198 protein-coding genes, 4 pseudogenes and 1 other annotated feature (1 of these 203 cut by a window edge) are annotated in these 205,433 nt (G+C 38.5%); of the genes and pseudogenes, 98 read left to right on the top strand and 104 right to left on the bottom strand.

What is annotated here, in order from left to right; genetic code table 11:
* The 7 genes from HMPREF1210_RS18330 to glgA form a co-directional block, all read left to right on the top strand.
* Positions 1-490: CAP domain-containing protein (locus HMPREF1210_RS18330; protein WP_016427325.1), on the top strand; the 490-nt coding region annotated here is incomplete at its 5' end.
* 713 nt (positions 491-1,203) lie between these two features.
* On the top strand, positions 1,204-1,980 hold the full coding sequence (locus tag HMPREF1210_RS03995; RefSeq protein WP_016427324.1) for a CAP domain-containing protein: 777 nt from the start codon (positions 1,204-1,206) through the stop codon (positions 1,978-1,980).
* Between the two features lie 581 nt (positions 1,981-2,561).
* Positions 2,562-3,584 (top strand): glycoside hydrolase family 15 protein, encoded by a 1,023-nt coding sequence (locus HMPREF1210_RS03990; RefSeq protein ID WP_016427323.1) that lies wholly within the window; start codon positions 2,562-2,564, stop codon positions 3,582-3,584.
* 339 nt (positions 3,585-3,923) lie between these two features.
* Positions 3,924-5,873 carry a 1,4-alpha-glucan branching protein GlgB gene (gene glgB / locus HMPREF1210_RS03985; RefSeq protein WP_016427322.1) on the top strand — a complete coding sequence of 650 codons (1,950 nt, stop codon included), beginning with the start codon at positions 3,924-3,926 and terminating at the stop codon, positions 5,871-5,873.
* Positions 5,863-7,020: a glucose-1-phosphate adenylyltransferase gene (locus tag HMPREF1210_RS03980; protein WP_016427321.1), complete on the top strand. Its 1,158-nt coding sequence runs from the start codon at positions 5,863-5,865 to the stop codon at positions 7,018-7,020. Before glgB ends, HMPREF1210_RS03980 begins: the two co-directional genes overlap by 11 nt.
* Positions 7,021-7,036: 16 nt before the next feature.
* Positions 7,037-8,143: a glucose-1-phosphate adenylyltransferase subunit GlgD gene (gene glgD, locus HMPREF1210_RS03975; RefSeq protein WP_016427320.1), complete on the top strand. Its 1,107-nt coding sequence runs from the start codon at positions 7,037-7,039 to the stop codon at positions 8,141-8,143.
* Positions 8,144-8,159: 16 nt separating this feature from the next.
* Entirely contained in the window at positions 8,160-9,590 is a 1,431-nt protein-coding gene (gene glgA / locus HMPREF1210_RS03970) for a glycogen synthase GlgA (protein WP_016427319.1), read from the top strand.
* Between the two features lie 958 nt (positions 9,591-10,548).
* Here glgA and HMPREF1210_RS03965 read toward each other — a convergent pair.
* Positions 10,549-11,904, bottom strand: coding sequence for an MATE family efflux transporter (locus HMPREF1210_RS03965; RefSeq protein WP_016427318.1), 1,356 nt, complete (start codon positions 11,902-11,904; stop codon positions 10,549-10,551).
* A 256-nt stretch (positions 11,905-12,160) separates the two neighbouring features.
* Here HMPREF1210_RS03965 and HMPREF1210_RS03960 point away from each other — a divergent pair, with 256 nt between their 5' ends.
* Positions 12,161-13,237, top strand: coding sequence for an undecaprenyldiphospho-muramoylpentapeptide beta-N-acetylglucosaminyltransferase (locus HMPREF1210_RS03960; RefSeq protein WP_016427317.1), 1,077 nt, complete (start codon positions 12,161-12,163; stop codon positions 13,235-13,237).
* A gap of 144 nt (positions 13,238-13,381) precedes the next feature.
* Here HMPREF1210_RS03960 and HMPREF1210_RS03955 read toward each other — a convergent pair whose 3' ends face one another.
* Positions 13,382-13,939: a GNAT family N-acetyltransferase gene (locus HMPREF1210_RS03955; RefSeq protein ID WP_016427316.1), complete on the bottom strand. Its 558-nt coding sequence runs from the start codon at positions 13,937-13,939 to the stop codon at positions 13,382-13,384.
* A gap of 357 nt (positions 13,940-14,296) precedes the next feature.
* On the opposite strand from HMPREF1210_RS03955, the gene dapF reads away from it, so the two are divergent.
* The 9 genes from dapF to HMPREF1210_RS03910 all read left to right on the top strand — a co-directional run bounded on the left by dapF (position 14,297) and on the right by HMPREF1210_RS03910 (position 27,449).
* Positions 14,297-15,283 carry a diaminopimelate epimerase gene (dapF, locus tag HMPREF1210_RS03950; protein WP_016427315.1) on the top strand — a complete coding sequence of 329 codons (987 nt, stop codon included), beginning with the start codon at positions 14,297-14,299 and terminating at the stop codon, positions 15,281-15,283.
* A gap of 13 nt (positions 15,284-15,296) precedes the next feature.
* A complete protein-coding gene (locus tag HMPREF1210_RS03945) occupies positions 15,297-17,327 on the top strand; it encodes a PAS domain S-box protein (protein ID WP_016427314.1) in 2,031 nt (676 codons plus the stop codon).
* Between the two features lie 63 nt (positions 17,328-17,390).
* On the top strand, positions 17,391-18,065 hold the full coding sequence (locus tag HMPREF1210_RS03940; protein ID WP_036659360.1) for a response regulator transcription factor: 675 nt from the start codon (positions 17,391-17,393) through the stop codon (positions 18,063-18,065).
* On the top strand, positions 18,062-19,468 hold the full coding sequence (locus tag HMPREF1210_RS03935; protein WP_016427312.1) for a HAMP domain-containing histidine kinase: 1,407 nt from the start codon (positions 18,062-18,064) through the stop codon (positions 19,466-19,468). Before HMPREF1210_RS03940 ends, HMPREF1210_RS03935 begins: the two co-directional genes overlap by 4 nt.
* Before the next feature lie 230 nt (positions 19,469-19,698).
* The gene (locus HMPREF1210_RS03930; RefSeq protein ID WP_016427311.1) at positions 19,699-22,506 is read left to right on the top strand and encodes a 2-oxoglutarate dehydrogenase E1 component; all 2,808 of its coding nucleotides are present in this window, start codon (positions 19,699-19,701) and stop codon (positions 22,504-22,506) included.
* Between the two features lie 28 nt (positions 22,507-22,534).
* Positions 22,535-23,791 carry a 2-oxoglutarate dehydrogenase complex dihydrolipoyllysine-residue succinyltransferase gene (gene odhB, locus HMPREF1210_RS03925; RefSeq protein WP_016427310.1) on the top strand — a complete coding sequence of 419 codons (1,257 nt, stop codon included), beginning with the start codon at positions 22,535-22,537 and terminating at the stop codon, positions 23,789-23,791.
* Positions 23,792-24,061: 270 nt separating this feature from the next.
* Positions 24,062-24,259 carry a DUF6501 family protein gene (locus HMPREF1210_RS03920; RefSeq protein ID WP_016427309.1) on the top strand — a complete coding sequence of 66 codons (198 nt, stop codon included), beginning with the start codon at positions 24,062-24,064 and terminating at the stop codon, positions 24,257-24,259.
* Positions 24,260-24,676: 417 nt separating this feature from the next.
* The gene (locus HMPREF1210_RS03915; RefSeq protein ID WP_016427308.1) at positions 24,677-25,546 is read left to right on the top strand and encodes an AAA family ATPase; all 870 of its coding nucleotides are present in this window, start codon (positions 24,677-24,679) and stop codon (positions 25,544-25,546) included.
* 10 nt (positions 25,547-25,556) lie between these two features.
* Positions 25,557-27,449, top strand: coding sequence for a nitric oxide reductase activation protein NorD (locus HMPREF1210_RS03910; RefSeq protein WP_016427307.1), 1,893 nt, complete (start codon positions 25,557-25,559; stop codon positions 27,447-27,449).
* Positions 27,450-27,470: 21 nt separating this feature from the next.
* Here the strand turns inward: HMPREF1210_RS03910 and HMPREF1210_RS03905 are convergent, their stop codons facing one another.
* Entirely contained in the window at positions 27,471-28,655 is a 1,185-nt protein-coding gene (locus HMPREF1210_RS03905; RefSeq protein ID WP_016427306.1) for a toxic anion resistance protein, read from the bottom strand.
* Positions 28,630-29,304, bottom strand: a complete 675-nt coding sequence (locus tag HMPREF1210_RS03900; RefSeq protein WP_016427305.1) for a 5-bromo-4-chloroindolyl phosphate hydrolysis family protein — start codon at positions 29,302-29,304, stop codon at positions 28,630-28,632. Before HMPREF1210_RS03900 ends, HMPREF1210_RS03905 begins: the two co-directional genes overlap by 26 nt.
* Before the next feature lie 233 nt (positions 29,305-29,537).
* On the opposite strand from HMPREF1210_RS03900, the gene HMPREF1210_RS03895 reads away from it, so the two are divergent.
* Together HMPREF1210_RS03895 and HMPREF1210_RS03890 are read left to right on the top strand one after the other, a co-directional pair.
* Positions 29,538-29,831, top strand: coding sequence for a DUF1033 family protein (locus HMPREF1210_RS03895; protein ID WP_016427304.1), 294 nt, complete (start codon positions 29,538-29,540; stop codon positions 29,829-29,831).
* A gap of 215 nt (positions 29,832-30,046) precedes the next feature.
* A complete protein-coding gene (locus HMPREF1210_RS03890; RefSeq protein WP_016427303.1) occupies positions 30,047-30,247 on the top strand; it encodes a cold-shock protein in 201 nt (66 codons plus the stop codon).
* A gap of 572 nt (positions 30,248-30,819) precedes the next feature.
* Here the strand turns inward: HMPREF1210_RS03890 and HMPREF1210_RS03885 are convergent.
* Positions 30,820-31,485, bottom strand: a complete 666-nt coding sequence (locus tag HMPREF1210_RS03885) for a hypothetical protein (protein ID WP_016427302.1) — start codon at positions 31,483-31,485, stop codon at positions 30,820-30,822.
* 107 nt (positions 31,486-31,592) lie between these two features.
* On the opposite strand from HMPREF1210_RS03885, the gene HMPREF1210_RS03880 reads away from it, so the two are divergent.
* Positions 31,593-32,078, top strand: coding sequence for a YkvA family protein (locus HMPREF1210_RS03880; RefSeq protein ID WP_016427301.1), 486 nt, complete (start codon positions 31,593-31,595; stop codon positions 32,076-32,078).
* Positions 32,079-32,117: 39 nt separating this feature from the next.
* Here HMPREF1210_RS03880 and HMPREF1210_RS03875 read toward each other — a convergent pair whose 3' ends face one another.
* The gene (locus HMPREF1210_RS03875; RefSeq protein WP_016427300.1) at positions 32,118-33,725 is read right to left on the bottom strand and encodes an ABC-F family ATP-binding cassette domain-containing protein; all 1,608 of its coding nucleotides are present in this window, start codon (positions 33,723-33,725) and stop codon (positions 32,118-32,120) included.
* A 124-nt stretch (positions 33,726-33,849) separates the two neighbouring features.
* On the opposite strand from HMPREF1210_RS03875, the gene HMPREF1210_RS03870 reads away from it, so the two are divergent.
* On the top strand, positions 33,850-34,464 hold the full coding sequence (locus HMPREF1210_RS03870; protein ID WP_016427299.1) for an alpha/beta hydrolase: 615 nt from the start codon (positions 33,850-33,852) through the stop codon (positions 34,462-34,464).
* 191 nt (positions 34,465-34,655) lie between these two features.
* A complete protein-coding gene (locus HMPREF1210_RS03860) occupies positions 34,656-35,309 on the top strand; it encodes a GGDEF domain-containing protein (protein WP_231391048.1) in 654 nt (217 codons plus the stop codon).
* Here the strand turns inward: HMPREF1210_RS03860 and HMPREF1210_RS03855 are convergent.
* Positions 35,275-35,598, bottom strand: a complete 324-nt coding sequence (locus HMPREF1210_RS03855) for a hypothetical protein (protein ID WP_369757722.1) — start codon at positions 35,596-35,598, stop codon at positions 35,275-35,277. The genes HMPREF1210_RS03860 and HMPREF1210_RS03855 overlap by 35 nt on opposite strands.
* Before the next feature lie 137 nt (positions 35,599-35,735).
* Between HMPREF1210_RS03855 and HMPREF1210_RS03850 the strand changes: the two genes are divergently transcribed.
* A complete protein-coding gene (locus tag HMPREF1210_RS03850; RefSeq protein WP_016427296.1) occupies positions 35,736-36,926 on the top strand; it encodes a CynX/NimT family MFS transporter in 1,191 nt (396 codons plus the stop codon).
* Between the two features lie 95 nt (positions 36,927-37,021).
* On the opposite strand, the gene msrA is transcribed toward HMPREF1210_RS03850, so the two are convergent.
* Positions 37,022-37,540, bottom strand: coding sequence for a peptide-methionine (S)-S-oxide reductase MsrA (gene msrA, locus HMPREF1210_RS03845; RefSeq protein ID WP_016427295.1), 519 nt, complete (start codon positions 37,538-37,540; stop codon positions 37,022-37,024).
* Positions 37,541-37,686: 146 nt separating this feature from the next.
* On the opposite strand from msrA, the gene HMPREF1210_RS03840 reads away from it, so the two are divergent.
* The 3 genes from HMPREF1210_RS03840 to HMPREF1210_RS03830 all read left to right on the top strand — a co-directional run bounded on the left by HMPREF1210_RS03840 (position 37,687) and on the right by HMPREF1210_RS03830 (position 40,388).
* Positions 37,687-38,643, top strand: a complete 957-nt coding sequence (locus tag HMPREF1210_RS03840; protein WP_016427294.1) for an LCP family protein — start codon at positions 37,687-37,689, stop codon at positions 38,641-38,643.
* 89 nt (positions 38,644-38,732) lie between these two features.
* Positions 38,733-39,902, top strand: a complete 1,170-nt coding sequence (locus HMPREF1210_RS03835; protein WP_016427293.1) for an AI-2E family transporter — start codon at positions 38,733-38,735, stop codon at positions 39,900-39,902.
* Between the two features lie 69 nt (positions 39,903-39,971).
* A complete protein-coding gene (locus HMPREF1210_RS03830) occupies positions 39,972-40,388 on the top strand; it encodes a sporulation protein (RefSeq protein WP_196930496.1) in 417 nt (138 codons plus the stop codon).
* A gap of 53 nt (positions 40,389-40,441) precedes the next feature.
* Here the strand turns inward: HMPREF1210_RS03830 and HMPREF1210_RS17530 are convergent.
* Positions 40,442-41,787, bottom strand: a protein-coding gene (locus HMPREF1210_RS17530) for an IS3 family transposase (RefSeq protein ID WP_147640285.1) whose coding sequence is annotated in 2 segments (ribosomal slippage) — positions 40,442-41,313 and positions 41,313-41,787 — 1,347 coding nt in all. Because the reading frame shifts where the segments join, the coding sequence is not laid out codon by codon here.
* 337 nt (positions 41,788-42,124) lie between these two features.
* On the opposite strand from HMPREF1210_RS17530, the gene HMPREF1210_RS03815 reads away from it, so the two are divergent.
* The 21 genes from HMPREF1210_RS03815 (at position 42,125) to lepB (ending at position 61,904) form a co-directional block, all read left to right on the top strand.
* Positions 42,125-42,967 (top strand): aldo/keto reductase, encoded by an 843-nt coding sequence (locus tag HMPREF1210_RS03815; RefSeq protein ID WP_016427290.1) that lies wholly within the window; start codon positions 42,125-42,127, stop codon positions 42,965-42,967.
* Between the two features lie 162 nt (positions 42,968-43,129).
* Positions 43,130-44,530, top strand: a complete 1,401-nt coding sequence (locus HMPREF1210_RS03810) for a hypothetical protein (RefSeq protein WP_016427289.1) — start codon at positions 43,130-43,132, stop codon at positions 44,528-44,530.
* A 132-nt stretch (positions 44,531-44,662) separates the two neighbouring features.
* Positions 44,663-45,223, top strand: a complete 561-nt coding sequence (locus HMPREF1210_RS03805; RefSeq protein ID WP_016427288.1) for an SLOG family protein — start codon at positions 44,663-44,665, stop codon at positions 45,221-45,223.
* Between the two features lie 136 nt (positions 45,224-45,359).
* Positions 45,360-47,060 (top strand): M3 family oligoendopeptidase, encoded by a 1,701-nt coding sequence (locus HMPREF1210_RS03800; RefSeq protein ID WP_016427287.1) that lies wholly within the window; start codon positions 45,360-45,362, stop codon positions 47,058-47,060.
* Between the two features lie 356 nt (positions 47,061-47,416).
* A complete protein-coding gene (locus HMPREF1210_RS03790) occupies positions 47,417-48,442 on the top strand; it encodes an NAD(P)/FAD-dependent oxidoreductase (RefSeq protein ID WP_016427286.1) in 1,026 nt (341 codons plus the stop codon).
* 111 nt (positions 48,443-48,553) lie between these two features.
* Positions 48,554-49,507, top strand: a complete 954-nt coding sequence (gene paaA, locus HMPREF1210_RS03785; RefSeq protein WP_016427285.1) for a 1,2-phenylacetyl-CoA epoxidase subunit PaaA — start codon at positions 48,554-48,556, stop codon at positions 49,505-49,507.
* Positions 49,508-49,525: 18 nt separating this feature from the next.
* Positions 49,526-49,873, top strand: a complete 348-nt coding sequence (paaB, locus tag HMPREF1210_RS03780) for a 1,2-phenylacetyl-CoA epoxidase subunit PaaB (protein WP_016427284.1) — start codon at positions 49,526-49,528, stop codon at positions 49,871-49,873.
* Positions 49,870-50,682 (top strand): 1,2-phenylacetyl-CoA epoxidase subunit PaaC, encoded by an 813-nt coding sequence (gene paaC, locus HMPREF1210_RS03775; protein ID WP_016427283.1) that lies wholly within the window; start codon positions 49,870-49,872, stop codon positions 50,680-50,682. Before paaB ends, paaC begins: the two co-directional genes overlap by 4 nt.
* A gap of 24 nt (positions 50,683-50,706) precedes the next feature.
* Positions 50,707-51,207: a 1,2-phenylacetyl-CoA epoxidase subunit PaaD gene (paaD, locus tag HMPREF1210_RS03770; RefSeq protein ID WP_016427282.1), complete on the top strand. Its 501-nt coding sequence runs from the start codon at positions 50,707-50,709 to the stop codon at positions 51,205-51,207.
* 15 nt (positions 51,208-51,222) lie between these two features.
* On the top strand, positions 51,223-51,525 hold the full coding sequence (locus HMPREF1210_RS03765; RefSeq protein ID WP_016427281.1) for an EthD family reductase: 303 nt from the start codon (positions 51,223-51,225) through the stop codon (positions 51,523-51,525).
* Complete coding sequence (locus HMPREF1210_RS03760; RefSeq protein WP_016427280.1) at positions 51,525-52,301, top strand: enoyl-CoA hydratase; 777 nt, start codon at positions 51,525-51,527, stop codon at positions 52,299-52,301. The genes HMPREF1210_RS03765 and HMPREF1210_RS03760 overlap by 1 nt, the downstream gene beginning before the upstream one ends.
* Before the next feature lie 12 nt (positions 52,302-52,313).
* Positions 52,314-53,087: an enoyl-CoA hydratase-related protein gene (locus HMPREF1210_RS03755; protein WP_016427279.1), complete on the top strand. Its 774-nt coding sequence runs from the start codon at positions 52,314-52,316 to the stop codon at positions 53,085-53,087.
* A gap of 13 nt (positions 53,088-53,100) precedes the next feature.
* Positions 53,101-54,618, top strand: a complete 1,518-nt coding sequence (locus HMPREF1210_RS03750) for an aldehyde dehydrogenase (protein WP_016427278.1) — start codon at positions 53,101-53,103, stop codon at positions 54,616-54,618.
* A 75-nt stretch (positions 54,619-54,693) separates the two neighbouring features.
* Complete coding sequence (locus tag HMPREF1210_RS03745) at positions 54,694-55,566, top strand: 3-hydroxyacyl-CoA dehydrogenase (RefSeq protein WP_016427277.1); 873 nt, start codon at positions 54,694-54,696, stop codon at positions 55,564-55,566.
* Positions 55,563-56,768, top strand: coding sequence for an acetyl-CoA C-acyltransferase (locus tag HMPREF1210_RS03740; RefSeq protein WP_016427276.1), 1,206 nt, complete (start codon positions 55,563-55,565; stop codon positions 56,766-56,768). Before HMPREF1210_RS03745 ends, HMPREF1210_RS03740 begins: the two co-directional genes overlap by 4 nt.
* 183 nt (positions 56,769-56,951) lie before the next feature.
* Entirely contained in the window at positions 56,952-57,728 is a 777-nt protein-coding gene (locus tag HMPREF1210_RS03735; protein WP_016427275.1) for an enoyl-CoA hydratase-related protein, read from the top strand.
* Between the two features lie 105 nt (positions 57,729-57,833).
* On the top strand, positions 57,834-58,694 hold the full coding sequence (gene paaX, locus HMPREF1210_RS03730; protein WP_036659697.1) for a phenylacetic acid degradation operon negative regulatory protein PaaX: 861 nt from the start codon (positions 57,834-57,836) through the stop codon (positions 58,692-58,694).
* 275 nt (positions 58,695-58,969) lie between these two features.
* Positions 58,970-59,248: a hypothetical protein gene (locus HMPREF1210_RS03725; RefSeq protein ID WP_016427273.1), complete on the top strand. Its 279-nt coding sequence runs from the start codon at positions 58,970-58,972 to the stop codon at positions 59,246-59,248.
* Positions 59,249-59,351: 103 nt separating this feature from the next.
* Positions 59,352-59,810, top strand: a complete 459-nt coding sequence (locus tag HMPREF1210_RS03720) for an N-acetyltransferase (protein ID WP_016427272.1) — start codon at positions 59,352-59,354, stop codon at positions 59,808-59,810.
* 372 nt (positions 59,811-60,182) lie between these two features.
* Complete coding sequence (locus HMPREF1210_RS03715) at positions 60,183-61,079, top strand: YitT family protein (protein ID WP_051123189.1); 897 nt, start codon at positions 60,183-60,185, stop codon at positions 61,077-61,079.
* A gap of 174 nt (positions 61,080-61,253) precedes the next feature.
* Positions 61,254-61,904, top strand: coding sequence for a signal peptidase I (gene lepB / locus HMPREF1210_RS03710; protein ID WP_016427270.1), 651 nt, complete (start codon positions 61,254-61,256; stop codon positions 61,902-61,904).
* A gap of 210 nt (positions 61,905-62,114) precedes the next feature.
* On the opposite strand, the gene HMPREF1210_RS03705 is transcribed toward lepB, so the two are convergent.
* Entirely contained in the window at positions 62,115-62,642 is a 528-nt protein-coding gene (locus HMPREF1210_RS03705; RefSeq protein ID WP_036659350.1) for a gamma carbonic anhydrase family protein, read from the bottom strand.
* A gap of 82 nt (positions 62,643-62,724) precedes the next feature.
* Between HMPREF1210_RS03705 and HMPREF1210_RS03700 the strand changes: the two genes are divergently transcribed.
* From HMPREF1210_RS03700 to HMPREF1210_RS03575, 26 genes are all read left to right on the top strand, one after another.
* Positions 62,725-63,699, top strand: coding sequence for a nitronate monooxygenase family protein (locus tag HMPREF1210_RS03700; RefSeq protein ID WP_016427268.1), 975 nt, complete (start codon positions 62,725-62,727; stop codon positions 63,697-63,699).
* A 417-nt stretch (positions 63,700-64,116) separates the two neighbouring features.
* On the top strand, positions 64,117-65,259 hold the full coding sequence (locus HMPREF1210_RS03695) for a Glu/Leu/Phe/Val dehydrogenase (RefSeq protein WP_016427267.1): 1,143 nt from the start codon (positions 64,117-64,119) through the stop codon (positions 65,257-65,259).
* A 139-nt stretch (positions 65,260-65,398) separates the two neighbouring features.
* Entirely contained in the window at positions 65,399-65,794 is a 396-nt protein-coding gene (locus HMPREF1210_RS03690) for a thioesterase family protein (protein ID WP_016427266.1), read from the top strand.
* Between the two features lie 42 nt (positions 65,795-65,836).
* On the top strand, positions 65,837-66,985 hold the full coding sequence (locus tag HMPREF1210_RS03685; protein ID WP_016427265.1) for a Glu/Leu/Phe/Val dehydrogenase: 1,149 nt from the start codon (positions 65,837-65,839) through the stop codon (positions 66,983-66,985).
* Positions 66,986-67,000: 15 nt separating this feature from the next.
* Positions 67,001-68,056: a pyruvate dehydrogenase (acetyl-transferring) E1 component subunit alpha gene (gene pdhA, locus HMPREF1210_RS03680; protein WP_016427264.1), complete on the top strand. Its 1,056-nt coding sequence runs from the start codon at positions 67,001-67,003 to the stop codon at positions 68,054-68,056.
* A 4-nt stretch (positions 68,057-68,060) separates the two neighbouring features.
* Complete coding sequence (locus tag HMPREF1210_RS03675) at positions 68,061-69,077, top strand: alpha-ketoacid dehydrogenase subunit beta (protein WP_016427263.1); 1,017 nt, start codon at positions 68,061-68,063, stop codon at positions 69,075-69,077.
* A 12-nt stretch (positions 69,078-69,089) separates the two neighbouring features.
* The gene (locus tag HMPREF1210_RS03670) at positions 69,090-70,316 is read left to right on the top strand and encodes a dihydrolipoamide acetyltransferase family protein (RefSeq protein ID WP_016427262.1); all 1,227 of its coding nucleotides are present in this window, start codon (positions 69,090-69,092) and stop codon (positions 70,314-70,316) included.
* Position 70,317: 1 nt separating this feature from the next.
* Positions 70,318-71,757 (top strand): NAD(P)/FAD-dependent oxidoreductase, encoded by a 1,440-nt coding sequence (locus tag HMPREF1210_RS03665; protein ID WP_016427261.1) that lies wholly within the window; start codon positions 70,318-70,320, stop codon positions 71,755-71,757.
* An 83-nt stretch (positions 71,758-71,840) separates the two neighbouring features.
* Positions 71,841-72,821 (top strand): ABC transporter substrate-binding protein, encoded by a 981-nt coding sequence (locus HMPREF1210_RS03660; protein ID WP_016427260.1) that lies wholly within the window; start codon positions 71,841-71,843, stop codon positions 72,819-72,821.
* Positions 72,822-72,839: 18 nt separating this feature from the next.
* The gene (locus tag HMPREF1210_RS03655) at positions 72,840-73,886 is read left to right on the top strand and encodes an ABC transporter permease (protein WP_016427259.1); all 1,047 of its coding nucleotides are present in this window, start codon (positions 72,840-72,842) and stop codon (positions 73,884-73,886) included.
* Positions 73,864-74,661 (top strand): ABC transporter ATP-binding protein, encoded by a 798-nt coding sequence (locus HMPREF1210_RS03650; RefSeq protein WP_016427258.1) that lies wholly within the window; start codon positions 73,864-73,866, stop codon positions 74,659-74,661. The genes HMPREF1210_RS03655 and HMPREF1210_RS03650 overlap by 23 nt, the downstream gene beginning before the upstream one ends.
* Before the next feature lie 121 nt (positions 74,662-74,782).
* Positions 74,783-75,574, top strand: a complete 792-nt coding sequence (locus HMPREF1210_RS03645; protein ID WP_016427257.1) for a fumarylacetoacetate hydrolase family protein — start codon at positions 74,783-74,785, stop codon at positions 75,572-75,574.
* A complete protein-coding gene (locus HMPREF1210_RS03640; protein WP_016427256.1) occupies positions 75,571-76,329 on the top strand; it encodes a fumarylacetoacetate hydrolase family protein in 759 nt (252 codons plus the stop codon). Before HMPREF1210_RS03645 ends, HMPREF1210_RS03640 begins: the two co-directional genes overlap by 4 nt.
* Positions 76,330-76,349: 20 nt before the next feature.
* Complete coding sequence (locus HMPREF1210_RS03635; RefSeq protein WP_016427255.1) at positions 76,350-76,733, top strand: 5-carboxymethyl-2-hydroxymuconate Delta-isomerase; 384 nt, start codon at positions 76,350-76,352, stop codon at positions 76,731-76,733.
* Positions 76,734-76,835: 102 nt separating this feature from the next.
* Positions 76,836-78,320, top strand: coding sequence for a 4-hydroxyphenylacetate 3-monooxygenase, oxygenase component (gene hpaB, locus HMPREF1210_RS03630; protein WP_016427254.1), 1,485 nt, complete (start codon positions 76,836-76,838; stop codon positions 78,318-78,320).
* 64 nt (positions 78,321-78,384) lie between these two features.
* Positions 78,385-78,855, top strand: coding sequence for a flavin reductase family protein (locus tag HMPREF1210_RS03625; protein ID WP_036659693.1), 471 nt, complete (start codon positions 78,385-78,387; stop codon positions 78,853-78,855).
* Between the two features lie 38 nt (positions 78,856-78,893).
* A complete protein-coding gene (hpaI, locus tag HMPREF1210_RS03620; protein ID WP_016427252.1) occupies positions 78,894-79,817 on the top strand; it encodes a 2,4-dihydroxyhept-2-ene-1,7-dioic acid aldolase in 924 nt (307 codons plus the stop codon).
* Positions 79,818-79,864: 47 nt separating this feature from the next.
* On the top strand, positions 79,865-81,373 hold the full coding sequence (gene hpaE / locus HMPREF1210_RS03615) for a 5-carboxymethyl-2-hydroxymuconate semialdehyde dehydrogenase (protein WP_016427251.1): 1,509 nt from the start codon (positions 79,865-79,867) through the stop codon (positions 81,371-81,373).
* Between the two features lie 20 nt (positions 81,374-81,393).
* Positions 81,394-82,377 (top strand): 3,4-dihydroxyphenylacetate 2,3-dioxygenase, encoded by a 984-nt coding sequence (gene hpaD / locus HMPREF1210_RS03610; RefSeq protein ID WP_016427250.1) that lies wholly within the window; start codon positions 81,394-81,396, stop codon positions 82,375-82,377.
* A gap of 162 nt (positions 82,378-82,539) precedes the next feature.
* Positions 82,540-83,016: a hypothetical protein gene (locus tag HMPREF1210_RS03605; RefSeq protein ID WP_016427249.1), complete on the top strand. Its 477-nt coding sequence runs from the start codon at positions 82,540-82,542 to the stop codon at positions 83,014-83,016.
* A complete protein-coding gene (locus tag HMPREF1210_RS03600) occupies positions 83,013-83,369 on the top strand; it encodes a hypothetical protein (RefSeq protein WP_016427248.1) in 357 nt (118 codons plus the stop codon). The genes HMPREF1210_RS03605 and HMPREF1210_RS03600 overlap by 4 nt, the downstream gene beginning before the upstream one ends.
* Positions 83,366-84,649, top strand: a complete 1,284-nt coding sequence (locus HMPREF1210_RS03595; protein WP_016427247.1) for a glutathionylspermidine synthase family protein — start codon at positions 83,366-83,368, stop codon at positions 84,647-84,649. Before HMPREF1210_RS03600 ends, HMPREF1210_RS03595 begins: the two co-directional genes overlap by 4 nt.
* A complete protein-coding gene (locus HMPREF1210_RS03590) occupies positions 84,646-85,071 on the top strand; it encodes a DUF350 domain-containing protein (RefSeq protein WP_016427246.1) in 426 nt (141 codons plus the stop codon). Before HMPREF1210_RS03595 ends, HMPREF1210_RS03590 begins: the two co-directional genes overlap by 4 nt.
* 732 nt (positions 85,072-85,803) lie before the next feature.
* Positions 85,804-86,736: an ABC transporter ATP-binding protein gene (locus HMPREF1210_RS03585; RefSeq protein ID WP_016427245.1), complete on the top strand. Its 933-nt coding sequence runs from the start codon at positions 85,804-85,806 to the stop codon at positions 86,734-86,736.
* Positions 86,733-87,830 carry an ABC transporter permease gene (locus tag HMPREF1210_RS03580; RefSeq protein WP_016427244.1) on the top strand — a complete coding sequence of 366 codons (1,098 nt, stop codon included), beginning with the start codon at positions 86,733-86,735 and terminating at the stop codon, positions 87,828-87,830. Before HMPREF1210_RS03585 ends, HMPREF1210_RS03580 begins: the two co-directional genes overlap by 4 nt.
* 27 nt (positions 87,831-87,857) lie before the next feature.
* Complete coding sequence (locus HMPREF1210_RS03575; protein WP_016427243.1) at positions 87,858-88,292, top strand: DUF6526 family protein; 435 nt, start codon at positions 87,858-87,860, stop codon at positions 88,290-88,292.
* Positions 88,293-88,373: 81 nt separating this feature from the next.
* Here the strand turns inward: HMPREF1210_RS03575 and HMPREF1210_RS03570 are convergent, their stop codons facing one another.
* Entirely contained in the window at positions 88,374-88,796 is a 423-nt protein-coding gene (locus HMPREF1210_RS03570; protein ID WP_016427242.1) for a VOC family protein, read from the bottom strand.
* Positions 88,797-89,203: 407 nt separating this feature from the next.
* Between HMPREF1210_RS03570 and HMPREF1210_RS18605 the strand changes: the two are divergent.
* The 5 genes and pseudogenes from HMPREF1210_RS18605 to HMPREF1210_RS17245 form a co-directional block, all read left to right on the top strand.
* Positions 89,204-89,440, top strand: a pseudogene (locus HMPREF1210_RS18605) (recombinase family protein); the annotation flags it as partial.
* Positions 89,414-89,665 carry an ArsR family transcriptional regulator gene (locus tag HMPREF1210_RS18600; protein ID WP_016427241.1) on the top strand — a complete coding sequence of 84 codons (252 nt, stop codon included), beginning with the start codon at positions 89,414-89,416 and terminating at the stop codon, positions 89,663-89,665. The pseudogene HMPREF1210_RS18605 and the gene HMPREF1210_RS18600, both read left to right, overlap by 27 nt.
* An 80-nt stretch (positions 89,666-89,745) precedes the next feature.
* The gene (locus HMPREF1210_RS03560; RefSeq protein ID WP_016427240.1) at positions 89,746-90,279 is read left to right on the top strand and encodes a sigma-70 family RNA polymerase sigma factor; all 534 of its coding nucleotides are present in this window, start codon (positions 89,746-89,748) and stop codon (positions 90,277-90,279) included.
* Positions 90,272-91,300, top strand: coding sequence for a DUF4179 domain-containing protein (locus HMPREF1210_RS03555; protein WP_016427239.1), 1,029 nt, complete (start codon positions 90,272-90,274; stop codon positions 91,298-91,300). Before HMPREF1210_RS03560 ends, HMPREF1210_RS03555 begins: the two co-directional genes overlap by 8 nt.
* Positions 91,301-91,614: 314 nt before the next feature.
* Positions 91,615-92,460, top strand: coding sequence for a hypothetical protein (locus HMPREF1210_RS17245; protein WP_016427238.1), 846 nt, complete (start codon positions 91,615-91,617; stop codon positions 92,458-92,460).
* 17 nt (positions 92,461-92,477) lie between these two features.
* On the opposite strand, the gene HMPREF1210_RS03545 is transcribed toward HMPREF1210_RS17245, so the two are convergent.
* The gene (locus HMPREF1210_RS03545) at positions 92,478-93,011 is read right to left on the bottom strand and encodes a hypothetical protein (RefSeq protein WP_147640286.1); all 534 of its coding nucleotides are present in this window, start codon (positions 93,009-93,011) and stop codon (positions 92,478-92,480) included.
* A gap of 215 nt (positions 93,012-93,226) precedes the next feature.
* Positions 93,227-93,442, top strand: a binding site (T-box leader).
* Positions 93,443-93,489: 47 nt separating this feature from the next.
* Here HMPREF1210_RS03545 and HMPREF1210_RS03540 point away from each other — a divergent pair.
* From HMPREF1210_RS03540 to HMPREF1210_RS03525, 6 genes are all read left to right on the top strand, one after another.
* Positions 93,490-93,993, top strand: a complete 504-nt coding sequence (locus HMPREF1210_RS03540; protein ID WP_016427236.1) for a GNAT family N-acetyltransferase — start codon at positions 93,490-93,492, stop codon at positions 93,991-93,993.
* A gap of 24 nt (positions 93,994-94,017) precedes the next feature.
* On the top strand, positions 94,018-94,830 hold the full coding sequence (locus HMPREF1210_RS03535; protein ID WP_016427235.1) for a bifunctional 2-polyprenyl-6-hydroxyphenol methylase/3-demethylubiquinol 3-O-methyltransferase UbiG: 813 nt from the start codon (positions 94,018-94,020) through the stop codon (positions 94,828-94,830).
* A 145-nt stretch (positions 94,831-94,975) separates the two neighbouring features.
* Entirely contained in the window at positions 94,976-95,059 is an 84-nt protein-coding gene (locus HMPREF1210_RS18595) for a putative holin-like toxin (RefSeq protein WP_369757997.1), read from the top strand.
* 297 nt (positions 95,060-95,356) lie between these two features.
* Positions 95,357-95,671 (top strand): hypothetical protein, encoded by a 315-nt coding sequence (locus HMPREF1210_RS03530; RefSeq protein WP_016427234.1) that lies wholly within the window; start codon positions 95,357-95,359, stop codon positions 95,669-95,671.
* Positions 95,672-95,821: 150 nt separating this feature from the next.
* Positions 95,822-95,977 carry a hypothetical protein gene (locus tag HMPREF1210_RS17945; protein ID WP_155974203.1) on the top strand — a complete coding sequence of 52 codons (156 nt, stop codon included), beginning with the start codon at positions 95,822-95,824 and terminating at the stop codon, positions 95,975-95,977.
* A 135-nt stretch (positions 95,978-96,112) separates the two neighbouring features.
* A complete protein-coding gene (locus tag HMPREF1210_RS03525) occupies positions 96,113-96,484 on the top strand; it encodes a hypothetical protein (protein ID WP_016427232.1) in 372 nt (123 codons plus the stop codon).
* A gap of 708 nt (positions 96,485-97,192) precedes the next feature.
* On the opposite strand, the gene HMPREF1210_RS03520 is transcribed toward HMPREF1210_RS03525, so the two are convergent.
* The 24 genes from HMPREF1210_RS03520 to parE form a co-directional block, all read right to left on the bottom strand.
* Positions 97,193-97,843 (bottom strand): PIG-L deacetylase family protein, encoded by a 651-nt coding sequence (locus tag HMPREF1210_RS03520; RefSeq protein WP_016427231.1) that lies wholly within the window; start codon positions 97,841-97,843, stop codon positions 97,193-97,195.
* A 41-nt stretch (positions 97,844-97,884) separates the two neighbouring features.
* Entirely contained in the window at positions 97,885-98,784 is a 900-nt protein-coding gene (locus HMPREF1210_RS03515) for a methionyl-tRNA formyltransferase (protein WP_016427230.1), read from the bottom strand.
* 54 nt (positions 98,785-98,838) lie between these two features.
* Positions 98,839-99,432 carry a sugar transferase gene (locus HMPREF1210_RS03510; RefSeq protein ID WP_016427229.1) on the bottom strand — a complete coding sequence of 198 codons (594 nt, stop codon included), beginning with the start codon at positions 99,430-99,432 and terminating at the stop codon, positions 98,839-98,841.
* Between the two features lie 52 nt (positions 99,433-99,484).
* Positions 99,485-100,444 carry an ATP-grasp domain-containing protein gene (locus HMPREF1210_RS03505; RefSeq protein ID WP_016427228.1) on the bottom strand — a complete coding sequence of 320 codons (960 nt, stop codon included), beginning with the start codon at positions 100,442-100,444 and terminating at the stop codon, positions 99,485-99,487.
* Between the two features lie 250 nt (positions 100,445-100,694).
* Complete coding sequence (locus HMPREF1210_RS03500; RefSeq protein ID WP_016427227.1) at positions 100,695-101,888, bottom strand: hypothetical protein; 1,194 nt, start codon at positions 101,886-101,888, stop codon at positions 100,695-100,697.
* Positions 101,889-101,909: 21 nt separating this feature from the next.
* Positions 101,910-103,127, bottom strand: coding sequence for a lipopolysaccharide biosynthesis protein (locus HMPREF1210_RS03495; RefSeq protein ID WP_016427226.1), 1,218 nt, complete (start codon positions 103,125-103,127; stop codon positions 101,910-101,912).
* Between the two features lie 134 nt (positions 103,128-103,261).
* On the bottom strand, positions 103,262-104,323 hold the full coding sequence (locus HMPREF1210_RS03490) for a glycosyltransferase family 4 protein (protein WP_255349289.1): 1,062 nt from the start codon (positions 104,321-104,323) through the stop codon (positions 103,262-103,264).
* Between the two features lie 100 nt (positions 104,324-104,423).
* Positions 104,424-105,581 (bottom strand): DegT/DnrJ/EryC1/StrS aminotransferase family protein, encoded by a 1,158-nt coding sequence (locus tag HMPREF1210_RS03485; protein WP_231391047.1) that lies wholly within the window; start codon positions 105,579-105,581, stop codon positions 104,424-104,426.
* A gap of 37 nt (positions 105,582-105,618) precedes the next feature.
* Entirely contained in the window at positions 105,619-106,530 is a 912-nt protein-coding gene (locus HMPREF1210_RS03480) for a GNAT family N-acetyltransferase (protein ID WP_036659346.1), read from the bottom strand.
* Complete coding sequence (locus HMPREF1210_RS03475; protein WP_016427222.1) at positions 106,523-107,635, bottom strand: Gfo/Idh/MocA family protein; 1,113 nt, start codon at positions 107,633-107,635, stop codon at positions 106,523-106,525. The genes HMPREF1210_RS03480 and HMPREF1210_RS03475 overlap by 8 nt, the downstream gene beginning before the upstream one ends.
* Positions 107,632-108,546, bottom strand: coding sequence for a UDP-3-O-(3-hydroxymyristoyl)glucosamine N-acyltransferase (locus HMPREF1210_RS17240; RefSeq protein WP_016427221.1), 915 nt, complete (start codon positions 108,544-108,546; stop codon positions 107,632-107,634). The genes HMPREF1210_RS03475 and HMPREF1210_RS17240 overlap by 4 nt, the downstream gene beginning before the upstream one ends.
* Positions 108,543-109,274: a hypothetical protein gene (locus HMPREF1210_RS03465; protein ID WP_016427220.1), complete on the bottom strand. Its 732-nt coding sequence runs from the start codon at positions 109,272-109,274 to the stop codon at positions 108,543-108,545. The genes HMPREF1210_RS17240 and HMPREF1210_RS03465 overlap by 4 nt, the downstream gene beginning before the upstream one ends.
* An 11-nt stretch (positions 109,275-109,285) precedes the next feature.
* Positions 109,286-110,596 (bottom strand): nucleotide sugar dehydrogenase, encoded by a 1,311-nt coding sequence (locus HMPREF1210_RS03460; RefSeq protein ID WP_016427219.1) that lies wholly within the window; start codon positions 110,594-110,596, stop codon positions 109,286-109,288.
* Between the two features lie 32 nt (positions 110,597-110,628).
* The gene (locus HMPREF1210_RS03455) at positions 110,629-111,855 is read right to left on the bottom strand and encodes an O-antigen polymerase (protein WP_016427218.1); all 1,227 of its coding nucleotides are present in this window, start codon (positions 111,853-111,855) and stop codon (positions 110,629-110,631) included.
* 209 nt (positions 111,856-112,064) lie between these two features.
* Entirely contained in the window at positions 112,065-113,321 is a 1,257-nt protein-coding gene (locus HMPREF1210_RS03450) for a glycosyltransferase family 4 protein (protein WP_016427217.1), read from the bottom strand.
* On the bottom strand, positions 113,318-114,409 hold the full coding sequence (locus HMPREF1210_RS03445) for a DegT/DnrJ/EryC1/StrS aminotransferase family protein (RefSeq protein ID WP_036659683.1): 1,092 nt from the start codon (positions 114,407-114,409) through the stop codon (positions 113,318-113,320). Before HMPREF1210_RS03445 ends, HMPREF1210_RS03450 begins: the two co-directional genes overlap by 4 nt.
* Before the next feature lie 352 nt (positions 114,410-114,761).
* Positions 114,762-114,845, bottom strand: coding sequence for a sugar phosphate nucleotidyltransferase (locus tag HMPREF1210_RS18590; RefSeq protein WP_196930510.1), 84 nt, complete (start codon positions 114,843-114,845; stop codon positions 114,762-114,764).
* Positions 114,846-114,869: 24 nt separating this feature from the next.
* The gene (locus tag HMPREF1210_RS03440; protein WP_016427215.1) at positions 114,870-116,687 is read right to left on the bottom strand and encodes a nucleoside-diphosphate sugar epimerase/dehydratase; all 1,818 of its coding nucleotides are present in this window, start codon (positions 116,685-116,687) and stop codon (positions 114,870-114,872) included.
* A 29-nt stretch (positions 116,688-116,716) separates the two neighbouring features.
* Positions 116,717-117,481 carry a tyrosine-protein phosphatase gene (locus tag HMPREF1210_RS03435; RefSeq protein ID WP_016427214.1) on the bottom strand — a complete coding sequence of 255 codons (765 nt, stop codon included), beginning with the start codon at positions 117,479-117,481 and terminating at the stop codon, positions 116,717-116,719.
* 122 nt (positions 117,482-117,603) lie between these two features.
* On the bottom strand, positions 117,604-118,302 hold the full coding sequence (locus HMPREF1210_RS03430) for a CpsD/CapB family tyrosine-protein kinase (protein WP_016427213.1): 699 nt from the start codon (positions 118,300-118,302) through the stop codon (positions 117,604-117,606).
* A 19-nt stretch (positions 118,303-118,321) separates the two neighbouring features.
* A complete protein-coding gene (locus HMPREF1210_RS03425) occupies positions 118,322-119,041 on the bottom strand; it encodes a YveK family protein (RefSeq protein WP_016427212.1) in 720 nt (239 codons plus the stop codon).
* A gap of 208 nt (positions 119,042-119,249) precedes the next feature.
* Complete coding sequence (locus tag HMPREF1210_RS03420) at positions 119,250-120,470, bottom strand: MFS transporter (RefSeq protein WP_016427211.1); 1,221 nt, start codon at positions 120,468-120,470, stop codon at positions 119,250-119,252.
* 55 nt (positions 120,471-120,525) lie between these two features.
* Positions 120,526-122,967, bottom strand: a complete 2,442-nt coding sequence (gene parC, locus HMPREF1210_RS03415; RefSeq protein ID WP_016427210.1) for a DNA topoisomerase IV subunit A — start codon at positions 122,965-122,967, stop codon at positions 120,526-120,528.
* Positions 122,964-124,937, bottom strand: coding sequence for a DNA topoisomerase IV subunit B (gene parE, locus HMPREF1210_RS03410; RefSeq protein ID WP_016427209.1), 1,974 nt, complete (start codon positions 124,935-124,937; stop codon positions 122,964-122,966). The genes parC and parE overlap by 4 nt, the downstream gene beginning before the upstream one ends.
* A gap of 215 nt (positions 124,938-125,152) precedes the next feature.
* Here parE and plsY point away from each other — a divergent pair, with 215 nt between their 5' ends.
* Both plsY and HMPREF1210_RS03400 read left to right on the top strand, forming a co-directional pair.
* Positions 125,153-125,758, top strand: a complete 606-nt coding sequence (gene plsY / locus HMPREF1210_RS03405; protein WP_016427208.1) for a glycerol-3-phosphate 1-O-acyltransferase PlsY — start codon at positions 125,153-125,155, stop codon at positions 125,756-125,758.
* A 35-nt stretch (positions 125,759-125,793) separates the two neighbouring features.
* A complete protein-coding gene (locus HMPREF1210_RS03400; RefSeq protein ID WP_016427207.1) occupies positions 125,794-126,084 on the top strand; it encodes a HesB/YadR/YfhF family protein in 291 nt (96 codons plus the stop codon).
* Positions 126,085-126,472: 388 nt separating this feature from the next.
* Here HMPREF1210_RS03400 and HMPREF1210_RS03395 read toward each other — a convergent pair whose 3' ends face one another.
* The 17 genes from HMPREF1210_RS03395 to HMPREF1210_RS03315 form a co-directional block, all read right to left on the bottom strand.
* Positions 126,473-126,673: a hypothetical protein gene (locus HMPREF1210_RS03395; protein WP_016427206.1), complete on the bottom strand. Its 201-nt coding sequence runs from the start codon at positions 126,671-126,673 to the stop codon at positions 126,473-126,475.
* Positions 126,674-126,755: 82 nt separating this feature from the next.
* Entirely contained in the window at positions 126,756-127,640 is an 885-nt protein-coding gene (locus tag HMPREF1210_RS03390) for a type II toxin-antitoxin system SpoIISA family toxin (protein WP_016427205.1), read from the bottom strand.
* A gap of 226 nt (positions 127,641-127,866) precedes the next feature.
* Positions 127,867-128,166, bottom strand: a complete 300-nt coding sequence (locus tag HMPREF1210_RS03385) for a hypothetical protein (RefSeq protein WP_016427204.1) — start codon at positions 128,164-128,166, stop codon at positions 127,867-127,869.
* Positions 128,166-128,591 carry a thioesterase family protein gene (locus HMPREF1210_RS03380; protein ID WP_016427203.1) on the bottom strand — a complete coding sequence of 142 codons (426 nt, stop codon included), beginning with the start codon at positions 128,589-128,591 and terminating at the stop codon, positions 128,166-128,168. Before HMPREF1210_RS03380 ends, HMPREF1210_RS03385 begins: the two co-directional genes overlap by 1 nt.
* Before the next feature lie 48 nt (positions 128,592-128,639).
* Positions 128,640-130,124 (bottom strand): class I adenylate-forming enzyme family protein, encoded by a 1,485-nt coding sequence (locus HMPREF1210_RS03375; protein ID WP_016427202.1) that lies wholly within the window; start codon positions 130,122-130,124, stop codon positions 128,640-128,642.
* Between the two features lie 16 nt (positions 130,125-130,140).
* A complete protein-coding gene (fabG, locus tag HMPREF1210_RS03370; RefSeq protein WP_016427201.1) occupies positions 130,141-130,881 on the bottom strand; it encodes a 3-oxoacyl-ACP reductase FabG in 741 nt (246 codons plus the stop codon).
* 11 nt (positions 130,882-130,892) lie between these two features.
* Positions 130,893-131,777 carry an alpha/beta fold hydrolase gene (locus HMPREF1210_RS03365; protein ID WP_016427200.1) on the bottom strand — a complete coding sequence of 295 codons (885 nt, stop codon included), beginning with the start codon at positions 131,775-131,777 and terminating at the stop codon, positions 130,893-130,895.
* A gap of 11 nt (positions 131,778-131,788) precedes the next feature.
* Complete coding sequence (locus HMPREF1210_RS03360; protein WP_016427199.1) at positions 131,789-132,799, bottom strand: 3-oxoacyl-ACP synthase; 1,011 nt, start codon at positions 132,797-132,799, stop codon at positions 131,789-131,791.
* Positions 132,799-133,800, bottom strand: a complete 1,002-nt coding sequence (locus HMPREF1210_RS03355; protein ID WP_016427198.1) for a branched-chain amino acid ABC transporter permease — start codon at positions 133,798-133,800, stop codon at positions 132,799-132,801. The genes HMPREF1210_RS03360 and HMPREF1210_RS03355 overlap by 1 nt, the downstream gene beginning before the upstream one ends.
* A gap of 4 nt (positions 133,801-133,804) precedes the next feature.
* Positions 133,805-134,665 carry a branched-chain amino acid ABC transporter permease gene (locus tag HMPREF1210_RS03350; RefSeq protein WP_016427197.1) on the bottom strand — a complete coding sequence of 287 codons (861 nt, stop codon included), beginning with the start codon at positions 134,663-134,665 and terminating at the stop codon, positions 133,805-133,807.
* Between the two features lie 12 nt (positions 134,666-134,677).
* Entirely contained in the window at positions 134,678-135,385 is a 708-nt protein-coding gene (locus tag HMPREF1210_RS03345; protein WP_016427196.1) for an ABC transporter ATP-binding protein, read from the bottom strand.
* Positions 135,369-136,136: an ABC transporter ATP-binding protein gene (locus HMPREF1210_RS03340; RefSeq protein WP_016427195.1), complete on the bottom strand. Its 768-nt coding sequence runs from the start codon at positions 136,134-136,136 to the stop codon at positions 135,369-135,371. Before HMPREF1210_RS03340 ends, HMPREF1210_RS03345 begins: the two co-directional genes overlap by 17 nt.
* A gap of 95 nt (positions 136,137-136,231) precedes the next feature.
* Positions 136,232-137,449, bottom strand: coding sequence for a substrate-binding domain-containing protein (locus HMPREF1210_RS03335; protein ID WP_016427194.1), 1,218 nt, complete (start codon positions 137,447-137,449; stop codon positions 136,232-136,234).
* A 417-nt stretch (positions 137,450-137,866) separates the two neighbouring features.
* Entirely contained in the window at positions 137,867-141,076 is a 3,210-nt protein-coding gene (locus HMPREF1210_RS03330) for a BTAD domain-containing putative transcriptional regulator (RefSeq protein WP_016427193.1), read from the bottom strand.
* 130 nt (positions 141,077-141,206) lie between these two features.
* A complete protein-coding gene (acnA, locus tag HMPREF1210_RS03325) occupies positions 141,207-143,918 on the bottom strand; it encodes an aconitate hydratase AcnA (RefSeq protein ID WP_016427192.1) in 2,712 nt (903 codons plus the stop codon).
* A gap of 137 nt (positions 143,919-144,055) precedes the next feature.
* Entirely contained in the window at positions 144,056-144,544 is a 489-nt protein-coding gene (locus tag HMPREF1210_RS03320) for a DinB family protein (protein WP_016427191.1), read from the bottom strand.
* 18 nt (positions 144,545-144,562) lie between these two features.
* Entirely contained in the window at positions 144,563-144,964 is a 402-nt protein-coding gene (locus tag HMPREF1210_RS03315; RefSeq protein WP_016427190.1) for a thiol-disulfide oxidoreductase DCC family protein, read from the bottom strand.
* A gap of 114 nt (positions 144,965-145,078) precedes the next feature.
* Between HMPREF1210_RS03315 and yfkAB the strand changes: the two genes are divergently transcribed.
* Positions 145,079-146,191, top strand: coding sequence for a radical SAM/CxCxxxxC motif protein YfkAB (gene yfkAB, locus HMPREF1210_RS03310; RefSeq protein WP_016427189.1), 1,113 nt, complete (start codon positions 145,079-145,081; stop codon positions 146,189-146,191).
* A 25-nt stretch (positions 146,192-146,216) separates the two neighbouring features.
* Here yfkAB and HMPREF1210_RS03305 read toward each other — a convergent pair whose 3' ends face one another.
* Positions 146,217-146,891 (bottom strand): DNA alkylation repair protein, encoded by a 675-nt coding sequence (locus HMPREF1210_RS03305; RefSeq protein WP_016427188.1) that lies wholly within the window; start codon positions 146,889-146,891, stop codon positions 146,217-146,219.
* Between the two features lie 535 nt (positions 146,892-147,426).
* On the opposite strand from HMPREF1210_RS03305, the gene HMPREF1210_RS03300 reads away from it, so the two are divergent.
* Complete coding sequence (locus HMPREF1210_RS03300; protein WP_016427186.1) at positions 147,427-147,675, top strand: GlsB/YeaQ/YmgE family stress response membrane protein; 249 nt, start codon at positions 147,427-147,429, stop codon at positions 147,673-147,675.
* Between the two features lie 37 nt (positions 147,676-147,712).
* Here HMPREF1210_RS03300 and HMPREF1210_RS03295 read toward each other — a convergent pair whose 3' ends face one another.
* Positions 147,713-148,399, bottom strand: coding sequence for a lytic transglycosylase domain-containing protein (locus HMPREF1210_RS03295; RefSeq protein ID WP_016427185.1), 687 nt, complete (start codon positions 148,397-148,399; stop codon positions 147,713-147,715).
* A gap of 156 nt (positions 148,400-148,555) precedes the next feature.
* Here HMPREF1210_RS03295 and mscL point away from each other — a divergent pair, with 156 nt between their 5' ends.
* Together mscL and HMPREF1210_RS03285 are read left to right on the top strand one after the other, a co-directional pair.
* On the top strand, positions 148,556-148,942 hold the full coding sequence (gene mscL / locus HMPREF1210_RS03290) for a large conductance mechanosensitive channel protein MscL (RefSeq protein ID WP_016427184.1): 387 nt from the start codon (positions 148,556-148,558) through the stop codon (positions 148,940-148,942).
* 222 nt (positions 148,943-149,164) lie between these two features.
* A complete protein-coding gene (locus HMPREF1210_RS03285) occupies positions 149,165-150,058 on the top strand; it encodes a DNA/RNA non-specific endonuclease (RefSeq protein WP_016427183.1) in 894 nt (297 codons plus the stop codon).
* Between the two features lie 107 nt (positions 150,059-150,165).
* On the opposite strand, the pseudogene HMPREF1210_RS18325 reads toward HMPREF1210_RS03285, so the two are convergent.
* The 5 genes and pseudogenes from HMPREF1210_RS18325 to HMPREF1210_RS03265 all read right to left on the bottom strand — a co-directional run.
* Positions 150,166-150,312: pseudogene (locus tag HMPREF1210_RS18325) on the bottom strand (DUF6366 family protein); the annotation flags it as partial.
* 431 nt (positions 150,313-150,743) lie between these two features.
* Positions 150,744-151,133, bottom strand: a complete 390-nt coding sequence (locus HMPREF1210_RS03280; RefSeq protein WP_016427182.1) for a hypothetical protein — start codon at positions 151,131-151,133, stop codon at positions 150,744-150,746.
* Positions 151,134-151,446: 313 nt separating this feature from the next.
* A complete protein-coding gene (locus HMPREF1210_RS03275) occupies positions 151,447-152,193 on the bottom strand; it encodes a formylglycine-generating enzyme family protein (RefSeq protein WP_016427181.1) in 747 nt (248 codons plus the stop codon).
* Positions 152,194-152,440: 247 nt separating this feature from the next.
* Positions 152,441-152,791: a hypothetical protein gene (locus HMPREF1210_RS03270; protein ID WP_016427180.1), complete on the bottom strand. Its 351-nt coding sequence runs from the start codon at positions 152,789-152,791 to the stop codon at positions 152,441-152,443.
* Positions 152,792-152,938: 147 nt separating this feature from the next.
* A complete protein-coding gene (locus HMPREF1210_RS03265) occupies positions 152,939-153,172 on the bottom strand; it encodes a hypothetical protein (RefSeq protein ID WP_016427179.1) in 234 nt (77 codons plus the stop codon).
* 153 nt (positions 153,173-153,325) lie between these two features.
* Here HMPREF1210_RS03265 and HMPREF1210_RS17935 point away from each other — a divergent pair, with 153 nt between their 5' ends.
* Complete coding sequence (locus HMPREF1210_RS17935; RefSeq protein WP_016427178.1) at positions 153,326-153,565, top strand: site-specific integrase; 240 nt, start codon at positions 153,326-153,328, stop codon at positions 153,563-153,565.
* 434 nt (positions 153,566-153,999) lie between these two features.
* Here HMPREF1210_RS17935 and HMPREF1210_RS17235 read toward each other — a convergent pair whose 3' ends face one another.
* The 5 genes from HMPREF1210_RS17235 to HMPREF1210_RS03230 form a co-directional block, all read right to left on the bottom strand.
* The gene (locus HMPREF1210_RS17235; protein WP_016427177.1) at positions 154,000-158,106 is read right to left on the bottom strand and encodes a phosphodiester glycosidase family protein; all 4,107 of its coding nucleotides are present in this window, start codon (positions 158,104-158,106) and stop codon (positions 154,000-154,002) included.
* 904 nt (positions 158,107-159,010) lie between these two features.
* Positions 159,011-162,523, bottom strand: coding sequence for a S8 family serine peptidase (locus tag HMPREF1210_RS03245; protein WP_016427176.1), 3,513 nt, complete (start codon positions 162,521-162,523; stop codon positions 159,011-159,013).
* A 419-nt stretch (positions 162,524-162,942) separates the two neighbouring features.
* On the bottom strand, positions 162,943-163,569 hold the full coding sequence (locus tag HMPREF1210_RS03240; protein WP_016427175.1) for an FMN-dependent NADH-azoreductase: 627 nt from the start codon (positions 163,567-163,569) through the stop codon (positions 162,943-162,945).
* Between the two features lie 71 nt (positions 163,570-163,640).
* A complete protein-coding gene (locus HMPREF1210_RS03235; protein WP_016427174.1) occupies positions 163,641-164,225 on the bottom strand; it encodes a DUF3238 domain-containing protein in 585 nt (194 codons plus the stop codon).
* Positions 164,226-164,366: 141 nt separating this feature from the next.
* Complete coding sequence (locus tag HMPREF1210_RS03230; protein WP_016427173.1) at positions 164,367-164,951, bottom strand: DUF3238 domain-containing protein; 585 nt, start codon at positions 164,949-164,951, stop codon at positions 164,367-164,369.
* 151 nt (positions 164,952-165,102) lie between these two features.
* Here HMPREF1210_RS03230 and HMPREF1210_RS03225 point away from each other — a divergent pair, with 151 nt between their 5' ends.
* A complete protein-coding gene (locus HMPREF1210_RS03225) occupies positions 165,103-165,576 on the top strand; it encodes a MarR family winged helix-turn-helix transcriptional regulator (RefSeq protein WP_016427172.1) in 474 nt (157 codons plus the stop codon).
* A gap of 197 nt (positions 165,577-165,773) precedes the next feature.
* Here HMPREF1210_RS03225 and HMPREF1210_RS03220 read toward each other — a convergent pair whose 3' ends face one another.
* From HMPREF1210_RS03220 to HMPREF1210_RS03165, 14 genes are all read right to left on the bottom strand, one after another.
* Positions 165,774-166,226, bottom strand: coding sequence for a hypothetical protein (locus HMPREF1210_RS03220; RefSeq protein ID WP_016427171.1), 453 nt, complete (start codon positions 166,224-166,226; stop codon positions 165,774-165,776).
* A gap of 101 nt (positions 166,227-166,327) precedes the next feature.
* Positions 166,328-166,471 carry a hypothetical protein gene (locus tag HMPREF1210_RS17930; protein ID WP_155974201.1) on the bottom strand — a complete coding sequence of 48 codons (144 nt, stop codon included), beginning with the start codon at positions 166,469-166,471 and terminating at the stop codon, positions 166,328-166,330.
* A 152-nt stretch (positions 166,472-166,623) separates the two neighbouring features.
* Complete coding sequence (locus HMPREF1210_RS03215) at positions 166,624-166,875, bottom strand: hypothetical protein (protein ID WP_016427170.1); 252 nt, start codon at positions 166,873-166,875, stop codon at positions 166,624-166,626.
* A 488-nt stretch (positions 166,876-167,363) separates the two neighbouring features.
* Positions 167,364-172,631, bottom strand: a complete 5,268-nt coding sequence (locus tag HMPREF1210_RS03210; protein ID WP_016427169.1) for a S8 family serine peptidase — start codon at positions 172,629-172,631, stop codon at positions 167,364-167,366.
* A 790-nt stretch (positions 172,632-173,421) separates the two neighbouring features.
* Entirely contained in the window at positions 173,422-173,658 is a 237-nt protein-coding gene (locus HMPREF1210_RS03205; RefSeq protein ID WP_016427168.1) for a DUF3658 domain-containing protein, read from the bottom strand.
* Between the two features lie 172 nt (positions 173,659-173,830).
* Positions 173,831-173,998, bottom strand: a complete 168-nt coding sequence (locus HMPREF1210_RS18585) for a tyrosine-type recombinase/integrase (protein ID WP_369757996.1) — start codon at positions 173,996-173,998, stop codon at positions 173,831-173,833.
* A gap of 469 nt (positions 173,999-174,467) precedes the next feature.
* Entirely contained in the window at positions 174,468-175,136 is a 669-nt protein-coding gene (locus HMPREF1210_RS03195; RefSeq protein WP_016427167.1) for a phosphatase PAP2 family protein, read from the bottom strand.
* A gap of 108 nt (positions 175,137-175,244) precedes the next feature.
* Positions 175,245-176,531 carry a cell wall metabolism sensor histidine kinase WalK gene (locus HMPREF1210_RS03190; protein WP_196930494.1) on the bottom strand — a complete coding sequence of 429 codons (1,287 nt, stop codon included), beginning with the start codon at positions 176,529-176,531 and terminating at the stop codon, positions 175,245-175,247.
* Positions 176,532-176,635: 104 nt separating this feature from the next.
* Positions 176,636-177,307: a response regulator transcription factor gene (locus HMPREF1210_RS03185; protein ID WP_016427165.1), complete on the bottom strand. Its 672-nt coding sequence runs from the start codon at positions 177,305-177,307 to the stop codon at positions 176,636-176,638.
* A 393-nt stretch (positions 177,308-177,700) separates the two neighbouring features.
* Positions 177,701-178,603, bottom strand: coding sequence for a PepSY domain-containing protein (locus tag HMPREF1210_RS03180; protein WP_016427164.1), 903 nt, complete (start codon positions 178,601-178,603; stop codon positions 177,701-177,703).
* A 392-nt stretch (positions 178,604-178,995) separates the two neighbouring features.
* The gene (locus HMPREF1210_RS03175) at positions 178,996-179,592 is read right to left on the bottom strand and encodes an SCO family protein (protein ID WP_016427163.1); all 597 of its coding nucleotides are present in this window, start codon (positions 179,590-179,592) and stop codon (positions 178,996-178,998) included.
* A gap of 91 nt (positions 179,593-179,683) precedes the next feature.
* Positions 179,684-179,812 (bottom strand): YvrJ family protein, encoded by a 129-nt coding sequence (locus HMPREF1210_RS17505; protein WP_016427162.1) that lies wholly within the window; start codon positions 179,810-179,812, stop codon positions 179,684-179,686.
* Positions 179,813-179,872: 60 nt separating this feature from the next.
* Positions 179,873-180,085, bottom strand: a complete 213-nt coding sequence (locus tag HMPREF1210_RS03170; protein ID WP_016427161.1) for a DUF2922 domain-containing protein — start codon at positions 180,083-180,085, stop codon at positions 179,873-179,875.
* Between the two features lie 20 nt (positions 180,086-180,105).
* Positions 180,106-180,324, bottom strand: coding sequence for a DUF1659 domain-containing protein (locus HMPREF1210_RS03165; protein ID WP_016427160.1), 219 nt, complete (start codon positions 180,322-180,324; stop codon positions 180,106-180,108).
* Positions 180,325-180,440: 116 nt separating this feature from the next.
* Here HMPREF1210_RS03165 and HMPREF1210_RS03160 point away from each other — a divergent pair, with 116 nt between their 5' ends.
* The gene (locus tag HMPREF1210_RS03160) at positions 180,441-180,872 is read left to right on the top strand and encodes a DUF2621 domain-containing protein (protein ID WP_016427159.1); all 432 of its coding nucleotides are present in this window, start codon (positions 180,441-180,443) and stop codon (positions 180,870-180,872) included.
* A gap of 73 nt (positions 180,873-180,945) precedes the next feature.
* On the opposite strand, the gene HMPREF1210_RS03155 is transcribed toward HMPREF1210_RS03160, so the two are convergent.
* Genes HMPREF1210_RS03155 through HMPREF1210_RS03145 form a run of 3 tightly spaced genes read right to left on the bottom strand, consistent with a single transcriptional unit; the run spans position 180,946 to position 182,546 of the window.
* Entirely contained in the window at positions 180,946-181,464 is a 519-nt protein-coding gene (locus HMPREF1210_RS03155; RefSeq protein WP_147640323.1) for a CcdC family protein, read from the bottom strand.
* A gap of 1 nt (position 181,465) precedes the next feature.
* Entirely contained in the window at positions 181,466-181,795 is a 330-nt protein-coding gene (locus tag HMPREF1210_RS03150; protein ID WP_036659673.1) for a thioredoxin family protein, read from the bottom strand.
* A 40-nt stretch (positions 181,796-181,835) separates the two neighbouring features.
* Complete coding sequence (locus HMPREF1210_RS03145) at positions 181,836-182,546, bottom strand: cytochrome c biogenesis CcdA family protein (protein WP_016427156.1); 711 nt, start codon at positions 182,544-182,546, stop codon at positions 181,836-181,838.
* A 325-nt stretch (positions 182,547-182,871) separates the two neighbouring features.
* Here HMPREF1210_RS03145 and HMPREF1210_RS03140 point away from each other — a divergent pair, with 325 nt between their 5' ends.
* Both HMPREF1210_RS03140 and HMPREF1210_RS03135 read left to right on the top strand, forming a co-directional pair.
* On the top strand, positions 182,872-183,792 hold the full coding sequence (locus tag HMPREF1210_RS03140; RefSeq protein ID WP_081637819.1) for an NAD(P)-dependent alcohol dehydrogenase: 921 nt from the start codon (positions 182,872-182,874) through the stop codon (positions 183,790-183,792).
* Between the two features lie 214 nt (positions 183,793-184,006).
* A complete protein-coding gene (locus HMPREF1210_RS03135) occupies positions 184,007-184,336 on the top strand; it encodes a YqzG/YhdC family protein (protein ID WP_016427154.1) in 330 nt (109 codons plus the stop codon).
* Positions 184,337-184,431: 95 nt separating this feature from the next.
* Here HMPREF1210_RS03135 and HMPREF1210_RS03130 read toward each other — a convergent pair whose 3' ends face one another.
* From HMPREF1210_RS03130 to HMPREF1210_RS03060, 14 genes and pseudogenes are all read right to left on the bottom strand, one after another.
* The gene (locus tag HMPREF1210_RS03130) at positions 184,432-185,235 is read right to left on the bottom strand and encodes a hypothetical protein (protein WP_231391045.1); all 804 of its coding nucleotides are present in this window, start codon (positions 185,233-185,235) and stop codon (positions 184,432-184,434) included.
* A 188-nt stretch (positions 185,236-185,423) separates the two neighbouring features.
* Positions 185,424-186,332, bottom strand: a complete 909-nt coding sequence (locus tag HMPREF1210_RS03125) for an ABC transporter ATP-binding protein (protein ID WP_016427152.1) — start codon at positions 186,330-186,332, stop codon at positions 185,424-185,426.
* A gap of 23 nt (positions 186,333-186,355) precedes the next feature.
* Positions 186,356-187,549, bottom strand: coding sequence for a hypothetical protein (locus HMPREF1210_RS03120; RefSeq protein WP_016427151.1), 1,194 nt, complete (start codon positions 187,547-187,549; stop codon positions 186,356-186,358).
* An 11-nt stretch (positions 187,550-187,560) separates the two neighbouring features.
* Positions 187,561-188,679, bottom strand: a complete 1,119-nt coding sequence (locus HMPREF1210_RS03115) for an ABC transporter permease (protein WP_016427150.1) — start codon at positions 188,677-188,679, stop codon at positions 187,561-187,563.
* Positions 188,680-189,090: 411 nt separating this feature from the next.
* The gene (gene bioB / locus HMPREF1210_RS03110; RefSeq protein WP_016427149.1) at positions 189,091-190,089 is read right to left on the bottom strand and encodes a biotin synthase BioB; all 999 of its coding nucleotides are present in this window, start codon (positions 190,087-190,089) and stop codon (positions 189,091-189,093) included.
* On the bottom strand, positions 190,055-190,609 hold the full coding sequence (locus HMPREF1210_RS03105) for a biotin transporter BioY (protein WP_051123212.1): 555 nt from the start codon (positions 190,607-190,609) through the stop codon (positions 190,055-190,057). The genes bioB and HMPREF1210_RS03105 overlap by 35 nt, the downstream gene beginning before the upstream one ends.
* A 52-nt stretch (positions 190,610-190,661) precedes the next feature.
* Positions 190,662-192,023, bottom strand: coding sequence for an adenosylmethionine--8-amino-7-oxononanoate transaminase (gene bioA / locus HMPREF1210_RS03100; RefSeq protein WP_016427147.1), 1,362 nt, complete (start codon positions 192,021-192,023; stop codon positions 190,662-190,664).
* Complete coding sequence (gene bioD / locus HMPREF1210_RS03095) at positions 192,013-192,693, bottom strand: dethiobiotin synthase (protein ID WP_016427146.1); 681 nt, start codon at positions 192,691-192,693, stop codon at positions 192,013-192,015. Before bioD ends, bioA begins: the two co-directional genes overlap by 11 nt.
* A 381-nt stretch (positions 192,694-193,074) precedes the next feature.
* Positions 193,075-193,314: a hypothetical protein gene (locus HMPREF1210_RS03085; RefSeq protein WP_016427145.1), complete on the bottom strand. Its 240-nt coding sequence runs from the start codon at positions 193,312-193,314 to the stop codon at positions 193,075-193,077.
* Between the two features lie 163 nt (positions 193,315-193,477).
* On the bottom strand, positions 193,478-193,771 hold the full coding sequence (locus HMPREF1210_RS03080; protein WP_231391044.1) for a hypothetical protein: 294 nt from the start codon (positions 193,769-193,771) through the stop codon (positions 193,478-193,480).
* Positions 193,772-194,416: 645 nt separating this feature from the next.
* Positions 194,417-195,762 (bottom strand): IS3 family transposase gene (locus tag HMPREF1210_RS17500; protein WP_147640285.1). Its coding sequence is split into 2 segments (ribosomal slippage): positions 194,417-195,288 and positions 195,288-195,762, totalling 1,347 coding nucleotides; the frame shifts between segments, so codons are not numbered across the junction.
* A 220-nt stretch (positions 195,763-195,982) separates the two neighbouring features.
* Positions 195,983-196,564, bottom strand: a pseudogene (locus HMPREF1210_RS03065) (ATP-dependent Clp protease proteolytic subunit); the annotation flags it as partial.
* A gap of 10 nt (positions 196,565-196,574) precedes the next feature.
* Positions 196,575-196,748, bottom strand: a complete 174-nt coding sequence (locus tag HMPREF1210_RS17925; protein WP_016427140.1) for a hypothetical protein — start codon at positions 196,746-196,748, stop codon at positions 196,575-196,577.
* Positions 196,749-197,348 (bottom strand): helix-turn-helix domain-containing protein, encoded by a 600-nt coding sequence (locus HMPREF1210_RS03060; protein WP_016427139.1) that lies wholly within the window; start codon positions 197,346-197,348, stop codon positions 196,749-196,751.
* A 395-nt stretch (positions 197,349-197,743) separates the two neighbouring features.
* Between HMPREF1210_RS03060 and HMPREF1210_RS03055 the strand changes: the two genes are divergently transcribed.
* Positions 197,744-199,138 carry an alkaline phosphatase gene (locus HMPREF1210_RS03055; protein WP_016427138.1) on the top strand — a complete coding sequence of 465 codons (1,395 nt, stop codon included), beginning with the start codon at positions 197,744-197,746 and terminating at the stop codon, positions 199,136-199,138.
* A 64-nt stretch (positions 199,139-199,202) separates the two neighbouring features.
* On the top strand, positions 199,203-199,862 hold the full coding sequence (locus HMPREF1210_RS03050; protein WP_016427137.1) for a lipoprotein: 660 nt from the start codon (positions 199,203-199,205) through the stop codon (positions 199,860-199,862).
* A gap of 225 nt (positions 199,863-200,087) precedes the next feature.
* Here the strand turns inward: HMPREF1210_RS03050 and HMPREF1210_RS03045 are convergent, their stop codons facing one another.
* The 4 genes and pseudogenes from HMPREF1210_RS03045 to HMPREF1210_RS18320 all read right to left on the bottom strand — a co-directional run.
* Entirely contained in the window at positions 200,088-200,735 is a 648-nt protein-coding gene (locus HMPREF1210_RS03045; RefSeq protein WP_016427136.1) for a hypothetical protein, read from the bottom strand.
* A gap of 335 nt (positions 200,736-201,070) precedes the next feature.
* The gene (locus tag HMPREF1210_RS17495) at positions 201,071-202,033 is read right to left on the bottom strand and encodes an MBL fold metallo-hydrolase (protein ID WP_016427135.1); all 963 of its coding nucleotides are present in this window, start codon (positions 202,031-202,033) and stop codon (positions 201,071-201,073) included.
* 133 nt (positions 202,034-202,166) lie between these two features.
* Positions 202,167-202,550 (bottom strand): hypothetical protein, encoded by a 384-nt coding sequence (locus HMPREF1210_RS03035; protein WP_016427134.1) that lies wholly within the window; start codon positions 202,548-202,550, stop codon positions 202,167-202,169.
* A gap of 129 nt (positions 202,551-202,679) precedes the next feature.
* Positions 202,680-202,835: pseudogene (locus tag HMPREF1210_RS18320) on the bottom strand (HTH domain-containing protein); the annotation flags it as partial.
* Between the two features lie 181 nt (positions 202,836-203,016).
* On the opposite strand from HMPREF1210_RS18320, the gene HMPREF1210_RS03030 reads away from it, so the two are divergent.
* Positions 203,017-203,622, top strand: a complete 606-nt coding sequence (locus HMPREF1210_RS03030; RefSeq protein ID WP_016427133.1) for a DJ-1/PfpI family protein — start codon at positions 203,017-203,019, stop codon at positions 203,620-203,622.
* A 217-nt stretch (positions 203,623-203,839) separates the two neighbouring features.
* On the opposite strand, the gene HMPREF1210_RS03025 is transcribed toward HMPREF1210_RS03030, so the two are convergent.
* The 4 genes from HMPREF1210_RS03025 to HMPREF1210_RS03010 all read right to left on the bottom strand — a co-directional run.
* Positions 203,840-204,271 (bottom strand): hypothetical protein, encoded by a 432-nt coding sequence (locus HMPREF1210_RS03025; RefSeq protein ID WP_016427132.1) that lies wholly within the window; start codon positions 204,269-204,271, stop codon positions 203,840-203,842.
* 89 nt (positions 204,272-204,360) lie between these two features.
* Entirely contained in the window at positions 204,361-204,702 is a 342-nt protein-coding gene (locus tag HMPREF1210_RS03020) for a hypothetical protein (protein ID WP_016427131.1), read from the bottom strand.
* Positions 204,703-204,844: 142 nt separating this feature from the next.
* A complete protein-coding gene (locus HMPREF1210_RS18315) occupies positions 204,845-205,093 on the bottom strand; it encodes a DUF4181 domain-containing protein (protein ID WP_231391043.1) in 249 nt (82 codons plus the stop codon).
* A gap of 330 nt (positions 205,094-205,423) precedes the next feature.
* On the bottom strand, positions 205,424-205,433 hold the final stretch of the coding sequence (locus HMPREF1210_RS03010) for a hypothetical protein (RefSeq protein WP_016427129.1). The gene runs 200 nt beyond the window's last position; the window shows 10 of its 210 coding nt (coding positions 201-210); its start codon lies beyond the right edge, outside the window; it ends in the stop codon at positions 205,424-205,426.

The raw sequence follows: 205,433 nt of genomic DNA, 5'->3' as shown, positions 1-205,433 counted from the left end.
AAAACCAGCTGTCCCAGCAAAACCAGCTGTCCCAGCAAAACCGGCTGTCCCAGCAAAACCGGCAGTCCCAGCAAAACCAGCTGCCCCAATAACACCACCTTCAACAGGTAATATTTCGTCAATTGAACAACAAGTTCTTACATTGACGAATCAAGAGCGTGCTAAAGGCGGATTAAAACCCCTTGCTACTGATGCTGCTTTGATGGACACTGCTCGTGCAAAATCAGCAGATATGAGCAAGAATAACTATTTCTCTCATACAAGTCCAACAATGGGATCTCCATTCGATCAAATGAAAGCTAAAGGCATTCAATACAAGGCTGCTGCTGAAAATATCGCAATGGGTCAAAGAACGGCTGCTGAAGTCGTTAAAGGATGGATGGAATCACCAGGACATCGCGCAAATATCATGAATGGTTCTTATACTCATATTGGTATTGGATACAATGCAAACGGTAATTACTGGACACAACAATTCATTCAAAAATAATACACAAAGCCATCTCAATTCGTTGAGATGGCTTTTTTTGTGCTATTTACATTTTAAAGGCTCTATTAAACTTTACTGCTTATATCGTACATTTGCGCTAGCATCACATTCCTCATGAGCCAACAAGTTTGAAAATCATATAGTTGTGGATCTCACACTTCCAAAGTGCTTCTCCTGCGGTTACTCGTCGCCTAAAAGGTTGCTCCTGTGGTTACTCGTCGCAAAGAATAGGGTCAAACTACCTTTGACCCTACTCTTTCTTGCGGCATGTAAAGAGCAAATTGGAGAACAAATTGTGCAATGGCAAGTTCCAGGAAGTGTGTGATCGGCCATGAATGAAATGATACAAGCTTTTCAATCATTGTTCCCATATCGTCAAGGAACTAAGTTGATTGAAAATGAATCAATTATCAGAAGAGCTCACTCACCCAAGCACAGTTGTATAATTACATATTACTTTTGATAGAATCGATAGAAGTAGCCTCTTTCCTGTATAAAAAGAGAGGTTAAAGAAGGTTTATGAGGCTGTTTATCAGCCCGTCAATAGCTAATTTAATGAAAGATATGGTAATTATCCTAAGACCACGCAATTTTAATGTCGTGTAAACCACTATGAGAGTACATTTTCATTTCTGATGGAAACGGTGGAAATGAATGGGTATTTTTTTCATAGATTTAGCCGATAGACTAGGTGGCAGAGGAGGGAATAACAAATGAAAAAAATGTTACTAGGTTTAACAATGGGAGCTATGGTGTTCTCATTCAGTCAAGGTACGACCGCAGAAGCTTCATTTTCATCAAATAACCCCACGTGTCAGACTCAGAATACTAATAACTGGTCAGCACGTACTCTAGCAAAACCGGTGGAGTCTTCAAATATAGAAAAACAGTTGTTAGATCAACTTTATACGCAGCTATATGCTGCAGGGTTTAAAACTACTCAAGAAAACCCAGTTGCACAGAAACCAGCTGAAACAGCTAAGCCTGCTGCACAAAAAGCAACACCTGCAGCACCTGCTGCAAAACCGGTGGCTCAAAAGCCAGCAACAAATACACAAACTGCTGAAAAACCGGCAGCTCCGGCAGCTCCTGCAGCACAAGCATCAGGTAATGTTTCTTCAATTGAACAACAAGTTCTTACATTGACGAATCAAGAACGTGCAAAAGAAGGATTGAAACCACTAGCAACTGATGCTGCTTTGATGGACTCTGCTCGTGCAAAATCAGCAGATATGAGCAAGAATAACTATTTCTCACATACAAGTCCAACAATGGGATCCCCATTCGATCAAATGAAAGCTAAAGGCATTCAATACAAGGCTGCTGCTGAAAATATCGCAATGGGTCAAAAAACGGCAGCTGAAGTCGTTAAAGGATGGATGGAATCACCAGGACATCGCGCAAATATCATGAACGGTACTTATACTCATATTGGTATTGGATACGATGCAAACGGTAATTACTGGACACAACAATTCATTCAAAAATAATACAAAAAGCCATCTCAATACGTTGAGATGGCTTTTTTTGTTCTATTTTTTTAGGCTCTAATCTTACTTTCCGATTATCGTACATTTACGCTAGGCGCAAATCCACTCTCTCGTTAATCAATAGAAGCAATCTTTAACAGGGCTTTTCTATAGCTTATGAAACAAGTTTCTTGGAACTTGAAAGGGAATCTGCGACACTCCGGCAGAATCACGGGCAGGCAAGACCCCACAGTGAGGGACGAGCGAGAAGGATTGCCAGTTCGTCCACGGAAAGGGAGCAGATTCTGCTCTTTTTTGAATTGGTCTTCTTTAACGTTCTAGATGTTTATCGTACATTTGCGCATGTCCCAAATTCCGGAGGAGCACGTTAAATTTGAGTCGGTTTATTCGATGAATTTGGTCTGCTTGCTTATCCAATTAACATTCTACTACATAAAATATAAATATTTAAACTTCTTTTGTGGGCTTATTAAATGCATAATGGAAACGCTTTTATATATTGGGTGGAAAAGTTTGTCTAGAATAAACGCAAATGGTGAACAATCACCATAAAGGTAGAATTTAATAGGAGGTTTTAATATATGAAAATCAACAATGCAATTGAGGTTTTAGATCGGATGCGCTTATCGAACGGTGCTTACACTGCCAGTATTTCAAAGGACTACAATTTTGTTTGGATACGTGATGTCGTATATACGGTGTTGCCTTTTTTGCAAAGCCAATCTGAGCGGTATGAAAAAGCATATCATGCATTATTTGATCTATTTAAAACCTATGAATGGAAAATCGACATTCACCGTGAACAAAAACCGGTTTATCTTTTTGAATATATTCACTCACGGTATTCCACAGAATTAAAGGAAATGAGCCAAGAATGGGGGCATGCTCAGAATGATGCAATTGGAGCGTTCTTATGGGGAGTAGGGGTGGGTGTGAGCCACGGACAAAAGGTTATCCGTGATGACAAAGATCTCGCTATTGTCCAGAAACTTGTTGACTATCTAGAGTGTCTTCAATACTGGCAGGCAAAGGATAATGGAATGTGGGAAGAGAATATGGAACTGCATGCTTCAAGTGTAGGTGCATGCGTGGCAGGCCTGCGTGCGGTGAAAATGCTCGTTAATGTTAAGGATGAACTGATTCAAAAAGGTGAGGAGACGCTGCGGTTTCTTTTACCACGGGAAAGTGAAACGAAAGAAACAGACTTATCGCTGCTTTCACTTATCTATCCGTATCGGATAGTTGAAAGGAAAACGGCGCTTAAGATAGTCGAGTTGGTCTCCGAACGCCTTGAGCGGACATATGGCTGTATTCGATATCAGAACGATCAGTATTACAACGAAGGAAGCGAAGCTGAATGGTGCTTCGGACTACCTTGGCTAGGATTGTGCTATTTTGAACTGGGCATGTATGATAAGGCTTATGAATATGTAAATAAAACGGAACGAATCGTACCAAATAATTGGGCAGTTCCTGAATTATATATTGGCGGGAAAAATGTGCCAAATGGCAACACACCACTAGCTTGGTCCGTCTCCCTCTCCTATCTGTTTTTAAACCGTATGATAAGTATGCCTACTTCACAATTGACAGGAAATGATTGAGATTAACATACAGGTTTAAACTTAAAGTTTCTTTTGGAACAGAAATAATATATTTTTTATCCACTTTTGACATCAGTCATTCTCAAAATTTGAAAAAGTATGGTGTGTGGGAACTCAGCTAATAACTAATGTACAGCTACCCGAATATAAGAAGAGTTCACGAAAATAGAATGTTATAAAAAATCCTCCAATCCATGAAGGATTTTTTATTTTGTCTAAAATTCTTAATTATTACAAAAATCTAAACAATTTAAAGGTGTTTTTTGATAGATGGCGAATAATTAAAGAGAAGAAATGGTAAATAAATAGAAATAATCATAGGATGAAAGAGGTGTTGAAATGGAAGGAATTATTGAGTTGAATAACCGGCCATACCCAAGTGATTTTGATGTATATCTTTTCCATGAAGGAACACTGTTTGAAAGCTATAAAATGCTCGGCGCTCATATCATTCATGAGAACGATTTTCAAGGTGTGCGTTTTGCGGTTTGGGCTCCACATGCAAAGCAGGTATCCGTCGTGGGTAATTTTAATAATTGGAATGGTACCCAGAACCGAATGGACCGTTTATCTAATTCTGGAATATGGGTACTATTTATTCCCGAGCTTGCACATGGAGACATTTATAAATATGAGGTTACAGGACCGGATGGGCGGAAGGAATTAAAAGCAGACCCGTATGCCTTTTATTCGGAGCAGCGACCTGCTACAGCATCTATCATCTACAATTTAACTACATTTGAATGGCAAGATCAAAAATGGATGACACAGCGAATAAAGAAAGATATTTACAACAAACCGATGATGATTTACGAAGTTCACTTGGCTTCATGGAAACAAAAAGAAAATGGTGAGTTTTATAGTTATCAAGAACTTGCAGACGAATTAGTCGATTATGCAATTGATAATGGCTTTACACATATTGAGTTGATGCCTGTCATGGAGCATCCGTACGATGGTTCATGGGGTTACCAGATAACTGGATATTATTCAGTAACTAGCAGATACGGTACACCTGAGCAATTAATGTATTTTATAGACAAATGCCATCAGAAGGGCCTTGGTGTAATTCTTGATTGGGTGCCTGCCCATTTTTGCAAAGATGGCCATGGTCTTGGGAGGTTCGACGGAACGCCTCTCTTCGAATCAGCAGATCCCATGCGCGCCGAGAGGCCAATCTGGGGAACGTATAGCTTTGACTATAGCAAGCCCGAAGTCATCAGCTTCCTAATCTCAAACGCAATGTTTTGGATGGATATCTATCATGTTGATGGATTTCGGATTGATGCCGTTTCGTCAATGATTTATCTTAATCATGATAATCCACTTCCTGTAAAATTGAAGAATCAGTATGGTGGCGGAGAAAATCTTGAAGCAATCGAATTCTTGAAAAAGTTAAATGAAACTATTTTCCAGAAGTATCCTGGTGCCCTTATGATGGCAGAGGAAGCTACCGAATGGCCGCTGGTTACGAGTCCCACTAGTACAGGCGGTCTTGGATTCAATTATAAATGGAATATGGGCTGGTCAAATGACTTACTTAAATATATGAAGCTTGATATAAACGAACGACCAAAGCATCATCACCTTTTAACGTTTTCATTTTTCTATGCATTTTCGGAAAATTTTGTCCTTCCATTTTCACATGATGAAATGGTTCATGGAAAAAGGTCATTAGTAAATAAAATGCCAGGCGACTATTGGCAAAAATTCGCAAATTTACGCCTCTTATTTGGCTATTTATTCGCGCATCCAGGAAAAAAACTTTTATTTATGGGTAGTGAATTTGGGCAGTTTGACGAATGGAAATACCGACAAGAAATGGATTGGAAGCTTTTAGATTTTGACGCTCACTCCACTTTTTATCGATACTATAAAGAATTAAATAAATTTTATCAGGAAACCAATTCCCTATGGCGTCTGGATCATGAGCAAGCTGGCTTTCAATGGATTGATGCAGACAATGCAGAACAAAGCGTGATTACTTTTATGAGAAAAGGAAAACGGAAGGGGGATTATTGCATTGTTGTTTGTAATTTTTCAGCCGATGTTTACCATAACTATCAAATTGGGGTTCCGTCCAATGGGAAATATTTTGAAGCATTTAATAGTGATGCCGCATCATTTGGCGGATCGGGACAGCTGAACTCCACCCCGATGCATGCCAGTAAGATCCCGCTTCATAATCAGCCCTGCAGCCTGGAAATAACCGTACCGCCGCTAGGGATTGCTATATTCATGAAAGAAACAAAAACAAGGCAAAGGGGATTCAATACAAATGGCATCTAAAAAATGGGTTGCAATGCTTTTAGCAGGTGGTCAGGGTTCAAGACTCGGGGAATTGACGAGTGACTTAGCTAAACCCGCAGTACCCTTTGGAGGCAAATACCGGATTATCGATTTTACCTTAAGCAACTGTACACATTCAGGTATTGATACAGTCGGCATACTTACCCAATATCGTCCGCATATTTTGAATTCATATATTGGTAACGGCCGCCCGTGGGATCTTGACCGTAATAACGGCGGGGTTTCTATACTTCCACCTTATCAGGGGAAAGACGGTGGTGTATGGTACAAAGGAACTGCAAATGCTGTATATCAAAATTTCCATTTTATTGATCATAATGACCCAGAATATGTACTTGTTATCTCAGGAGATCATATTTACAAGATGGATTATAATAAAATGCTTGAAGATCATATTAATAAGGGTGCACATGCGACCATTGCTGTCATAGAGGTACCTTGGGAAGAAGCAAATCGCTTTGGCATAATGAATACAAACGAAACTGATAAAATTATTGAATTTGATGAAAAACCTAAACATCCAAAAAGTAATTTGGCTTCGATGGGTGTGTATCTCTTTAACTGGAATCATCTCAAAAAGTATTTAACAGAAGACGAACAGGATAGCAGTTCGACTAATGACTTTGGAAAAGACATTATTCCAAAGATGCTGAATGATGAAGCAAATTTACAAGCGTATCGATTTGAAGGCTATTGGAAAGATGTCGGTACGATTGAAAGCCTGTGGGAAGCGCATATGGATTTATTGGAAGAACCATCTGTATTCAAGCTAGGAGACCCGAATTGGCAAATATATGCAGGGAATGCCAACCACCCTCCACAATATATATCTGAGGATGCTGATGTGACACAATCATTAGTCAATGAAGGGTGTTTGGTATTTGGGAAGGTCGATCATTCTGTTCTTTCCTATAATGTCCAAGTTGGAAGCGGCTCTATCGTAAAGGATTCCGTAATAATGCCAAATGTGAAAATCGGGAAAAATGTAATAATCGAAAGGGCTATAATCGGTAGCGGTACAACTATCGAAGATGGAGCAATAGTCTTTGACTCTAAACAAGGGCTTACCTTAATTGGTGAAAATCAGCGGATTTCTTCGGAAAGTGCTTTGCTGCAATCTTTATAATAGGAGGTAGCCTTAAATGAGGAATGTATTAGGTGTAATTAATCTCGTAAATGAAAGGCCTATTTTAAAAGAACTGACCCAGCATCGTTGTCTGGCTTCCGTACCATTTGGAGGACGCTATCGTATGATAGATTTCACAATGTCTAACTTTATGAATGTTAGCGTCAGCAAGGTTGCGATATTCACAAAAGATAAATATCGATCGTTGATGGATCATCTAGGTTCTGGAAAGGAATGGGATCTTGATCACCGTTCACAAGGTTTATTCATTCTTCCTTCAATTCATCCCGATGAAAAAATTAAAGGAGATTTACAGCAGTTCTACGATCATTTAGAATTTTTCCAACGGGCAACTGCAGATACAGTAATTATTGCTCCTGGTCATCATATTTGTAAAATAGACTTTAACGAAGTGATTAAAGAACACGAAAGTAATGAAGCTGATATTACAGTTCTGTATAAGGATTATGATGGGGAGTCAGTGAAAAGACCTCTTTATCATCAATGTTCACTAGATTCAAACGGCGAAGTCCGTGATATAAACCTTTATACGTCACCTAAGAAAGGTGACCATATATGTTTGGAAACATATGTGATTAAAAAGCAATTATTAATAGATTTAATTAAGAATTGTATTGAGTATGATGAATATGATTTTTTGAAAGATATTGTAAAAGCAAATTTGATAAATCTTAAAGTGCAAGGATATGAATTCACTGGTAATATGCCGTTTATTCACTCCTTAGAAACATACCATGCTAGTAGTATGGTATTTCTTAACCCAGAAATTCTTCGTAACTATTTTTATGATTCATGGGAAGTTTTCACTAAAATTAAACATGAAGCACCTGCCGAATATGCAAATTCCTCAAAGGTTTCTAATTCCTTAATTGCCAATGGATGTATTATTGAAGGAACCGTCGAAAATAGTATTATTTTCCGTGGCGTAAAAGTAAGGAAAGGTGCTGTCGTTAAAAACAGTATCATTATGCAAAGAGGTGAGATTGAAGACGGAGCCCATATCGAAAATGTTATTACTGATAAACAAGTAATCATAACAAGGAATCAAATCATTACAGCGAGAAATAAGCCGACGGTAATCAAAAAAGAAGAAGTAGTTTAAACTGGAGGGACCCAGCATGAATGTTTTATTTGCAGCCTCAGAGTGCGTCCCATTTATTAAGACCGGGGGACTTGGTGATGTCATAGGCGCCTTGCCTCTATCTTTACATGAAAAGGGAACCAACGTCAGTGTTATATTACCGAAGTATGGCGATCTTCCGTTACATTTTCAAGAACAAATGCAATGGATCAAAAGCATTGAAGTGCCTTTAGGGTGGAGACGTCAATTTTGTGGTATTGAAAAACTGCATTATCAGGGGATAACAGTATACTTTCTCGATAACGAATATTATTTTAAAAGGCATGGCAGTTATGGCTTTGGGGATGATGGTGAGCGTTTCGCCTTCTTTTCTCGAGCCGTGCTGGAGGCTTTGCCATTCTTAGAGGAACGACCAGATATCATCCATTGCCATGATTGGCAAACAGGCTTGATTCCTGTTCTTTTAAAGGCCCATTATGAAAATAATCCATATTATCAGGAAATCAAAACCGTGTTTACCATTCATAATTTACGTTACCAAGGTGTATATGCTAAATCAGTGCTTTCCGATTTACTGGATTTAAGCGAACTTTATTTTCACATGGATGGCTTAGAGTTTTATGGGGATGTCAGTTACCTTAAAGGAGGACTGGCCTTTGCTGATCGCTTGACTACTGTAAGTTCAACCTATGCATACGAAATACAGTCTCCCTTTTATGGAGAAAGACTTGATGGGTTTTTACGAAAGAGAGGCGCCGATATTCGTGGAATCGTGAACGGAATTGACAATGACTCCTATGATCCTAAACGTGATGAAAATTTATTCCTTCCATTCGACGATTATAAGGGGAAGTCTGTAAATAAAAAGCACCTTCAGGAATCACTCGGGCTTCCTATAAACGCTGATATACCAGTAATTTCTATGGTTACCAGACTAGTTGATCAAAAAGGCATAGATCTGATTCTACATGTCTTCCATGAAATCATCGGTTTGAATGTCCAGATTGTGTTATTAGGTACTGGCGATCAGCAGTATGAAGAGTCATTCAGGTATTTTGAAGAAGTTTATCCCGATAAAGTTTCAGCAAACCTATATTTTGATGAAGCATTGGCACGAAAAATTTATGCCGGTTCCGATCTTTTTCTGATGCCATCCCAATTTGAGCCGTGCGGCATAGGACAGTTGCTCGCACTTCGCTATGGAACCTTGCCGCTCGTCCGAGAAACAGGTGGGCTGAAGGATACCGTTATTCCTTATAATGAAATAACCGAAGAAGGAAATGGATTCAGCTTTGCTAATTATAATGCCCACGAATTGCTATATACGATTGAGCGAGCGGTTGCACTTTTCCGCTTCCAGCCTAACAAATGGAGAAACTTAGTAGGGCACGCAATGGATCTTGATTTTAGCTGGTCATCATCTTCGCAGCAATATCTCAAAATCTATCGGGAACTCCTGAAATCTTAACAATATAGGCTCTGTTAAACGATATGGTAGTTAATCGTACATTTGCGCTAGCCGAAAGTTCCGCATGAGCCAACGAGTATGAAAATCACATACTTGTGGGTCTCATTTTTCGACAACGCCTTCGTGACCAACATCCTATTCGTCCGAGGATGCTTGCCTGTTCGTCCGCGGAAAGGAAGCAGATTCCCTATAATTTTTATAAAAAAATCAACCATAAAACTTAACAGAGCCAAAAAAAAGAACCGTTTTCGAATTGCTGAAAACCGTTCTTTTTGCTTTTGCGCATCCCATAATTAAGGATATTCATACGAAAAAAAGATGACGCAGTCCTAAAGGGACGCGACATCTTAGACTGTAGACAAAAAATAAAAAGAGTGAATGTAAAAGTATACTAATGAAAAAGAGCGTATGCAAGAAAATGTTGATTTCCTTTGCGGCGGACGCGTTTCGCGGGCACGGCTTTAGTCTCCTCGTCACTAGAAAAACCGGTGCTCCTGCATCGCTTCGCTAGCTTCGTCGCAAACAAATAGTGCAAACTACATTTGCACTATTCGTTTCCTGCGGGGCCTTCAGCTCGTGCTGTTCCCGCTGAAAAGATTGGGACCAAAGGCAATTTGGTCCTAATCTTTGCGAGGAGTTACCGCAGGAGCAGTTGTTTTCCGCCGCCTCCACTCCAATCAACAGATTTCGCTTCTGTTTACGTATCTCTTCATATTATTTCATTAGTAAGATGGTCGGCAATTTCTGAAGACTCCTGCGGAAAAACGAAATAAGCTAGACCCCACAGGCTCAGCTGTCATTAACAGCTGAGCCGAGGAGTCTAGCGTTTCGTCCACGGAAAGCGAAAGAAATAGCCGACCATAAATTTTTTCGATAGAGTGCAAAAGATAAGAATGCGAATTTTTATACTTTTATATTGATTAATATTCTCTTGTCAACAAGCTGAGATGACGCAGTCCTAAAGGGACGCGGCATCTTTTTTGCGCTGAATACGGATGAGTCTTAAGGATAAAGTGATGGCACCGGCAGATAAACCAACAATTAAACCAATCCAATATCCAAACGGTCCAAATTCCGTGAACTTCGATAGGAGATAGCCTACTGGCAAACCAATGATCCAATAGGAAATAATGGCCATGATGAATGTAACATTTACATCCTTATAACCTCGTAAAGCTCCTTGCACTGGTGCTTGTATCGCATCGGATAATTGAAATAGTGCTGCAAAAATAAAGAATTGTATGGTTAATTGGATGACCGTTTCGTCTGTAGTATACAATTCGGCAATTTGTTCCTTGAAAAAGAACAAAATACATGCTGAGAGGAAACTGAACATTACTGCAGTACTAACACTTAACCAGCTATAAATTTTTGCATCTTTAAAGCGCTTCGCTCCAACTTCATATCCAACCAGGACAGTAGTACCAATAGAAATGCTTAATGGAACCATATACATTAATGAGGTAAAGTTCAAAGCAATCTGATGGGCGGATATAACTGCCGTACTATACGTACTCATCATCAACGTAACTGCAGAAAAGATACTTGTTTCCGCAAAGATTGACAAACCAATAGGAACACCAATTTTACTGATATCGCGCCATTTTGAATACTGTACACGTTGCCAATTTCTGAAAAGCTCATATTGCTGAAAAGGTTTTTGTTTATGTACCACTCCAACTGCTATAAGAAAAATGAGCCAGTAGGTAATGGCAGAAGCATAACCAGCTCCGGCCCCTCCCAGTTCCGGAAAGCCAAAATTTCCGAAAATCAATAAATAATTAAAAAACACGTTTATAGGTGCAGATAATAAGGTGATAATCATGGAAACTCTTGTTTTTCCAAGCGCGTCCATGTACGAACGCAAAACATTGTAAGCAAATAATGGGATAATGCCGATGCTAATCGCTTTTATAAACGAACTGGCAACTTCTTCTACACGGTTCTCCAATGTCATAGATTGCAAGATCGGTTCTAAAACAAAAAATAAGACAATTAAGGTAAGGACGGACAACCCAAGAGACAGAAATAAACCTTGTTGGACAACCAGTCGGACTTCTTCCTTTTTTTTCGCTCCAACTAGTTGAGCGACAATAGGGGTAATTGCCAATAATATACCTGCCAGTCCGGTATAAACAGGTATCCATAATGAGGAGCCTACCGCAACTCCAGCCAAGTCCTCACTCCCATACCTGCTTGACATTAAAATATCAAAAAAAGTAATTAAGTATAATGCCACTTGAGTCACTAAAATCGGAAAAATAATTTTAAGCATCCGTGACCATTTTTCTTTTAGATTTGAAGTTTCATACATATGTGATCACCTTGAATTTCTACAAATTTTCCCCAGTATATCATATTTTTCTAAGGGTTCGTGGATATGGAAATAGTCGTATTATTCACTTTTACAATATGTGAATGGATTCCATCGTTTTGAAGATAACGTTCATGTTAAAGCTTTAAATGGTGTATATTATGTAAAGGGTAGATTATAAGAGCAGCTTGATTTTGCCAAATTGCCTCATGATTTTTATAACGATCGAGTGGCTTATTAGATAGGAGCTTTACACATGAAGAAAAAAACCATTGTATTAACAGGAGGGGGAACTGCTGGTCATGTTTCATTGAACCAGGCAATTATCCCGACATTAGAAGAGCAATCATTTGAAATACATTACATCGGTTCCAAAGATGGCATTGAATTGGAATTGATTCGCGATGCTTTTCCTCATATTACGTATCATGCCATTTCAAGTGGCAAATTAAGACGTTATGCCTCCGTCAAAAACTTCACGGATCCACTAAGAGTCATGAAAGGATTACTGGAAGCTTTATTCATATTAAAAAAAGTAAAACCTTCCGTAATTTTCTCAAAAGGTGGATTTGTATCCGTTCCTGTCGTAATGGCAGGTAAAATAGCTAACATTCCAGTTGTAATTCACGAATCTGACGTAACTCCAGGACTGGCAAATAAAATCGCGATGCCATTTGCCCATCATATTTTTACAGTCTTCCAGGAAACGTTAAAGCACTTACCATCAGAAAAGTCCAGTTGTTCTGGCTCCATTATTCGCTCGGAATTGTTTGAAGGGAGAAAAGAAACGGGAATGCGTCTGTGTGGTTTTGAAGGTTTTAAACCCGTTCTACTCATTATGGGTGGCAGTCAAGGCTCAGCAGTAGTGAATGATGCCATTCGAAGTAATCTTCCTAAGTTGCTTGAAAAATATGATGTCATTCACTTGTGTGGAAAAGGCAAATTGGATGAATCATTAAACAACATAAGAGGGTATAAACAATATGAATATGTGACACACGAATTGCCTGATTTGTTGCATGCCGCTAATATAATTATCTCCCGAGCAGGGTCAAATTCCATTTTTGAATTTTTAGCCTTGCGCAAACCGATGTTGTTAATCCCATTAACAAAACTACAAAGTCGTGGAGATCAACTTTTAAATGCCCAGATATTTAAGAAACATGGGTGGGCATCTGTAATTGAAGAAGAAGAAGTAACCCCAGCATCATTTATGGCTGCGTTGGAAGATGTTAAAGAACGCACAGAACATATCCAACAAGTAATGGAAAGTTCAGAATTTCCAAAAACGCCGAATGAAATGGTCAGTCTTATTACTTCATACGCAAAATAAAATACCGTCCACACACCATAAACGTGTGTGGACGGTATTTTTTTATTTAATAAAGCAAAGGCATTAACAGATATATTCATTTTTTAGAGGAATTCTATGTCTGCTTCCAGCGCCAGGCTAGAGAGACGCTTTCCGCTTTTGTTCTTACATCGCTTGTTCTTCTTCTTCTTCTCCAGTGAACCTAGAAGCAGCCGTTGCCATGTAGAATAAATCTTTAGGGATTTGATATAACTCATATTGATGTGCACCTGCATTGATTTCTTCCAATAAAGCAGGGTGACTTTCTTTTGCATTCATCGTGTAAGGCAATTTTTCAGCAGCACGAATGGATTTTTCGTTATGCTTTTTAATCCGTAGGAATACTGTATTGATATTATGCTGATAAAACAGCTCTTCCAAAAATAAGTTTTTTGCTTTTTGATTAAAACCTTTTCCTTGGAAAGGGTGACCAATCCATGTCCCAAGAAAACCTGCATGATCTTGAATGTCATATAAATTAATGGTCCCAATTGGCATTCCGTAATCGTCAGTAATTGTGCGTGAAATTACTTCTCCACGCTCTTCTTCTTCCATTATCTGTTTCGTCATGAACATAAATTCATCAGCAGAAGTCGCTTTGTGACGAACAAAAGGGAAGACAGATGGGTGTGATAAATACTCGAATAAAGTAGTGCATTCGTGTAATTCTCGTCGTTTAATCATAATTAACGCCTCCGTACCAGGGTAGATCAAGACAGATGTCTGGTTCTAACCCCTCGAAATTTTTCATTTTGTGTTGCATAAAAAATTTCGGGGTGGGAATCGAACCCACTAGAACCAGTCATATTTGCTGGTGGCGCACCATTTGCCTTCCCTCACGATTTATGGTGAATAAAATCGCTTTATGAAATTGTTTGTTTGCATTCTTACTATACTAATTTTTTTTCAAAATGCAAAGAAAAAAATACGTTAAAAATGTGTAAGTTTTGTTACAAGATTATGCCTTTAATTTGAACGAATAGTTGTAACCGTTTTCGTTTAGATTTATGATGAAAAGATAGAGTATCTGGAGGGATTATCATGACCTTAATATTTCATAAAGTCCACGGTTCAGGCAATACGTTCTATTTACATGAAGAAGTAGAAAACACAACATACAATTGGCCCTTAACTGCACAGAAGATGTGCGATCCTTCAAAAGAAAATGGAGCGGACGGTTTATTGATTATTTCGCCATCGACCCGTGTGGATGCGAGAATGCGCGTCTATAATGCGGATGGTTCAGAAGCATCCATGTGTGGCAATGGATTAAGATGTGTGGCGAGATTTGTATTAAACAAGACTGGTAAACAGACTGCAACAATAGAAACAATGAAAGCAGACTTGACTGTACGAAAAGTAGATTCTATTTTCAACAGTATAGATACATATTCAGTAGAAATTTCACCGGTATCATTTGAGCTGTCTTCACTACCAATGATCTATAAAAATAGCCATCAAATCATCAATGAGATAATGCCCGAGTTTTCTTCCGATATTCACTTTACCGCAGTGTCGGTTCCGAATCCTCACTTAATAGGTATAGTTCCTATTCAGTATATTGAAGATACCCATTTTCAAGAACAACTTGCTGCATCATTTAATAGAGAAAATATCTTTTTCCCTGATGGTGTAAATGTAAGCTTTGTTCACCCAGTAGATGATACTAGTATTTTTGTGCGGACTTATGAACGTGGTGTAGGATTTACAAATGCTTGTGGAACAGCCATGACAGCTTCTGCTTTAGTAGCTGCCACAATTAAACTCGTTCCTCGTGGGGAAACGACGGTCTATAATCCAGGAGGATTTGTTAAGTGTGCGATTGAACAAAGCGATACTTCTTCGCAGCTTTCACTGATAGGAAATGCTACGTTTTTTGCTACCTATACTGGAATACTATCTGAAGATGGGGAGTTCAACTGGAACTCCAAGATCCTTCATGATGATGAAATAGAGGAATATAAAGAATTAGAACAACTGGCAAAACAAAAAGTAAAAGATGGATGGTCTAGCGAATCGGACATGTAGGAGATGAAATGTAATGGAATATTTTTTCACTCAAGCACAGTTTGATTTATTATATGGCGATTCTACAGATTTAGTGTTCTTTTTAATTCAAAAGGAACACTCGTTTGAATACTTATTTGTCAATCATAGTGCTAGACTCATTTTCAAAGAAAACCCAATTCAATCAAAATTGCACGAAATGGTGTCCGCTTCCCATTGTGAATCAATTCAGACGCACTACATGCAAGCGATTAATGAAAATAAAGTCATAGCTTATCAAGATTTCTTTTTGTTTTCAGATTTAGAGTTGGTTAATGAGACAATTGTAAAGCCAATAATCACAGATTCAGGTACATATATACTGGCGATTACAAAGGAAGTATCGTTTCAGAAAGAAATTGAAGAAAAATATTTATTTATGCAATCACTCCTGAATATGAATGTAGATCCGACCATTGTCGTAACGAATGAAGGCAAGATTTTCGATATGAACCCTAAATTCGAAGAAGTGTTTGGCTATCGACTCAAGGAATGGCGAGGTAAACATTTCCTTAACTTGCCTTTCGTTCCTATCAAAGAACGCAGTTCAGTGGAACATCACTTTTATTCCAATTTACGTGGCGAAGGAAAATCTTCAGTACTTGTAAAACGAATGAAATCGACAGGAGACAAAGGGACATTTTTAGTTAGTTACTCTCCGATTATGAAAAACGGAGAAAATGTAGCGATGTATATTTTGCTTCAGGAAGTTACAGACGAAGTGGTCTTAAAAGAAAGCCTGCGTAATACTAGACATGTTTTGGAGAGCTATAAACGTGCCATCAGTAAGGCAGCCATGGTATTAATGACCAATCGAAAGGGTTACATTGAATATGTTAATGAATTGTTCGAAGATATTTCAGGTAATGCGAGAAAAGACATCAAAGGTAAACATATCACGGTTTTACAGGTAGATCAGTACAATGACTTCCAATTGAAACGCATGTGGCGAGATGTTTTTAAAGATAAAATTTGGCGCGGCGAACTTCGGCACCGAGCAGTAGATGGTACGTTTTACTGGGGAGATACAACGGTTATTCCGCTATATAATAAACAGCAAAACATTGAAAATGTATTAATCATTCAATTTGATATTACTGAAAAAAAGAATGTGATGATTGAACTTCAATCAATTGAAAAAACGTTTAATCTGATTACTGAAAATACAAATGACTTAATCGCGATTACGGATGAAAATGGCTACATTTTATATACTTCGCCTTCTCACTGTCGTATTTTGGGTTTTTCCAAAGAAGACATGGCAAACAAGAAGTTCAGTGATATGTTGCCGTGCCCATTTCAAGATACTTGGGATGATGACATTACAAAACGAGTAAATGAGGATGATGAAATTCGTCTGGAATTGCAGTTCGTCCGAAAAGACGAATCTAAACTTTGGACTGAAACCTCGATCGTTGCGGTGAAAAATCGTGAACATCAAGATAAACTACAACACGTCATAGTATCCAGAGATATTACGGAACGTAAAAATCTTGAAGACCATCTAACGTTTATGGCCTATCATGATAGCCTTACGCAATTACCCAATCGTAGTTTTTTAATGAAAGCATTTCCTAAATTAGTCCATAGTGCTGAATGTAAGAAAACTTCGATTGCCGTCCTTTATTTGGATGGAGATGATTTCAAATCGATTAATGACTCTTACGGGCATGATGTTGGTGATGAATTCATTCGGAAGTTTGGAGAAGCTTTATTAAAGAATGTACGTCAACAGGACATGGTTGCACGAATTGGTGGTGATGAGTTCGTTATTGTATTAACAGATTTGTGTATGGACATGGATAAACGATTAGAACAAACCAATCAAATCATACATAACATCAGGTCGTCCTTAAAAAAAGGATGGTTTATAAAACAACAGGCATTTCATCCTACAACTTCAATCGGTATTGTCTACTTCCCTGAAAATGGAAACACTATTGATGAATTGTTGAAAAAAGCGGATAAAGCTTTATACGAGGTGAAAGGCATGGGGAAAAATCAATACCTTTATTTTTCAGAATAAATCTTAGAGAACCGGTCCGATAATTGGAGCGGTTCTTTTGAAAATATGGAAGAGGGTAAGATGATGAACAGCCGCGTCCTACTAGTTGAAGATGAAAAAAACATTGCTCGGTTTATCGAGCTCGAGTTGCGACATGAGAATTTTGATGTTGTCCATGTTATATCTGGAAGAGAAGGTTTGGAGGCAGCCAAAACTCATGATTTTGACGTTGTCCTGCTGGATGTAATGCTACCGGAACTGAACGGAATTGAAGTGTGCCGGCGCATCCGTTCATTTTCTCAAATACCTATATTGTTAATTACAGCTCGGGATGCTGTAATTGACCGTGTAGCTGGGCTAGATGCGGGTGCGGATGATTATATTGTTAAACCGTTTGCGATTGAAGAATTACTAGCTCGAATACGCTCGGTTTTAAGAAGAGCCAGCACGTTAAATCATGAGACCGCGCGCCTGCAAATAAAAGATATTATAGTCGACACGGATGCCCATACTGTAAAAGTCGCCGAACAAAATATTGAACTGACCAAAACTGAATATGATTTATTGGTGTATTTGATGCAACAAAAAAATCGTGTGGTAACAAGAGATTTGATTCTAGAAAATGTATGGGGATATTTAGCCGATATCGAAACGAATGTTGTGGATGTTTATATTCGTCATTTACGCTCAAAGTTACCCCAGCATGCAACCAGCTATATCGAAACGGTCAGAGGGGTCGGATATGTGATGCGTGAATGAATGAGTGGAAAAAGTTGAATCAGAAAATCGCTTCTCAATCGTTGAAGAAAAAATGGGCAATCAGTTCTGCAGCCGTAATCTTTTTAAGTTTCGCTACTATGAGCATAATCTTATATGTGGCATTAAAAGGTTGGTTGTATCAACAAGAAGAACAAGAAGTGAATCGAACGATGCAGGATTTAACGGCATTTTTTGAATCTCAAGGTCCTTTTTTGACCGTTCAGGACATTCAGTCCAATACAGGGTTAATGAAATCAATTGTCGATAAAGACCAGACCGTGAGATTGTTGAATGCTGATGGAATTGAAGTGCTTCAAATCAATAACACTTCTACTTTCAAAGCATTTAAAGATATCGATGTTCCTGAAGAAGGTTATGCTCTCAATGATTATGATAATTCATCCATTTCTGCAATCGGGAACGTTAGACTCGGCCGATTTAAAGGGTATATACAACTCGAGCACCCGTTAAAGTCATTTCAATCCACTAAGACGTACATTTTGACAGCGATGCTGTTATTCAGTGTATGCGCTTTGCTGTTGTCTGGGTGGATCGGGTACATTCTGGCTTCTTACTTATTAAAGCCACTCAAGGATTTGAAAATGACTATGGATGACGTAGTTGCTCATGGTTTTGAAAAAGAATTAACGATTTCCTACGACGCAAAAGATGAAATTGGCGAGTTAATCATTGTATATGAAAGCATGATGGCCAAATTGAAGTATTCATTTGAACAGCAGCAGCAGTTCATGGCAGATGCTTCTCATGAATTACGCACTCCCATACAAGTAGTGGAAGGGCATTTATCCTTATTGAACCGGTGGGGAAAAGATGACCCGGAAATTTTGGAAGAGTCACTAGGAATATCTTTACGAGAAGTACATCAAATGAAAACGTTGGTTGATGAAATGTTGGAACTTGCGCGTGGGGAACAAATGAAAGCTCAACCACCAACAAATATTCTCGAGCAAACCGAAGAAGTGATAGAAGAACTAGTTCAAGTTTATCCAACGGCATACATTGAACATAAAATTCCCATAGATCGGTCATTGCATGTACTCATTTCCTCAAATGCTTACCAACAAATTATGCGAAACCTGTTAATCAATGCAATCCGGTATAGTACAGAGCCTGCTCGAGTTCATATCTCATATGAACGCAAGACAAAATATATTATTGTCCATGTACAAGATCAGGGGATTGGTATAGATCCACAGCATGAGACAAAAATATTCGACCGATTTTATCGGGTCGATATGGCCCGTTCCCGCGATTTAGGCGGAAGCGGTTTAGGATTAAGTATTGTAAAGATGCTTGTGGAAAATGCGAGAGGATCTATAACCGTAAAAAGCGAACTAGGAAAAGGCTCAACTTTTTCACTCGTTCTTCCTCTAATAGAATGATGAATCCTTGTCTAAATGACGGGTTATTTCGACTTAACGAAAAAGTTTGCTTAATTTACTAAAAAGCATTGTATTTTCCTATGAGAGTAGTAAGATTGAAATGGAAAAAATGTTCTGCCATTTGCATTGCGTTCGATTCCTTTGATATCAAGAACTAACGTGATAAAATAATGTAGATTATTAAATAGAAATAGGAAATGCCGCTTGGCAAAAGTTGGAGGGTTTTCTAAATGTCAAAAAACGGGTCACCGAACGGGTCACCATGGACTAAACTTTCTGGTCCGAATTTAGGTTATGTATTGGAAATGTACGATACGTTCATGCAATCACCAGAATCTGTTGACGCAGAACTAGGTGAACTTTTTAAACAGTATGGGGCTCCATCTACAGATGAAAATCTTGTCGATTTCTCTGCAGCTGGGCAAGTTGATCCGAACCATGTAGGCAAAGTATTGGCAGCTGTACAATTAGCTGACGCTATTCGCGCACATGGTCATTTAGCTGCGGATATTTATCCGTTAAATGATCGACCAAAAGATTCAACAAGATTGGATCCTTCTTCATATGGATTGACAGATGCTGATCTTATCGAGATTCCAGCTTCTTTATTAATGAAAAATGCTCCAAAAGATATTCAAAATGGCTTGCAAGTAATTGAGCATTTGAAATCTTTCTATACGGATAAGATTGCTTATGAATTCGCTCATATTATCAATCCACAAGAACGTCAGTGGATTCAATCAAAAATCGAATCTTCTTCTATGAAATTAACTTTATCGACTGAAGAACGTCAAGCGTTGCTTAAACGTCTTTCGGAAATTGAAGGATTTGAAAAATTCATCCATCGTACTTTTGTCGGTGCTAAACGATTCTCGATTGAAGGGTTGGATACCTTAGTCGTCTTGCTTGATGAATTAGTTCGACAATCCGAAAAATATCAAACGGAACAAATTCTAATCGGTATGGCTCACCGTGGACGCTTAAATGTCTTAACACACATTATTAACAAGCCATACGACATGATGTTTGCAGATTTTGCACATGTTCCAAATGAATCGTTCTTGCCAAAAGATGATTCATTGAAAATTACGACTGGCTGGTTTGGCGACGTGAAATACCACATGGGTGCAACGCATACTGCTAAATCTGGTCTAAAAGTAAAACTTGCTTATAATCCTTCTCACTTGGAAGTAGTTAGTCCAATCGTTACTGGACAAACTCGCGCAGCGCAAGAAAAAACGACAAAAACAGGTGTACCTGTTCAAAATCCAAAAGCAGCTTATTCCGTGTTGATTCATGGAGATGCAGCATTCCCAGGTCAAGGTATCGTAACGGAAACGTTAAACTATAGCCGTATTCGTGGATTCCAAACTGGTGGATCAATTCATATCATTGCCAACAACATGATTGGTTTCACAACAGAATATTACGATTCACGTTCAACTCATTATTCTTCTGACCCTGCCAAGGGATATGAAGTACCGGTTGTCCATGTTAATGCTGACGATGTTGAAGCAGTAATTGCAGTCGCACGTCTGGCATTTGAATATCGTGAACAGTTTGGTAAAGACATCCTAATCGATTTAATCGGTTACCGTCGTTTCGGTCACAATGAAATGGATGAGCCGTTGGTAACAAACCCAACAATGTATCATGCTATTCACAAACATCCAACTGTACGTGAACTATACGGCAAGCAATTGGTTGCTGATAAAGTTGTGGCAGATACAGATGTGAAAAAACTTGCTACTGACGTTCAAAAAACAATGCAAGCTGCTTATGATCGTGTAAGAGAAGTGCCTGAAGCAGTACATCAGGATATTGTCATCCCTGAAGTTGTATTGAATGGATATCCGGAAGTTCCTACAGGTGTGAAAGAAGAAACACTTGTAAAAATGAATGCTGAATTATTATCATGGCCTTCAGAATTCTCGGCATTTAAGAAACTTGAAAAAATTCTTAAACGTCGTGAAGAACCTTTTAAAGGAAAAGGAAAAATCGATTGGGCGCATGCAGAAACATTAGCATTTGGTTCGATTATCCAAGAAGGTAATCCGATTCGATTGACTGGTCAAGATGCTCAGCGTGGAACTTTTGCACACAGACATCTTGTTTTACACGATGAAAAAACTGGAGCAGAACTTGTTCCTTTACACCATATTTCAGATGCAAAAGCATCATTTGTGGTATACAACAGTCCATTGACTGAAGCAGCGGTTGTCGGTTATGAATTTGGATATAACTTAGAAAACGAAAAAGCATTAGTCATTTGGGAAGCACAATACGGGGATTTCGCAAACATGGCGCAAGTTATGTTTGATCAATTTATCTCTGCTAGCCGTTCAAAATGGGGTCAAAAATCCGGATTGGTCATGTTACTTCCACATGCGTATGAAGGTCAAGGCCCAGAGCATTCAAGTGCTCGTTTAGAGCGTTATTTACAAATGGCCGGAGAAAATAACTGGACAATTGCAAATCTATCAAGTGCTGCGAACTATTTCCATATTTTACGTCGACAAGCGAAAATGCTTGGAGAAGAAACGATGAGACCTTTAATTATTGTTTCGCCTAAATCATTGCTTCGTCATCCACTTGTGGGTGCTGAAGTAGCAGACCTTACAACTGGCCAGTTTGACACTGTTCTGGAACAACGAGGTCTTGGTGAGCAAACAGATAAAGTGGAAAGAATTTTATTGGCAAGTGGGAAAATGGCGATTGATTTAGCTGATAAAGTAAAAGATGGCAAGGATTTCGACCATCTTCACTTGATTAAAGTTGAACAATTATATCCATTCCCTTCTGAAAAAATTCAAGCAATTGTTGAACGTTATCCAAATGCAAAAGAAATCGCTTGGGTACAAGAAGAACCACAAAACATGGGCTCTTGGACATTTGCAGATCCATACTTACGTGATTTAGCTGGAACGAAGAGTGTTAGATATATTGGACGTGTGAAACGTTCAAGTCCAGCTGAGGGCGATGGTGAAACACATAAAACAGAACAATCCCGCATTATTGAAGAAGCCGTTTCACTTTAGAACGTATTGATTAGAGGAGGAAAATATAGTGGCAGAAATTAAAGTACCCGAATTAGCAGAATCAATTACAGAAGGAACAATCGCACAATGGTTGAAACAACCAGGCGATACAGTTGAAAAAGGTGAATTCATCGTTGAGCTTGAAACTGATAAAGTAAACGTTGAAGTCATTTCAGAAGAAGCAGGAGTAGTCCAAGAACTACTTTTTGCTGAAGGCGATACAGTCGAAGTTGGCCAAGTGATTGCTGTTGTTGGTGAAGGTTCAGGTTCTGGTAGCACGACTAAGAGCCCGGTTGAAGCTGATCCTGCAGAAGCTGACGCACCAGTAAAAGATGTTGAAGCAGCTCCTAAACAACAAGCGGCACCAGTTGCTAAAGATGAATCTTCTTCAACAGATCGCACAATTGCAAGTCCAGCTGCACGTAAACTTGCTCGTGAAAAAGGAATTGATTTACAAGCAGTTTCAACTGTAGATCCAATGGGTCGCGTTCGCGTACAAGACGTGGAAGCACACTCAAATGCTCCTAAACAAGCACCAGCAGCACCAACGGCTCCAAAAGCAGTTGCTGCACCAAAAGCAGACGATAGCCGTGTGAAACGCGAGAAAATGTCTCGTCGCCGTCAAACAATCGCTAACCGTTTGTTGGAAGTTAAGCAATCAACTGCGATGTTGACTACTTTCAACGAAATCGACATGACAAATGTTATGGCTTTGCGTTCTCGCAAGAAAGATAAATTCTTTGAAGATCATGATGTCCGTTTAGGATTCATGTCATTCTTCACGAAAGCCGTTACTTCTGCGCTTAAGAAATACCCTTATGTTAACGCAGAACTTGATGGGGACGAAATCCTATTGAAACAGTTCTATGATGTAGGTATTGCGGTATCAACTGAAGAAGGATTAGTTGTACCAATCGTTCGCGATACAGACCGTAAAAACTTCGCAGAAATCGAAGCGACAATCGGCGAGTTAGCTAAAAAAGCTCGTGACAAGAAGCTTCAAATTTCTGATATGACAGGTGGATCATTCACTATCACAAATGGTGGAGTCTTCGGTTCTCTAATGTCTACGCCAATTTTGAACGGTACTCAAGTAGGTATTCTTGGAATGCATACAATCCAAAAACGCCCAGTAGCTATCGGTGACGAAGTTCAAATCCGTCCGATGATGTATGTGGCTCTATCTTATGACCACCGTGTAATCGATGGAAAAGATTCAGTTGGATTCTTGAAAACTGTTAAAGAATTAATCGAAAACCCTGAAGACTTGTTGTTGGAGTCTTAAGAAATAGGAAGCAGCTTCGCATAATTATGCGAAGCTGCTTTTTTGTTTCGATTTGTGCAAACTTGAGGAGATTTTGTCATTTAATTGATTTTGTGCAACCTGGAAAGCGATTCTGTCTACCTGGAGCGGCAAACTGTCTACCTGGGAAAGCTTTCTGTCAACCTGGCCAACACTTTTCACCGGCTACTGAACGAATTATGAATGATGGATTGTTGATAATCTTTAAGTGCATGCTTATACTAGAGAGAGTAAGAATTGAGGAGATGAATTATGTTACATAATGTTTGGAAAGAGACACCTACACTTAAAACAGTCACTTGCGTTCATACAAACGCGGCAAAATTCTCTGTATCGAATGTACTGACTGTCGGAAAATCATATGAAGTAAAAAATGAAACAGAAGAGTTCATTTTCGTTGTAGATAATAGTGGTCACATCGGTGGCTTTTATAAAGAATATTTTGAATAACCGATGAATCTTTCATCGGTTTTTTTGTTTTTAGCTATGCTAACTTTTACAATTGATTTATATAAAAAATTGGGAATCTGCGCCCTTTCCGCGGACGAACTGACGAGCTCCTCACTCGTGCCTCACTGTGGGGTCTCGCCAGACCGTTTTTCCGCAGGAGTGATGCTTATTCCCATTATGTTAATAACATTAAATTTTGTAAAACAATGTTCATAATAAATAACAATCATTTGTTTGAGTGCATTTGCGCCTAGCATGCAAAGGAACGAAGGTTAAAAACGCCACGCAACAACAATTCATTTGGGCCAATGCGAAACATGCGGCTACCGCAAATGTACGATAACCAATAGAAAAAGTAGGACAGAGCTTAGTTTATGAAGAGGGGAGCCGTACGCTTTTCTTTAGGAGGAATAATAATTGGATGCACAATCACTGATTTTACAATCACAAACTTCTCGGAAACAGAGAACACATTCAGAAGATCATTCAACATTGATCGGACAAGGTGGGTATATGTCACCTTTACCTCATTTATGGGAGGATCTTTTACTGAGTGTTGTACTACAAAAAAACGTTTTACTGAAAGGACCTTCAGGATCTGGGAAAACGAAATTAGCTGAGTCAATTTCATTGTATTTCGCTCAACCAATGCACAGTATCAACTGTTCTGTTGACTTGGATGCAGAAGCACTTCTTGGCTTTAAAACGTTGGTGCAGGCTAATGGACAAACTAATATTGATTTTGTAGAAGGTCCCGTAATTAAGGCGATGAGATACGGACATATTTTATATATAGATGAAATTAATATGGCGAAACCTGAAACTTTGCCAATTCTGCATAGTGTCCTTGATCACCGACGTATGCTGACAAATCCTTATACTGGTGAAGTGTTGAAAGCACACAAAGACTTTACCGTAATAGCCGCAATAAATGAGGGATATATCGGAACTTCACCTTTAAATGAAGCATTGAAAAATCGTTTTATTTCTTTTGCCATCCCGTATTTAACCGGTGAACCCCTTCGAGAATTATTCGTTCGTGAATATCCTCAAGCATCACATAACCTGATAAAAACAATGCTTCATCTCTCTGAAGATATGTTCATTCAAGTTCAAAATGGTTTATTAAGTGAAGAAGCTGCTTCCATTCGCAGTTTACTTGATGCTACAGAACTTGCTCAACACATTGATCCACTTCGTGCAATACGTTATGCCATTGCGGAGAAGTTAGATGATGATAGTGAAAAAGAATTAGTCATGGAACTCGCGAATACTTGGGTGAAATGAGGGATGTTAATTGTCATCAGTCAATCGATTTATTCAATTTAACAATGAAACGGTAAATGCAAGACGAATGATTCAATTGGAACATTTAGCGAGAGCATTAAGCCGTGCACCGTATTTAACATTGACCGTTCGTAAATTGATGGAATTTCGTCCGAAAGAAGGCGCGATTTCAATGAGCCATTTTTGGCAACATCGGGAACCTGATATTGTGCAGAATGGACAACTGTCCGATTTGTATTTACTGACAGCTGGTTTTTGGAGCCATTTTGATCTTCCTTCATGGGATCGATACAAGAAAGAAGTCGAGCACTTTCCACTAAAAGAATTTGCTTTGCAGCTCGCTTTGAGTGCTGAAGAATTCAGACTTTCCAACTTGATCCGACAAGAACGTCCCGGTACCGACAAGGCATTTACTGTAAGGGAAGATGTCTATACGACCTACCATGAACAGCAAATGAGTGTCAATTTCAACAAAGGGTTTATCAGTGATAGTCTATTTAATTATTTGTATATAGCACTTCGTAAAGGTTCGCAAGCCACAGCGTTAACGGGAGATTATCCTGACTACTACCAAAGAGTCCTTGCAAAATGGGAATTTATTTACGATGCAAAATCAACAGCTGACTGCTGCAAAATCTGTCTGGAGATTCTCTATGTCTTGGAAGAAGAGTCGACTAAGGACTTGACTCATACGTTCATGACACTACATGAAAACTTAATGGAACCTGCTTTTGAAACCAAAGGTCAGCATGAAATCGATCAGCAAAATTCGGACAATCAAACTGCAAAGGAATCCATTGAAGAAATGTTCAGGTCGTGGCATCGTGAAAGTGAGAAACAGGCTGGGCCGCATTTAGAATTTGATTTATCAAAAGGAAATAAAGGGAAGACAGACAATGGCCGATTTGAAGAAGGGGAAGATTCCAATGAAATTCAAAGCGAAGGGGTCGGTTTTTCCAATTCCAATAAAAAATCGAAACAAGATGCCACAATAGATGGTAGTGCTGAAAAGAAATACTCGAAACAATCAGGCAAGCGATTCGGTGATGAGCATCAATTCGTGACAATTGAGGAAAAAAGAATAGATCTTCAAGAAGTTTCTTCGATGAAAAGCAAAATTTTAACCATTCGTGCAGAACAAAAGCCGTTTGTGAAAGCTTTTACAAAAGAAATGCGAAAACGGATTGATCAAAAGCTAGCGAGTAAACGGACAAATTTATCAAAAGGTAGGTTAATGCCGAACCTAACCTCATTGTTAACTGAACAGCGTCCAAAACCATTCTATAAAAAAAATAATCCATCGTTACCTTTAGATGCGGTTTTTGGCCTATTGATAGATAGCTCAGCTTCAATGATTGATAAAATGGAAGATACGAAAAAAGCCGTACTTTTATTTCATGATGTATTGCGGGATTTAGGTATTCGGCATGATATAGTTTCCTACTATGAAGATGCTTATGAAGCCTCAGAACTAAATCAACCTAATACATTTTTATTTTGTCATCAAGTGGAGGACGGTTTGAAGGATCATGCAGCTGAAATTCTATCGCTTGAAGCGCACGAAGATAATCGGGATGGCTTGGCTATTCGCTGGATGGCGGAAAGACTTCAGAAACGCCCTGAGAAGCATAAATTTCTTTTGCTTTTTTCCGATGGAGAACCTTCGGCTTATGGATACGCCGCAAATGGTATAGTTGATACAGCAGAAGCAGTCATTGAAATCGAGAAAAAAGGGATTCATATGCTTCATTTGTATTTAAGTGCAGAGCAACCTGTGGAAGAACAAATGCAATTATTTCAAATGATGTTCGGGCCAAGAACCGCAACTGCCAGAAATGTCGATGAGTTCACAACACAGACATTAAGACTGTTGCGACGAATGTTATATCTCGTAGTAAAGTGACACAATAAAAAACCGTCCTCATTAGCGAGGACGGTTTTCTTGTTCTTGATGGACGATTAACAATCTCTGTTTCAATTGTTCTTCCATACGTGCAATTTCTACTTCAGCCGCTTTACGTTTCACACGACCATCAGCTTGAATACGCAGTGTTTCTTCAATCGTTTGCAGCAAGTTTTCCTGCGTTTGTTTCAACGTCTCAATTTCTACAATGCCGCGTTCGTTTTCTTTAGCGGTTTCAAGACTGTTGATTTTCAACATTTCGGAGTTTTTCAGTAATAAATCATTTGTTGTTTTGGTTACTTGTTTTTGAGCTTCTACAGCTTTCATTTGACGGTTAAGTGTCAAAGCAATGGCAATCTGATTTTTCCATAATGGAATGGACGTCATAACAGATGATTGAATTTTCTCAGCTAACGTCTGATTTGTTTGTTGGATCATTCGAATCTGCGGAGCGCTTTGAATCGTGATTTGACGAGAAAGTTGTAAATCATATAGACGCTTTTCCAGACGATCTAAAAATTGAGCCATATCATTGACTTCCTGATAAGCCATTTGGTCAGAAGAAGCTTCCGCTTTTTGACGCAGGGCAGGGATTGTTTCATTTAGAATTTCATCCCGTTTGATTTCAGCCGCTGCAATATAAATATTCAATGCTTGAAAATACGCTTTATTTTGGTCATACAATTTATCAAGCATTTGAACATCTTCAATCAGGCCACGTTTGGAGTGTTCGAGTTGGATGCCGATTCTATCGATTTGAGTGCTCAGTTTTTGATATTTTGTCATTAATTCTTGAACAGAACGGGAGACTTTGCCGAATAACCGTTTAATCCCAGACTTTTTTTGGTTAGATAGTTCTTCAGGATTTAATTGCCCGAGCTTGTCCATCAGATCTTTCAAAATATCCCCTACAGGACCGATATCTTTCTTTTGCACATGGTCCAGCATCTGGTGAGAAAACGAAGACAATTCCGTTTGTGCATTGGCTCCATATGTGAGAATGGCTTCATAATTTCCTGCAGGTATTTGAGTAGCAAGAGCCAATGCTTTTTGCTTTTCTTCTTCGGACAATCGATCCAAAATCTTTACTGGAAGCTTTTCGTTGATAGGATCTTGTGACATCTTTTGAGGTTGCATATCAAAAGGTGAATGAAGTAAATCATCTATAGTTTTCGTTTGGTTAGAAGTCGATGGATTTTGAGTCATCTGGTGTTTCTCCTTTCAATAGTAAAGGTGATGCATGATTCTTCATTGAGATTTTGGCGAAATCTAGTTCCATTTTTAAATGTTCAATATCAGAAGACAACACTTGTCGAAGGTCTTGTTCCATTACCTGATTAAGTTCCAGCAAAGTTTCCCGTGTGTCCTGAAGGGCTATTTGAACATCTGCTGCTTTAACTGGCTGTGAAACAAGTAAAGTATATTTAGAAGTGAGTTCCACTGCAGTGTCCAGATGTGCATAGAAAAATGGCTCTGCTTGATAAAACTTTTTTGGATTGGTTTTGACAATTTGAAAAATACGCTTCGCCAAACGATTCATTTCAAAAAGTTGCTTAAATGCTCTTATGGAGCGAACTTTCAGGAAGTATCCATTTAATTGATTAAGTTTAAATTTCGCTTCTTTTAATTGCATTCTGATATGTCGATATTCAGCAAAGGTTAAACCATATTTGGAAACAATCAACCTTGATTGAACGACTTTGATTACTTGATTGGAGACAGCATATGTTCCAATCGCCAATAAGCCAGAAAGCATGAAGTTTAAATTTAATCCTGACTGAAATCCGATCCAACTACCTATAAATATAGGGAAACCGAGAAATTGTCGAGTTATAAAATATTTTATATCGATCATGTTGAAACCCTCCTTAAGAGTTCTTATCTAATACATACGGTTGGCGCAACAAAAGGTTTCATCCTTGTTATGACTAAACTTATATTAATTTTATCCAGTTATCAATCATTTCGAATTGTTATAAGGTTTATTGAAAAATGAAAGGGTGAAAAGAGAAACGAGCGAATGACTAGACGTTAGAAAATCGTTTGCTAAAATGAGATTAAGGATTGAAAGAAAAGGATGGATTAATCATGAATGAAATCATCTATATGAAAGCTGGCTACGAACCATGGTGGATGTTCTCTGGTTGGGAAGCAACCATCATTGAAAAAAAGGTGTTTGTGAATGAAGCAGAAGCGAGTATTTTTTTGAATTCACTGCTTGAAAAACTCAGGAAATCTTATCCAAATGAAGCGAGTCAAAAAGGAGCTTGTTGGGCTTTCTGGACAGAAGACGAACAGGAATTTTGTGAAGCGTGTGATGATGATTTACAAGTGTATCATGGCGTTTTGTGGCTCATTAATGGGATTCCTAAACAAATGTAAATGACATAAAAAGCTATGAAAATACAAAGAATAAAATTGACAGATGTTGGGCAAGTGATATAATATTCTTAACAATTGAAATTGTTTTACCGGAGACCTGAACTCACATATTTTCAGTAGTGATTGGCGTTTGCTGGTACTGTTGAATGTGTGGTTTTTTAGGTTTACAACAAATAATCACGATTGTTAACTTTATTTTTTTGGAGGTTTTGTTCATGAAACAAGGTACAGTAAAATGGTTCAATTCAGAAAAAGGTTTCGGTTTCATTGAAATTGAGGGAGAAAACGATGTGTTCGTTCATTTCTCAGCAATCCAAGGAGATGGCTTCAAAACACTTGATGAAGGCCAAAAAGTTGAGTTCGAAGTTGTCGATGGCAACCGCGGACCACAAGCTGCTAATGTAACTAAAGTTTAATTTAACAATGTAAAAGAGGCTTCCGAAATCGGATTGCCTCTTCTTTTTTTTTATATGACTTTGTTAACTTTCACGGTTGATGTCTAAAAATGGAATCTGTGCCCTTTCAGCGGACGAAATAGCAAGCCTACTCGGGCCAACAGGATGTTGGTCGCGAAGGCGTTGCCACAAAAATTGCATTTTCTGACGAGTAACCGCAGGAGCAGTCTTATTCTTTGCGACGAGTAACCGCAGGAGCAGTCTTATTCTTTGCGACGAGTAACCGCAGGAGCAGGGAGGTGGCGTTATTAGCCTTCGTTCCTTTGTACTCACTGCGGGGTTTTACCGCAGTAGTGGCACTCCTTTACTATTAACAATATGATTAACAGATTATCGAACACCATATTAATTAATGTTGTCGATATTAAAATAAAACGAAGATTTCATTTGCGACGAGTAACCGCTGGATCAGATCTTTCGAAGAATGAGACTGCAAGTATGTGGTTTTCATACTTGTTGGCTCATGCGGCAAGCGCAAATGTACGATATACAGCCATCCATTTAACAGGGTCTTGTATAAAATCCAGCATGAATCAGTCTATAGACTCAAGCGTAGAAGTCACGCTGAATTCTGTATCGTTGTCCTGCATGATAAATTCCCGTTTGATTTCACCGAAATCTTGAACAAAATATTTACGTTGGACCGCACCACTTTCGTCCGTTTTCTCTAACACAATGACATCGTCAAACGTTTTGTATGGTGTATCAAGTGTTTGGTCAATACTTACGACTGTCCATTCATCAAACGTTGTTCCTGGTTCAATTGGTGTTTGAAGAATTGTGGAAATGATAGGCAACGACTGCAGTTCTTCATCGGTAGGAGAGTATGTTTCATAATACTCAGCCTGCTCTTTAATTAAATGAATCGAATCCTCTGTAATTCGAAAAGTGCGGATTACGACTGTGCCACCGTTATCCTCATATACTGATACTGTATTATCATTGTGCCATTGAGTGCGTGCCTGATAACTGGCATATTCGTTGCCGTCACCTAAATATTTTGCAACAGATCCATCCTTCATAAAAAATCGTTTTAGATCGATTTTTTCTTCAGCAGAATCTTCGGTCTGAGGAACTTCTTCTCGAATTTCGTCTGATGGAGTACCGGTGTCAATAGGGGAGTCATCTGTAGATTTTTCACTACAAGCACTTAATAGGAGCATTAACACCAAAACTATGGGAAATTTGAATGCTGACATATCATGGACCTCCTCTAAGTAATTTATACAGTAGACGTTTGAAAGGGTCGAAACGTTTCAACCTTCTGTTTTTTTGGTATAGTAACTGGTATGGAAGGAGAATGATCATGACACAATATGAACTGAAACATGAACTGCCTACACCAAGAAAACAACAGGACTTTTATGAAAAATTACGCGAAAAAATTACCACATTTTTAGCAACACGCTCAGGTGGTGCGAGTAAATTTGCGCCGTATTTATTATTTGCACCTGATTTGTTTCATTTGCTCACAAAATCCATGCTGGATCAACGCATTGACGGGAAAAGCAAAGCTTTAATCGGAAGTGGGATTTTGTATTTTATTGCACCAATTGATGTAATACCTGAAGGTTTGATTGGGCCAGGTGGATTTATTGATGACATCATAGTGGCCACGTTCGTTGTAAATTTACTATTGAATAAATTTTCTCCTGAAATACTGGAAGAGCACTGGGTTGGTGATCAAAAGTTACTGGATGCCTTGAAAAAAATTTCCGAAACCAGCGATGGGCTGCTCGGTAAATTACCTGCACGATCATTACTTGGTCGATTTATAAAAAAATCAAATTAAAAAGTGCGAAGGAGAAATTCCTTCGCACTTTTATCTGTATTATGATTTAATTCCTTGTGCTTCTTTCCACTCTAAAAATTCATCAAATGATAATTGTTTATCCAAAATTGATCCATCAGGCATGATTTCAATTACACGATTAGCAATTGTTTGAATGAACTGATGGTCATGAGAAGTGAAAATCATTGCGCCTTTGAAAGCAATTAATCCATTGTTCAGTGCTTGAATTGATTCCAAGTCTAAGTGGTTAGTCGGTTCATCCAACAGTAAAACGTTAGCGTTGGCTAACATCATTTTAGAAAGCATACAACGAACTTTTTCTCCACCTGATAGTACAGCAGGTTTTTTCTTTACTTCTTCGCCAGAGAACAACATGCGTCCAAGGAACCCTCGTAAAAATGTTTCGCTTTCGTCATCTGGAGAATATTGGCGTAACCAATCAACTAAAGAATTTTCTTTTCCAGTGAAGTATTCACTGTAGTCGATAGGGAAGTATGAACGAGTAGTTGTGACACCCCAACGAATTGAACCTTCAACAGGTTGCACTTCTTCAGCCAATACACGTAGTAAAGAAGATTTTGCAATTGGATCACCGATCAAGATGATTTTGTCATCTTTATTTACGGAGAAATGAATGTTTTTAAATAATGTTTGGCCTTCATGTTCCATTGTAATATCTTGAACGGACAATACATCATTTCCGATGTCACGGCCCATTTGGAAGTTTACATATGGATACTTACGTGATGAAGGTCGGATATCGTCCAATTCGATTTTATCCAACATTTTTTTACGAGAAGTAGCTTGCTTAGACTTCGAGGCATTGGCACTGAATCGTGCAATGAACGCTTGAAGTTCTTTGATTTTCTCTTCTTTTTTACTGTTCTGATCTTGAGACATTTTTAATGCCAATTGGCTTGATTCATACCAGAAATCATAGTTTCCGACATACACTTGAATTTTACCGAAATCAAGATCGGCAATATGTGTACAAACTTTATTAAGGAAGTGACGGTCATGGGAAACGACGATAACAGTATTTTCAAAGTTGATTAGGAATTCTTCCAACCATTGAATCGCTTTTAAGTCCAGATGGTTAGTAGGCTCATCGAGTAAAAGTACATCAGGTTTGCCGAATAGAGCTTGTGCCAATAGCACTTTCACTTTTTCAGAACCAGTTAAATCTGCCATTTTTTTCGTGTGGAATTCTTCACCAATTCCCAAACCTTGAAGAAGGATAGCCGCTTCTGATTCCGCTTCCCATCCGTTCATGTCAGCAAACTCACCTTCAAGTTCAGCAGCACGCATGCCATCTTCATCAGAGAAATCTTCTTTCATATAGATGGCATTCTTTTCATTCATGACTTCATACAAACGTTTATGACCCATCATAACTGTTTCCAAAACAGGATACTCTTCATATTCGAAGTGATTTTGTTTTAGGACAGCCATACGTTCGTTCGGGTTCATGATGACATTACCTTCTTGTGTATCAATGTCACCTGATAAGATTTTAATAAAAGTTGATTTTCCCGCACCGTTAGCACCAATTAATCCGTAACAGTTACCTGGGTTGAATTTTATATTGACGTCTTCGAAAAGCTTACGATCTCCGAAGCGTAAACTTACATTACTTACAGCAATCATGTTTGAACCTCCTTATTTTTCACAATGCTTCTATTATATCATGAAAGGGTATAAGAATGCTCAAACTTTAAGAGTGGAATATATCTTGAATTCAAGATAAAATGAAAAGAAGGAGGGGATAACGATGAATGAAACACATCAACACATATTTATTGAAGGAACAAATAAAAAAAACGTCTTGATATTGCTACACGGTACAGGTGGAAATGAACATGATTTGATTAATCTGGGAAAACATATCGATCCGACAGCATCCTTACTTGGAGTTCGTGGAAATGTTTTGGAGGGGGACATGCCACGATACTTCCGCCGTCTAGCAGAAGGTATTTTTGACGAGAAAGATTTGTTTTACCGCGCAGAAGAACTCCATACGTTCCTTAAGGAAGCTTTATCGCATTATGCACCGAACACTGACCTTGTCACAGTTATTGGCTATTCCAATGGAGCAAATATTGCAGCAACATTGCTGATGAAATATGAGAAAATTGTCGATCGAGCGATTTTATTCCATGCAATGGTGCCATATCGAAACAACACAGTAAAAGAAATACAGAATGCACATATTTTTATTGGGGCAGGAACAAATGATCCCATTATTCCTCAAAAAGAGACGCAGGAGTTAATTGATGTATTACGTGTTCAAGGCGCTAAAGTTCAGGAAAAATGGTATAACAACGGACACCAATTGACAATGAAGGAAATACAGGATGCACGTGATTGGTATTCCTTAATTAGGTAGCCTTAATTTTTGCTTTCAGTTATAATAAGTGTATTAGATAGTTGGTGTATTATGGGTAATATGGAAAAAGTGTTTGAAACGCCTTTTCATGAAATGACTTGGAATGGACCTATAATTTTTATGCACCGGGTATTGGACAACGGAAAACAAGAAGTAGAACATATATCTCCAAAATCGTTGGGTTTTGGGTCGTGGAAAATCTTTGGAGCGTGACAATCGAGATTCGCAAAGCGCATGATTGGACACATATCGATATTACCGAGCGAAAAGAAATTGAGATTTTGCTTCATAGGAGCCATGAGGAGTTGGAACGTTTGGTCGAACAAGTAAAGGAGCTTTCCATTACCGATCACTTAACGTCACTATTTAATCGACGGAAAATGGTGGAGGAAATCCGTAAGGCTCAAAATCGTTTTGAAGTGAGCGGACAGTCTTTTACTTTGGCGATATTGGATCTGGATCATTTCAAGAACATCAACGATCAATACGGGCATACATTTGGGGATATTGCCCTCCAAACTTTTGCCAGCCTATTAAGACGGAAAATTCATGATCTGAATGTCGTTGCGAGGTGGGGGGGAGAAGAATTTATTATTCTTTTTCAAAACAGCAACACGCAGGAAATTCACCGTCAATTACTTTCAATACAAGATTGCTGCAATGAAGAATTGTTGAAATACCGAATGGATCCAGTACCGTTATCATTTTCGGCTGGTGTGCATGAATATGATATCCAGCAATCACTGGAAGATTTATTGAAACGTGCAGACCAAGCGCTTTACATCGCAAAATCGCTTGGACGCAAGCAAATTATTCTTTATGAGAAAGGACTTCCAATTGTGTAAGTGGAAGTTCTTTTTTTTGCAACCATTCGTCAACCCACTTCATTTCGAGTGGTGACTTGCGATTTATGTAGGATTGCAGCGTTTGCAGCTGCTCATTTACCAACAGTTCCATTTCAACATAATCTTTTCTAGTTGGATATCGATTGTCTATCGATCCTTTTGTAGTAAATATAAAATAATAGGACCCTATCGTCCTGAATACGAGAATCATATTTGGAAATTCATCAAAAATAGCTTTCACTTGGTATCTTTTCGTGTAACTCCATTGAATGAGTTTCAATTTATTCACCCTTTCATCATTTATTGTACAAATTATCAAAAGGGAACACAAGTTTGCATGCTAGATACAAAGTTTCATAGTTGTGGTCGGACGTCTGATATGATTTACTTGGTGGAGAACTATTTTAATTATAGAGGGCGGAGATTATGAATTCCCAAAAATCAATGACATCATTATTAATTGCCATCTTTTTGATTGCCTTAAATTTACGACCTGCTATTACATCAATCGGGCCATTACTGGACACAATCCGTAATGATTTAAATTTGACGAACAGTGAAGTAAGTTTGTTAACGGCGGTTCCCGTAATCTGTATGGGATTATTCGCACCATTGGCTGTTCACTGGCTGAATAAGTTCGGACAAAGAAGAGGCATTTCTTTATTAATCGTCTTAATAGGTGTGCTTACTTTATTACGTGCATGGTTAAATGACTATGTATCACTATTGGTGACTGCTTTTGTAATAGGTGTTGCCATTGCAATTATCGGACCTATTTTATCATCATTAATTAAAGAAAAATTCCCTTCTCGTACTGCTTCAGCTATAGGAATCTATTCACTAGGTATGGGTGCTGGTGCAACATTGAGTGCTGGTTTAACCGGTATATTATATGTCAAGATCGGTGAAGAATGGGAGTATGCCCTAGCTTTCTGGTCTTCGTTAGCATTGTTGGCATACTTGGTTTGGGTCGTTGCCATGAAGCCAGAAAAAGAAATCGCTGTTCCGATTGAACGAGAAAATGTGACAGCATCATTCCGTTCGCCGTGGACAAATACGAGAGCATGGCTTATTTTATTGTTTTTTGGTTTTCAAGCTTCATTGTTTTTCTCATTGACGACATGGCTTGCATCTGCAGCGAGTGAACTAGGATTTAATGTGGTTGAAGCTGGTTCAGTTATCAGTGTTTTGACAGTCGCACAAATAGTAACAAACATTTTCATCCCTTTACTACTTGAGAAATTTCCGATCCGATCATTTTGGATTTATTCCGCGCTCATTATCGGGACCATTGGAATTGTTTTGTTATTGACAGGGAATATGACACTGATTTGGCCGGCAGCGATTCTCCTTGGATTTACACTTGGTGTATTGTTCCCGCTTGCATTACTGCTACCACTCGATGAAACGACAGATGCAATAGAAGCGAACGCATGGACGGCAATGGTTCAGACAGGCGGTTTTATCATGGGAGGGCTTGTTCCTTTGGCAATCGGTATTTTATACGATTGGAGCGGAACACATCAAATGACGTTCTTTGTCTTGCTCGCTTTAATTATAGGAATGTTTATAGTCACGGTCCTTTTAAATAAAGGTCATGTTAAAGAAAGCATTTGATATTTGTGAGTTCTTGCAGAACATGCGACTAGCGCGAATGTGCGATAAGCGTGCCTAAATAAAAAAGCCTTGCAAGCGCAAGGCTAGAAATCGAATTACTTCTTCCAATTCTCTTGGATGAATTCATCACGGCCGGACATAGCGCGATCTTCTGCGTAATGATCCGGTTCTTTTTTATAGTAATCTTGATGATAGTCTTCTGCGATATAAAATGTTTCCGCAGGATGGATTGGTGTGACGATTGGTTTGGAGAAACGTCCGCTCTCAGCGAGTGCTTGTTTTGATTCATTCGCTATTTCCACTTGTTCATCGGAATGTGTGAAAATCGCTGTTTTATAAGATTCTCCGCGGTCCTGGAATTGACCTCCGTCATCCGTTGGATCAATTTGCTGCCAAAAAATTTCAAGTAATTGTTTATATGTAAAAACAGATGGGTCAAACTGAATTTGTACGACCTCAAGATGCCCTGAATCTCCTTTTTTCACGTCTTCATATGTAGGATTCTCAACATGTCCACCCATATAACCTGAAATGACGGACTCTATTCCATCCCATTGATCAAAGGGCTTGACCATACACCAAAAACAACCGCCTGCAAATGTAGCTATTTCCATTTATAAAACTCCTCTCAAACCTGCATAGACCGTATTGTAGCACTTGCATCCTCTGTGCTCAACAACTATGATTGAAGAGGAAAAAAAGCAACTTTTTTGGACTTATTTCGTTCTATTATATGAAAGATATGAAAGGGGGGAGCGTTTTGGAAGAACAAGTTCCAAATCGTCGTTCCATGAGAAGGAAAAGAAAGTTTCGTTTCGGTAGATTTTTTATGACTCTTCTATTTTTGGCTGCAATAGGAGTAGCTATATATTCATTCGTTCAATTTAAAGCTGGTCAAGAGCTGGCTTCCAATAAAGGGAAAAATGATATTGAGTTCACAGGTGATCCGATGGATGTGAAAAACCCATCCATTGAGAATGTTTTGGTTCTTGGTGTAGATACTCGGGGAGAAGAACAATCCCGTTCTGATACAATGATGCTGGTTTCGTGGAATAAAGAAACCGACGAAGTGAATGTTGTGTCGTTCATGCGAGATATTTACGCTCAAATTCCAGGATACAAATCCTATAAGCTGAATACTGCATACTACTTAGGTGACGTACAACTTGTCAAGGATACGATTTCAAGTATGTTCGGCGTGCCAATCCACCATTATGCGCTGATAGATTTTAAAAGCTTTGAATCGTTGGTTGATATTGTTGCACCAGACGGTGTCGAAATAGATGTCGAAAAAGCGATGTCCGAGAAAATTGGGGTTTCACTTGAACCTGGAGTTCAACAGTTGAATGGGAAGGAACTTTTAGGATATGCACGGTTCCGCGCAGATGCTGAAGGGGATTTCGGACGAGTTGAGAGACAGCAAAAAGTTATGGAAGCATTAAAAGATGAAATCATGAGTCCTTCCAATGCTGCTCATTACCCGAAATTTGCAGGGGCCATACATGGTTATGTCCAGTCTGATTACTCATCTACAGATGAAGTCAAACGAGTACTAAGCCTGGCGTTCAGCGGGGGAGTAGACATTAATAAAATGACCATCCCTGTGGAACATAGTTATGATTTTGGGTCTTATCCGGGTGTAGGATCTGTCATTGAAATAAATCTAGATGAAAATAAGCAGGCTTTAAGCGAATTCCTAGGAATGCGATTGCGTTGATAAATTGATTATCAGCGCAATTTTCCTGTAAAATTAGTTTTATCGTAATCATTCTTAAGATTATGAGAATTCGAAAGTGGGGACATGATATGCAACCAGAAAAAACATCCTTTTTTTCTACTAGATTCATTCAGTTTCTAGGTGGGAGGAATACACTATATTTAATGTTATTGATCTTATTATTGGGTTTGATTATATGGATCTTTGATGTCGTTTCGTTTGTTTTTTATCCCATGCAAGTGTTTTTGGCGAATGTCGTATTGCCTGTCATTTTAGCAACCATTGGGTATTACCTTTTACGTCCTTTACTGCGGCTTTTGATACGGTTGAAAATACCGAAAATCTGGGGCATTCTTATTATTTTCTTAGGGTTAATCGGCCTCATCACCTTATTAATCTTACTTGTGTTTCCGTTCCTAAAAACGCAGTTAACGAATTTGATTCAAGATTTCCCTGGATACTTCAAGGAACTTGTCATATCTATTGATGCCTTTCTTAAAACATCAATCTTTTCGAGTTACTATGCTAATCTTGAATTTGATGTAAATATAATACTGCAGCAACTACCTGAGGATATTGGAAATACCCTCCAGGATGCTGTGGGTGGAGTTGCTAGTGGGATTGGGAAAGTAATCTCCACTTTGACAGGTTTAATATTGGCGATTGTAACCGTGCCATTTATTTTGTTTTACTTGTTGAAAGACGGCGAAAAGTTACCGCAATATATTCTGAATTTATTGCCTCCACGCATGAGAGAAGATACACGTCAGGTAATGAAAGATGCAGACAAACAAATCAGTGCATATATTCAAGGACAAATTTTGATCGCGATGTGCATTGGATTTATGGTGTTCATCGGTTTCGTTATTATTGGTATGGACTATGCTTTGCTTCTAGGGGTTTTAGCCATGATTACTAGTGTAGTGCCCTATTTAGGACCGATTATTGCAATCGCACCAGCAGCTGTGATTGCTATCGTAACTTCCCCATTCATGCTGTTTAAATTGGCGATTGTGTGGACAGTCGTACAATTAGTAGAAGGGAAGTTTATTTCTCCTCAGATTATGGGTAAATCACTACATATACATCCAATTACCATTATTTTTGTTTTATTGACTGCGGGTTCATTGTTTGGAGTTCCAGGCGTAATTTTAGGGATTCCAGGGTATGCTTTACTTAAAGTATTGGTCACGCATATTTATAAGTTATTTAAGCGTAGATACAATCGACATGAAACAGAGCTTGATCATCATTATTGATAATGGACATGAGATAAGTGAATCAATTGGAATGGATGGAATGGTTTCTATGACAGGGAGGAAGACATGATGTTGAAAAAGTTTTTGTCTACAATCGGTATTGGTTCAATGAAAGTAGATACTGTTGTAGACAAACCTGAAATTGCGCACGGAGAATCACTATCAGGTAAAATTTATATTAATGGTGGTCAAAGCGAACAAGTTATTGAGTTCATTAAATTAGAAGTATTGTTGAGAAAAGAAGGGCATCGGGAAGACAGTGATTTTGATGTAACTGAAGAGTGTGTGGCGAAACACACCATTGAAATGGTAGGCTCAGTAAAATCAAAAGAAACCCGTATGGTGCCTTTTGAATTGATGCCAGATGAACGCTGGGTGTTAACAGATGATACCGCAAAAATGTATTTACGCACATCAGTACATATCATTAATGCGGTGGATGTGCAGGATGAAGATGAAATTGTTTACGGTAAAGATTTAGGTTAAGAAGTAAGCCATTCCCAACAAATGAACTGAACCAAAAAAGTTAAACATGAAAATTATGCAGATTTAAGGACCTGACTCCGGTATTTCACTGGGCTCAGGTTCTTTAATTTTGCCTTGATACGCTTGTTGTTGTAGTAATCCATAAACTCGTCCAGTTCTCTCTCAAAATGAGCGATGTCTCGAAAGTCTTGCAGATAGAGAAGTTCGGACTTCAAGATGGCAAAGAAACTCTCCATGGCTGCGTTGTCGAGACAGTTTCCCTTACGGGACATGCTCTGGGTGATGCCGTGTGCATCGAGTGTCTTGACGAATTTCGCATGTTGATAATGCCAGCCTTGATCTGAGTGGAGGATGACGTTATCCTCAGGACACAACTTTTCCAAAGCCTGATCTAACATATCACTTACGAGTTCATATACTGGGCGTGCCATGACCTTGAAAGCGATGATTTCCCCATTGCACAGATCCATGATGGGTGACAGGTAGCGTTTCTCTCCAAACAGGTGGAACTCTGTCACGTCCGTGACCCACTTCTGGTTCATTTTATCCGCACGGAAATCACGATTCAGATGATTTGGAGCGATATGACCGACATTCCCTTTGTAAGAACGGTACTTTTTCATACGGACCAGGCACTTCAGTCCCATGTCATTCATGAGACGAAGGATGGTCTTGGGATTATGTTTGAAGCCTCTGTTTTCGAGTTCTATCGTGATACGTCGATACCCGTAACGTCCCTTATGCTCGTGGTAGATCTCCGTGATGGCCTTCTTTACCAGTTCATATTTGTCTGGCGCATTCAACCGCTGTTCCCAGTAGTAATAGACACTCCGTTTGATACTGGCCACTTTAATAAGGTCGGTGACCTGGTAGAGATGCTTCAGTTCAAGGATTACTTGCGTCTTGATTTTATTTGTGACCTTTCCTGTTCTTGAACCAAAGCTTTCAACTTTTTTAGGTACGCGTTTTCCATCTCTAAAAGTTTGACCTTCTCCTTCAACTGATCAATCTCTGTTAACTCTTTCTTATCTTCTGATTTCTTTTTCATAGGAGGACGAACCTTTCTATTGGGAAACAGGGCGTCGTAACCTTCTTTTTCGAAGGCTCTTCTCCAACTTCTAATCATTGCTGGTGAGGTAATGCCATATTCGACCGCAATATCGAGAGAAGAACTTTCTGTATCCGCCATATTGTTTAGTACCTCCAGTTTAAACTCTGCAGAATACGTTGTATAGGATACATCAAAGATGTCAGGACCCCAAACCTTGTAAAGTCCAACCCACTCTCGAAGAATAACTTGTGACACACCAATTTCTTTTGAGAGAGTTGAATATCCCTCGTTGCCATCCAAGTATCGTTTAACTGCTGAAATTTTTTGTTCTTTTGTAAATTTGGCCAAAATAAACACCCCATAAAAGTTAGATTGGTGTCTAACTTTTATGGGGCAGTTCACAAACAGGGGATGGTTTTTCTTATGTGTAATAGCTGTGGAATACAAACATATTCATTGTAAGTTACTTGAGTTTAACAAGTATTGTATTATTGTTGTAAAATGCAAGTATATTACATTGTATTAATTTGCATAATGCAAGTGTATAACAAATCAGTGTTTTCAAGGAAAAGAGCGTTTATTATTCATGGAAATTATATTGGTAAGGTCAATTAATTGAAGTGTTAAATGAAAAAAGAGAGAATGGGAAAGTGTAAAATATGTAGACACTGGAGGAATAACAAAAATGAAAAATAACTTGCAAGCATGTACAACTTTACATAATGGAATCAAAATGCCTTGGTTCGGATTAGGCGTTTTTAAAGTTGAAGAAGGAACAGAGGTAATAGAAGCTGTGAAGACTGCTATCTTAAAGGGATACCGCAGCATTGATACTGCTGCAGTGTATCAAAATGAAGAAGGAGTGGGTGAAGGAATCCGTCAGGGAATGATAGAAACCGGTATTTCACGAGAAGAATTATTTATCACTTCTAAAGTGTGGAATGCAGATTTCGGATACGAAACTACTTTGGACGCTTATGAAACAAGTCTAAAAAAATTAGGCTTGGATTACTTAGATCTATACTTAATTCACTGGCCAGTAGAAGGAAAGTATAAAGATACTTGGCGAGCACTTGAAACTATCTATACTGAAAACCGTGTAAAAGCAATTGGAGTAAGTAATTTCCATATTCATCACCTAAAAGATGTAATGAAAGATGCAACAATCGTTCCGATGGTCAATCAAGTTGAATACCATCCTAAATTGAGTCAGGAAGACCTGCGTGCATTTTGCCAACAAAACAATATTCAACTTGAAGCTTGGTCACCCCTTATGCAAGGGCAATTACTTGATGATGTGAAACTTAAAGAAATTGCTGAGACACATGGAAAATCCGTGGCACAAATCATCTTGCGTTGGGATCTTCAAAATGATGTTGTGACCATTCCAAAATCAATCAATGAACATCGTATTGTTGAAAATGCATCTATATTTGACTTTGAGCTTTCGGCAGAAGAAATGGAGAAAATTTCTTCACTCAATGAAAACAAACGTGTAGGTCCAGATCCAGATAACTTTGATTTTTAATAGTACTTATCACACCGCTCACTTAATTGAGCGGTGTTTTTTGTCTCTCAAATTCTTGGGCATTCCTCACACCACTTTTCTTGCTGCACATATCCTATAGAACATCTTGAAGTAGGGATACCCTCTTCAAACAAAAGGATGCAAGAAAGGAGAAGAAATCTGATGGGTGTTGAATTAACAGCGTTGCATTGGATTTATGTCGTTTTTATCTTTTTAATCATCGGCTTTATGGTGATGAGACGTGATACAACCATTGTAAGTATCGTCGGTATTTTTCTAATTGCCATTACTGCCACTGGCTCTTTGAGTGGCTCAATCAGTAGTATTTTTAACAGCTTCATTTTCGCGATTACAGAATTATTGCCAACGATACTTGTTATCTCAATTATTGTCGCGATGAGTAAAGTTCTGACAACGACCGGAATCAATGATGTGATGATTTCACCGTTTTCGAAACTCATTAAGACCCCTGCATTGGCTTATTGGACAATCGGAATCTTAATGATGGTCATTTCATGGTTTTTCTGGCCGTCTCCAGCTGTAGCGTTGATGGGCGCTGTATTACTTCCAATCGCACTTCGTGTAGGCTTGCCTGCACTTGGGGTTGCCATGGCAATGAACTTATTCGGGCACGGAATTGCGTTATCAGGAGATTTCATTATTCAAGGAGCACCAAAATTGACCGCGGATGCTGCGGGGCTTCCAGTTGGTGATGTCATCAGTGCAAGTATTCCGCTAGTTATTGTGATGGGGCTCGTGACTACCATTACCGCGTTTTATTTCTTGAAACGAGACTTAAAATCCGGATTGTTAACAGCAACTACAGGAATATCAGCCATGCCAACAACGGAACCTACTGAACATCAATTAACGTTGTTATCCGCAGGACAAAAGCGCTTTTTTGCACTCCTGATCCCTGTCCTGTTTGCACTTGACGTGATTGCGATGTCCATTCTTGATTTACAGGGTGGCGATGCAACCGCATTGATAGGTGGTACATCTGTTTTCATCCTCTTATTCATTACAATAGTCAGCCATAAAAATAAAGGGCTTGAAAAAGCTACAAGTTACTTTATTGAAGGTTTTCAATTCGGTTTTAAAGTGTTCGGTGCAGTCATTCCGATTGCTGCATTCTTTTATCTGGGAGATGCAGGGTTCAATAAAATAATCGGTGAACTATTGCCGAAGACTTCACATGGCATCGTCAACGACCTTGGTGTAGCTCTTGCATCACTCGTTCCGTTAAGTAAAGAAGTCGGTGCAGTTACTTTGACGATTGTTGGCGCAATAACTGGCTTGGATGGCTCGGGGTTCTCGGGTATTTCTCTGGTAGGTTCTGTTGCCACTATCTTTGCTAATGCAATCGGTGCAGGTGCAGCTACTTTGACCGCTCTTGGTCAAATTGCAGCCATATGGGTTGGTGGAGGGACGTTGGTTCCATGGGCTCTTATTCCAGCGGCAGCTATCTGTGGTGTCGATCCATTTGAACTTGCGAGAAGAAACCTTCTTCCAGTGACAATCGGGTTGGTTGTTACAACAATCGTAGCCATGTTTTTAATATAATCTATGATATACGGACCCTCTGAAATTGGAGGGTCTTTATTTTTTGATAACCTGGACGTTGTTCTCCAAACTGTTGTTTCTATTAAATGCTAAAATACTATATAGATACGTTAGTGACACGGAGGTTTTCAAATGATTAAAAGATTAGTGATTACAGGTTATAAACAGCACGAGATTGGTGTTTTCGACGATAAACATCCAGGCGTAGGTTTTATAAAGAAGGCATTAGAAAATCGTCTTCTTGAACTAATTGACGATGGACTGGAATGGGTTATTGTCAGCGGGCAGTTAGGGGTCGAAACGTGGGCAGCGCAATTGGTTATTGATTTGAAGCAATCATTCCCGCATTTAAAATACGCAGTCATTACGCCTTTTCTTGAGCAAGAAAAGAACTGGAATGACAGCAAAAAAGAAATGTATCAAACGATTTGTTCAAATGCTGATTTTCAAACAAGTGTGACGAAAAAACCTTATGAAGGACCTTGGCAATTTATAGAAAAGAATAAATTCATAATACGAAATTCTGACGGTCTACTGATCATTTATGATGAGGAAAATGAAGGTTCACCAAAGTTTATGAAAGAACTGGCCATGAAATATGCAGAACGTCATGACTATCAAATCATTACAATAACAGCTGACGACTTACAGTTAGTAGCGACAGAAGAACAACAAAACCAGTGGTCAGAATAAATATACCTAACATTCTAAATAAAATAATTTTTCTTGTTGTCATAAATGAATTAATAGTAAACTATTTATGAGTAGACGTAATCAAATGATTAAAAATTCTTAGATTGCGATTTGAAAATAATAGGGGATGTTTAGGATGGTAACAAAATTTGAAGAATTTGCGTATACACGACCTGAATTCGAACAGATTGAAACGCAGTTTAATGAAGCATTAACTGAGTTTAATGACTCCGAAACTGTTGAAGTACAAAGTGAAGTAATGAAGCAAATCAATGATATCAGAAACCATGTGGGAACGATGATGAACATTGTCTACATCAGAAATTCAATTGACACGAATGACGAGTTTTACAAAGCGGAACGGGACTACTTCGATGAACTAAGTCCAAAAGTAGATGATTTAATTACAAAATATTATAAGTCACTGGTGAGCTCATCTTTCCGTAACGAGTTGGAAGAAAAGTGGGGCACTCAATTATTTGCCATTGCGGAAGCACAGATTAAATCTTTTTCTTCTGAAGTCATTCCAATGATGCAAAAAGAGAATAAACTCTCATCAGAATATCAACAATTGATTGCGTCTGCCAAAATCAATTTTGAAAATGAAGAGCGTACCTTGGCACAGATGCAGCCATTCACTGAATCTACAGACCGTGACATGAGGAAACGGGCAAAAGACGCCTACTTTAGCTTTTTCGCAGAAAACGAGCAGCAACTCGATCGGATTTTTGATGATTTGGTAAAAGTTCGAACGGAAATTGCCCGTACATTAGGATACAAAAACTTTGTGGAACTGGGCTATTATCGTATGATTCGCACAGATTATGACGCGAAAATGGTCATGAACTTCCGTGATCAGGTCAAGGATTTCATTGTTCCGTTGGCATCCAAGTTAAAAGAACGTCAGCAGGCTCGCATCGGGGTAGATGATTTCAAATACTACGATGAATCAATCAATTACAAAACCGGAAATGCCACACCAAAAGGTTCACCGGAGTGGATCATAGATGGTGGCAAAAAAATGTATGATGAATTGTCGAAGGAAACAAGTGAATTCTTTGATTTCATGATAGACAATAACTTGATGGATCTTGTCGCGAAAAAAGGGAAAGCAAGCGGTGGGTACTGTTCGTATATCGAAGATTACAAAGCACCTTTCATTTTTTCTAACTTTAACGGTACATCTGGAGATATAGATGTTCTCACACATGAAGCGGGACACGCATTCCAAGTGTATTCAAGTCGTCATTTTGAAATCCCTGAATATAATTGGCCAACATACGAAGCGTGTGAAATTCATTCTATGAGTATGGAATTTCTTACTTGGCCATGGATGGAAAACTTCTTTAAGGAGGATACGGATAAATACAAATTTTCCCATTTAAGCAGTTCGCTTGAATTCTTGCCATATGGGGTGGCTGTGGATGAATTCCAACACTTTGTTTATGAAAATCCGGAGGCATCGCCAGCTGAACGTAAAAAGGCTTGGAGTGAGCTTGAGGAAAAATATTTGCCACACCGTGATTATGACGGTAATGACTACTTAAACAGAGGTGGGTTCTGGCAACGACAAGGCCATATTTATCAAAGTCCGTTCTATTATATTGATTATACATTGGCTCAAATCTGTGCATTCCAGTTCTTCAAACGAACGTTAGAAGACCGTGAGCAAGCTTGGGCAGATTATGTACACTTATGTAAAATTGGAGGAAGTCTGTCGTTTACAGGACTTGTAAAAGAAGCCAATTTGATTTCACCATTCGAAGATGGTTGCGTTGAATCCGTAATCGGCCCAATTGAACAATGGTTAAATTCAATTGACGATAAAGCACTTTAAGGGCTGTTTAATGATGTGCGCAAATGTACGATAAGCAACCAACAACATCGATTAACAAAGCTAGAAAAGAGACAAGGCCTCGCCAAATTTGGCGGGGCTTTTTATTTTGGCTTCATTTTAATATTTTCTATTATTAACCCTATTCTTGGAACGGGGTTAGGAATTGCGATGAAAGATGAAGGAGTATTCCATTTGGAATTTTCTGAAATTATTATTGACATCTAACTCTCCCGCTATTAATCTAAAGTAAGTATTACAGAATTATAGCAAAACGTATATAAAGTGTTATATATAAAAACGAAATGTTTTTTTACTGTGCTATTAAAGAACGAACGATAATGTAGGGGGAAATGATAATGTCTCATGATCGGGAAGTGTATGACGTAACGATTATTGGGGGAGGACCCATCGGTTTATTCTCCGCCTTTTATGCTGGACTCCGTAATATGTCCTGCAAAATTATTGAAAGCCTCCCGCAACTTGGAGGGCAATTGTCTGCGTTGTATCCAGAAAAATATATTTATGATGTTGCCGGTTTTCCGAAAATATCTGCACAAAAACTTATTGATAACTTACTAGAACAAATGGGTCAATTTGAACAAACGATTTGTTTGAATCAAGAGGTGGAGGCACTTGAAAGACAAGCCGATGGCACATTTAAGCTTATAACGAGTAAGGGCATCCATTATTCAAAAACCATATTGATAACAGCAGGTAATGGAGCATTCCATCCGAAGAAACTGGATTTGGAAGATACATTGAAATTTGAAGAAAGCAATCTTCATTATTTGATCAATGATTTACAACAATTTGCCGGGAAAAAAGTACATGTTTTTGGTGGGGGAGATTCTGCAGTTGACTGGGCACTCATGCTGGAGCCAATCGCACAGAAAGTATCCATTGCTCACCGTCGCGATAAATTCCGAGCACATGAAAACACAGTGGAAAAGATGAAAAACTCCTCTGTAACAGTGCTGACTCCCTTCGTCCCTGCAGAGTTAAGTGGAGAAGACCGCATTACACAGGTTGTATTGAAAGAAGTAAAAAGCAACGAAAGAACTATCATTGATGTAGATGCTGTACTAGTCAATTATGGATTTGTATCGTCACTTGGTCCCATCAAGAACTGGGGCATGACTCTTGAGAAAAACAGCATTGTCGTAAATTCAAGAATGGAAACTGGTATTCCTGGCATTTTCGCTGCGGGAGATATTTGCACATATGAAGGCAAAGTAAAACTGATTGCTTCAGGTTTTGGAGAGGCTCCAACAGCAATTAGCAATGCAAAAGTTTATATTGATCCATCTTCAAAAGTTCAGCCACTTCATAGTACGTCAGTTATGGAAAAGGTGAATTCTAAAACTGCAGAATTGGTGAAATAATAAACATATAAAATAGGCATTCAATTCAATGTAACAAAGTAATTAATTAACGTATGTATAACGTTATGTGAAACATCAACTTCGCATATCTTAAGATAAGGAGGGTTCAATATGACAAATGTAAACACCTCGAATGAAGAAAAGCAGTATGCACATTTTATCAAACGCATTGAAGCTGGTGACAAAATTGAAGCGGATGACTGGATGCCAGAAGAATATAGACAGACACTCATAAAGCTAATTTCGATGCACGGCATGAGCGAAATTATGGGAGCTTTACCTGAAAAAGAATGGGTACCTAAAGCTCCTTCTTTGAACCGAAAACTCGGAATTATGGCTAAGGTACAGGACGAGATGGGGCATGGGCAGCTTCTGCTTCGTGTAACGGAGGACTTACTGGCACCATATAACAAAACCCGTGCAGACTTAATGCAGGATCTATTTAATGGAGATTTGAAGTTTCATAATGTTTTTCATATGGAAACGAAAACGTGGGCAGATGCAGGGATTATTGGATGGCTAGTTGACGGTGCCGCGATTATTACCCAAACAGATATGCTTAAAGCTTCATATGGTCCGTACGCAAGAGCACTGCAACGAATCTGTGCAGAAGAAGTATTCCATGCTCAACATGGTGAATCCATCATCTTAGCGTTAGCTGAAGGAACAGATGAACAGAAAGCGATGGTTCAGGAGGCCCTTAATCGTTGGTGGGAACCACTTCTTATGTTCTTCGGGCCCGCTAGTAAGGAAACGACCGGTTCATCCAAACAAGATTTAACAATTAAATATAAAATCCGGACGAAAACAAATGAAGAATTCAGGCAAATCTTTTTTGATAAATATATGCCACGAATACTTTCACTGGGATTGACCATACCGGATCCGACCTTCCATTTCGATAAAGATAGCAATTTATGGTCCTATCAGCAGCCGGATTGGAATGAATTTAAGAAAATCATAAAAAATCAGGGGCAACGTTCGGAAGCACGACTAAATTTACGTCGACATTCTTATGAATATAATTCATGGGTACGGGATGCACTCAGTGCGAATATAAGTTAGTGAAAGGAGTCAGGTGAAGTGGGAGAAGAGAAAACATTTTATCAGGAATATGAAATTTTTAGCAAACGAACACCGAGCTCAGCTTTCCAGCACCAATTCAGTTTACTGGCTCCGAATGAAGATATGGCGCTAATTTTAGCGCAGGAAAACTTTATGCGACGTGAGCCTGTTGCTGACATTTGGATCATCAACCGTAAGCACATTAAACGAATGAATGCTGAAGAAAAATTGACACTTAACCGCCTAGAAAACAAAGAGTACCGCACGACCAAAGGGTATGGTTACTTGAAAAAGAAATGGCGTCAATATGAACAGGAAATGCTGGATGAAAAAGAAATCTTGTCATGGGGAGGCGATAGAAAATGAACAATGCTGACTCAGTGATGAGCCCGGAATATACAGGAGCGGTAAAAAGTTTGTTATTCCAGTTGGCTGATGATGACTTTTTATACTCGTTTCGTGGATCGGAATGGTTAGGACTTGCTCCTCATATTGAAGCGGACATCGCTTATTCTTCAATCAGCCAGGATACGATGGGGCATGCGGCAATGTATTACTCACTTCTTGAAAATCTGGGTGCAGGAAAAGCGGATGATCTGGCTCATTTTCGCCTAGCATCGGATAGAAAAAACAGTATTTTAACAGAACGCGTGAACGGGCAAGGATATTATTTGGAAACTCCCCATTATGATTGGGCATATGCGGTTGCACGAAGTTATTTATATACACAAGCAAAAAAAGTGAAAATCGACTCTTTATGCGAAAGCTCCTACCAACCTCTTGCGGAAGTAGCTGTAAAAGTGAGAATGGAACTTTATTATCACCGCCTGCACTGGGATACGTGGTTCAAGCAATTGATGAATTCTACAGATGTAGCAAAAAAGAAAATGAACAATGCTATCACCCGTGTGATGGATGATTTCGGAGATGTTTTCTCTTACGGCGATCAAAAACAAGCGATCGAATCTAGTGGGCTTATCGGAAGTGAGGAAGAATTGAAACAAAAATGGCAAATAAGCATCGAACCAATGATGCTAGCGGTGCACATGCAAATGTTGAAAATTCCTGATCATCCAGTAAAAAACGGACGAAATGGACAACACACAAAAGATCTGGAGGAGGCTCTAACGACTCTTTCAGAAGTTTACAAGCTCGATACAGCCGCCGTCTGGTAAAAGATCGGGAAAGGAGGAGGCAACATGACTGTATTTACAGAAGTGTCGGTTGAGCGGATTTATGAAGCTCTGCTGAACGTGAAAGATCCAGAAATAGACACGGTCAGCATCTTTGATCTCGGTATGATCGGTGAAGTTACAACGGATGGAAATCATGTGAAAGTTGTTCTTCTACCAACCTTTTTAGGTTGTCCCGCACTAGAAATTATCAAGAAAAATACCATAAGTGCTATAAAAGAATTACTAGATGTCGGTGAAGTTGAAGTGGAATTCGCATTACATCCACCATGGACATCAGATCGTATTACAGAAAAAGGACATAAGAATTTAAGGGCGTTTGGAATTGCACCACCTCCGCGTCATTTTAAAGAAGATGGAAGTTGGCATGTTGATTGCGCCTATTGCGGGTCCACCTACGTGACAATGGACAATATCTTTGGACCAACCGCATGTCGAAGTATTCTATATTGCAAGAGTTGCAAAAACGTATTTGAGGCCATGAAACCGGTCTCTACCAACATGTAAAGTGAGGAGAAAATAATGGCTAAATTAATCGCATTATACAAACACCCTGAAAACAAAGAGGCTTTCGATGATCATTACTTCAATGTCCATGGACCGCTGACAGCAAAAATTCCTGGTCTGCGCGAAATGAAAGTGACCAAATTCTCTGGTTCTCCAATGGGAGGAGAAAGCAAATATTACCTTATGTGCGAGATGATTTACGATGATATGGAATCAATGCAACATGGTATGCGTTCTGCTGAAGGTAAAGCTTCCGGTAAAGACCTAATGGGGTTTGCAGGGAATCTAGTTACATTGATGATTGGTGAAGATGCGTAATGAACGCGTTTGAATTCATTGAAACTTCCATTGAAGGAAACGTGGCGTTAATCGAGCTGAACCGCCCGCGTCAGTTGAATTCCTTGAACCGGAAAATGGTAAGGGAACTGGTCGAGGCGATGGAAGGTTTTGATCGAGATGACCAGGTGCGCGTGATGGTGTTGGCTGGTAAGGGCCGAGCTTTCTCGGCAGGAGCGGACATCGACGAAATGACGAATGATGATTCAATCAGTCTGGAACTGCTGAATCAATTTGCCGATTGGGATCGGTTGGCGCTCATTAAGAAGCCGATTATTGGTGCAGTAAAAGGATTTGTTTTCGGCGGAGGATTTGAGCTTGCACTATGTTGTGACGTTCTAATTACAGCCAGTGGAACAGAGTTCTCATTCCCTGAAGTAGGTCTTGGTGTCATGCCCGGAGCAGGTGGAACACAGCGCTTGACGAAACTTGCCGGACGGACAAAAGCTTTAGAGTGGCTATGGACGGGCGAGCGTATTTCAGCGAATAAAGCTTTAAAATATGGAGTCGTCAATAAAATTGTGGCACCAGAACTACTGATGGAGGAGTGTATGAAGTTCGCAAACAAACTTGCCAAGCAACCGCCTCTATCCTTACGTCTTATCAAAGATTCTGTAAACAAGGCAGTTGATTCTTCCTTATTTGAAGGCATGCAGTATGAACGGAAAAACTTCTATTTGCTGTTCTCGACTCAGGACCAAAAAGAAGGTATGAATGCATTTGTTGAAAAGAGAAAACCGGATTATAAAGGGAAGTAAGGAGTGTGTTGAATGTTTGAGACGATCCGTTACGACGTCAAAGACGGTATTGCATGGCTCTATTTAAATAGACCGGACAGTTTGAACGCATTTGTCGCTCAAATGAACCGAGAAGTGAAAGACGCAATCAAAACTGCCTCTAACGATGAACAAGTTCGCTGCATTGTTATTTCAGGAGAAGGAAGGGCATTTTGTTCTGGACAGGATTTGTCTGAAGTCGATGAAAAGATGGATCACGGTCAAGTCTTGCGTGACCATTATGGTCCGATGATGAAGCAAATCAGGCAGTGTGAAAAACCAATTATTGCAGCTGTAAATGGAGTTGCGGCGGGAGCTGGCTTTAGTTTAGCACTTGCTTGTGATTTCAGGCTTGTCTCAGAGCGCGCAAGTTTTATTAATGCGTTTATCCATGTCGGTCTCATTCCCGATTCAGGGAATCTCTATTATTTAACACGCCTGGTGGGTGAAGCGAAGGCTATAGAACTTTCAATATTGGGTGAAAAACTGAAAGCAGAAGATGCATTTAATATGGGACTGGCAACACAACTTATCTCATCGGAAAGCTGGGAAGAAGACGTAACTGCTTTTGCAAAACGCATTGCCTCTTTACCGACGAAAGCAGTCGGATTGATTAAACGGTATTTGAAAGCGGTTCCAGAACTTTCGTTTGAAGATTACCTTGAACATGAAGCTCAAGGGCAACGGATAGCAGGACTTACAAAAGATCACCGTGAAGGTGTCAATGCATTTATGGAAAAACGAAAACCTGTCTTTTCAGGACAATAGGGGGAGTAATGACATGGCAACGATCAAAGAAAATCAGCTTGAGAAAGAATCAATGAAACGTGATTTTTATCATTTAATTATTAATGGTGAAAAAGTGAACAGTAGCAATGGTGAAACGATTAAAACTTTCAATCCGGCTACTGGTGAATTGATTGCGGAAGTGGCAAAAGCTTCTAAAGAAGATGCTGAAAAAGCAGTTGAAGCGGCACGTAATTCTTTTGACCATGGAAAGTGGAAGCTCTACCCGATTGGGCGCCGTGCGCAGGTATTGAATAAAATTGCAGGAATCATGCGCTCTCGTTTCAATGAGCTGGTGGAATTGGAAATGCTTGATACTGGTAAATCGCTTCATGCAGCACAAGGGCAAGTGTCTCAAGCCATCGAAGATTTTGAGTTTTACGCAGGCGCAATCGTTGGGCATCGCGGCACAGTAAATAACGTACCGGGTCAATTCCACAACTATACGGAGAAAGAGCCCGTTGGAGTTTGCGCTCAAATCATTCCATGGAACTATCCGCTAATGATGGCAGCATGGAAAATCGCACCTGCAATAGCTGTAGGATGTTCAGTAATTGTCAAACCGGCATCTCTTACTCCACTTACTGCAATTATCCTTGGAGAAATCTGTCTCGAAGCAGGGGTTCCTGCAGGCGTAGTGAACGTGATTCCAGGTTCGGGAGCGGAAGTCGGAAACTTCTTAGTGGAGCATCCACGAGTAAATAAAGTTGCGTTTACAGGTTCTACACCAATCGGGAAAGACATTATGGGTAGAGCTTCTGAAACGTTAAAACGCGTGACATTGGAGCTTGGCGGTAAATCTCCAAGTCTAGTATTTGAAGATGCAGATATTGATGCTGCGGTTGATGGTTCATTATTTGGCATTTTCTATAATTCGGGCCAATCATGTGAGGCACGTTCTCGTTTATACGTCCATGAAGACATTTACGATGAATTCATGAACAAGTTTGTAGAAAAAGCGAAGAAATTACAGATGGGCAATCCGTTTGATAAAGGTACACACGTAGGAGCAATTATTGATCAAGCACAACTTGAAACAATTGATGGCTATGTTCAATCCGCTAAAAAAGAAGGAGCGGCAATCCTTGTCGGAGGAAATGTCGCGAAACCAGAAGGCTATGAAAATGGTTTCTGGTATGAGCCGACAATCATCGCAAACGTAAATCACGACATGAAGGCTGTAACAGATGAAATCTTCGGACCAGTTGTCGTTGTGATGAAATTCAAAGATGAAAAAGAAGCGATCCGCCTAGCAAACGATACTGAGTTCGGATTAGGTTCGGCTGTCTGGTCTAAAGACGGAGCACGTGCTACTCGCGTTGCCAATCAGATTCAAGCTGGAATCGTTATGGTCAACTGTCCGTTCTCTGCCTTCCCTGGAACGCCTTTTGGTGGCTATAAACAATCTGGATTTGGGCGCGAACTATGCATAGAAACATTGGACCTTTATACAGAAACGAAAAGTATTTTATCGTACTATGGTAGCCGTCCTTTAAATCCGTTCGGTCTATAAAATCTTTTAAATGACGGACAGGGAGTTATCCAACCCCCTGTCCGTATTCTTTCACCTCAAAAGGAGGAATATCTCGTGATTAATCGTATTGTTGTCGTCGGTTCAGGTTTGATGGGCAGAGGAATTGCTTATGTTGGCGCAGTTGGTGGTTTTGACCTAACTGTAGTCGACATACATGAACATGCATTGGAAAATGCAAAAAAGGAAATTGAACGGATGTTTGAAAAAGGGATAGCGCTTGGAAAAATAACTTCTGATCATGCTTCAAATGCATTGCGGAACTTAAGTTTTCAACCTGACTTATCCGAAGCTGCACGAGAAGCAGATTTGATTATTGAAGCGGTTCCTGAAGAGATAGCTATAAAAAAACGAGTGTTTGAAACAATGGAAGAACACGCACCTGCTCATTGTTATTTCGCGACGAATACGTCAACGATGAGTCCGACAGAAATTGCTTCATTTGCAAAACGACCTGATAAAACGATAGCGATGCATTTTTTCAATCCTGTACATAAAATGCCGCTTGTTGAAATTGTCCGTGGCTTGGAAACGAGTGATGAAACTGCCAAAACAATCAAAGAAGTTGCAGAAAAGATGGGCAAAGAAACGGTTGTTATCAATGAATTCCCGGGATTTGTTACTAGTAGGATTAGTGCCCTCGTTGGTAACGAAGCCTTCTACATGCTTCAGGAAGGACTTGGCACACCTGAAGAAATTGATAAAGCAATTAAGCTCGGCTTAAATTATCCAATGGGTCCATTCGAACTTGTAGATTTGGTGGGACTCGACACTCGCCTAAACAACTTAAACTATTTACATGCAAAGCTCGGGGAGAAATACCGCCCGGCACCGCTCCTTGAACAATATGTAAAAGCGGGACGTCTCGGACGAAAAACCGGCAAAGGTGTATACGACTATACAATAGAAGAAGAGTGGGTCAAGAAATGAGAGAAGTGGTCATCGTAGACGCAGTAAGAACCCCTATTGGAAGATATAACGGTGCATTAAAAGATGTGCGACCTGATGACTTGGGAGCAGTCGTGATCAAGGCATTGATTGAGCGTAATCCAGGTCTGATAACTTCACAAATTGAAGAAGTTGTTTTAGGGAATGCCAATCAGGCAGGAGAAGATAACCGCAATGTTGCACGTATGTCTGCATTATTAGCAGGACTTCCGGTTGAAGTGGCAGGCACCACGATAAATCGTCTGTGCGGTTCAGGTCTTGACGCTGTTATGTATGCGGCGAGAGCCATTGCAGTCGGAGATGGAGATGTTTACATCGCTGGTGGTACTGAAAGCATGACGCGCGCACCACTGGTCATGGCAAAACCAACTCAAGCATTCCCCAGAGGCAATATGGAATTGCAGGATACTACAATTGGTTGGCGCTTTACCAATAGTAAGTTAAAAGAGATGTACGGAACGGACTCGATGCCCGAGACTGCGGAAAATGTAGCACAGCGATTCAAAATTACACGAGCGAGTCAGGATCAATTTGCTTTTGAAAGCCAGCAACGAGCTAAAAAAGCATTGGAAGAAAACCGTTTTGCTGATGAAATTGTTCCGGTTGTTTATGTGGACCGAAAAGGAAATAACGTAGTGGTGAAGCAGGATGAGCATCCTCGTCCGGATACTACTTTTGAGAAACTCAGTCAGCTGAAACCGATTTTTAAAGATGGTACGGTTACGGCAGGGAACGCTTCAGGGGTGAATGACGGTGCGTCTGCTTTGTTGCTGATGAGTGCAGAAAAAGCGAAAGAATTGAACTTAATACCTCTGGCGAAATACGTGGCCGGTGCTACAGCTGGCCTCGAACCAAATGTGATGGGGCTAGGTCCTATTTACGCGACGAGAAAAGTATTGGAACGAACCGGTCTGACTGCAAATGATATTGGATTGGTTGAATTAAATGAAGCTTTTGCCTCACAGTCGCTAGAGTGTATAAAGCAATTAGAGCTGGACGATAAAAAAGTGAATGTTAATGGTGGTGCGATTGCTTTTGGTCACCCTCTTGGTGCCAGTGGCGCAAGAATATTAACCACACTTTTATATGAAATGAAAAGAGAGAACGTTCAATATGGCCTGGCTACGATGTGTATCGGAGTCGGTCAGGGAATCGCAACAATTATCGAGAATATATCGGAATAAGTTCAAATGTCCAAATAAGGCTGCCCCTCAGTTATAAAAATGGCAACATATCACAGAGAAAACGGGGTATTCACCAGCATTTACTTATAATGCTAATAGTTCTGTAACGATTTCCGAGATTGAATAAAGCAAGACTTGAATGATTTAAAACTGCTGCACTTATTATTTGGAGGGAGGAGCAGTATGTCAACTGTTCTATATAGAAAAGAAAACCATATCGGGTATGTGACCATTAATAGAGAACAAGCTTTGAACTGCTTTAATTTCGAAACGCTTCAGGAACTGCAATCGGTGACAGATTCAATCTCTCTTGATCCAGATGTTCGTGTTGTTATTTTCACTGGAGCTGGGGATAAAGCATTCAGTGCCGGAGCCGATTTAAAAGAACGCAAGACGCTGACTGAAACCGAAGTTCGAAGAAATGTGAGAGCTATTAGAGATGTATTTAATAGCATCGCAAATCTTCCTCAGCCCACGATTGCTGCCGTAAATGGCTATGCTTTTGGTGGGGGTTTTGAATTGATGATTGCCTGTGATTTTTCAATTGCAGCAAAAGATGTTCAGATGGGATTAACCGAAACAAGCTGGGCCATCATCCCAGGTGCTGGGGGTACTCAACGACTTCCAAGACTTGTAGGAGAAATGAAAGCAAAAGAACTGATTTTCACGGCTAGAAAGTTCACAGCTGAGGAAGGTGTCGAACTTGGCATCGTATTAAAAGTCGTAGAGAAAAAACAGTTGCTAGAAACATGCGAGCAGTTCGCTTTAAATATGATGAAAAATGGTCCTGTTGCGATTAAACAGGCAAAGTACGCTATTTCAACTGGAATGAATACAGACTTGCAGACAGGGTTAGCTATTGAGTCGAAAGCTTATGAGTTGGTGATTCCGACTACTGATCGTATAGAAGCTTTAAACGCATTTAGTGAAAAACGTCGTCCAATATTCACTGGGATTTAATGTTCATTTTAGTAATATAACGATATAATGAAAAATGGAATAAATCTTGATATATGTTGAATAGCAAAAAAGAAAGAGTGAAATGAATTGGCAAACACACAATCCATGATTTTTACAATTTATGGTGATTACATTCGGCATTACGGAAACAAAATATGGATTGGTAGTTTAATTCGCCTGTTAAAAGAATTTGGACATAATGAACAATCCGTGCGCGTAGCGGTTTCCAGAATGATGAAGCAAGGATGGATTGAGTCTGAAAAAAAAGGCAATAAGAGTTATTATTTCTTGACCCCACGTGGTGAAGCCCGTATGGAAGAAGCGGCAGTCCGCATATTCAAATTAACACCAGACGAGTGGGATGGGAAATGGCGTATGCTGATGTATACGATTCCTGAAGAAAAGAGACAGATTCGCGATGAACTTCGTAAAGAACTGTTATGGAGCGGGTTTGGCAGCTTTTCAAACGGTTGCTGGATTTCACCGAACAATCTTGAAAAAGAAGTGAATCTTCTAATTGAAAAGTATGAGATTCAAGATTATGCAGATTTCTTCGTGTCCTCATATAAAGGACCGCAAGCAGATCGATCACTTGTCGAAAAAAGCTGGCCCCTTCAAGAGATAGAAATGAAATATCAGGAATTCATTTCGACCTACAGCAAACAGTTCATCGTCCATCAAAGCATGATGAGCAAAGGCCAGATGTCGGATGCCGAATGTTTTGTGGAACGCACGAAGCTTGTTCATGAATACCGAAAATTTCTCTTCGCAGATCCTGGACTTCCGAAAGAGTTGCTTCCGGAAATATGGAATGGTCATCATGCGGCACTGTTGTTCGAACAATACTATAAATTGCTTGCTCAATCAGCAAGTCAATTCTTTGAAGAGGTATTCCAAGAAGACAATGATATGCGGTGGAAAGACAAATCATATGATGCGGATGACCATCCTTTAATGAGTGAGTGAGTCAAAAGGAATTTTTAATTAACAAATTAGAAACATCGCTGACCAATGAAACCATTCATCTCAAACAATAAATATGTGATAAAGATCACCAACAAATTATAAATTGATTTGTTGGTCATTTTTTATTTATATGAAAACGAAATAATAGCCGTTGTGTGGGGCTTGATTAGTTGAAGAATATAAAAACATGATAACTAATCAACTATGTAGAATGTTCATGTAAAACCAAAATTAGGTTTCTAAAATACAATTTAAAAATTAATGGGGGTTACATATTGAACGAGAAAACGACGAGATTATTTTTAACAGGGGCAATTGTAGTTTTAAGTATTTCCATTCTTTATTCGTCGTTTCAAATTTCAGGAGCAATAAGAGATACTTCAACCAATGGAACAACTAAGGATGAAGAGCAAAACAGATATGAATTAATTTCACCAAACGACAGCAATATTATTATTTTTGATAAACAAAGTGGAGAATATTGGAGAAAATTTATTGAAACTAACGAAGGACCTACCGAATGGGAAATACAGACATCTCCACTCGTTAAATAATCAATTTAATTCAGTGAGCTGCGTAGTCAGCTCTTTTTCTAATCCAACTTACTAACATAAAACAACATATAGAGCAGTTAACAAAACTGAAGGAGATTTTGTAATGAACCATCATAAATTGATAATTACTCAGTACAACGCCAAATATGCTGAACAAACAGTGGATATGTGGCGAGATAGTAAGGAACAGGCTATTGGTCAGAAAGAAATTCACAGCTTTGAAAATCACGTATATTTTTTAAATCATATATTACCTGAACAGTTTCAAATAGATTTAGCGTTAATTGATGAAAAAGTAGTTGGAATGATTGTCTATAATGAAATGGAAATAAGCCAATTATATATTCATATAGATTACCAAGGAATTGGTATAGGTCATTCATTACTAGATAAAGTAAAAGCACAATCAAGTGGGAGATTAACATTATACACATTTGAAGTAAATGAAAATGCACAACGATTTTACGAAAAACATGGATTTGAAATCATCGGTAGAGGACATGAAAATGAAGAGAATTTACCTGATATTCAATATGAATGGATATCTAAAAAAATGCTGTAATCGGTTCCCCTTTTAGGGGGGGTCTTATGGTCGTCGTACAGTTCTCACCTAAATAATGCTAGGTGGATACCTTGTCGTTTCGGAGGACCGAGCAAATAATGTCGACGCTGTAACTGAAGAAGAATTTAAACATAATTACGAGGAATTTAATACGAAAACACAATTGTTTTAAAGTTCGGAGGGACTCACCCTTATATAACTCCCATGAAAATAATAATCTAAATGATGACGATAATAATGGATGATTGAAAGCTTGAATCAGGTGTTATTAAGGTGAAAAAACGGTTCTTTACTTTATTGGTATGTTAAAATAAATAAAACAAGGTAAAAAATATGTTATCAATCCATGTAATTTATGTTAGGGGAAATTTGATGAAAGAGACATTAAACGAGAAAATTAATAAGAAAACAATCGCAAAGCAAAAAAATCTTAAAATTATTTTGCGAGCACTATTGGTCATTATTGGGGGCTTTATTACTGCATATGGACTAGAAGCGGTATTAATCCCGAACAATGTCTCAGATGGTGGTGTGACAGGCCTAAGTATTGTTGGGTCAGAATTGTTCGATTTGCCTTTAGGAGCACTTATTGCAATACTTAATCTCCCGTTCGTATTTTTAGGTTATAAGCAAATCGGTAAGCGTTTTGCTATATACTCAGTAATCGGGATAGCATCCTTAGCAGTTGGCACGATCCTTATGCACGGAGTATCAACCATCATTCATGGCGATACTTTGTTAGTAACCGTTGTCGGCGGTATTATAATAGGTTTCGGTATGGGTTTAGCATTACGAAATGGTGGCGCCTTAGATGGAATTGATATGTTAGCCGTATTACTATCTAGAAAATTACCTTTTGGAACAAGCGATCTTATCTTATTTTTAAACGTCTTTGTCTTTATTGTTGTTTCGTTAGTTTTCGGTTTTCAAGGGGCTATCTTATCGGCAATCGCTTACTTTATTGCTTCTAAAGTTATTCACATTGTTGAAGAAGGTTTAAGTGGTTCTAAAACCTTTAAAATTATTACGAATCAACCCGAAATCATGGTAGAGACAATTCGTGACCGCTTAGGCCGTGGAGCCACATATAGCATTGTTGAAGGCGGCTACTCAAATGAGCAATTTAAAGAAATCACTTGTGTAATTAATCGCTTGGAAGAAAGTAAAATGAAAGAAATCATACAGGAAATTGACGTCAATGCATTTGTAACGATATATGAAGTGGTGGAAGTTAGTGGCGGTAGGTTCAAAAAGAAAGATATTCATTAATCTTCTTTGAATCACTGACAAAGTGTATTCTTGGGAAGATATTATATATAAACGTTAAGACAGACGCTGATTAAATTCCAGCGTTTTTTTATGTTTATTGTTCACAGAATATTCTTTAATTTTAATTATCAAATGGATATTTTTGGTATAATATAAATGAAGGAGATGGCTGAGTTGAAAAAGTATTTACTGATTGGTGTGGCAGTATTATTGACTGCGTGTTCACAAGAGGTTACTTCGAATGAAATGCAAACGATTACAGACAAAGGCACAAAACCAGAAGTCGAATTGGTAGAACCTCTTGAAAATTCATTATTATTGGAATGGGATTACGACAATATGGATAGAGGTGACCACGATTATGAAACATTGGCTCATCCCCGTTTAGTCGTTGATCCTGATGACAAGGAAATTAAACGCGGAGATGTTATTTACTTCAAATCACCCGACTTCACTATAGAAAGCAATCCCGACTTCAATATGCCTGAGTATTACATTTCAAGAGTAGTTGGGCTAGAGGGCGAAACCGTAGAGATTAAGAACGGTCAAGTATTTATTGATGGCAAGAAACTAGATACTTTTTATTCTAAAGCGTTGAGTAGAGGTCAGAATGAAGAAGAATTTTTCAAAGAATCCGACCCTGCTAATAGAAGTGACGATGAATCTTGGAAAGAATACTTTGCAACAACTATGGAGCCTGTAAAAGTTGAAGCGAACACTGTATTTGTCTTGGGAGATAACTGGTGGAGAAGTACCGATAGTAAAGATTTTGGAGTATTGCCGATTGAAAATGTGAAAGGAAAGGTTTTAGGTTATAAGAAGTGATATGTGGAATAAAATATGTATTTTTGAAGAAAAAGTATTGAAACCTTACTGTCTAATTAAAGGGGGATAATTAGATGAAGAAAACAGGGTTCTATTGAGATGATACACCCCTCAATAGAACCCGTTAGAAAAATTAGGTGCAGATTGCTGATCATTTTTAATGTGAAGCGGAATCAGTTATCTGTTGGCAGCCCAGTTCCCAGTTTTTACTTATTCAGTTTCTTTGCTTTGAAGAATTTCTCGGTAGTCGTATCCTTTTTGAACATACGTATCAATGGAAAGCTGGATAATTTCAAAGTCTTTATCGCTCAGTTCCCTAACTACTTTTCCTGGCGATCCCACAACTAATGAACGCGGTGGAAATTTTTTGCCGGGAGGAATTAATGTATTGGCACCGATGATGCATTCTTCCCCGATTTCAGCATGATCCAGTATGGTGGAACCCATGCCGATGATCGAACGTTTTCCAATTTTACAGCCGTGTAAGATGACATTATGGCCAACTGTTACTTCGTCTTCAACTATAACAGGCGCATCTTCATACAAATGAATCGTAGAATTGTCTTGAATACTGCATCTTTTTCCAATCGAAATAAGTCCTTCATCTCCACGTAAAACGGCGTTGAACCAAATAGTCGATTCTTCCCCTACTATTACTTCTCCGATAATTTTAGCTCCTGGCGCAACGAATACCGTTGAAGCTAGTTTAGGTGTATTTCCTTTAAATGAAATAATCAACACTATTACCCCCAATTTGAATTCACGCAATTGTCTTTCAACTACAATTACTATAACATATTCTAGTAGAGGTGAATGGAAAATGAAATATGTTTGTGAGATGTTGCAAATTGACTACCCAATTATACAGGGGGGGATGGGGAATATAAGCAATGCCCCGTTAACTTCTGCTATGTCCGAAGCTGGTGGATTAGGAACGATCGGGTGTGGAACGATGACACCTGACGAAGTGGAACAAATTATCCTTCAAACGAAACAACTGACGAAACGAAACTTCGCGATCAACATCGCCATTAATGTCTCTCCATATACAAATGAATTAATTGGGCTCGTTATTAAACATGGCATTCCAATTGTTTCTTTATCAGCTGGAAACCCAGTTCCTTTTATTCAGACTTTACATGAGCATGGTGTGAAAGTGATTGTTCTTGTAGCTTCCGTAAAACATGCACAAAAAGCGGAAGCGGCAGGTGCCGATCTTCTAGTGGCGGAAGGATTTGAAGCTGCGGGTATCAATTCCAGTCTTGAATTAACGACATTCACACTCATTCCTCAGATTGTGAAAAATGTCCAACTCCCCGTTATTGCAGCTGGTGGTATCGGAGACGGTAAAGGACTCGCGGCTGCACTGATGCTGGGGGCGAGCGGTGTTCAAATTGGAACACGATTGATTGCCACCAAAGAAGCACCATTCCACGACAACTATAAGAACAGTTTAGTGAATGCGAGTGATACAGCAACGATTATTGTAGGACGCAGTGTAGGAATGCTGAGAAGAATCTTGAAGACACCTTATTCGCAGAAACTGGACGAACATGAACAACAGGGCATGTCCTTAGCACAATACGGTGAAATGACTACCGAAAAGCATCACGTCAAAGGTGCAATGGATGGCGATTTGGAAAACGGTTTTATCAATAGCGGTCAGATAGCTGGTTTGATTGACCATATCCCGAGTGTCAAGGAATTGGTAGAGAGCATGTTGGATGAAGCAAACCATCAAATCAACCGAACTTCAATAGAATTGAATCAAATACTCAATAGAAAATATGAATAACGGGAACACATCGTATTTGTTATTTGTTCCAGTATTTCTCACAGGTCCAGATGAATCGTGAGTGGTACACCGTAAATCAAAAGCCCTTCCAAGTCGCTAACAAAGGAAGGGCTCTTTCTCTATCTAATTGTTCATTTAACATTATAAACCTGCATACAATAAGCACTTGTTGAACGAATTGAAAATGCAAAAGATGACTTTTCAAAAATAAGTATCTATTAATTCCAAAAATATAGAGTTTTCCGATTATTGTATTGACTATAATATTACATTTTGATAATATTACGTTGAAATAGTGTTATACGATGAAATGCATCATACAATGGATTAAAGAAATGAATGAATTTAAAAGTCGATAATTTTATTATGTAAAGTAAAATGGATGTTACGTCTTTGGCTTAAGAGGGGGATTAATGGATGGAAACTGCTAAAAGCATTCCATTGTCTGGCGAATTTGAACTCTTTGAAAGGATGGCAGAGCATGAACAAGTAGTTTTTTGTAATGATCCATCAACCGGTCTCCGTGCGATTATTGCCATCCATAACACAACGGTAGGACCCGCTTTAGGGGGATGTCGGATGCATCCATATCGAAGCGTCGAAGAGGCACTCGAAGATGCCCTCAGATTATCCAAAGGAATGAGCTATAAATGTGCGGCTGCAGGTGTGGATTTTGGTGGAGGAAAAGCAGTTATTATCGGGGATCCGAAATCAGATAAATCACCTGAGTTGTTTCGGGCATTCGGTCAATTTATAAATTCATTAGGTGGCAGATTTTATACTGGGACGGATATGGGTACGACCATGGAAGATTTCATACACGCTTCAAAAGAGACACATTACATTGTAGGTCTACCAGTGGCATATGGAGGTGGGGGCGATTCCTCTGTTCCTACGGCAGCGGGTGTTCTTTATGGCATAAAGGCAACGAATCAATCACTTTTTGGCAAGCCGGACTTGGGAGGAAGAACATACGCCATTCAAGGTTTAGGAAAAGTAGGATCAAAAGTTGCCATCAGTTTACTTGAAGAAGGGGCTCATCTCTATGTAACCGATATCAGTCATGAAAGTCTGAGAATAATAGAAGAATTAGCCTCAACTACATTGGGAACAGTGAAGGTTGTTGGAAGTGAAGATATCTATTCACAGGAAGCGGATGTATTTGTCCCTTGTGCACTTGGAGGAATCATTAACGATCAGACAATTGAACAGTTCCAGGTGAAAGCAATAGCAGGATCTGCTAACAATCAATTGCTAAATGAAACGCATGGCAGAAGACTTCAGCAAAAGGGCATTCTGTACGCACCAGATTATATTATCAATTCAGGCGGACTGATTCAGGTAGCTGATGAATTGTATGGCATTAATCATGCAAGAGTACTTGCTAAAACAAGGCATATCTATGATGCCATTTTAGAAGTATACGAGATGGCTACAAAAAATGGAATTTCGACGATGGAAGCTGCAAATATGATGTGTGACGAGAGAATTGAAAACAAAAGGAATAGAAATGGCTTTTTCACTACAGCCATGAAACCAAAGTGGGCTTTCCACAAATGATTTTTAACATCGCCTTGTAAGCGTTTACATTTAGGTTTTGTATATTTGAAAATCTTGCTGGAATATAAACTTTTTTCTATTAATCTACGATTTCGTTCATAACATGTACATAAACTAAATAGTAAGTAGGAGATAGAGCATGAAACGAGGACTGGAGTTAGGCAGAGAAGAATCGATTGAAATCATTGTGACAGAGGATATGTATGCTGCATTTGAAGGTGAAGTCGTTCACCCTGTCTATTCAACAGTAGCAATGACATACCATATGGAGTGGGTTTCAAGAAAAATCATTCTTCCTTTTTTGGAAGAGCATGAAGAGGGAATGGGTGCATCAGTCCAACTGAAACATATTGCTGCATCCCCTCTTGGTTCAGTCGTGTCTTTGACAGCTAATGTGATCGAACTTCGCGACAATTTTGTTAAGACAAAAGTGACGGCACGAAATCATTTAGGTGTAATTGGGAAAGGTGAAGTCATGCAAGTCATCCTATCAAAAGAAACAATAGCTAATAAGTTAAAAGAAGCGTCAGTCTAAATTTAGCAAATTTAAGTGATAGATTTTAAGGAGGCCTTTCGAATGAAAGTTGCAGAAAGAACATCAATGGCTAAAGAATTTGAACTCTTCGATAAAATGAGTGCGCATGAGCAAGTGGTTTTTTGTAATGATCCTTCCACTGGTTTGCGTGCCATCATTGCAATCCATAATACAACACTCGGTCCTGCACTCGGCGGATGCCGTATGCAACCTTATAACAGTATGGACGAGGCACTGGAAGATGTTCTGCGATTGTCAAAAGGGATGACTTACAAATGCGCTGCCGCAGATGTTGATTTTGGAGGCGGAAAAGCAGTCATAATCGGTGATCCGAAAACAGATAAGTCACCTGAACTGTTCCGTGCATTCGGTCAATTTGTCAATTCTTTAGGTGGCCGTTTTTATACAGGAACAGATATGGGTACGGCAATGGATGATTTCATACACGCTTCAAAAGAAACCAATTTCATTAACGGCCTTCCGGTTGAATATGGTGGTGGCGGGGATTCATCTATTCCGACGGCAGCAGGTGTCCTATACGGCATTAAAGCGACCAATCATATGCTCTTTGGAAACGATGAATTGGGCGGACACACCTACGCCATTCAAGGCCTCGGAAAGGTTGGATTTAAAGTTGCATGCGGATTGCTTGAAGCTGGTGCTGAAATTTTCGTAACAGATATCCATCAGGATAGTATAGATGCCATTAAAGCAAAAGCAGCAACAACTGCCGGCAAAGTGACCGTGATAGCAAAAGAAGATATCTATTCACAGCAGGCAGATATATTCGTTCCTTGTGCATTTGGAGGAATCATCAATGACAATACAATCGCTCAGTTTAAAGTAAAAGCAATCGTTGGTGCAGCTAACAATCAATTGCTGAACGACACCCACGGGAAAATGTTACACGAAAAAGGAATTTTATACGCTCCTGATTATATCGTCAATTCCGGCGGCCTTATTCAAGTAGCTGATGAGTTGTACGGGATTAATCATGAACGTGTACTTGCCAAAACAAAACATATTTATGATGCGATTTTGGAAGTGTTCAAGGAAGCGAGCAGCAGCGGCAAAACAACAGAAGAATCCGCAAATGAGATGTGTGAAAAACGAATTGTGGAAAGATCGAAGCGAAATAGCTTCTACACAGCACCAGCTAAACCAAAGTGGTCCATACGCAACTTATCCTGAATGGAGGCAAGTTAAGTGGAACAAAACTATCCGATCAAAAGAATAATAGACGATCAAGGCGTTCTCGTTGATGAAAGTTATAAAAATACGATTGATGAAAAATTGGTAAAAGAATTGTATTACAACATGCTGCGTATCCGCACATATGACAGAAAATCTATTAACTTGCAACGACAAGGGCGACTTGGTACATACGCGCCTTTCGAAGGGCAAGAAGCAGCACAGGTAGGAAGTGCGTTAGCGCTTGAGGAGAATGACTGGGTCTTCCCGACTTATCGTGACCATGGTGCGACCCTGACTTTTGGAAAAAGCATGACTAGAACATTTTTGTATTGGAATGGAAGAGTAGAAGGGTGTGTACCACCTGAAGGTAGAAATATTTTCCCTCCAGCTGTACCGATTGCTACTCAACTGCCTCATGCTGCGGGTGCAGCTTGGGCAGAAAAGCTGAAAGGAACAAAAAATGCCTCCATTGCTTATTTCGGGGACGGAGCCACTTCAGAAGGTGACTTTCATGAAGGACTGAATTTTGCGAGCGTATTCAAAGTTCCAGTCGTTTTCTTCAATCAAAATAACGGCTATGCGATTTCAGTTCCGATGGAAAAACAAATGAATTCCAAGACGATTGCACAAAAGTCAGTTGCTTATGGAATACCAGGTGTCCGTATTGACGGAAATGATTGTCTGGCGGTCTACTTTGAAACGAAAAAAGCATTTGACCGTGCACGTAATGGAGATGGACCGACATTAATAGAAGCAGTTACATGGCGAAAAGGTGCTCACACGACTGCGGATGATCCATCGAAATATCGCCCTGCGGAACATGGCCAGCATATTGTTGACCCTATGGAACGTATGGAATTGTTCATGAAAAACTATGGCTACTGGGATGAACAGTGGATTAAGGAAATGACAGAAAAAACAGCGAATGAAGTCGAAGCGGCTGTCGATGAAATGGAAAACTACCCACCGCCAAACGTGGAAGATGTTTTCAATCATGTATTCGCAGTATTGCCCGTTCAACTCGCTGAACAGAAAGAAGCATATCTTGCACATTTGGGGAGGCGGTAACAGGATGACGACAATGAAAGAGTCAAATCATGAAGAGGCACAGACAACCCAGATGACGATGATCCAGGCAATTAATGATGGCATGCGATTATTGCTTGAAGAGGATGATCGTACCATCATCCTGGGTGAAGACATCGGGAAAAATGGAGGAGTGTTCCGTGCGACAGAAGGACTTCAGGAAAAGTTCGGAGCCGACCGTGTAGTGGATACCCCACTAGCTGAATCCGGCATCATTGGAACGTCCATTGGTCTTGCTGTTAACGGATTCAAACCGATTGCGGAAATACAGTTCCTTGGTTTTATCTATCCCGCATACGAACAAATCATGACCCATGTTTCCCGTATCCGTATGCGTTCAATGTCACATTTTACGGTACCTATGGTCATCAGGGCCCCATACGGAGCGGGAATTCGTGCACCTGAAATCCATTCCGATAGTACAGAAACTTTGTTCACTCATATGCCGGGAATAAAAGTTGTCTGCCCTTCAAATCCGTATGATGCAAAAGGGTTACTGATTGCAGCTATGGAAGATCCAGACCCGGTACTGGTCCTGGAAACGATGAAAAACTATCGTTCGCAAAGAGAAGAAGTACCTGTTGGAAAATATACTGTGGAAATTGGCAAAGGAAAAGTCGTCCGTGAAGGTACGGATGTCACTTTGATTGCATGGGGTGCCATGGTTGCAATCGCTGAAAAAGCGGCCGTACAGGCAGAGAAAAAAGGCATCAGTTGTGAAATTATCGATCTTCGTACACTCTATCCGATTGATCGGGACATTATTGCACAGTCCGTCCAAAAGACGACAAGAGCGGTTATTATTCATGAAGCGCATCATACCGGAGGGCTCGGTAATGATATTGTGTCCATAATCAATGACACGTCGTTCCTATATTTACGTGCTCCAATCGAAAGAGTTACGGGCTTTGATGTTCCTGTTCCTTTCTTCACTTTGGAAGAACATTACCTTCCTACACCTGCCCGTATTGTTGAAGGGATTGAAAAAGTGGTTCATTTTTAAGGGGGAAATGCCATGCTCGAAGTAAAACTACATGACATTGGAGAAGGGATGACCGAAGGAGAGATTGTCCATTACTTGGTTAAAGTTGGGGACTCCGTACGTACGGATCAACCACTTGTTGAAGTACAGACCGATAAAATGGTTGCAGAACTTACTTCTCCCTGCTCAGGTATCGTAAAAAAAATCATTATCGATGCCGGCGAAACGGTTAGAGTCGGAACTAGCCTGATTTATATCGAAGCGGATGAATCAGTAAAAACAGTACAAAAAACATCCCCTGAAATGAAACAGGAAGTAAAAAACGAAATGATTACTCCAACTGTCTTTAAAGAGAAGAATATTCAGACGACTTTCACCCGTGTCTTGGCAGCGCCATACACTCGTAAAATTGCGCGTGAACATAACATTAATATAGAAGATGTCCAAGCATCTGATCCATCTGGAAGAGTGACGGAGGAAGATGTTTATCGATTCCTGAAAGGTCATCAAACTGAAACTTATCAAGAATCAGTTATGGCGGTCCCTCAGTCAGCAGTTCGTCAGGAAACACCTGATGAAATTCCGTTTAAAGGCATACGCAAAAAAATTGCGGAAAAGATGACGAAATCATTATTCACAATTCCGCATGTTACCCATTTTGATGAAGTGAACATGACGAACTTATTTAAAATGAGAGAAGAATTGAAAGCGTCCGGTGAATCGGTCAGCGTCTCTGCTTTCCTCATTAAAGCTCTAGTAATTTCATTAAAAGACTTCCCAATTTTCAATGCTGAACTTGATGAAGAGAACAGTCGGATTCTTCTTAAGAAAAATTATCATATCGGGATCGCCACAAACACAGATAGCGGCTTGATTGTTCCTGTCGTTCACGATGCGGATAAGAAATCGATTAAAACGATTCATGCAGATGTAAAAGATTTGACAGAAAGAGCGGTTTCCGGGAAACTGCAGCCGTTTGAAATGCAGAACAGCACATTTACTGTAAGTAATGTCGGTCCGCTGGGTAGTACAGGGGCTACACCTATTATCAACTATCCGGAAACGGCATTGATTGCTTTCCATAAAACTAAAAAACAGCCGATCGTCAATGAGCTGGATGAAATTGTCATTGGTCATATCATGACACTTTCCATGGCTTTTGACCACAGAGTCGCAGATGGTGCAACCGCTGTAGCATTTACAAACCGCTTTGCGAGCCTTATTGAACACCCACATAAACTGATGATGGAGATGATTTAATATGGTTGTCGGTGAAATCAGTCAACAACGAAATCTCATCATCATCGGCGGGGGACCGGGTGGATATTCTGCAGCGATACGAGGTGCGCAGCTTGGGTTGTCGGTTACTTTGATTGAACAGTCCTACATGGGCGGGGTTTGTCTGAACAAAGGCTGTATCCCTTCAAAAATCTTTACCCACGCGGCAAAGAAACGGGAAGAAACGGACCATTTACACGAACTTGGGATTGGTGAAGGTGATGATACTTTCAATTTGACTAAGCTGCTGAGTTATAAAGACAAAGCAATTAATGGTCTTAGAACAGGCGTCGAAAGTCTCTGTAAAAACAATAAAATTGAAGTGATTCAAGGCAAAGCTACTTTTCTCGGAGCAGACAAAATCGGTGTAGAAAATGGTCATCAGTTCGATATTTTTGAATTCGAGCAGGCGATCATTGCAACCGGGAGTTCTCCAATTCTGCCGGACTCCATCAAAGTAAAAAGTAAACGAATACTGTTATCACACGAAATATTTGAACTCAATGAAATGCCAGAGCACTTGGTCGTTTCAGGACAGGATTATATTGCCCTTGAAGTGGCTTCTAGTTTTGCGGCACTGGGTGCAAAAGTGAGCATTCTATTTGAGGACAAAGCAAATTTTGCTTTTGATGAATCCATCCATAAAGAATTGCTACGTTTATTTAAACGTAGAAAAATAAATATCTATAAAGATGCTCAATTGCTCTCTACTGAAGATCATGATCATGAAATTGCTGTTACGTTCAAAAATGACAAAAACGTCGAAGAAACGATTCACGGCTCTCATCTTTTTGTAACGGGATACCGAAAACCAAATATTAAACCACTTGGCATAGGCCGCATCGGTGTTGCACAAACGGAGGAAGGCTACATTCACGTCGACGCATCTATGCGTTCATCGATTCCATCCATTTACGCAATAGGAGATGTAACCGAAGGTCCTTTGATGGCAATTAAAGCAATTAAACAAGGAAAAGCTGCGGTTGAAGCGATTGTCGGACATAAACCTGAAGTCGACATGACTTTCATGCCTATTGTGGCACATACCATTCCACCGATTGTTTCGGTTGGTCTTACTGAAGTGAACGCCCGCAACTTTGGGTTCGATGTTCGGGTCAGTCAATACCCTCTTGGCGGCAACGGCTACGCAGCCATAACTGGAAAAAAGGATGGTTTCATCAAAGTGATTTCCGATCCCGCAACAGAAATTATTAGCGGGATTCATATGATCGGAGAAGGGGCTATCGAAATGTCCAGTTCCTTTGTGCAGTTACTAGAAATGGCCGCAAAAGAAGAAGACGTCAAATTCCCTCATTATGCTCATCCGGGAATGGGTGAGGGCATGCTTGAAGCGGTGGAAGGATTAATCGGACAAGCCATCCATGCCGCACCTGCTAAGAAGAAAGATTTATTAATCATTTGAATCGAGAAACAATTTTTCACAGTAGCATTCATTCCTTTGGTTTCAAGTTTGAAAATATAACTAATCTTGTAGGGGGAATTGTAATGAAGTATGGTCTGAAAAAAATCGGAGTTGTACTACTCGGTTCCGCATTGCTTCTAGGGGCATGTGGAGATGGGGAAAAGACGAATTCATCAAGTGAAAATAAGACATTCAAGATTGGTGTAACACAAATTGTCGAGCACCCTTCCTTAAATGCAGCTTACGATGGCTTCAAAAAAGCTTTGGAAGATGCAGGGATTGAAGCAGAGTACGATGTTCAAATTGCACAAGGTGATCCAAGTATCAACACGACTATAGCAGACAACCTTGTCAGTGCGAATGTTGATTTAATTTTTGCAAATTCAACACCAAGTGCACAGGCTGCTTTGAGTAAAACAAGTGATATTCCAATTGTCTTCACTTCAGTAACAGATGCAGTTGGGGCAGAGCTTGTCGAATCGATGGAAAAACCGGGCGGTAATGTAACAGGAACGATTGATAGTCATCCTGATGCGATTTCCAATACGATGAAGTTCCTGAAAGAGGAATTAGGAGCTAAAAAAGTTGGGATGGTTTTCAACTCAGGAGAGCAAAATTCACGTGCCCAAGTGGATGCGGTCAAGGCGATGCTGAAAGATATGGATATGACGGTTGTTGAGGCATCGGTTGCAACGTCTGCAGATGTAAAACAAGCAACAGAATCATTGATCGGCAAAGTAGACTCTTTGTACATCATTACAGATAATACTGTTGTTTCTGCGCTTGAATCGGTCATTGCCGTCGCAAATGAAAATAAATTGCCGATGATGGTCGGTGAATTCGATTCTGTTAAACGAGGCGGTTTAGCTGCATATGGATTTGAATACTATGACATCGGGTACGAAGCTGGTCAAAAAGCTGTGAAAATCCTTAAAGGTGAAAGTAAGCCAGCCGAAATTCCAGTAGACATTCCACAAAAGTTAAAATTCATCATGAACAAAGATACAGCGGAAACAATCGGACTTGAGATAAAAGACGAGTGGAAAGCTGAATTCAGCAAATAAATCAGGAGGTGATTCTACATGTTTTCAGCAGTATTTGGCTCTGTGGAGCAAGGAATCATCTATGCAATCATGGCACTTGGTGTATATATTTCATTTCGTGTTTTGGATTTTCCGGATTTAACCGTTGACGGAAGTTTTGTATCAGGAGCTGCGGTTGCTGCCACGATGATCACCTTAGGATATCATCCAGTGGCAGCGACGGCGCTTGCCGTCATTGTCGGTTTTCTTGCAGGCTGTGTCACCGGCCTTCTACATACGAAAGGGAAAATCAATGCTCTACTTTCCGGGATTTTGATGATGATTGCGTTGTATTCCCTTAATCTTCGAATAATGGGACTGACCTCGGAAAATTCCATAGGTCGTCCGAATATCCCTTTACTAAATGCAGAGTCAATGTTCAATCAATTCCAATCTTTTTGGGGTTCTCTTGGAATCGACACCGCGGTGAATAATTTCCTCAGCATGCTGGGGGTACAGCATTTGCCAGCTACCTGGGGTACATTATTCATTATGACCATCATCGTGTTGCTCATTAAATTTGTGGTTGATTGGTTCTTAAGAACCGAAATTGGCCTAGCGATTAGAGCGACCGGCGATAATAAGAAAATGATCCGTAGCCTGTCAGCCAATACTGACACACTCATTATTGTAGGACTTGGTTTCTCCAATGCTCTGGTGGCATTCTCAGGTGCATTGATTGCTCAATATGCGAAGTTTGCCGATATTGGGATGGGAATAGGAATGATCATCATTGGTCTAGCTTCCGTAATTATCGGTGAAGCAATATTCGGGACGAAAACCATTGTCCGTACGACATTTGCCGTTATAGCAGGAGCTATTATTTATCGAATTGTACTCGGATGGGCACTGAGAGTGGACTTTCTTGATACGGGAGACATGAAATTGATTACAGCGGTTATTGTAATCGGCGCATTGATCCTCCCTCAATACTTTGATAAACGAAGAGAGAAAAGCAGAAAAGCCAAACGGCATGCGGAACGGTTAATGGAGTTTCAATCGCGTTCAAAAGGGGGAGCTGCAGTTGCTGAAACTCGTCCAGATTAACAAATTATTCAATGAAGCCACACCAGATGAAAAAATCGCTTTGGACCAGATTAATCTCCATTTAAATCCAGGTGATTTCATGACGGTTATCGGAAGCAATGGCGCAGGGAAATCCACTATGTTGAATATGATTTCCGGCGCTTTGTCTCCTGATTTTGGTGAAATAGAAATCTCCAATAAAAATGTTACAAGAATGCCGGAGTATAAGCGTTCGCAGATGATTGGACGTGTATTTCAAGACCCGATGGCTGGTACAGCACCTTCGATGACAATCGAAGAAAATCTAGCAATGGCCTATTCACGCAATAAGAAACGTTTATTAAGAATCGGTGTTGACAGGAAACGACGGGAATTATTTCGTACATCTCTTGAAACACTTCATTTAAATCTTGAAAACCGCTTGAATGCGAAAGTGGGTTTGCTTTCAGGTGGTGAAAGACAAGCTCTTTCTCTATTAATGGCAACCTTTACACAACCGTCGATTTTACTATTGGATGAACATACAGCGGCACTGGATCCTTCCCGTGCGGAACTGATTACCAATTTAACAAAACAACTGGTTGAAAAGGATCAACTAACCACGCTGATGATCACGCATAATATGCAACAAGCTTTGGACTTAGGAAATAGATTAATCATGATGGACAAAGGACAAATTATTTTGGAATTTGACGCACAAGAGAAGAAGAATTTGACCATTCCTAAACTAATGGATGAATTCCAACGTATACGTGGCGAAAAACTTACCAGTGATAAAGCCTTATTGTCTGTTTGATTCAGGATGCCTTTTCAAAGTGAGTTCTGAATGAGTCTCATTCTTAAACATGTTCAATTTTATATACTTGTAGTTATTGAACCGATAAACAACTAGTTTAATAACTTAAGGAGTGATTCGAATGCTTAATGCAAAGATCAAAAGAACTGATTCAAGAGAATTATCTTCCGTATCTGTGAATACAGAAACAAATTCAATCGAATTTGAAGGTAATGAGTTTGGTATAAACGATATACCCTTGGACAACCCCGTTACTGGAACGGTTTATGGTACATTATTGAACTTTCATGGTGGCCTTGAAAGACTTGGTGATAAGGTCAATGATAAACCATACCTTTCGCCTCCAGTTGCTCCTGTTTTATACATTAAACCTGAAAATACATTGAATCGATATGGAGCAGGCATACCAGTTCCTAAAAGCGAATCGAAACTTGAAATGGGTGCTTCACTTGGAATTGTCATCGGCAAAACAGCAGTTGCGGTAACGGAAGAAACAGCAATGGATTATGTGGCAGGCTATACGATCGTTAACGACGTGAGCGTTCCGCATACAAGCCTATTCCGTCCAGCTGTACAACAAAAATGCCGCGATGGATTTTGTCCAATCGGACCATGGGTTATTGATAGGGACGAAATGAAAAATCCGGATGATGTAACCATCCGTGTGTTCATCAACAATGAACTGCGACAGGAAAATTCAACAAAGAATTTAATTCGCCCCGTTGCCCGTTTACTTGCTGACGTGACTGAATTTATGACATTGAGTCCAGGAGACGTATTGCTCGTAGGGGTACCAGAAGATGCGCCACTTGCAATAGTCGGAGATAAAGTCCGGATTGAGATAGAGGGTGTCGGCAAACTAGAAAATGAACTGGTTGACGAAGAATCTTTCAACCGGAGGTGGCCGCAATGAGAACAGCACGGATATCCTGTGAAGGCGCAATCCACAAAGCGATTGAATGGGAAGGCCGCCTGAAGCTTGATGACGGACGGATTGTAGAAGAACGTGATGTTGTATGGTTGACGCCAATCGTCCCGCGTACCGTATTTGCTTTAGGGCTTAACTACGCGGATCACGCAGCCGAACTGGCATTTGATGCACCATCAGAACCATTGGTTTTTCTGAAGGGACCGAATACGTTTATCGGCCATAATGCATATACCCGTCGCCCTTCTGACGTCACGTACATGCATTATGAATGCGAATTGGCCGTCATTATCGGAAAGACTGCTCGCAATGTAAAAAAAGAAGAGGCTTATCAGTATGTCAAAGGTTACAGTGTAGCAAATGATTACGCGATTCGAGATTATCTTGAAAACTATTACCGTCCGAATTTGCGTGTCAAAAACCGCGATACGTGTACACCATTTGGTCCTTGGCTCATCGATGCGAATGATGTGGCCAATCCGATGGAATTGAAGTTGACTACCCATGTCAATAACAAGCTTGTTCAAGAAGGAACGACAGCGGATATGATTTTTGATATTCCGACGCTCATAGAATATTTAAGCAGCTTCATGACATTGAGTGAGAATGATGTCATTCTTACAGGCACTCCTAAAGGGTCCGTCGATACTGCTGTCGGTGATGAAGTCGTGACAGAAATTGAAGGAATCGGACGATTGGTCAATACCATTATCGGGGATGAAGCGTTCTCGAACCGGTAACGTGAACAGGAGGAAACCGCATGCCGCATTTTACAGTGGAATATACGGATAATATCAAAAATGAGGCGAATATCGCGCTGCTATTTGAAGAAGTTCATAAGGTCCTCATTTCACGGGACTCCGTTTTCCCTATAGGGGGCATCCGTTCAAGGGCAATTGAATTAAAAGATTACCGGGTTGCTGACGGGTCTGAAGACGATGCTTTTGTCCATGCCGTGTTGAAAATAGGAGCAGGACGTTCGGTAGAAGTTAAAAAAGAAGCTTGCGTTGCATTATTTGCCGTATTGAAAAATCATTTTTCGGAACTCATGTCCAAACGTTACTTGGCATTGTCGATGGAACTGATCGAATTCAGTGAGGCCGGCACATATAAGCAAAATAATATCCATGCACGATTTAAATAGAAGACTATGCTCTGATTTATGCATCGTTTTAGATGTAAAAATTTGAAAATTAAAATTACTATCAAAGTCAGTATAGATAGAACCGAAATAGGAGGGAATTAAATGGGCGCTCGTACAGGAAAAGAATATATCGAAGGCATAAAAAAACGGAACACTGAAGTGTGGATTCACGGGGAGAAAGTGGAAGACGTCACGACACACCCTGCCTTTAAAAACGTCGTGGAAAGTGTAGCTGGACTATATGATCTGCAACATGAGAAGCCAGAGAAGATGCTTTATACTTCACCGACTTCAGGCAAAAAAGTTGGGCTTTCCTTTATTGCACCGAAAACCAAAGAAGATTTATTTAGAAGACGTGAAATGCATTCCGAATGGGCTGGTTTTTCCGGCGGCATGATGGGACGTTCTCCAGACTATTTAAATACAAGCATTATGGCTTTTGGTACTGCCAGTGAATTCTTCGCACAAGAAGGTGGCGGCAGTAAGCAATTTGCCAAAAATGCCAGAGACTATTATGAATATGCACGTGAAAATGACATCAGCTTAACTCATACATTAATCCACCCACAAGTGAACCGATCGACATTGACTCAATCGGATCAAAAAGATCCTACACTTTCCGCACGTATAACCAAAAAGACACCAGACGGAATTATCGTAAACGGTTGCCGCCTGTTGGCCACTTTAGGTGGTATCACTGACGAACTGGTCGTTTTCCCTTCCACTATCAATCGGACTCCAGGAACGACGGACGATCCGTATGCTTTCGCATTCGCTATTCCAAATAATACGGCAGGGCTGAAATTCCTGTCTCGTGAATCATTCGACTATGGGAAGAGCAAATGGGATCATCCGCTCGGTGCCCGTTTTGACGAAAGTGATGCGATTATCTCGTTTGAAGACGTGTTTGTTCCATGGGAAAGAGTATTTGTAAGCGAAAGTACAAACATCTGTAATCGCACGTATACGGAAACGAATGCGGTCATACATATGACGCATCAAGTCATCGCCAAAAACACGGTGAAAACAGAGTTCATTCTCGGTGTGGTCGTCAACATGATGGAAGCAATCGGAATTGATCAGTTCATGCATGTAAAAGAAAAAGCGAGCGAAATCATGGTCATTTTGGAAGTGATGCGTTCTCACCTATTCCGCGCTGAACACAACGCCAAAATCGATCAATATGGCAATATGACACCTGACTTTGAACCGTTGAACGCAGCCCGTAACTGGTACCCGAAAATGTACCAACGGATGAATGAAATCATTAAAATTCTTGGCGCATCCGGCTTGATGGCATTGCCAACAGAAGCAGACTTCAGTAGTACGGATGTCGGAACATTAGTTCATCGTTACACGCAAGGTGCCAACATCAATGGTGAGGAAAAAGTTCAATTATTCCGCTTAGCATGGGATATTTCAATCAGTGCCTTCGGTAACCGCCAAGCACTGTATGAGTACTATTTCTTCGGAGATCCAGTGCGGATGTCTAATGCTTATTACGATCAATTCGACAAGCAACCATATAAAAACATGGTGAACGACTTCCTGAACAGAGCGAAAAAAGAAGCGGGTATTTTATCTTAGTCAAATAATAGACTCGTTAAGTTAGTGGAAGGGAGATTAGAATATGCACAACGATGAACATGAAATGGATGATCGATTGTTTCGCAATGCAATGGGAAGTTTCGCAACCGGTGTCACAGTCATAACGACCGAAGTCGCTGGTGAGGTACATGGCATGACCGCAAATGCGTTCATGTCGATTTCATTAAACCCGAAACTTATCGCCGTCAGCATTGGTGAAAGAGCTAGAATGCTGCAACATATCAAAGAAGCAAAACAATTTGCTGTCAATATCCTGACGTCCAAACAAGTAAATGAGTCCAAGCAATTCTCCGGTCAGTTAAATTTAGAGGATGAAATAACGTTCTCTTCATATAAAGGACTTCCTGTTCTTCCGGATTCACTGGCAGTTGTGACGTGTAAACTGCATAGCGAATATGTAGCTGGCGATCATACCATTTTTATCGGGCAAGTAACGGGCGTCAAACTGGAACAACATGACCCGTTGCTCTACAGCCAGGGAAAATATCGTGAACTGAAAGAACTTCAGGAATAACCTTGACGTACATTAATTCCTTAAAGGAGTAGATGAATTTGGCATACACAGAAGCGAAAAGAAAATTAAGAGGGTCCATTTGTCCTGTCGTTACCCCGTTTACAGAAGACGGCGCAATTGATGAAAAAGCATTTATTGAGTTAATTAACTGGCAAATTGAAAGTGGCAGTCATGGGATTTCCGTTACGGGAACAAGCGGGGAACCGAGCTCATTGACAATGGCTGAACGAAAAAGAGTGATGGCCCTTGCAAAAGAAACTATAGACGGCCGTGTCTTTTTCGCGCCTGGAACTGGGTCGACAAACCATGACGAAACAATAGAATTGACAAAGTACGCTGAAGAAATCGGTGCTGATGCTGCGATGGTAATTGTGCCTTATTACAACAGGCCAAATCAGGAAGCCCTTTACCAGCATTTTAAAACAGTCGCTGATTCAGTGACAACACCGATTATCATTTACAATATCCCGGGTCGTTCTGCAGTCAATATGGAAGTAAGCACGATGAAACGTTTAGTGGAAGATTGCCCGAATATCGTCGGTGTAAAAGAAGCGAACAAAGACTTCGAGCATGTCAATCGTGTATTGCTGAACTGCGGCAGAGACTTCCTTTTGTATTCAGGAATCGAACTGCTGTGCTATCCGATGCTTGCGATTGGTGGGGCCGGATTCATCAGCGCAACAGCGAACGTTGAACCAGTCAAAGTGGCCGAATTATACAATGCATGGGAAGCGGGCGACGTAGCAAGATGTCAGGATTTGCACTTCGAATTAATGCCATTAAACGATGTGTTGTTTAAAGATACAAACCCTGGACCTGCAAAAGTAGCGCTTGGCATGATGGGGAAAATCAATCCGAAACTTCGTCTGCCTTTAGGATTCCCTTCAGAGGCTCTGAAAAGAGAAGTTCGCGAAACACTCGTCGACCTTGGAAAACTTCCAAAGGAAGCGGCTGTAAACTAATAACTTAGTTGATGATCACTACAAACTTAAGAATATAGGTGATAAGTATGGTATCTTCACGAGAAAAAGTGGCGTTTAAACATGAAACGCAAGACAATATCCTACTCTATATCAATGGGGAATTCACTTCTGCTACTAGTGGCAATACGATAATCAATATGAATCCGTTTACAAATGAACAAATCAACGAAGTTGCTGAAGGACAAGCAGAAGACATTTATAAAGCAGTAGCTGCTGCACGTGATGCCTTTGACCATGGTCCTTGGAAGACGATGAAACTTACAAAAAGAATGGAATACATTTATCGGATAGCGGACTTAATTGATGAAGAAGTAGAGAGAATTGCTTACTTGGAAGCGCTCGATACGGGACTTCCAATCAGCCAGACCAAAAAAATGGTTGGCCGTGCTTCGGAAAACTTCAGGTTTTATGCACGCATGGTGGAAAGCCGCCTCGTCGGCGATGCCTATCAAGTGGACGACGAATTTATCAATTATACAATCAATACGCCAGTTGGTGTAGCAGGGTTAATCACTCCGTGGAATGCACCATTTATGCTGGAAACATGGAAAGTTGCTCCTGCACTGGCAACCGGCAACACGGTTGTTTTGAAGCCAGCAGAACTGTCGCCACTGTCGGCGAACTTGTTAGCTGAAATCATTCATAAAGCAGACCTGCCAAAAGGTGTCTTCAACGTGGTTCATGGCTATGGAGAGACAGCTGGGGATGCGCTCGTTAAGCATCCCGAAGTTCAACTGATTTCATTTACAGGGGAGACAAAAACCGGCTCGACTATTATTAAAAATAGTGCTGATACTTTGAAAAGCTGTTCGATGGAACTAGGTGGGAAGTCACCGATTATCGTCTTTGACGACGCTGACTTTGAGCGGGCAATGGATGCATGCGTCTGGGGAATTTATTCCTTTAACGGGGAAAGATGTACCGCGAACTCCCGCTTGTTTGTGCAGGAATCCATAAAAGATGAATTTATTGAAGCACTGAAAAAACGTGTAGCAAAAATCAAGATGGGTGATCCACTAGAAGCCGACACAGAAGTGGGGCCCTTAATCGATAAAGGTCATTATCAAAAAGTGAAAAGCTACTTGGATATTGCCAAAGAAGAAGGCGCGGAAGTCATTACGGCAGATATCCCTGAAGAAATGGCGAAAGGGAATTTTGTTGCACCGACTCTACTGTTAAATGCAGAGAATCATATGCGCATCGCCCAGGAAGAAATTTTCGGACCGGTACTGACGGTCATGACATTTAAGGATGAAGAAGAAGCTATTAAACTGGCTAACGATATCAATTACGGGCTTGCAGGATATGTATGGACAAATGACATCAAGCGTGGTCACCGTGTAGCGCATAAAGTGGAAGCTGGTATGTTATGGGTGAACGCTCAAAATGTGCGTGATTTAAGAACTCCATTTGGAGGCTCGAAATATTCGGGAATCGGCCGTGAAGGCGGACATTACGGTTTCGAATTTTATACCGAGCAGAAAATTATTCATGTTTCCATAACCGATCATCATATTCAACAATTCGGAAAATAACCACAGAGGGGGTGACCACAATGGATTTTTCTATCATTCGAATCGCGAGGACAGTTCTTCATGTAACCAATTTACAGGCTTCCCGTGAGTTTTACGTCAATGGTTTAGGCATGATTGAAACAGAAAGTGATGACCAGCATATTTACTTAAGAGGTCTCGAAGAACATGCTCATCATAGTCTTTTATTAAAACAAGCAGAAAAAGCAATGGTGGAAGTACTCAGTTACAAGGTGGCGAAAGAACAGGATCTTGACGAAATCGAAAAGCTCTTTAAATCCAAAGGATTGAAAACAAAATGGCTACCTTCCGGAACGCAGCATGCGATTGGAAGAACACTTCGTGTGCATGATAACTCTGGAATTCCATTGGAGTTTTTTGCGGAAATGAAGACAACCGATCGCATGCTCCAACGCTATGACTTATACCGCGGAGCGAAAATTCAGCGGATTGACCACGTTAATTGCGCAGTGCCTGACGTTCAAAGAGCTTATGATTTCTACGTTGACCACTTAGGCTTCTCCTGTTCAGAATATACGGAAACTGAAAATGGCGACTTGTGGGCTGCGTGGCTTTACCGCAAGCCAACCGTTCATGACCATGCATTCATGAGTGGTCCAGGACCAAAACTTCATCATTTTGCATACTCTCTGACAGACCGAATCAGCATTCTTGATTGTTGTGACGTTCTTGCCAGTATGGGCTATGCACAATCCATTGAACGAGGTCCAGGACGTCATGGCTTATCAAATGCCTTCTTCCTATACTTGAGAGATCCGGATGGCCATCGTATTGAACTCTACACCGGTGATTACTTAACTACCGACCCAGACTTGAAACCGAAACGCTGGGATTTGAATGATCCACTTCGTCAGACATTCTGGGGACACGAAGCACCAGACCGCTGGTTCAATGAAACGAGTTCGTTTATTGATATTGAAACTGGTGAGGAAATCTCTTACAAAGAACCGGTTTTAGAACAAAGAAAACCAGAAATTATGGCTTGAGTGTATGTAATTGATTGATTGCTTATAAAGTAAGCGAACTCCTTTTTTTCAAGGATTTCGCTTTTTTCTTTTTTCCTGTTATACAATGGAAGCTGACGACTTTTGTTTTAATGAAACCAATGAAGATGAGATTCGTATATGTATTCATAGGTTTGTGAAAGGATGGATGAAAAAGTGAATACGTCACTTGAATACCGTTTATATGACCGTACCAGTTCATATAAACCTTTATTTCACTATGAAGTAATAGATTTACATCAAGTTCTTGCGCGCAGAGAATGCGATTTTTATGTGAAAGAAGGAACAGTCTATAAGCAGACATCATCTGCTATAGAAGGCGAATGGCATGTGATTTATGTAGAAAAGCACAAAGAAGGCGAAAAGGAAAAAGAAGAATTCAATCTTAACAATACGTTGAAATTGGAAATGCGTAGATTTAATGAAAGAGAAAACTATCCACTCCTGCAAACGCTGGAGTTCGAACACCACATCGACATTCTTTCCCGAATCGGTTCCGTTTACCACTATATAAATGGTCAAGAGTGGGAAAAAGATTCCGCGGAAATCGATGAAGATCGTCGTGTCTATGTTCTTTACCTAATGGAGACCGGATATAAAATGGAGGGACTCAATAAATGAATAAGACAAAAAAATTGATGGCAGGCGTAGCGACGTCGGTTATGGCCTTAGGGATGACCGGTTGTGGCCAAGATGAATACGAATCTAATTCCTCATTGCCACCAGAACCTACTGAGTACGATTGCGATGACTGGGAATGGGATGAAAACGAAGCAACCTACTATTGTGACGATAGCAGATCCTCACATTTCGGTGCATATTATCTTTTTGGGAACATGTTCAGTAGCAAATCTGCGTTAAGAAAATCACCACATTATTCGAGTAACTTCAATAACTACAAAAACACACAAAGCGGTACAAGTGGCTATAAGTCAGGAATCGGCAGTGGATCCAATGGAGGATTTGGCGGGTGAGTGACCCACAATTTCATTTGGAAAGACAAAAAGTATATGAACAAGTTCCTTATTTTTTCCCGGACTTATACGAAGTAGAATATGCTTTATTGGATATTCGGAAACACTCACATGCTGAATTACAGGAAATCAGAACAGCGGCGGAACGAGTCGGGGCAATATTCAGAAAAGTAGCTCCTCTATTAAGGGAACTAGATGATGATACGCTCCTACAACTTGGTTTTCCGAGTGAAGCTCTAGCATATTGTCGCTTGAAAACAATTCCCCAAGAAACCATTATTGGCCGTCTTGATTTTGTAGTTTCACATTCTGGAATCAAACTAATGGAATTCAATTCCGATACCCCGACGTTTATCAAGGAAGCTTTCCAGGCGAACGAGTATGTATGTAATTACTATGGAGTTGAAAATCCGAATCAAACATGCGTGGACTTGTTACGTAAAGAAATGAGGAAAGCTGTTGCCGCTTCCTGGAAGCATTTAGACCGTCCTGGTACGCCTAAGATCGTCTTCACTTCCCATAGTGACAATATAGAAGATCTATGGACGACACGTTTCTTACAGGAACACCTTGATTTGCCATCAGAATACGTCAGTCTGGACCAGCTTCAAGTACTGACGGAACCTGTGGAGGAGAATGGGGTTATCACGGATTCTGGCCTTTTTACTCCAAGTGGGGAACGGATCGATATTTTATACCGTCAAACGTACCCGGTCGAACATTTAGTGAACGACAAAGACCCAACGACCGACGAGAACATTGGGCAGGAACTGATCAAACTCATTATTGAGAAAAAAGTGATGGTCATCAATCCTCCTTCTGCTTTTTTATTGCAATCAAAGGCAGTCCAGGCACTTATATGGGGCTTACATGAGGATGACCAGTATTTCACCGCTGAAGAACATCAAGTGATTGAGCAATACTTTTTACCAACTTATTTGGAACCTGATGAATTCTTAAAAATGAATATGCCCTATGTCCGAAAGCCCTCTTTTGGACGTGAAGGCGATACGGTAGAAATATTCAACGGAGCTGGCGAAACCATCGACGAGGAGCCCCAGAAAACTTACGTCAATAATTTACCAGTCTATCAAGCTTTTTATCCATTGCCACAAATAGAAGTCCAGACGACTTCTGGCAGAAAACAGGTCCATTTGATGTATGGCTGCTTTTTGCTGAATGATCAAGCGGGAGCAATTGGTATACGTGCAGGTGGGGCAATAACGAATAACTTATCATATTTTTTACCGATTGGCATAGAAGATAGATTGAAGGGATGATAACGATGATGGAATACATTACAGGAGAAACTGTTGGAAACTTTTTAGCACATTTTGGAGTTGGCGTCTTGCTCATGCTTTTGGGGCTTACCGTTTTTGCTTTTACCACAAAGTTTTCTGAGTTGAAATTGATTAAAGAAGGCAATATTGCAGTGGCTTTAAAATTGTGGGGGAAAGCAATCGGTCTGGGCATTGTCATCTATACCGTCTGGGCTGGGAGCGTGAATTTGCTTGATGCCTTTATCTGGGGTCTGGTGGGTATTGCGACTCAAGTAATCGCATACTGGATTGTGGAATATGGACTCACGCCAAAAACAGACTTGGCGAAAGAAGTGGAAAATGGCAATTTAGCCATTGGATTCAGTTTGTTTTCGATTTCTATCGTTGTAGGATTGCTTGTTGCAGCGAGTTTGACATATTGACAAAAACCCTTTGAACTTTAACAAGTTCAAAGGGTTTTTTTATGTTCATCACTATAGTGCTAGAGAAATGTGAAAAATAATTATTTTTGCTAGAAACTAAATAATGCAGGATTTCTGTCCCTTTATCCAGAATATACTAATTTAATTTCTTGCAGCTTCAAGTAGCAAGCATGCCTTCCTTTATATTATTTTCCGTTTTCACAAGTGTTGGACGATTTGTAACCCTTGCCTTCTTGGTATTGCAATAATCTACAACGGGTTCGAACTTGCCAATTCCTATGTTAACAGAGAATTTACAAGCACTTAGCCGATTCTTGCCATTGACGTATTCTAATGCTGGCTTTAAGTCCAGCATTTCATAAGGGGATACAAGTTTCTTATTGGCAAATGTCTTCGTACTGTCCTTCTTCTTGATTGGTTTTGCTGTTTAAACGTTGGGGCATTCCTCTTCTTCTATAAAAAGGGGCATGCGTAAGTTGCAGTATCGGTTTAATAATTGATTGAATTACTGAGTCATTAAATGCATATAAATTGATAAAAGCACAGCGATTGCTGTGCTTTTATCAGCGTGTAATAAGTCGTCAATGTTTCAGAAAGTGAGGAATATATGATGAATCATCAATCAGTCCACTTGAAAACGCTTCAACAACGAACAAATGTTCTTTTTAGAGAAAACTAGCATTTTATGAGCAAAATTCAAAATTGGATACGAACTCGATGGGGGAGTGAACAATGCAAAATCAGACGGAAACGATGATCGAAGTAAAAAAATTAGTAAAGAAATATGGAAGTTTTACAGCAGTTAATAGTATTGATTTTTCCGTAAAAAAAGGGGAAATTTTCGGACTTCTCGGACCCAATGGTGCAGGAAAATCGACCACTTTAGAAATGATGGTTGGGCTTCGAAAAACTGATGGGGGAACAGCGATTATCGGAGGATTTGATATTGCAAAAGACTTGTTAAAAGTGAAAGAAGTCATCGGGATCCAGCTACAATCAACCACATTGTTTGAATTACTTACTGTTGAAGAAATTTTGAGATTATATGCAAGTTTTTATCAAAAAAACGTCTCGATTCCCGAGTTGATAGAGGATATGGTATTAACGGAGAAAACAAAGAGTCGTATCAAGACTCTATCGGGTGGTCAAAAACAACGACTAGCAATTGCGCTTGCCCTCGTGCATGATCCTTGGATTCTATTTTTGGATGAACCGACAACTGGACTTGATCCTCAGGCAAGAAGGACGCTTTGGGATATCGTATTGAAATTAAAAGAAAAAGGAAAGACTACTGTATTAACCACCCATTACATGGATGAAGCGCAAGTTCTTTGTGATCGGATTGCCATTATGGATCAAGGGAATCTGATTGCTTTAGATACTCCTTCAGGTCTCATAAAAGGTTTAGAGTCTGATAGTGCAGTAGAATTTCAGTATGAAGGGAACTTCCTGACAGAAGAGCTTGAAAAGCTTGATGGGGTGAAGCAAGTTGGGAAACATAAGGATACCTACGTACTTTATACCGACAATTTGCAAGAGACCTTGATAAGCTTGATTCAATTTACATCTGAAAAACAGATCCAATTGATCAATCTTCAGACCAGAACTTCGACCTTGGAAGATGTCTTTATTCATATGACAGGAAGGAGTCTGAGAGAAGAATGAAAGCTTATTTGCAATTAACGTTATCACAATTACGAATATTTTTTCGCAATCGCCAAGTTCTTTTCTGGACGCTTGCATTCCCTATTTTTCTAATGGTTATGCTCGGTTCATTTTTAGGAGACGGCAATGGAGTTTCAGTCTCGATTGGTGTAGTGGATCAGGACAAAACACCACTTTCAAAAGAATTCTCAAATACGATGGGTAAGATTGAAACAGTTAACCTTGAAATTATCGACAATAAAGATAAAGCACTTGAGCAAGTAAAAAAAGGAAATCTTCAACTCGTTGTTGTGATTCCTAGCGGGTATGAGAAAAAAATGAAGGCAGCTTCAAACACAACGCCGTTTGAGCTACCATTATATTACAACGAAACCGATGTCGCGGTTTCGCAAATAGGTTTAACTATTGTCAATAGTGTCGTGGATGGGATTAGTAAGGAGAAAGCAAAGTACTCGCCAGTCATTGTGACTCATGCAAGTGGCATTGAAGCCTTAGACTTAAAGTATATTGATTTCTTGGTGCCAGGAATTCTGGCCATGATGATTATGAGTAACAACATGAATGGCGTAGCAGGTCAGATTGCCGCATGGAGAGAGCGCGGGATATTGCGTAGAATGCAAGGTACCACGTTAAAAGCATCCACTTTTATCGCTGCTCAAATTACAGCCAGATTACTGCTGAACGGCATGCAAGCACTTATCGTATTAGGAGTGGCTCACCTTATTTACGGAACCCAAGTAAACGGGTCTTGGCTTAGTTTAATAACATTCGTTATTTTAGGGACACTTGCTTTTATGGCGATAGGCTTCATCATTGCAGGGGTGGCTAAAACACCTGAAAGTGCCGGACCGATTGCAGGATTTTTATCCTTTCCCATGTTGTTTTTAGGAGGCGTATTTTTCCCAATTCGCGAAATGCCAGAATTTCTTCAGCCGATTGTTAACGTTTTACCGATCTCTCATTTAAGCCATGCATTACGGGAGACGATGAATGTTGGGACTTCGTTTATGGAACTTGGTGCGGATGCTCTAATATTAGGCTGTTGGTTAGTTGGAGCTTTCATCATGGCTAGTTATACATTTAAATGGGAATAAGAATTAATGATTATGAAGGAGATACTGATGGAAAATCAAAATTACAAAACACATGTAAAAGTAGACCCGCTTTATCATTATGTACTGTCTTTATTATTAGTTGCGACTTTGGTCGTGTCGATCATCAATGTGGTCCGCTCATTTAATGCAGGGGAAAACATCTTGCAATCTATTCTATTGTTACTTATGGTTGTGTGTATTATAATTGTCGCAATTCTGGTAAGAATGAGCCCATTAAAGAACCAAGATCGAACAATTCGAGCAGAAGAAAACCTGCGCCATTTTGTGTTAACAGGTAAATTATTAGATTCAAATCTAAGTAACGGTCAAATTATTGCCTTACGTTTTGCCGGTGAACAAGAGTTTCCAACTCTTTGTGAACGTGCAGTCAATGAAAACCTGTCCCCAGATGATATAAAGAAAGCGATTGTTTCTTGGAAAGCAGACCATAACAGAATTTAGAAATGAGTTGAAACCCCGTTGAACATTATTCAACGGGGTTTCTATTTGGATTTTTGTATTTAATTATTAGATAGGAGGTATTTACATGCCACCATTGCCATAATTAAACTGCCATTCGATTCCAAACTTATCTTTCACACTGCCGTAACATTTACTCCAGAACGTTTCCTGTAAATCCATGCCTACAGTTCCGCCTGTTTTCAGTTGATCAAACAGTGATTTGATTTCGTCCAGATCCTCACTGACTATTGCTAGGCTAATGTTATTTCCTTCAACGAAGGGCATACCAGGGAATGTATCAGAAAACATGACGACGCTGCCACACATGTTTAAACGTGTGTGCATAATAAGGTTTTTAGCTTCTTCAGGTAATGGATACTCTTCATTTGGCGGCATTTCACCAAATGTCATTATTTTTGGTTCTTCTGTTTTAAATACCTGCGCATAATACTCTACAGCTTCCCGACAATTCCCTTTAAAATTCAAATAAACTTCAATAGCCATTCATGTCACTCCTCTAGTTTTAATAGTGTTTTAATAGTGTTTTAATATTTCGAAAATAGTCCAACACTATTGTTAGTATATCACTATGCGTTTTATCCATATAGACTGACAAATTAAAACATGGCTATGATAAATGTTGCTGTATCTGTTAACTCATGAGTAAGATGTAATAAATATACGGTTAATATTGAATAACGCTTATTTTCATGAAAGTCACGAAGGGCAGGAATTTGGCTCATTGATATTAATAGCTTAATAGACTCTCAATAACACTTATCAAAATTATTGATTAAAAGAGGGATAAAAATGATATATGGATAGCTCGGGTAAGTACACAAGATCAAAATTTAGATAGCCAGATTGATTAACTTACAAAATATGGAGTAGATGAACTTGTAAAGGAAAATATAAGTGGCGTTTCTAAACAAAAGCCACTATTAGATGAACTTCTTTCCAAGATAGCTTCTAATGATACGTTAGTTGTGACACGAATTGGTGGTCTTGGTCGAAATACTGTTCAGCTACTGCAATTAGTTGAACAACTTCGAGAAAGAGACATACACTTTGTTATTTTAAACTTGGGAATGAACACCAACTGGTAAATTCTTTTAACGGTAATGGCAGCCTTTAGTGAACTAGTTCGAGAAATGATTAAGGAGAAGCAGCGTTCAGGAATTAAATTAGCCAAGCAAAAGGGGAAATATCGCGGAATGGTTAAAAAATATACAGATAAGCATCAAGTTATGAATCATGCCATTGAATTAAGTAAAACTACCGATAAAACTGTAAAGGAGTTATGTGCAATTACAGGAATCAGTCAGGCGGCAATTTATCGTAGACTAAGGGAATTGGAAAAAGATAATGTATAACAATTTTAATGCATTTAATTATTTTGCAACCGATTTACTTCCTCATTCGACTTTATTGTGTAACGGAGAGGAGAGCCAGAATGGATATAGCAAAATTAGTACAAAAAGCAAAAAAAGGGGAAGATGAAGCATTTGAACAATTGATTAGTTCTGTTCGACAAAAGTTGTATCGGACAGCCTATGCATATGTTAGAAATGAACAAGATGCTCTTGATATCTATCAAGATACTATTTACACAGCCTATATTTCAATAAAGACATTAAAAAAACCTGAAAGCTTTGCGAGTTGGATTACAAAAATTCTAGTTTTTAAAGCGATTGATTTTATTCGCAAAGAATCCCGCCATTTTTCTACAGATGATGAGGAAATCTTTACTGAATTAATCGCTTCTGAAAATGTTGATTTTATAATGCATTCTATGGATTTATCAGAAGCCTTTAAATTCTTAAATCCTACTGTTAAAACCATTATTTTGTTGAGGTATTATCACGATCTGTCCATTAAGGAAATTGCCACCATCATGAATTATCCGGAAGGAACCGTGAAATCACACTTAAATAGAGCGAAAAAAGAGCTAAGACCCATTTTAAAGGAGGGGTATCTTTATGAATAAGGACAAATTCAATCGATCTATCGACAATATAAATCTACCTGTTGAAAAGCTAATGGCAAGGGAGAAAGAGGCTATCTTTCAAGCCAAGAAAAAAAGAAAAATAGGAAGAACCACAAAACGGTCAATCTTGGTTGCATGTGGGTTATGTATATCTTTGCTTGGTTCTGGATTTGTTTCAACAGGCATGGCAGAAGCATTATCAAATATCCCCGTGATCGGTCCAATTTATAAGGACTTTAGAGACATTGCCTCAGATAAAATTGAACACGATCAACTTACGAAAGTAATTGATAAACAAGATAGTAAAAACGGCTTAACAATGACTGTAAAAGAAGCAGCTTATGATGGAAACCGGATAATCGTAACAGTTGTTTACACAGGTCAAAAAGAACTTTCGATGAAAGAAGAAAAGGCCGGCTTTAGCTATATAACAATTAATGGACAACAAGAAATTAAACCAGCGATGGGTTCAATAGGGCAAGATGACGTAAACTCGAAAACAATAATTGAACATCATCAATTTACCTTTTCTAAGTATAATGAATATGGCGATAACATTGAGATTGAGGTCCATGGAGAAGATTTATTTGGCTATGAAGGTAAGTTGAAGGTGGCTTTCCCACTTGAAAAAATAAAAGGTGATGTATTTGAGTTTTATCCAGAAGTTACAACTCAAACGGTCGATGAAGTGTATACACTAACAGCCGACAAAGTAACATTCTCACCTTTATCAACAAGAATAGACCTAACGATTGATTACCCTGCCGAAATGGATAAAAACGATAGTTGGCCATGGTTTAATTTCTCTGTAGTCGATGATAATGGTCATGTATATGATAAACTAAAACTACAGGAAGGCATGGCTGTTGGGAACTATGGTCATCATATGGTACTGACTTTGCCTCCAATGGATACCATACCAAAATCATTTACACTCAAGCCAAGTCGAGCAAATAGTCAAGGATTTAATGAAGAAATAAAGGAATTAGAATTAGTCGTTCCTTTAAATAAAAGTAAATAATGACCTCGTTTGCTTTGTTTACTCATATCGCGGAAGTACCTTAAGCTAACGAACACGCGATAGTTGAATAACGGGTTTTATTAAAAAACGTCATGAAAGCCGGATTCCATAGCCATTGGAATGCGGCTTTTTCACATTATATTTTCTTAACGTTGAAAATCTGCATTTTCCTGAAGGGACCCCAACAAGAACATTTTATGTAACAGGAAAGAGATAACCCATTCTTTCCTGTTTTTTGTTTTCCATAAAATGCAGGATTAACCAGTTAATTCATCGAACAAATGTAAAAGGACGAAGATAGGGGGAAGAGTTCAATGGGGAATGTTGAATTGAAAGAATCATATGGTTCCTATGAAATACCACGTGAAATCCATCAATTGTTCCAACTGGAAGAAGAGTTTGCGGAAAAAGGCCTTTCACTTAGTCAAATTGGTTTTCAACCATTCAACCAATTTGATCCTTATGCGATTACGCCTCCTGATTTAATTGCGTTTGCTAGCACTGGCGGTGATGGAATTCATTTCGGGTTTTTGACTGATTTTCATTCCTTATCAGATTTAACCGAAGCCCCAATTGTATGTGTAACGCCAACCAATGATCCGCCGATTCGATACATGGCAAGGAATATTCGAGAGTTTTTAGATTTGGCTTTTTCAGTACCCTATGTGGAGATGTTGGAAACCATATGGAGTTATGAGAATGAACAACAAGCTCAAGAACTGGCAAAAGAATTCGGGAAAGATGCGCCAAGAAAATGGAAAAAAGATCGGGAGCGTATTCTTACCCGTTGTCGTGAAGTTTTTGGGACAAAGAAAGTGGATGTAGTCAGTTATTTACATGAAGTGAAAAAAGAAAGAGCTGAGTCTATCCATATGGCTACTTTGGATGGACTCGGCGTGACGGATCAAAATTCGGAAACGACTTCAAAAGCGAGCTTCACTTTTTCTGAAGAACGAAAGTGCGATGAAAAGGAAATGAAACGAATGCGTCTATTTTTGAGTCAAGCCAATGAATTAGAAAAGCTGGCATTCATCCGTGATGCAAATTATTGGTACATCGTGACATCTGGTTATGATGAAGCGGTCTGGGAATTGATACAGGAATTGCTGACTTCAATGGGGCTGCACGATGAAGCAGAACATGTTGCAGAAAGATGTTAATTGTCTTTAAATCGTGATTACTTCTTGCTCCAGAGGTTTTGATAAAGAATGCTTACGGTAATTTTCATCGATTCTACTTCACCCGGAATATTACCATCAGTTTCTTGGACATCTGTTGGGCCAGTATAAAATCCAAATTCATCGCCGTCACTAAAATTGATCCCACTCGTACTTAAAGGGTAGTTTTCATAGGTCTTACCATCAATTTCAGTAGACATTTTTGCAGACATTTCGGATGTGAATGTATTTCCATTTATCCCGGCATGATGAATTCCTGAGATTAGTGAAGCTCCACTCTGCGAATATGTTCCACTTGATCTGAAAATAATTTCATACACACCATCATGATCAGACGTTCGAATGTGGGTCACATAAATGCGGTGAGTTCCATCATTGTACAAATCTTTGCCAAGATTACTTTCCAAATTGGTGAGATCTACGGTTAGTGAGTAGGTACCTTTGACAGTGTGACCTTTTTCATCATGATATTTCTTCGTGTCGCCAACAATAAACGGCATGCCTGTTGTCCATGTGCCCAGTAGACCTGACATCCATAAAACAAAAAGGTGCTGACCAAAAGGCTTACTGCCAGTAGAGATTTAATTTTACTGATTTTCATTATTTTCTTACCGCCCTTCGAACTCCTATTTAAGTGTACGCAGGAAAAGACTGGAAGGTTTCGTTGTTTTGGAATTATTGATTATCTAAAAAATCTTCTTGACTAAATATTCAAACAATTGTATCATTAAGAAAATTTTCCCATAAAGTAAACTCAGAGATTAAGAGTATTAAGGAATATTTATTGCTCAGAGAGCTGTCGGTCGGTGAAAGACAGTCAATAAACTCCCCAACTCGCTTATGAGAGGTCAGGCTGACATGTAGGTCTGAACGGTTCACTTCCGTAATAAAGTCTTAAGAAGGTTTGTTCAGTTTACAAACCAATAAGAGTGGTACCACGAAGGGTAAACCTGTCGTCTCTTTTGAGCGATGGGTTTTTTTGCGTCTAAAAAAAGGGAAGGAACGATGAAGATGATAATCAGAGAGGCTAACGTTACGGATGCAGAAGGGATCGCACGTGTGCATGTGGATTGCTGGAGAACTACTTATAAAGACATCGTCCCGGAAGTGTTTTTGAATAAACTCTCCTATGAAAATCGTACCCAGCTGTGGATTCAAAATATTTCAAACGAAACTAATTATGTGTTCGTAGCTGAACTGGACGGGAAAATCGTTGGTTTTACTGATGGTGGAAAAGAAAAGTCAGGAGAATATCCAGGTTATATGGCTGATATTACGACGCTATATATCTTGGAAGAATTTCAAGGCATAGGAATGGGCAGGCAATTGCTGCAACAAGTCTTTTTGAAGCTTAAGGAAAATAATATGACATCCGCGCTCGTATGGGTATTGGAAGATAATCCTTCAAAATATTTCTACGAAGCAATGGGTGCCAAAGTCATTGAAAACCAAAAAGACATTACAATCGGCGGCAAACAGTTAAATTTAATAGGGTATGGTTGGAGTAACATATAAGAGATCAAAAAAGGGGATTTGAAAATGAGTAAAATTATTGAGTACTATTCCAAGTTTGATGAATGGGGAAGACTTGACCGAGAACCATTAGAGTTTCAGATTAATTGGCATTTCATTCAGAAATATATGCCGGCAACAGGAAGTGTGCTGGATAACGGAGCGGGACCTGGAAAATATGCCATGAGGTTGGCACACCAAGGGTATGAAGTGACATTGACGGATTTAGTCCCTAGATTGGTTGAAGTTGCTCAAGATAAAGCAGTAGAAATGGATCTAGATGCACACTTTAAAGGTTTTCACGTGGCCGACGCCAGAGACCTGTCTGTTTTGACTGATGAGAAGTTTGATGCTGCACTTGCGCTTGGACCGATGTACCATTTGCAAAAAGAAGATGACCGACAAAAAGCGATTCAGGAACTGTACCGCGTGACCAAACAGGAAGGGATTGTGTTTGTTGCCTTTATGCCAAGAAGCAAGCATGTACTGAGCTCTTTAATGAATCCTTGGAACTGGAGTCCAAACGATAAGATGGATGCGATAGTGGATTTCATGAAGACTGGTGAGTTTAATCATAGCGAGGAAGGCCGGTTTACGGGAGCATATTACTTTAATGTAGAGGATATTAAACCATTTATGGAGTCCCAAGGGTTTGAGACATTGGATTTGATTGGATCGACCAATATTGGAACGCTTTTGACGAGCGAACAATGGGATTATTGGAGAAATCGTGGGGATGAAGAGTACACTCAATTGCTGGAGCTTCTGAAAGAAACAGCGAGTAATCCGCATATGTTAGGCGTTTCTTCGCATTTGCTTTATATAGGGAAGAAGAAATAGTAAGTAATAAATTGTGGGAAATCGCGTATTAAAAAAGGTTCCATTGGCTCCTCTAACTACGAACATACGTATGTTATAATAGCAAGGTAATAGAATAGGTACTCAAGGGTGGTTGGCTCACTCCCGTTAGAAAGGGGGTGGTGCCATGTCAGTATTCGAAGCATTAATGTTTGCATTATCGTTCGCAGCATTGATTGTGTCAATTCTGTCTTTTAACCATAAAAAATAACCCATCCTTGAGTTAGCCGCTCAGATGGGTTATTCCTACCATTTTGTAGCCAATCCCCTTGATGGGAACCTGCTATTACGTCGATCGTTGGTGTTAGCGCACCAGCGATCTTTTTTATTTTACTCATATCTTACAATCAGTATACCAATTTCTTAGCTGTGTATCAAATACTGACATTGCCTTGTGTAAAATGAAATTCCAATTTTAAATGCCAAAATAGAAGCGCTGGAACATTTGTTCGCATAATGGATTTAGAGTCATTTAACTATAGTTTTTCAGAAGAAGGGAGCAATAGCAATGCCTCGAAATCCTGGAAGAACTGATGAAACCATAATAAAACTGTACAAAAATAACATGTCTTTCAAAGAAATGAACTCAATTGTCGGACTTTCTGATCGTGCAATTCGTAATGTTCTATACAAACATGGAATACCCATGAATAGAGAACAGTATTCAGGTCAACCAAGAAAACATCAAGTGAATGAGAATTTCTTTAAGGCTTGGACGCATGAAATGGCATGGGTACTTGGTTTATTGGTTACTGATGGACACATTCATAATTCATTTCATAGTATTTTTTTACTCAAAAAGATGAACGTATACTGCGACTGATCGCCAACTATATGGAAACTGATTATGTACTAACACCATTTGGGAAAACTAAGACAGCAGCAACATTAATCATTAATTCAGAAGAAATGAAACAAGATCTTGAATCACTCGGAATTACAGCAAAGAAATCATTAAAATGTGCCTTTTTCAATGGTTTCAGAGAAGTTTTTGCAATCATTTGTACGTGGCGTTATTGATGGCGATGGCTGGGTAGGTCATGAAGGATATCAAGTGAACGTTACAACCGGTAGTTTAGCCTTTGCAGAAGGATTATTAGCGGTATTTCTCCTGGAGCTTAAAATCTGATATAAGTACTATCATCAGTAAAATCATACGATTTACCGTATTTGGGTACGAGGAAAAACCAGTCTTCAAATACTTTCTGACAGACTGTACAAAGATGCAGATTCTGAAAACTTTCATATATATAAAAGAGTCTATATGACACAGCATACAGATAATCCATATGTAGTTGATGACAATAGAAAGATTCCAATGTGGAAAATTGTCGATGGGAAAATCATTCACACGCCAAATTCGAATAGAGTTTCATTCAGAACAAATATCAGTAAATCAGTTTTAAACGCGTTAAAGCAACTAGCGTTAAAGCATAATACAAATGTGAATCATTTAATTGAAAATGGTTTAAAAAACGTTCTGGTACAAGACAAAATCACTTTGGACAAAACTGATAAACCACTAGATCGGATTCAGTATAAAGCGACGTATGATCATCAATTAATAAGCGATGTAAAAGAGTACGCAAAGAATCATAACGTATTCATGAATGACATAATTGAATATAGTGTGTAATTTATCGAATTGCATGTTGAAAAGAGGAGTCTCAGGGGAAAATGAGAACTCCTTTAATTTGAAATTAATTTTAGTTGACATAATATAAATTATAGGAAGCTACATCTCATTAAGCAAGTATACTTGTAACAGTGAGACAGAATTGATTTTACAAGTATTTTATGAGAATGATTTTTAAAAAAATTTACCATTCTTGATATATTTTTTATTTCCTCAACTTTTTATCGCTACTTTAAAGAACTCTTTTGTTTGCATAGAATATGTCACTGAAGTGTATATTTCTACAAGCTTTAAATCAGCATTTAATACAGATCATGGCATTGGTCATTGATCTTTCTTTTTGCGTCCTGATTCTACATTCAGCTTTTCTTATTAACAAATTTTTCCACTTTCAAGAGTTAAATTATTATTCCCCATTTTCAAGATTTCATAGTTAACATATGACAAGCTTAATAAATGAAAAAAAGTGTTACAAACTATTAAGTGGATTTTATTGCCCGTAAATATTCAAGCTTATTCCTCCATATAGAAGGAATATTTCCCCTTTTAAACTATGAGCTTTAAGCACTTTTATCTCGTCAACTTCTTGTCCACCAAAGCTTCTTTTAAACTCATTAATGTTCTGTTCTTGCTCTTTATGTGGATCTATAAATATACCTGAAAAATCATACCATTCAATTGTGCTGGTTTAGCCGTTTAAGAAAAAAATTAAATTAATCTTCTAACTAACATAAAACTTTCCGCAAATGGTACACCAACTGTTGAGCCTCTAAGCTTTGCCAATGCTTCAATGATTTCAAGTGTTCGAGGATGAGGCGGTTGTTTTAGTTGTGATTGATAACAGTTCATTGCTTCTTTCTTTATGTCGATGAATTTCGAGATATCACTCCATACATTTGGCATATAGGCATTGTCTACTGTGGGAAGATTCCATTCTGTTTCTGAAAGGGTTTCATATGCATAAATATTCTCCACCTTAATGCCATTAATTGGTCTTAATGCAACCATTGCACTGTGAGAGACAACTGTATGGTCCATATGCATATCACCTTTATGAGGAATAAATGCAATGTTTGGTCGAATATCTTCCACAACTTTTAGAAATTCAGCATTTATTTTCACTAAAGGAGTTTCTCTTAAAGTCACAATGGGAAAATCTAAAAAGATTGTTTCCTTAACACCTAATAGTTGATGAGCAGCTAATGCTTCTGAACGTTCTTCTTTGATCTCTTCATCTGTATTACTTTTAGTGACCTCACAAATAAACACTTCATGACCTTGCGCTGCATACTTCGCAATCGTGCCGCCAACACCTAATACCTCATCATCATTGTGTGGTGCAAATACCAACACCTTCATCCATTCACCTCTGATTGTTTCTTAACTTTCCAAGGGAAACATCACTTAAATTTATAGCCCGCTCTTATTTGCACATCATCAATATTCTCAAACTCGGAAACTCGAAGTAGCCCACCTTTACAAACAATATCGATATAGTCGCTCGTAATTTGTGCAATTTGCCCCGGTATCCCGACATATTTTTTGTTTTCCAAATAATCCGCTCGCCAAAAGATCAATTTATGCTGTCCATTATAATGAGAAAAAGCACCTGGGTATGGTTTTGAAACCGCCCTTATTAATCGTTGAATTGATTCTACAGGTTCTTGCCAATCGATTCGTCCATCTTCAGGTGTTCTCTTTAGTAGATAGGTCGCTTCTTCCTCATTCTGTTTAACCGATGTAACGGTTCCATCCAACATCTGAGGTAGCGCCCGATGCATCATGCGTTGAAGCGCTTCATTACTCTTTTCTTGAACATCAATCGCATAATCAGAATCTTCAATTACATACACTTCCTGTGCAACAATATCGCCAGAGTCCATGCCTTCATCTATAAAAAATAGAGAGCATTTTGTTTCTCGTACGCCTAATAAGACTTGCCAAACTAAAGCGGCTCTTCCTCTGAATTTTGGAAGGGGAGTGGGATGAAATCCGATTGTTCCAATTCTTGCAGCATGAATAATTTCTGGTTTTATGAGTTGGGACAATCCGACCACAAAAATATAATCTGGATGGTGATCAGTAATCTCTTTCACATAGAGATCTTCGTTTATATTTCTAAACTTCCGAAATGGAATGTGATGAGCTTCGGCCAACTCATGAATTGGCTCATATCCAGAAACATTTTTTGAATATTTTTCATCCAGTGAAAATACGAGATCCACCGGAAAGTTCAGTCTAATCATTTCTTCAAGTACCACTTTACTTGAATCAACAGAGCCAATTAGGATTGTCTTCATTTCCATCTCCTTACCGTTTTAAAACAATTTAATCGTCGAATTGCGCTCTTAGAATTAACCTCTTTTATATTTCTCTTCACCAAATAAAACAATCGCGACTGTTTTACAGATGATTTTAACATCGAGTGAAATGGAATAATTTTGAATATATGAAAGATCATATTCAATTCGTTGTTCCCATGATATAGAATTGTTTCCGTTCACTTGGGCAAGACCTGTCATTCCTGGTTTCATCTGAAGGCGTTGCATCTGAATCGGTGTATATTCCTCCACTTGTATATGAACTGTTGGTCTAGGTCCTACTAAGCTCATCTCTCCTACCAAAACATTAACAAGCTGCGGAAGTTCGTCTATTTTGGTCCTTCTTAAAAATTTTCCTAATGTAGTAATTCGATTTTCATCCTTTGAAAAATCTAAATTTCTCTCTGCTTCCACGTCAACCTTCATCGTTCGGAATTTAAATATATGGAAGTCTACCCCGCTTTTCCCCACCCTTTCCTGCTTAAAAAAAACGGGACCAGGCATTGTGATTTTCATAAGCAAGACAATCACAACAATCAGTGGTGATAACAATAGCAATCCTAAACCACTACCAACTAGATCAATCAGTCTTTTAAAAAACAGATTCAGATTACTGACTGTGTACATATTCCACAGCTCCTTCATCTTCGTTCCAAACCACTGAATTCTCAACATCTAGTTATCTAATAATCTTGATTTCGTTGTATTTCATCATCCGAATACGTTCTTCGTACCGACCAATGACATTTTCATTCACTTGATTGTGTAAATTATGGACGATCATCTTCGGTATGTTGACACCACTTTCATAGGCATGCGGGTAACCTCCACCAAAACGTGGATTCACTTCCGAAATGATATATTCCCCTTTTACTTTAAAAATGTCGATGTCAATGATTCCTCTAAAACCAATCACTTTCACAAAATCTTTAATGAGATCAAACAGTTTTTCGTCTTTGATAGAAATGGATTTATCCGTTTCTCCTGCTCTCATCGCAAGCTTTTCTTTTGTAAAAATGGCGACGGGTTCACCTGAATGGAGATCTATATACACATCCGCGCCGATTTCAACCCCATCTATAAATTCCTGAATCATCATATTCTTATAGTTTTTAAATAAGAATTCAACTTCCTCTTTTGATGTCACTTTATTGATATTGATACTTGCGCTGCCCTTTACTGGTTTAACAAATACGGGAAAATCTACAACCCCAGCATCCACATTTCGATAAAATTCTTCTTTATCAATATAGCTTTTGATTGAATGAAAACCGTTTTTTACTAGAAATGTATTCAGCGAAAACTTATCAAAGCACATCTCAACGTTTTCTAAATCAGACACAATCGGGATGGTGCCTACGTTTAAAAATTCTTCTCGATGTTTTGCTAACAAACTGATTTCCGGGTCGATTAACGTAAACACAGCCTTGACATCATTATTTTTACAAATTGCTAGAATCGTACTTAAATAATCTTGATGATCCATCCTTGGAACGATGAAGTACTGGTCCGCATCATAAAGTGCTGGTGCGAGAGGACTACAATCTGTCGCGTAGACCTTGCCGATTCCTTCAAGCTCTTTTTTGAAGTATTGAACGATTTTATTCCTAGTTCCACAACTAAGAATCAATATGTTCATTTGAAAAGCTCCTCTCATTTCTTTTGAGCGCGAACCTTTAGTTGCTGAGTGGTGCTACTACTTATGAGCACCGATTTCGGGTTTATGAGCAACGACCCGGGTATATGAGCACGAAACTCGAGTTTATGAGCGTTTTTCTAGCATTTATGAGTGACTTTTCCTCGGTTATAAGCACGTCGCACGTATCTATGTGCACCTTTCCCCCCGTTATGAGCGCGCCTTCCTCCTCCAAATTGCCAAAGAAATATGTTCACAAATAATGATCAGCTGTCCATTTTTCACGAGCTTCCATCATCACGCCATCTTTCTCGACATAGACAGCAGGAAAGAACTTAATAAATAACGGAGATAGACTCATGGAATACGCGCCAACTTTTTCATAAATGATTTGATCCCCAACCAAAACTTGAGGAGCGTCCTCTAGCACCATGATTCGGTCATCCTCCATGCAGGTAAATCCAGAGATGACTTGTTTGTCGATAAGCTTTCTATCCTCACTAATCTTATACTGAACCCTAAAAAACTTTATCCCCTTATTTTTCAGTGGATTGATATTAATGTGACTACCATCCGTTGTGGCAAAATGATTCGCACTCGTTTGCTTCACATCAACGACACTTGTCACAAAACTAAATGGAGAGGAAACAATCGACGTTCCTGGTTCTACAATTAAGACCGTATCTTCGTTGTTAAAGACTTTGCTTAATTCAGAAGAAATTACCTCGATATATTCATCAAACTGGGGTTTATCTTTAAGCCCTCCAAAAAACCCTCCACCGACATCCACATACTTTAGCTTTAGTGAATATTTTTGTGTAATTTCACAGGCCATTTTCGAAATCGCTCGATAGATATTTAAACTTCTTGTCTTTGTACTGCAATGTAAATGCAGGCCTGTTAAGCTGATCGTTTTTAGCTCATTGACAGTATCAATCGCTTTCTTCAAATCCCCATTTTCATAACAAAACCCAAATCGCCCACCCTCTGCTCCCATAACGGTTTCATTAGGACAGGCACGCTCCAAATCAAAGTTCACGCGAATGCCAACTTCAAAAATTTCCCCACTAGACCGATCCAACTCCCTAAGCCAATCTAGCTCCCTTTGCGAATCAACATTCACAATACATCCATTCTTAACCGCTTCGATGAACGTTTCTTTTGATTTAGCGACCCCGTTATAAATGATTTTTTCTTTTTTATACCCCAGCTTCTTCGCTAATTCATATTCATCGTCTGAAACCACTTCTGCATAGATACCGCGCTCTTTAAAGTAATTCAATAACCAAGGCAATCCGTTCGTTTTGAATGAATAGCCAATGAGCGAGTTACCCCAATGTTTTTGAAGTGCTTCCTCTAGCTGATTGAGATTTGACTGTAATTCCTGTTCATCGATTAAAAAATAAGGTGTTTCTAAGTGATCATGCGTCAACCTTTGATTTCTCACCGTTTTCCACCCTTTGAAGAATTATTCACCCATTACATGTTCTTCTTGATTTCTTCGATTACTTACAATAAAAATACAAATCATGAGGATTAATTGATACACACTTGAAATGAAAATCCCGATACAAAAGCCCATTAATCCATAAAATTGATACAAGACAAACGCACAAACCATATATACAATCACATTGGAGCCATTAATGATCAACTGCCAATTGATATGGTTAAATTTCAGAATAAAAGGTTGGATGACCGAACTAATCACACCGACAATAGCCGTTGCGGTTGTAATATAAATATATTTTAACGACTCATTTGCCCAATCAGGATATAAAAAACCTAGAACAAACGGACTGATCCAAATCGTAAAAACATATCCAATGATGCCAACAATCCCTGTCAGTAGCATAATCGAACCGAATGTTTTGTGATTGAATTTTTCCATTCTCGCTATATAACTCAAAATCACCCCATTAATCGGCGTGATGGCCATGGACATGATTTTACCGATGATGGTCGCCGTATAATAAATCGTTACCGCAGCTGGGCCAAGTAATGGGAAAATTAATAGTTTATCTGCATAATTTAATACGTTTGTTAGTAGAGAGGAGCCGAGGAGAACGATACTTTTATAAGTAGTGGAGTTAAATATGTCTGTGCGTACAACTGGTTCTTTCAATAGGGTTGAATTTTTGATGATATAGAGAACACTAAATCCGTATCCAAAAATAAAGATGAATTGCCAGTATCCCATCGAACTAAATAAAAAAGTGCCCAAAATATAGCCAATGGTTAAGATCACATTATTGATTACAATCTTTTTATAGTTTAACTGTAGCCGAAAACTGACGCCTAAATATTCTCTTAATAAATTTAAACAGGAGATGAGGACGATTAAACTAATACTGATGAATGAAAACTTACCTTCATAATAGATTGTTCCAATGATCATCATAATCGTGCTTAACGCGATACTGCTGATTAATAAAATATTGAAATCACCAGAAATTCGCTTTTTACTATATTCTTCATCTATTAATAATCGAATATTGTTTAACACATTGCCGAACGGAAAACTCAATACAGTAAAGAGACTGATTAAAGTAACGACCAAACCGTATTGCTCTTCACCTAATCGATCCCCAATAATCGGTAAAGTGAATAATTGAAGAATAATAATCGGTATGGCTGTAGCGACAATATTTAATAGTGAATCAATCAAAAACTTTTTCTTACTCAAATGGCGTACTCCCTACTAAATATTGATGTGCCAAAACGGCTTTCTAGATTGTAGCCACGAAGTCATACCATACTTAACCATTTTTTTGTGTGTACACACAAGACTAACGTGTTCGATGGCAGATGGTTTACGTATTATAGATTCTTATATAAACGGAATAATTTTTGTTCTTCGATACTCCAATTGTATTTTTCTTTCACCGCTAAGCGGCCATTTTTCCCCATTTCTTTTGCAATGTCAGGGTTTTTCAATAAATACAAAATAGCCTCTGCGATTTCATCAACATTTTCGGGGTCAACTGGGATTCCAAATTTGTATCTTTTCAATTCTTCCCTGGCATATGGAAAATCGGTTATAATGACGGGCAATCCCATCGCCATATATTCATAGACTTTTGTTGCAAAATGATCGCCTTTGTTATATTGGCCAACATTTAAAACTGTACATAGACCAATCCTACTTTTTCGCAAAATATCCGTTACTTCTTCTCGATTTACATGACCTCTATAATCCACACACGCAAACTCTTTCATTCCACGAACGTCTTGAAGATAACGATCAGGGGATAAGACGCCCCCCAATATCAAGTTAACCTTCGCTTTATAGGCAGCTTGAATGTTATACGTAATACCTCGATCATGGGTTAGCGTGCCAATATGACAAATCGTATTTTTTAGTTTTTCTTCCTTTTCATTAAAACGATCGTACAATTCGTGTAACATGGGAAAGTTATCGATAAATGCCGTTTTTTTCGCCCGGTTTTCAAAAGGATTTTTCAAACTATACGTACATGGAAAGACAACCGCATCAATTCGTTTAATCGAATAGGTTTCATACATGAAATATATTTTTGCGATGACCTTCCGTAAAAACTTTGGAATATATTCTTTTTCTTTAATTTGCATCGGATAATTTTCGTGGGAATCAAAGATGACTTTCTTTCCTCGTTTTTTTAACTTATTCCCGATTGGCATTAATTCAGGATCATGATAATGATAGATATCGGCATCTACTTCCACAGCTTTTATAAATATCTTTTTCTTGGAGTTCAACATCCGATCAAGTCGGCTCTTTGGCTTAAAATTGGTCGAGATGATCTTTACTTGATCCACTGTTTCATTAGGTAATTGATCATTTACAATTAAGGAGACATCATAGCCATGACTTGCTAATGATTTACATTCCTTTTCAAATATGCGAATATCATAACGTTCATGAGCACTCGTTATATGACATACTTTTTTGATGATGGTCCCTCCAATATCCGTTCATTACATATTCCACTATTTGTCTCGTCTATAAGTTGCTCTTCTTGATATAGTCTGAAACCACTTTTGCCACAAGTTCTACATCCGTTTCCTTCAAATATGGATGCATTGGTAACGACAGAACACAATCACAATGCTCGTTAGTAACTTGAAAATCTTCTTCATTAAATTGTAAATGTACAAATGCTTTCTGTTTATGCATTGGATTCACGTAATACACCATACTTGGAATCCCGTTCTTATTGAGATGTTGTTGTAACTGATCCCGTTGCTCCCTATTCTTAAGCTTAATAGTATACTGGGCAAAGCTAGATAAAAATCCATCGGGGATGGCAGGTGTATCAACCATTGCGCTCAATTTTTCATTATAAAGTTGATAAATTCGGTTTACGTCATCCAATTCATGCTGGATGAACGCGTCAAGCTTGACTTGTAAAATGGCTGCTTGGATCGTATCAAGTCGCGAATTCAACCCAATGCGAATATTGTCGTACTTACTTTCGCCTTTTCCATGAACCTTCAAAGACTTTAACAACTCTGCTAATTCATCATCATCCGTAAAAATTGCCCCACCATCTCCATAACAACCTAAAGGCTTCGCTGGGAAGAAAGAAGTTGTTGCGGCATCACCAAAACTGCATGCTCGTTTCCCATGAATATTGCCCCCAAAGCCTTGGGCAGCGTCTTCTAATACAAGTAAATGATATTTCTTTGCGATACGCTCGATTTCAAGATGATCAGCAGGTAACCCAAATAAATCAACAGGAATAATCACTTTTGGTGTGACTTTCCCTTCTTTTAACGTTTTAACAATGGCCTTCTCTAGTTGCGTTGGATCCATGTTAAAGGTATCTCTACATACATCCACAAACACCGGTGTTGCACCGCAAAACGAAACCACTTCTCCTGTTGAGAAAAATGTTAAATCTGGAATGAAAACGGCATCGCCTTCCCCAATCCCCCACGCCATCAGCACAAGGGTCATCGCTTCTGTTCCATTCGCACACGTGATGCAATGCTTCACGCCCACATATTCAGCTAATCGTTCTTCGAGTGCCTTTACTTCTCTTCCTTCGATATAATTGGAATGAAATAAAACACCTTGAATCGCTGAATCGATTTGATGTTTATAGGTTTGATATTGAGCCTGTAAATCACGAAACTGCATAGCCACTCTCCAATCCACATAAATTCCACCCGGAAAACCCATTACGTCCGTAACCCTAGAAAACCTTATGAATATTATGGTAAGGCATTTGCCTTGAACCAAATTGTCTGAAAAACTGCTCGATATTTTGCTTCATACTTCCTTCAAAATCAAACTTCCGATTCAACCTACTTGCTAATTTAATGCCTTCATAAATCAGTAAAGTTAGGGATTGATTGTTTCGATAGTCAGGATTTGAACCGGACATTAAATAATAAACCGTCTCGTCATCCCAAACAAAATAAGCTGCGGCATGAATTTGATGTTGCTCATCCGCGCAATAATATATTTTCCTAGCATTTCTTTGTTCACATGCTTCATCAATTCTCAAAACCGTTTCAAATGAATAGGGGATTTCTAAGTTTTGCCTCTCAAACGTCAGTTTATTTAAATGATAGAATTCATCGATTCCAAGACCTTCATAAATCTGCAAGCTTTTCTCTGCTTTTCTTATATTCTTTCGTATATTGGAATTGAAATTTTGATAGACTTCATCCAAATTGGAAGTATGGTGTATGACATACGTATACCTTGTTGTTTGCGAGTAGCCACGCCAATAAAAAGGAAGCCAGTTTGTAAAGGAATAATGAAAGTATTGTTGGTATTTTGTTAACCCCAGTTTCTCGATTTCATCTATGATGGTATTCATCATGTTTTTTTCATACGTCAGTGTTCTTTCGTATTTTTGATCTGGTGGGTATCGCATCCAGATGCCATTCGTTTGGGTTAACGTCGCTTTTCTAATTTCTTTCTCGGTTCCGATTTGTTGGAGATAGTATGGCAAGGACGCACGGATTTCGCCGTTTTCTTTAATTAAGATGGCACCCCATTCATTCGGACAAACCGCATCCATCCACCAGCCTTTTGAAAATAAAGGAATGGTCGTTTCCTGCTCGCTGAATTGCAGATACTTTTCGAGTTCAGTCATGCCCCTGCCCACTTCCACTAACTCGATGAAATAAATTAATAAAATCTAATGTACTCGCCTTCTCCAGTGGGAGTTGGATACTTTTCTTTTCAGCAGCTGACTTATAAATGGCAAGGACGAGTTCTAATGCCCTTCTGCCATCTTCAGCCGTCACATATGGTTCACGGTCCTGTTTTATCGCCTCAATGACGTCTGCATAGAGTGGCGTATGTCCAAAGCCATAGACGGTTGGCGGATTCTCGTGATACTTGGCTTTTACTTCCTGTGAATCGTCCAATTGATCCGCAAACAGCCATTCTTCAATAATATTTACTGATTTCCCACCGATTTTAACGGTCCCTTGATCCCCGAACACATAGAGCGTTTCCTCAAAATTTTGAGGATAAATGTTTGTTGTTCCCTCAATTACACCGTAACTACCGTTCGAAAATCGAACTAACGCAATTCCAAGATCTTCAGCCTCGATAAATGGATGCTTTAAATTATCCGTCATTCCAACAACTTCTACAATGTCGTCACCCATCATCCACCGCAAAAGATCAATATTATGAATGCATTGATTCATGAGTGCCCCACCGTCTTGCTGCCAAGTCCCTCGCCAAGGTGCCTGGATGTAGTAGTCCTCTCCACGGTTCCAGCGGATATGGGCTGTTCCGTGAAGTAGTCTACCAAAACGACCTGCCTCTACTGCTTCTCTCAATTTTTGAACCGATTTATTAAACCGATTTTGGTGGCAAGCACTTACTTTTAAGTTTTTCGCCTCTGCCCTTTCAATAATCTGATCAGCTTCTTCTAAAGAAAGCGCGATGGGTTTTTCAATAATCAAATGGCTTCCCGAATCGATACAATCCAATGCAATTTGTCCATGTTTCCCGCTTTCTGTACAAATCGCCACTAAATCAGGTTTTTCAATTGCCAGCATCTGTCGATAATCCGTATATTTAGTTACTGCAACCCCTAAATCAAATGTTGAAAAGGTCTGCTCCATTTTCTTTTCATCGAGATCACAAATGGCGACAATGTCTAACTTATTTTCAATAGCGGCGGCCAGATGATTCGGTGAAATCCTCCCGCAACCGATGATGGCAAATCGTAAGTTCGTCATTTCTCACCCACATGATTTCTTATTTTTTTTCCAGGCACACCGACAATCACCACATTATCCTCCACATCTTTTACAACGACCGAACCTAAGCCGATTAAACTATTGGCGCCAATGGTTACTTGATTTCGAATCGTCGCTGCAGGAGAGATATAAACATTTTTCTTAATCCACACACTTCCAGAGATATTGACCAACGCGGCAATCATGACATGATCTTCAATGATGACATTATGGGCGATGTGACAAAGGTTGTTAATTTTTACATGATTCCCGATTTCCACATCCCCTAACGTTCCTCTGTCAATACACGTATTCGCCCCAATTTCCACATCTTCGCCAATGATCACACCGCCAAAATGGGGAACTCTAACATTGATCCCGTCAGTATTTTCAAAATAGCCGAACCCATCAGTACCAATCACAGCACCTGAACGAATGATTGTATCTTTTCCAATCGTGACTTTCCCTTGGATCGAAACATTATTTTCGATTCGTACATTGTCTGAAATCACAACTTCTGGCCCTATATAACAATGGTGACCAATGTAAACTTGTTTACCGATACTCCTCGTTTCAACAACCGATGCTGCACTAATAAATTCAACCTTCGTCTCTTCATGAAAAAATTGATTGAGTATCGTAAAGTACATGGCTTTTGGATTGTCACAAAAAATAAAGTTTGCCTTCTCAAAAGAACTTGTATCAAATTGTAGTGAGACAATGAGCGAATTTGTAATGACTTTTCCCATAATGGCTTGCATTTTTTTCTCGTCTTTAATCCATGAAATTAAATTGGCAGCAATATTTTCAATGGAAACATAGGTATGAATCGTGAGTTCTGAATCACCGATAAATGTGTAGGGCATTTCTGTAGTGTCTAAAAAGTCTGTGATATCTTTTATACGAATCACCCTGTTATCTCCTTCCAATCAATCACTTGATCTAATGCGGTGAAATTGTTATACATAAAATCATATCGTTCACTTATCGATTGTTTGAGGAAGTCCTTTAGCTTAACTTCCATTGTTTCAATTTCAGTAGAATACCAGAAAGGATGGGTCAGAATGTGCAGCTTTTCATATTTTCCAGATTCAACCGTTTCAATCGGGTCTTCTCGCCAATTCATTCTTGAATCTGATACGTATTTCATGCTTTTGAAGTACTTGGAGGAATAGGAGTTGATGATTTGATGGAATTGAATATCATTTTCTAATACGAGTTTGGAAGGTCGATGCATGGAAACTACTTTCACTTCAGTATTTAGTAAGTTACCGAGAATTTTGGCTTCCATTTGTACAGCTTTCTGCATATCTTCAATAGTTTGAATATCATATCGTTTTTCATCAAAATGAATGCCAATTTCGTGACCTAACGACCGGATTTGTTTTAGCTTTTCGAAGGATTCTTTTGAAAAGATATTATAAAAATTAGTGGATAATAGAATGAAATAGGTTGATTTCACGGCTAGATCATGTTCTAGTCTGGCCATTTCTAGTGCTTTTTCAAGTGAGAAATCAACATCGTGCCTGATGATGACCGATTTTTTGACAGTTTCACTTTCGCGATACATGCAAAAGTAATACCCGTTGTGTCTTAATAATTCCAGCAGCTCGATGTAGGCTTTTGTTGTAAATTCCATTTCGTCTCCCCTTACAACAATTCGATTTTTTCTCGATTCAAAACATTCTGCATGGCATTTTTCGTATCAAAGATTGCCTTCGCATGTTGCTGAACGAAATCATAATCTACCTTTGTATGGGCAGTTGTGATCATTACTAAATCAGCACTTTCAATAAGCTCCGCAGTTAATTTTGATTCACCTTTTTTGATCACACCGTGTTCATCACGATATTCTGAAATATAAGGATCATAATAGATCACATCAGTATCGTTTTTTTCTAATACTTCGATAACTCGAATCGCTGGGCTTTCTCGATAATCTTCAATATCCTGTTTATACGCGACACCAAGGACTAAAATGCGCGATGCACTTAACGCCTTTTTCGATTTGTTTAAAATATTACTTGCTCGTTCCACACAGTATTCCGGCATTCGGTCATTGATCATCATGGAAGCCTCAATCATGGACGTGTGAAACCCATATTCACGCGCTTTCCAAGATAAATAATAGGGATCTAGTGGAATACAATGGCCCCCTAAACCTGGCCCTGGGTAAAAGGCCTGAAATCCATAGGGTTTCGTTGCAGCAGCATCGACCACTTCCCAGAAATTAATACCCATTCTGTTACAAAGAATGGCTAATTCATTGACGAGGCCAATATTGATATTTCTGTAGGTGTTCTCTAAGATTTTTTCCATTTCTGCAATCGCAGGTGATGAAACCCGATAAATCGGTGCTTCTAAAATGCTCTCATATAAACTCGCTGCGATTTCCGTACATTTTGCAGTCATTCCCCCTACCACTTTGGGGGTATTTTTCGTTTTATAGCGTAAATTCCCCGGATCGACTCGTTCAGGCGAAAACGCAAGATAGAAATCGACCCCACATTTCAGACCCGATGATTCAAAAATCGGCTTCAGGAGTTCTTCTGTTGTACCGGGATAGGTTGTAGATTCTAAAACGATTAACATTCCTTTATGCATATAAGGAACAATACTTTCTGCCGAAGCTTTCACATAACTAATATCCGGTTGCTTATAGAGGTCTAACGGTGTCGGCACACAAATACATACACAATCTGCCTGTGCAACCTGTGCAAAATCTGAGGTGGCGGTAAGGTAGCCGGATTGTACGATTTGTTCAAGGTCTTCGTTCACGACATCTCCAATGTAATTGATACCGGAATTCACCATAACTACTTTAGAATCTTGTATATCGAATCCGATTGTCCGGTACCCTGCTTTTGCCTTCTCCACAGCAAGAGGAAGACCAACATAACCTAGCCCTATGACCCCCAGTGTTGCTGTTTTATTAAGCAATTTTTCCTTTATAGTCTCCATTTTTCCACCCTCATTTTTTTTTGAGCTTGCCATCAAGTCTTTTCGTGTCTGTTAACCACGGAATTAGTTAGCCATATAACAAAAATTGCAAATAATATTCCATGAGTTAAAAGACTAGTAAATAGGGCTGCATCAACTAGTGCAGTTCCAGGAATGATGATAATTCCAGTTGATAAAACTAATGGAGTATTTTTTGACACACTATCTAATATTTTTAATACTCCCCCTAAGATCAACATAAAAAGGAGAATTCCAATTATTCCGAAATTCAAATAAGCATCCCCGAATATACCTACGTTAGGGCTAAAGTCTCTACCAAATACTTTTTGTGCTACTAAATAAACTGGATTAGTTCCATATGGATTATCAATGATAAAAGAAAGGAAAGATGCGGACAACTTATATTTCGTCATGTTCTCATAAAAATCAAAATATAAAAAATGTAACTGTGCAGGAACATAAAATAGCCTTCTTAAAAATAGCGATAACATATTTGGGTTATTAGAAATACTGTACAAAATATATAAAGTACTTTGTAAAAATATTAAGGCAGATGTGATAAAAAATAATATATTATTCTGATAACCCTTTTTAAAGAAATAATAAATTCCAAAAATAAGAATAGGCGCAAAAAGATAACTCTTATGTCCTGTCATTGCAAAAATTGAAATTTGTAAAATTAAGGAGATAACAACTAATATTCTATTTTTCCTGATCAATCCATAAATCAACAAGAACATATTTGTTATATGCGCTTGCCAAGGCAATAAATAATCCATTAACCAATTATCACTACTAGCGTTAAATTCTTCTCTAGTTGAATAAACATTTGATAGGTCAAAATTTATTCTTTGTAGACCACCAGTAACGATTAAAAAAACATAAACAATGATGGTTAAGAAAAATAATATTAAAAATGATAAATTTTTCCCCTCTTTTAAAGTAGGAAGTTTTAGCATTGGGGTTTTTACTAGAATATAAAAAAGTAATAAAAATGACAGTGAAATGGTTAGAAAAAATTCTCGTGAATGATCCTGTAACCAATAAAGTGATGAAATAGGTAAAAGTAAATTGATAAACAGTACATATACTACAATTTTGCTTGGATAACTTAGATTTTCTAATTTAATTATAAAAATACTTAAGATGAAAACTACTAGGTAAGATTCGAATAATTTAAAGATTGATATCTTAATAGTAAACCCTTCATATTCAAATACTGGATTTACAAATAAAAAGTAACCGTATTCCAATAGCATTTTAAAAACGATTATTACGAATAGTGTATATAGATATTTTTTTTTAAATGTAATATTAATAATAGACAGATCACATCCTCAGATCAGTATTTAAGGAAAATTCTCCAGCTAAAAATTTTGGTGATGTAAAATCATTGATTAAGTAATCCTTCCAGAATTCTTATCCATTTTTCCTTTAAAGAGCCCATCCTGACCACCAATCTATAAAATTATAGTAACTGTTCAAGCTTTCTAGTTAACACTTTAAAATCATAGTCTTGTGCGGCTTTTAATGCATTTTGACTATAAATTGCAACTTCATCCTGAGGCATATTAGACAGGTTAATAATGGCTTCCGCAAGCTGATTCGTACTAGCATTATCAATCACAATGCCACATTGATATTTTCGAATGAGATCGTACCCATATTCACATCCTGAAAGCGTTGGTTTCCCACTTGCAAAGTATTCAAACATTTTATTCACACTCGTACCAAACCGTTTGAGCCCGTTTTGTGAAAAAAGCTGCACAATATTTAAATCGGACTTACTGAGAATATACGGGATATGATTTTTATCGACAAACCCTTTAAATTGAATGTTTTTAATTCCATGTTCGACACAATATTTTTCTAAATTCTCTTTCTCTGTTCCTCGCCCATAAATTAAAAACTTTATATGATTAACACCTTTTTTCTGGATGATGTCTGCAATTTCTACAACCAGATCTACATTGTTTGCCTTCCGAATCGATCCTGTGTACACAACCTTAAACAGTTTGGGGTTGTTTAAATCAGGATCCACTACTATATAACGCTTTATATTTTCAGTGAAACGCTCTAAATCAACACCATTATTAATGTGATGCACTTTCGTTAAATCAATCGGTCCGCCGAGTTCTTTGTTCCACCCTCGTTCAATTATGTAATCTTTCCCACCCTCCATCGTAAAAATCAATTTGTCACACTTTTTATAAATCCATCTTTCCCCACGATATAGCAGATTGGTGACTAAGCTATTTCTTTTTATCGAGTCATATTCGATTAAGGACTCAGGCCATAGATCCCGTACTTCACAAACACAAGGAATGCCAAACTTTTTCGCGAGTTTAATGCCCGCTATTAAAGTTAGCGGATGAACACTTGAAGCGAGGATCACATCAGGCTTCCCGTGAATTTTTGCAACCTCTTTTGCGACGGGGAACAGATTTCGATAGAATACGATCATGTTTTTAATTCGTTGTTTGCCATTTCCAACATAACTAGGAGTCTTCACAAATACGTACGGAATGCCGTTTACTTCATCCGTTTTGTATTTTTGACCCCCTGTATCAATATTCTCGTCTGTATTATGGATCGTGCTTGCACAAAAAATGGTAGCTTGATGTCCTTGGCGGATTAAGTTTTCAGCAAACCAAAAATGCCGTCCCCCTAGGTCTTTAAACGTATCGGTGGCATAATGATTGAAGATCCAAATGTTCTTTTTCAATTTTTTGAGGCTCCCCACAGTTTTTTGATTGTGTCCACGACTCTTCCCAAGTCCTCATCGGTCATTTTTGTATCAGATGGCAAACAGACACCATTTTCAAATAACTTTTCTGATACATTGGCTCCTATAAAATCGTATTTCGCGAAGTATGGTTGCAAGTGCATCGGCTTCCAAGTTGGCCTTGATTCAATGTTTTCTTTTTCAAGAGCTTTCATAATGTCTAGTGGACGAACTTTTCCGCTTAGGGTCAAGGCAGTTAACCAATAGTTCGGTTCATTCCAATCGTGAATGGGCATAAACTCCACACCATCCAGGCCGCTTAACTCTTTTTGATAAAATTCAAAAATGTATTTTTTCTTTGCCACTCGTTGTTCTAGCACTCTCAGCTGACCTCGACCAATTCCGGCAACGACATTACTCATCCGGTAATTAAATCCTAATTCACTATGCTGATAGTGAATTGCTGGATCTCGACTTTGTGTAGCCCAGAATCGAACCTTGGCAATCCTCTCCGCATTGTCCGAAACTATCATCCCACCGCCTGAAGAAGTAATAATTTTGTTCCCATTAAAAGAAAAAACACCATAGTCTCCAAAAGTCCCAGTATGCGTACCTTTGTAGTAGGTTCCAAGCGATTCAGCCGCATCTTCAATCAATGCAACCTGATGTTTTTTGCAAAGCCGGGCGATCGGGTCCATATTCGCCGATAACCCATATAAATGTACGACTATGACGGCTTTCACCTTCGGATATTTCTGGAACGCTTCTTCTAATGCGGTAGGACTCATATTCCACGTTTCAGCATCACTATCAATAAAAACTGGAGTGGCATTTTGATAAATGATGGGATTAGCCGTCGCCGAAAAAGTTAACGACTGACAAAAAACAATATCTCCTTGCTCGACGCCAGCTGCTTTTAGAGCCAAATGAAGAGCTGCCGTTCCTGATGAAAGGGCCGCTGCAGATGTACTTCCCACTTTTTCAGCCAGCTCTTTCTCAAACAGATCGACATTTGCCCCAAGTGGTGAAATCCAATTCGTATCAAAAGCCTCTTGAACAAATGCCAGCTCAAACCCTTCCTCACTCATATGTGGCGATGAAAGATAGATTTTCTCTGACTTTGGATTTGGTTGAGAATTCCCATCACTCTTCGACTTCTCGTTCCGGATACCTGACAAGATATTCCTTCTTTCTACTCGTTATGGGTATTGCATTTTTTTGTATTCGCGCTGGGTGCTGCGGTTGCTAGTATTCTAGTTTGGTGTATTGAGTGCGAGTGACCCGGGTGAAGTTACTAGGCGCGAACACGATGTTCACTATATAGATGAATGGCTGGTTGATTTGGATTTGGCTGCGGATTTTGGCTTTGGAAAGTCGTTCATGTCCCTGATAAACAGTTGAACGCTTTTTTGCCCAGGAAGGTAATTCAGACTCCTAGCATTAATCCAATAATGGCTGCAATCCCCATATTGTAAATGGGTAAAGTCTTGTGCCATTTCCACCCGCTAAAATAATTCCTTTCATCTCTACACCTCAAACCAATTGATTTTATTGAATTACACTTCGGAAGCTTTGTTTATTAGCAATTTTAAGTAACACATCTTTAAGATTCTCATTATTTAAATCAAGCATCTTATCCAATAAATTCTTCATATCTATATTGTTAATTGGTGTGGACTTACCAATATAAATTTTCGGAAAAACATGTTCGTTTTGAATTTCGTCTTCGTTTAATAATTCTTCAAATAATTTTTCACCCGGTCGAATTCCTGTGAATTCTATACCAATTTCATCTTCTTGATACCCGGATAAGCGGATTAAACTCTTTGCTAAGTTCACAATTTTTACGGGTTCTCCCATATCAAGGACAAATATCTCTCCATTTGTTGCAAGTGTTCCTGCTTGAATGACAAGACTCGATGCTTCAGGAATCGTCATGAAATACCTAGTCATCTCAGGATCAGTAACAGTGACTGGTCCGCCTTTCGCAATTTGTGCTTTAAATAGAGGAACAACACTTCCACTAGAACCTAAGACATTTCCAAACCTTACAGCGGCAAAGTGCGTTTTACTATTAACCGCCAAGTTTTGGATAATCATTTCTGCAAATCGTTTCGTCGCACCCATTATATTTGGTGGGTTCACTGCTTTATCAGTCGAAATCATTACAAAGCAGGAAACACCAATTTCTTTTGCTGCCTCTGCTACATTCAGAGTTCCGTAAATATTATTTTTGACTGCTTCTCTTGGATTAAATTCCATGAGTGGTACATGTTTGTGGGCAGCTGCATGATAAACTACATCTGGTTTATAAATCTCCATAATTTCAAAAATCCGACTGCGATCTTGGATATCAGCAATTATTGGTATAACTTTAGTATTAGATGAAGCTAGGTTCCGCATTTCCAAATCAATTTTATAAATGGAATTTTCTCCATGTCCTAATAGAATAATTTCTTTAGGTTCGAATCTCGCCACTTGTCTGCATATTTCTGAACCTATGGAGCCACCTGCTCCAGTTATAAGAATTTTTTTATTCGTAAGTTGATTTGCAATTGCGAGCATATCAAGTCTTACTTCCTCACGCCCAAGTAAGTCCTCAAAACGAACATCTTGAATTTCATTTACGGATAACTTACCAGTCATAATATCTTCTATCCTAGGAATAGTTTGAGTTTTCACGCCTGTCCCAACACAAATTTTCGTTAATACAATCATTTCCTGTTTAGACAATGAGGGAATAGCAATAATAATTAACTCGATTTTGTTTCTTTCAACAATCTCTGGAATATTAATGATTTTCCCTAATACTTCAACTCCATAAATTTCAAGATTTTGCTTAAAGAGATTATCATCTATAAAACCAACTGGTTGTAATTGCCTATCCTGATTTCTTAATAATTGACGAACCACCATGGTACCTGCTGCTCCTGCTCCTACTATTAAAGTACGTTTTGTTTTCAAGTTTAATTTTCGTTTCTTTAAATCAACAGCTAAGCGCCAGGAAAAACGTGAACCACCAATAAAAAGAATATGAACCATCCATGTGATGACTAACACGCGAACGTAAATATCTTGATTGACTATTACTTGCATAAGCATTACTGAAATAATCGAATAGGTCACTGCACGAACTATTGAGGTAAGTTCACCAATTGAAGCATACAACCAAACCTTTCGATAAAGTCCATAACGCCAAGCAAAAAAATGATGTGCTAAAAAAATAGTTATTACACTTAGAATTAACACTTTTTCTGTTAAAACATTTAAATAGGGATATAGAATTAAATAACTAGCAAACATCGAAAAAGCAACAATAAAAGAATCCAATACAAAAAGTAATGTTTTCCATTTCTTTACCGTCATTGAGCACATACTCTTTTCTTTAGTAGGATTTAAATAAAAAATTTTTTTCTTGGAATCTGCTCGGGCTGTAGCTTGCTAATATTTTGATTATTAACAAGTTCAATCGATTGCTTTTTCAAGTTTGTCGTATACTCAATTCCTAATTTTTTATCTACTATGTTCCATGCATCTTTCCATTTAAACACTCGGCTAGTCAGATTGTGTGCATCTGATCCAATAAAATGGGTCAATTGATATTCAATCATTTGAATACTCAAGCGTTGTAATTTTCTACCGAACCCGCCTGCTACACTTGTTGCGGTTACTTGAGAATATGCACCATTTTTTATTAATTGATAAAGTTTTTCTGGATTCCTTGCAATTTCAGCATTGCGCTCTGGATGTGCAATCACGGGCTTAATTCCTTTTACTAGTAAGTTATAAAACAACTTCTCCGTATATAGTGGAATATTAGACGATGGCAGTTCGATTAATATCATCTTGGAATGGTTTAATGTTAATAGTTCTTCATCTAAATCTAAGACACTCTCCAGTTCTCCAAATAATCTTATTTCTTGCCCAGTCAATACAGTTAAAGGAATTTGTGCAGCTGAAAATATTTCATTCAGCTTAAGAACGTTCTTTACAACTATTTCTTTGGGGTTATGGTAAGAAGGATGTCGGTGATGGGGTGTTGCGATAATAGTAGATATCCCTTCAGAAACAGCTTGTTTAGCCATATTGACACTCTCTTCTAATGTTCGTGCGCCATCATCAAGACCGAAAGTTATGTGTGAGTGTATATCAATCAACATTCCCATCCTCGTAAATGTATTTTTTAGTAATCTTTAACATGAATATTAGTTTTCGAAATGATATTACAATTAATAATTAGTAAAGAATTTAATTATTTTGTATGAAACCATTGCTAACCTAATTACTTGATTTGACCGTAATAATAGGTGGTTTGATAAGGTGAGTCCTTCATCATTTTATTATTTAACACAACTCCTAATAGTTTGCTTCTTGAACTCATTAGTATATCTTTTGATCGAACGGCTCCTTCTTTTTCTGTAGAACCACTTTTCACTACCAAAATAGATCCGTCACATTTATTTGCCAGTATTTGTGCATCTGCTACGGCAAGTATAGGAGGTGTATCAAATAAAATTAAATCAAAACTAGCTTTTAATCGGTCCATCAATTGAGACATCATTTCTGATTGAAGTAGTTCTGCTGGATATGGGGGAATTGTTCCGCTAGGTAATAGAAACAAATTAAGTACTGGAGTTTGTTGTATAACATCTCCTAGTGAGGCTTTTTTCATCAATAAATTTGTTAAACCTTTTGTATTGTTAATATTAAAGGTATAGTGAATTGTCGGTTTCCGTAAATCTGCATCTACAAGCAGCACTTTTTTTCCTTGTTGAGCAAACACAATAGCTAAGTTTGCAATGGTCGTTGATTTTCCTTCTCCAGGATTTGGTGAAGTAATAATAATGGATTTCAATTCTTTATCTACCGAAGAATACTGAATGTTTGTTCTTAATGTTCGATACTGTTCTGAAATAGGAGATTTTGAATTTTCAATTGTTATTAGTTGCGTCTCCATTTTCTTATTCATCCGATTAGCCATTCATATCTCCTCCTTTCTTTTACTGCATTTTATTAAGTCTTGCTATTTTTTTCTGTTCTTTTATCTCCATGGATGAAATAGAACCTATCACTGGTAAGGAAAGTAGCTTTTCAATGTCTTGCTCCGAAGTTAATGTATTGTCAAGGTACTCTAAAAGGAAAGCGAGCCCAATACTAAGTAAAAATCCAATAACCATTGAAATAGCTATGTTTAATATGGGTTGGGGCTTTACAGGTTCTTGTTTTTCACTTGCAGTGGCTTTTGCTAATATACCCACATTATTGATGTTCATAAGATCCGTTATTTCACGCTGGAAAATGTCAGCAGTCGAATTGGCAATGTCACGAGCTATATATTGATCCGCATCCTGGACAGTAATTGTTACAACTTGAGAATCGCCTTCACTATTGACATTTATTTTTTTGTTTAATGATTGAGTAGTCATATTTTCAAGTGCCAATTCCTTTATAACAAGATCAAGTATCGCTGGACTTTTTATGATAATGCTATAGGTATTTATTAGCTGTAAATTTGTTTGAATATCTAAATCAGGCATTTGGTTTGTGTTTGTGTCTTCTTGATTTATTAAAAGCTGAGTTGAAGACTCGTAGATCGGTGTTATTAAATAAAAACTAATTACTCCACTCAGCGTAGTTACTAAAAGTGTTATAGAAAAAATCAGAAGCATTCTCTTTCGAAGTGTTTGGAAAAATTCTTGTAAACTTATAGTTTCTTCCATAATCTTTAGTTCCCCCTTCCCAGCTATAAATTTATTTATATGATAAAACCATTAACAACATGACATTTGAAGCATTTTTACGGTAACAACGATTCGATTTTATTGAAATTCTTTTCACATTTAAAAAACCAACTAAATTAAGCAATTTTGACGGGTTGTACGTTTTACTCCTGGATAAAAAAGACAAACCAGGAAAAAACCGCTGAAATCATATGATTTCAGCGGTTTGATCATTTGTATCCAATTTGATGTTACGTTTCTTCATTTGAATCAGGAAAACTGTGGTTAGAGATAAACTGAGTACCCCAAATATAACGACCATCCATTGTAAACCGATTAGATCCAACAATGCTCCTGTTGCCAATAAAACGACCTGGAAAATTACGCGCTCGAGCATGTTTCGAAACGAGAAAAATCTGCCGTGAAACGCTTTTGGCATTTGCTTCTGGAATATTGTCATAGCAGTTGGGAAAAAACTACCCACTGCAAAGCCAAATACCGCAAATGCGGTTACTGACAAAACTGGACTGGCTGCAAATATTAAGATTAATTCAGCAACGCCGATTACAAATGCAAAGAAAAATAATATCGTACTCGTATGCCATTTATTTGCAATATACTTAACAACAACAGTACCCAGCATAAATGCAATACCTTCAGCGGCATAAATTGCCCCTTTGATGGACGATGAATCCTGCAGCTCACTGATATTGATGACCAGCAAGTTAAACGATCCAATAAACAATAAAGGAATTAACGTCATGACCAAAGTCATCATGACTGCTGGATATGATTTTAAAATCGGAAACACTTCCATGAATCCGCCTTTACTTTGTGAAGCAACTTTCACTTGTGCTTCTTTATCCTGACCTTCATCGATGCGGAGCATATAAGTAAAGATCAACAGACCGGCATAAGCGATGATGGACATATAATATAGCGATTCCAATGACCAATAGACCAATACGACACCTGCAAGCGCTGTTCCAATAACACGAGCCATAGTAGCAACATTCATATGCCAGCCATTCATTTGCAGCAACTGTTCGTCTTTAACCACTAATGGTATGGTTGCCTGCAATGCTGGAAAATAAAATGCCGCCGACAATTGGATGCTGATCATGAAGGCGACCATCCACCAGATGGAGCCTGTTCCGATTGCAATCAGCATGAAGCTGACACTGATCATACGACCAAATCCTGAAATCAACAAAACCGTCTTTTTCTTCGATTGGTCGATTATTTTGCCGGCCAGTGGTCCAGCTAAAATTCCAGCAAGTAAACCAATTGCCATGATGACTGACTTCAGGAAATCAGAAGGAATTCGTTCCTGCATAAACTCCAAATTTCCAATGATTCCAGTCCAGAGACCAAGACCCGCAATCATTTCCCCCACTAAAATAATCCATACATTACGATTCTTCCACATACAATCCCCTGTATACAACAAAGGAAGCCATTATAGCTCCCTTGTTGTACCCCTTCTATTTCTTACTATCTTCGTTTGTTTTCAGTGCTTTCCATAATCTTACGACAGCCCCGTCTTTGTCTGTATCGACAATAAACGAGCCGTTTGAATAGCGATCTGACACACGAATTGGTTTCGTATCAACAACTTCACGAACGCCTTTTGCTGTCTCTATAATTACTTGTTCATTATCTTCAACATAGAATACGCCGCTTACTCGGTGAGCATTTGATTTTAATTCGCGTAACACAACAACTCCTCGTTTTGCACGAGTACCTTGTTCGAATTCTTTTAATGCCATTTTTTTTACGGCGCCTCGATGGGTCACGAGGAATAAATCTCCGCGTGCATCGGCTGGAATGATCGTTGCATTTGCTACAACATCGCCATCTTTCAAGTTAATCCCTTTCACTCCACCAGTTTTCACACCGGTAACAGGAACTTCCTGCATATTGAATCGTACAGCATAGCCGTTATGCGTAACGATGAAGACATCTTCGGTTTCCGTTACGAGATCAATATACATAACTTGATCGCCTTTTTTCAAATTCATCGTATTCAATGCTCGTGAATAACGCTGAACTTGATATTCTACCAGTGTAGAACGTTTAATCTGACCCAGTTTTGAAACTGCTAGAATATAGCGGTTTTCATCAAAGTTTTCGATTGGAATTGCTTTGATGATTGTTTCGTTCGAATCAAGTGAAACGATACTCGATATATGCTGGCCAAGGTCTTTCCAACGGATATCAGGCAGTTCATGAATCGGCTGATAGATGTAATTTCCTAAACTTGTGAACAGTAGCAAGTGATGTTGCGTATTCATCATCGACTCAAATAATAGATAATCTGAGTCTTTCATTGTGAAGTCTTTACCGTTAGAAGCACTGTATGAACGTGTACTTGTACGTTTTACATATCCGTCTTTCGTCACGGTAACCATAACCTCTTCACTCGGAATCAAGACATCCAGCGTTAATTTGATTTCCTCGATTTGGTCTTCAATAACGGATCTCCGTGGCTCAGAGAATTGCTTACGAATGGCTTGCAATTCTTTTTGGATGACTTTTGTCAATTTTGATTCGTTATTTAATATTGCCATCAATTCACTAATTGTTTTTTGCAATTCAGCTTCTTCATTTCTCAAGTCCGTAATATCGGTGTTTGTTAAACGATAAAGTTGTAGAGAAACAATCGCTTCAGCTTGTGCTTCAGTGAATGCAAAAGCACGAATTAAATTATTTTTCGCATCGCGCTTATCCTGAGATGCACGGATGGTTTTAATTACTTCATCCAAAATGGATAGTGCTTTCATCAAACCTTCCACGATATGAATGCGGTCTTTTGCTTTTTGTAAGTCATATGCAGAACGTCTAGTCACTACATCTTTTTGATGCTCAATATAAGCATCAAGCAATAATGTCAATGTCATCATTGTCGGACGACGGTTATGAATCGCAATCATGTTGAAGTTGTAAGCTATCTGCAAGTCGGTGTTTTTAAACAGGAACTGCAAAATACCTTTTGCATCAATATCTTTTTTCAATTCGATTACGATACGTAAACCAGTGCGGTCGGATTCATCACGGACCTCTGCAATACCGTCCAGACGTTTATCGAGACGTTGCTCATCTATTTTCTTGATCAAAATCGCTTTATTAATTTCAAAAGGAATTTCGGTAATAACGATTTGTTCCTTACCGCCTTTTAAAGCTTCGATTTCTGCTTTCGAGCGGACAACGATTTTGCCTTTTCCTGTCTCGTAAGCTTTTCGGATACCATCGACACCTTGAATGATGCCTCCAGTAGGAAAATCAGGCCCCTTCAGAACCGTCATTAATTCATTAACAGTAACTTCAGGATTGTTCATGCGCATTAACACAGCGTCTAGCACTTCATGCAATGCATGAGGCGGCATGTCTGTTGCATATCCAGCAGAAATCCCTGTTGCACCGTTTACAAGTAAATTAGGGAAACGAGCTGGCAGTACAGTTGGTTCCAACTCGGAATCATCAAAGTTTTGTACCAAGTCAACTGTGTTTTTATTGATATCACGAAGCATTTCTCCTGCGATGGCCGACAAACGTGCTTCCGTGTAACGCATAGCAGCAGGTGGATCACCATCAACAGAACCGTTGTTCCCGTGCATTTCAATCAACATGTGGCGAACTTTCCAGTCCTGACTCATCCTTACCATGGCTTCATAAACGGAACTGTCACCATGTGGGTGATAGTTACCGATTACGTTACCGACAGTTTTTGCTGATTTACGGAACGGTTTTTCATTTGTATTTCCTTCATGGAACATCGCATATAAAATACGACGTTGTACAGGTTTAAGTCCATCTCGGGCATCAGGTAATGCTCGATCTTGAATGATGTACTTACTATAACGGCCAAACCGGTCGCCGATGACTTCTTCTAAGGGTAGATCTTGATAACGTTCGGTTTGTGTCATTCTGAATCCTCCTCAGCATGGATGAGTTCGTTTTCTAGAATATTGCTGTCTTCATCCAGACCAAAATTAACATTGTTTTCAATCCATCGTCTTCTTGGTTCAACTTTGTCACCCATCAATGTAGTGATGCGTCTTTCCGCACGTGCATCATCATCAATTTCTACTCGAATCAATGTTCTTGTATCAGGATTCATCGTTGTTTCCCATAATTGTCCGGCATTCATTTCACCAAGACCTTTATAACGCTGGATCATATATCCTTTACCGATTTTTCGGATGGCTTCATCAAGTTCAGCTTCCGTCCAAGCGTACTGAAGAACTTCTTTTTTGCCGACTCCGCGGTAAACTTTGTAAAGGGGTGGCAAAGCAATATATACTTTTCCTGCTTCAATCAATGGTTTCATATAACGGTAGAAGAACGTCAGAAGCAATACTTGAATATGTGCTCCATCCGTATCGGCATCTGTCATGATGACGATTTTGTCATATGCGATATCCGGAACTGAGAAATCAGCGCCGACTCCCCCGCCGATTGCGTGGATGATCGTCGAGATTTCTTCGTTTTTCATGATGTCCGCAAGTTTTGCTTTTTCGGTATTGATAACTTTTCCTCGAAGTGGCAAAATCGCTTGGAAACTGCGGTCTCGTCCTTGTTTCGCAGAACCGCCGGCAGAGTCACCCTCTACCAGATATAATTCGTTTTTCGCAGCATTACGAGATTGTGCAGGCGTTAGCTTTCCAGATAAGATTGAAGCTGATTTCTTTGATTTTTTGCCGTTACGTGCATCTTCTCGGGCACGACGAGCAGCTTCTCGTGCTTGTTGAGCACGAATCGCTTTACGGACAAGTGAGGCGCTCAATTCAGCATTTTCTTCAAGAACATACAACAGTTTCTCGGAAACTACCGCATCCACTGCTGCACGAGCTTCACTCGTACCTAATTTACCTTTCGTCTGTCCTTCAAATTGAAGAATGGCTTCAGGAATACGCACTGAAACGATTGCTGAAATTCCTTCCCGAATATCTGCTCCATCCAAGTTCTTATCTTTCTCTTTAAGTAGACTTGTTTTGCGTGCATATTCGTTGAATACGCGCGTCAAGGCAGATTTCGCGCCTGTCTCATGGGTTCCGCCATCACGCGTACGGACATTATTAACAAACGATAAAATCGTTTCAGAGTAGCCATCATTAAATTGGAAAGCAAACTCCACTTCGATGTCATCCTGAACCCCTTCAACATAGGCAACTGGATGTAATACATCTTTTTCTTCATTCAAATAACCGACAAACGCTTCGATGCCGGTTTCGAAAAAGAATACGTCTTTTGTGCCATTACGCAAATCATTCAGTTCGATTTTAAGCCCTTTTAATAGAAAAGCAGACTCTCTCAAACGTTCACATAATGTCTCGTAATTGTATTTTGTAACCGAAAAAATGGTTGGATCAGGCAAGAAATGAATGGATGTTCCTGATTCTTTCGTTGTGCCGATTTGTTCAAGTGTTGTAACGGGGTGTCCACCATTTTCAAAACGCTGGCGATATTTTTTGCCATCGCGGTGGATTGTAACTTCTAAAAACGTAGATAACGCATTTACTACCGATGCACCTACTCCGTGTAAACCACCACTTGTTTTGTAGCCTCCTTGTCCAAATTTACCGCCTGCATGCAGAATGGTAAAAATAACTTCGGGTGTAGGTTTTCCTGTTTTGTGCATTCCAGTAGGCATTCCGCGTCCAAAGTCGCGAATGCTGATACTTTGATCTTCATGTATATTGACAACGATATGATCACCAAATCCAGCAAGTGCTTCATCGACTGCATTGTCGACGATTTCATACACTAAATGGTGTAAGCCTCTAGCGTCCGTAGAACCAATATACATTCCTGGACGTTTTCGAACTGCTTCCAGTCCTTCGAGTACTTGAATTGCATCGTCGTTATAAGCTGATATTGATTGATTTTTTGCCAAATCGTTCTCCTCCAAAAAACAAACAGATGTTTTCATTGTATAGAATGAATGTCACCTTTGCAATGAGTCTAGTAGTATATTCCATGATCAACAGGTAATTTATAGGATAAATGAAAGTTCAGCTAAAGCGTTGTGACAGGTTGTGACAGGTTGTGACACATGATAAACTATTTGTAGATATTAAGAGTTCGTACTAATTATTAAAGGAGCACTATATGAATACTGTTATCGCTATTTTACTAGCTTACTTGCTAGGATCTATACCATCCGCATTATGGATCGGGAAACTTTTTTACAAGACGGATATCCGTCAACACGGAAGTGGGAATTTGGGTGGAACGAATACTTTTCGGACTTTAGGTCTGAAAGCAGGTTTAATTGTGTCAATTTTGGACATTTTAAAAGGAACTGCAGCTACTTGTCTACCGCTAATTCCTTTCTTCGTAGATACAGGCCTTCACCCGTTATTTCTAGGCGTAATTGCAGTAGTTGGTCATATGTATCCTATCTTTGCTAATTTCAAAGGAGGCAAAGCCGTAGCTACTTCAGGGGGGATTCTGTTAGGGTACCACTGGCCGATTTTCGTTTTAATGCTGGTTTCTTTCTTTATCGTACTGAAGATATCAAAAATGGTCTCTTTAACTTCGATGGTTCTAGGAGTAATTGCTTTGCTATATACGGTAATCTATAACATTGTCTTTGAAACCGATATTCCATTGTTGGTAGTGATTGTTTTACTTACTGCATTCATTCTTTACCGTCATCGTGCTAATATCATCCGAATCAAAGCGGGAACCGAGCCAAAAGTGAAGTGGATATAATACAATACGATTAGACCACGAAAGGTTGGTGTCGCATGAAAATCGTGATTTCACATGAAGCAATGCAATGGTTTAAAGAAGAAATGGAAGCAAAAGCCGGCGAATATATTCGGTTTTACGCCCGCTACGGTGGCTCCAGTCAGCTCCATGACGGATTTTCACTCGGTGTAACGAAAGAGCAACCGATGGAACTATCCGTTGAATTAGTTGAAGAAGATATTCATTTTTACATTGAAGACCGAGATATTTGGTATTTTGACGGGCATGATTTACATGTCACTGTTGATCCGAAACAAAAAGAACTTACATATTCATACGTAAAATAAGACAAAGCAGACGGTATCCATTCCGTCTGCTTTGTCTTATTTTTTTGTCTTTTGATGGTTGCTTTTTCATCTCTATTAATGGTCAATAAGCAATATAGAATTATCAAAAAAGTATGTAAAAAAACAGATAGACCGTAAACCCTATCTGCTCTTCTTTAATTTATTAATATTGTCTTTCATTTTCTTATTCAAATTGAGAAGGTAACTCTCATCTTTTTCACGCTTTGGTAACGTTCCCGACGGCTTATCCGTTAAGAAGGTAGTTTTCTTCTTTTCTTCTCTCAATGCATCAACTCCCATACAAAGCTTTGTACAATTATACTGTCTGTATGGTCAACATATGAGAGGTTTAAACAAAAAAGTCTGAGAATATTCATAAGCTACCCTTTCACTTCATTGAACGGCTATCTCTTAAACGATCTACAGCTTCATCGCTTCTCTTAAATAAATCCCTTGTATACAATGATGGTGAAGTTCGTGGAGCTGTTCGAGTAGCCTTCTCTCGTAAAAAAGGAGACTTAACCTTATCTCTGCGTCTTTTAGCTACAGTTACTACCATACCTTCTGTTGTACTTGTACGCTCTACCATTTTCTCCACTCCTTTACTATCATTTACCCTTATTCTATCAAACTTATACTTTTTTATCTATAATGTTGACCACTTAAGAGACTCACTCTTCAAGTGGTTTTTTTAACCAACTATGTATCATAGAAAGATTAATAATATGATCTATATCAATATCCAAAACATGTTCCTTTTCCGATTCAATAGAAATGACTACTGGAAATATTTTTTCGAGATATGGAATGAGGACGGTATGCTTGTCTATATGAACGACTACTTTCTCATTTATGGAATTCATTTGTTCATCCGTAATATTAACTCCAAGAATTGTACCTACTTCTTGCCTAAAGAAATTATCATTGTTTTTCTTGAATACCGTGATATTTTGTCTGCAAGTTTCTCCATAGGAATATAAAAAATCTTCTAAACTCTCCTGATAATTCTCTATTTCATTCCATTCTTGAGTTTCAAAAGAAGATATTTGCATCCTATCCAATATATCTGTGAATTGCAAACTTCTATTTTGTGTTTGAACAATAACCTTCTGCATTTCCTCATTGATGCTTTCCACATCATTGATTTGTTCCATTTCAGCTCCGCCGATTTTCTTAATAGTTGGAGTTAAAAACAAGGCTAAATCAACAAAGATGAACATCCCTGCTAACAATGTGTATCGTTGCCATTCTTGCACATTAAAACCAGTCTGATTAAGCAACAGCACAACCCCAATAATGAAAAGGAAATACCATGTTCTCCGCAAATTTTGTTTATGCTTTTTAAAAAATCCTTCAAATGCCCAACTTATGTAGAGAATTACCGCCGCAAAGCCAATAAGAATGAACCACTTGTTTTTTTGGGTAAAGGAGAGAATTGAATCGCCCCATATCAGCTTTACAAAAAACAGAACTATTATAAGAATTATTGGTCCTAGAACCTTTTTGTTGAGGAGATTCTTGTACCATCTATTTGATTCCAGTTGATTTTCTAACATGATTCACCCCCACCTAATTTTACCATAATTTACGTATAGAGACTCCATAAGTGATATAATATTTCTTCTATTTGCAAATTAAATAATCTTAATGTTAGGAGAAAGTTTTCTATTATTGGTTCTCCAATTTCTTCAGTATCTTCTTCACCGATACTCATCTTTCCACTATTAATTAAGTAAAACCTAAGAGAAAACCCACTTTGAGCGTCAACTCAAAGTGGGTTTTCTAATTGGCAAAACGTTGCAATTGGTTCAGCATATTTTCTTTACGTAAGATCGCTTCCTGATGCTGTCCGAATAAATCAAAATGTGGATAAGCTTCCTTGTAGTCGATCCATTCAGCCTTCAAGCCATATTGCTTTCCCCACGTAATCAATCGTTCTACGTCAGCGCAACCGACTTTAGTAACCGTCTTGCATCCCGGGAATCGGTCATCCAGCCAGTAATGCGTCAAAAATGCGATCTCGCCTCTGCTGACTGCTTCTTTCCATGCCGTCAACTCGTGGCGTTTCAATCCAAAAGCCATCAGCTCTTCACCTTGGCGATTTCAGCATATGTAGCGTCCCACTCTGCATTCACTTTTTTAAGCGATACAGGTCGGAATGTTTCTTTTTTCACCAAAACATGTTCTGACTTTGCTGTTGCTGCTACCGTTCCATCCGCATGTAAGATCTCGTAACCATAGGTTGTACGCAGTTTACCATGAGACTCAACCCATGTGCGAACAGTTGCTTTCTGACCATATTTCATCGACGCTTTATATTGGATACTCAAATCGGTCACTGGTGATAAATAGCCTTCACTTTCCAGTCCGGCATACGTGTAGCCTAAATCTTCAATCAGATTGGTTCTTCCGATTTCCATCCATACCAAGTAGTTGGCATGGTAAACGACACCCATTTGGTCTGTTTCGGCATAACGGATTTCAATTTCTTTTTCACTGACAAACATCTTGCTCACCTCTTGCACCATTATACAAAATTGAGCAAGAAAAAGCAGTTACACGACTTTCAAGGCTGATAGTTGTTTCTTATCAATTTTTCCGACATGCGTTTTCGGCAGTTCCGGTAACACCACAAATTTTTTCGGGATTTTATAGCCTCCTAAAAATTGACGGCAATGTTCGGTCAATTGAGTTTCTTCAAATAGAGCAGGGTCACTCAATGAAATGAATGCGGTAACGACTTCGCCCCACTTCTCATCCGGGAGTCCGATGACAGCCGCTTCCCTGATTGTACGATGCAGGAGTAGACAATGTTCGATTTCCTGAGGATAGACGTTCTCCCCACCGGTTACGATCATGTCTTTTTTTCGTCCGACAATATACGTATCACCGTCTGCATCAATTTTCGCCAGATCCCCGGTTTTCAACCACTCGTTTTGCATCGTAGCTGCGGTTTCTTTGTCATTTCGCCAGTAGCCCCTGAAAACATGCCGTCCACGAATCCAAAGCTCCCCGACTTCCCCGATTAATGCAGGTTGATGGTCTTTCGTAACAATCAAAGTATCTACAAATTGCATGCTTTTGCCAACTGATCCTCTTTTGACTTTGGCCACTCTGACATCGATAACAAAATTATTTGGTCCCGCTTCAGAAAGACCATAGCCTTCTTTAAAAGGTAAACCTTTGTTTTCAAATTGTTCATATACCGTAACCGGACACGGAGCGCCACCTGATAAAAACACTCGGACGTCAGGAAAATCATGTTTCTTGAACGTCTCCGACTGTGTCATCAATTCATACATCGTTGGAACGAATAAGGAAATGGTTGCTTTTCGTTTCAGAATTTCGTTCAATGCTTGTTCTGCATCAAATCGATGACCGATTACCACTGTTCCCCCTGCCATCAGGATTGGGATCGACAAAGCATTCAATCCCCCTGTATGGAACAAGGGCATATAGTTGACAGTGCAATCTCGTTCCGACAACCCCCAGCTAACAATTGTGTTCAACGCGTTCCAGTTGACGTTGTGATAGGACAGGAGTACTCCTTTTGGTTTCCCTGTCGTACCTCCTGTATAAATCATCATCCACGATTCATCCGCCGAAACAGATTGGATAGAGTGCATTTCGAATACACAAGGTTCATTATTGAAAGGTACTTCCCTGTTCATGACTTTCTTGCCATCAAATGAAAGTGCTATGTTTTCGTATAAATCATCCGTTATTAGGATTGATGGTTCACAATCTTCCAGAATATCGTTGAGTTCATGATGGCTTAATCTGAAATTCAAAGGTACATATATATAACCTTTCAATCCACAGGCAAATAAAATGGCCAGCAGCTCAGGGTGATTGGCAGCAAGTATCGCCACACGGTCCCCTTGTTGCAACTTCTCTTCCGTTAATCGTTGTACCCACTGTTCAATGAGACGCGCAAATTGAGCATACGTCCATTGCTGGTCACTATCGATATCAACACAGGCAAGACGGGAGGGTGCCAATAGTGCTCGTTTTAAAAACCAGGATTGATCATTATACATCCGTACCCTTCCTTTCTTACATCATAATGCCACCGTCAACATGCAGAACATGCCCATGAACATAATCTGATTCTGACGATGCGAGAAATAAATAGGCATTAGCAATATCTTTCGGTACAGCCAATCGTTGCAGTCCAACAATCGATTTCATTTGGTCAATGATTTTATCAGGCATTTTTTCGACCATTGCAGTCAAGGTGAATCCTGGTGCTACCGCATTGACATTGATGCCTTTGCGTCCCAATTCTTTTGCCCACGATTTGGTCATCCCCACGACCGCTGCTTTTGAAGCGGCATAATTGGTCTGTCCGACATTCCCATATACACCACTGACTGAAGAAGTATTAATAATTTTCCCTTTTCCTTTTTCGATTAAGTGTGGCAATACGCTTTGTGTACAGTTAAAGACGCCCGTTAAATTGACATCAAGAACCCTTTGAAAGTCAGCAATGTCCATTTTTGCAAGCATGGCATCTCTGGTGATGCCGGCATTATTCACCAAAATATCAATGCCTCCGTAAATTTCAACCGCTTGTGCGACCATGTGCTGGACACTGTCGCGATCCGCCACATCGACTTGAACGAACATGACATCATAGCCTTGCTCTTTTAACTCTTCCGCTGCTTTCACTCCGGTAGATTCATCATAATCTGCCAAAATGACACGAGCTCCTTCTTGGGCGAAGCGCTCGACTGATGCGTAGCCGATACCATTTGCCCCACCAGTGATAATCGCAACTTGCTTATCTAAACGCATATAGTAGCCTCCTAACCTAAAAATTCTTCGATTCGTTGTATCAGTTGCGGCAAATCATCGATGAGCGGTGAATGGCCAGTATTAGTCAATGGAATATAAGTGGCGTTTTCCCCAAGGTCTTCCACGATTTCCTGTGTCATCTCTTCAGATACGACATAGTCACGATCGCCTCTTAAAATAAGTACTGGAATGGTGATATCCTTGGCTTGATTTGTGCCTTGACTTAGCCCGTTTTGAACATTGCTGATATTGAACGTGTTTAATGAATGGTATACGTCCGCCAGATTGCGTTGCGTCAGCATATCCGATACATATTCATCGTATTTTTTCTCGTCAGGCTGTTTATGTGTATAAATCAGTGCATTCCAGAGTCCTTTAAGTCCTTCACGGTTTTGCGTATCATATAATCCTTGTACGGCTTTTGTTTTTCCTGCATCATTTTCCACTTCTTCGATAGATTGAAGACGAGTTTGCAAATCGGGTGTTCCATCTGCCTTCGTCCCAGAGAATGGATACCCACGGGTTGAAGCGGAAGCAAGCAGGACGAGTTTCTCACAGTATCCTCGGTTGTCAGCGACAAATTGCATACAGATCGCACCACCTGTAGACCAGCCGACTAAATGAAATGATTCAAGTCCGAGTGCATCCACGAAACCTCTCAAGTCAGCGGCAAAGTCAGCTATTCCTTGAACACGGGTATGATAACTTGATTCCCCGAAGCCTCTCAGGTCAAGCGCATACAGTTTATATTTTGGGTCCAGAGCATCAATCAACACATCCCAGTGCTGAGAAGAAGTCATATTCCCATGAACTAGGACGACGACTTGCTCTCCGCCGTACCGTTCACGGTATGAAATCGTTTCGCCATTATCGAGTAAAATTTTTTGCATTGCCATTAAATCTCCCCCTATTCAGAACCCCATTTGATTGTTGTTGCTCCCCACGCATAGCCGATACCAGCACTAACCAATACGACAATATCTCCTTTTTGAAGCTTTCCTTGTTGTTGTGCGAGCTGCAAAGAAATGATTTGATCTATTTGGCCAATATGACCGTATTCATGCAAGTAAATGGACTGGTCTTCCGTTAACCCCAGTTCATTGAGCACGTAGTCATGTGCTGATTTTTTCATGTGGAGCATGGCAACGTAAGAAATATCTTGTTCTGTATATCCGCTCTTCGACAAAGAGTGTCGGATGACCTTCAAAAAGTTTTGCATTGATTTTTGTTCCAGACGTTTTTTCATTCCTTCTGGATCAGTGACATCGAGTCGGTAAGAACCCGACGACAACACTTCATTCGTCAGTGGCATTTTCGTCCCTCCGACTGGTACCACGACATCTTCCGAAAAGGATCCATCGGTCATGATATCCGATTCAAGCAAAATATTGTGGCCATGATTCTTTTTCAAAATCATCGCGCCACCTCCCGCTCCGAGATTGAACATGAAGCGGGTCCGCTCGTTCGTATAATCGATGAAATCCCCATTTCGGTATCCACCTGCAAGCAGGACAGTGTCGATGGAATCGTCTGCAAGCATCAAACTTTGAGCCAATTTAAGAGCCAGTATGGTTGTGCCGCAACGCAGTGCGATATCAAACCCCCATGCATGATATGCGCCGATTTCTTCCTGTGTTTTGATGGCTGCGGTCCATAGTGGGTATTCCTTATGCTCTTCACCTATATAGATCACGCAGTCAATTGATTTAGGATCGACATGACCTCTGTCTAAAGCATCCTTTGCTGCCCAGATGCCCATCTGAACCGTATGATCGTCTGGACCTGGAATCGGTTTTTTCGTAATGCCCATCTTATCTTTGACTACCTGTAAAGGTACCCCTGAGGCTAAAGAGATTTCTTCTGCTGTCATGGAATGGGTAGGTATGTAAAGACCTGTGCTGACGATACCAATTTGCATTACAATCCCTCCGTGCCAGACGACGACTTTTCAAGTACTGCGGGGTTTTTTCGTTTGTGAATTGCTTGTCGGACGGTTCCCACAATGCCTGAAGGGAAGAATATCACTGCCAGGATATAGACAATCCCGAAGAAAATGATCCAGCGTTCAAAAATCGGATAGTCCTTAGCCATTCCGGATAAATAATGTTGGGATAATTCGATTACACCAGCTCCAATAATTGGGCCGATCAATGTCCCGACGCCTCCGATAATGGTCATGAGCAACGCGTCCAGCGTGATATCCATCGTCAATACACTTGTATTCACGAATCGTAAACTTACCGCATATAACGAACCAGCCAAACTTGCCACAACGCCAGCTACTACGGAGGCAATCACTTTATAGTGCAGAGTTTTGAATCCGAGTGATTTTGTTCGCTGCTCGTTTTCTCGTACCGCTACCAGCACGTGACCCATCGGAGATTGCACAAATCTTCTTAATAACAAGTACACCACAACAAGGCACACGAGTGTAACGAGATAGAAAACCATACGATCTTTGAAGAATTCCGGTGCGCGGAACGTGAAACCATCATTTCCTGATGTCAGACTGCGCCATTTTTCTGCTAGTACGAGAAATAATCCGGATACAGCAAGTGTCAGCATGGCAAAGAAATGACTCTTCAGACGCAGTGTCATCAAACCGACAATAAAGCTAACGACACCTGCGAGGAACATGCCGGTTGCGATTGATAATATGAAGACACCGATGGTCGGTTCCATCCGGTCTAGCATGACAGCTGTGGTATAGGCACCCATTCCAAAGAACATTGCGTGTCCGAATGAGACGATGCCTGTATAGCCAAGTAAAATGTCATAACTCATGGCCAAAATTGAAAAGATGAAAATTTGCGTCAATAATATTGTCCAAGTCCTGGAATCCGTTACAAAAGGGAAGATGAAGAACACAATCGCGATAATGGATAGAAAAATATTGTTCCATTGAAATTTACTGGTCATGACTTCACCCCTTTGCCTTGAATAATCCTTGCGGACGGAATATTAATACGATGGCCATCAGCATCATGTTAACGGCTAACGAAAGTGATGGAACGTAATACGCCATAAAGCTTCCAGCTAAACCTACTAAAATTGCTGCAAGCAGTGATCCTGGAAAACTGCCCATTCCCCCGATAACCACGACAATGAAACCTAAGATGGCAAATTCCATGCCCATCTCTGCATAAATCACTCCTGAATACGGAGCCATCAGTGCCCCTCCGAGTGCTGCTAATGCAGCGCCAACGATAAAGACATACAGAAATACATTTTTGATGTTGATTCCCAGTGTCTGCACCATTTCTTTGTTCATGACTCCCGCTCGGACAATCAAGCCGATTTTTGTTTTCTTTAAAATGTATTGGAAAATCCCGAAAATCAGGAAACCAACCACAATGATGAAAACTCGGTATTTAATAATGATGACATCCCCAATTTCCCAGCTTCCAGTTAAGTATGGCGGTGTTTTTGCTGGAAGCTGATTAGGACCGAACACGACTTTCAAAAGCTCAGTTAAAACAAGCATGAATCCTAACGTTATTAAGATTTGTTGAATATGATTGCCATAGACCGGTGTTATGATCAATTTTTCCGTAATGAATCCGAGAATGATTCCCGTCCCGATTGCTCCGAGAATCGCCAGGCCGAAACTGTCTGTCAACGCATAAAACCAAACGGACGAGTAGGCTCCCCAGGCAAATAGCCCCCCATGTGCAAAGTTAAGTACGTCCATCAAACCGAAAATCAAGGTCAAGCCGGCAGCAAGAAGGAAAATCAACATGCCAGTGGCTAGCCCATTGATGGTTAAATTCAAGAGTAGTTCCATGACTGATCCTCCTTATCCGATTCCTAAATATTTTCGTTTCACTTGCTCGTCTTGAATTAATTCCTGCATTAGACCTGTCTGGACCGTTTTCCCGTCATCGAGGAGTGTATATGTATCACCGATTCGACTTGCCATCATAAAGTTCTGTTCGACCAAGACAATCGTTGTATGTTTTTTCATATCAATAATGGCTTCCATCACTTTTTCAATGACAATGGGAGCAAGACCTTTAGATGGTTCGTCAATCAGCAGCAACTGACTGTTCCCAACAAAAGCCCTAGCCATCGCAAGCATTTGCTTTTGACCACCTGACAAATGACCCCCGTCTTTTTTCCAGAATTTTTTCAAGTCCGGAAAGAGGTTCAAGACATAGTCCTGTTTGGCCAAAGTGGCTTCATCATCTTTACGCATGGCCACTTTCATGTTTTCTTCAACAGTCAATGCGCCAAATATCCCCTGATCTTCTGGTACATAGCCAATGCCTGTATTCGCGATGCCATGTGTCGGTTTTTTGGTTATATCCTGACCTTTGAACGTGATTTGTCCTTTTGAAGCAGGAGTCAGTCCTAGAATTGTTTTCAACGTCGTCGTTTTTCCAGCACCATTTCGACCTAGCAATACGCTGACTTCCCCTTCTTTTGCTTCAAACGAAATACCTTGTAAAATATGATATTGCCCGATATGGGTGTGGACGCCATCAACTTTAAGCATGGTGTTCATTGTAGGAGCCTCCTAAATAAGCATTTTGCACTGTTTCATTTTGCATAATTTCTTCTGGTGTGCCGTCTGCCAGAAGCGAGCCATTGAACAGCACCATAATGGAATCCGATAAATCCAGAATCATATCCATTTTGTGTTCAATCAACAAGATTGTTTTATTCTCCTGTTGCTTTATCCGTTTGATGACTTCTAGAATGGCTGGTACTTCTTCGAGTGACATGCCTGCAGTGGGTTCGTCCAACAATAATACTTCGGTATCCAAAGCAAGCAGCATTGCAATTTCTAGTTTGCGTTTTTCACCGTGGGACAATTGACTGGCTATCGCATGTTTCTTGTTCAACAGCAAGACGACTTCGAGCAATTGTTCTGCTTTTTCAATAAGTGAAGGGTACGCCTTGATATGGCGTAACATTTGATATCGAATTTTTTCTTTTGATTGCACCGCCAGGCGTACGTTCTCGAGAACAGTCAGGTTGGGAAATACATTCGTGATTTGAAAAGATCGACCTAACCCTTTTCGTGTGCGGTCAACAGAAGAAAATCGGGACATGTCTTCACTTTTGAAATATACTTTCCCTTCGGTTGGCTTTAATTCACCGCTAATCAAATTGAAAAAAGTGGTTTTTCCCGCTCCATTCGGTCCGATGATGGATTTGAAATGTTTTTCAGGCATTTCAAAATTGACGTGATCCACGGCTGTATGTCCACCAAAACGGATGGTCAAGTTTTCGGTTCTTAAAATCGTTGTCATCGATGTTCATCCTTTCTTCTGTCTCTCTCCACATGCAGGAATGAATCCTGAACGTGGAGAGAGACAGACCTGTTTAAACAGGCCGTCTCCACGTGTTATTTGTTTTGAATTGGTGGTTCCGTTTCCTCTGGTGACAATTCACGAATTAACACCGGCACTGGATACGGTACGCCATCTTGTTTTTCAAGTTTGATAGAGTACAATGCTTGTAACGCCTGGTGATCTTCTTCACGGAACGTCATCTTGCCTTTAGGCGATTCGAACGACATACCTTCCATAAGGTCGATTAGTTCTTTACTATCCACATTGCCTTCTGACTTTTTCAACGCTTCGACTATTGCAATCGCCGCTGACATACCACCTGGCGTGAATAGATCAGGAACTTCCCCGTTAAAGCGTTCTTTATGTTTCTCTACTAACCAATCATTCACATCATTTTTTGGTAATGTGTGATAGTAAACAGAGAAGCCTTCCATGCCTACTAATGGTTCCATAATGGACAACGCTGGGATATCAGGTGCACCCGTTGAAATTTTGATGCCTTTTTCCTGAAGTTTTAAATCGGCAATTTGATTCCAAGGTGAGTTTGCTCCTGCCCAAACAACAAACAAGTAATCTGGTTTTGCTTCAATCACTTTTTGTAGATTTGAAGTGAAATCAGTAGCTGCAGGATCTGCATACTCTTCTAACACAATTTCAGCACCTAATTCTTCTGCAGCTTTTTTAAATGCCGCAACGCCGTCCAGACCAAAGGAATAGTCAGGAGCGAATGTAGCAATTTTTACGCCTGGTTTCGCGATTGCCGCAGCACCTGCCACCGCATCTTGTGATGAGTTACGGCCCGTACGGAAGATGTATGGATTGAATTCTGCACCCGTAATACTATCCGCTACCGCTGGTTCTACAATCATGATTTTTTCGTATTCTTCAGCAAGAGGCAGTACCGCCAATGTATCACCTGAACTTGATGAACCAACGATGAAGTCCACTTCATCTTCTTCCAGTAATTTCGTAGCTTTTTGAACCGCTACTTCCGGTTTTGTTTCCGTATCTTCATAAATAATTTCAATTTTCTTGCCCGCTACTTCCATCGTTCCGTCAGTGGCATATTCAATGCCAAGATCAAATCCACGTTGTGTTTGTTTACCGTATGATTCAAGTGCGCCAGTTAACGATGCCAAAACTCCGATTTTAATGGTACCGCCCGTTGCTTCTCCTTCAGCTTCCGCTTCGGGTGAATCCTTTTTGTTACAAGCAGAGCTAAAAACAAGAACAAAAATTAAAACAAGAAACAACCATGACTTTCTCTTCATGAAAATCCCCTTCCCCTTCGCGCATTTGTAAGCGTTTACTTGCTTCCTGTTCATCTTATAGAACAAGAGTTACAAAACAGTTACAAAAAAATTCCACTCTGCCAGAGTGGAATTTTTTTGCGACGAGTAACCGCAGGAGCAAAATCTTTTCTGCGACGAAGCTAGCGATGCAGAAACAGGAGCAAAACTTTTCTGCGACGAGTAACCGCAGGAGCAAAAGATTTTCTGCGACGATGCAGCGTAGCGATGCAACGCACTTTCATGTTTCGAAGCTAGCGCTAGCGATGCAGAAACAGGAGCAATCTTTTATGCGACGAGTAACCGCGAGAGCAAAATCTTTTCTGCGACGAGTAACCCCAGACACAATACCCCCTGAAACCTACGAAAAAACCCGCTCCGAGAAAAGCTCGAAACAGGTCAGGTATAGCCAATCGTAATCAATTCAAACATTTGTTCAGTCGTTTCCATCGGTTTTAACTCAAATTCATTTTCCAGCATTTGCACGCAACGCTCATACCATTTGATTGCTTGGGAGCGGTTGTGTCGCTGGTAGTGGGCATACATCAAAAGACGGTAGGCTTCTTCCCACGTTTGTTCGAGTTTAATTAGTTTCTCAGCCCAATAAATCGTTTGAGCGAATTCCTGCAGTCTGGTCGAATTTTGAGCAAGCCTTTCAATCACTTGCAAATACAATTGCCGAAACTGCTCTTGCTCAAATTGGAACCAGTCACAGGGGCTTTGGTTCAAATAAAAAGACCCTCTATAAAGCGCCGCAGCAGACTTCAATAAAATGATGGCTTGCTTTGGATTGCGTTCTTCCAATCCTTGTGTCGCCAGTTGTTGAAATTGCTGGACGTCACTGATCAATGCGGCTTTCGGATGGATACGATACATATTTTGTTTCCTGATGATGAAATAAGATTCTGCACGAGGAGATCTTTTAGGTTCCAGAACATTGTAAAGTGCATTCAAAGCCACTTTAAAATCCCGATTTGCGGTTTTCTCATCCTGATCAACAAACAGTTCTCCTACCAACTCATCTTTCGGAACATACCGGTCTCTATGAATGAATAAATACACAAATAAATCCTTTGCTTTTTCCCTTTGCCACTTTTTGTCTTCCACTTCTTCATTGCCGAGCGATATGGCTAACGGTCCAAGCAATTGTACATGCAAAGTATAACCCGGATAGTTGATTTGCGTATCTAGTTGCAAATGTTGACTTAAGCGTTGAATATCCTCATCATCAGGTATCAGTTTTAAAGCATGCTGAACGAGTAAGTATACTTGTTGCATATCCAGCGGCCCATACATCGTTAGTTTATCGACAAAAAATGTATACTGTTCGGTCAAAAGAAAGCGGGAAAAGCACTTTATTTCTTCCGTAAATTGAGGAGAGTCATTTAATTGCATTGAACATAAACTCAACCAAAATGATGCAACCACTAAACCAAACGAATCGCCGCATGCCACAAAGTCAGCTTTTGCTTGTCTGGCATACTGATTTGCCTGATCATATTGATGATACATGCAATAAATCATCGCAATACCAATCTTAATATAAGCAGACAGCCAGGAATCCTGAACTGACTCTGTTTCCCGCAATCCTTTTTCAGCAAGGACAAGTGCCTCATGATGAAGACCTTGCTTTGCTTTTAACAGCGCCAACCCCAAATAAGGCTCAGCTTTTCCTCTGGAAACATCCAATTGGTCCATTATGTCGATGGCTTGCAAATACAAACGCTCAGGTGCATCTAACAAATGCAGTCGGTCGATACTTTCTGAATGTCCTTTTCGAATCAACCCGACAGCTTCTACAAAACTGGACTTTTCACGTATGCCACTTTCAATCCCTTTACTCGCATAATTGCTCGCTTCAGTAAGATTCCCAATCATGGCATGCAACAGGGCGAGGAGAACAGCAGCTTCACGATGAGAGTCGGGAACTATATTCCCTTCCCTTAAACGGTTTTCAAGCAGATGAATGGAAGCAGATAGTTTTCCCGTCCTCAATAAAATTCGCGCATCCAAATTGCCATCGGTCAATAGATCCCCTGGTAACTGCTCTTTGACGATAAACGCATTGGCTTCTCTCATTTTTCCTAAATTCACGAGATTCTCGGCAAATTGACGTTTTAAATTGAACATGTCCGTTTGCGACATGGTTGATGTTTGGTTCGCAAATGAAATCGCTGATGCGAGATGCGGATCTGCCAAACCGGGTTGAATTGTATCTAAATAAATATGTGCAAGGCCCGCATGCGCGGTGCTCATATAATAGGCATCATCTTTTTCTGTAGCGAGTGCCAGACATTTCAAGTACGCCTGTTTTGATTTTTCATAATAAGCACGATAGCGATTGGCTTCACCTTCAATAAACGAGAGCGCAGGGTATTCATTGAAAGACTGTAATGGAATTTCTTTTAAACTATCGATGATTAAATCAAATTGTCCCAATTTCAATAATTTTGGTGCCACAGTCATGACGATTTGAGAAATGAAATGAGCATCTTCACATTGAATCGCATGATGAATGGCGCGAATCGAGTCGTTTCGCTGCTCAAAATAGCGAGCTGCTACTTTCTGGGCTAATTTCAATTCTTCCGTATTGGATTTTTTCCACTTGGCAATTAAATATTGCTGGAACAACGCATGATACCGATAGACTGTATCCTCACCGAGTTGTTGGATAAAGCCGTGATGATTGCGAAACGATTGTAAAAATTCCGAAGCCGCATTCCCATAAAAATCATCAATGAATGACAAGGAATACGTCGGGAATATTGAAAACTGCAAAAGCCATTGTTGCTCGTCTTCCGTAAATCTCATAAAGACCTCATCAGATAAATAATGAAATAGATCTTCCATCGCTGGTTTAATCGCCACATCAAATGGGCTCTCCGAACTAACAGACTGTACCGCCATTAATTGAATGGCAATGGCCCATCCTTCCGTAATTTCTAGAATACGTTTGGACTCATGATCTGATAAATGACGGTTGAAATAGTCTTCGAAGTAGACGAGTATTTCTTCTTCCGTGAAGACCAGGTCCTTTTCTTTCACTTCAAGTAATTGGCCACTCATTTTCAACTTTAATAATTGCGTCCATTTTGGTCGAGTGCGCGAAATCAACACTATATGAACATCGATTGGACAATGTTCCAAGATTCGTTCCATAATAAAATTGACGGAGAAAACATGATCAATTAACTGGTAGTCATCGATAATAATGACAAGTGGTTCAGCAATCTGATCCAGTTCATTCACAAACCAGGCATGCCAAGCGATTAATTCTTTCTCTGTGGGAAAGGCTGGCTGTGTGGACCAATCTTTCAATAATTGCTGCCCAAAGCTTGGAACCACTCTTTGGATGCTGCCGATTAAATAGCGTAAAAAAGGTACCAGGTCGTCATCCTCCGAAGAAACGGAGTACCAGGAACAATTGACGCGGCTGTCAGCAATATATTGAGCAATTGCCGAGCTTTTGCCGTATCCAGCCCCACCTGTAATCAATGTGCATTTTTTGGAAGCGATTTGCTTGAATGTGCGTGTCAAAGAAGACCGTCGCATATAAATCTCACTGGTTACGGGTGGTACGAGTTTTGATTTCAGTAAAGGCAGGTTCATGTAATGATTCCCTTTCTTACAAACTCTCTTCCAAAAAGTGTAACATATGAATGTTCGAAATTGAATGACAATTATAAAAGGGAATCACAACAAAAAAAGACTGCCCCTAAGGACAGCCTTTAAAAAATTCTTAGTTTTTCAGTTTGTCACGCAATACCATTGGTAGGATACCGCCATGACGATAGTAATCAACTTCAACTTCTGAATCGAAACGTGCCAACACGTCGAATTCTTTTACAGAACCGTCAGCAGATTTAGCCGTTACTTTCAGGATATCACGAGGTTTCACGCCTTCAGCAATGTTTACGCTGATTTCTTCTTTACCTGTTAAGCCAAGTGTTTCAGCACTTTGACCTGGTAAGTATTGAAGAGGTAAAACACCCATCATAACTAAGTTAGAACGGTGAATACGCTCGTAGCTTTCAGCAATAACAGTTTTAATGCCAAGTAAGTTCGTACCTTTAGCTGCCCAGTCGCGTGAAGATCCCATACCGTAATCTTTACCTGCAAGAACAACTAAGCCAGTGCCGTCTTCTTGGTATTTCATTGCTGCATCATAGATTGCCATGATTTCTCCGTTTGGCCAGTAAGTAGTGAATCCACCTTCTGTACCAGCTGCGATTTGGTTACGGATACGGATGTTTGCAAACGTACCACGCATCATAACTTCGTGGCTACCACGACGTGAACCATATGAGTTAAAGTCGCGTACTTCCACACCGCGTTCGCGCAAGTATTTTCCTGCTGGAGTATCTTTACCAATTGCACCAGCTGGTGAAATGTGGTCAGTTGTAATTGAATCTCCGAATTTCGCAACTACACGAAGTCCTGCAAGCGTTTGGATATCGCTTGGTTCTTTTGTTAAACCTTCGAAATAAGGAGGGTTTTGGATGTACGTTGAATCTTCGTCAAATGTATACAATGAATCATTTGATGTTTCAATCGCATTCCAACGCTCGTTTTCACTGAAAACTCGCTCATATTCTTTACGGAATAATTCAGGTGTTACTGTTTTAAGAAGAACTTCTTTCACTTCTTCTGTTGAAGGCCAGATATCAGCAAAGAATACATCGTTGCCGTCTTTGTCTTGACCAAGTGCTTCATTTTGAAGGTCGATATCAACCGTACCTGCTAGTGCATAAGCAACAACAAGTGGTGGTGAAGCTAAGTAGTTAGCTTTTACTAATGGGTGAATACGGCCTTCGAAGTTACGGTTACCTGAAAGTACAGAAGTAACAAGTAGATCGTTTTCAATGATGCCTTTTTCAATTTCAGGAAGCATTGGACCCGAGTTACCGATACATGTTGTACAACCATAACCAACTAAATCAAATCCTACATCAGCCAATGGTTGTAATAGACCAGCGTCACGTAAGTAACCTGTTACAACTTTAGAACCTGGTGCAAGTGAAGTTTTCACGTATGCTGGTGGACGCAAGCCTTTTTCAGCTGCTTTTTTAGCAACAAGACCCGCACCTAACATTACGAATGGGTTTGATGTATTCGTACATGATGTGATGGCAGCAATACCAATAGCACCTGTAGGAATTGTTACTTCAGCCCCATCTGCCATCGTTACTGTAGCAGACTTCTTGAATTCTTTTTTAGATAAACCGAATCCTTGGTTGCCTTGAGGAGCAACAACCGCTTTGTTGAATTCAGACTTCATTTCAGACAATGGAATCAAATCTTGTGGACGTTTCGGTCCAGACATGTTTGGTTCGATTGTAGATAAGTCTAATTCTACAACGTCTGTATATGTTGGATCTTCGTTATCAGCTGTGAAGAACATTCCGTTAGCAGTTAAATATTCTTTAACTACTTGGATGTGATCGGCGTCACGGCTAGTTAAACGCATGTAATCAAGTGCTTCTTCATCAACTGGGAAGAAACCACAAGTTGCGCCGTACTCAGGAGCCATGTTGGCAATTGTCGCACGGTCAGCAAGAGGAAGTTTTGTTACACCAGCTCCGAAGAACTCAACAAATTTCCCTACTACACCTTTTTTACGAAGTACTTCAGTTACTTTAAGTGCTAAGTCAGTAGCAGTTGTTCCGTTTGGAAGGTCGCCAGTTAATTTAACACCAATAACTTCAGGAATCGGGAAGTATGAAGGTTGACCAAGCATACCCGCTTCCGCTTCGATACCGCCTACGCCCCAGCCTAAAACACCGATACCGTTGATCATTGTTGTATGTGAGTCAGTACCTACTAATGTATCTGGATACGTTTCGTATGTACCATCTTCATTTTGTACAGCATGAACAACATTTGCCAAGTACTCTAAGTTTACTTGGTGAACGATACCTGTTGCCGGTGGTACAGCACGGTAGTTGTCATATGCTTTTTGAGCCCAGCTAAGGAACTGGTAACGCTCTGCATTACGTTCGAATTCAAGTTCCATATTGATGCGAAGTGCATCACCTGTACCGTAATTGTCTACTTGTACAGAGTGGTCAATAACTAAATCAACAGGAATTGCAGGGTTGATTTTGTCTGGGTCTCCGCCCATTTCAGCCATAGCTGAACGAAGTGCTGCCAAGTCAACTACTACTGGCACTCCAGTGAAATCTTGAAGGATTACACGTGAAGGTTTGAAAGGTACTTCCGCTTCAGGGTCAACGTCTTTACCCCATTTTGCCAATTCTTCTACGTGGTCATCTTTGATGACATATCCGTCATGTTGGCGCAGTACGGACTCAAGCAATACTTTAATTGAATAAGGAAGGCGGGAAACATTTGCGATCCCTGCCTCTTCTAACGCTGCTAAACGATAATAGTTATACGTTTTACCGTTTAAATCGAAAGAAGTACGGCTATTATGCAAGTTACTTTTTGCCATGTCTTTTCCTCCTTTTGTCTTATGAAAAGGCTCTCATCTATTGGTAGCGACTTTTCTCCATTTCCTATCATAACGTAGTCTAGTTTATAAGTAAATTACATTAAAATTATTGGTTGTGATAAGTAATGCTTATGACCTTACAACATTTCAATCGTTTTTTTCAATTGCTTTAAATGCCTTTTTTCATGTAGTCCGACAAACGGAAACCACTGAATCAATGGGACTTGACCAAAAATCGGATGTTTGAATGATTTTTCTTTGAATACGGTTTTAGTGCTTGATTCATAAACATCTAATAAGAAGAGTCGCGATTCATGGAGATCTTTCAGCATCTCCATTTTTGTTTTGTATTCTTCAGTCGGAACTGTATAACCCGGGGCTTCTACTTTAATTAATCGATTTGTTGAAAGGCCGATTGGTTTTTTTCTGGCTTTCGGACTATCCGGGTTTTTAAGTTCTCTTGCGATATTGGTAGCAATGACGGTTTCCATGCGCACCAGATGTTCAAAGATTTGCTTTGGCGACCATTTGTCATTTGCGGGTTTTTTATTGAACTGTTCATCTGTCAAACCCTCTATCGTTTGAAAAAGTTCTTTCCGTATTTCATTATTGTCTTCTAAAAACATCTAAAACCTCTCCTTTGATTAACCGACAAATCGTTTACGCTGTTGGGGGGATGGTAGTAAACACGATTGGTTACTACGAATTAAACGGTGTCTGTGCTTTGCTACGAATCGATACAATCCATCTCGTGAAAATTTGGGAAGCATTTTTAACATAGTACCCAAATGGTACGGAGACTTGAGATACGATGACAATACTATCACCGCATCCGATTCCACTAATAATTCTTTTCCCTTAATAACCACGATTGAATCTATTGATTGTAAAAATGGATGTTCTTTTATTATTTGACTCGCAAATTTACTTTGAAGTGGTGCGAAACAAATGGTTTCGTCACGCTCATTCTGCAGGATAAATTGGACAGACTGCTGACAAAAACCACAGCTACCATCATACAGGAGTATTGGATTTGGATAATCCATAAAAATCACCTTTTCTTCTTATATTACTTGAATCGAAACAAAATCTAAAATCTAACGTTTTCAATAGGCTTTTGATATGCGACAATTACTTATTGTAGAAAGGACGATTGATTGATGAATACAACAATTCAAAAGCTTACCCCTTCTTATGATCCTTGGGAAGCTTACTTAGATATGGAAAAACACGGCAAGCTGACGCTGTCGAACATCGAGTTCACGACCACCACGCTATGCAACATGCGTTGTGCACATTGTGCAGTTGGCTATACACTTCAAAACAAAGATCCCGAGGCACTCCCTTTTGAGCTTCTGCGGAAGAGGCTAGATGAAATCCCACATCTACAAACTCTCAGCATTACAGGCGGAGAACCGATGCTATCGAAAAAATCTGTCACGAATTATGTTCTTCCACTATTAAAATATGCGCATGAGCGTGGAGTTCGCACACAAATCAATTCGAATCTGACACTGGATCCTGAGCGTTATATGATGATTGCTCCTTATCTTGATGTTTTACATATCTCGCATAATTGGGGAACGGTAGACGAATTTGTGGAGACTGGATTTGCAGTTATGGAACGAAAACCAACGTACGAACAACGTGCAAAACTCTTTGACCGCATGATTGAAAACAGCCGCATGTTATCTGATGCGGGCGTCATGGTTTCAGCTGAAACGATGCTAAATAAGAAAACACTGCCGTACTTGGAACACATACATCGCCAAGTAGTTGAAGAAATGAAATGCGCAAGACACGAAATTCACCCTATGTACCCTTCAGATTTCGCTAGCAGTTTGACTTCATTGACGTTAGAGGAAACACGACAAGCCATTCATCACTTACTCGATGTACGTGATAAAAACACCTGGATGCTTTTCGGAACTTTGCCATTTTATCCTTGCAGCGCCAGTGAAGAAGATCGTCATCTTCAGCAAAGGTTGAAAGAAGAAACGAATGTCACCGTTCGTAATGACCCTGACGGTCGTTCAAGATTGAATATCAATATTTTCTCAGGTGATGTCATTGTCACAGACTTTGGAGATGCACCTGTACTCGGTAATATGAAGAGTGATTCCTTACCAATCATTTTTGACAAATGGCTGGACTCGCCTCTTGCAAAAGAATTGAACTGCCATTGCCCGGCAGTAAAATGTCTGGGACCAAATGTATTGGTGAAAAACATGTATTATAAAGACCACACATTCATCAGTGACTCCGTAAAATAACAAAAGCAGCCGATTGGCTGCTTTTTCATTTGAAGTGTTTCAGTGCTTCCCTTTTACTTAAAGGTTTCAATTCATTCACTTCTACAAATTGTTGAACAAATACAGGATTGGTTTTTGCGTATTCCCGTAATGCCCAACCAATTGCTTTCTGTATGAAAAATTCATTCGATTCTGCATGATTTAAAATGATTTCTTCCAGTATGTTTTCGTTTGTTTCATTTTTATATTTCAATTGATGCAGAATAGCTGAGCGATTCAGCCACATATTATCTGAATCTGACCACAATCGCATGACTTTTTCTCCATTTGGTCTATCCTTTTTTACAATTTCTCCAACAATGGATGGCGCAATGGAATCGACACTATCCCACCACGATTTTTCCGTTATCAGTTTCTCGATGAAAGACAAATCCTCAAATGTTAATGCTTTAATTTTTTTACTTAATAAAGCTATTGCTACATATTGATATTCCCTTTCAGGCAGCTGATAAATTTCCCACACTTCTTTAAACAATTGTTGTTTTTCGGGAATTTCATGTTCAGCAAAATAGTTTTTTAATGCTTCATTTCGTGCCGGACTTTTAATGCCGAGAAAAGGAAAATTGTGTTTCATATATGCTTCCATAGGTGAAGCCAATTGCTCATCGCGAAGATTTTCAAATACTTGACAATATGTATATCGATCCCATGGTCTCTTCAATAGTAAAACTCCTGACTACTTTGGTGTATGTAATTGGGCGGTCTTTTATGTATCAATCCGTAAAAAAATTGTGGATAGGCAAGCTATCCACAATTTTTAAGTAAATTCAATGACGTCGAATGCGAGATTGAAGATAAAAATCGTGTGAAGCACAACAAACCACATTGCCTGTCGGTTAAGTTTTCTCATCATGATTTCGTCCATCTCAACTCACTCCTTTTTTTAATTATACGCCTTTAATTTTCAATTCACAAAACTTTTTACGAATTTTCTGACATTAAAAACGAAAAAAATATCGGAATCTGAAATTAAAATACATACTTTTTTTGTTTTTGTTCAGACTATTGATTAGCGCTGAAGTTTTTATTATATGCACGCAAAGTCAAACTGGTTTGTAGAATTATTCGTTTGCAGTAGGATATGAAATTGTTATGGTGTAAAAAATATTTTCAAAAAATGGTTTGAAGTGAATCGTTTGAGGATATCTAATTACTAGCAAGTTAAATTAAACTTTATCGAACAGGAGATGACGAACATGGGATTTATTTTATACCTTATTATCGGTGGTATCATTGGTTGGTTAGCAGGGCTTATTTTAGGTAAAGACATACCCGGCGGAATTATTGGTAACATTATTGCTGGTATCATCGGTGCATGGATCGGCGGTATGTTATTCAGCTTCGGACCAACAGTTGCCGATATTCAAATCATTCCAGCATTTATTGGTGCAGTTATTTTAATCTTCATCGTAAGCATGATTTTAAAAGCACTACGCAAAACATAAGATCAAAAAAGAGACGTTCAATTGAACGTCTCTTTTTTTATTGTTCTGAAGAAGCAGCTTGTCCTTGTGTGCCCTGCTCTTCTTCATATTTATGATAGTAATATAATACATCTTCTACATATTCATCACTGCGATTGTACATGTAAATAGCATGTTCAAGATCACCATTTGCTGCTCCATTACTTGCTAAATAGTTCGCTGCACTAAATATAGCGTCATCTAACTGATATGGGTCTGCTTTCCCATCCTCATTGGCGTCAATACCATATCCACCATATTCGGCAATGACATCTGGGTTTGTTTTATCTTCTTTTGATATATCCCCTTTTCCTTGACCCGAACAACTAGGATGCTGCCATCCTACAAATGTACATGGCATAAACTGCATATGTCCTTCAGCTCCTACAGGAGACAGTAGAGGATCCATAGTTGAGAATTTCGTTTCAATGCGATGATGTGCTGCCAACAGCGTCCATGGAACTTCATATTCCTTCGCTGCTTCCTTGTAAATCGGTATATATTCTTCAGGAATGTCCATATCCATCATCTTTTTGGGTGCATCTTGTATCGATTCAGTCAGTGTGTGGACGATTGGAATTCTTTGTAAATCTCCCCAGTACACACTCGTCAAAACAAACAGAGTCATTGTAATGGGTACCATAAGTATGATTAACAATCCTCTTGTAACTGCAGACAATCGTTTCATTTTCTTTCGTTTTTTCATACATTCGCATCCCGTTTTTTTCATCATTTTATCACAGATGGTAAGACACCGTCACTTCAATTTAGTTTGTGGTCTACTTTTTGACAAATATCATATTGCTTGCATTTACAATATTTTATTCTTTTTGTAGACTGAGAGCAAAGGAGTGAGAAAAATATGTGGCAAGATTTCAAGAAATTCGCGTTAAAAGGAAATGTTATGGACTTAGCAGTAGCGGTTGTAATCGGGGCAGCATTCGGTAAAATCGTCTCTTCCCTCGTTGCAGATATTATAACTCCATTGATCGGCGTGTTAATGGGTGGTATTGATTTTACAGGAATCATTATTCCAGTTGGCGATGCAGAAGTGATGGTCGGAAACTTCATCCAATCCATCGTGGACTTTCTCATTGTTGCCTTCGCAATCTTCATGGTCATCCGTATCCTGATGAAATTCCAGCGCAAAAAAGAAGCCGTGGTTGAGGATGGCCCAGTAATAGATGCAAAAGAAGCTTTGCTTACTGAAATTCGCGACTTATTGAAAAACCAAAAAAATGATCAGTAAAAAATGAATCTGATACTTTAATATTGGTGATTCCTATAAAATTTAATAAAATGAAAGGCAATAACATTTTTTATATATCAAATATGTTATTGCCTTTTTTGATTTCTTAGAGGGTTTTGTTTGTCTTGATATTTACAAAGATAAAATAGTTTGTCCTCTTCTTATAAGAAGGAATTTAAAATCAGTTGTAGAATACCTAATAAAAAGAAGGAGGACACAACTTTGAATGAAAATCAGAAATTGTTAATTAATGAACTTGTGCAAGGGCAAGAAATCACCAAAGATAATTCTGATGAGATGATAGTTGAGATATTAAATGATTCATGGTATGAAGCTTCGGTTGGTTATGACCCAAAATTTCTTGGTGATGATTATGAGGTTCCACATCCGACATTCCGAAGTGATGAACAGGATATTGCCCTTCTAAAAGACGGAAGCAAGGTGCTTCATTACACTCATTTTTCGATAGTCATGAGTAAGTCACGCCGTTTAGCATATTATACGGTGGTAAATATTGATGGAAACCAATTGAGAAGTATTCAACGTAATGATAAATGGTATCTGGATCCTCGTATCGAAATAGAATACCAGTGTGGTCCTGAATTATATAAAAACAATCCACTTGATCGAGGGCATCTAGTCCGCCGCAGCGATCCTATTTGGGGAGATGCAGCGGAAAAGGCGAATAAGGATACATTCCATTTCACAAATTGTGCTCCCCAACATAGCGATTTAAATCAAAAAATCTGGTTGGATCTTGAGAATTATATTTTAGATAATGCTGAAAACTGGAATCTAAAAGTGACAGTGTTTACTGGACCAGTTTTTAGGGAGGATGACATTGTTTACAGAGGTGTTAAAATACCTTCAGAGTTTTGGAAAATCGCTATTATGGTTAAGGAAGATGGTAACCTTTCTGCAACTGCTTATTTACAGACTCAAAAAGATCTTATTGAGAATTTGGAATTTACCTACGGTGAATATAAAACATATCAAGTTCCAATATCAAGTATAGAAACAATTACAGGTCTTAATTTTGGGTGTTTACGTAATCACGACCCAATTAATCCACTAGAATCACATGTGATTGAGGTACCTGAGGATATAAAATTCTAGACGTAACCTAATTAATAGAACATAAAAGACCCTAGTGATATTTTCATTCACTTGGGTCTGCCTATATATTTAAGTCTTCTATATGAAAGTGGAAATATTAATCAGATTTAATATAATAATTTGTAAAGTACATATCCAACTATTAATACAATTATTAATATTCCTGTTCCTTTCCAACCTAAATCACCAACTAAATCTGTTATATTTTCATTTTCACCTCGATTTAATCCATCTCTTATTGCACCATACGGATTTTTTTTAAGTTCTTATTGTCTTAATCTCTCTCTTTTTTCTTCTGGAGTTTCTTGTCGATTATTCAAACTAAACATCCCTTTGATTACTGTATTTTCTATGTAATAGGTCTAATTTTTCTTTGATCGACTTCATTAGTAACCCCCTCTGGAACGTAATTAACAATATCTCTTATACCTATTTTTATCGCTTTTCTTATCGAACTAACCTGCCCTGTTAGTTCAATAAGAAAAAGGGTTGTTTAAACAACCCGATGATCTTTAACTAAAGCCTTCGTTAGTTGAAGAAGGAATATTAATCATCAATTGTTTTACAGCAAGTATTACTTTATTACTGGCAAGGTCACCCTTAACTAAACTGCCCATTAGTTCAATAAGAAAAAGAGCTGACTAGCAGCTCCTATGTCACCAACTAAGCAACGTTAGTTCATTATTTAATTGATTGTTAATATGATTGTTTCAGTATGGCTATTCCATTCTATTGTTACTATAACCTCAGATTCTTCAACGATTTTGGCATTGGTTGGATTACCTTCAGCACTAGCTTTTAGAGTTCCATTTTTCTCCAATGATAAACCGCTACCGCTAAAACCTCCTGCATTAGTCTCTACGATATATTTAATTTCTCCAACAGAGTCTACGTCATTGCCTTTATATTGAATTTTTAATTCCTGTTCTTCATATTCGTCTTCGGTTTGAGTAACCTTTAATTCTGCCATCCAATTATCCGACTCTCCAGAAAAAGCGAATGTTTTATAGCCACAAGCTGAAAGCAAAAATGATACCAATACCAGCAACAATAATACTGAAATACTTCGACGCATAATACATCCCCTTTAAATTTATACCCCTGTCCAATGGAAAGTGCTTAAAAGTCTCAATAATTTACATATATTAACTTATTCAACACCATTCCAAAAATCCCTTTTTATTCAACTAACCTCCCCCGTTAGTTCAATAAGAAAAAAGGGCTGTTTCATCAGCCTGATGATCAAACTAGAAGTCTTCCTTCATCTCACTCCCTTCAAAATAAAAAAAGCTTTTTGGAGTAATGTCTATAAATAGACGCATGACCCCAAAGAGCATTGTATTTAAGTCCTGAAGATACAAACAAACTGTATCGTGTTTAGGTATTAATTATAGAATAGACCTTGCTAATCGAAAACCTAAATCATCAATAGTGAATGTTGGATGTCCTCGTCTTCTAGACGTACTACCGCACCCTCTTTCCTCCTCTGCCCAACTACCTCCTCTAAAAATTCGATATTCTCCATAAGTCTCGATATCATATAAATCCCAACACCATTCCCAAACATTCCCTATCATATCGTATAACCCAAATAAATTAGGTTGTTTTAAACCTACTGGGTGAATTTTGTTATCCGAGTTTCCTTTATACCAAGCTATATCTTCAAGCCTACCATATGAATATTTATTTATATTAGCTTTACATGCATATTGCCATTCCGCATCAGTAGGTAACCGAAATCCATTTGCTGACCAATCACATGAAATATTCGTTGTATCATCTAAAATTTCATAAGCAGGTTTTAAGCCTAATTGTATCGAAAAAGAATTACAAAATTTTATGGCATCTAGCCAAGAAACATTAGTCACTGGTTTACGATCGTTTAAAGTAATTTCAAACTCATTATTTAAGATGGTATTATATAACGATTCAGTTACAGGTAGTTTATCCAAATAAAATCCATGCACTTCTACAACCATTATTTTTTCAGTATGCCCTTTTCTTGAGCCAGGCATTGCTAACTGATGATTAGCACTTAACCATTTGTTGGTAACTCGGTAATCACGTATTAATTCTGTACCGCTAGGAATAGAAACAAATTGTTGTTGAACATATTCGTATAAATTATTTTTCATTACTAACTCCTTTATTATTTAACTGCCCGTTACTTTAAGTAAATTTCTTCACAAACTTAACATTTACATTAACATAAATATAATTATCCTACTGTTGATTATCTGGTCCGCTTTCATTTAACTGAAAGGCAACCAAGTTGCCTTGAAATCTATGTATCCATCTTTTCATAAATAAGAAAAAAGCTTCACTCCTACTCGAAGTAAAGCACCCGTTAATTGAATAAGGTTCTAAATATTTCAATGTCAGTTATTTCTCTATGATGAGGGTCAATTGCTTTCTTAGAGAAAGCACATTTATTTGATGATTCCCTTTTGAGTAATGGGGAGAAGCATCTATATCCGAACTCTCAACTCTTTCCCATCCATTCGCTTTGATAACTAATTTATACCCAAATGGTATCCCATTTTCTTCGGATGCGCTGGACCAATCATAAATTACCGCGTGTTCATTTTCTTTAACTAGTTCAGCCTTTTTAGGAATAGGGAAGTCAAATAAATCTTCCGATGGTTCGTAGAGAGAAACTGTTATGAAATAATAGATTGCTCCTCCGATTAAAAGTGTAGTTAAAGCAAGTGTCCAACCAATTGTTTTCTTCAAGTTACTTACCCTTCCTCTCCCATCTTCTTTCCTCTATTTACATATTCTCCACAATCTGCAAGTTAACCTTTTTTAACTAAACTGCCCCGTTTGTTCAATAAAAAAAGGCTTCTTAATCACCCGATGATCTCTAACTAACGCATCAGTTTAATTAGAATCTTTATCTCGTTCCTTTAAATAATTTTCATATGCCTGTTGGACTTTATCTTTTTTGGGAGATATAGATAAAATACTTTTATGTAGGTCATTTAGTAAATACAATCCTCTAAAAATACAACCAACAACTATTCCAAAAGCAATGACCCCGCCTATAAGTGGTCCCATAGTAAGTAAAGCAAATCCTAAAATCGTACTCAAAACTATTGAAAGAAGCAAATACACATTAACCCTCCATTCCCATTCATCTTTTGAAAGCCTAACGCTTTGCACCGAACTCTTCAACTAACCTGTCCGTTAGTAAACTATCCATATGTCTTAATTTCGATAGAATTGGCAATATTTCCTTTAACGATACTTTTTTTAAGAGGAACAAAATTGCTACTGTCAAAAGCATGGGAAGCATTTGAATCTGATAAAAGGATTGAAGGCTTTTCTCCACAGACATTAAAGGCTTATCGGCTCCAATTGTCATTACTTATTGAATATTTTAAGGATATTGAAATAACAACTCTGGACACAATTCAATTGAAAGAATACCTAGCGATTTCAGGGAAGCATTTAAAACCATTTCTTGTGAAATTCCCTTGGCTTTTCAATCAAAAACCAATCAATTGAGTGTGCAGTTGTTGTCATCGATTTCTTACGACGGATTCTAATCTTTTTTTTGATTTGTATAGTGAGGATAAATCGCAGTAGACTTCATACCTTTTACATTGGAGAATTTAATACTTTCAATCTCATCCCAAAAAACTTTATTCCCTTGCAGGTCAAATACAACCCCTTCATCATCCCAATAATATCCCTTACCCTCTTTTCTTTTTCTCCAAAGGTAAATAGAATATCCTAAAAAAACAAATGAATATAATACCCCAATTTTGAGCCACTTCTGCCATGAGGAGGGCAATGAAAAAGTCTATTTAAATAGAAAAAGAAGCTAATCACCTTTTATATAGTTGATTAGCTTCTTCCCAGTGCACTAACAAGTAAATTTAACAATAAAAAGGTGCTAGTACCACCCATAAGATGATATCTAGCACCTTTATTATTTTTTACTCTTCATGATAATCTTTATTTACAACTGTAAATTGATCAATGGTTTCACCGTCAGATGAAACAGTGGTGAAGCTGATTTGATCTTTGTTCACTTTGGCTTGTAATGAAATTGCGATATTTTCCATGTTGACGAAGTCAAATTTCTCATCTGCCACGGCATCATAGTGCTTTTTACCGGTTGTACCGGCGACCACATAAACCGTTCCGTTCGGATCTTCTTTTCCGTCTTTCAGCTTTTTCGTTCTGCCATAGGAATGATCATGGCCAGAGAACACGATGTCAATCCCTAATTCATCGACGACCGGTGGCAGTTTTTGTTTCATGAGTTCATTCCCGCCAAACGGATTTGTGTAATAAGGAGGTTTGTGTGTCACAAGGATTTTCCAAGGTTTATCGGAATTCGTAACATCCTGTTTCAGCCACTCTAACTGCTTGTTCAGAATCTCGGTATCATCGGTGTATCCTAGTACGCTAATGTGCATGTTATTGTAATCAACCGAATATGTCCCGCCTTTGTCTGCCTCAGGTCCATTTTCAGGGGAATTTAAGATGGCTTTTGCTAGCTGACCATTCGCATCTCCCATGTATTCATGATTTCCTAGCGCCGCAACAAGATCGGTGGAACGAATGTTGCTGTATTGGCTTAAGACATTTAATGTATCATCCCATTGTTTAAATTTGGAGGATTCGTCAATCAGATCGCCTACATGGATCATGAACGATAAGTCTTTTTTATCAAGATCCCCAAGAATTTTCGAAAAGTCACTTAAATCTGCTGGCGATTGCGTGTCACCTAAAACGGCAAATTCAAAGCTTTGCTTCCTCATTAAAGTGGTGAATTCTTGCAGCTCTGACCAGTTCTCTCCATCTCCCACTCGATAAACGTATGTTGTCCCTTGTTGTAATTTCTTTAATGTGACTTCATTTACTCGGACGATTCCATTTTTCGTAGGATCTTGCTCCCCAGAGAATACCTGGTTAGTGGATGATCCGTCGATGGTTTCTAGCGACCGTTCACCTTTCTTGTCAAAATCCTTTTTTCGTGCAAATTGAATAACAGGTTTTTCTTTCGCTAACGGACTCGACATCCATGTGAAACCTTTTCCTTTATGAGGATCACTTGTTGGAGTGGAAAGGATATTTTTTATTTCTGTCACTGCCGCAAGAGGCGGATAGGTCTGCGTGTTTACTTTAAACGAATACTTTCCATCCTTTACAGCATATAAAGAGATGTTCTTCACTTCATTTGTGATAGTATCCACACGGAGAACACCTTTTTCATCTGTTTTTCCTACTAGAACAGGCTCCGTGTTCCCATTGATGATGGCGAAAATTTCTGCGTCAGCGATTAACTCGTTGTTCATATCTTTCACTGTCATAACAACAGGCTTCCCGATTAATATAGGCTCTGCGATAATATCGAAGGCACCTTTCACTTCGAAGCTGGCTGGTGCCATTGAATATGTCGAAACGAAGTTTTCTTCTTTTGGCTCCGTGTAGCTTAAGCTAGCTTCTATCATTTCATAGGTTAATTTGCTGCCTTCTTTTGTCGATGCAGGAATGCGAATCTGAATCGTTGCAGCTTCTGCGGTTGCCGCTGTTTCGCCGCTATTCATTAGATTCAATGTAAGTATTCCAGTTTCAGTATCATAGCTTGAGGTACTTGTGTTGAACCCATTAGAAAAAGTAACATTTTCCACTGGGAAGTTCTTATCTAATTGCATTTTAATGGTGGAGCCAGAGATTTCAGATGGATTGTCAGCCTTCACTACTAGGTCAAACACATCACCTAACAAGGCTTGATCTTGTTTTTTGACCAGTTCCATCTTTGCCGCGCCAGTGTTCACGGTAAAATAGACCGTTTTAACGGCTTGGTTTCCGAATTTATCAGGGACCATAAGGGTTATTTGATGGGTTCCATCCGCCCATTGTAATCCACTTAATGAGACCGATCCATCCATATCAAATGAAAAATGACCTTCTAATTTGGAGTAGTCTTTACCATCTACTAAAAATCTGATTTTTTCCCAGTCAATTCCCGTTTTAAAAGAATCATCTTCATATTCATTCACATTTGCTTTCAAATTGACCGCATTTTTCGTGAATTCTTTCCCTTCTACGTTAATTGATTGGATAACTGGAGGATTTAAGTCATCCACTTTATCTCCATATACGGCTCTAATATTATCAATATAGATGGTGCCTTTTCTCAGGGGTACGGTGATTCCTGATTTCGTAACCATTAATCTTACCGCTTGTGTTCCTGATATTTTGAACGGACCTGTAAAGGAGGCTGGTATGTCGGCCTCGATGTATTTCCAGCCTGTCCAATTGATCCCTGGTTTTTCTTGATTAAGATTAATGGTTTGCGTTTTGCCGTTTCCGTCCACAATGTTCATTCTCAGCCAATAACCTTGTGCATCCGGAGTTGCGTAAATCCACATTCCAATGCTGGAGGGATTATCTGGAATTGCGATATTTGAGCCAGGTCCTGCATAGGCTCCAAGGGTGGTTCCAGTTTGTGCACTTGTTAGATCAAAATCCAATTTCAATGACTGATTGCCGAATCTTACTGGTGCTGGATAGGCAGCCAAACCTAGTGTCGCTTTTTCACCGCGCCCCACAACAGATGGTTTCCAGCCCTCAAGCCCACCTTCAAAATCAAATAAGACTTCAGGAAGCTTTCCAACCGAAACATTGATTTGTGCTGAAAGGTTTGTCCCCTTCAAGCGGGCCGTAATCGTCCCTGAAACCGTTTTGTCTCCAGTACGGAGGACACCAGATTCATCAATGGTTCCCATTCCTTCAGGGATGTCAAACTCCATATCTTGAGAGTTCCAGTGTACATTTCTCTTTTGGAATTTTGTCATTAAATTTAAATTGGTTTGACTATTTTTAGCTGCTGTTAGCTCTGTTGAAGTAAAGGACATCTCATCAGGCTTAGCAATTTCAACGATATTTTTTCCAACCAGATTGCCCTGATATTTCAGGATGATTTCCAACTGTCCTGTTTTTCCATTTGATAAAAACTTTCCATTCTCATCGATCGTACCAAAGGTTGAATCAGACAATTCCCATGTTAAACCGGAGGCTGGCAGAGATGCTGAAGCCATGGATTTGTCTCTTCCCTTGGCCGTGAATGGAATCGTGGCACTTGGGGTAAAGGATTGGTCATATGGTTCAATATGAGCCGAATCAAAAAGGTGGTCGGATGGCTCTTTCGAGACAATCAGCCAAGAGTTTGCTACGCTTCTTTCTGAACGGTCAGAAGGTTGATTGTCTACCTCAAGATTATCGCCGCCCAGTTCGCGAGTTGTGAAGGTAGAAGACCCACCTCCATCAAGGTTTAACGCATTTACTGCCCCTAAATCGATCATTAATTGTGCTAATTCAGGCATGGAGATTCCAGCTGAATATACCTCTTGTCTTCCGTCGACCACGACAAAAAATACATCGCCGTCTGCTTTAATCCCTACCGCTGTTCGAGGCTCTCTATCTGCTCCCGTTTGTGGAGTTTGATAGACTTGACCATTTTTCACGAGAATGGCATTCCCACCCAGCGCTTCTTGTAATTGATCTTTCATTCCATCATATAGAGTTGAGTCCCCAATGACGGCTTCACCAGATTTTTTGATTCCGAAGAATTTTTGTGATGCTGAATACTGAGCCTTTAATGCTTGTCCATCTTTGTAAACAACGCCTATTGGTTCACCAGTAGCCATATTATAAAAATCAGCATTCACAGCTGCCACTACTTTACGGTTGTCGCCATTTGCTGCATTGGCTTGCTGTCTAACGGGCTGCAGGCCAAATGCTGCTCCGTCATTCGGTGTACCTGCTTCAATGGATACGCTCGAATTTTGTACATCAACATCCACTACGAAACTCTCAATCTTTTTTCCATCTTTTCCTTCAAAGCTGTAGTGTTTTTCCGTTACACCCGGAGCAAGACTAGCTTGATATTCATTGATGGGTGTTTGAATGACGGGTGAGTTTAAATCGAAACTGCCTAAAGCTGATATAAGACTTGGCGAAATAATACTGCTTGCCAATGCAAAGGACATGGTAATCGGTAAGATCCTTTTATTCCAATTTTTCCTCATATAGAACCTCCAAAATTAATGGTTAATTAAATTTGCTATAGATCCCTTGATACAGTACTTTCTACCACTTATGTGCTGCTGGTCCTTCTGAATTGAAATCTTTAATTAATAGGAGTTCATAGAATGTACCTTCTTGTTTAAGCGTAAATATGTATACTGAAAAATGGCTCCTCCTTCGCCAAATACCATGATAGCCACTCAAGCTATCCCCACTAATATATATATTAAAGCTGCATTGTTAATAAAATACGTCTTAGATATTATAGATTTGTAAATGATCTATTAAATAAACATTAAGGACTTTAAATCTAGCATTCACAGTAGGTTGACATAACACCCCGATTGGGATGAGGAACAGCATCTCCTCTAAAATAGGCAACGGTGATATTACCTTTTCATATCCGGTAGCCATCAAGAACTTAGGCGTCCAGCCCCCACAATGTGGAGATTGGGATTCAGCGTTTCGCTTTAGAAACAGTTACGAGTCCATCCCTGCTCACTATTATCGGTAATCCACAACCATACATATTTACATAAGAAAAGCGAAGTGACTAGTCACTTCGCTCTTCACTCTTAAATATAATGTTACGTGTGTTTTTTTTTGGTGGGGATTCATCGGATCTAGATAGCAATAATGATGGTTATCGCGCTACTTAGAAAAACAACCTATTTAATTAATGCATAGTTCCATAGACTTATATGTATAAAAATTTATTGAAAATATTATCAGTATTACAATAATATAATAGAATTTCAAGTTATTCGGACATGATTTCATTATGTAGAAATCTATAATGAATTACCGAATGTATATATGACCTATTCTTTTGTTAGATCCTAATTCCGAAAACATACAAAGAAAGCTAACCCTTTATTATGGTTAGCTTTCTTTATTTTTTATTAGTTATTGAAGAACTGTAACTTTTACTGACGTTGTTGTTACTTTAAAACCATCTTTTGTTACTAGATCAGCTGAAATAAAGTAGTTACCATTTGGAAGATCCGGTTTAGGTACCCATTTTCTATGAACTTCTTTTTCATTTTTAACTTCAAACGTATCGACTATATTACCATTTGTATCTTTAACATAAAACGTCCAGTCCGATCTGTTTTGGGCAAAGTAATCTAGCTCAGTTGGAGTGTTATTGTTTAAATTTTTAGTCGGCCATACACTAGAATTGGAAAGGACCATCCATTCACTCATATATTGTGGACTTTGATCTCCCCAAACGGTGTAAGAGTGGTTAAACGCGTTGTCTGCTCCAATTACTACAATATTTTTCGGTTCGTAGTTTAATAGTAATGTTGACTCTTTTCCTGGTAGATAATAATTTCCGTTCACCCAAACCATTGCAGCAACATATCCACTTCCGTTTTCATTATCTGTGCCTTTCCAGGAAATTTCGTATTTTCCATCCTCTGGAGTTACATTAATGTCTGTAACTTTAGGTAGTGTCGAATCTACTTTCACAGGCATTTTAACTTCCTGTGGTTTTGCACCTGGAAAGTCTAATGTCGTGTTAATCACATATTGATAATTTCCATCTTGTACAAATTGTCCAGATTCATCTGTCATATCCCAATAATAGAGTTCATTGTAATAAGTGTCCCCAAATGACATGATATTCTTTCTGAATTTCCATGGTGTCCCTGTATATTCACTGAAGTCACCTAAATATTTAACGATATTACCTGATTGATCTTCAACAAACATTTCTGTTTTTTGTAGATTACGTAAAGCCGTAAATGAAGAATAGATACCATTTAGATGGTAGTTTGGAGAGATGGCAATTTTGTTAAGATCAAACGTTCCAGTACTTGGATCATATCCCTTTGGATAACGTTCTGATGTTCCATCCCAAAGTGCAGTATAACCTAAAAATGCATCTTTTTCCCATGCAGGAGGATCGATATTTAGTGGTTCATCCCAATTTCCATAGAAGCCCATATAGGGAACGGATAAAGGCACGGCTTTATCTTGATCCTTGGTAACCGGAACTAGACGAACAAATCCTTCTACAAAACTATTTTTCTTTAAGGAATCTGGTAAATTAACATTAATTGTCAGCTGTTTTGTTTGACCAGGTTTAATTTTAAGAAGAGCTCCCTCTGTTTCAGTAACTTTATTATCATTGACAGTGACTGTTGCTCCATTGATTCGTTCACTTTTTAAAGTTAGATACTCCTTGGAATCCAAGTCACCATCAGTGTCTAAATCATATTCTTTCACTTCCTTCTGATCCTTTAAAACATCTACAAAAACTTGGTATTCGATATCCTCACTATTATTTTTTTCCTTAGGATTTTCGAATGCTTCCACGTTTAATTTAAAGCTTGTAGTTTGGCCTATTTCCTTTAAAGCAACTGCTCCAGCTTGCTCTAAAGGCGTGTTTCGACTTGTCACAATGACAGGTGTGTTAATGGCATTTTGAATTTTCATTAAACCAGATCCTTGTAAGCGAGGTGAATATGGTACTTCACCGTTTGTTTTTGGATCCATGAGAACATTAGCTGTATTCATTAAAGCAAGCTTTGCTTTTAACACCGTATCTTCTGAATGGGTTAATCCTTTTTGATAAAGTGCCTGCAATAACAATGCTGAACCGCCTGCGACATGAGGTGCTGCCATTGATGTACCGCTCATGTTTTCATAATCATTTCCTGGAACAGTTGAATAAATATTTCCACCAGGAGCCGAAATCTCTGGTTTAAAATCTAATGTACTTGGAGAACCATAGGATGAAAAACTGGACATGTTGTCTTTTTTTGCATTATCTATCCAAGTTTCCCCGTCTAATTTCATCTTGACGGTTTGACCACTTTTTAGTTTATTTAATAGTTCTTGGCCTGGAGCCTTACCTGTTGTAGCAGTTGGAATTGAATTTTCAGTTAATCTTAGATAAGGATAATCAATCGCCATATTATCAGCTGGTATTATGATAACCGCTTTTGCTCCATACCTTTCTGCGTTAAATTGAATACTAGAATAAGAAGTATATTGATTTAATAATTTTATTACTGCAATGTAGCCAGTTTTATTGGCGGGAAAATCAGCTTTGCTTCGTCCTTCGTTTGCATACACCATTTCATACTCTTGATTCGGATTTAAAAATCTTGAAAGTTTAAAATTATATTTTGCAGGAAACATCGTTTGATCTTGGAAAGGAAGCTGAAAACCATCTGTATCTGCTAAAGTATTTAAATGCAATTTTGTATTTTCATAGGATGCTACCGATAAAGCATATGGACCTACACCCGGTGCACCAACTGTACCAATATCAGGATTTTCTGCATATGGCTTTGAAGCAGAGTCAAGAAATAAATTATTTTTCGTACTATGAGCGGAATTACCAGCTGCCACTACAACTAGTGTTCCACGCTCTGTCGCAACTCGAATGGCTTTTTGAGTCGGATCATCTTCTTCACTAACATAGCCTGCATCAACACCTAAGCTCATATTGATAACATCTGCACCCATTGTAACGGCATGCTCGATTCCTGCGATAATATCATCCTCATAGGCTCCGCCGCCATTATCAGAAAATACCTTCTCAGCTAATAGTTGAACACCTGGAGCAATTCCAGCGACCCCACCAGTTGCTTCGTCCCCATTAGCTCCAACTGTTCCAGCAACGTGTGTTCCATGCGAACTACCATTTAACCCAGGGATGACATTTGTATCATTGTCTGCCCAATCATAACCTGTCGGGACTTTATCTGAGTACCAAATTTCGTTTACATCTGTATCTGCCATTTTTTGATCCATTTTATCTTGAGTCCATTTTTCTTTCGCTTTTGCATCATCAGAAAGTTTCATATCTTTGTGTGTATGATCAATCCCAGAATCTACGACCGCGACAACTAATCCTTCACCTTTATAGCCATATTGTTCCCAAACTTTCTGAGCTTGTACCAATTCTTTACTAGCTGCCATCGTTTCATGGAATGTTTTAGCAATATGTACATTCGTAACTCCTTGAATAGACTCGATTTCTTTCAAATTCTGAAACTCAGTTTCTAAACTGAATCCGTTAAAACCTTCAAAATAACGATGTTTCACTTTAGTAGCGGAATTTACTTTTGAATTTTTCGTTTTAGTGATTGCATCAATCACTTTGTCTTGCTTTTGCTTCATCATTGACTTTTTATTTTTTGATGATTGCTCCACATCAGTTAGCTGTTCAACTTCAACGATTAGGCGGACCATTTCATTCGGGCTATACGCTTTAATTAAACCTTCTTTAGTAACAGCTTCACTATAAAGATCCTTACTTTCTTGCTCCACTATATCTTCCAATGGTTGAAACTTGGTTGAAGTTTCATTCGTTTCTGCAAAAGCTGTTAAAGATGTTAGAAGTAAAGATGTGACAGCTGCAGTAGACATGACTTTAAATGCTTTCAATTTACTTTTTTTCATTTACGTCTCTCCTTTTTGAGTTTATATTTATTCCACTTACCCTTATCATCCCATATTTCTACTTTTCTGAAAATTGAACATAAGATGTAACTCTTGCTGTTATTGGTTCTATACATGCATAAAACAAAAGTACTATACCAAGAGTGATATAATAAGGGACAGGATATATTTTTATAAGTAATTTTTAATTATGAAAACGGAACTAGTTGATTTCGAGCCGCATAAATGACTGCCTGATCACCTCCTGCCCCGTCAGCTCAAAAAGGAAAAAGGCTTTACTTTCTTCTTAAGTTGCATAGTATCAAATATAGCAATTCCAATCATTGCCCAAAAGTAATGAGATAAGTGAATAAAAAAAAGCAGTACCACCACTATAAAAGTGTTGGTACTGCCCTACAGGGTGGCAAGCATTTTGTTAATTAGAATGTACTTGCTACTTTAACAGCCTTTTCAAGCCCAGCAGCAATAATTGCTTCTGCTTTATCAGGAAATTGGCTGTGACCTTCAATCACTACTTTCTCCATATCTTTTACACCGAAGAAGTTCATCATACTTGCTACATATTTAACAGCCATTTCTACTTCAGCTTTTGGTCCTTCAGAATATACACCGCCACTTGCGTTTAATAATGCTATTTTTTTATTTCCAATAAGACCTACTGGACCTTCTGGCGTATATTTAAATGTTTTGCCCGCACGGTTTAAGTAATCAATATATGTGTGTAGTACAGCTGGGATAGTTAAATTCCATAAAGGGAAACCAAATACAACTTTATCAGCTGCAAGGAATGGATCTAAATATTTATCAGCAACAGCTACTGCTCTTGCTTCTTCTGCTGTTAAATCAAGTCCTCTACTTGCCTTAAATGTACCGTTAATCATATCTACACCTACATATGGCAATTCTTCCTTGAATAAATCAAGCTCTATCACTGTATTATTTGGATGTGATTCTTTGTAGCTTGCTAAAAAAGCCTCATATAATTTCACACTAACTGCTTGGTTTGCTGGGCGATCGTTTGCTTTTACAAATAAAACTGTTGTCATTCTCTTTTCCTCCTGTTGCTCACTCTTATGTTGTTATATATTTATTCACTAAAAAGGGAATCCTATTGGCTTTACAATATCTTTTTAAAACTATATTCCATGTCTCCACCTAGAGCTTCAGCTGTATCACCAGTTTCTCTGAAGTCATGTGTATGAATCTTTTCAAACGGACCATAGTTAACTTGCTTATAAAATTCATAACAAGGGAATCCATCATGTGCACCTTGAATATCGACAGTACCATCTTTTTTGACATGTACAGTTAATAGATAATCAACGGGAGGTGCATATACATTTAATGGGTTGCCAGCACTAGCACTCATTTGAAATTTGACGTCATCTGACCTCCATACAACATCAGTGCACAAAATACCTTCCGTACTAGCTTTTCCTGTTTTTTTATTAACGGAACCATCAGTAGTTGTGATTCTTTCTGTTGTTATGCCAGTATTCGCATATGTGAAGATTTCTTTTTTATAAAAATCTATAACTACTTCTTGTTCAATCCTGGAACGCATAGCGTTTACAGCATATGGTGTAAATTCACGTGAGTCACCTTCGAATTGAATCACGTTTCCTGTTTGAGTATCCTTCTTAGGTTCAGTCCAAGACATTGGAATAAATACACTTGCTCTAACTTTAACGATATTAGTCATGAGACACACCTCTATGATTTTTAATTTTATTTTGGATAATAATATTGAGCCATTGAGCAAAACAGATCGCAATTTCTTTCGTATAAATTATTGCTTTTCCTTTAATATTTGCTGCTTGTAAACTTCTACTTATATTTATATCTAGATTGTCGTTTTAAAACTGTATTCCATTTCCCCAGCTAGCGCTGCCGGAGTGTCACCAGTTTTTCTGAAATCATGTGTATATATTAATTCAAATGGACCAAAATCTGTTTGTTTATAAAATTCATAGCAGGGGAACCCATCATGTGCACCTTCAATTTGTGCAACACCACTCTTGTTAACATGTATAGTTAATAAATAATCAGCCGCAGGTGCTGCTGCATTTAAAGGATTGCTTGCACTTGCCCTCATTTCAAAAGAAACTTCATCAGTGCCCCACACAACATTAGTACATACAATATTTTCTGTACTTGTTTTTCCTTTTTTATAATCAATAGAACCAGCTGGATTTGTAACTTTTACAGTTACGATACAAGCATTTGTATATGTGAAAATTTCTTTTTTATAAAAATCAATAATCACTTCTTGCTCTAATCTTGACCGTGTAGTGTTTACAGCGTTTGGTGTAAATTCACGTGCATCACCAGTGTATTCGAATATCTTTTCTGTTGCAGGATCTTTAATAGGTTCCAACCAAGCATACGGTGCAAATACACTTCCTCTAATTTTAACGATGTTAGCCATGAGAACCCTCCATAATGTATTAATTTTGTTTCGGTGAATCCTATTTCTTTTATAATTGAACTATGGTCAACTTGATTGACTACATGGTGTATAGTACAATGGGTTTCAAATAAAGTCAACCTAATTGACTTTATTTAAGGAGGTTTTATGTATGAATCATGAAGTATTTAGTGAATTGGATCTTACATCACTATTATCATTATCCTTTAGTACATCAATTAATGAATTACATGACAGATTGAGTGAATTGGGATTTGGAGATATTAGACCTGTACATGGTTTTATGTTTAAATGCATCACTCCCAATGGAGCAACAGGTATAGAACTAGCCGAATATTTAGGAATTACAAAGCAAGCTGTGAGTAAAATGGTGGATTATCTTGAGAAAAGTGGCTATGTAATGCGCAAAGCTCATCCCACTGATAAGAGAGGTAAAATTATTGTTTTGACGGAACGAGGTTGGTTAGTAGTGAAAGCAAAAGAGAAGATACTAACTGAGATTGAGCAACGTTGGATTGAAAACATAGGTGCTGAACGCCTGCAAATGCTCAAAGAAGATTTAACAAAATTAGTTTATGAAGCAAATGGAGATAAATTACCAACGAGATTAAGCCCTGTCTGGTAATCATAGAGATTATAAGTGGGACTATTTGCACATTCATCAACATAAAAAATACATAGTCTCCATAAACAATAAAAGTAAACTAATTTGTATACTTCTAAATATACATGCTTATTCAACTAACTTGCTACGTTAGTTGAATAAGAAAGAGCTGAATAAGCGCCCGATGTTCTTCAACTAAAGCACCCGTTAGTTGAAGATTACCCTCTCTTTTTTTCAGTTATTTTAGGTTCTTCATACGAAATAATATCGATTATATGATTCAAGCAAGGAACCTGATAATGTACAAAGTTGTCTTCGGGAAATATATCTTCTGCTATGGTTCCAGCTTTAATGAAATCTAAGTATCTTGATTTGGTGTAAACCTTAAATATTTCACCTTGAAAAACTTCATATTCATCCACCACTGTAAATGACTCATCTATTACCGAATAAGATACATAGGACTTAAATTCAAGTTGAATTGCTGGCAATCCATCATCCACTTCAAAAGGATAATAAGCTTCTGTTAATCGTTCACCTAAATCTATATCCTCACTTTTGTTACTGATTTTACATCTATCGATTAATATACATAGGGCATTTTCTTCAGGTTCTGACAAATTGTTCAGATAAATATAACCTTTTGATTTCATTAAATCTTTGTAATTCATATCATCATCCTCTCTTCCTTTGCACACTTAAGTATTCATTTTATCATTTCCCTTGTTCAACTAACCTGCCCCGTTAGTTCAATAAGTTCAACAAATAAATTTTAATTACCTTTCAAATTGCCGAATGACTTTATCCCAACTGCACCCACTGACACTGTTACTGCAATTACTACCACAACGTAAACAATTTCACCTGTTGTATATGGGCTATTAACTTTTCCGTATAACCAACCAATTTCAATCAATTAATAACCAGCTTAAATAAGCTGCTAATGTTACATCCCTATTCAACTTTATCCCCTCCTAGAATTTGATGATTTTATTGAACTAACCTGCCTTGTTAGTTCAATAAGAAAAGGCTTCTTGAAGTAAAGTACCCGTTATATCAACAAAACTTCTAACCTAAATATACAATTTCACCATTTTCCTTTTTTGCACGAATCGTGATTTTATTACCGACACATTGTTCTGGATTTTTATAACCATTTTCATCTTCTCCAAATAACCTAGATAATAGAGCTTCTACTTCACCTAGTGTTGTATCTTTAGAAAGTTTATGTACACCCATTAGTTCAACATCTTTAAAAGAGTCTTCTATACCTTGAACTTCAACTTCTCCAAATGCTTTAACTTCAATTTCTATTTTCATATTTATTACCTCCTTAAAATTATTAATACATTTACGAATTAACTTTTATATTGTTTTACTAACCTGCTCCGTTAGTTCAATAAGTTCAACAAAAAAGCGTTAATCCTGCTCGGATCAACGCAACTTTTTTGCAAACGTCGCGACATTATTCAAAACATCGCATCTTTTTTATAAACATCGCAACTTTATTTCAAGACTACATACATTGGTGTCATTATATACTTAGTTTTAATGCTTACAGTTTCTAAGAAATATGAAAACTAAGACAAACCTTTTTCACAACGTATGTAAAATAGCCATTCAGCTTGGCTGATTTTCCCATCATAAATACGATGAAATTCGATATATTCAATTCTTCTGTCAGTGCCGGTTTAGTTTTCCTCTTTAATGCCGGAAGGAGGCAAAAAAGGGTATGTTCAGAAATCACTTTGAACATACCCTTTTTGATAATTTGTCATTTTATTTGATGGATATCGCTTTATGCAAATCTATTCTTCCAGCAGTTTAATTTCTACCAGTAATCTTTTTAGCATGACTGCTGTTTCTGCCCTTGTTGCAGATTCTTTTGGTTGCAATTCATTTGCCTTGTTTCCTTGAATTACGCCAAGTTGTATAGCTAATGCTACGTCTGCTCTGGACCATGCACTGATAGATTTACGATCGATATATTTTGCCAATACTTGATCCACATCCACTGTTGGTGCTTGTTTCTCTATGATTTTGTATGCACGACCCATTAATGCAGCCATTTGTTCACGTGTGATGTACATACTTGGTTTAAATGTATTGTCTTCGTAACCATTGATTAATCCAGCTTCAACAGCTGATTGTAGTTCCGAAACATACCAATCCGTTGGTCGGACATCTGTAAAGTTTTCTTGCTCCTTTGCTTTTGGCAAGTCGAGAGCACGCGCAAGTAGGGCTGTGAATTCTGCACGTGTAATATCTTTTTCGGGTTCAAATAATCCATTTTTCAGTCCATTAATAATGCCTTTTGTTGCTAATAATTCAATATCCTCTTTTGCCCAATGTTCTGAGATATCAGCAAATGTGATTGGCTCAGGCGTTGGCTCTGGAGTTGGTGTTGGGTTTGGAGGTAACGTGACATCAGTTGTTGCAGTTGCCACATTTGAAAAACCAGCGTTTAATCCGCCTGTTACCGTTACGCGGAATTTGTAAGTCGTGTTTTCGTTTAACCCAGTGACAACTGCTGTGTTTGAATCAACTGCTACAGGACTTGCTGTTGTAGCTGCCGTCCATGATAAGCCGTCAGTTGATTTTTCAATTTTTACATTTGTTGCATCAACAGCTGCTAGCCAATTCAGTGTTGCTGTATGATTCGTTTTTGTTGTTGCTTTCAATGTGTTCACAAGAGATTTAATACCTAACAAGTTGAAGAATTCTGTGCTCACTTTTCCGTCAACCATCTCTTTTGGTGTGATGGTTGCATCTGGGTTTGATTTGTATAGATTCCCAACCAGAAAGTTCATATCCGTTGCATTGACAATACCATCGTGGTTCAAGTCTTCGATGTTGAAATCAGTCGGTTTTTGAACGCCGAATTTCTTCGCAACTTGTTTCACGTCTAACACGTCAATGACACCGTCTCCATTTACATCACCGGCTGCTGCAACTGGTTGAGCACCTTGTTTTTGTATATACTCACCGACGTCTTCGCCCCACGGTGTTTTCTTACCAACCGTCACTTTCTGAATGCTCTTCAGATGTCCAGGGGCTTCAACGACAATATCGATTGGATCTTTCGTTAAAGGAAGATTCTCGATATCTACAAAGCCTTTTTTGTCAATCGTTCCTTGCACTTTTATCCCGTCTTTCAATTGCGCGTATGCTTTTGCTCCTATGATGGAATAATCCATCGTAAAGTTTGAATAGAACGCTTCAAGATGGGTAAAGGATACCACATAATTGCTCTTTGGTATGATTTTATATTGGTTAATATGGTTGAATGATTGGATGACAACCGGTTCTTGCTCACCGTATTGTGTATACGTGAATGGCACTGTATTAGCTTCGACGTTCATCGTGTCATAGTAGACGTCGTACATACGGTCATTTATCAGTTTAAATGTCACATCAAGGAATGGCGTATCACCACTGATTCCTTTAAAATCTTCACCACCGCTGATATGTGCGCCCGCATTCACCTCGTCTTTAATACCTGGATATAAAGGGTGTTCCTTCACAGTGGGTTCATCGACACTTACTGTGAATCCGTTTGCATCCGCATACTGCTGGAATGCTGGGTTAACTTTTACGCTTTGGAACTGGAAGAGCCAATCATAGAATTCAACATTGTAGTTTCCAGCCATCAAATCCTTTACGTTATGTAGATTTAATGTCATCGTCAACGTTTCATCTTGATAGACTTTTTCCTTATCGTAAGTTGGTATCACATAAGGTGTACCTTTTTTGACGAATGCATAGAAATTGGATTCATTTAAAATTTCCCCATTTTTCGCCATATCAATAGGGAATAGTTTGATTGTTGCTGGGCCATTCTCAATATCAGATGGTTCAATACCGAATTTTGTATCCCCATTTGCATCAAGTGGGAAATCGCCGTTCGCTACAGCTTTTTGATTAAAGTAATAATATAGCTTGTTTTCAGACTGTGTGTAGCCTGAAGATGCTAATTTTGCCGTTCCTTCATCCCACAGGTTGGCATGAACCCAATGCGCATTAGCCATATTTCCATCTGGCCCTTTTTCATTTGTAAAGTCCGAATCACTTAGCTCATAGACGCCAGGTTTATGGTCTTTTAACGTCAACTTCGGTAACGTGTTATCGATGATAAACTTTTGACTAACGACCTCGTATCTCACAGCATCTGCATCTGTTGTACGAACTTTGATTGTATATTCACCTTCTGGCAGTTTCGCCATTGGCTGCTTGATGTCTGTTTTTTCATCTTTCGGATCGCCGATAAACGGATAATACGATGGCGAGAATACTGCTCTTAGGTCCGTATCAAGAGGCGCACCGTTTAAACTAAATGGTTTTACCGAACTTGCTCCAAGTGCTTTGCCGTCTTTATCATAGATAATCGGCCATAAATCTTTCATCGGGCTGTTTAATCTGAAATAGATATAGCGAGTTTGAGGCGCCGTATATGGATGCCTCCAATGCAGAGTTGAGATTGCTGGCAACAAGATCTCAACGTCTCCGATTCCTTTTTCAACGAAGCGAGTCGCGAACGGAATTCGATAGTGTTCATTTGGATTGTCATGGTTGACAATGTTCACATACCCTTCATATTGTCCCATCTCTGCGCTCGCAGGTATGTTAACCGTTGCCGTTACATTTGTTGCCTCCCCTGCAGCGACCGTCACAGATGCTGAAGAAGTCGTTACGGTTACATTGTTCGCTACTGCGTCACTTACATGTGCACTTACAGTATCAATCGGTTTACTATATTCTGCCGAAACGTCGAATGTTTTCCCTTGGGTACCGCGGTTTTCAAAGACAATCGTACGGTTTGTTGTATTTGTGCTATCGTCTTTTTTGTAAACCGTACCAAACGTCAATGCGCCTTTTTCATACGCGTTCTCTATAAAGCCACCATTTCCATCACCTATTATCGTGGTGTCTTGTACCTTGAATGCCATCTCGTTATGAACAGCTTCTGCTACATCTACTTCACCTGCGCCTACTTCGTACACGGAATAGTCGCCATTTAGTTTGTCCGCACTATTCATCAACGCTGCTTTGACATCAGCCGGTTTGTAATCTGGGTGTGCTTGTAAAATCAGTGCAGCAATCCCTGCTACGTGCGGAGAAGCCATTGATGTACCCGAAATACGAGCATATGCTTGTGAGTAATCAATTCCTGCTTCTGGACTGTGGATAAATTCTGGATACGTCGAGTAAACCGATACCCCAGGAGCCACAACGTCCGGTTTAATGTCATAGGTGGACGTAACGGGTCCTCTTGAACTGAAAGCGGCCAAATGGTTACCTTCTGTTACTATTGACCCGATTTCAGTAAACGTAATTGAATCCGTTTCAGCAGCTGCTTTTAAACGCTCGCCGTCTGCTTTTGACATGCGGAATGTTGGGATATAACCAACACCACTTGCTAAATAGTTATCGATGTCGCCGTCGACATTGTTATACATGATTGCCGCCACTGCGCCTGCTTTTTGTGCATTCACAATTTTTTCATTAAGCGCATACGTTCCGCGCTCTATCAATGCTATTTTCCCCTGCAAATCAACATCTTTGAAATCATCCTCGCCACCTAAGCCAACAAACACAACTGGATACGTTTTATTCGCAAGTGTTTCCACGTGGTCATTGAACCCTTTTCCAAGCAATTTAAAGTTGGTGAACGTTTCGTTTCCAACTGTTGCAGTTGCGGTCGGAATCGACATCGAGAAGTCACTTGCACCAACCGTGATGGGAAGCGCTGCTGCTCCAGGTGTGCCAAGTGTATATGCATAATTACCTGAGTTTCCTGCTGCAATAACGCATGTAACACCAACGAGTGTCGCATTGTTAACCGCGATTGCTTCTGCTGATAGTGGATTGTTACTCGCTGCACCAAGTGACAGGTTAATGACTTTCATGCCGTCACTAACGGACTTGTCAATGGCTGCAACAATCCCGCTTGAAGCACCAGAACCATAAGGACCTAGTACGCGGTAGACAAATAAGTCAACGCCAGGGGCAACCCCTTGTGCCGGATATTCGACATTGGCTTTCGATTGTGCTGCGATTGTTCCAGATACGTGCGTACCGTGGGACGTCGGGTATTCACGACCTTGTATGACTGGCTTACCTGCATTCACCCAGTCATCATATGTTGTTTCCATCGGATCTGCATCGTTATCGACGAAATCCCATCCTTTAACCGAACTCGGGTTAATCTTAGTTGGATCAACGCCTTCTTGTTTTCGGTATCCTTTATACACATCCGTTAAATCTGGATGATTGTAATCGATTCCTGTATCTAACACACCGACTTTAATGCCGTTTCCTTTAATGCCTTCGTTATGAAGCGCATCAATTCCCGGAAGTGGGATCGAATTTTCTTTTAACCCTTCAACGCTTTGCTGTTTCACTTGTTCCACTTCTATCGGGTCAAGTTTGACTATTTCATCTGCGAATACATGGCTAACAAGACCAGATTCGAATAGTCTCTCGACCATGTTTCCTGGAAGCGTCATGGCAACCCCATTTAACGCGTTCTTGTATTCTATTGTAATTTGGATGGCAGATGAATCTCCAGCATCTTCTTCACTAGCTACAGTTTGCGCAGTAACTGCATTAACACTTAGGCCAGCTTTGTGCTGAGACAATCCATCCACAAATGCACGAAACTGTTTGTGCGAATCGCTTACGTCTTGTGTTTCTTCTTCTAATGTTGTCTTGTTTCCAGCTACTTGTGCCTGCATGACAGCTACTTTTGCCGGTGCTTGCTTGAATTCAACAATGACGCGAACAGGTTCCACGCTTGATGTGTTGATCTTAGACGAAATTTCTGGACCACCTATGCTGTACTTATTCAATGCCGCAATCTGTTCTTTCGTCAACTGTGGAGCGCTCGAATCCTGATGAAAAGGATCGATTGGTGTTGATGATGCCGCTAGCACGTTGTACGGAATGACAGATGACAGTAATAAAGCACTCATCGTCGTTGTTACTAAAATGTTCTTGAACTTACGGTTTCTAGATGATAGAGCAAATACAGCCAAGCTTTTTAAGACCTTACTTTTATTGTTTGCTTTTTTCCCCATTTTCTTTCCTCCAAGTCCCTGTCTCTTTATTACACATTTAGTGCAATGAATTACGAACGAAACAATGATTTTAATAATAATTTTTTTGTTTCTCCTTTTCCTCATTCCTCTCCCCTATCTAACTAAAAGTAAATTAATATATTTGTAAAAATGTAAAGGTTTCGTGCCAATGACTTAACTTCACATTTAATACACTGATCTGTCTTTCAACATCAGGTTATTAAAATTTTTCAACTAATCTAGTATCAACTGGGAGTTTTCAACATTTATTCATTAAATATTCAGAAATATAAACCAATTAACCCTTATCATCCCACATTTATATTTTTCTGAAAATTAAACATAGGATGTATCTTTTGCTGTTCTTTGGTTCTATATCTGCATAAAACAAAAGTGCTATACCAAGAGGGACATAATAAGGGACAGGACATTTTTTTATAAGTGATTTTTAAATAAGAAAACGGAACAAGTTGATTTCGAACGGCATAAATGACTGCCTGTGAACGGCTTTTCACATTCATTATTGCGGTTTTAATTGTTGTTCTTTTTAGCAGGTAGTAATGGATCATCTGCTGTTATTACCGTAACAACGTTAGATATACCATCGTTCAAGCCGCCTACTACTTTTACTCTTAAATAGTAGGAAGTATTTTTGAACAATCCTGTAACCACTGCACTGTTTGAACCTGCTATAACCGGTTGTTTATCAGAAGTACTTTTATATGTAAATGTAGCAACGTCTTAAAAGACGTTGCTCTACTTGACTAAAGCATCCGTTAGTTTAAGAAGATTAACGGAGTTTCACACTGTAAAACCTCATTGCTTTTGGAATACCTTCTATTTCAAAGACTCCATTCATTATTAAATGTCTCACTCTATATTTAACAAACTGGTCGCCAATATATTGATTTAAATTCCCAATGGCTTCACCGATTACTCTCGCTGATTTCATAAAATATATTTCATCCGTTTCTGCAAAACCCTTATATTCAGGTTTAACTCGATAGAAAACAACCCTTATCTTCATTTATTCCTTCGAATTTGCTCGATTTTCAGTCGTTTTTGCGTTAATCCCTCTTTTCTTAACCTTAACACCTAAACAAAAATGCCCAAAACCCTTATATTCAAGGGTTTTGGGCATTTTATGAATGGTAGGTTATTTGCGTTAATATAATTTTTGCGAAGATTCCCTATATAAATTACATCCATTCGTCATAGATGGCTTTCCGGGCATGGTCGTAGAGCCTTACGTAGTATTGCTTCTGTTTCAAATCGTGATGGCCCAACAGGGTCTGGATACACACGAGCGGCATCCCTTTGATGGCGAGGTGTGCTGCGAACGTATGTCTGAGCGTATGTGGGGTCAGCTTAATGCCAAGCTTATTGGTTTAACGCGTAAACCGCTTTTGAATGGTCCGCCTGCAAATCTGCTCGCTATTGGATGTATTCAGAAACAGATATGGCAAGTCGTCCCACTGAGGTTCAAGATAGACTTTCAAGTGTTCCTCACATTCCTTCGTGAAGAGGACGATACTGGCCGTTTTCCTTTCGGGATATGAATCGACCATTCGGACCAGTTGATGTCTTTTTTCTTCATGGCAACGATTTATCACTGAATTTTTCACACACACAGGAAAGCGTTACCAATTGATCACTCCAAAGGATATCCTGCACTGGTTGAATTATATTAAAAATGCAAAAGACCTTCTCGGGACACTTTGAGAAGGTCTTTTTGTTTGGGGATTTTCAGGTTAAGCGTTGTAAGAAAGGCAGCATCCGAGTTTTCGAAAAGTGAAGTCCTATGAAAAACTGTACGATATAGATAAAAGACATTGCTTATTTATCAACTTTGAGATTATGTTTTCGTTCATATAACCTTTCTTTGTAGAACTGATATAGCCAAATGCTAATTATTAACCAAAAACCTCCAACAAAATATCCACCGATCACATCACTCGGATAATGAACGCCTAAATAAACTCGACTAATACCAATTGCTAAAATCATCAGAACGCTTAAAATTACTACAACAGTTCGTCCCCATTTGATGGGAATATGTCGCCACAGAATAAATGAGAGGATACCATAGATAGCTATTGCATTCGTGGAATGCCCACTAGGAAAACTATACCCCGTAATTTCAATGAGTCGATGCAGGTCTGGACGTGCTCTATGAAAAATAAGTTTTAACGTGATAAAAAGGATATTCGCGCCTACAATCACGCCTAAAAATAAAAGTAATTCTGATCTGAGTTTAAACACAAAATAGAAAATTAACATAATTACAACCGCCAACAATACGATGGCTGTAATAGACCCAAGGAAAGTGAAAAACCTCATGATTGTCGTCAAAAAAGGGGTCTCTAATCCTTGAATTGAGTTGATGACTATATCATCAAATTTAATCACTTTTTGACCATGAACCAAAATAGCCATTACCCCAAAACCGATAAAGGAAAATAAGCCGATGATTAAAAAAATCGAAAGTTTAATTTTTTTATCCATTCATGAATCACACCATTTCGAACTAATAGTAAAAAATGTCCTACTACACTCTTCAATATGGAAGAGTTTTTTTGGTATTTACCGGGAATAAAATCATTACGATTTGAATCATTTTGGATTAGGAAAAGTAAGTGTAACGGATGTTCCTTTTCCTACCTCACTTTCTATTCTCATACTTCCCATGTATGTATCCATGATTTTTTGAGCAATGGAAAGTCCAATCCCGTAACCACCTTTTTTACGATTTCGTGATTTTTCAACGCGATAAAATCGGTGCGTGACAAATGGGATTTCTTCTTTAGATATTCCTATTCCAAAATCTTGCACAATTATCTCATTTTCGAGATCTTTTGACTGATAGTGAATTACTAGCTTACTTTTGAAGTCAGAGTATTTAATCGCATTATCGATTAATATGGTAACGACTTGTTCTAAATGGCTTTCTGTCATCGCAATCGGTGCTTTATCTGCTAAGAATAGATTAAAATCAACATCAGGATGAGTCAGTCTAAAATCATTTATTACTTTTTCAATCACAAGTTTCGGCTCAATTTGTGTAATGTTTGAATCATTCGTTGTTTCAGAATCAAGCCTTGAAAGTTCTAACAATTCTTTGACTAACTTATTCATTCTTTCAACTTCTCGTAATGAGGAAGTTAATGATTTATTGAGAACTTCAGTATTGTTCTTCCCCCACCGCTCCAACATCATAAGGTTTCCCTGTAATACAGATAGTGGTGTTCTCAGTTCGTGAGAAGCATCCTCCACAAATTGTCTCTGTTGATTGAAAGACTCTTCTAATTGGTCCATTAGCTCATTAAAATGAACTGCAAGTTGGGCAATTTCATCTTGATTTTGATGAACCATTACCCTCTCTTCCAATCCATATTTCTTTATCCTCGTTAAGGTATATGAAATATCCTGAATGGGTTTTAAAAATTGTTTTGACAGGAATAACGCACCTAATAAACTTAAAAAAAAGGCGCCAATGCCTGTTAAAAACATCATCATTCCAAATTGTTCTAACAAATCATCAAAAATTTCTAGATTTTTCACGATTTCGATTGTCCCAACAAAATTCGTCCCTACTAGTGGTTTTCTGAAAACGAGGAGCCTATCATCACCAATCTTTTGTAATTCAAACTGTTCATTTTGAACAGTTTTTTCGGTTACGATTAATTCCTCCTCTTGACTTACTGCAACAACGCTTCTTCCATATCGATCATATATTCGTATCGTTTCTGATTTTTCATTAATAGATTCTAAAAAAGATTCACTCTCTTTAAACGTACTTATCGATAAGTTTTGATTATCTTGCTCCGAGAAATACTCTTGAGTAGCATCCATCTTTCTCTCAATCGATTGCTCTTCGTATCGAACCATCCAACTATTCATCACGAAGTACTGCAATAAATTATAAGATAGAAATAAACCCATCATTAAGAGAGTCGACCATAAAACAAGTTTCCATTTGAGTTTTAACTTCGTCTTGAACTTCATTATTTCATCACATACCCTACCCCGCGAACGGATTGGATGTAGTTTTCATCTTCGATACTAATTTTGTTACGTAAGTACCTAACATATACATCAACCACATTCGTTTCAATAAATGTCTCATATCCCCAAATTTTTTCTAAAATGATTTCACGTGTTAAAACTCGATTGACATTTTGCATAAACATCAAGAGAAGTTCATACTCCCTTTTTGTCAATGTAACCTCTTTGCTTCTATTCTTTACAGTCCGAGAGATGGTGTCGACTTCAATCTCCTTGAACTTTAAATGTTTGGCGATGCTTTCTTCATGCTTCTCCTGTCTCCGAAAAATCACACGCATTCTGGCCAATAGTTCTTCAATAGAAAAAGGCTTTGAAACGTAATCATCTGCACCCACATCTAAACCCATGACTCGGTCCATAACGCTATCTCTGGCAGTTAACATAATGACCGGTGTATCTTTTACCACTCTTAACCTACGGCATATTTCAATTCCATTTAAATGTGGAAGCATTAGGTCGAGTAAAATTAAATCAAACTCTTGATTCATCGCTGCGTCCAGGCCTTCTCTCCCATCATCGACAACTTTGACATCAAAACCTTCATGTTTGAGTTCTAACTCTAAAAATTCTGAGATACTATCTTCGTCTTCAATTAACAATATTTTCTTCAATATGAACCCTCCAAGAAATCAGGTAATGTCTATGTAATCGAACAACAGTGAGCCTTACAATTTTGTTCGACATCAATCTATTTTCACTTAACACTTAACTTCGCCATTTGAAGGCTTAAATAACCAATTAACTTGCAAATGGTCTTGGTCTCATCTGCCCATTTATTCCTAAAAGCATAAACATCATCTTTTTTTATGCTAATTTAAGTGGTTCATCGCGACTAACCGGTTTCGTGCTCCTTTGTAAATCCTTTTGTTTAATCACAACGACCCTCTTTTTTCTAAATCGTACCTGAATAAATTAAAATCACTAATAACAATTGGCAAGAAAAAAGGAATAGATGAAATAAGCTCATCTATTCCTTTGAACTATTTATAGATTTATTTTTGATGTTAGTCATTCTCGACTTCATCATCATTATCTTCATCGTCAGTAACTTTAATGATTTTGCCTGAAGACGCATCTACTTTGACACCCTTGATAATCCCTGCAGACTTTTTAACTTCAACGTCATACACAACGACTCCATCTTCGTCTTCTAGTTCAGAATCTTTTACTGTACCGGGAACTTCTTTTAAAGCAATGGCTTCTGCTTCTTTACTTGATAATGAAGCGCTCTTTTGAAGATCTTGGATGTTGTCATCATTTTCTTCTCCGTCTTCTTCATCATCGCCTTCATCGTTATTTTCATTTTCAACTTTGAAAATATCACCATTTTCAGCATTTACTTTAACATCTTTCACTCCTGACGTTGTCTGAACTTCAAAATCATACACAACGACGCCATCTTCGTCTTCTAGTTCAGAATCTTTTACTGTACCGGGAACTTCTTTTAAAGCAATGGCTTCTGCTTCTTTACTTGATAATGAAGCTCTTTTTTGAAGATCTTTGATGTTGTCATCATTTTCTTCACCATCTCCTTCATCATCGCCTTCATCGTTGTCATCATTTTCAACTTTGAAAATGTCACCATTTTTTGCATTTACTTTGACATCTTTTACATCACCTGAAGTTGTTTGCACTTCAAATCCATAAATAAGGACACCATCCTCTTCTTCCAGCTCAGACTCTTTCACTGTTCCGGGAACTTTTTTTAAGGCAATGGCTTCTGCTTCTTTACTAGAAATTTTTGCGCTTTTTTGCAATTGTGCACTGTTCTCTTTATCTTGATGTTCTTCTTGATTGGTGTTACTTGTATTGTCTTTGGCAAACGCAGGCATCATATGGCTGGTACCTACGACTGCTCCTCCCACTAAAGTTAAAGCCAATGCTGGAATGATCAATTTCTTTCTCATAACCGAATTCCTCCTAAAATGTAGTGTGAAACGATCTTACAATCCTTATTGTGACAGACGTGTATGAAAAGACAGCTGACTTTTTTTAAGAAATTAGTGAATGTTAAGTGAGATACTTCTCATTTTTCTTTCCCTGCTGAATCATCTAAGATTAACAAAGATGTTACGTTTCATTCATATTCTTAACTTCAGCACGTTCTACTCCTCAGTTAAGTTATACAGTATATGGTAAAAATAACGTGAAAACCTATGGTTATTCTTTTTCCTTAGATACCTGCTGCATTAGTTGAAGAAGAAAATCAAAAACAATCAATAAAAAAAGGATAGTTAGTCCTCATAAAGGACTAACTATCCTACTAAATATTAGCTAAATCTATCTTAGCCTGTTCATTTTACTTTCCTTGTTCGATTAATGCTTTCATGTCAGATGCGATTTCTTCTTTTTGCACATCTTGAAAGCCATTGTAGCTTTTTACAACTACACCGTTTTGATCGACTAAGTAGAAGCTTTGCCCATGGACCACTTGATTGGAGGAAGGATCAGCTTTGACTAAAGATTTAAATGATTCTTTCGCAAATTGTTCAATATAAACAGGATCATAACCCGAAAGCAATTCCCATTTGGTTTCGTCAGGTGGGTTAAATTTAGCTAAGTATTCTGTTAAGATTTCAGGTGTATCCACTTTTGGATCTACGCTAAATGCGACGATTTTATAATCTTCCACACCCAATTTGATTAATTCATCTTGCACCATTGTCATATTCATTGTCATCGGCGGACACACCGTTTCACAATTAGTGAAAATAAATGTTGCCAACCATACTTTCCCTTTTAAACTATCCAAGGATACGTCTTCCCCACGTTGTGATTCATGTGAAAAAGATTCTACTTCCCAGTCAGTTTCTGCTTTAAACTTATTTGAATTACATCCAGCCAATAAGATTACGCTCAAAGTTATGACTATGAACGCTTTTGTTAGTTTCGTCATGGACTCTCCCCACTTTCGCTCCTATTCATCTTATCGAATCGGATTTATGAATTCAAGGAGGGAGTATCCAGCGATTTCAACGAATTTGTGTCTATCCGTTTTTTAATGATAACAACGCTTCGTGAATGAGTTGAAGTTTTGTTTCCACACGGTGCATCAAATAAAACGACACGAAGATCGGAAAACCTACTTCTTGAATTAACTTCAGCCATTGCTCCATATTTTAACCTCCTTGTAAAATAAAAGGCCGCCCCACTTTTCGGGGCAGCCTTTTATGGTATTACACCAGATCCGTTACATTTCGTTCGATTAAACGTGCATTATAAGCATTAGCTAAACCGAATCCATCCACTTCAAAGACTGCGCTTGCAATTACTGCTTGCATCCCAGTTTCCACTTCCAGTGCAGTTAAATCCGCACGTGGATCATCGATGGAAACAGAAAGTTTTTTGCCACCAGCTGTTTCAAATTGCATTTCGAGTACTTGTGCCATTTGTTAGTCTCCTCTCTCCATTAGTTTTGGATATTACCTGTTTCAATTTTCTCAGCAGCGATAATCGGAAACGATGAAAAGCTAGATAGTATGCCTGTTAATTCCGATAATTGGTCAGCTGTTGCAGTTTGTTTTACATTGCGGTACGTTTTCGCTTTTTTAATCATTTTCCCATCCTGAGTGAGTCCTGCGTCATACGTTAAACGTACAACCGCTTCTTTGAAATCAACGTTTGCCATGTTGCATCACCTCCTTTCACTCATTACATAGAGAGAAAACAAGAAAAAAGATACATAGGGCGTGTTTTTTTTGCCAAAACCTTCTATAATAGAAGAATCGTGTATAAGAGGTGAGAATGTTGGGCTTAGATGGTTGGTTTTTGTGGTTTATTGTATTTTGGGTATTTGTACTTGCCGGCCTGTTTGCCATTGGTGGCTACTTCATGTTCCGCAAGTTTTTAAAAGTGTTGCCGAAAGATGATGGAAAATCCGTACTTGACTGGGAAGAGCATTACGTCCAGGAGTCTCTACACTTATGGGGAGATCAAGCAAAGTTGATGTTGAATGAGCTGGTCACTCCTGTTCCTGAATTATTCAGACCAGTTGCTAAACAAAAGATTGCGGGTAAAGTGGGTCAAATTGCTTTGGAGGAAAAAGCGACTTCCATTGAGCATGATCATATTATTCGAGGATATATTCAAGCAACACCGAAGCGAGATCATAAATTCCTACGCAAAAAGCTTGAGTCTATGAAAATTGATATGACTCCTTATGAACATTTGTTTTAAACCTAAAAGCGACTCACGTCAGGCCCCCGTGCGGATTGAGCTAAATAGCTAACAAATATAGAAAAAAGCCGACCTATGAAGTTAAGGTCGGCTTTTCTGTGTGATTATGGATGATTTTCTTCTCGAGATTTTTATATTGAATCAGCATCGCAATGCGCCATGGCACTATCATGCCAAAAGCAAGGATCCAGAACATTCCACTTAACTCGCCTACATCAATCGTCGAGCTTAGAATGACTTTTGCAATGACTCTTATAATCAGCAAACCAATTAATATAAAAATAAAGGCTTTCGATTGTTTCAAGTAAATGTTGTTATTTTTCACTTCGAATTTGGACGTCCAAATTAACACCAATGAAAACAGCAATCCTACACCAAGTGCCTCTGCAATTTGCATTGGAGGAACACGGAAATATTCAAATACAAACATCAAAGCCCCTGTAGACATGAACAATGGTGGCAGTATTATTTTCTTCGCACTGACCGGTCTATTCGCAGATTTCGCGCGTACCATCATCACAATTGTCCCCATGACCACTGCCATGATGGTTGAACCAATGATTAGCCATTGTGAAGGAATTTGTTTATACAGTTCAAACATTGGATTCCTCCCATTTCTGTAATTCTTGTAATTTTTCTAGTACTTCTTTCACAGGTACAAACCTTGCATACCTTGCATACTCTTTTCCTTGTAACATCAATATGACAACCGGTGCTGTAAATAAACTGAGCTGCCCTGCAAGTTCAGGTACCTCTGCTGCATTCACGACATAAAACGGAATGGACACTTCATCTTCAAGTGCAGCGATTTGCGGATATAACCCTTCACATACCGAGCAGTTCGTCGTTTTCACAATTAGCAGCAGATGCTTCTCGCGTTGAACGACTTCCTGCCATTGTTCATAAGTTGATATGGATTTAATCTTCAACACCACCTCTGCCTCATACCATTTATTTTACCTGTTAAAACCCTTGGAAGTCACCAAAAATCGGACTTAATATACGGATGATGTATGTCATCCCATCAAAGAATAGTAATATCCCGACAGCGATCATGACATATCCGCCAATCTTCACGATTTTCGCATTGTGTTTTCGAATCCACCCAAGTCTTGTAATGAATAAGGACAGTACGAAGAACGGAATAGCGAATCCAAGAACATAAGCAAGCATATACCATACACCTGAACCAGGGTTATCTGTAGCCAATACAAACACTGACGCCAAAATCGGCCCCGTGCATGGTTGCCATCCAGCTGCAAAGGCCATTCCTATTAATACCGTCCCTAAATAACCGGATGGTCGGTTTTTAAACTGAATTCTTCGTTCTTTCATTAAAAACTCAGGTTTGAACACGCCCACAACAAGCAGACCAAATAATACGATAAAAATCGCACCAACTTGGCGGATTAATTCTTGATTCTGCTGGAAAAACGTATAGAACAAACTTGTACTAAATCCGAGTGCAATAAAAATGCTTGAAAAACCAATCAAGAAAAATAGAGTATGCAACATACCTCGTCTTTGCAAAATGCCTCGATTCGTTTTCAATTCATCCAATGTCATGCCAGTTATATAAGAAAGAAATGCTGGATATAAAGGCAGAGTACACGGCGAGATGAAGCTTAAAAATCCGGCTCCAAATGCCAATAGTAAATTGATATCTGTCGTCATCAAAGTCGCTCCTTTACGATACTCCTAACATCGTATCAAATAATCAGTCATATGACGTCATTAATGCTTGTGACATTTTTTTGTCCAAATGAAAATGCTAGTGACTTTTTAACATTTTTAAGTATCCAGCTCTTACTTGTAGTCAATCGTTGTTAATCTAACTAGTGTGATTTTTTACAAATACCAGTCTTGATTAACTCTTTACTGGAATATCTATAAATAAGACAATCTTTATAGTCTTTAAGGAAGAATTCGAAGGGAATTAGGAGGAAAAATTCTGAAAGCTATTGTGTGTTACAAATATGGTTCACCTGATGTTCTTGAAATGTCAGAGGTGGAAAAACCCACTCCCGAGGACAATCAAGTACTCGTTAAGATTCATGCAGCATCCGTGAACTATGGTAACCTGGTACTTTTGAGAGGAGAACCGTTCTTAGCCCGCTTTGCTTTCGGACTTCTAAAACCCAAATACTCCATACCTGGCGGTGACATAGCGGGTCGTGTTGAAGCAGTCGGAAAATATGTTAAACAGTTTCAACCAGGCGATGAGGTATTCGGAGATCTATCTAGTTGTGGGTGGTCTGGATTTGCCGAATATGTAGCTGTTCCTGAAAATGCATTGGCCATAAAGCCAGCCAATATTTCCTTTGTGGAAGCTGCTGCTGTACCTATGGCGGGAGTCACAGCCTTACAGGGTCTCCGGGATAAAGGCAAAATTCAGTCAGGTCAAAAAGTATTGATTAATGGTGCCTCTGGTGGCGTGGGTACTTTCGCAGTACAGATTGCCAAGTCTTTTGGGGCTGAGGTAACTGCTGTTTGCAGTACGAGAAATGTGGACATCGTGCAATCGATTGGAGCAGCCCATGTCATTGACTATACCAAGGAAGATTTCACAAAAAAAGCGGAGCGTTATGACCTGATTCTTGCTGTTAACGGATACAAACCCATTTCTGCTTATAAGCGTTCATTAAATCCCAAAGGAAATTATGTTATGGTCGGAGGTGCCGGTGCACAACTAACCCAGGCAATGGTACTTGGACCTTGGCATTCATTTATCAGCAATAAAAAAATGGGTACCATGTTACAAAGTGCAAACCAAAAAGATCTGATTTTTATGAAAGAACTACTTGAAGCCGGCAAAGTAAAACCAGTTATTGATAGATGTTATAAGATCAGTGAAGTACCTGATGCTTTCAGGTATTTTGAAGAAGGTCACGCTCAAGGAAAAGTTGTCATCACTGTGTGAAAGAGTTGTTGAAATAATATAGTAGCGAAAAAACTAGAATTGATTATTTAATGAAAATGAGAGAACGCACATTTTATATTTTTATAAAATGCGCGTTCTATTACGTACCAGAGATATTGGCGAGCTGGCCTTGAGTCAGTAACATCTAAAGAGGTATGGATTGAATGAATTTAAGCAAATGACTCATCCTATAAAAAAGGAGTTGAGATTAATTATGCGAAAAACAATTATTGCACTTGGAATTATTATTACAGCTAATTCAACACCAACACATATTCCGTCTATTGCTAATGCACAAGGAGAAATTCCAGCTTACGCTAAGTGGGGACAGCTCGCTATGTCAGAGACAAAATCTAAATATCCCAATGCAGATATTATTGACTATCTACATGAAGGAAGCGAATCTAAAGAGAATACAACCATTGAAAAATTTAAATTATGGTTAAAAGATGGTAACAGAGAATTCGGCGTTTATGTAAGAATTGAATATAATACCGAAACTGAAGAAGTAGTTAATATTAAATTTCAAGAAACGTCAAGATGAGCCGTCACTCGAAGTAAACATGCATAATGGTCCTTTCATTGAACAAATAAATTAATTAGTAAAGAGCAATGATTTTTTAATCGCTGCTCTTTTAACTACTCCACCCGTTTTTTCAATAACTCACTAGGTTGGAATTCAATTGTTTTTGCTTGATACATTTTGTCACGAAATTCATATACAATAACTATTTCACCAAGATAGCCAGCTGCAGTAATTTGAGCTGGGAGTGTAGCGGTAAGTTGTTGGTCTTTTACTTCATATTTTATTACACCGCCAAAAGCAATTTCCTCAAATAAGTTTGTAGGATTTATTTGTAAAGGGGCCAAATCAATTTTATATTCTTTGTCACCTATTCTTATTTCTGCTTTTTCAGTCGTTAACTTGGTTTTTACGTTTTTATTGATTATTGCTATAGGATCATCAACTAGCACGTCAATCAATCCATTTGTATATCTATAAACATAAACCTCTTCAAGTAAAGCACCAGTACCATATCCCCGCGTTAAAATTATTATTAGCTCTTTCTTCTGGTCTTTGTTAATATCTTCGTAAAAAATTTCCGGGGCATACGTAGGGTTAGTAACGTTCATCCAAAAAGGTCTGGAGTATGTTTCACCTTTGAAATCGATTTTAAAATCTCGATATTGGCTCTCTAAGTCCTCCATTTTTTTTGCATACAATGTAATATTCTCTTCAGTTGACTTTGCGACAATTTCATACCGTTCAAAGGATACTTTCTCCCTAATTCCAGGCATCTTTACATCAGAAGAAATATATGAACTCTCCAGTATTTCATCTTTATTAGATGCATCACTGAAGAGTGTTGCCTCTTCAGAATGTATAGATAAAGAAAACACTCCTAAAACAATAAATATTATTAATATCCATCCATTTTTCATTTTCATCACCAAGGCTAGCTTTCCCACGATAATGAGTTTTATCCCATCTTAACTATCCTACATAGTGACTAAACCGTCTTACTCATACATCTTTGTCTTAAAAATTCAAGAGTATAGTAGTTAATAAAAGTATGATTACGATAGCTTAGAACGTAAGCATAATCTGACTTTGGTATTTTCCTATAACCTCAGCCTTCTTGATAATACATTGAATACAAGTCATTTAATGTTATTTTCCCGAAACTAAACTCTGTTAATTGATTTTCATTAAGAAACTCTACTATATTTCCTAATTTCCCCGAATCATATCCGCGCACATCTAATAGAGTACCGCCATTTGGCAATGATTGTACGTTTGTATCTGGAAACTCTTTTGAAAACTTTTCTTTTGTCATCTCTGTCATTTCTTTTACTCTTACGGTTGTGATTTCTCTTTCTTCAAACCCTGGGGATATGGCATTGACTAGTATCAATTCTCCATTTTTCATAAAGAAAATACGGTTCGCATATTTTTCTAAGTTTTCTAATAAATGAGAAGCCACAATAATCGTCTTTCCTTCGATTTTCTTTTTAACTAGTATTTTTGAAATAAGTTCGACATGAGTAGGATCCAATCCGTTCATCACTTCGTCCATTAACATGACTTGGGTATCTGATACAATTTGCATTGCAAAACAAAGTCTTTGGCGCATCCCCAAAGAATACGTTCCTGTTTTCTTGTCTATATATGACGCCATTCCTAGTTCATTTATTATACTGTCAATCAATTTTGGGTTACTGTTCCACATAGAGGAATAAATTTTTAAATGCTCTTTTCCCGAAATCTGATTATATAAGTCACCTTGATCAGGCATCATGGATACTAGTTGATGTATTTTCACTTCATTCTTTTTATTTGTATATTCTAACTTATGATTTAGAATGACTTTCCCACTGTTTGGGTTGATATAATTCATGATTACATTCATAAGCGTTGACTTTCCAGTCCCATTCGGAGCCACCAAACCAATAATTTCTCCCGGATTGAACATCACCGAAACATCTTTTAAAATGTCTCTACTTGAAAAGTGAACACCAATATTTTTTAATTCAATCATATCTTCACTCCATCTCTATCAAACTAAAGTAGCTTAAACTTTCTTTGATTACTAATCAAGAAAGTGGATAACAGAAAAATACACGTACACAATCCTAATATGGAGAGTCCGCCTTCAAATGTGAGTGCTTTGGAATTATAAAGATAGTTTCGATACCCCGAGATAATTTGCCCAACTTGAACATAGCTCGTTGGAGTCCACTGAACATTCCAAACTGTCCCATTACCTCTATCAAAATAGATAAATTCAGCAATAACAAACACACTACCTACCAATAAATTTGCAAACTCATTTTTTAACATTACACTCACAAGAAGTAGTAATGAAATGATGAATAAAAACCAGAAAACCATAAAGAGCATGTTTTGTATTAGATATTCCCATAGCATTATATTTGAAAATAATTTTTCATCAGCAGAATATATCGGTACAGGTAAATCAAAATCTCCAAATCCATTTCGTCCACCAATTATCAATAAACCAACAGAGAGTGGAATAATTGATAGGATGCTACCTAGTAAGGCAACTCCTCCTTTTACAAGCAACTTTCTCCAATTTGATAGTGGTAAGCCTTGTAACAGTGTTGGATTCCGGCGATCCTTCAACACGATATCCACCGTGAAGAATATACAGCTAACAATGAGAATTAGCGGAAGGTAAGAGTGTAACAGACGTTGCAATGTTTGTAAGGCTGTCCTTTCTTCGAAAACATTTACAGATAAACTCGATTTCCCTTCTGTATATCCTTCGTATCGACTTGCAGAATGTAAATAGGCATAGTGTCCGTCCATCGTTGCATAATTATTTCCAAATGTGTAATACCCCGGGTTATAAAATAGGACACCCATTCCCCTGTAAAAAATCATATTATCAGCGTACGCATACCACTTAGAAGTGGCCTCAGCATACTCTTTCAGATTGTGATGTTTAATAGCTTCTAATCGTCCTTTATCATATTCATTCCATTCTGGGTATATTTCTATAGCAAAAAGAGTTAAAAAATGTGTTCCTGCACTAAACTCAACATTATTTAGAAATTCCTCCCTTGTTAGATACCGTGCTTCAATTTCACTTTCATCTACTTTTTCAATAGGGTTATATGTTGGAGCAATTATTAGTGCATAATAACATGAGAAAAAAAGTAGAATGACATAAATTGCAATATTTTTCTTATTGCTAATAAATTGGAAAAATTCAAACTTAAAATACGCCAACATTCCTCACTCCCCTATATCTTTTTAAGTTTCCCAGTAGTCAAGAAGTACTTTACAGCGACTACCATTATGGCAATACTAATCCCGATATAGATAAGACCATGTGTGCTATTTAGGACGACTGGGTTTGCCAGGCCGAGAGATTGCCCATTCAAAATACCCGGAAAATTCAAAAAATTAAACGGATTAAACGGTACAAGGTTTATCATGTTTGGAAATAATATAGGGAAAATATACAATAATAATTGCACAAAAAGCGTCAAATACATATTCTTCAATAAAACATTTAATATTATTGATAATAGTATTGTAAAAATGGAAATCAAAATCATATAAAGCATAGATACACCTAGATATTGGTATATTGGATAAACTTCAAAAATACCATCAAAGATAGCAATCGGAAATGAAGGATTACCAAATCCCTTAAAATAAATTAACGGTAGACTGCAAACAAATAACTCTAGAAGAAATATACCTACTATGAGCATTAATGAGATACATTTAGCTATTACATACTTATCAAACGTGATTGGATACCCCTTAATTAAAGATGTATGTTGGAAGTCCTCAATCATGATTCCACATGAATACATACACATGAAAATAAACCAAACTGAACCTAGTACACCAAATAGATAAGCAAGAAATGGAAAGAAAGATAATGAATCTATGGAAAACGACATTCCGGTTTTCTTAATAGATTGATAAAACACTCGATCTAATTGATTTTCTACTTTTGTAGGTAGATAACTCGCAACACTATCAAAGCCCTCCATATCAAATGAGTTAGCTCTTAAATTTGCAAGGTCTATCGCTGTATCTACAAATAATTCTGGTCGTTCCATTGTTAGTGACATGCTTTGCTTAGCTACATATTGACGTTGAAGTGCTAAATTCTTATATAAGTCACTGCCATTTCCGTCATCAGTTGCGTCTACATTTTGAAATTTACTCAACGCTAATGAAAGCGATTGAGATTCACCAGATATTTCTTTAACTTTGTTTCCTAAATCCTCAGTTTTCACAAATAACATCAAGCCAAAAATAACTACTGCTACGAAAATACAAGCAAAAATATTTTTTTTATTTGATTTCTCTAGGATTAAACAAGTCTTTAAAATGTTCCACATTGGCATCCCTCAACTTCTAATCTCAGTATTTAATATGTATCCACAAATAACACAAATATTTGAAACTAGCTCAAATATCTTCCTAACCTATATCACCCTCCCTATATATGAAATATAGTCTCGTTAACTAGAAAATTTTAACATAAATATATGTAATATTCATCCCGAAAAATTCAAAATATTGGAATGTTTTTTTAGCATCAAACTAAAAGAAACCATTTTGACAAAAATCAAAATGGTTTCTTCTATATAAAAAATAGTTTTAAAAAAGAATTTTGAAAGTTACTTAGACTAAACAGAGTAGTTTCTAACTCACATTTACCTATTTTTCCCATTATCACTACTTTTAAATCTTCCATTAACACCTTGTCGTTTGGTGAAACATGTAATATATGTCACTGCCTGATTAAGTTAAGCTTCACATAATGATGCTTGCTTTTCTGCAAGCTCTATTTCGAAGCCTAGATCTTGCAACATTAAATAGTCTTTATTCTCCGCTTGACCTTCTGTCGTTAAATAATCGCCAACGAAAATACTGTTTGCTGCATATAGACCCAATGGTTGAAGTGAACCAAGATTCACCTCGCGACCACCCGAAATACGAATCTCTTTTGTTGGATTCATAAAACGGAACAATGCCAGTACCTTCAAGCAATAGCGTGGGTTCAGTTCGTTTGTACCTTCCAGTTTTGTACCATCAATAGCATGTAGGAAATTTACTGGTATCGAATCCGCATCCAGACGGCGAAGTGCACGCGTAATATCAACTACATCTTCCTTCGTTTCTTTCATACCAACGATTGCTCCTGAACATGGAGAGATACCATGTTTTTTTACAATTTCCACCGTATTCACACGATCTGCATATGTATGTGAAGTCGTGATGTAATCGTGATGGCGTTCAGATGTATTTAAGTTATGATTATAGCGATCGACACCAGCATTTTTCAGCTGCTCGGCTTGTTCTTCTTTTAAAAGTCCTAAGCAAGCACATACTTTCAATCCGTATTTCTCTTTAATTTCTTCTACTGCCTCACTGACAACATTTACGTCTCTACGTGTTGGACCACGGCCACTTGCAACGATACAAAATGTACCGATTTGATTTTCAAATGCATGCTTAGCACCTGCCAATATTTCTTCTTTGGATATAAACGGATATTTTTCGATTGGTGCAGTTGATCTTGACGATTGTGAACAATAACCGCAGTCCTCTGGGCAATAGCCACTTTTCGCATTCATAATCATATTTAATTTCACTTTTTTCCCGTAATAATGCTTACGGATTGTAAAAGCACCATGCAGTAGGGGTAGCAGTTCATCATCTTCCGTTGTTAAAATTGCCAGTGCCTCTTCATTTGTTATTTCTTTACCGTCAATGACTTCCTGAGCTAATGTTTGCCAGTTCATTTTGTGTGCCTCTTTTCGTTGAATGTATTGTTTTCAAAAATGGATATATACGAGTAGCTATTAAACTCGTAAAAATAGCAAGTGCAATGTCAACACCTACCGTATTTAACAGCCCTACTGCCAGTACATGTGATAGGTTAGTTGGTACGTCCAGCCAAAGATTTAATGCCAGGTAAAGATAAGGTACACCAATCGCATAAATGACAGCAGTTCCAATCAAATTCGCAACAATAAAGTGTTTGCGTGTAGGTTGCTCGACGCGTTCAATGATGAAGCCGATCACATATGCACCTACAACGAAGCCAATTAAATAACCAAATGTCGGCTGTAATACATACATAATACCTCCGCCTTGAGTAAAGACAGGAAGTCCCGCTAAACCGACGAGGACATAAACCAACTGACTTTGAAGACCTCGCTTACTTCCTAATAATGAACCTGCTAAATACACGACAATAATTTGTAGTGTAAAGGGCACAACGGGTAACGGAATTTTAATAAAAGCGCCAATTGCGGTCATTGCAGCAAAAACCGCAACAAGGGTAAGCGATAAAGTTCGTGAGTTTTTCAATTTATATTCCCCTGTCTTTGAAAAATTGTTCGATAACTACTCTCGTTGTCCCAATCATCCATTCGATTTCATCTTCTGAAATGACATAAGGTGGCATGAAATAAATAATATTACCGAGCGGACGGATCAGGAGCCCTTTCTCTAGTGCACGCTGATAAATTTGATAGCCGATTCGCTCTTCACTTGGGAATGACGACTTCGTCTCTTTATTTGCAACTAATTCAATTGCCCCAACGAAGCCAGTTTGACGATATTCACCTACATAAGGTAAATGTTCAAATGCTCTTTTTGCTAATTTTTTTAACAATTCTTGTTTGGCTACTAACTTTGTCAACACTTCTTCTTCTTCAAAAATGGCCAATACTTCCTGTGCTACACGTAGTGCGAGTGGGTTACCTGAATAACTATGCGAATGTAAAAATGCCTTCATCGTTCCGTAGTCGTCATAAAAGGCGTTAAATATCTCATTCGTTGTCAATACAGCGGAAAGCGGTAAATAGCCACCCGTAATGCCTTTGGATAAACATAAAAAATCCGGTGTAATATCAGCTTGCTCGCATGCAAAGAATGTACCCGTACGGCCAAACCCGACCGCCACCTCATCAGCTATTAGATGCACATCATATTCATCGCATAATGCCCTTAATTTTTTCAGGAAAACAGGCGGATACATTTTCATTCCTGCTGCCGCTTGAATTAACGGTTCAATAATGGCAGCAGAAATCGTATCGGCATATTGCTTCAATTGTTCTTCTACATACTGTGTACAAGGAGCGCTGCAGGTCGTTGGTGATTCGCCAAAAGGACAGCGAAAACAATCCGGTCCCTGTGTATGTACAACGTTTAATAACAGAGGAGCAAATACTTCGTTGTATAAACCGACTCCTCCAACGGACAAGGCACCGAGTGTTTCGCCATGATAGGCATTTGTAAATGCTAAAAACCGTTTTTTCTTCGGCTGATTCGTTTGGGCACGGTACTGAAAGCTCATTTTTAGCGCGACCTCAATGGCCGCGGATCCGTTATCGGCAAAAAACACTTTTTCCAAACCTTTTGGTGTCAGTGCAACGAGTTTCTCAGCCACATGTATCGCAGGCTCATGGGTAAAGTTCGCAAAAATAACGTGCTCCAATTTTTGTGCTTGCTCTGCTAAAGCCTTGCTAATACGCGGATTCGCATGGCCAAATAAATTGACCCACCATGAGGAAACTGCATCTAAATAGCGATTTCCTTGATTGTCGTACAACCACACCCCTTTGCCATGGTCTATCACAATCGGTGGAAAGGATTCATAGTCTTTCATTTGTGAGCAAGGATGCCAAATATGTTTAAGGTCACGGGCTTGAAGTTCTTTATATGTCATCGGTCAACAACCTTTCAAAAACCGATTCATCATCAAAGCTTTCAATCGTACGATTCGCCTCAATTACCACGTATGGAACAGCGGTAAATCGACGTATTGTGTCGATATTATTTTTTTCTAATGCACTCTGCTCGAATTTGTTGAACACAATACCTAGTATTTCGATATTACGTGCCTTCAGCGCATTTACAGACAACAAAGTGTGATTGATTGTGCCGAGCTTCGTATTTGCTACGAGTATGACAGGAAGTGCTGATTGCTGGATAACATCTAACAATGTCAAAGTAGTATCCGAATGAAGTGGCACATATAGTCCTCCAGCCCCCTCACAAATAACCGTGTCATATTCTAGTTTTAACTTTTCAATCGCTTTAAGCAGCCTGTCTTCTTTTATAGTTTCCCCTTCAAGTTCCGCTGAAAAATGCGGTGATGCAGGTGTCGAAAAAGAGTATGTATTCAGTGCCTCTTGAGCTAAGGGATGTAAGCTATATTCTAAATAACTGGTTGTGTCCTGATAATAATAGCGACCTTTATCCATGACTTCACCCGTTTGTACAGGTTTGTAAGGTATTACTCTATGTCCCTGCATTTGGAGATGACGCATGAATACTGTTGTGATAAACGTTTTTCCAACATCTGTATCAGTACCTACCACCCAAAAATGTTGCAATGTAATTCCCTCATTTTCCTATTATCTTAAAGATTAACCTAAAAAAGACTTGTGTTAACCTAATTAATTAATAGGTTAACACAAGTTGAGTTTTAATTAAAAGATTTATGAAATAATTGAATCAAATTACATATTACGTACTTATAAAAAATCATTGAAAAATAGAATAATGGATGATTTTTCAAATAAAAAGGGAGAAAATACCCAAATTTTTAACCGAAAGGTAAAGGTAAATCGAACTTTTGCTATCGAGAAAGCGATCTTTGAGTTTATGTTTTCTACTAACCTGAAGGCTGCTGAAGAAGTTTTATCGGAATTACTTTTTAAATATAAAAAAAGCAACGTCTCAAATGACGTTGCTCTACTTGACCATGGCATCCGTTAGTCGAAAATAAGTTTAGCACTTGCAACAACAAATAAAAGTCCAGACGTAACCAACAATAATATACCTACATTTTTATGATTATCTTTCATTACAGATAAACCTATCACTGCAAGTAGTAAAGCCATTACCAAGTTCATTATTGGAAGTAATATATAGTCATATTCAGGAGATATTAGTGAGTATGTAGCCAAACCAATAACGGTGATTCCCAACAAAATTTGTATAATATTTTTCATATCATTCCTCCTAAACCGTTCTATTAAAGTAAAGCACCCGTTACTTAATTAAAGACATACGATCTTCATTCATAACGATTAGCAATATTCGTGTACACAGGAATTCTGCCAGTTAGCGAAAGAGCATTCTGCCTAATACAGAAACGTCCACGAATACTACCTATCAAAACACAGATCGCTTTTTTTCATTTAACTTTCTTTCCAAATACGAACTACTAAAGCTATAAATTGCTGTAATGATGAAAGCGATAATACTTGGGTAACCAACGTAAACTACTGGATTCATATGTTCAACTAAACTATATTCTCCCCATTCAAGCCATAAACGCCATCCCATCCCAAGGCTACTTAAAATCAAGCTGCCAATAAAGACAAACCATATTCTTTCTTTAGATAGCCCTACAAATATGTTCGCAACCACAAAATATATCAATAAAGAAACAATCATAATATACAAACTAAATCCCTTCAATCCAGGAATCACAAACGTAAATGTGATTCCCGTAAAAAAAAGAATAATGATGATTGTAAATATTAAAAATTTCGCAGGTGATTTCGCTACTTTATGATAAAACTGTTGTTCAAAGATACATTTCCCTCCCCGTTTTACGCTTTTCCAAAAAACTTCAGTAAAAATCAGCTCAACTGTTATTTCATTGCCTTTCTGTATGAAATACCACAATCATCGTAGTGGTTTTCCTAAAATTCGGCTTTCGGTGATAGCTATCCTTTACTTCATACGGTTAAAATTCAAATAAGTTCCAATTTAAAGAACAAAATTTCACAACTAACCTCCCCCGTTTGCACCCATGCATCGCAATAACCAGCCGTATAAATTACTACGGCTAGGAGATGAAGGTCGCTGAACTATGGTGCGGTAAAGCCCTCCCGTGAGTCTGACACCAACGACCACGGTGCATCACAGTCTGTCGCACCCAATATGGGTAGCACTTATGGGAGATTAATTCTGCTCTTGTTACTGCACCAGACTTGCCATTATTTTCTGGTGAATGCAGGTACTTCTCAATAATCCCGATTAATAAGGAAAGCTAAAAAACCGTTGGCGTGTTCTGAACTGAACCAAAAAAGTTAAACATGAAAATTATGCAGATTTAAGGACCTGACTCCGGTATTTCACTGGGCTCAGGTTCTTTAATTTTGCCTTGATACGCTTGTTGTTGTAGTAATCCATAAACTCGTCCAGTTCTCTCTCAAAATGAGCGATGTCTCGAAAGTCTTGCAGATAGAGAAGTTCGGACTTCAAGATGGCAAAGAAACTCTCCATGGCTGCGTTGTCGAGACAGTTTCCCTTACGGGACATGCTCTGGGTGATGCCGTGTGCATCGAGTGTCTTGACGAATTTCGCATGTTGATAATGCCAGCCTTGATCTGAGTGGAGGATGACGTTATCCTCAGGACACAACTTTTCCAAAGCCTGATCTAACATATCACTTACGAGTTCATATACTGGGCGTGCCATGACCTTGAAAGCGATGATTTCCCCATTGCACAGATCCATGATGGGTGACAGGTAGCGTTTCTCTCCAAACAGGTGGAACTCTGTCACGTCCGTGACCCACTTCTGGTTCATTTTATCCGCACGGAAATCACGATTCAGATGATTTGGAGCGATATGACCGACATTCCCTTTGTAAGAACGGTACTTTTTCATACGGACCAGGCACTTCAGTCCCATGTCATTCATGAGACGAAGGATGGTCTTGGGATTATGTTTGAAGCCTCTGTTTTCGAGTTCTATCGTGATACGTCGATACCCGTAACGTCCCTTATGCTCGTGGTAGATCTCCGTGATGGCCTTCTTTACCAGTTCATATTTGTCTGGCGCATTCAACCGCTGTTCCCAGTAGTAATAGACACTCCGTTTGATACTGGCCACTTTAATAAGGTCGGTGACCTGGTAGAGATGCTTCAGTTCAAGGATTACTTGCGTCTTGATTTTATTTGTGACCTTTCCTGTTCTTGAACCAAAGCTTTCAACTTTTTTAGGTACGCGTTTTCCATCTCTAAAAGTTTGACCTTCTCCTTCAACTGATCAATCTCTGTTAACTCTTTCTTATCTTCTGATTTCTTTTTCATAGGAGGACGAACCTTTCTATTGGGAAACAGGGCGTCGTAACCTTCTTTTTCGAAGGCTCTTCTCCAACTTCTAATCATTGCTGGTGAGGTAATGCCATATTCGACCGCAATATCGAGAGAAGAACTTTCTGTATCCGCCATATTGTTTAGTACCTCCAGTTTAAACTCTGCAGAATACGTTGTATAGGATACATCAAAGATGTCAGGACCCCAAACCTTGTAAAGTCCAACCCACTCTCGAAGAATAACTTGTGACACACCAATTTCTTTTGAGAGAGTTGAATATCCCTCGTTGCCATCCAAGTATCGTTTAACTGCTGAAATTTTTTGTTCTTTTGTAAATTTGGCCAAAATAAACACCCCATAAAAGTTAGATTGGTGTCTAACTTTTATGGGGCAGTTCAGTTCGCGCCAACGGTTTTTTAGAGGAACAATAAACAGGAAAGTTTAATCATTTATAAATATTATGACTGTTTCTTGAACAGCACCCGTTGAATTATAAGACGTTAGCGCCAGTTCTCAATGTCTGTTAACTTCCTTTTCCAGAAGTAGGAAACTCTTCTGGAAATTATTATTTACTTAAGATGATATCAATCAATCCCAATTCTTTTGCTTCCTCGGCAAAGAAAAAACGATCGCGATCTGTCAGTTCATTCATTTTTTCGATTGATACTTTAGAACGCTCAGACATAATGCGGTTCATACGAGTTCTCGTTTCAAGAATGTGCCTTGCATGGATATCCATAACCGCAGCTTGCCCCCTAACTCCCCCTAAAGGTTGGTGGAGCATAACTTCGCTATTGGGCATGGCATACCTTTTGCCCAACTCCCCTCCGATAAGCAAAAATGCACCCATGGATGCAGCCATTCCTACGCAAGTTGTACTGACATCCGGTTTAATATGCTGCATCGTGTCATAAATGGCAAAACCTGCGGTAACAGATCCTCCAGGTGAATTGATATATAGTTGAATATCTTCATTAGGATTGTCTCCACTTAAGAATAGAAGCTGTGCAATTACTTTACTTGCCAGCAAATCATCAATTTCACCACTGATTAGAATGATACGATCCTTTAACAATCTAGAATAAATATCGTAAGACCTTTCATCACTGTTACTTTTTTCAACCACAAATGGAACATTGCTCATTTGTTTGACCTCCTTATGCTGCCATTTGAATTTTTATAGAATTTCTTTCGCCAAACCCGGAAGAAACCTGCCGAATCTCGACTTTGCGACTCTCTGTACCTACCGTATGAATTTGTGTCTGTTCTTGAACAGTTTTTTCCGAAGGAATGTACACCACTTTTTCATTTTCAAACATAACCTTACTCATTTAAGCTTTTCCTCCTTCATTTATCTTTGGATATACAGCCATTAGCGCTTTAAAATGAATGTTTTCTGTTGATTTTTCTGACTGATATTTTGAAACCAGATCGTGAACCAACTCGATATACTTGTTCAAAAACTCTTTGCGCTCATCTTCATTCACAAATTGAACTTGAAAATCCAACGCGGCACTCGGGACATGAACTGCATCATCTACAATGTTTAGTAATTCGACGGTATCCTTTTTGATTTGCTCAGACAAATCATACAAATGCATCAATGGACCCTGATCTTTTAATTGCTGGATAAATTCAGTTTGAATATCTGTTTTTTCCGTCACAACGTATTGCTCGGCTACTGATTCATAAAGTACCTCAACCAAGTTCCGTATGTTGCGTGTTCCCACTTTCCATATTAATCCCGCATTTTCGAGCTTCTTGAAATGATAATTCATCTTTTGAGGGCTTTGGTTCATAAACTTTGCCACTTCGCTGGCAGAATGAGGGTAAATCAAATGCTGCAAAATTTCCAATTTGAACGAATTTCGAATCATCATCAATTGTTCCGTTTCAGTAACAAGCATTTTCTTTGCTTTATTTATGTTCATGTTATTACCTCCACGTAAAAATAATTTTTTTACGTTAAATTCAGTTTATTCTTACTTTTGTTTTATGTCAACTTTCAATAATGAGTAATCAAGAAACAAGTACAGAAAAGTTTTTTCTTAAACTAACCTGCCTCTTTAGAAAAAATTTTAATAAAAAAACGCTAATCCCTTCTTGGATCAACGCTCCCATAAGACATCCAGTAAAATAATGACCATTTCAAGTACTATGACACCTGGGGCATCGTTAGCCCTCCTATTTTTCAAATGTTACTCAATGAATATTGTAGATTTACATCATCTTAACTTACTTTTACTTTGGTTTAATAGGATATTAACAATCTACCTTTATAGTAAAACTTGTTATCATATTAAATTGAATGGTGGAGGTTAATCAGATGGTTAAAACTAAAATAACGAAAAAGCTACTTCCAATCTGTGTTGTATCAACTCTTGCATTAGGTGGTTTGGCTGCATCAATTACCAGTATCAACGTACAAGCTGAAGAAAAAGAGAGAAGCAATGAAAACAAGGAAATAAAAAACGTTATTTTCTTAATCGGGGATGGGATGGGGTCAACCTATACTTCAGGTTATCGTTATTTTAATGATGATCCTTCAACAAATGTTGTAGAAAGAACAGTATTTGATAAATATCTCATAGGACAACAGATGACTTATCCGGAAGATCCAACACAAAACATAACTGATTCGGCTTCCGCTGCGACAGCTATGTCTGCTGGCGTAAAAACATATAATGCAGCAATTGGGGTCGATAACGATAAATCAGAAGTGAAAACCGTTTTAGAGGCTGCCAAAGAAAATGGAAAAGCAACTGGCCTTGTCGCTACTTCTGAAATAACCCATGCAACACCAGCATCATTTGGTGCACACGATGAAAACCGTAAAAATATGAATGCAATTGCTGATGACTATTACGATGAATTAATAAATGGCAAACATAAAATTGACGTTCTCCTTGGTGGCGGTTCTTCAAATTTTGTTCGTCCTGACCGCAATCTTACAGAAGAATTCAAAAAATCCGGATATAGTTATGTAACAAACAAAGAGGAACTTTCAAAAGATAAAAAAGGACAGGTTCTTGGATTGTTTGCATCTGGCGGTCTCCCTAAAATGATTGATCGTACAGAAGAAGTTCCCTCTCTTCAAGATATGACGACATCAGCTATTCAACGTTTAAGCAAGGATAAAGATGGTTTCTTCTTAATGGTTGAAGGAAGCCAGGTAGACTGGGCCGGTCATGATAATGATATAGTTGGAGCAATGAGTGAAATGGCAGACTTTGAAAAAGCTGCGAAGGCCGCTATTGATTTTGCTAAAAAGGACAAACATACATTAGTTGTTATTACAGCTGACCATTCAACTGGCGGATACTCTATTGGTTCTGATGGAATTTATAACTGGTTTGCTCAGCCTATTAAAGCAGCTAAGCGCACACCAGACTTTATGGCAGCTGAAATTGCTAAAGGTGAAGATGTTGAAAAGACATTAAAAACGTATATAGATCAAAATCTATTAGCATTAACAGCACAAGAAATCCAATCTGTTAAAGATGCTGCAACGACTAAAAAAGTCACTGATATCGATAATGCAATCGAAAAAATCTTTGATGAGCGTTCTCATACAGGCTGGACAACTGGTGGTCACACTGGTGAAGACGTGCCAGTATTTGCCTACGGACCTTACAAAGAACGATTGGCAGGACAAATTGATAATACAGACAATGCCAAAATTATCTTTGATCTTTTAGATAAAACAAAAAATAAAAAATAACAGATACAATAAAATAGCCCGTTGCTAAATGCGACGGGTGTTTTATTATGCTAGGGGGATTCCTATGAAGAGATACTTGTTTTTCTTGATTCTATTATTAGTTCTTTCAGGCTGTTCATCAGTATATACCACCGAGGACAAAGCTACTGAGAATCAGGTCAAAACTATCGACCAAACGGAAAAAAAACTTAATGTACAAGAAGATGTATATGTCCCGAATCCTCAAATAACGGATGACATTAATCTTGTGACAGTTGGAGAAACCGTTACCGATGCCAAAGGCGAACTCACTTTAAAATCATATAAACTCTTAAATAAGACAGTTAATATAGGTGGGGTTGAAATGGTTTTAAAAGATGCTAAGTTGCTACATTTCGTTCCGGATTACAGCATGATTGACTTTTTCCATTCCTATACTCATGAAGAAGAGTTTGATTTTATTAAAGTAGGAATTGAAGTTAAAAATACATCTGATAAGGACATAAAATTCACACCAGTTGCTTTTGTTAAGACGAATAAAGGTGAGCTGAAAACATGGGAAGAAGACATTTTTCTCGAAGAAATGACTGGTGAAATACAAAGAAATGATGTTAAGAAAGGCAGTATGGGGTTTATTTTGGAAAACACAAATGATATTAAGTCAATTGAAATTCTAACAAGTGATGTTCTTGATGGCGTGGGTGAACACGTTGAAAAAGCGAAAACTATAAAATTGGATATCTAATATAACCCTCTTCCCCGATATCCCGAATTAAACAGAAGGAATTATTAAAAATCCCATAACTCCTGATAAGTTTAATATAAAAAGCAGTTTTCTTCACCTTTGAAGAAAACTGCTTTTTCCATGTAACTCTTAGCTTTAGCCTCTTCAATTGAATCAGCTTCGCCAGCAAATATAGATGATTGCAGATTTTCCGGAACTGCCAGAACTTTATTAACCCACGTTTGTTTAGTATTCAGTTATATTTAACCATCCACCATCAGAGCCTATTGTTATATGAGAGATTTCATTTGATTCGAAAATATTATGAATATCAATATTTTCGTTACTTGTATTATCCAAGTGCTTAGAAACATCTTCATCTGAAAAAACTATAGCCATACTCATAGACCTTAAATAAAATTCATAAACGAATTGCTTTTGGCTGTCTTTAACGAAACCAACATAACCTGTGCTTTTTGGAAATACGTTAGGTAATATAATGTTTTTAACTAAAACGAACTGGTTGGAGAGAATATTAAGTAACTCCTCCTCCCATTCGGGAATAATCGCATAGATAAAAAATTCTTGTTTGTATAATTCAGAAATTATTTCAACAAACTCCCGTTCAGTTATATTCTCATCAATGTATATTTCCCTAATTTTAGAACTATCGGTAACGACGTTCGCCCAAAACATATTCTTATTTTTTAACATATTAATTTGTGTAATAATTTTCTTTCTTCTTACGGAATGTCTGGTAATTCTCAACGCCATTTCATATCGTTCAATCATCATTTTGAAAAATGCAACATTTTCTATGTCAACATTTTCGATTTTCTCGCTCTCTTCCTTTATTAAAGCAGAAACAGAGTTTTTATAATTAAAATATTTCAACCTTCTTCTCCCTTTTTTCACTACTGATTGTTAGTGCTTTTTTATCCCCGTGAATTCATATAGCTGTTTTTGATTAGGATTTTCCACAGTAATTCAGTTACATTTTAGTAAACTATCCTGTTCCGTTAGCCATCCATGCAACGCAAATTCAGCACTGCACCACAGAGGATGAAAATGGATACAGGCCGAGGCGGATGTGTGAGGATGGTCGATGAACTATGGTGCCAAAGAGCCCTTCAGTTTCTGACATTGGAGATTAATTCCACTCTGGTTGTAGCATCAGCCTTAGGTGCTTTGCACGTTCTATCTTGCAGTTAAGACCCTAATCCCTGAGGTTACCAATCTTTCGGCTTTATGTTCTTATTCAGCCAATTTTTTTGTGGTGCTTGGTATGGGGTGGCGGCTATTAAATGATTATTGTGCCAGTTTGCTGCTCCCGAGCGAATCATTTCATCGAGTAGGATTTGAATAAATTCTTCTGGCTGAAGTTGGAAAGAGTGGCGTGCAAAATCTTGGAACCAACCACACGATAGCAGGTAGTTATCGATTTCTTCTTTTGCCAATCCGTTTTTAATGATTAACGTGAATGAAAAAATTCTCTTGCAGGCATGCCATGAAATTTTTTCTGGCATCTTGAGCCACTTTTCAAGCCTTTCTCTTGCAGCATCAATGGCATCCAGAGGATTCTCCATTTGAGGTCCATGTCCTGAATATGCCTTTTGAATCCGGAGCATGGACAACCGATCCAAACTTTCTATAGATCGTTGGATAGATGTGACACCCTCTCGAAAGATATTTAACCATCCAATATCATTTTTGTGAAAGAGATCCCCGCAAATTAATATCTCTTCTTCAGGTTCATATAAAGAAATATGCCCTAACGTATGACCTGGTGTGTGCAAGACTTTCAAGGTTCTACTTCCTGTATTAATCTCATCGTTATCTGAGAGCTTTGTATCGACTCGATAAGGTTCTACAGGCTGATCTAACCATTCTGCACTACAGGCTTCAGGGTCACGAAAATTAATTAAATCGGCTTCCCATTTATGCGTAGCAATCGAAACACCATAATTTTTTTGAAGATGAAAATTGCCTCCTACATGATCACTGTGATAGTGCGTATTCACAATAAGGTGTAATTCTTCTGGTGAAACGCCTGCTTCTTTAATTAATTGCTCTGTCTCTTTCGCTTCACTCCCAAAACCGGTATCAATAAGGATGGGCAGTTGATCTTTAATAAGGATCATGTTTGCACTTGGAAAATTTCTTTCAAAGAAAATAATACTGTTTTTTTTCATAAGCTATTCCTCCTCCACAACCCGGGTTTCCTTTTATTCGATAATCTTGGAGGATAATCCTTCTTCAACAAACCTGCCCCGTTAGTTGAAGAAGAAAAACGCTTTTAACTCAACAAATAAAAAAGTGTTCTTTTTAATTCAATTTCTTATTCTCTTTACCACTTATTATGATTTCATGAGGTATTTCTTCGATTAATAATTCTTCACTTTTAAGTTTAATTATCTCTAGTACATGTTTTTCTATTTCTTTTACTTTTTCATCGGAATTCCACCACCACTTAGATTTTTCCAAATCTGTTTTGATGATAATCTGTAAAGGTTCTGGGTGGAAGGAATAGGCAAACCCTTTAAATTCCTCAAAATTTTTAGCGGTTTCTTCCCTTACGCTCGTGAAAACCGGATGCCATTTTTCATCTCTTATTTCATTTTCACTTCTTCTATTTACTTTAACATCAAAATTTATATTTGTTTTTGAAGAAACTGCATCAGCTACAAGTATTCTGATTTCATTCTTCACTGCATTAAAGTACTCTTTTGTTCCTTCAATTCTTATCTCAATAATTGGATTAGATGTAGTTGGGTTAATACTTACTGAACTAAATTGATAATTTTTTTTATTTAATAATTCTGATGTTGTTTTTATTGTTTAATTTGTAAAAGAGACAGCAAGTAGATTTTTTTCTTCCAAAACTTGATATCCTCCATTAGCTCTTACCTCTGAAATTAATGGACCCCCTAAAATACTTAGTTCTTCTAAATCCCTAAGAATCGTTCTTCTTGAAACATTAAATTCTTTTGCTAAATCATCTACCTTAAACTTTTAGACTCGATTAATATACAGCCTTAATTCATTTAATCTAATTGCCTTACTCAAAATTTTCATCCTTTTGCTAATTGTGTCATCATTTGTCACTATTACAATATATACTGAAGACAGTATCAAATTAATAGAATTTTTATAAATTAATTAGGAGGGATTAAGAATGAACCAAACTGAGAAAAAAGAGATTTTAATTGTAGTGTTGGAGGAATTCGCTGATTGGGAAATGTCTTATGTAGCAGCTTTTTTAAATAATACAGACAAGTACATCACTAAGATAGTTAGTGTAAGTGAGGGTGTTATAAAGTCAATCGGCGGATTAAATGTCCTTCCAGATTACACCTTAAAAAGTATACCTGAAATCTTTTATGGTTTAATACTAATTGGGGGAAACTCTTGGCGTAAGCCACTAAACAATAACGTCATTCCAATAATGGAAAAGGCACTTACTATGGATATTCCATTAGGGGCCATATGTGATGCAACAGTTTTTATGGGAGCCAATGGATGGTTAAATGAAATAAAGCATACAAGCAATGATCTTAATGATTTGAAAACTTATGCAAAAGATCACTACAGAAATGAAATGAATTATGTACTAGAGCAAGCAGTTACTGACGGAAAAATTGTGACCGCAAATGGAACAGCTTCATTAGAATTTGCAAAAGAAATTCTTGAATTATTAGAAGCATATCCTAAGGAGCATATTAATCAACTTTACAATTTCCACAAATTAGGTTATTACGAGGCAGAAAAAACAAATTCATAAATATCAAATATTCACAATGCACATAATCCTTAAGATAGGAATTTATGTGCACTTTACCTTTACAATATTTACTCTCAAGCACCTTTTTAAAAGAAAATTATTCGAATCTTATGCTCACTTGAATTTTGATGTAATTTTTATCTTACTTCTTCAACTAACCTGCTCCGTTAGTTGAAGAAGGAACACCATATAGATTCAGTATGCCCTCTATTAAAGGCTAAAATATTTTCCAAATTGAAAATTCTTCTTTTTGTCTTTTTAAATTTATCATTTGTTTCTGTCCATTGTTCGAGATGAATTCAAATTTATAAGATACATTATCTTTCGGACTGCTTCCTAATGTATTGCAGTAGTAATATAATCTTGCATCGTTGGGTTCTTCATTTTTCGAACCTTTACCTGGATATTCATTCCTTTGATTGCCTTCGATAAAAACTAAATTTTCAGGTTGTCCTAAACCCTGTTTTAAGGGGAACAACTGAGCCTCCCAATAATGTCCTGTTGAAACATATTCAACCTTCCAATCTTTATTTTCAGAATAACCGACTAATATGGGAGGAGATGTGAAATATTTAACCGCATTACTAATCGGAATCAATGCCAAAACAATTAATATAACACCTAAGATTTTGCGTGATTTACTAGTCAAACATTAATCCCCCTATTCTGAAAATGAGGCAGCTGGTTATTCAACTAAAGCACCCGTTAGTTCAATAAGACAAATTAAATTTTGATGGACTAATCTTCTAAATAATACTCATAAATCGGGTTTATACACTTTAAGATAGAGACAATGGCATTATTATATCCAGACATTTTTTCTATCTCTCTTTTATCCGTAAGTTCTTCGTTTTCAAACTGTACCGTAAGTTTATTTATTATATTTAGGTACTTACTTACAAATTCATTTTCCTTCATTTCTTTAACATCCGCCAACATATCATAATTAGCCAGCAATTCACCTTCATTAATATCTTTAAACTCTGTTTTATCGTATATAGTATTTGTATTTGTGAATTGTATTTTCCTTTCAATAACATCAACTAATGTAAATTGGTTCATTTTTTTATCATCAATCATAATTACCCCCCTATTGGTTTGAACTTTCATTTTAACAATATTTTTCATTTTTCTTATTCAAGTATTCTGCCCCGTTAGTTGAATAGGGAAAAAGAGCTGTCTAAGAAGCTTAAATAATCTTCAGCTAAAGCACCTCGTTAGCTTAATAAGAACCAAGTAATTTAAATTCAATAACGATTATTATTGCTATTAAAATTAAAAACATTTCAGTTAAAGTTAAAATAGATTGTTTCGGATATTGTGTATATTTCCACTCGAAAAATGCTCTTACCAAATAATCCAATACCATAAAAACGATTACTGCAATTAAAACCAGGTAAATTAAATCTTCAAAATAATACAACAGCACACAAGATAGAAGTATTAGAGCAATCGCAGAAAAAATTCTCAAACCTTTTTCAATTTTTCGATGTAAATCGTTTATATGATTATAGGAAAATAGCTCTTATTTTACTTTCTCAATTTTGAGTAGCTTCCTCAGAAGAAGCTTGACTATTGAAATAAGGACAAAAACAATTATCGCAATTAAACCGAATTTTACCCAGAACATACAACTCCTCCCATTCCATTAACCTGCCCCGTTAGTTTAATAAGAAAAAGAACCGATAAAACAGCTCTTTGAGTTTCAACTAAAGCACCCGTTAGTTGAAGAAGACTTATTGTAGAGTTGACCTAAACTGTGTAACAAAATAATCATCAATTTCAAAAAAAAGAACTGTACCTAAAAGGAA

Source organism: Paenisporosarcina sp. HGH0030 (genome assembly GCF_000411295.1).
Lineage (GTDB): Bacteria > Bacillota > Bacilli > Bacillales_A > Planococcaceae > Paenisporosarcina.
Note: the sequence above shows the minus strand (reverse complement) of the source record. Positions and strands in the feature narration are given on the sequence as shown.

Coding starts and splice junctions, on each gene's coding strand:
- HMPREF1210_RS03995 (WP_016427324.1), top strand. CDS start 1,204: ATGAAAAAAATGTTACTAGGTTTAACAATGGGAGCTATGGTGTTCTCA.
- HMPREF1210_RS03990 (WP_016427323.1), top strand. CDS start 2,562: ATGAAAATCAACAATGCAATTGAGGTTTTAGATCGGATGCGCTTATCG.
- glgB (WP_016427322.1), top strand. CDS start 3,924: ATGGAAGGAATTATTGAGTTGAATAACCGGCCATACCCAAGTGATTTT.
- HMPREF1210_RS03980 (WP_016427321.1), top strand. CDS start 5,863: ATGGCATCTAAAAAATGGGTTGCAATGCTTTTAGCAGGTGGTCAGGGT.
- glgD (WP_016427320.1), top strand. CDS start 7,037: ATGAGGAATGTATTAGGTGTAATTAATCTCGTAAATGAAAGGCCTATT.
- glgA (WP_016427319.1), top strand. CDS start 8,160: ATGAATGTTTTATTTGCAGCCTCAGAGTGCGTCCCATTTATTAAGACC.
- HMPREF1210_RS03965 (WP_016427318.1), bottom strand. CDS start 11,904: ATGTATGAAACTTCAAATCTAAAAGAAAAATGGTCACGGATGCTTAAA.
- HMPREF1210_RS03960 (WP_016427317.1), top strand. CDS start 12,161: ATGAAGAAAAAAACCATTGTATTAACAGGAGGGGGAACTGCTGGTCAT.
- HMPREF1210_RS03955 (WP_016427316.1), bottom strand. CDS start 13,939: ATGATTAAACGACGAGAATTACACGAATGCACTACTTTATTCGAGTAT.
- dapF (WP_016427315.1), top strand. CDS start 14,297: ATGACCTTAATATTTCATAAAGTCCACGGTTCAGGCAATACGTTCTAT.
- HMPREF1210_RS03945 (WP_016427314.1), top strand. CDS start 15,297: ATGGAATATTTTTTCACTCAAGCACAGTTTGATTTATTATATGGCGAT.
- HMPREF1210_RS03940 (WP_036659360.1), top strand. CDS start 17,391: ATGAACAGCCGCGTCCTACTAGTTGAAGATGAAAAAAACATTGCTCGG.
- HMPREF1210_RS03935 (WP_016427312.1), top strand. CDS start 18,062: ATGAATGAGTGGAAAAAGTTGAATCAGAAAATCGCTTCTCAATCGTTG.
- HMPREF1210_RS03930 (WP_016427311.1), top strand. CDS start 19,699: ATGTCAAAAAACGGGTCACCGAACGGGTCACCATGGACTAAACTTTCT.
- HMPREF1210_RS03920 (WP_016427309.1), top strand. CDS start 24,062: ATGTTACATAATGTTTGGAAAGAGACACCTACACTTAAAACAGTCACT.
- HMPREF1210_RS03905 (WP_016427306.1), bottom strand. CDS start 28,655: ATGACTCAAAATCCATCGACTTCTAACCAAACGAAAACTATAGATGAT.
- HMPREF1210_RS03900 (WP_016427305.1), bottom strand. CDS start 29,304: ATGATCGATATAAAATATTTTATAACTCGACAATTTCTCGGTTTCCCT.
- HMPREF1210_RS03895 (WP_016427304.1), top strand. CDS start 29,538: ATGAATGAAATCATCTATATGAAAGCTGGCTACGAACCATGGTGGATG.
- HMPREF1210_RS03890 (WP_016427303.1), top strand. CDS start 30,047: ATGAAACAAGGTACAGTAAAATGGTTCAATTCAGAAAAAGGTTTCGGT.
- HMPREF1210_RS03885 (WP_016427302.1), bottom strand. CDS start 31,485: ATGTCAGCATTCAAATTTCCCATAGTTTTGGTGTTAATGCTCCTATTA.
- HMPREF1210_RS03880 (WP_016427301.1), top strand. CDS start 31,593: ATGACACAATATGAACTGAAACATGAACTGCCTACACCAAGAAAACAA.
- HMPREF1210_RS03875 (WP_016427300.1), bottom strand. CDS start 33,725: ATGATTGCTGTAAGTAATGTAAGTTTACGCTTCGGAGATCGTAAGCTT.
- HMPREF1210_RS03870 (WP_016427299.1), top strand. CDS start 33,850: ATGAATGAAACACATCAACACATATTTATTGAAGGAACAAATAAAAAA.
- HMPREF1210_RS03850 (WP_016427296.1), top strand. CDS start 35,736: ATGAATTCCCAAAAATCAATGACATCATTATTAATTGCCATCTTTTTG.
- msrA (WP_016427295.1), bottom strand. CDS start 37,540: ATGGAAATAGCTACATTTGCAGGCGGTTGTTTTTGGTGTATGGTCAAG.
- HMPREF1210_RS03835 (WP_016427293.1), top strand. CDS start 38,733: ATGCAACCAGAAAAAACATCCTTTTTTTCTACTAGATTCATTCAGTTT.
- HMPREF1210_RS03830 (WP_196930496.1), top strand. CDS start 39,972: ATGTTGAAAAAGTTTTTGTCTACAATCGGTATTGGTTCAATGAAAGTA.
- HMPREF1210_RS03815 (WP_016427290.1), top strand. CDS start 42,125: ATGAAAAATAACTTGCAAGCATGTACAACTTTACATAATGGAATCAAA.
- HMPREF1210_RS03810 (WP_016427289.1), top strand. CDS start 43,130: ATGGGTGTTGAATTAACAGCGTTGCATTGGATTTATGTCGTTTTTATC.
- HMPREF1210_RS03805 (WP_016427288.1), top strand. CDS start 44,663: ATGATTAAAAGATTAGTGATTACAGGTTATAAACAGCACGAGATTGGT.
- HMPREF1210_RS03800 (WP_016427287.1), top strand. CDS start 45,360: ATGGTAACAAAATTTGAAGAATTTGCGTATACACGACCTGAATTCGAA.
- HMPREF1210_RS03790 (WP_016427286.1), top strand. CDS start 47,417: ATGTCTCATGATCGGGAAGTGTATGACGTAACGATTATTGGGGGAGGA.
- paaA (WP_016427285.1), top strand. CDS start 48,554: ATGACAAATGTAAACACCTCGAATGAAGAAAAGCAGTATGCACATTTT.
- paaC (WP_016427283.1), top strand. CDS start 49,870: ATGAACAATGCTGACTCAGTGATGAGCCCGGAATATACAGGAGCGGTA.
- paaD (WP_016427282.1), top strand. CDS start 50,707: ATGACTGTATTTACAGAAGTGTCGGTTGAGCGGATTTATGAAGCTCTG.
- HMPREF1210_RS03765 (WP_016427281.1), top strand. CDS start 51,223: ATGGCTAAATTAATCGCATTATACAAACACCCTGAAAACAAAGAGGCT.
- HMPREF1210_RS03760 (WP_016427280.1), top strand. CDS start 51,525: ATGAACGCGTTTGAATTCATTGAAACTTCCATTGAAGGAAACGTGGCG.
- HMPREF1210_RS03755 (WP_016427279.1), top strand. CDS start 52,314: ATGTTTGAGACGATCCGTTACGACGTCAAAGACGGTATTGCATGGCTC.
- HMPREF1210_RS03750 (WP_016427278.1), top strand. CDS start 53,101: ATGGCAACGATCAAAGAAAATCAGCTTGAGAAAGAATCAATGAAACGT.
- HMPREF1210_RS03740 (WP_016427276.1), top strand. CDS start 55,563: ATGAGAGAAGTGGTCATCGTAGACGCAGTAAGAACCCCTATTGGAAGA.
- HMPREF1210_RS03735 (WP_016427275.1), top strand. CDS start 56,952: ATGTCAACTGTTCTATATAGAAAAGAAAACCATATCGGGTATGTGACC.
- paaX (WP_036659697.1), top strand. CDS start 57,834: ATGATTTTTACAATTTATGGTGATTACATTCGGCATTACGGAAACAAA.
- HMPREF1210_RS03720 (WP_016427272.1), top strand. CDS start 59,352: ATGAACCATCATAAATTGATAATTACTCAGTACAACGCCAAATATGCT.
- HMPREF1210_RS03715 (WP_051123189.1), top strand. CDS start 60,183: ATGAAAGAGACATTAAACGAGAAAATTAATAAGAAAACAATCGCAAAG.
- HMPREF1210_RS03700 (WP_016427268.1), top strand. CDS start 62,725: ATGAAATATGTTTGTGAGATGTTGCAAATTGACTACCCAATTATACAG.
- HMPREF1210_RS03695 (WP_016427267.1), top strand. CDS start 64,117: ATGGAAACTGCTAAAAGCATTCCATTGTCTGGCGAATTTGAACTCTTT.
- HMPREF1210_RS03690 (WP_016427266.1), top strand. CDS start 65,399: ATGAAACGAGGACTGGAGTTAGGCAGAGAAGAATCGATTGAAATCATT.
- HMPREF1210_RS03685 (WP_016427265.1), top strand. CDS start 65,837: ATGAAAGTTGCAGAAAGAACATCAATGGCTAAAGAATTTGAACTCTTC.
- HMPREF1210_RS03675 (WP_016427263.1), top strand. CDS start 68,061: ATGACGACAATGAAAGAGTCAAATCATGAAGAGGCACAGACAACCCAG.
- HMPREF1210_RS03670 (WP_016427262.1), top strand. CDS start 69,090: ATGCTCGAAGTAAAACTACATGACATTGGAGAAGGGATGACCGAAGGA.
- HMPREF1210_RS03665 (WP_016427261.1), top strand. CDS start 70,318: ATGGTTGTCGGTGAAATCAGTCAACAACGAAATCTCATCATCATCGGC.
- HMPREF1210_RS03660 (WP_016427260.1), top strand. CDS start 71,841: ATGAAGTATGGTCTGAAAAAAATCGGAGTTGTACTACTCGGTTCCGCA.
- HMPREF1210_RS03655 (WP_016427259.1), top strand. CDS start 72,840: ATGTTTTCAGCAGTATTTGGCTCTGTGGAGCAAGGAATCATCTATGCA.
- HMPREF1210_RS03645 (WP_016427257.1), top strand. CDS start 74,783: ATGCTTAATGCAAAGATCAAAAGAACTGATTCAAGAGAATTATCTTCC.
- HMPREF1210_RS03640 (WP_016427256.1), top strand. CDS start 75,571: ATGAGAACAGCACGGATATCCTGTGAAGGCGCAATCCACAAAGCGATT.
- HMPREF1210_RS03635 (WP_016427255.1), top strand. CDS start 76,350: ATGCCGCATTTTACAGTGGAATATACGGATAATATCAAAAATGAGGCG.
- hpaB (WP_016427254.1), top strand. CDS start 76,836: ATGGGCGCTCGTACAGGAAAAGAATATATCGAAGGCATAAAAAAACGG.
- HMPREF1210_RS03625 (WP_036659693.1), top strand. CDS start 78,385: ATGGATGATCGATTGTTTCGCAATGCAATGGGAAGTTTCGCAACCGGT.
- hpaE (WP_016427251.1), top strand. CDS start 79,865: ATGGTATCTTCACGAGAAAAAGTGGCGTTTAAACATGAAACGCAAGAC.
- hpaD (WP_016427250.1), top strand. CDS start 81,394: ATGGATTTTTCTATCATTCGAATCGCGAGGACAGTTCTTCATGTAACC.
- HMPREF1210_RS03605 (WP_016427249.1), top strand. CDS start 82,540: ATGGATGAAAAAGTGAATACGTCACTTGAATACCGTTTATATGACCGT.
- HMPREF1210_RS03600 (WP_016427248.1), top strand. CDS start 83,013: ATGAATAAGACAAAAAAATTGATGGCAGGCGTAGCGACGTCGGTTATG.
- HMPREF1210_RS03590 (WP_016427246.1), top strand. CDS start 84,646: ATGATAACGATGATGGAATACATTACAGGAGAAACTGTTGGAAACTTT.
- HMPREF1210_RS03585 (WP_016427245.1), top strand. CDS start 85,804: ATGCAAAATCAGACGGAAACGATGATCGAAGTAAAAAAATTAGTAAAG.
- HMPREF1210_RS03580 (WP_016427244.1), top strand. CDS start 86,733: ATGAAAGCTTATTTGCAATTAACGTTATCACAATTACGAATATTTTTT.
- HMPREF1210_RS03575 (WP_016427243.1), top strand. CDS start 87,858: ATGGAAAATCAAAATTACAAAACACATGTAAAAGTAGACCCGCTTTAT.
- HMPREF1210_RS03570 (WP_016427242.1), bottom strand. CDS start 88,796: ATGGCTATTGAAGTTTATTTGAATTTTAAAGGGAATTGTCGGGAAGCT.
- HMPREF1210_RS18600 (WP_016427241.1), top strand. CDS start 89,414: ATGGCAGCCTTTAGTGAACTAGTTCGAGAAATGATTAAGGAGAAGCAG.
- HMPREF1210_RS03560 (WP_016427240.1), top strand. CDS start 89,746: ATGGATATAGCAAAATTAGTACAAAAAGCAAAAAAAGGGGAAGATGAA.
- HMPREF1210_RS03555 (WP_016427239.1), top strand. CDS start 90,272: ATGAATAAGGACAAATTCAATCGATCTATCGACAATATAAATCTACCT.
- HMPREF1210_RS17245 (WP_016427238.1), top strand. CDS start 91,615: ATGGGGAATGTTGAATTGAAAGAATCATATGGTTCCTATGAAATACCA.
- HMPREF1210_RS03545 (WP_147640286.1), bottom strand. CDS start 93,011: ATGTCAGGTCTACTGGGCACATGGACAACAGGCATGCCGTTTATTGTT.
- HMPREF1210_RS03540 (WP_016427236.1), top strand. CDS start 93,490: ATGATAATCAGAGAGGCTAACGTTACGGATGCAGAAGGGATCGCACGT.
- HMPREF1210_RS03535 (WP_016427235.1), top strand. CDS start 94,018: ATGAGTAAAATTATTGAGTACTATTCCAAGTTTGATGAATGGGGAAGA.
- HMPREF1210_RS18595 (WP_369757997.1), top strand. CDS start 94,976: ATGTCAGTATTCGAAGCATTAATGTTTGCATTATCGTTCGCAGCATTG.
- HMPREF1210_RS03530 (WP_016427234.1), top strand. CDS start 95,357: ATGCCTCGAAATCCTGGAAGAACTGATGAAACCATAATAAAACTGTAC.
- HMPREF1210_RS17945 (WP_155974203.1), top strand. CDS start 95,822: ATGGTTTCAGAGAAGTTTTTGCAATCATTTGTACGTGGCGTTATTGAT.
- HMPREF1210_RS03525 (WP_016427232.1), top strand. CDS start 96,113: ATGACACAGCATACAGATAATCCATATGTAGTTGATGACAATAGAAAG.
- HMPREF1210_RS03520 (WP_016427231.1), bottom strand. CDS start 97,843: ATGAAGGTGTTGGTATTTGCACCACACAATGATGATGAGGTATTAGGT.
- HMPREF1210_RS03515 (WP_016427230.1), bottom strand. CDS start 98,784: ATGAAGACAATCCTAATTGGCTCTGTTGATTCAAGTAAAGTGGTACTT.
- HMPREF1210_RS03510 (WP_016427229.1), bottom strand. CDS start 99,432: ATGTACACAGTCAGTAATCTGAATCTGTTTTTTAAAAGACTGATTGAT.
- HMPREF1210_RS03505 (WP_016427228.1), bottom strand. CDS start 100,444: ATGAACATATTGATTCTTAGTTGTGGAACTAGGAATAAAATCGTTCAA.
- HMPREF1210_RS03480 (WP_036659346.1), bottom strand. CDS start 106,530: ATGACTGAACTCGAAAAGTATCTGCAATTCAGCGAGCAGGAAACGACC.
- HMPREF1210_RS03475 (WP_016427222.1), bottom strand. CDS start 107,635: ATGACGAACTTACGATTTGCCATCATCGGTTGCGGGAGGATTTCACCG.
- HMPREF1210_RS03465 (WP_016427220.1), bottom strand. CDS start 109,274: ATGGAATTTACAACAAAAGCCTACATCGAGCTGCTGGAATTATTAAGA.
- HMPREF1210_RS03460 (WP_016427219.1), bottom strand. CDS start 110,596: ATGGAGACTATAAAGGAAAAATTGCTTAATAAAACAGCAACACTGGGG.
- HMPREF1210_RS03455 (WP_016427218.1), bottom strand. CDS start 111,855: ATGCTATTGGAATACGGTTACTTTTTATTTGTAAATCCAGTATTTGAA.
- HMPREF1210_RS03445 (WP_036659683.1), bottom strand. CDS start 114,409: ATGAGTGAGGAAGGGTTTGAGCTGGCATTTGTTCAAGAGGCTTTTGAT.
- HMPREF1210_RS18590 (WP_196930510.1), bottom strand. CDS start 114,845: ATGAAAGGAATTATTTTAGCGGGTGGAAATGGCACAAGACTTTACCCA.
- HMPREF1210_RS03440 (WP_016427215.1), bottom strand. CDS start 116,687: ATGACGGTAAAGAAATGGAAAACATTACTTTTTGTATTGGATTCTTTT.
- HMPREF1210_RS03435 (WP_016427214.1), bottom strand. CDS start 117,481: ATGTTGATTGATATACACTCACACATAACTTTCGGTCTTGATGATGGC.
- HMPREF1210_RS03430 (WP_016427213.1), bottom strand. CDS start 118,302: ATGGCTAATCGGATGAATAAGAAAATGGAGACGCAACTAATAACAATT.
- HMPREF1210_RS03425 (WP_016427212.1), bottom strand. CDS start 119,041: ATGGAAGAAACTATAAGTTTACAAGAATTTTTCCAAACACTTCGAAAG.
- HMPREF1210_RS03420 (WP_016427211.1), bottom strand. CDS start 120,470: ATGTGGAAGAATCGTAATGTATGGATTATTTTAGTGGGGGAAATGATT.
- parC (WP_016427210.1), bottom strand. CDS start 122,967: ATGACACAAACCGAACGTTATCAAGATCTACCCTTAGAAGAAGTCATC.
- plsY (WP_016427208.1), top strand. CDS start 125,153: ATGAATACTGTTATCGCTATTTTACTAGCTTACTTGCTAGGATCTATA.
- HMPREF1210_RS03400 (WP_016427207.1), top strand. CDS start 125,794: ATGAAAATCGTGATTTCACATGAAGCAATGCAATGGTTTAAAGAAGAA.
- HMPREF1210_RS03395 (WP_016427206.1), bottom strand. CDS start 126,673: ATGGTAGAGCGTACAAGTACAACAGAAGGTATGGTAGTAACTGTAGCT.
- HMPREF1210_RS03390 (WP_016427205.1), bottom strand. CDS start 127,640: ATGTTAGAAAATCAACTGGAATCAAATAGATGGTACAAGAATCTCCTC.
- HMPREF1210_RS03385 (WP_016427204.1), bottom strand. CDS start 128,166: ATGGCTTTTGGATTGAAACGCCACGAGTTGACGGCATGGAAAGAAGCA.
- HMPREF1210_RS03380 (WP_016427203.1), bottom strand. CDS start 128,591: ATGTTTGTCAGTGAAAAAGAAATTGAAATCCGTTATGCCGAAACAGAC.
- HMPREF1210_RS03375 (WP_016427202.1), bottom strand. CDS start 130,124: ATGTATAATGATCAATCCTGGTTTTTAAAACGAGCACTATTGGCACCC.
- fabG (WP_016427201.1), bottom strand. CDS start 130,881: ATGCGTTTAGATAAGCAAGTTGCGATTATCACTGGTGGGGCAAATGGT.
- HMPREF1210_RS03365 (WP_016427200.1), bottom strand. CDS start 131,777: ATGGCAATGCAAAAAATTTTACTCGATAATGGCGAAACGATTTCATAC.
- HMPREF1210_RS03360 (WP_016427199.1), bottom strand. CDS start 132,799: ATGCAAATTGGTATCGTCAGCACAGGTCTTTACATACCTACCCATTCC.
- HMPREF1210_RS03355 (WP_016427198.1), bottom strand. CDS start 133,800: ATGACCAGTAAATTTCAATGGAACAATATTTTTCTATCCATTATCGCG.
- HMPREF1210_RS03350 (WP_016427197.1), bottom strand. CDS start 134,665: ATGGAACTACTCTTGAATTTAACCATCAATGGGCTAGCCACTGGCATG.
- HMPREF1210_RS03345 (WP_016427196.1), bottom strand. CDS start 135,385: ATGAACACCATGCTTAAAGTTGATGGCGTCCACACCCATATCGGGCAA.
- HMPREF1210_RS03340 (WP_016427195.1), bottom strand. CDS start 136,136: ATGACAACGATTTTAAGAACCGAAAACTTGACCATCCGTTTTGGTGGA.
- HMPREF1210_RS03335 (WP_016427194.1), bottom strand. CDS start 137,449: ATGAAGAGAAAGTCATGGTTGTTTCTTGTTTTAATTTTTGTTCTTGTT.
- HMPREF1210_RS03330 (WP_016427193.1), bottom strand. CDS start 141,076: ATGAACCTGCCTTTACTGAAATCAAAACTCGTACCACCCGTAACCAGT.
- acnA (WP_016427192.1), bottom strand. CDS start 143,918: ATGGCAAAAAGTAACTTGCATAATAGCCGTACTTCTTTCGATTTAAAC.
- HMPREF1210_RS03320 (WP_016427191.1), bottom strand. CDS start 144,544: ATGTTTTTAGAAGACAATAATGAAATACGGAAAGAACTTTTTCAAACG.
- HMPREF1210_RS03315 (WP_016427190.1), bottom strand. CDS start 144,964: ATGGATTATCCAAATCCAATACTCCTGTATGATGGTAGCTGTGGTTTT.
- yfkAB (WP_016427189.1), top strand. CDS start 145,079: ATGAATACAACAATTCAAAAGCTTACCCCTTCTTATGATCCTTGGGAA.
- HMPREF1210_RS03300 (WP_016427186.1), top strand. CDS start 147,427: ATGGGATTTATTTTATACCTTATTATCGGTGGTATCATTGGTTGGTTA.
- HMPREF1210_RS03295 (WP_016427185.1), bottom strand. CDS start 148,399: ATGAAAAAACGAAAGAAAATGAAACGATTGTCTGCAGTTACAAGAGGA.
- mscL (WP_016427184.1), top strand. CDS start 148,556: ATGTGGCAAGATTTCAAGAAATTCGCGTTAAAAGGAAATGTTATGGAC.
- HMPREF1210_RS03280 (WP_016427182.1), bottom strand. CDS start 151,133: ATGCGTCGAAGTATTTCAGTATTATTGTTGCTGGTATTGGTATCATTT.
- HMPREF1210_RS03275 (WP_016427181.1), bottom strand. CDS start 152,193: ATGAAAAATAATTTATACGAATATGTTCAACAACAATTTGTTTCTATT.
- HMPREF1210_RS17235 (WP_016427177.1), bottom strand. CDS start 158,106: ATGAGGAAAAATTGGAATAAAAGGATCTTACCGATTACCATGTCCTTT.
- HMPREF1210_RS03245 (WP_016427176.1), bottom strand. CDS start 162,523: ATGAAAAAAAGTAAATTGAAAGCATTTAAAGTCATGTCTACTGCAGCT.
- HMPREF1210_RS03240 (WP_016427175.1), bottom strand. CDS start 163,569: ATGACAACAGTTTTATTTGTAAAAGCAAACGATCGCCCAGCAAACCAA.
- HMPREF1210_RS03235 (WP_016427174.1), bottom strand. CDS start 164,225: ATGACTAATATCGTTAAAGTTAGAGCAAGTGTATTTATTCCAATGTCT.
- HMPREF1210_RS03230 (WP_016427173.1), bottom strand. CDS start 164,951: ATGGCTAACATCGTTAAAATTAGAGGAAGTGTATTTGCACCGTATGCT.
- HMPREF1210_RS03225 (WP_016427172.1), top strand. CDS start 165,103: ATGAATCATGAAGTATTTAGTGAATTGGATCTTACATCACTATTATCA.
- HMPREF1210_RS03220 (WP_016427171.1), bottom strand. CDS start 166,226: ATGAATTACAAAGATTTAATGAAATCAAAAGGTTATATTTATCTGAAC.
- HMPREF1210_RS03215 (WP_016427170.1), bottom strand. CDS start 166,875: ATGAAAATAGAAATTGAAGTTAAAGCATTTGGAGAAGTTGAAGTTCAA.
- HMPREF1210_RS03210 (WP_016427169.1), bottom strand. CDS start 172,631: ATGGGGAAAAAAGCAAACAATAAAAGTAAGGTCTTAAAAAGCTTGGCT.
- HMPREF1210_RS03205 (WP_016427168.1), bottom strand. CDS start 173,658: ATGAAGATAAGGGTTGTTTTCTATCGAGTTAAACCTGAATATAAGGGT.
- HMPREF1210_RS03195 (WP_016427167.1), bottom strand. CDS start 175,136: ATGGATAAAAAAATTAAACTTTCGATTTTTTTAATCATCGGCTTATTT.
- HMPREF1210_RS03190 (WP_196930494.1), bottom strand. CDS start 176,531: ATGAATAGTTGGATGGTTCGATACGAAGAGCAATCGATTGAGAGAAAG.
- HMPREF1210_RS03180 (WP_016427164.1), bottom strand. CDS start 178,603: ATGAGAAAGAAATTGATCATTCCAGCATTGGCTTTAACTTTAGTGGGA.
- HMPREF1210_RS03175 (WP_016427163.1), bottom strand. CDS start 179,592: ATGACGAAACTAACAAAAGCGTTCATAGTCATAACTTTGAGCGTAATC.
- HMPREF1210_RS17505 (WP_016427162.1), bottom strand. CDS start 179,812: ATGGAGCAATGGCTGAAGTTAATTCAAGAAGTAGGTTTTCCGATCTTC.
- HMPREF1210_RS03170 (WP_016427161.1), bottom strand. CDS start 180,085: ATGGCACAAGTACTCGAAATGCAATTTGAAACAGCTGGTGGCAAAAAA.
- HMPREF1210_RS03165 (WP_016427160.1), bottom strand. CDS start 180,324: ATGGCAAACGTTGATTTCAAAGAAGCGGTTGTACGTTTAACGTATGAC.
- HMPREF1210_RS03160 (WP_016427159.1), top strand. CDS start 180,441: ATGTTGGGCTTAGATGGTTGGTTTTTGTGGTTTATTGTATTTTGGGTA.
- HMPREF1210_RS03145 (WP_016427156.1), bottom strand. CDS start 182,546: ATGACGACAGATATCAATTTACTATTGGCATTTGGAGCCGGATTTTTA.
- HMPREF1210_RS03140 (WP_081637819.1), top strand. CDS start 182,872: ATGTCAGAGGTGGAAAAACCCACTCCCGAGGACAATCAAGTACTCGTT.
- HMPREF1210_RS03135 (WP_016427154.1), top strand. CDS start 184,007: ATGCGAAAAACAATTATTGCACTTGGAATTATTATTACAGCTAATTCA.
- HMPREF1210_RS03130 (WP_231391045.1), bottom strand. CDS start 185,235: ATGAAAAATGGATGGATATTAATAATATTTATTGTTTTAGGAGTGTTT.
- HMPREF1210_RS03125 (WP_016427152.1), bottom strand. CDS start 186,332: ATGATTGAATTAAAAAATATTGGTGTTCACTTTTCAAGTAGAGACATT.
- HMPREF1210_RS03120 (WP_016427151.1), bottom strand. CDS start 187,549: ATGTTGGCGTATTTTAAGTTTGAATTTTTCCAATTTATTAGCAATAAG.
- HMPREF1210_RS03115 (WP_016427150.1), bottom strand. CDS start 188,679: ATGTGGAACATTTTAAAGACTTGTTTAATCCTAGAGAAATCAAATAAA.
- bioB (WP_016427149.1), bottom strand. CDS start 190,089: ATGAACTGGCAAACATTAGCTCAGGAAGTCATTGACGGTAAAGAAATA.
- HMPREF1210_RS03105 (WP_051123212.1), bottom strand. CDS start 190,609: ATGACCGCAATTGGCGCTTTTATTAAAATTCCGTTACCCGTTGTGCCC.
- bioA (WP_016427147.1), bottom strand. CDS start 192,023: ATGACATATAAAGAACTTCAAGCCCGTGACCTTAAACATATTTGGCAT.
- HMPREF1210_RS03085 (WP_016427145.1), bottom strand. CDS start 193,314: ATGAAAAATATTATACAAATTTTGTTGGGAATCACCGTTATTGGTTTG.
- HMPREF1210_RS17925 (WP_016427140.1), bottom strand. CDS start 196,748: ATGAGTAAGGTTATGTTTGAAAATGAAAAAGTGGTGTACATTCCTTCG.
- HMPREF1210_RS03060 (WP_016427139.1), bottom strand. CDS start 197,348: ATGAACATAAATAAAGCAAAGAAAATGCTTGTTACTGAAACGGAACAA.
- HMPREF1210_RS03055 (WP_016427138.1), top strand. CDS start 197,744: ATGGTTAAAACTAAAATAACGAAAAAGCTACTTCCAATCTGTGTTGTA.
- HMPREF1210_RS03050 (WP_016427137.1), top strand. CDS start 199,203: ATGAAGAGATACTTGTTTTTCTTGATTCTATTATTAGTTCTTTCAGGC.
- HMPREF1210_RS17495 (WP_016427135.1), bottom strand. CDS start 202,033: ATGAAAAAAAACAGTATTATTTTCTTTGAAAGAAATTTTCCAAGTGCA.
- HMPREF1210_RS03030 (WP_016427133.1), top strand. CDS start 203,017: ATGAACCAAACTGAGAAAAAAGAGATTTTAATTGTAGTGTTGGAGGAA.
- HMPREF1210_RS03020 (WP_016427131.1), bottom strand. CDS start 204,702: ATGATTGATGATAAAAAAATGAACCAATTTACATTAGTTGATGTTATT.